Source organism: Achromobacter xylosoxidans (genome assembly GCF_002192695.1).
Taxonomy (GTDB): Bacteria; Pseudomonadota; Gammaproteobacteria; order Burkholderiales; family Burkholderiaceae_B; genus Achromobacter; species Achromobacter xylosoxidans_C.
On the sequence record NZ_MTLG01000075.1, the window covers coordinates 224,547 to 451,262 of the forward strand.

Here is a 226,716-nt window from a genome sequence, read left to right on the forward strand (position 1 = left end):
GGCCCAGCGGCCCTGCTGATCGGGGGTGAAAAAGGCGTCGGCCAGCGGGCCCGCGTCCACCCGGGGCGTATACAGCCCGGCCGTGGCGGCCAGCAGCAGGCATGCCGTCCAGTTGATGTTCCAGCCGCGCCGCAGCGCCAGCAGCGCCAACAGCGCCAGCGGCCAGCACAGCCAATAGCCCGCGTCCTTCCAGTGCGGCGGCTTGTCCGCGTCCTGGACCTCCTGGAAGTGGCGTTCGGCGTGCAGCGTCACCCAGTCCAGGTCGTCGTCGTTCAGGGTCAGGCTGCCCAGGGGCGCGCGCGCCGCCTGCGCCAGCTGTTTCAGCGCATCCTCGTCAAAGCCGCCCAGCACCGGCTTGCCCTGGGCGTCCACGCGTGGCTGGCCGCGCGCGTCGCGCACCACGCCGCCGTCGCGCGTGCCTGCCGCCCACACCAGTATCTGGAAGGAATTGGCGCGGGCCAGGCGCTCAACCTCGGCCAACTGGCTGGTGTCCGCGCCGTCGGTCACCAGCAGCAGCGTGCCGCCCGCCTGGCCGGATTGCAGCAGACTGGCGGCCAGGGAAATGGCGGCCGCGGCGTTCTTGCCGGGCGCGCCGATGAGTTCGGTGGACAAGGCCTGCACGAACATGTCCGGCAGCGCGGGATCGTCGGTGGGTGGCAACACCAGATGGGCCGAGCCCGCGTAGGCGATCAGCCCAGTCTTGGCGCCCGCGCGGCGTTTGAGCAAGTCGCGCAGCTTGCGCTTGGCGGCCTCCAGCCGGCTTGGCGGCAGATCGGCCGCGTCCATCGACGGCGACAGATCCACCGCGGCGATCAGGGGCGCGAGATTGTCCAGGAAGGCGGGACGGTCCTGTTGCCAGGTCGGCCCTGCCGCCGCGATGCCGCCCAGCGCCAGCACGGCGGCCAGCAGTTGCACGGGGCGCGGTCCGCGGCTGCCCTGCGTGCGCACGGTCAGGTAAGGCAGCAGCGCCGGCGCGATGTTGCTGCGCCATCCCGCCCGGCCGTCCTCGCCGCGCCGCCGCCATAGCAGCAAGGCCGCGGCCGCAACGGCCAGCAGCCACCACGGGCGCAGGAAATGGAAGGCACTCAGGTCGATTTCCATCCGCCCTCCTCCACGCCGCCATCGCGCAGCCTGGCGCCGCGATGCCAGCCGCGCAGCGCGGCGGCCAGATGCCAGGCTGCCAGCAGCAATAGCGCCAGGCCCAGCGGCACCCAGAAGAAATCCTGCTTGGGCTGATGCCGCAGTTCACGCACCTCGTGCGGCGTGATGCGGTCCAGCTCGGCATAGACCTGGCGCAGCGACGCCTGGTCCTGCGCCGGAAAGAAGCGGCCTCCGGTCTTGGCGGCGATCGCGCGCAAGGCGTCGAAATCGACCTTCTCTTCGCCCTGCGCCTGCGGATCGCCTATGCCCACGGTGTGCACCACGATGTGGCGCGCGGCCGCCATGGCCGAGGCGCGGCCGGGCGGCACGGCGCTGCCGGTGTCGTTGCCGTCCGTCAGCAGGATCAGGACCTGATCGCGCTCGCCGGCATGCTCGAACTGCTTGATCGCCACGCCGATCGCGTCGCCGATGGCCGTGTTGGGGCCGGCCATGCGTGTGCTCACCTGGGCAAGCAGCAGCTTGAGCGTGGCATGGTCTTGCGTCAGCGGCGCCTGCGGATAGGCCGCGCTGCCGAACACGATCAGGCCGAGCCGGTCGTCCTTGCGGCGGTCGATGAAGTCGGCCACCACCGCCTTGACGCCGCTCAGCCGGTCCTCGCGGCGGCCGTCCGGCGCCACGAAGTCCTCGGTCTCCATGGATTGCGAAATGTCGATGGCCAGCAGCAGGTCGCGCACCGGCTGGCGGTGTTCCAGCGGCGGCTCGATCCGCTCGGGCCGCGCCAGCGCCAGGATCAGCAGCAGCCAGACCAGCGCGTTCAGGGCCAGCTGCCAACGGTCGCCGCGCACGCCGGGACGCTGCGGCGTCTGGCCGGCGCTGCGCGCCACCGATTCGAAGAAGGGAATGCGCACGGCGCTGCGGCGCTGCACGTACGGCGGCAGATAGCGGTACGCCAACCACCCCAGAGGCAGCAGCGCCAGCAGCCAGGGATACTCAAGCCGCCACATGGTGACGCTCCATCCATTGCCGGCTGGCGTCGAACAATGTCCGCAGGCGCGCGGGATCGATGGCCCGCAAGGTCTCGGGCGGCGCATAGGCAAGCGCTCTCAGCAGGACGCCCGCGTCCGGAGGAAACACGGCCACGCCCTGGTCCATGAAGGCGACCCACTCCGCGCCCTGCAAGGCGCCCACCCTGGCGCGGTCGGCATGCGCCACCGATGACAGGCCGACGCGCTTGAGCAGGTCCGGCAAGGCGCGCGCGGCCAACGGGTCCGCCTGCGTTTCCCGGCGCAACGCCTGCAGCATGCGCAGGCCCGCGCGGCGGTAGCGGTTTCGCGCGTGACGCCGCGCCATCCGCCACGCCGCCCATCCGGCCAGGGCCAGCGCCACGGCCAGCAGCGCCGCCCAGCCCCAGGTCTGCGGCCAGTAGCTGACCGGCTCGGGCAGCGGCAGTTGCCGCAGCTGTTCGATGGACGGCGCGGCGTCGGCGTTCATGTCCGGCCCCGGCTTTGCTGACGGCTGGCCTGGCGGCCCAGTTCGCGCCGCAACTGCGCCACGGTGTCGTCCGCGGTGTCGATGGACAGCAGCGGCACGCGGCTGCGGTGCAGCAGTTCGGCCACGTCGCGCAGGCGTCCCGAAAAGAAGTCCGACAGCGGCTCGCGCACTTGCTTGCGATCGGCCGCCACCTCGACCTGCAGCTCGCCCTGCGTCACCACCAGCCGGCCGCTCAAGGGGATGCGCAGCGCCAGCGGGTCGTACACCAGCGTCGCGATCACGTCGTTGTGCGCGGCCAGCGTGCGCAACAGGCGCAAGGTCGTGGCGTCGGCGCCGGCAAAATCGCTGATCAGGCAGACCAGGCAATCGTGCGGCGCATGCGCCAGCGTCCCTTGCAGCGCCTCGTTCAGCCGCCCGGAAGCGTCCACGTCGGGCTGATCGGCGCCCATGGATAGGCTGCGGCGCGCGATGGCGGCGAACAGGGCCTGGATGCGTTCACGGCTGCGCAGCGGCCGCACGCGGTCGATGCCGCCATCGCTGAACACCAGGCCTCCCACGCGGTCGCCGGCCAGATAGGCCATCCACGCGGACAAGGCCGCCACGCGCGCGGCCGCCACCGACTTGAAGCTGCGCACCGAACCGAAGTACATGCCCATGCGCTGGTCCACCACCACCAGCACCGGGCGGTCGCGCTCCTCGCTATAGGTGCGTACATAAGGCTTGCCCAGGCGCTGCGAGGCGCGCCAGTCCAGCTGGCGCAGATCGTCGCCGGGCAGGTAGCGGCGCAATTCCTCGAAGTCCAGCCCGCGGCCGCGCAGGCGCGAACCATGCTGGCCGGCCAGTATGCTGTGCACCGGCTGGCGGCTGAAGAAGCCCAGGCCGCGCGCGGCGGGTTCCAGCGCCATCAAGTCCGCGATGCGGACCTGGACTTCCGGGGAGGGAGCGGCGGACGGCATGGCGGACTCAGACCGGCACCGCTACGGTGTCGAGCAGCTTGTCTATCACCTGGTCCGCCGTGACGCCGTCGGCGACCGCGTCATAGGACAGGTGCAGGCGATGCCGCAGCACCGGCCGGGCCACGCCGCGCACGTCGTCGGGCGAGGCGTAGTCCTGCCCGGCCAGCCAGGCGTGGGCGCGCGCCACCTTGTCCAGCGCGATCGCGCCGCGCGGGCTGGCGCCGACCTGGATCCAGCGCGCCAGATCGGCGTCCTGCGCGGCCGGCCGGCGGGTGGCGTTGACCAGGTCCACCAGGTACTGGTCCAGCGCCGAGGACACGTGCACCCGGTCGACCTCGGCGCGGCAGGCGAACAGGGCCTCCTGCGTCAGCGGCGCGCTGTCGGCGGCGCCATCCTGGCGCGACTCGCCGCGCAGCATGGCCAGCATCTGCCTTTCGCTGTCGGGGTCTGGATAGTCCAGCACGATCTTCATGATGAAGCGGTCCATCTGCGCCTCGGGCAAGGGATAGGTGCCCTCCTGTTCTATCGGGTTCTGGGTGGCCAGCACCATGAACAATTGCGGCATGCGGTGGGTGGTGCCGGCCACGGTGATCTGGCGTTCCTCCATGGCTTCCAGCAGCGCGGCCTGGACCTTGGCGGGCGCGCGGTTGATCTCGTCGGCCAGGATCAGGTTGCCGAATAGCGGCCCCTGCTGGAACTGGATGCGGCTGGCGCCCTGCGCGTCCTGTTGCAGCACCTCCGCGCCGGTGATGTCCGAGGGCAGCAGGTCGGGCGTGAACTGGATGCGGCTCATCGCCGCGGCCAGATGCTGGGCCAGCGTCTTGACGGTGCGCGTCTTGGCCAGCCCCGGCAGACTTTCCAGCAGCAGATGGCCATCGGCCAGCAGGCCCAGCAACACCTCGCGGATGACGGCGCCCTGGCCCAGCACCGAGCGCGCGATGGCGCGCTCCAATTCCAGAATGCTGTCGCGGTTGCTCATCGGCATACCCTCTCCTGCGTGACGTTGGTGCGTTAGCGGCTGGCGACGCCGTTCTTGGCCGTCTGGGCCAATTTCCATTGTTCCGGCGTCATGACGGTGCGGAACCCCAGGTGCGACATGCCGTTCATCGGGTCCGTGCCGCGCCGGGCGCTGGTGCGGTAGCTGATGCAATAGGTGTCGCTGCACAGGAACGAGCCGCCGCGCGTCACGCGCTTGGGCGCGGCCGGAGGCACGATGCCGTCGTCCGGGTCGTAGCTGTCGGCCGGCCCCGCCGGGTTCGCGGGCGGCTGGCGGTATTGCGCCTGGATCTTGAAGGCGTCGGCGCGGTACCAGTCGGCGGTCCATTGCCATACGTTGCCGGCCATGTCGTACAGGCCATAGCCATTGGGCGAGAAGCTGCCCACCGGCATGGTGCCGACCTGCACTTTTTCATCCTTCACGACTGGAAACGGCTGCGGTTGCTGGGTGTCCCAGATGTTGGCCATGGCCTTGCCCTGCGGCAGCAGTTCCTCGCCCCAGGCATAGGTGGCCTGCTCCAGCCCGCCGCGCGCCGCCATTTCCCATTCGGACTCCGTGGGCAGGCGCTTGCCGGCCCATTTGGCATAGGCCGTCGCGTCCTGGTACGACACCTGCACCACCGGATGGTCGTCCTTGCCCGCGATGGAACTGCCCGGTCCTTGCGGATGGCGCCAGTTGGCGCCGGGCACATAACGCCACCAACGCGAATAGTCGCGCAGGGACACCTCGCTCTCGGTGCCCACGAACACCATGGCGCCCGCCACCAGCAGACTGTCGTCGGGGCGCGGCGTGCCGGGCGGCAACTGGACCTTCAAGTCCTCCCAGCGGGGCTTTTGCTCGGCGGTCGTCACATAGCCCGTGGCGTCGACGAAGCGGCGGAACTGGGCATTGGTCACGTCGTTCACGTCCATCCAGAAGCCGCTGACGGACACCTTGTGCGCCGGCATTTCATTGGGCTGGGCCAGCTTGTGGCTGCTGCCCATCAGGAACTCGCGCCCAGGCACCCAGGCCATGCCGGCCGGGCCGCTCTTGCCGTCGCCCAGCACCACCTTCACCGCCTCGGGCGGGCCGTCCTTGCCCATCACCACATAGGCGGTGCTTGCGCCCGCGCCCAGCACCACGCCGGCCAGCAGCAATGCGCCGGCGTAGCGTGTTTTCCCTTGTGTTTGCTTTGCCATTTCAATCACCCCAAAAGCTGATGGTTCAGGGGCGGCCGTGCCGCGCCCGGGGCTGGCAGCCCCTGAAAATCGTGCTGACGGTCAGAACACCAGCGTCGCGGTCGCCATGACCGTGTCGTTGCTGTCCAGACGCTTCGTGCTGCTGATCGTGGGTACCCAGCGCAGGCCAAGGGACAAGGAGCGCTTGTCCGCCAGTTTCCTGTCATAGGTCACGATCGGGCCCAGCGCCCAGTCGCGTCCCTTGAAGCCGTTGAGCCGGTCGGCGGTCGGGCCGGAGTCGCTGCCCAGCTGCTGGATGGTGCCCAGGATCAGGCCCGCGCTCAGGCCATTGCTGAAGATCTTGCGGCCCATCACATCCATGCTGAACAGCGGCGCGTTGCGATAGTCCGTGGCGTTGTTGCGGGTATAGAACTGGACCCCGGCCACGGTGTCCAGTTGAAAGCCGGACTCCGGGAATATCTTGGTGTAGGCCACCTGCGGAATGAAGGTCCAGTTGTTGAGGCTGGGATTGGCCATGTCGTCGGCGTTGTACTTGCCGGTCGGCGCCCAGATGTTCAGGCTGAGCGCCATGTGCGAGGTTTCGGAAAAATGGTAGCCCGCGATGATGGGCGAGAAGTAAATGTCGAACAGGTTCGAGGCCGTATCGCTCTGTTCGATGTTGCGTCCCCCGGGGCCGGTCACGGTGGAATTCACCTTGTTCCAGACATAGGGCAAGGTGAAGCTGGAGGCGAAATTCCAGCGCCCCGGTCCGGTGTCCCAGGTCTTGAGCACGGTGGCCAGCGTGAACGCCACTTTCGCGTCCAGGCCCAGCGAGGAACGGCCCCCCACCGGTACTTCCCTGCTGCCGCCCACCGTTCCGTCCAGGTAGATCTGCGACAGGTTGACGGCCCAGATGGGCTCGGGAGAAACGATGCCCGCGTTGGGCTGCACGTTGGTACCCGTGATCTGGCGCCCCAGCGCTCCCTCGGTGGCCCAGGCGGCGGCCGGCACGGCCAGCCCGGCCAGAACGGCGAACATCCCTGCAACTGCCGCGATCGCGCTCTGCATCCCTACATACTCCGCAAGATCAGGAAAACGCTGACAGGATCAATTCCCGAAAGTGATGTTCAAACCGGCGAACAAGGTGAACTGGGGCAGCCCTTCCCCTTTGTGCGCAACCGTCCATTGCGGCTCCGCGAACACGTTGAAGATGTTCTTCCCGACCCGCCAGGCCTTGCCAGCGCCCAGTCCGACGGGAATGTAGTAGTCGCTTTTCTGCAGATCGAAGGTCCAGGTCGCCGTGGATCTCAGGTACCAGCCCTGCGGCAGATTGCGTATCAGGAATGGCTGGAAGGTGGCGGTGTGCACCGTGTCGCGGCTGTTCTGGCCGGCAAAGGAATGCTGCCATTGCACCAGCGCGCCCAGCAGCCCCTCCTTGCTGGCGTGCACCGCCACGCCGGCCAGGCCGGCGGACCACTTGCCCGCGCCCAGTTCGCTGCTGGTGGCGCTGGGCACGGTCAGCATGGGTCCCACGCCCAGGTCCAGCGCGCCCTGCTGCAGCAGGAAAATATCGAACACGTTGAGATCGCCCAGGCCCGAGTTGTAGCTGCCGTCGGCCTGCGGCCGGGTGCTGACGGGCGCGGTGATGCGGAATATCTGCGGCACGCCGATGAAATCGCCGGGCGCGACGGGGATGGTCGGCCGGACCAGGAAATCGTTGGTGTGGGCGTTGCTGCCGAACAACTTCGGCGTGTAGTAATTCTGGAAATTCAACGACGCCGCCAGATTGAGCGGGTTATTGCTTTTGTTGGCGTCATCCGCCGATTGCGACTGGGCATGCGCAAGCGGCGCAAAGCATGGCGGCGCAGCCACCATCAGCCACGCCGCGATCCATTTCCCACTGATTTTCTCGAATGCGGACTGCGTACTGCCCATGCGATGTACCCCGGAAAGAGATAACAAGATGCAAAGACGCGCCGTACGAAACTGCAAATTCCGGCAAAGCTTGCCGGGATCGGAAATCGTGAAATCTGTCGCAATCTTCGCACAGAGTTTTACTTTCACCAATACTATCCATAGGCCCGGCCCCCCTTGCTTTCGGGCTGCAAAAAGATTAACGCGCAGATTAACGCGCGAGATTCCGGCGTGAATCGCGGCCGCGGAAGACCGCGCAAAAAAATGCGGCCAAAAAAAAACGGGGATGCCCCAAGGCATCCCCATCGCGTCAACGATTCAGGCCGCCGTCAGCCGGCGTGAGGCGCCTCCTGCCTGATCGGACTGGCGTGCACCTGATCGATGCGCAGGCCATCGCGCCGGGTGACCTCGAAGCGCCAGTCGCGCCACGCGATCGCGTCGCCGGCTTCGGGAATCCGGCCGCTCGCGCGCAACAGGCAGCCCGCCAGGGTCGCATCCGCATACTCATCGGCCAGGTCCGGCGCTTCCAGCAGGCGCGCCGCTTCCGCGACCGCCAGGCGGCCTTCCAAGAGCCAGGAGCCGTCGGCCAGCTGCAAGGCTTCGGGCTGGTCCTCCTGGTGCTCGGGCAGGTCGCCGGCAACGGCGGTCAGCACGTCCATGGGGGTGATCAGTCCCTCGCAAACGCCGTGTTCGTCGACCACGATCAGCATGTGGTCGCGCGAGGCGCGCAGCTCGTCCAGCACCTTGAGCACAGGCGTGGTTTCCATCACATAGCGCGGTTCGCGCGCCAGTTCCACCAGATCGATCGGGCCCGGATTCTGCAATAGCGGCAACAAGTCCTTGAAGTGCAGCACGCCCAGCACATTGGACGGATCGCCCGCGCATAGCGGCAGACGCGAGTGGCCGCTGCCGAACTTGCGCACGATGTTCTCGGGCGTATCGGCCACGTCCAGCCAGACCATGTCGCCGCGCGCCACCATGATGGAGCGGACGTCCCGTCCGCCGATGGACAGCACGCGTTCGATCATGGTGCTTTCCTCGGGCGCAAAGGCAGGTTCGCCGTCCGCGCCGTCAACCAGCGCGGCCACCTCGTCGGCCTGGCCGGCGGCCTGCCCCGCGCGGCCGGCGCGCAGCAGGCGCAGCACGGCCTGCGCCGTGCGCTGGCGGCGGCCCAGGGCGTGCGTGCCCTTGACGCGATTGCGGCGCGCGAGCTGGTTGCACAGTTCGATCAGGATCGAGAAGCCGATGGCGGCGTACAGATACCCCTTGGGCACATGGAAGCCCAGGCCTTCGGCCACCAGGCTGAAGCCGATCATCAGCAACAGGCCCAGGCACAGGATCACCACCGTCGGGTGGCGGCCCACGAAGGCCATCAGCGGGCGGCTGGCCAGCATCATCACGGCCATGGCCACGATCACCGCGATCATCATGATGCTGAGGTCCTGCACCATGCCCACGGCGGTAATCACCGAGTCCAGCGAGAACACCGCGTCCAGCACCACGATCTGCAGGATCACCTGCCAGAACACGGCATGCTGCGGCTTCTGGCCCTGGTCGTGGCTGGCGCTGCCTTCCACCCGCTCATGCAGCTCCATGGTGCCCTTGAACAGCAGGAACAGGCCGCCCAGGATCAGGATCAGGTCGCGTCCCGAGATCTCGGCGCCCAGCAGCGTGAACATCGGTTCGGTCAGGGTGACCACCCAGGCGATACTCGCCAGCAGGCCCAGGCGCATGACCATCGCCAGCGTCAGGCCGATCAGGCGCGCGCGGTTGCGCTGTTCCGGCGGCAGCTTGTCGGCCAGGATGGCGATGAACACCAGGTTGTCGATACCCAGCACAATTTCAAGCACCACCAGGGTCGCCAGGCCCAGCCAGGCGGTGGGGTCGGACATCCAATCGAAAATCATCGAGATTCCATGCAAATCGGGACCGGACGCCACGCGGCGCCGGACAGGATCAAGGGGGATGCGCCGCGGACGCGGGCGTGAGGCTCAATGCGGGCGCGAACGGCCCCGCGGGCGGCCGGCGGAGCGCGGCCGCCCAGACGCGGCGTGGCCGCGGCGGCGAAGGTGGAATCGGCTTGCGGGCTGCGAGCCCTGGCCGTGGCAGGAAGATGGGGCATCGGGCGCCGGCTTGCTTGCGGCGCCCTGCTAGAGGGTGGGTCTTCAGTCATAAGTGGCGGACGGCTCGGGCTGCCGGGGCAGCAAACGGATGGAGCGCCCGCCTTGCTCTCTTTCTTACGGGAAACTGAATACTACCTGAATCCAGTTTCCGACGCATCTGGATGGGCGCGCGCGGGACATGACTGCTGATGCACGTTCTTGCGGGATTTTTACTGGTGTTTACCCTAGGCCGGCGATATACTTCCGGCACCCTTAACTTACCAGAGATCAATGTGGACAACGACGGATGTAGTCGAAACACGACTGCAAGCGCCGCTTGACGCAGGATCCGCGGCCCTAGTCCGCGCCGGTCCTGCATAAAGCCAGGACCCGGCTTTCCGGCCCCATCCAGACGGGACCGCCAGCCCTCTCCCCTACTGCTTGCCGACGCGATGCGTTGCGCCTGTTTGCGCGCGCCTGCGTCTGGCCAGGCGGCGCATGCATGTGGATCTTCCACCGTACTCCCCCGCTAAGGAGACGATCATGCGCATCAAGCAATTCCTGCCTTTCCTGGACCGCAGCGGCGCGGCGCCTGCCGCACAACAGGCCGTGGCCGTACCTAAGGCGGCACCACCTAAGCCGGCCGCACCTAAGGCGGCCCCGCCTAAGCCGGCCGCACCCACCTACCAATTCACCATTGTGAGCGTGGCCGACACGCTCAACGCGCTGCGCAAGCAGCTGTACTACGAACTGCGCGACCTGGACCTGCGGGTGCTGGCGGTGCGCATATTGCGCGCCGAATCGGATCAGCTGGCATCCACCGTCGTCACGCTGCATTGCCCGCCGCACCTGCGCAATCTGCTGGGCGCGGTGGCGCTGCGGCTGGGCCAGAGCCCGGACGTGCGCCGGGTGCACTGGGAATGCGAGTCCGGCGCGGCCATTGCCGTGCTGCCCGCCTGATGCAAGCGCGGCCTGGAGGCTGTCATGAAAGATCCGTACAAAACCCTGATGATTGCGCGCGTCGTCCTGCTGGCGCTGATCTGGCTGGCGGGACTGCTGCTGGTCCTGGCCTCGGTCTGGCGCCTGCCCTGAGCGGCCCGCGCGTCCTTCCATACCATGCTGAAGAATCGAGAAGAAGATGAAGAACTTCGAAAACATCCAACTCATCACGCTGGCCAATACCCTGGTCAGCCTGCTGACCGCGTTCGTGCTGGGCTCCGTGGTCGGCTTTGAACGCCAGTTCCGCCAGCGCACGGCCGGCCTGCGCACCAATGTGCTGGTGGCGGTGGGCGCCGCCATCTTCGTGGACCTGGCATTCCGCGTGGGCGGCGCCGATGGCGGCTCGCGCGTCATTTCCTACGTGGTCTCGGGCGTGGGGTTCCTGGGCGCTGGCGCCATCATGCGCGAAGGCGGCAGCATCCGCGGCCTGAACACCGCCGCCACGCTGTGGGGCTCCGCCGCCATCGGCGCCTGCGCGGGCGCCTCGTTGATCCTGGAAGCCGTGGCCGCCACGGCCTTCGTGCTGGCGGCGAACACCTTGCTGCGGCCTGTCGTCAGCTACGTCAACCGCCAGCCGGTGGACTCGCAGACCACCGAGGTCACGACCGTGATACACGTAATTGCAAACGTGGAGCAGCGGCAAGCCGCCATGACGGTGCTGGAAGACGTGCTCGAAACCGAACAGCTGCCGCTGTCCGAACTCAAGATCGACCAGTTCGGCGAGAACGAGGTCGAGATCGAGGCCGCGCTCAGCGAAGCCTCGGTCGACGAACTGGACCTGGACCGCGTAACCGCCAGCATCGCGGCGTCGCCCGCCGTGCGCACCGCATTTTGGGCGGCCCGCACGGTATAGCGCCACCCGGCTCAGGCCGCCTGGCGCAACGCCGCCGAGGCCGGATCCCACCGACGCCCCGGCACCGCGGCAAGCAAGGCCTGCGTGTAGGGGTGCGCGGGCTGGCCAAAGACCTGGGCGCAGGCGCCCGCTTCCACCACCCGCCCGTTCTGCATCACCGCGATGTCGTCGCAGACCTGCGCGGCCACGCGCAGGTCGTGCGTGATGAAGAGAATCGACAGGCCCAACTGTTCGCGCAACCGCGCCAGCAGCGCCAGCACCTGCGCCTGCACCGATACGTCCAGCGCCGATACCGGCTCGTCGGCGATCAGCACGCGCGGCTGCATGGCCAGGGCCCGCGCCAAGCCCACGCGCTGGCGTTGCCCGCCCGAGAACTCGTGCGGATAGCGCCGCACGGCGTCCGGCGACAGGCCCACCAATTCAAACAGTTCCTGGGCGCGCGCCAGCGCTACACGCCGGGGCGTGCCATGCACGATCGGGCCGCGCGCCACGATTTCACCCACGCGCTGGCGCGGATTCAAGGAACCATAGGGATCCTGGAACACCATCTGCACCCGCCGCGCATGTTCGCGGCGCGCCGCGCCGCCCTTGAGCGCCAGCGGCTCGCCGGCCAGCTTGATGCCGCCCGCATCCGGCGGCGCCAGGCCCAGCAAGGCGCGCGCCAGCGTGGATTTGCCGGACCCGCTTTCGCCCACGATGCCCAGCGTGCCGCCTTCCTTCAGGGTCAGCGTCACGTCGTCCAGCGCCCGCGTCTCGCGGCCCGGAAGGCCGAACCAGCCGCGCTTGCGGTAGGTCTTGGACACGCCTTGCGCGCGCAGGATGACCGGCGCGTCGTCCTGCATGCCGGGCCGGGGCGCGGCCGGCGCCAGCGGCGGCACCGCCGCGATCAGCGCGCGCGTGTACGGGTGCCGCGGATGTTCCAGCACCTGCTGCGCCGCGCCGCTTTCCACCAATACGCCGCGCTGCATCACCGCGACGCGGTCGGCGATCTCGGCGACCACGCCGAAGTCGTGCGTGATGAACAGCACGGCCGTGCCCTTGCGGCGCTGCAGGTCGTGGATCAGGTGCAGGATCTGGGCCTGGGTCGTCACGTCCAGCGCGGTGGTCGGTTCGTCCGCGATCAGCAAGGCCGGCTCCAGGGCCAGCGCCATGGCGATCATGGCGCGTTGCCGCTGGCCGCCCGAGAGTTCATGCGGATACGCGCCCAGCGCCCGCAAGGGATCCGGCAGGCGCACGGAGTCCAGCAGATCCAGCGTGCGGCGCCGGATCTCGCCCCGCCCCAGCCGAGTATGGGTGCGGAACACTTCCGCGATCTGGTCGCCGATGCTGCGCAGCGGATTGAGCGCCGTCATCGGTTCCTGGAAGATCATGCCGATGCGCTGGCCGCGCAGCCGGCGCAGGGCCTCGGGCGCCAGCCGCAGCAGGTCCTGCCCTTCCCAGAGCACCTGGCCGCCGCTTGCGCGCACGTCTTGCGGCAGCAGCCCCAGGATGGCGCCGGCGGTCAACGACTTGCCCGAACCGCTTTCGCCCACCACGCATACGATCTCGCCCGCGCTGACGGCCAGCGACAGGTCCTTCAGCGCATGCGGCCGGTCGGCGCCGGGAGGCAGGTCCACGGTCAGGTTCTGGATGCGCAGCAATTCGGTCATGAGTCGTCCACCAGGAGGGAAGCTAGGGATCGTAGGCCGGCCCCCGGCGGTTGAGAACTGCGCATTTCGCATTTGCTCATTCGGTTTGTGGCGCGCGGAGACCGCGCCGCCGGGAAGTTACGCCTCTTTACGTTTCGGGAACGCGGATTGCTCCGCTGTCCGGATCGATCGACCCATCCGGAGCGTCCATGCCCTCCTCCCGCTACATCGATGCCACCACGCTGACCGTGCTCACCGTGAATACGCATAAGGGTTTCACCAGCTTCAACCGCCGCTTCATGCTGCATGAGCTGCGCGAGGCCTTGAGGATGGCGAGCCCGGACATCGTGTTCCTGCAGGAAGTCCTGGGAGAACACCAGCAACACGCGGAACGGCACCAGGCCTGGCCGGCCACCTCCCAGTACGAATTCCTCGCCGACTCGCTGTGGACCGACTTTGCCTACGGCCGCAATGCCGTGTACCCGGCCGGACACCATGGCAACGCGCTCCTCTCCAGATATCCCATCGAACGCCACGAGAACCATGACGTGACCGTCCACGGGCATGAGGGACGCGGATTGTTGCATTGCATTCTGCGGGTCCCGTCACTGCCCACCCCAGTCCATGCGATATGCGTGCACCTGGGCCTGCTGGAGGGCCACCGCGGCAAGCAGTTGCGCCGCCTGTGCGAACTGGTGGCGGCCGGCGTGCCTGAGGGCGAGCCCCTGCTGATCGCCGGCGATTTCAACGATTGGCGCCTGCGCGCCGACGCGCTGATGCAGGACTGCGGCACGCGCGAGGTCTACACGTCGCGCCTGGGCCGCCCCGCGCGCACGTTTCCGGCGCGCTGGCCCCTCTTGCGGCTGGACCGCATCTATGTGCGCAACGTGCGCGACTGGCAGCCGGTGCCGCTGGCGTCGCGGGTCTGGTCGCGCCTGTCCGACCATGTGCCGATCTGCGCGGAGATCGCGCTATGAACCTGCGCTGGCGCGAGCACAACCGCTACACGCTGCTGGAAAACGGCACCGACTACTTCCCGGCGGTGCTGCAAGCGCTGGACGCGGCTCGCAGTGAGGTGCTGGTGGAAACCTTCATCCTGTTCGATGACGCCGTGGGACAGGAGTTCCAGCGCGCCCTGATCGCCGCCGCCCGCCGCGGCGTCAGCGTCGACCTGACCGTGGACGGCTATGGATCGGACGAGCTGGACGATGACTTTGTCGGCGCCATGGCCGAGAGCGGCATCCGCATCCATGTGTTCGACCCGCGCCCGCGCTTTCTCGGCGTGCGCACCAATGTGTTCAGGCGCATGCACCGCAAGATCGTGGCGGTGGACGGCCGCGTCGCTTTCGTCGGCGGCATCAATTTTTCCGCCGACCACTTGCCCGATTACGGTCCGGAAGCCAAGCAGGACTATGCGCTGCGGCTGGAAGGCCCGTTGGCCGCCGACATCGCGGACTTCGCCCGCGCGGCGCTCGCGGTGGACGCGTGGGCGCGCAAACGGCGGCGGCCTGCGCGCCTGGACCCCATGCCGGAGGGCGACGGCGGCGGCCGGCTGGTGGTGCGCGACAACATCGAGCATCAGACGGACATCGAACGCTACTACCGCGCCGGCGTGCGCGCCGCGCGCGAGGACGTACTGATCGCCAACGCCTATTTCTTCCCCGGATATCAGCTGCTGCATGACCTGGCCAACGCCGCCCGCCGCGGCGTGCGCGTGCGCCTGCTGCTGCAGGGCGAGCCCGATGTGCTGGTCGCGAGGCTGGCCGCCTCGATGTTGTACGACTACCTGATCGATGCGGGCGTGGAGATCTACGAATACTGCAAGCGCCCGTTGCACGGCAAGGTGGCCTGCGTCGACCGCGACTGGAGCACCATCGGGTCCAGCAACCTGGATCCGCTCAGCCTGGCGCTGAATCTGGAGGCCAATGTGGTGGCGCGCGACGCGGGCTTGAACGCGGCGCTGCGCCGAAGCCTGGACCGGCTCATCGAACAGGATTGCCGCCGCATCGAGCTGCCCGCGGGGTCGAAGCGGCGCTTGCGGCGCCTGTGGATCGGGGTGGTCGTGTTCCACTTCCTGCGGCGCTTTCCTGCGTGGGCGGGCAGCCTGCCCGCGCACAAGCCCCGCCTGAAGTCGCTGCCCATCGAAGCGCAACAGGAGTCGGCATGAGAGTTTTCCGCTCCACATTGACGCGCGCGTGGCGCCATCGCTGGCCGCGGGTCAAGCGCGCCTTGCCGGTGCTCGTGTTGGCATTGGTGGCGGCGCTGCTGTACCACTACGGCCGTTCGGTGGATTGGGCGCAGGTCTGGATCGCCATGCGCAGGATACCCCCAGGAACCATAGCCGCCGCGGCCGGACTGGTCGTGGCAGGCTATCTGATGTACGGCGCCATGGATCTGCTGAGCAAGCGCTACACCCGCCATACCCTGCCCTGGCCCAAGACCTTGGGCGTGGCCATGATGAGCTATGCCCTGAACCTGAGCCTGGGCGTCCTGCTTGGCGGCCTGGGCGCGCGCCTCAGGCTGTACGCGCGGCTGGGTTGCCGCAAGTCGGTGGCGACCCGGGTGGCCTTGTTTTCAGCCGTATCCAACTGGATAGGGTATGCGTGGATTGCGGGCGTGCTGTTCGCCGCAGGCGCGGTGCCCGTGCCGCAGGGCTGGGCCATCGGGTCGAATCTGCTGCGGGCGCTCGGCGCCGCGCTGCTGTTGCTGGCGGCCGGCTACGTGGCGGTGTGCGCGCGGGCGAAGCGGCGCTCCTGGACCTGGATGGGACAGCATGCCGTGCTGCCCGGCGCCGGCATGGCGGCGGCGCAAAGCGTGGTCGCGGCGCTGTCGTGGGCCATCATGGGCGCCATCATCTACCTGCTGCTGCAAGGCAAGGCCAGCTATCCCGCGGTGCTGGGCATCCTGCTGTGCGCCAGCTTCGCGGCGCTGATCATCCGCGTGCCGGGCGGCCTGGGCACCACCGAAGCCATCTTCGTGGCCGCGCTCACGCCCGCGATTCCCGCCGCCGAAGTGCTGGGCGCGGCGCTGGCGTACCGTGCGCTGTATGCCTTTGCGCCATTGTTCCTGGCTCTGGCGGCCTTTGCCGTGATGGAGGTGAAGCTGAGACACAGGCGCGCGCACGCGGCGGGTCAGGCGCTTCCGGCCGCGGATGGCCGCCGCGGCAACAACGCCGGCCAGTCGTTCAAGGCTTAGGCGTGAGCAGGTCCGACAAGGCGTTGCCCAGTTCCTTGACGGCGCCGGTCACGCCTTCCGCGGCGCCCTCGGCGCCCACCCCGATCGCGTGGCCGAAGCCCCGGGCCACCTGCGCGGTAAAGCCGCGCGTGACGGAGAACTTGGGATTGTCCAGGTCGCCCGCCAGGGCGAAATCGAAACGCAGCGTGCCGCTCTGGTCCTTCAGCGCCGCCAGTACCGCCTTGCGCGGCAGCGAGAACAGGTTGCCGTCGCCGGCAAAGCGCAGGCCGCGCAGCGCCACCGTGCCCGTGGCTTCGAGCTGGCGCTTGGCAATGGCGGTACGCATGTCCAGGTCCATGGCGCCCGCCGCCAGCGACGCGGCGCCGTTGTCCGCCAGGTATGGGGCGGCATGCTGGATGTCCATGTTGCGCACCGCGACCTTGATGTCCGCGTCCGTCCCTCCCACCACCAGCCAGCCCTGCGCGCGCACCGTGGCCGCGCCATTGCGGTTGCCTTCGATGCTGCCTGCGAACTCCATCTCGCTGCGCGCCCCGTCGCCGGGGATGGTCAGCGGACGCAGGCTCGCCTGGACGCCCGAGAACGGGATCCGATGCGCGGGCCTGGAGACCGCGGCGTCCTCGAAATCCAGCCTGCCGTCGCGCAGGATCAGTTCCGCGATGCGGATCGGCGTATTGCGCCGGGTTTGGGTGTCACCGCCTTCGCCTGCGCGCAAGGAAGCCTGCAACGCCGGCGCGATGTCCATGTCGCCATTTACCCGGCGCACCACGGTGAAATCGAAGCCTTCGACGATGACGGCCTTGAAGACCGCCTCGTGCCGCAGGAAGGCTGTCCACTCCGGCTCCAGGATGACTTGCCGTGCGCGGGCGCCGGCCTGGCCGGTACCGCCGGATATCGTCACGTCCTTGAGGATGACCTGCCGGTAGCCCACCTCGACGTGGCCGATTTCGCCGCGCGGACCCAGCATGCCGGCGATGCGCTGCTCGGCGATGCGCAAGGCGGCGAATGCCAGCACCACGGCCACGGCCGCAATCAGGGTCACGGCGGCGAAGGCATTCCCCCATGGCGACTTGCGGCGCGGCGCGGCTGGGTCGAGGTTCATCGTGGGTTCCGGAGGTACGGCGCAATCCGTGCATGGTCCTGGAAACGCCGCGCTGCATCAATGGGCAAAAAGGATTAGACGCTCAGCGGCGCTTGTGGTCCGACATGAGGCACACGCCCGCCAGCACGCCTACGAGGGCCGCGCCTGCCAGGCTCTTCCAGGCGTTTTCGTGGACGTACTCGTCGGCGGCATGGGAGGCATGCCTGGCGCGGTCCCAGGCCGCCCGCTCCCAGCCCTTGGCGTGCTCGCGCGCGGCTTCCAGTTGATGCTTGAGGCTGTCGCGCGCCGCTTCGATCTCGGATCCGCCGTAGCTTGCCGTGCTGCGCAGCAGGGCTTCGGTTCCGGCGATCAGATCGCGCATGGTGCGCGCGGAGTTGTCGGCCGGTTGAAAAATATCCCGCAATCCATGGTGCTTGTTCATAGGTGCTCCTGGTGGAAAAAACATGTGCTGCGCAAGGCCGCAAGCCGTGGTCCGTCGAGCCGGTCGATGCCCGGCGTCTGCTGGGGATCCAGCCCGGGCATGGGGTTGGGCAGGCTGTCGGGCGGCCAGCGGCCGCGCCTGTCGGTCTCCTGCCCGCCTGGGTCCGGCCTGGGCTGCTCGGCCGGATGCTGCTCCGGAACCGGCCGCTTGGGATCACCGGGCCGGGACGGGTTGGAAGGTTTGGTCTTGGTCATTGCATGCTCCTGGACGACAGAATGCGATCGATGCGGCCCCGGCCTCAGCCCGCCCACCATTGCTTGATGGTGGCCCGCAGGGCCGCCCCGCCCGCGCCGCCTTCTTCCTTGCGCAGCGCCTGGAAATACGCGGCGACCTGTTTGGGCGGGATGTGCGGCGGCAAAGGCGGCATCTCGGGGTCGGTCACCATTTCCAGCACGACCGGGCGGGTCGCGGCCAGCGCCTGGTCCCAGGCGTCTCCCACGGCGTCCGGGCTGTCCACGCGTATGCCTTCCAAGCCCAGCAGGCGGCCGTACTCGGCATGGGAAAACCGGGGCAGCCATTGCGAATCCGCGAACCTGGGGTCGCCGCCCATGACGCGCTGCTCCCAGGTCACCAGGTTGAGGTCGCCGTTGTTCAGGACCATGACGATCAAGGTCGGGTTGGCCCAGTCCTGCCAGCGATGGGCGATGGTGATCAGTTCGTTCATGCCCAGCATCTGCATGGCCCCGTCTCCGACCAGCGCGATGACGGGCCGGTCTGGATGGGCCAGCTTGGCGGCAAGCGCGTAAGGCACCCCGCAGCCCATGGTGGCCAGGCCGCCGGATACCGAACCCATCATGCCTTCACGCATGGCGATGTCCCGCGCGTACCAGTTCGCGGCCGAGCCCGAGTCGCAGGTCAGGATGCTGCGCGGCGGCAGGCGTTTGGACAGCTCCAGGAATGGACGCTGCGGATTCAGCGGCTGGGCCTGCACCATTGCACGCGCCTCCACCGTTTCATGCCAGCGCGCGACCTTGCCCTCGATGCGCTCGCGCCAGCGGCGCGCGGTCTTGGGCTGCAGCAAGGGAATCAAGGCCTGCAGGGTCAGCCGGCTGTCGCCGACCAATCCGAGTTCGACGGGATAGCGCAGGCTGAGCTTGCGCCCGTCGCGGTCGATCTGCACCGCGCGCGCCTGCCCCAGCGGCGGCAGGAACTCCGAGTACGGGAACGAGGTGCCCACCATCAGCAAGGCGTCGCACTCGTTCATCAGGTCCCAGCTGGGCTGCGTACCCAAGAGGCCGATGCAGCCCGTGACATACGGCAGGCTATCCGGCACCACCGCCTTGCCCAACAGCGCCTTGGCGACGCCGGCGCCGAGCAGTTCCGCAGTCTGGCGCACTTGTGCACCGGCTTCCAGCGCGCCCGCCCCGACCAGCATCGCGACCCGTTCGCCCTGGTTGAGAATCTCGGCCGCATTGCGCAGCGCGGCCTCGCCCGGCACGCCCGCGTGCGAGGTCAAGCCTATGCCGGTGGGCACTGTGCCATGTTCGCGAGCGGGCTTTTCCACCGCCGGCAAATCCTGCACATCGTTTGGAAAAATGACGCAGGTCACGCTGCGCCGTTCCATGGCGATGCGCATCGCGCGGTCAATCATGTGGCGCGCCTGCTCGGCGGTCGCCGCCATCTGCACGTAGTCGTGCGCCACGTCCTTGAACAGGCTGATCAGGTCGACTTCCTGCTGGTAGTCCCCGCCCAGCGCGCTGCGCGCCTGCTGGCCCACCAGGGCAACGACCGGTTGATGGTCGAGCTTGGCGTCGTACAGGCCGTTCAGCAGATGGATGGCGCCGGGACCCGACGTCGCCAGGCAGACCCCGGTCTGCCCGGTGAACTTGGCGTGGGCGCAAGCCATGAATGCGGCAGCTTCCTCGTGGCGGGCCTGGACGAACTCCAGCGGTTCCTGGGTGCGGCCAAAAGCGCCAATCAGGCCGTTGATGCCGTCCCCCGGGTAGCCATAGATCCTTCTGACCCCCCATTGGGATAGCCGTTCCAGCACAAAGTCGGCCACCGTCTTCATTCGACACTCCCGCGATTGTCCGCAATTCGAAAGAACGCCTGAATCAGCAATTGCCGTTCCCGGCGGTCCGGCGCCTGCGGCCGCCGGGGCGCGGGCACGGCGCTTGCGGATGGAAACCCGGCGGCGGACGCGCTCGACGATCCGCCTCACAGAGGGAGTTGGCATGTCGAAGATTCGAACCCTGGTAGTGGCGGGTGAAGCGTTCCCCTTGGCGAAGACGGGCGGCCTGGGGGATGCCATCACGGGCATGGCGCGCGGGCTGCGCGAAGCCGGCGTGTCCGTCACCGTGCTGCTTCCGGCCTACCGCGGGGTGCGCCAGCGCCTGGAAGGCGCTCGAGCGGTGGCGCTGCTGCACAATCTGCCGGGCGGAGCAGCCCGGCTCATCGCCGGGCATTGCGCCCAGTCGGGGCTGGACTTCCTGCTGCTCGAAAATGATGCGCTCTTTGACCGGCCAGGCATCTATCTGGACGAGAACTGCTGCGAGCACGCCGACAATGCGGTGCGCTATGCGGCGCTGGCCCATGCGGCGGTGCGCGTGGCGGGCGGACTGCCAGGCATCGCGAGGCCAAACCTGCTGCATGCGCACGACTGGCACGCCGGGCTCGTGCCGCTCTTGCTGCGGGAATGCGGCCCGGGCGACGTCAAGAGCATCATGACCATACACAACCTGGCGTTCCAGGGACAGTTCCCGATGGCGTGCGCCGCGTCCCTGGGCATCCCCGAACGCTACCGCAATGACGAGGCCGCGGGCGCATGGGGCCGGTTGAATTTCCTCAAGGCGGGTATCCGCTACGCCGACCGCGTCACGACCGTCAGCCATACCTACGCCCGGGAAATCCTGACCCCCGCGTTCGGCTGCGGCCTCGAGACGCTGCTGCGGCGGCGCGCCGCGGATCTGGTGGCCATCCCCAACGGCATCGACAACATGGTATGGAATCCGGTCCGCGATCCCCATCTGGGTTCATTGCGGTTCTCGGCCCGCGACCTGGGCCGCAAGGCGCGCTGCAAGGCGGCCCTGCAGCGCGAGTTCGGCCTGCATGAAGATGCCGACGCGGCGCTCATGGCCATGGGCAGCCGCCTGACCGAACAGAAGATGGCGGATGTGGCGGCGCTGGCGCTGCCCGCGGCGCTGGACAGCCACCCGAGCCTGCAAGTCGCCATCCTCGGCCAGGGAGACCGGCGGCTGGAAGCTGCGCTGGAGGCGCTTTGCGCGCGCTATCCCGGGCGCTGCGCGACACGTATCGGCTACGACGAAACAGTGGCCCACCGGCTGCACGCGGGCTCCGACATGCTGCTGCACGGCAGCCGCTTCGAGCCCTTCGGCCTGACGCCGCTGTATGCGATGCGCTACGGCTCCATCCCGATCGGCTCGAGGGTGGGCGGCATGGCCGACACCATCGACGATCCAGGGCCGCGCGCGCCGCTTTCGGCAATGGCCGGCGCCACCGGCCTGCTGTTCGACGGCGACGGCGTGGAGGACATGGCTGCGGCCATCACGCGCGCCCTGCGCCTGCGCGAGGACGCCATGCTCTGGCGCAGCATCCAGCGCAACGCCATGAGCATGGATTTCAGTTGGCGCGCCGCTGCGCGGCCCTACGCCGAACTCTACCGCTCGCTGGTCGATGTAGGCATGCGGCCCCGCGTGCCCGCCTTGGCCGAGGCGTCCGCCAACGCTGCCCTGCGCGCCGCGCAGCGCCCCGGCGGGCGGCTGCCCGCGCCCGCCGCATAGACGCTCCTGAAAGGAGGAACCGCAGGTGCCCACAGCCCACGCCGTCCATTCCCTCGCTCGCTTGCGCCTCTACCATGCCCGTGGCGGTGCAACCGGGGACTCCCGCGTTCCGGGCGCCGGGTTGGGGCCGGCCTTGTATGCGCGCCTGCAGCAACGCGGATTCGATGCCCTGCTGCTGCCCGCGCCCTGGCTATTGGGGCCGGACAGCCGATCGCCCGCCCCGCTGGATGCCGACGGCGCGCTGCTGGCCGGCAAGCGCGTGCCCATGGTGGAATGGATCGAACATGCCGTCGGCCAGCTTGCCGAACACGGCCTGGCCTTGTACCTCGATATCGTCCTGGATCGCTGCGCCATCGGCGCCGTGCCCGATACCACAGGCCCCGGCTGGTACCAAGCGCCTGCCGAAGACCCCGCGCGCGACCCGCGCATGGGCGCGCAAACGCGCGACGCGTTGCGCTTGCGGCCGGGCCCTCCGCCGCCCGGCTTCGTGCAGGCCTGGGCGACGAGGCTGCGGCGCTGGACCGAACGTGGGGTTGCGGGCTACGCCTTTCACGCGCCGCAGTGCCTGCCGGCCCAGGATTGGGCGGAATTGGCGGCAGCGTTGCACGGCCCGGATCGCGCCACGCGACTGTACGCCTGGGCCCAGGGGCTGGCGCCCGAGCCGCTGGCGGCCCTGCGCGGCGCGGGCCTGGACGGCCTGTGCTCGTCCTTGCCCTGGTGGGACTTCAAGTCCGGTTGGCTGGCCGAGGAAGACGGCAGGCTGCGGGCCGTCGCAACCGTCATCGCCTCGCCGCCACGCATGGCCGCCGACAAACGGGCCGCCTGGACGGCGGCGCTGTGCGCGGATGTCCTCATGTTCGACGACGAGGAGGATGCCGGGTTGCCTGACGTGGCCGCGGCCAATCGCTGGTTCGCGCAGGCCGGATTGCGCGGCCCGCTGCGCCTGGCCGGCGGGCGCGATGGCCACTGCACCATGCTGCTGCGCGATTGCGCAGCCGGCACCGTCGTACTGGCGCTCAATCCCTCGGACGCGGAGGATGCAAGCGTCGATTGGGACGCGTTGGCGCCGCTGCTGCCGCCGGCCGATTTCCTGTCCGAAGGCGTGCCTGACGGCCTGGCGCCGCAAGGCAATCAGATCGCGCCCGCGGGCTGCGCCATGTATCTGCTCGAGCCCACCCATCCGGTGCGCGAAGCCTCGCGCCACGTGGCGCGCCGCATGGACGGCGCCGCCAGCCAGCGCATCGTCGTCGAGCAGGTCAGCCCCGCGGTGGACGGCGGCGCCTTCCCCGTCAAATGCATCCCGCACGAACGCATTGCCGTGCACGCCGACATCTACATGGACGGCCATGAACTGCTGGCGGCCGAACTGCGTTGGCGCGCGGCGGACGAAAGCGCATGGCGCGCCACGCCGTTTGCGCGCGGCCTGAACGACCGCTGGGAAGCCTCGTTCCGTCCGCGCCGCATCGGCCCGCATGAGTTCTCGGTGCACGCCTGGCTAGACGCGTGGCAGACCTTTCGGCATGACCTGGAGGTGAAACACCAGGCGGGCGTGGACGTCCGCCTGGAAGTGGAGGAAGGCCTCCTGATGCTGCGCGCCGCGCTGGCGCGAGCCCGCAACGCCTCGCACCCGGGCGCCTTAAGGGTACGTAATACGCTGCAAAAATTCGGCAAGGGCGCCGAGGGCGAGTTGGCGCCGGCCACGCCGCAGCAGATCGCCGATTTGCTGGACGCGGATCTGGCGGACACCATGCGCGAACTCGACGAACGCCCTTTCGAGTATGTCAGCCCCGCGCCCTATCCCGTCTGGGTGGATCGCAGCCAGGCCTGCCACGCCAGCTGGTACGAGCTGTTCCCGCGCTCGCAATCGGCGCGGCCCGGCCAGCACGGCACCTTCGACGACGTCATTGCACGCTTGCCCGATCTGCGCGAAATGGGATTCGACGTGCTCTACCTGCCGCCCATCCACCCCATCGGGCAGCGCAACCGCAAGGGCCGCAACAACAGCCTGCAGGCGGCGCCGGACGATGTGGGCAGCCCTTATGCCATTGGTTCGGCCCTGGGCGGGCACGACGCCATCGAGCCCCTGCTGGGTGGCCTGGACGGTTTCCTGAGGCTGGTGGACGCCGCCCAAGCCCATGGCATGGAAGTGGCGCTGGACTTCGCGATCCAGTGCTCCCCGGACCATCCCTGGCTGACGCGCCATCCGGACTGGTTTTCCTGGCGTCCCGACGGCTCGCTGCGCCATGCCGAGAATCCGCCGAAGAAGTACCAGGACATCGTCAACGTCGCGTTCTATGGCGCCGCCGCGCACCGGCGGGCACGCAAGCTGGCCCTGTGGCGCGCACTGCGCGACGTAGTGCTGTTCTGGGCGCAGCATGGCGTGCGCACGTTCCGCGTCGACAATCCGCATACCAAGCCCCTGCCGTTCTGGCAGTGGCTGATCGCCGAAGTCCACGCGCAGCATCCCGACGTGATCTTCCTGTCCGAAGCCTTCACCCGCCCCAAGATGATGTACAGGCTGGCGAAGATAGGCTTCACCCAGTCCTACACCTACTTCACCTGGCGCAACGGCAAGGCGGAACTGGAAGCCTATCTGCAGGAAGTCTCCACGCCGCCCGCCGCCGATTTCTTCCGGCCGCATTTCTTCGTCAACACGCCGGACATCAATCCCTACTTCCTGCAGTCCTCGGGGCGCCCGGGCTTCCTGATACGCGCCGCGCTGGCGGCGCTGGGCTCGGGGCTGTGGGGCATGTACAGCGGCTTCGAACTGTGCGAGGCGGCCGCCCTGCCCGGCAAGGAGGAATACCTGGACTCCGAGAAGTACGAATTGCGCCAGCGCGACTGGTTTGCGCCCGGCAATATCCGCGCCGAGATCACCCGCCTGAATCAGATACGCCGCAACAACCCCGCCTTGCAGACCCATCGCGGGCTGACCCTGGCGCAGAGCGGCAACGACCGCGTGCTGGCCTTCTGCAAGTCCACGCCGGGCCGCGGCAACTTCATATTGGCGGCTATCAGCCTGGACCCCTTCCAGCCGCAAGACGCGCGTATCGAAGCGCCGTTCTGGCTGTTTGGCCAGGCCGACACGGGCCGGCTGATCGCCGAAGACCTGCTGGCCGAAAGCAGCGAGCCCTGGCAGGGACAGACCCGCGAATTGACGCTGCATCCCGACCAACCTTATCGCGTGTGGCGGCTGTCGCTGCATGGCTGACGCCATACGCCCATTGCCATGATCAGTGAAACCCAACCCCTCCAGGACGACGGCCTTTGGTACAAGGACGCGGTCATCTACCAGTTGCACGTCAAGTCCTTCTTCGACTCGAACGGCGACGGCGTGGGCGATCTGCCTGGACTGATATCCAAGCTGGACTACATCTCCAGCCTGGGCGTCAACACGATCTGGCTGCTGCCCTTTTACCCCTCGCCGCGCCGCGATGACGGATATGACATCGCCGACTACCGCGGCGTGCACGCCGACTACGGCACCGTCGCCGACGTGCGGAAACTGATCCGCGCGGCCCATGCCCGCGGACTGCGCGTCATCACCGAACTGGTGGTCAACCATACCTCGGACCAGCATCCCTGGTTCCGCCGCGCGCGCGCCGCCAAACCGGGATCGGCCGCGCGCAACTTCTACGTCTGGTCGGACAACGACAAGGCCTACGCCGGCACGCGCGTCATCTTCTGCGATACCGAGAAATCCAACTGGACCTGGGATCCGCAGGCCGGCGCCTACTTCTGGCACCGCTTCTATTCGCACCAGCCCGACCTCAACTACGACAATCCCCAGGTGCTCAAGGAAGTGCTGGCCGTGATGCGCTACTGGCTGGACATGGGCGTGGACGGGTTGCGCCTGGACGCGGTGCCGTACCTGGTCGAGCGTGAAGGCACCAACAACGAAAACCTGCCCGAGACGCATGACGTGCTCAAGCGCATCCGGGCCGTGATCGACGCCGAGTACCCCAACCGCTTGCTGCTGGCCGAGGCCAACCAGTGGCCGGAGGACGCGCAGGAGTACTTCGGCGCGGGCGACGAATGCCATATGTCCTTCCATTTCCCGCTGATGCCGCGCATGTACATGGCGATCGCGCAGGAAGACCGCTTCCCCATCATCGACATCATGCGCCAGACGCCGGACATTCCCGCCTCCTGCCAATGGGCCATCTTCCTGCGCAACCACGACGAGCTGACGCTCGAAATGGTCACCAGCCGCGAGCGCGACTATCTCTGGAACGTGTACGCGGCGGACCCGCGCGCCCGCATCAACCTGGGTATCCGGCGCCGTCTGGCGCCGCTGCTGGAGCGCGACCGGCGGCGCGTGGAACTGATGAACAGCCTGCTGCTGTCCATGCCGGGCACGCCCGTGCTGTACTACGGCGACGAGCTGGGCATGGGCGACAACGTGCACCTGGGCGATCGCGACGGCGTGCGCACGCCGATGCAATGGTCGCCCGACCGCAACGGCGGCTTCTCGCGCGCCGACCCGGAACAACTGCCGTTGCCGGTGCTCATGGGGCCGCTGTACGGTTACGAAGCGGTGAACGTGGAAGCGCAGCAGCGCGATCCGCACTCCCTGCTCAACTGGACCCGGCGCCTGCTGGCGCAGCGCCGGCAAAGCCATGCCTTCGGCCGCGGGGCGCTGCGGTTCATCTTTGCCGGCAACAGGAAGATCCTGGCGTACCTGCGGCAATGGCAGGACACCACCATCCTGTGCGTGGCCAACCTGTCCAATGCCGCCCAGCCCGTGGAACTGCAGCTGCAGGAATTCAACGGTCGCGTGCCCGTCGAAATGCTGGGCGGAACGCCGTTCCCCGCCGTGGGCGAACTGCCGTATCTGCTGACCCTGCCGCCTTACGCGTTCTACTGGCTGGACCTGAGCAACGACGCCGCGCCGCCTGACTGGCATGCCAGCGCTCCCGCGCAGATGCCGGAGCTCACCACGCTGGTGCTGCGCGCCCAGGGCGGCGCCGCGCTGACCGACGCGTCGCGCGCTACCCTGGAGCGCGAGGTCCTGCCCCAGTACCTGGCGCGCCAGCGCTGGTATCCGGCCAAGCAGCCGCCGGCCCGCGCGCGCCTGGCCTACGCCACGCCGTTCACGGCGGCCGACGGCGAGTACTACTGGGCCGAGGTCGAACCCGAGGACGGCGTCGGCGGCCTGCGCGCGCAAGCGCCCTTCGTGCTGGTGTGGGACGAGACCGCCGCCGTGCAGTACGCCATTGCGCGGGTGCGGCGCGGCGCCGAGGTCGGCGTCCTGGCGGACGCATTTCTGCAGCCCGGCTTCGTGCGCGGGGTCGTCCAGGCCATCCAGCAGGGCCGCGAGCTCGACGGCCGCAGCGGCGGCAAGCCTGGCGATAAGCCCGGCGTCATCCGTTTCCTGCCCGAGGAGGGGCTGGCCGGCATGGATATCGCCGAAGACGGCGAACTGCAGTGGCTGACGGGCGAGCAATCCAACAGTTCGGTCGTGGTCGACGGCAAGGTGATACTGAAGCTGATCCGCGCGGTCCGGCCCGGCGCATCGCCCGAGGTGGAAATGACCCGCCATCTGACGCGCGCAGGCTACGCCAACATGCCGGCGCTGCTGGGCGAAGTGCGGCGCGAGGATGCCGACGGCGTGGTCCATACGCTCGCGGTGGCGCACCGCTATGTCGCCAACGAGGGCGACGCCTGGAGCTGGACCCTGGATCTCCTGAAACGCACGCTGGACAACGCGCTGCTGGTGAACCAGGGCCCGGACGAATTCGCGCAGGACCTGCAAGGCTATGCCGCCATGGCCGCCACCATGGGCGAGCGCCTGGCTCAGATGCACAACCTGCTCGCACAAGCCACCGAAGACGCCGCCTTCCAGCCGCGCCCGGCCCGCCAGGCGGACGCCGAGGCGCGCGCGCGCCACGTCCAGGGCCTGCTGGAGCGCGCCGAAAAAGACCTGCGCGCCCAACTGGGCGAGCTGGAAGCCCCCTCGCGCGCTTGCGCCGAATGGTACTTCGAGCACCGCGCGCGACTGGCCGAGAGCGTGGCCGCGATGGCGCAGGCGGAAACCGGCGCCTTGCGCCTGCGGGTGCATGGCGATTTCCATCTGGGACAGGTGCTGGTGGCGCAGGCGGACGCCTACCTGATCGACTTCGAGGGCGAGCCGGTCAGCAGCGTACAGGCGCGCCGCGCCCTCGCCTCGCCGTACAAGGATGTCGCGGGCATGCTGCGCTCGTTCGACTATGCCGCCGCCTCCATCGCCCGCAGCGACCTCATCGGCGGCGCGCCCGCCGACGCCAATGCCGGCGCGGGCGAAATGCCCGGCGCGCCCGTCACCCCGGCCGAGCTGCGCGACGCCCTGCTGTCGCGCTTTCGCCAGACCGCCACCCAGGCTTTCCTGCAGGGCTACCGGGACGCGCGGGCGTCGGCGCTGATCCCGCCCGCGGACGAGGACGCGCTGCTGGCCCTGGCCGAACTTGAAAAAGCCGCCTACGAAGTCAGCTACGAGGCCGCGCACCGCCCCGACTGGATCTCGATACCGTTGTGCGCGCTGACCGAGCTTGCGCGCAGCCTGCTGCTGTCGGCAGCGATGGACCAGGAGGACACGCCATCATGAGCCAGGACACGTCCATCGCGGGCCGCGCCGCCGACCCGGCGGAACTGGCCGCGCTTGCCTGCGGCCTGCACAGCGACCCTTATGCCTTCCTGGGACCGCACGACGGCGAGGTGCGCGTGTACGCTCCCGGCGCGCTGGGCGTGGACGCGCTGGATGGCGACGGCGCGCGCACCCCGCTGCGTCTACAGGGCCAGGGGCTGTTTCTTGGACGCGTGCCCTACGCCCGGGGCGCCGACGGCGCTTCCTACCGCCTGGCGATCCAGTGGCCCGGCGCCGAACAAGTCACGGCGGATCCCTATGCCTTCGGCACGCTGCTGGCTGAAGACACGCTGGAGCAGCTGGCGCAAGGCTCATGGCGGCGCACCGGCGCGGACCTGGGCGCGCAACTGATGGAAGTCGACGGCGTGGCCGGCCTGCGTTGCGCGGTGTGGGCGCCGAACGCCCAGCGGGTGGCCGTGGTAGGCGATTTCAACGCCTGGGACAGCCGCCGGCACGGCATGCGCCTGAGGCACCGCGCCGGCGTCTGGGAAATATTCATCCCCGGCGTGCGGGCCGGCGAACGCTACAAGTACGCCATCACGGACCGCGCCGGCAACCAGCGGCTCAAGGCCGATCCGCTGGCCCGGCGCAGCGAAGCGCCGCCGGCCACGGCCTCGGTGGTGGAGGACGGCGCGGACTACCCTTGGAACGACCAGGCCTGGATGGCGCAACGGCGCGCGCGCCAGTCACCGGAGGCGCCGCTGTCGATCTACGAGCTGCACGCGGGATCCTGGCTGCCCGATGACCCGGAATCCCGCGCCTGCATCTGGGACCGTCTGGCCGACAAGCTGCCGGCCTACGCCCGCGCCATGGGCTTCAGCCATGTAGAGCTGCTGCCCGTCATGGAACACCCCTTCGGCGGATCCTGGGGCTACCAGCCGCTGGGCATGTTCGCGCCCGCCGCCCGCTATGGACCGCCCGCCGCATTCGCCCGCTTCATCGACCGCTGCCACGGCGCCAGCATAGGCGTCATCCTGGACTGGGTGCCGGCGCACTTTCCGGACGATGCGCACGGCCTGGCGCGCTTTGACGGCACCGCGCTGTACGAGTACGAGGATCCGCGCGAAGGCTATCACCCGGATTGGCACACCATGGTCTACAACCTGGGACGCACGGAGGTGCAGGCCTTCATGATCGCCAGCGCGCTGCACTGGCTGCGCCGCTTCCACGTCGACGGCCTGAGGGTGGACGCGGTCGCGTCCATGCTCTATCGCGACTACAGCCGCCAGCCCGGCCAATGGATCCCCAACCGCTACGGCGGCCGCGAAAACCTGGAGGCGGTGCAGTTCCTGCAGGCGCTCAACGGCATCGTGCGCCACGAAGTTCCGGACGCCATCATGATCGCCGAGGAATCGACGGCCTGGCCCGGCGTCACCGCGCCGATCGCCGACGGCGGGCTGGGCTTTCACTACAAATGGAACATGGGCTGGATGCACGACACCTTGCGCTACCTGTCCGAGGACCCCGTGCACCGCAAGCATCACCACCACGACATCACCTTCAGCATGGTGTATGCCTACAGCGAGCACTTCATCCTGCCGTTGTCGCACGACGAAGTGGTGCACGGCAAGGGCGCGCTGCTGGCCAAGATGCCGGGCGATGCCGCCGCCAAGCTCGCCAACCTGCGCGCCTACCTGGGCTTCATGTGGGCCCATCCGGGCAAGAAGCTGCTCTTCATGGGAGGCGAATTGGCGCTGTCCAGGGAGTGGAACCATGACCAGGCGCCGGATTGGGACCTGCTGGACCATCCCGGCCACCTGGGCGTACAGCGCCTGGTCGCCGACCTCAATGGCCTGTACCGCGCGGTGCCGGCGCTGCATGCGCTGGATGCCGACCCGGCGGGCTTCGCCTGGACGATCCTGGACGACCGCGACAACAGCGTGGTTGCGTTCATCCGCAGCGACGGCCCCCATCATGTGCTCGCGGTCGCCAACTTCACGCCGGTGGCGCGGCACGACTACCGCATCGGCGTGCCGCGGGCCGGCCGCTGGGCGGAAAAGCTCAACACCGACGCCACGCACTATGGCGGATCCGGCCAGGGCAACCAGGGCGGAGCCAGCACCGGCGTCAGCGCGGCCCATGGCCAGCCGCAGGCTTTGTCCCTGACCCTGCCGCCGCTGGCCACCCTTTTTCTGCTCTATGAAGGTTGAACGCGTATGGATCCCAACCAATTCACGCGCATCGCCGGCGGCCAGCCCCACCCGCTGGGCGCGGTCAGCGACGGCCTGGGCGTGAACTTCGCGGTGTTCTCGGCCAACGCCACGCGCGTCGAGCTATGCCTGTTCGACGCGCGGGGCCGCAAGGAACTACGCCGCTTCGACCTGCCGGAATGTACCGACGAGATCTGGCACGGCTACCTGCCGGACGCGCATCCCGGGCTGGTGTACGGTTACCGCGCCCACGGCCCGCATGACCCGCGCAATGGCCACCGCTTCAATCCCCACAAGCTGCTGCTGGATCCCTACGCGCGGCAGCTGACCGGGCCCTTGCATTGGAGCGACGCGCTGTTCGGCTATCGCATGAAGCATGCGCGCGCCGACCTCGGCATGGACCGGCGCGACAGCGCGCCCGCCATGCCCAAGGCCATCGTGGCCGAGGAGGCTCCGTTCACCTGGGGCAACAGCCGGCCGCCGGCCACGGCCTGGAACGATTCCGTGATCTACGAAGTCCACGTGCGCGGCGCGTCCATGCTGCGTGCAGACCTGCGCCAGCCCTTGCGCGGCACCTGCTCCGCCCTGGCGGATCCGCGCTTCATCGAACACCTGCAGCGCCTGGGCGTCACCGCCGTGGAGTTGCTGCCGGTGCATGCGTTCCTGCAGGACCGCTTCCTGGCCGAACGCGGCCTGCGCAACTACTGGGGCTACAGCACGCTGTCGTACTTTGCGCCGGAGCCCGCCTACCTGCAGCACAATCCGAACGAACTGCGCCAGGCCATACGCCGCCTGCACGCCGCCGGCATCGAGGTCATCCTGGACGTGGTCTACAACCACACCTGCGAGGGCAACGAACTCGGACCCACGCTTTCGTGGCGGGGCCTGGACAATGCCAGCTACTACCGGCTGGTGCCGGGCGATGAACGCTATTACATCAACGACACCGGCTGCGGCAACACCGTCAACCTGTCGCACCCGCGCGTGCTGCAGATGGTCACGGATTCGCTGCGCTACTGGGCGCAGTCCTATGGCGTAGACGGCTTCCGCTTCGACCTGGGCGTGACCCTGGGCCGCGAAGGCACCGGCTACGACCCGGGCTCGGGTTTCTTCGACGCGGTGCTGCAGGACCCCGCCCTTGCCCGATTGAAGCTGATTTCCGAGCCCTGGGACGTGGGACCGGACGGCTACCAGCTGGGCAACCATCCGCCCGGCTTCGCCGAGTGGAACGACAAGTTCCGCGACGCCACCCGCCGCTATTGGCGCGGGGATCCGGCCATGCGCGGAGAGATGGCGGCGCGCCTGTGCGGCTCGCGCGACCTGTTCGACCGCCGCCACCGCCGGCCCTGGAGCAGCGTCAACTACGTGGCCTCGCACGACGGCTTCACGCTGGCCGACATCGTCAGTTACGACGCCAGCCACAACGAGGCCAACGGCGAAGGCGGCAACGACGGCCATGCGGAGAACTACAGCCACAACTGGGGCGCGGAAGGTCCAACCGAGGATGCCGCCACCCTCGAAACCCGGAAGCGGGTGCAGCGGGGACAGCTCGCCTGCGTGTTCCTTGCCGATGGCACGCCCATGCTGCTGGCCGGCGACGAGTTCGGCAACAGCCAGGCAGGCAACAACAACGCCTATTGCCAGGACAACGCCGTGTCGTGGTTGGACTGGACCCAGGCGCAGGCCGACCAAGGCCGTGAGCTGGCCCGCTATGTGGCGCGCCTGACTGCATTGCGCCGCGCCCACCCCAGCACGCGCGGCGCGCGCTACGGCGATGCCGGCCAGGAACTCGCGCCCGGCGTGAAGGCCATCTCCTGGTTCGATCCGGCAGGCGCTGAACTGGACGCCGCAGCCTGGGAGTCGGAGGATAACGCCATGGCCCTGCGCCGTGCCGCCTGCCGCGAGGACGGCAGCGTCGACGTGACGCTGCTGCTGCTGAATCCCGGCGCGGAGGATACGGTGTTCCACGCGCCGCCGCCCGCGCTGGCGTGGATCCGCGAGCTGGATTCCGCCACGCAGGCGCCTGCCGCGCCCCTGGCGGATGCCGCCGTCACGGTGGCCGCGCGCAGCGTGGCGCTGCTGGCGTCGACCTATGTGCCTGGAGAACCGCCATGACACCAACCTATGCGTCCGGCGCCATGCCGCTGGAAAGCGGCGTCACGCGCTTTCGCCTGTGGGCGCCGACCGCGCCCGCGGGCTTCGCGCTGGAGGTCGAAGGCCATCCTCCCATCGCCCTGCATCCCGGCCCGGACGGCTACGTGCAAGCCGACGTGGACTGCCCCGTCGGCGTCCGCTATCGGTACCGCCTGGATGCGGACACGGCCGCGCCCGATCCGGCCTCGCGCCTGCAGCATGGCGACGTGCACGGCGACAGCATCGTGGTCGCGCCGGATGCCTACCCCTGGCGCTATGGCACCTGGCGCGGACGCCCTTGGGAAGACGCCGTGCTGTACGAAACCCATGCCGGCCTGGAAGGCGGCTATGCGGGCCTGCTGGCGCGGTTGCCGGAGCTGGCGGCGCTGGGCGTGACCTTGCTGGAACTGATGCCCATTGCCGACTTCCCCGGGCCGCGCAACTGGGGCTATGACGGCGTGCTGCCCTATGCGCCCGATACGGCCTATGGCACGCCCGATGACCTCAAGCGTCTGATCGACGAGGCCCACGGCCTGGAGATGGGCGTGATGCTGGACGTGGTCTACAACCATTTCGGACCCGACGGCAATTACCTGCCGCGCTATGCCGCGCCGTTCTTCAGGAAGGACGTCGCCACGCCCTGGGGTGACGCCATCGACTTCCGGCAGCCGGCGGTCAGCCAGTTCTTCAAGGACAACGCGCTGTACTGGCTGACCGAGTACCGTTTCGACGGGCTGCGCCTGGACGCCGTGCACGCGATTGCGGGCCATGAATGGCTGCATGAATTGGCGCAGTACCTGCGGCAGCATATTCCTGCCGAGCGCTACGTGCATCTGGTGCTGGAGAACGACGACAATCGCGCCAGCCTGCTGCAAGGCGATTTCGATGCGCAATGGAATGACGACGCGCATCATGCCCTGCATTGCCTCCTGACTGGCGAGAGCCACGGCTACTACGCCGATTACAGCGCCCAGCCGGCCCAGGCGCTGGCGCGCTGCCTGGCCGAAGGCTGGCTGTACCAGGGGCAGCGTTCGCCCTACCGCGGCGGACAGCCGCGGGGCGAACCCAGCGCCGAACTGCCGCCAAGCGCCTTCGTGCTGTTCCTGCAGAACCATGACCAGACCGGAAACCGTGCGGGCGGCGACCGCCTGGCCAGCCTGGTGGACAGTCCCGCGCGGCTGCGCGCCGCCGTCGCGTTGCAGCTATTGGCGCCGCAGATCCCGCTGATCTTCATGGGCGAGGAACGGGGTGCACGCACGCCGTTCCACTACTTCACCAGCCACGCCGACCCGGCCTTGGCGCAAGCGGTGCGCGACGGCCGGCGGCGCGAGTTCTCGCGCTTTCCCGAATTCCAGGGCGCAGGCGCGCTGTTCGACCCGAACGATCCCGCGACCTACCAGGCCAGCAAACCGCGGGCCAGCGCCGCGGACGCGCATGCCTGGATGCGGGACTACGCGGTGCTGTTGCATCTGCGCGCCCGCCTGATCGCGCCACGGTTGGCCGGCGCGGTCAGCCTGGGCGCGGCCGCCATCGGCGAGCGTGGCGTGTTCGCGCGCTGGGAGCTGGCGGGCGGCGCGCACCTGACGGTCTATGCGAATTTCGGCCCCGATCGCCTGGCGCTGCCCAAGGCCTTGCAGGCCGGCGCCGAGGCCTATGCCACGCTGCTCTTCGAATCCGTGGCCGGCGCGCGCGACGCGCTGGTCCAGGGCGAGGTGTGCGGCGACAGCACCGTGTGGCTGCTGGAGGAGCCGGCATGACCGCCGCGCCTTGCGACGATCCGGCCTTGTCCGCGCTGGCCGCCAAAGCCGGCATCGGCGAACACTGGACCGACGCGCGCCAGCGTCCGCAGCGGGTGTCGCCGGATACCTTACGGTTGTTGCTGGAGGGCATGGGCCTGCCGGCGGGCAACGCCCATGACATCCGCGATAGCGACCATCGCCTGGGCTTGGAGCTTCGGGCCCGGCTGCCGCCCCTGCTGGTCGCGCGCAGCGGCATGGCGGCGTTTCTGCCCGATTGCGCGCGTGGCCGCTACCGCATCGTGTGCGAGTCCGGGCAGACCTGCGACGGCGAGGTTGCAGAGGACGGCAGCCTGGTCGCACCGCTGGAGCCCGGATATCACACGCTGCAAATGGCGTGCGGCGAAACCGTGCTCGCGGTGGCGCCCCGCCAGGCGCCCGCCCTGGACGATCTCACCGATGGCGCGCGGTCCCGCGCCTGGGGGCTGTGCGCGCAGGTCTACAGTCTCAGGCGCGATGCCCGCCAACCTGGCGACGGCGGCTACGGCGACTTTGCGGCCGTGCGCGAACTGGCCGCCGCTGCCGCGGCCGAGGGCGCGGACGCGCTCGCCATCAGCCCGGTGCACGCCATGTTCGCCGCGCAACCTCAGCGCTGCAGCCCCTACGCGCCTTCCAGCCGCTTGTTTCTGAACACCCTGTACGCAGACCCCGCCGCCATCCTCGGTGACGATGCCTTGCGCCGGGCGCTGGCCGAGTTGGCCGCTCCGCCGCCCGCAATGGACTTGATAGATTGGCCATCGGCCGGGACATGGCGGCAGCGCCTGCTGCGCGCGCTGCACCGCCAGTTCCGCACAATCGGTCCGGCGGATGTCCGCCAACGCTACGAGGCCTTCTGCGTCCGGCGCGGCAAGGCGCTGCGCGACCACGCCGTATTCGAAGCCCTGCATGCCGCCCAGGCCGCGCATGGCACAGGTAGCCTGCCCTGGACGCAATGGGCCGCCGGCCTGCGCGATCCGGACTCGTCGGAAGTCGAACGCTATGCGCGGCAGCATCCGGTCGAGGTCGACTTCCATCGGTATGCCCAATGGCTGGCTGCCGAAAGCTTGGACCACGCGCAGGAAGCGGCGCGGCGCGCCGGCATGCGCGTGGGTCTGATCGCCGACCTGGCCGTGGGCGACAGTCCGGACGGCAGCCACGCCTGGAGCCGCCAGACCGATCTGATGCCGGGACTGTCCATCGGCGCGCCGCCCGACATCCACAATCCGCAAGGACAGAACTGGAACCTGGCCGCGTTCTCGCCGCGCGCGATGCATGCCCAAGGCTACGCGGCCTACATCGACATGTTGCGCGCCGCTCTGGCCCACGCCGGCGGCCTGCGCATCGACCACATCCTGGGCATGGCGCGGCTGTGGCTGGTGCCCGATGGGCTGGCCGCCGGCGCGGGCGCCTATCTGCGCTTTCCGCTGCGCGAACTGCTGGCGCTGACGACGCTGGAGGCTTGGCGCCACCGCGCGCTTGCCATCGGCGAAAACCTGGGTACGGTGCCTGAAGGGTTCAATCTCGAGTTGGCGGATCACGGCATCCTGGGCATGAATGTGCTGTGGTTCATGCGCCAGGAGCCCGATGCGGAGGCGCCGCCGTCCGCACGCTCCTTGCCGGCGCCTTTTCTTGCCGCCGAAGACTGGCCCGGCCAGGCCGTGGCCATGACCTCGACGCACGACCTGCCCACCTTGCGCGGCTGGTGGGCGGAGCGCGACATCGACCTGCGCGCCGAACTGAACCTGCTGGGCGGCGGCGATGACGCAGCCACGCTGCGGCGCAACCGGCGCATGGACCGCGGTTTGCTCGCGCAAGCCTTGGGCTGCGCCGCCGAGCCTGCGCAGCCCCCCCTGGAGGACATGTTGCGCTTCGTGTCTTCCAGCCCTTGTCCCCTGCTGCTCGTGCCCATGGAAGACCTGGCGGGCGAACTCGAACAGCCCAACCTGCCCGGCACCGTGGACCAGCATCCCAATTGGCGCCAACGCCTGGCCGCGAGCAGCGCGGCGTGCTTCGCCGACCCGGCGGTGCAGGCCCGGCTGCAAGCCCTGCGCACGGCACGGGGCCGGCCATGACCATGCCGCGCGCCACGGCCCGCCTGCAACTGCATGCCGGCTACACATTGGACGACGCCCGCGCCTGCGTGGACTACTACGCGGACCTGGGAGTAAGCCACCTCTACCTGTCGCCCATCACCTGCGCCCGCCCTGGGTCCACACATGGTTACGACGTCATCGACCATGGCGCGGTCAATCCCGAATTGGGCGGAGAATCCGCGCTGAAGGACCTGGCCCAGGCCACCCGCCGGCGCGGACTGGGCCTCATCGCGGACATCGTGCCCAACCACATGGCGGCCCACCCTGCCAATGCCTGGTGGCGCGATGTGCTCGAACACGGCGCCGCAAGCGCGCATGCGCGCTGCTTCGATATCGACTGGGACGCGCTGGACCCTGCGCTGCGCGGCAAAGTCCTGTTGCCCATCCTGCCCGAACCCTACGGCGTGGCGCTGGCGCAAGGCGCAATGGCGCTGCGCCACGACGCCGATGCCGGGCGCATCGAACTGGAGGTCTCGGGGCTGCGCTATCCCTTGGCCCCGGGGTCGCTTCCATGCGGCCTGGACCCGCGGACCTTGCTGCGCCGCTGCGACCCGGCGCGCACGGCTGGCCGCGAGCGCCTGCATCGTGTGCTGGAAAGCCAGCATTACCGGCTGGCGTGGTGGCGCTGCGCTGCCGACCAGGTCAACTGGCGGCGCTTCTTCGAGATCAGCGAACTGGTAGGCGTGCGGGTCGAGGACGACGCCGTGTTCGATGCCGTGCATGCGCTGGCGCTGCGTCTGTACGCGCAAGGCGTGCTGGACGGACTGCGCATCGACCACATCGACGGATTGGCGGCGCCGGGCGCCTATCTGCGCAGGCTGAACCGCTGCCTGGCCGAAGCCGGAGCGCGTCGACCGCCGTCGTGCAAGCAAGATCAAGCCTATCTGGTGGCCGAGAAGATCCTGGCGCCGGACGAAGCGCCCGATCCCCGCTGGCAGCTGCACGGCACCACCGGCTATGACTTTATGGATCAGGTCGGTGCATTGCTGCACGACCCGCAGGCCGAGGCGCCGCTGCGGGCGTTCTGGCAGATGCTCACGGGCGATCTGCGCACGCCGCAGCGCCAGCTGGAAGCGGCGCGCACGCGCATGCTGCGGCGGCACTTTCCAGCGGAACGCCTGGCGTTGGTCCGCTGCCTGGAACGTTTGGCGCGGCAGGACCGCCGGACCCGCGACTGGTCCGCGCCAGCCATGGACCGCGTGCTGTCCGCGTGGCTGGCAGCTTTTCCGGTGTATCGGACCTATGCCGAGGACGGCGGCCGCAGCGCCGCGGACCGCCAGCGCTGCGATACGGCCGCGCAGCGCGCCGCCAGCCTGCTGCACGCCCTGCCCGGCTCGGCGGACGCGGCCTTGTTGGCGCAGTTGGACCGTTGGCTGGGCGGGAGCCCCATCGGTCCGGCTATGGAGGACCGGGCCGCCACGCCGTGCGCGCGAGCCGAGCCCAAGTCCGCGCAGGCCCTGCGGCGGTTCCAGCAACTGACGCCGCCGCTGGCCGCCAAGGCGCTGGAAGACACACTGTTCTACCGCTACGGCCCGCTGCTGTCGCGCAATGAGGTCGGCGCATCGCCGCAGCGCTTCGCGCTGTCGCCCGAGGCCTTCCAAACCCAGGTCGAGGCCCGCGCGCGCAACTTCCCCCACGCCATGCTAGCCACGGCCACGCATGACCACAAGCGCGGCGAGGATGCGCGCGCGCGGCTCGCGGTGCTCTCGGAAATGCCGCACGCCTGGTGCAAGACCGCGTATCGCTGGATCCAGGCTCTGCCCGATGCGGGCCTGCTTTCCCTGGCCGACCGCTACCTCTTGGTGCAGACGCTGGTCGGCGCGTGGCCCGCCGACCAGGATGCCGACGCCATCGAGCGGCGGCCCGAGAGCGTGGCCGCGTGGCTTGAGCGTGTGGCGCAGTGGCAGCTCAAGGCGCTGCGCGAAGCCAAGCTCCATACCAGTTGGACGGATCCGGATTCCGCCTACGAGGCCGCTGCGCGCGGCGCGCTGGAGTACCTGCGGGACACGCTCCCGGGGCGACGCCTGCTGGCCGCGATCGCTGCCTGCGCGCTGGAACTGGCCCCCGCCGGCATGATCAACAGCATGGCCCAGATGCTGTTGCGCAACACCTTGCCCGGCATGCCGGACCTGTACCAGGGGACGGAGCTCTGGGACTACAGCCTGGTCGACCCCGACAACCGGCGCGCGGTGGACTATCCGCTGCGTGTCGCCATGCTGGCCCGCGCTCGCGCTAGCGCCGCCTTCCCTCCTGGCGCGGCGGACTGGCGCAGCGGCGCCGTCAAGCAGGCGCTGGTCCAGCGCCTGCTGGCGGCGCGGGAGCGCCATCCGGCATTGTTCGCGCAAGGAACGTGCGTCCCTCTGGCTGTCACGGGCACGCAAGCGCAGCACGCCGTGGCCTGGCTGCGGCGTCATGAAGAAGACGAATGCGCCCTGATCGTCGCGCCGCGCTTGTGCGCCCTGCGCCTGTCAGGTTACGCACGCGGCGAGCCCTTGACGGCCCGGGAATTCTGGGCCGACACCGCGCTTTGCCTGCCCGATGCCGTAAGGGGCTTGGCGTGGCTCGATGCAATGGGCCGGAAAATCGGACAGACAGGCCCGGATGGCGCGCTGCCCTTGTCGACATTGCTGCGCGACCTGCCTGTTGCGCTGTGCCTGTCGACGGCCGCCTGAGATCGCGATGCCTGCGTGCCGCGCTCGGACGCGCGAACGGCCTTGTCCGCCCACAGCGGGACAAGGCCGTCTTACCGCGATTACCCGCCCGACTGGAGGGCCCGGAACACGCGGTCTATGAGTCAGCGCGGCATCTTGCTTTGCTGGCCCGGGTTCTGGCCAGGTTGCTGCCGATCCTTATCGGCATGCTGGCCGGATTGGCCGGGCTGCTGCCCGGGCTGATTGCGGTCCCTGGGGTTTTCCTGGGCCTGTTGCTTCTGCTGCTGCTTTTGCTGGTCGGGCTGGTTCTGATTGGGCATTGCAAGTCTCCTGGAAGGCGGAAAAAGCTCCGCCATACCTACTACAGCAACCCGCGTGCCCAAACCCGCGCAGCCGTCACCGCCCGCGGTCGCGCGCACGGGGGGACGCAAGGACCGCCGGTAAAGTCCGGCCCTGCCGGTAAAAAATACGCTTGGCGGCCCGCCTTATTGGGTCGTCGCGTGGCGCTTGCCGCGCGCCGACTGCGGCTCCTGCGCGGAAGCGTCGTAGGCGTCGAGCCAGGACGACGCATAGGCGGCGGGCGCGGCCAGCGGTTCGCCCTGGTCGCGCTGCGTGCGCAGCCGCACCATCAGCTCGTCCAGCGGCATGGGGCGCCCCAGCGCGAAGCCCTGGCCGTAGCGGCAGCCGGCAGCCCGCAAGGCAGGAATGTCCGCCACGTTCTCGACGCCCTCGGCGACCACCCGGCGGCCCAGCCGGTTCGCCAGTTCCGCGGCGGTGCGCAGCACTTCGAAGGCGACCGCGCTGCGGCGCATGCGCGTGACGAAATACTGGTCGATCTTGACCTCGGACAGCGGCAGCGCCGACAGCAGCTTCAACGAGGCGTGGCCGGTGCCGAAATCGTCCAGGCTGACCTCGCAGCCGGCATTTTCCAGCTTCAGCAGCGTGGCGCGCAGCACGTCGAGTTCGCGGATGGGCTGGTCCTCGGTCAGTTCCACCCGCACCAGCGACGCGGGCAGCTCCGCCGCATAGATGCGGTCCAGCAGGAAGTCGACCGCGGCCTCGTCCGACAAGGTGGAGGCCGGCGCGTTGATGGCCACGGGTATTGCGATGCCGGCGCGCCGCATCGTCAGCAGCATGTCGATCACCCGCAGGCAGACGCGTTCGAAAAGGACTTTGTCCAGTCCCAGCCGGTTGACCGCCGGGATGAAGTCGGAGGGCATGATGACGCCCAGGCGTCGATGCCGCCAGCGTGCCAGCGCTTCGGCCGACACGATCCGGCCTGTCAGCAGGTCCACCTGCGGCTGCAACAGCATGCGCAGGCCATCCTTGCCGGTGATCATGGCGGCGATCTCGTCGTCGCTCGCCACCGAGTCTGTGGAAGCCTCGTGATTCGACATCATGTCGACACTCCTTGCGCGCCCCTGGGCGAAAACCTGCGCTGTCCGGGCGCAGAATGAGGCACATTGGACTGAGTATTCCCAGCTACAGCGCTTTTTGTATGCTATTTCCAGACTTTGTTCCAGGCAATTCTGCGCCGCTGCGGCGGCAAAGTCACATATATGTATCCATACGTATTAAGCTGCTCGGATTCATGAATGAGCCCGGCTCTTCCCGGACGCGCCGCCGCCCTTGCCGAAATGCCTTGTCGACATGGTAGGGTTTGCGTCGTTCGCCCTGCCGGGCCCACTGCTACTGCTGCATTCCTAGCGTGAAGAACCTGCTTTCCCGTTGGCGCGCCTCCCTGCGCAACGTCTTGTGGCTGGACGCCCTCCAAGCCGCGGCCATCAGCGCCGCGCCCGTCATCCTGGCCGTGCTGGCGCACGAGCCGCGTTTGGGCTGGAGCGCCATCGCGGCGTTTTGGGCCTGCTTCGGCGATCCGGGCGGGCCGCTGCGCCAGCGCGCGGGCGCGATGTTGGCGCTGGGGCTGATAGGGGCGCTGTTCTGCTTCCTGGCCAGCGTCAGCGCGGCCCATCCGTGGCTGCTGCTGCCGCTGACCTTCGTGTGCTGCACCTTCGGCGGCCTGCTGCGCGTGCTGGGGCCGGCCGCGGCCATCGTCGGCACCCTGCTGTCCGCGGGCTTCGTGGTGGCGGCCGAACTGCCCGCCCCAACCTGGTCAGAAAGCCTGTCGTACACGCTGTTTTTCCTGGCCGGCGCGGCCTGGGCCATCGTGATGACGGCGCTGGTGTGGCGCAGGCGGCCATGGAAGGACGCCACCCACGCGGTCGCGCACTGCTACCGCGGGCTGGCGGACTTTGCCGACGCATTGGCCCGCATGTATTCCGGGCTGGCGCCGGCGGCCAATCCGCAGGACTGGAGCGCCGTCACGCGCCCGCAGCGCAGCGCCCAGCGCGCGGCGCTGGAAGCCGCGCGCACGCGCATCCGCGAAGTGCAGGACGCGCGGCCTTCGCGCCGCGCCCGCGCGCACCAGCTGCTGTACCTGCTGGACAACGCCGAGGACAGCTTCATCGCGCTGGTGGCCGCGGCCGACCTGCTGGAATCGAATGCGCCGCGCTGGCTGGGCCGCGGCGCGGGCGCCCATCTGTCGCACGCGCTGCACCGCTACGCCAGCCTGTGCAATGCCATCGCCAGCACGTCGGATGTCAATGACGCCAAGCAGGCGCAGTGCCTGCGCGAACGCCTGGCCCATTACAGCGCCGGCCTGCACGAGCTGCGCGGCGGCGCCTTGGCCCACGCGCCCGAGCTGGCCACCATGGTGCCGGTGCTGGACCGCCTGCTGCACACGGCGCAGGCCGTCACCCAGTCCCTGTTCGACCAGGGCGACGCGCCCGCGGCGCCCGCGCGCCAACGCCGCGCAGCCAGCCGCGCGCAAGAAGCCTGGCGCGCCTTGCGGCAGAACCTGAGCTTCGAATCCGACGCGTTCCGCCACGCGCTGCGCGTGGGCGTGGGCGCCACCATCGCGGTGGCGCTGTCCAAGACTTTCGCCGTCAACCATGGCTACTGGATGTCGTTGACGCTGGTCTTCATCCTGCAGCCCTACTTCGCGACCACCTGGCAGCGCACGCTGGAACGCGTGGCCGGCAGCGTGGCCGGTGCCATCGGCGCATCGCTGCTGGGGCTGTTCCTGAGTACGCCCTTGTCCGTGGCCCTGGCGGTGCTGCCCATCGCCTTGGGCACGTTCGCCGCGCGCACCATCCATTACGCGCTGTTCACGTTCTTCCTGACTTCGCAGTTCGTGCTGGTCACCCACATCCAGCAGCCCGAGATCCAGGAGCCGATGCTGGCGGCCCTGCGCGCCTTCAACAGCGTGCTGGGCGGCATCCTGGCGCTGCTGGTGGGCTTTCTGGTCTGGCCCGAGAAGGAGCCGCGGCAGCTGGCCGGCGCCCTCAGCCTGGCGCTGGAGCGCCACGCAGCCTATGCGCGCGCCCTGCTGCGCGCCAAGAGCGGCGATGCCGGCGCCGGACAGGACATCGTGGCGCTGCGCCGCATGGCCTGCCTGTCGGCCGACAATGCGCAAGCCTCCTTGCAGCGGCTGCAGCAGAACCCTGTGCATCGCGACCGCAATGTGGCCACGGCGGAAAACCTGCTCAATGCGATGCGCCGCGTCACGGCGGCGGGTACCGTGCTGGAGATACAGCCTGCGCTGCCCGCCGGATCGCCCGCGGCCCAGGCGCTCTCCGAGTACGGCCCGGCGCTGGCGCACGCACTGCATCCGCAGCAGCCCGCGCCAGGTTCCAGTGACCGCCAGTTGGCCGTGCCTGCAGCGGTATCCGCGGGCTATCCGGAACTGGCGGGCCCGCTGGACCGCATCGCGCAACAGGCGCGTCAGTTGCGCCAATTGCGCGAGCGTGTGGAACGCGCCCCTGCCGCGCCCTAGCCGCCCGTTTGCGCAAGCCCCGGCGAACTGCGCCGGGCTTGACGCGCATCAAGGGCGAAAAGGCCGAAAAGCGTAACCATATGCTCATGGCACGCTTAAACAAGGAGGCCTTCATGTACCGCCGCATTTCCGTCCACCTGGACCACGGATTCGACTGCAAACGCCGCATTGAAGCTGCCCTGGCCCTGGCCAAGCGCCACAAGGCCGAGCTGGTCGGCATCTACGCCAACGCCGCCCCGCCGCAGTATTACTACGGCGAGTCCGTGCTCATGTCGCGTTCGCTGGGCATCATCAAGGAATTGCAGGCGCAGAGCCGCGAGTCGGTGGAAACCGCCTTCCTGGAAGCCGCGGCCGAAGCGGACGTGCCCGCCTTCATGCGCGCCGGCACCTCCTCGCCCAGCGAGACCGTGGCGCTGCTGGGCCGCACCACCGACCTGATCGTGGTCAGCCAGGAAAACCGCGAAGACGTCGAAGCCGCGCACGAGATCGAGTTCGTCGAGCAGACCCTGCTGACGGCGGGCCGGCCGGTGCTGGCGATTCCGTCCAGCGGCGAATTCCCGGTCATCGGCGACCGCGTGCTGTGCTGCTGGGACGGCAGCCGCGAAGCCGCCCGCGCGCTGGCCGATGCGGCGCCAATATTGCGCCTGGCCTCGCACATGACCGTGCTGACCATGAACGAAGGCGCCGCCAGCCCCAAGCACGAAGCGCCGTTCGAGGACCTGGCCTCGTATTGCGTGGCGCAGGGCATGCCGGTGCCGGATCACGTGCGCCGCGACATCAAGGGCGTAGGCGTGGGCAGCACCATCCTGAACGCCGCCGCCGACCATAGCGCGGACCTGATCGTCATGGGCGCCTACGGCCACAGCAAGCTGCGCCAGTGGGCGCTGGGCGGCGCCACCGCGTCCATCCTGAAGAGCATGACCGTGCCGGTCATGTTCTCGCACTAGGCCCTATCGGCTACCCCCGGCGCACGGGGGTCAGCACCGGCTTGCCGGCGAAGTGCGCCGTGGCGTTGTCCAGGAACAGCGCCACGGTGGCGTGCACCGCTTCCGGCGAACGCCCCGCGCTGTGCGGGGTCAGCACCACATTGTCGAGCGCGATGAGCGCCTGCGGCACCTCGGGCTCGCCGTCCACCACGTCCAGGCCCGCGCCCGCAATGCGGCGCCCGGCCAATGCTGCGATCAGCGCCTGGGTGTCGACCACGCTGCCGCGCGCGATGTTCACCAGATAGCCTTGCGGCCCCAGTGCATCCAACACCTGCGCGTCCACCAGGTGGCGCGTGTCCGCCCCGCCCGGCGTCGCCACCACCAGGAAATCGGAGGCCGCGGCCAGCGCGCGCGGGCTGTCGAAATAGGCATAGCCCGATTCCGGGCGGGCGTTGCGGCTGTAATAGCCCACGCTCATGCCGAAGCCGTTGGCGCCGCGCCGCGCGATTTCCAGTCCGATGGTGCCCAAGCCCAGGATGCCCAGGCGCTTGCCGCTGATCTGAGGTCCCATGAAGCCGCCCCAGTGGCCCTGGCGCACCGAGGCGTCGGCCTGCGGCAGGCGCCGCGCCGCGCCCAGCAGCAGCGCCATGGCATGGTCCGCCACCGACACCGCATTCGCGCCCGGACCGTGGGTCACGGCGATCCCGCGCTCGGCCGCCGCGGCCAGATCGATGTTTTCGTACCCCACGCCCAGGGAACACGCGATCTCCAGATTGGGCATCGCCGCCATTTCCTGCGCACACAGGCCGGTGGCGCCGCGCGTGAGCACGATGCGGATCTCGGCGCCGTGGTCGCGGATCGCCTCGGCGCGCGCCTCGGCCGTGGGCGCAAAAATCGCGCGAAAACCGCGCGCTTCGATTTCGGGCAGGTAGTCCTGCACGCTTTCTATCAAGACAAGCAAGGGGATGGTCATATCGGGAATGCCGCGGATCGCGGAGGGCTGCACAAAAACCCGGCGATCTTACGCCTGGGGGCAAGCGCGCGCCACCCGGCGGTCCGCCCGGCGGGCGTCCTGGCAGCCGGACGGCCGCGCCAGGCGCCCGGCGCGGCCGGCGCAGGCCTGTTCCCGACCGTGCGCCGCTACAAGCGGCCGGTCAACAGCATCACGATCAGGACGATCAGCAGGATGCCCAGTATGCCGCTGGGGTAATAGCCCCAGCCACGGCTATGCGGCCAGGCCGGCACGGCGCCGACAAGCAGCAGGATCAGGATAATCAGCAGGATGGTCGACATGAAGACTCCTCGGTTCTTATGGGGATGGAGAGGCGTGTTCCGCCCGGGCCGGATTCAGGGGCTGGGCGGCGTGATTTCCTTGACGGGCGGCGACAAGGGCGGAAGATCCACGTCCGGCTCGTCGGTATCCGGATCCACAGGCAGGTCCCCGGGGGGCGACCCTGGCGGTATCGGATCTGGCTTGGGCGGAACGTGCAGGTAGTACGAGTACGCGATGTGCATGGCGGTCTCCGCGGAAAAGTTCATCACCCGCTCAGCAAGCCGCGTGCCCGCCCCGCGGCACACGCCTGCGGGCACGCGGAATGCTGCTGGCAGCGTCCCGTCACCAGGCTGCCGCAGACAAGATGAAGCCGAGTTCCGAAGCGCCGCGCGCCCCAGGCAACGCGGCCCTGGTCTACTACGACGATAGCCGGGCAGGCTATGCGCGGGTCCGCGTCAATGGCCACGCCTTCCAATATGTGGACGCACGCGGCAGGCGCATACGCAATACGCGGGAAATCAAGCGCATCGAGGCCCTGGCGATACCGCCGGCCTATGAACAGGTGTGGATCTGCCCGTCCCCGTTCGGCCACCTTCAGGCCACCGGACGCGATGCCCGCGGCCGCAAACAATACCGCTACCACCCGGACTGGACCGCCGTGCGCGATGCGAGCAAATACCAGAGCCTCGCGGCCTTCGGCCTGGCCCTGCCGCGCATACGGCGCCAGGTCGAGCGCGACCTGCGCACCATCGGGTTGTCGCAGAACAAGGTGATAGCCGTACTGGTGCGCCTGCTGGAGACCACGCTGGTGCGCATCGGCGCGCGCGAGTACGCCCGGGCCAACAAATCCTATGGCCTGACCACGCTAAAGCGGCGCCACGCCAGCGTGACGGGCGACCGGTTTCGTTTCCGCTTCCAGGGCAAGAGCGGCGTGGCCCATGACGTCAGCGCCGCGGACCGGCGCGTGGCGCGCATCATCAAGCGCTGCCTGGACATACCCGGCCAGCAGCTGTTCCAGTACCTGGACGAGGACGGCGCCAGCCATGCGGTGGACTCAGGCGCGGTCAATGCCTATTTGCGCGAAGCCGGTGCGGGAGACTTCACGGCGAAGCATTACCGGACCTGGGCAGGCTCCGTCATGGCCTACGCGGCGCTGCAGGCGAGTCCCGGCGAGAGCCCCGCCCTGGCGCAGAAGACGGTGGTGGAAGTGATCAGGCAGGTCGCGCGGCGCCTGGCCAATACGCCGGCCGTGTGCCGGGCCTGCTATGTACACCCGGCCATTCTGGCCGCCTATCTGGAGGGCACGCTACCCGCGCGCTCAGCCGCGCCGCAGGCGCCGCGTGGGCTCGACGCGGACGAACGCCGCTTGCTGGCATTTTTGCGCGAGCAGGCCGCCTGAGGCGGCAAACGCCGCCCAGGAATCACAGGATCGAAGAGCGCGCGTTCCTGGCCCGCGGCTGCGGCGCGGAACCGTCCGCCCAGTTCGACTCGGTGCGCGTATCTGCCACGATCCGCTTGTCGCGCGCAGCCTCGTCCGGGGTCGAGGCGTCTGGTTTATCCGGTCTGCGCGGAACATCGACGAGCGCGCGCGGCGGCAGTATCTTAGCGTTGTCTTCCGGCCGCTTGCCGGCCTGCGCCGGTTTCGCCGATCCGGGTACGGATGCTGGTTTCATGCCTGGCTCCTGTGGTCGCTCCCCGAGGGGGTCTGAATCCCCATGCTACGGCTCCAGGCCGCCCGCGGCATCGCCGCGCGGCATCAAATTGCAAGCGGATGTGGCCTGGCACCAGGCATGCCGGTTGCGGCGCGTACCGGGCACACACAAGGAGATGCAATGCGAGACCCAAATTTCGAGCAATGTGTGCAAGCCTGCTACGAATGCGCCGTCGCCTGCGACATATGCGCCTCCACGTGCCTGCAGCAGAACCCGGTACGCATGCGGCGATGCATCGCGCTATGCACCGATTGCGCCGCCGTCTGCCGGCTGTGCGCGGCCATGCTGGCGCGCGATGGCGAGTTCGCCAATGCGCTATGCACCTTGTGCGCGCTCATATGCGACGCAGGCGCGCGCGAGTGTTCGCCGCACGAAGCGGAGCATTGCCAGGTCTGCGCAGGCGCGTGCCTGGGCTGCACGCTGGCCTGCCGCGACATGCTGGAGGCCTGAAACCTCCCGATCCGCCGCGCGGCCGCCCGGGCCGGCCCGCGCAGGCGCATTTTCCGCCCGACAGCCAGGAGCTACCGATGGCCTCTACCAACACCCCCCTGCCCTCCGACTTTCCGGAGAACGGCCCGGACAACCGCGGCGCGCACAGGCGTGCCCGGCACCCGGAAGCCTGGATCGACGATCTGGAGGCCACGCTCAGCGACGCCTCCGCGACCGATCTGGAGGCGCTCAAGGCACGCCTTTCCGAACAGCTGCACGCCACGCGGCGCAGCCTGCGCGACGCTTCCGACCATGCCGGCGACCTGATGCGCGAGACCATAGACTGCACCGAGGAGTACATCCACGCGCGGCCCTGGCAGGCGATCGGCCTGGTCGCCGCAGCGGCCTTCCTGTTCGGCGTGGTGGTGGGCCGGCAGTAGCCGCGGCCTGCAGGGTCGGCCGGGCATGGCATTTGCTCGGCAAAGGACGAGGCGCCTGCCGCGCCTGTCCCTCAGGAGACCCGCAATGAGCAAGCCCGATCATGCCGACACCGGCGCCCGCCCGCATCCCACGCCACCCATGCCGGCCCAGCATCTGGAGAAACCGGGGCAGGAAGCCGACATGGTGCTCAAGCCCCAGTATCAGGCGCCGCAGTACAAGGGTAGCGGCAAGCTCGAGGGCATGGTCGCCCTGGTGACGGGCGGCGATTCCGGCATAGGCCGCGCGGTCTGCCTGCTGTACGCGCGCGAAGGCGCCGACGTGGCCGTGGTCTATCTCAACGAGCATGAAGATGCCGAAGGCACTCGGCGCGCCGTGGAAAGCGAAGGTCGGCGTTGCCTGTTGATTCCGGGCGACGTGCAGGACGCCGCATTCTGCGGGCAGGCAGTGGAACGGACGATCCGGGAATACGGCAAGCTCGACGTGCAGGTGAACAACGCCGCCTATCAGCAGCATACCGACACGCTGCCCGAGATCAGCGACGAGAAATGGGACAAGACGCTGCGCACCAACATCACCGCCTATTTCCAGATGGCGCGCGCGGCGCTGCCGCACCTGCACGCGGGTGCTTCCATCATCAATACTGGGTCGGTCACGGGCCTGCGCGGCAGCGCCAAGCTGTTGGACTACTCCACCACCAAGGGCGCAATCCATGCCTTCACGCGATCGCTGGCCGCCAATCTCGCCGGCAAGGGCGTGCGCGTGAACGCGGTGGCGCCGGGCCCGGTGTGGACGCCGCTGAATCCCGCGGACCAGAGCCCCGGGAAGATCAAGGAATTCGGCAAGCACACGGACCTGGGGCGTCCGGCGCAGCCCGAGGAAATCTCTCCGGCCTATGTCTTCCTGGCCTCGCCCGTGTGCGCCAGCTACATCACCGGCATCGTCCTGCCCATCACGGGCAGCGCGGGCGACTGAGGCCCGTGGCTTGCCGCGTTCCGCTATTTCGCCGGCGCGATCGATGCGGGCGCCTCGCGCGACGCGGGCGAAACGGCCGGCGCTTCGCCCTTCACGGCGGGCTGGATCTTGTCCGGGTCGGCGGGCGGCGTGCCCTGCAGCTGGCGGCCCATCGCCAGGTGTTCGGCCAGCATGGGCAGCGCGCGCACCGCGAAATCGCGCACCTGCGCATCCTTGGACTCGCGCGCCGCGGTCTGGTACAGGCGGTTGGCGGTGGTGTGCGCGTCCACGGCCACCTTCTCGATGTAGAGCGCATCGAAATCCGGGCCGGTCCTGTTGCCCAGTTGTTCCAGGGTGCCGCGGTCGGGTTCGGACGGTTCTCCTGGAAGCTTTACCTGTTTGGCCTCGGCCAGGGCCTTCAGTTCGGCGTTCATGCCGCTGTACCGCTCCCGCATCTTTGCCGCGTAGGCCTTGATGTCGGCGTCACCCGCGCGCTTTTGCGCCAGCTCCGCCGCCTTGACCTCGAACATGCCGGACCCCGCCGCCGCCTGCAGGAAGCGCGCTTCCGGTTCCGCCAGTTCCTGCGCTTGCACGCCGCCGAGCACGCCCGGCGCGGCCAGCAGGCAAAGTGCCACGATGCCGCACAGCCATAGCGTCTTCTTCATGTCCTTCTCCCTAGGCCTGGTTCGCCATCGTCGGCGCTTCCACATGCCGCGGCGGCGTCAAGGGGTCGAAGTCTTCCCATTTGCCCTTCAGCCAGCGGCCCTGCGCGCGCTCGATGTCCTTGCCGCCCGCCTGCTTCAGCACGGTCCTTGCCAGCGCGTCGCGGTCCGGCGCCACGTGCAGCGCCAGCATCACGCCGGCCTGGCGCACGGCCGGATGCGTTTCGGTAGTCGCCTGGGGCGTGCGGCGGCCGCGCCCGACCACCCATAGGGCGCCCGCCAGCGCGCCGAGATAGGCGCCCACGCCGGCGGAGGCGATGACGATCAATACCGATGCACCAACCCGGGCGGCAATCAGGCCGCCCAGCAGCGCGAACACCAGGCCCAGCGCGGAGGCGCCGGCCACCGCGCCGAAATGGCCGCCCTTGGCGTCCGGATCGGCCACGCGGTCGCCACCTATCGGAAAGCGCGCATGTTCACCCGCCGTGTTGATGTAGAAGGTATGGATGTCGTCTTCGGTAAATCCTTCCGCGCACAGCTTGCGCGCAGCCTCGGCGGCGTGGTCGAAAGTGTCGAATCGGGCGGCAACGATCAGGGACATGGCGCTCTCCAACGCGGGAATCAATGCCTGGCGGCCAGCAACTGCCATGCCCGCCCCAGGCATGGCAGTTGCTGGGCATGGCAAGCGGACCGGCCCGGCGGGTTCAGAGGCAGTCCGCCCGCAGTCCCGCCTACTCGCATCTTGCGCAAAGGACCCCCACATGGACATGCCCGGCCACGAAGTGGATTTCTCCGAACGGGAAGAAGATCCCGCGCCACCTCCGGTTCCTCCCGAAACCCGCGGCCTTTCGCTCCTGGACTGGTCGGCGCTGATCGCCGTGGTCGCGGGCGGCCTGAACTCCGGCCTGATCGCCGCAGTGGACCTGGACGTGTTCGCGAAGGTGCTGCCGTCGGCTGCTGCCACGCGCGGCGTCTACGGCCTGATCGGATTGGCCGCGCTGTACAGCGTGGTGCTGTTGTTCCGGCTGGGCGAACAGGAGGCGGACTCGCACCCGGACCAACAGGCAAGACAAGCGCCGGATTGAAACGGCCGCAAGGCCGCTATTTTCCGCCCGGCCGCTTGCCCGGATACTGGCCGCCTTCCTCGTATTCGGCGCCCTTTTCGTTGGGCTTCTTGTCCGATTCGCGCTTGGGCGCGGCTGGCGGCCTGCCGAAGCCCGGCTTGTCCGTGCCGAACTGGCCGCTGCGGTGCGCGGCCTCGGTTTGCGTGCGCGGCGCATTGGCCTTGCCCTGTTCCGTGTCTGCCTTTTCCTGGTCCGTGCGCTTGGTTTCCATATTGGTGTCCCCCGGTTCGGTCAACGGATGCTTGCGGTGTGCGCGTCGGCATCGCCCGCAGCAAGGCCGCAAGCAAGCGGCGTGCCCGGCCAGCCCGGGCACGCCGCTTGCTTGCATGAAGCCAGGCCCGCGCGATGCCGGGTCCCATCCTAGGAGTCAGCCATGAATCTGTCCCGAGTCGTACTTCCCGCAGTCGCCCTGAGCCTCTCCGCCCTGGCGTTCCAGGCACAGGCGCAAACCATGCAGACCGGCGCCACCCCCGTGCGCAGCAACCAGCAGATCGATGACCAGTACAAGATGGACAAGAAGCGTTGCGACGGCATGAAGGGCAACCAGAAGGACGTCTGCCAGCAGCAGGCCGAAGCCACGCGCGACAAGGCCCGGGCGGACGCCAAGGCAGGCAAGGAAAAGGCCGAGGCCTCGCATGACGCGGCCAAGGTGCGCAACGATGCCGACTACAAGGTCGGCAAGGAGAAATGCGACGGCATGTCCGGCAACGCCAAGGACGCCTGCATGGCAGACCTGAAAACGCGGTATGGCAAATGAGGTCAGGACCGGTCCTGTTTCCGGCCAGGCGCCGCGGCGGCGCCCTCCGCGTCTGCCGCGGCGTATTCCTCGAGCCGGTTGTACAGCGTCTTGGGGCTGATGCCGAGCACCGCCGCGGCCTGTTTTTTCACGCCGTTGCAACGCTCCAGCGTCGCCAGGATCAGGCGCCGGTCCGCCTCCGCCAAGGTTTCTCCCACGGGCACGCTGACCTGGCCGCCGGCGCCTTCGCCCGCCGGCGACACACGCGGCGTCAGCATATCCACCTCCAGCGTGTCGCCGTCCGCCATGATGAAGGCGCGGCGCACGTAGTTCTTGAGTTCCCGCACATTGCCCGGCCACGCATACTGCTGCAGCGCGGCCAGCGCGCGCGGCGAGAATTCCTTGCGCTTGCCGGATTCCTGGTTCAACCCCTGCAGGAAGCGATTGGCAAGGAACAGGATGTCGTCGCCGCGCTCGCGCAGCGCCGGCAGCTTGATGGGGAAGACGCTGAGCCGGTAATAGAGATCCTCGCGCAGCTTGCCTTCCTTCACCGCCTGTTCCGGATCGCGGTTGGTCGCGGCGACGATCCGGATGTCGCAGGCGATCTCCCGGTTGGTCCCGACGCGCATGAACTGCCCGGTTTCCAGGACCCGCAAGAGCTTGACCTGCAGATCCAGCGGCATTTCGGTCACTTCATCCAGGAACAGCGTGCCGCCGTCGGCGCGCTCGAAATAACCTTTGTGCTGACGGTCCGCGCCCGTGAAGCTGCCGCGCTCATGGCCGAACATTTCGCTTTCGATCAGGTTGGGCGAGATCGCGCCGCAATTCACCGCGATCAACGGACGCTGGCGGCGCGCGCTGAGTTCATGAATGGCGTGCGCGGCCAATTCCTTGCCTGTGCCGCTTTCACCGATCAACAACGTTGTGACGTTGGTCGTGGCAACGCGTCCGATCTGCCGATACAGCGCTTGCATGCAGGCCGACGCGCCATACATCTTGCCGTAGCGCCCCGGCTCTTCAAACGGCGCGCCCTGCAGATCGCTACCCGAATTCGCGTTCACGCGCGCGAAGATTCCGTTCAAGCGTTCCATGCAGATCGGCTTGACCAGGTAATCGGTGGCGCCAAGACGCAGGGCCTGCACCGCATTGTCGACGGTGCCGTGCCCCGTCATCACCACGACCTCCGCGCTGGCGGCGGCCTCGCTCTTGAAGATGTCCATGCCGCTGCCTTCGGGCAAACGGATGTCGGTCAGCACCAGGTCGGGCGCGTGCCGTTCCAGCTGGATCAGCGCATCCTTGATGCTGGCTGCCAGGGCCACCGAAAAGCCGCTTTCGCGTCCGATCTCGGCCAAGGTTTCGCGTATCGCGGGATCGTCATCAACAATCAGCAGATGAGGCATGCTTGCTCCGTATCGCGGATGTTGTCGTGAGTCTTTCAGCATAGCGATTGCGCGAGGGCCACGGGCAAATGTTCGATACTTTCCATCAAGATTTTCTAATACTTGCAAATCGTCGCATCCTCGCCTGCCCCAGCCACTAGCATGGGAGTGACGCTCATGGTCCGAGCCGGGCCCCAGGAATCAGCATGGCGAATCGCACTCCCAGCGCCGCGCGCGCACCAGCGCAGGCCTCCCAGGAGGTACTGATCGACGCGTCCGGCCTTTCCCTGGTGATGCAAAAACTCGATGCCCAACTGCAGTTGGCCGCGGCCACCGATGCCAGCGTCTTCATCGTGGGGGAAAGCGGGACCGGCAAGGAAATCGTCGCGCGCGCCATCCATGACGCCAGCGCACGCCGCGAACAGCCCTTTGTCGCTGTCAACTGCGGCGCCATCAGCGGCAGCCTGGCGCATGCCGAATTGTTCGGCCACGAAAAAGGCAGCTTCACGGGCGCTGTCGCCCAGAGCGCCGGATATTTCGAATACGCCAGCGGCGGCACGCTATTCCTGGACGAAGTGACCGAGATGCCTGCGGACCTGCAGGTCAATTTCCTGCGCGTGCTGGAAGCCGGCACCTATCAGCGCGTGGGCGGCTCCGACCTGCTGCGCGCCAACGTCCGCATCATTTGCGCCAGCAACCGCGATCCCTTTGCCTCGGTCGCGCAAGGCCGCCTGCGCCAGGACTTCCTGCACCGCCTCCTGGTGATTCCCTTGCGCGTACCCCCGCTACGCGAGCGCGGCGACGACGCGCTGGTGCTGGCACACTGGTTTCTGGATACCTTGAACACCGCGAACGGCACGCAGAAGGCCTTCTCCGTACGCATGCTCGAAGCGATCTCTCTGCATGATTGGCCAGGCAATGTCCGCGAACTGCGCAACGCGGTGCAGCGCGCGTTCATACTGGCCGACGGCGAGCTCGACACCGAGTTGTTGCTGCGGCCGCGCGAGGCGCCGCAACCCACCATGTGCGACGGCGCGCTGACCTTGCCCATCGGCATGTCGTTGGGCAAGGCGCAACGCGCTTTCATCCTGGCGACGCTGGCGCACCACGCCGGCGACAAGCGCATGGCGGCCGAGACGCTGGGTTTGAGTCTGAAGACGCTCTACAACCGTCTTGAAGACTACGAGAAGAACGGGCAGGACGAGGGCTGCGCCTGAACGCCCAGGCCGCATCGGCCACGGCGCGCGAGGAGCATTTCTTACCACTCCCTTGTAAGACTGGCGCAGCGTTGCGCGCGCAGTCGCCCCGCGTCGCCCGCCGCGGCGGCTGGCACGGTCTTTGCTTCAGTACAAGGATGGATTGCCGCCGGCAGCCCGTGTCCAGGAGACTCGATTGGTCTACCCCACGCAAGAATTGCGCCTGCGCCAGCAGATGGCGCTGGCGCCTCGCCTGCAGCAATCCGTCAAGCTGCTGCAGATGACCGCGCTGGAATTCACCACCGCAGTGGAGCAGGCCTTGGCCAGCAATCCATTCCTGGAGGATCCCGACGAGCAGGAAAGCGAGCTGCCGCCGGCCGCGGAGGGCTTTCCTGCCGCTGACCCGCCCCAGCCCGAGCCGCTGGAGCCTGCCCCGCAGGACGACCTGCCGCCGCCTGACGCTCCCGCCTATTCCGGCGACTACCCCACGCGCGCCCAGGGCGACGGGCCGGACCGGGACCAGGGACTATGGGTCAGCGCGCCCGTGTCGATGAGCCAGCGCTTGTCGCAGGAGCTGGGCAACTATCAATTGCAGGCGCGCGACCGCCTGCTTGCCGAGTACATCATCGACGCGCTGGACGACGACGGCTATCTGCGCGCGCCCCTGTCCAGCCTATGGGAAGACGCGCCGCGCGGCGCCGAACCCGTCCCGGATGAATGCGAATGGATGACTGCGTTGCGCCTGGTCCAGCAATTGGACGCTGCGGGCCTGGCCGCGCGCGACCTGGCCGAATGCCTGACGCTGCAGCTGGCGGCGGCAACCGGCATCAGCGACGAACTGCGCGCGCTCGCCCTGCGCATCGTGCGGGAACAGCTCGACCGGCTGGCGCGCAACGATTGCGCCGGCCTGCGCCAGCAGCTGGGCTGCTCCGAGGACGCCCTGCGCGAGGCCTGCGCGCTGATCCGCGGCCTGGATCCGAAGCCCGGCGGCCGCTATAGCGCCGAAGCGCCCGTCTACGTCGTGCCCGACGTATTCGTGGATAAATGGCAATCGCGCTGGCGCGTGCTGCCCAACCGCAACGCCATGCCCCAGGCGCGGCTGCACCAGACCTATGCCGAACTGTTCCGGCGCGCCCGCCTGGACGACCGCAGCCCCATGGCCCAGGAGCTGCAGGAGGCCCGCTGGCTGGTGCGCAATGTCGAACAGCGCTACGTCACCATCCAGCGCGTGGCCGAAGCCATCGTCAAGCGCCAGCAGACCTTCTTCGAATATGGCGACGTGGCCTTGCGGCCGCTGATGCTGCGCGAGGTGGCCGACGACCTGGACTTGCATGAGTCCACGGTGTCGCGCGCCACTGTCGGCAAATACATGGTGACCCCGCGCGGCGTGTTCGAGTTCCGCCACTTCTTTTCGCGCGAGCTGGCCACCGACACCGGAGGCTCCTGCTCGGCCACGGCGGTGCGCGCGCTGATCAAGGAAATGGTCGAGGCCGAGGACCCCGCGATGCCGCTGTCAGACGTGGCCTTGACCCAGCAACTGGCGGCCAACGGGATATTGCTGGCGCGGCGCACGGTGTCGAAGTATCGGGGGCAATTGCGCATGCCGCCCGCTGAATTGCGCCGCCGCCATTAAGCGGCTTGGCGCCACGCCTGCCTTGGCGCGGACTAGCGCCGGAGGCCCTGGCCCGCCCTGCCCTGCGCGCCGTCCAGCATGCCCTGCACGCGCTCGGACAGCTTGTCCAGCTGAAAGGGTTTGACGATCAGTTCCAGCCCCTGTTCCAGGAAGCCCTGGCCGCGCGCCGCGCTTTCCGCGTATCCCGTCATCAGCAATACGGGCAGTCCGGGGCGCGCCACGCGGGCGGCGTCGGCCAGTTGCCTGCCGTTGAGTCCCGGCAGCCCGACATCGGTGACCAGAAGATCGATTCCACGCATGGACTGCAACAGTTCCAACCCGGCCTCGCCATCCGCCGCGGTCAGCACCTCCAGGCCTAGCTCTCCCAGGCATTCGCGCACCATCTCGCGCACGTTCGCATCGTCCTCCACCACCAGCACGACTTCCTTGCGCGCCTCTCCGGATGCGGCCGCCACCGCCCGCTCGCCGTTCTGCACGCTTTCGGGCGCGCCATCGTGGCGCGGCAGGAACAGCCTGACCGTGGTGCCTACGTCCACCGCGCTCTCCAGGCTGGCCGCGCCGCCCGCCTGCTTGGCGAAGCCGTAGATCATGGAAAGGCCCAGGCCGGTGCCCTGGCCCATGGGCTTGGTGGTGAAGAACGGATCGAAGGCGTGCGCCAGCACGTCCGGCGCCATGCCGCAGCCTTCGTCCGTGACCGACACTTCCACGAAGCGTCCGGCATGGTCCCCGGCGCTCTGCAACAGCAACGGATCGCCCGGCTCCACGTTGCGCGCGGCAACGGTCAGCGCGCCGCCTTTCGGCATGGCGTCGCAGGCATTGATCACCAGATTCAACATGGCGTTCTCGAACTGGTTCTTGTCGCAACAGACCGTCCACAGTTCCGGCTTCAAATCCAGCCGCAGGGCCACCCGTTCGCCGGTGTAGCGGTGGAACAGCGCCACCATGGACTGCAGCGCGGAGGCCGCGCAGAACGGCTTGGGATCGATGGGCTGGCGGCGCGAAAACGTCAGGAGCCGTTGCGTCAGGTGCGCCGCGCGGTTGGCGGAATCCATGGCGACGTCGACGAAGCGCAGCGCCTGTTCCGGCGCGCCCGCCGTGACCTTGCGCTGCACCAGGTACAGCGCGCCCGAGATGCCCTGCAGCATATTGTTGAAATCGTGGGCGATGCCGCCCGTCAGGCGCCCCACCGCCTCCATCTTCTGCGACTGGCGCAAGGCGTTCTCGGTGTCGCGCAGCACCTCGGCCTGCAGCTTCAGGTCGGTGTCGTCCCGGCCGGTCATGTACAGGCTGTCCTGGGTCCAGGACATGCTCCAGGTTATCCAGCAGTAGCCGCCGTCGCGCTTGAGCAGACGGTTTTCAAGATGCCTTGCGGCGGGGCGCGGCCCCATGTCGCCAGAGACCCAGCTCCAGGCCGCCAGCGTTGCCGCCAGATCGTCCGGATGAATCAGCTGGCACAGGTCCATCGACATGAACTGCTCGGGAGTCCAGCCCAGGATGGGACGTACCGCGGGGTTGACGCTGACAAAGCGTCCTTGCCGGTCAACCGCTGCGAGCAGCTCCGGGGACAGGCGCCAGATCCGGTCCCGCTCCGCGATCGCATCCTCGACACGCTGCTCCAGCATGCGCGCGTACTGCGACCGCTCGACCGCGCCGCACATGCGTTCGGCAACTTCCTCGATGAAAGCGATGTCGCTGGCCTTGAGCTTGCTGCCGGAGGATGGGCATGCCAGCAAGGCGCCGTCGTGCCGGCCCCAGCGCCGCAGCGGCACGACGATGGCCCAGGGACGGATATCGCCACTGGTGGCTCCAAGCAACGGCGCCAGATAGGCCGTGCGTCCCTGGCGCAGCGCCGCATGGTAATCATCGCCCAATGCGTCGAGCGCATGCGGCGGCTGGCCCAGGCTTGCGGTTCCGGGCGGCCATGCCGAGGAGATTGCAGGCGCCTGGCTTTCTGCATTCGCGTCCAGCACCGCCGCCTGACCCAGGGCCAGATGCTGGCAGAGGCCCTCACAGGCGACCCGCTCGATGTCCTCCGGGCGGTGCAGCTCACGCATGCGGTCGCCCAGCGTGCCCAGGTAATTCTTGCGGTGCTGCCCTTCCCATAACTCGGCTTCGGCGGCTTTGCGTGCCGTCACGTCCAGGAACAGCGCCATCATCCTGTCGGCCCCGTCCTTGCGCGCGCGGGCCTCGTACCAGGCCTCCTGGGGCGCGGGCACCATGAACTCGAACTGGGCCGGCTCGCCGGTCTCGATCACCTGGGCGAACGTATCCATGATCTGGCCAGGCACGCCGGGGATCATCTCGCGCAGCGTATGGCCCAAGGTATCGCCTTCCTTCATGCCGGTCTGGCGTTCGAAGGCGGGGTTCACCTCCAGAAAGCGGAAATCGACGATGCGGCCGCTGTCGTCGCGCAATGCCTCGCTGAGGAAAAAAGCTTCCTGCATGCCGGCGAACATGGTGCGCCAGCGTTCGCCGCTCTGGCGCAGCGCCAACTCCGTCAGATGGCGCTCTATTGCCAGGGCGGCGCTGCGCGTGACCAGCGCGATCGCGTCGATATCGTGGGCCGACGGCGAACGCACCATGGCGTAATAATTGGAGAACACGCCCAGCAGGCGGCCGTCGGGCGCCTTGATCGGCGTGGACCAGCAAGCCCGCAGGCCGTGCGACAAGGCCAGGTCGCGCCAGCGCGCCCAACCCGGATTCAAGGCGATGTCTTCCACGTAGACCGGACTGCCGGTGTAGGCCGCCTCGCCCCAGGACGCGCTGCCGGGGCCGATGGCGGCCTTATGCACCGCGGTGTTGTAAGCCATGGGCAGGCTGGGCGCGGCGCCATGCAGCAGGAAACCGCCGGATTCGTCCACCAGCGCGATGGAAGTGCGCAGTTCCACGCTGGACTGCACCTCGATGGCATGCAGCACGTGCTCCAGCACTTCGGCCAGCGGCATGCCGGCGGCTATGCGCTGCAACATGATGCGCTCGTCTTCCAGGCGGGCAAGCGTGTCCGTCCAGGGTAGCGCCACTCGATCCCGCTTGGTCAGCATGTCGGCCCCCTTGCCCCTAGACTGTATTGCGGCAAGGGCTGCGCAGCCGAAACGCTAGGTAACCCGACGCTACGGTTCCCGCGCGGGAAGCGGACGGATCAACCGTCCGTCTTCAGCGGCTCGCGTTCCAGCCGCAGCGCCTGCAAGGCTTCGGGCTTGTCGACCAGCACGCATTGTTTACCGGTGCGGGTGCAATGGTCCTTGACGCGCCAGTAAGCGCCGTGGCTGACGCAGCCGGTCTGGCAGATCACCAGGTCCGCGGCCACCAGGCTGGCTTCCAGCGTGTCGCCATCGGCATCCGCGCCGCCGTCATGGCCGAGATAGCGTCCGCCCGCCAGTTCGACCATCTTGCGCGTCAGCGCCAGGGCCACGGCGTCCTCGCCCACGCACAGCACCGCTTTCTGGCGCAGCATGACCGCGGATGGCGCGGGACGCCAGGCCGGCGGCTCCGCCAGCGTCTCCAGTTCGCGCGCCGCGGCCCCGGCCCGCCCTTGCCAGGCCAGGCGCTCGCGCATGAGCGTCTGCACGCGCTCCATCAGCTGGGCAACGCTGCGCGCCAAGGCCACGCGCCTGGGCAGGCCGGGAATGGAAGTCTCCAGCGCCTTGCGGTCTTCGCGCGCCCAGGCCAGCGCGGTGTCGCGCAGGATGACGGCCGCGCGCAGCCGCATGGCCTCGCTCTCCAGATACAGGATGCGCGCCGCCTGGGCGGCCAGCAGCCGGCTGCAATGCGCTTGCGCCTGCCCGTAGGCGGCGAGCAGCGCGGCATGCTCGCGCTGCAGGTTGTGGCTGTCGGGGGAGAGAGGATTCATCGCGGCCCTCGGATCTGGATGGGGATTGCGCTCACCGAGCGTGCCGCAGATTATAAATGAGAATTACTATCTTTTAGATAGTGGATCTACGAGGCGCTGCCTCCCATGGCCGCGGACGCCGGCGCGCGGCCGGTGCGCCGGTACAGGCTTGCGCTGATGGCCAGCGCCAAGGCCAGCAGCCCACCCGCCATCGCGGCCACGCCGGGCCACTGGCCCGTGCTCCAGAAATGCCCACCCAAGGAGCCGAGCACGCTGGACCCGATGTAGTACACCAGCAGATAGAGCGAGGCCGCCAGCGCCTTGTAGCCGCGTGCCATCTGCCCGACCCAGCCGCTGGCGACCGTGTGCGCCGCGAAAAAGCCGAAGGTGAACACGACGATCCCAGCAATCAGCAGCGGCAGCCAGTTGGACAGCGTCAGCAGCAGGCCCGTCAGCGCCAGTCCGGTGGCGGCCGACAGCATCGCGCCGCGTCCGTGACGGTCGGCCAGGCGGCCGAACCAGGTCGACGCAAAAATTCCGACCAGATAGACCACGAAGATGAAGCCGATGAATGTCTGGCTCAGCGAGAACGGCGGCAGCAGCAGACGAAAGCCCACGTAGTTGTAGACCGTGACGAAGGCGCCCATCAACAGCCCGCCCAGCGCGAACAGCCCGCACAAGGGCCCGTTCTTCAGATGCGAGGCGGCGCCCGCGCGCACATCCCCCCAGACCCCGGCCCAGCCCCTGCCCCGCTGCGGCGCGTAGCGGCGCGATGCGGGCAACAGCCAGACGAACAGCGCCGCCGCCACGATTCCCAACAGGCCCAGCGTGCCCAGCGCGGCGCGCCAGCCGTAGTGATCCGACACCAGCCCCGTGATGACCCGGCCCGACAAGCCGCCGAAAGCGCTGCCGCCGATGTACAGGCCCATGGCGAAGCCCAGGGTGCCAGGCTCGACCTCTTCGGCCAGATAGGCCATGGCCAGCGCGGGCACCCCGCCCATGGCCAGGCCCTGCAGCGCGCGCAGCGCCAGCAGGCTGTGCCAGTCCGGCGCCGCCGCGGCGACGGTGCCCAGCACGGCGGACGCGAACAGCGACAGCGCCATGGCGCGCTTGCGCGGCACGGCTTGCGAAAACAGGCCCACGAAAAAGATGGCTGCCGCCAGAAAGGCGGTGCATAGCGACAACACCAGGCTGCTTTGGGTGGGCGACACGCCGAATCCATGGGTGAATAGCGGCATCAGCGGCTGCACGCAGTACAGCAGCGAAAACGTGGAAAAACCGGCCGCGAACAGGGCCCATTGGGCGCGCCGCAATCCGGGGGTGCCGCGGGCAAGGTGATCGGTTGGGGTAGCGACAGGCTCCGCCGGCGCGGACGCGGCGGTTGAAGAGGCGGGACAGGCGGAGGGGGCAGACATCGGGTTCTCGAAAGCAGCGGGCATGCAGCCCACGTCCTCAAGGTAGACTTTTCCCCTTCATATGTCCAATATATGAAACCCAACCCCACCATATTTAATAACGATGGAACTGCGCCACCTGCGTTATTTCACCGCGGTCGCGGAAGAGCTGCACTTCACACGCGCCGCCGCCAGGCTGGGCATCGGCCAGCCGCCGCTCAGCCAGCAGATCCAGCAGCTGGAACGCGAGATCGGCACGCCGCTGTTCCTGCGCCTGCCCCGGGGCATTGCGCTGACCGAGGCCGGTGCCCAGTTCCTGGAAGACGCGCGCGCCATCCTCGCCAGCGCCGACCGCGCCATCGACACGGCCCGCCGGCTGGGGCGCGGGGAACGCGGGGCGATCACCGTGGGATTCACGGCTTCCGCGGTGTTCCACCCTTACCTGCCGCGGGCCATCCGCGCGTACCGAGACCGCTACCCCGATGTGCGGGTCACGCTCACGGAAAGCAACACCGTCACCCTCCTGCGCGGCCTGCGCGCAGGCGAAGTCGACGTCGCCTTCGTGCGCCCGCCTTACGTACTGGACCCGGAGTTCGAGTCCGAGCGCGTGCTGGATGAACCCATGCTGGTGGCGTTGCCCCCCGACCATGCGCTGAGCCACAAGCACAGCGTGCCCATCGCGGCGCTGGCGGACGAGGACTTCGTGCTGTATCCGCGCCCCATCGGCGCCGGCCTGTACGACGCCATCATGTCGGCCTGCCAGCGTGCGGGCTTCGTGCCGCGCGTCATCCAGGAAGCGCCGCAGATGGCGTCCATCGTCAGCCTGGTCGCGGCCGGGGTCGGCATTTCCGTCGTGCCAGCGGCGATGCGGCACATGGGCGCGCAAGGCATCGAGTATCGGCCCATCAAGGGCGACGCGCCGCATGCCTTGCTGGACATGGCCTACCGCCGCCACGACCGCTCGACCGCGGCGGGCAACGCGGTGGACATGCTGCGCGCGCTGGCCCATCCCTAGGCGGCGCCCGCGGTATCGCCCTGTCGCGTTTGTCATTTTCTGTAAAACCAGTGTCGGGGCCACAATGTAAATTTGGCGCGCGCGGCGGTCCGTCCCGGCCCATGGACACGGCGCCGCGCGAGTCCAACCTGTCTAAAGGTGAAATAGTGCGACGTACCCTTCTGGCCTTGGCCATTGCGACGATCCCCGGCCTGGCCGCAGCCGCCGGGCTGCCTTCCTCCATCGGTTCCGTGACCGTCTACCAGGACCGCGCCGTCGTGACGCGCGCCGCCAGCAGCGAGCTGGCCGCCGGCGAACACGAGCTGGTGCTGGAGAAGCTGCCGGCCAGCCTGCAGGAAAATTCGCTGCAAGTCTCGGCCAAGAGCACCGGCCAGGCCACGTTGCTGGATGTGAAGGTGCGCGACGCCTATCAGGCCGACACCGCCAACGAACGCGTCAAGCAGCTGGAGGAACAGGTACGCAAGCTGCAAGGGCAACAGGCGCTGCTGGACGACGAGGCCGCGGTGCTGGACAACCAGCGCGAGCTGGTGCTGATGATGCAGCGCGGCGCCACCGAGCCCTCCAAGGACGGCGCGCGCCTGACGCTGGACGAGTTGAAGGCGATCCAGTCGTTGAGCGCGGACTCGCTGGCCAAGTCGCTGGCCGGACTTCGCCGGGTGGCAGAACAGAAAGAGGTGCTGGAGCGCGAGCTGACCGCCTTGCAGAACCAGTTGGATCAGTTGCAAAGCTCGCTCAACCGTCGCACCAAGACCGTCACCCTGCGCGTCAACCTGGCGCGCGCGGGCAAGCTGGACCTGAACGTTTCCTATGCCGTGGCCGGCGCGCACTGGACGCCTGCCTACGATGCGCGCCTGCGCCCGGCCGATCGCAGCGTGGACCTGGGCTATTTCGGCGTCATCCGCCAGAACACCGGTGAAGACTGGAACAACGTCAAGCTCACGCTGTCCACCGCGCGGCCCTCGCTGGGCGGCGGCGCGCCCGCGCTGCAGCCGTGGATCGTCGACGTGGCCGCCCCGCCGCCTCCGCCCCGTCCGCGCCCCAGCCCCGCGCCGGTCGCCGCGGCCAGGCAAGAAGCCGAAGCCAAGATGTCGCGCCAGCGCGTCCAATCCTTCGAGGACGCCGCCGCGCCCGCCGCCGCGCTGGCGCCGGAACCCCTGGAGCAAGCCACCGCCGAAGTGCAGACCGAAGCGACCAGCGCATCATTCCAGATCAAGAATCCGGCCACCCTGCTGTCCGACAATTCCTCGCAGCGCGTGGCCATCGCCACGGCCAAGCTGCCCGCCACGCTGCAGTATCAATCCACGCCAGCGCTGCGCGAAGCCATGTTCCTGACCGCGCACGCCAGCAACAACACCGACTTCCCCTTCCTGGCCGGCTCCCTGAATACCTTCCTGGACGACGCCTTCGTCGCGGCCAGTTCCATGAAGGCGGTAATGCCCGGCGAGAAGCTCGAACTGGCGCTGGGCGCCGACGAAGGCATCTCGATCAAGCGCCAGCTGGTGAACCGCTACACCGAAAGCACCGGCTTTTCCGGCAGCGGCAAGCGCGTGACCTACGAGTACAAGATCACGGTCAAGAACAACAAGGCGACCAAGGAGCAGGTGTCGTTCAAGGACCGCCTGCCCATCTCGCGCAACGAAAAGATCGTGGTCAAGCTGCTGTCGCCGGCGGACCGCGAGATCAAGCGCGAGGAAGACGGCAAGCTGGTGTGGGACTGGGAGATGGAGCCCGGCAAGTCGCGCGAGACTGTGCTGAAGTTCTCGGTCGACTATCCGGGCGATATCGAGGTGTCCGGCATCTGACGCGCTCAGCGCATCTGGAACGCCTCTTGGTGAAAGAGCTCGCTCACCGGCATGCCGCGCCGGTGCAGCCCGTCCTTCAAGGCATCGGCGAATCCCGCCGGGCCGCAGAACCACACGCTGGGCCAGGGCGCGCCCGGCTGGTGGTGCGCGGCCAGCTCGGCGGCCGTGAGCGGCCGCTGGGTATCGCTGTAGCGCACCTGCAGCGTCACGTTCGGCACGCGCGCGCATAGCGCTGTCAGGTGGTCCGCGAACGGCGCGTCGTCGGCGTTGCGGGCGCAGTAGTACAGGGTCGCGACCGGCGCGGTGTCCGGGTCCGTCTGCAGGGATTCCATCCATGAGATGAACGGCGTGACGCCGATGCCCGCGGCCACCCAGACCTGCGGCCGCCCATCGCCGCGCTGGAAGTCGAAGCAGCCGTAAGGGCCTTCGATGATGACGTCCTGCCCCACTTGCAAGCTGCGTTGCAGGCGCCGCGTGTAGTCGCCCAGCGCCTTGATGGAAAACTGCACCCGTCCGGTGCCGTCGTCCGCGCCCGACACCGTGAACGGATGCGCGCCCTCGCGCCGGTCCGCGGTCAGGAAGGCGAACTGCCCGGCGCGGTGATGCCAGTTGCCCTCCACCCTACAGGTCAGCGCCAGGATGTCGCCGGAAAGATGGTCGATGGCCAGCACCTGCCCCCGGTAGCGGCGGCCGCGCCCGATATTGCCGGTCAGCGCCATCAAGGCGCAAACGGTCCCCACCGCCGTGCACACCGCCACCAGCCAGCCCGCGGGCTGCCACCACCAGGCGGCAGGCGTCAGCACCACGCCATGGAAGGCGACCACCAGGAAGATCACCGCGGCGATGCGGTGGACCTGGCGCCAGATGTGGTACGGAAAGCGCCGCCACAAGGTGAGCAGCACCAGCGCCGCCAGGATCCACACGGCCCATTCGCCTATGTCCTTGGCGGATCCGCGGAACATGTCGAGCACGGCGGCCGCGCGCGGCGTCTTGGGCACGGGATCGAACAGTGCCAGCAGCACGGGCTTGCCCAGCTTGATCAGGTAATGCGCCGCCGCCAGCGCGGCGGCCAGGATGCCGCTCCATTTGTGCAGCCGGTACATCTTGTCCAGCCCATCCATGCGCGTTTCCAGCCACATCGGCCGCACCGCCAGCAGCATGATCAGGGCCATGAGCGCGTAGGCGCCCAGGCCCGTCAGCAGGATGAGCTGGTCGCGCGCGGTCCAGACATTGAGCTCGGCCGGCGGTTGCGCCCAGTAGGCCCCGGCCCAGGCAAGCAGGGAAGTCAGCAGTACGGCGGCCAGTATGCGTCGCATCGGTTCATCGCTCCATCCAGGGGGCCGCGCCACCGTGCGCGGTCCGCATGAAGCCATGGTAAATCCGCCAGCGGGAGCGTTTTTCCATGCGCGGCCTACGTCTTGATCGGGGTCAAGTCCACGGAAAATCGGGATGGTCCGGACGGGTCCGGCCAGCGCCAGGATACTCCATGGCGCCGCGGTGATGGCTCAGCGGCTGCGGCAGAATTCGATGAAGGCGTCAGGCTCCAACGGCACGGAAATGCCGTAGCCTTGAGCCACCTCGCAGCCCAGTTCGCGCAACAGCTCCATGTCGCGCTCGTGCTCCACGCCTTCCGCGACCACGCGCCGGCCCAGCACGCGGCCCATCTCGATGGCGGCCGCGACCACGGCGCGCGATGCGGGCTCGCGGTGCATGTGCACGATGAAGTCGCGGTCTATCTTCAGTTCCGTGAAGGGCATGGCCGAGAACAGGCGCATCGAGGCGATGCCCGCGCCGAAATCGTCCATGGCCAATTCAAAGCCGCGCACCCGCAGCAGATTCAGCGCCGATGACAAGGCCAGCCAATCGGTCACCGGCTCGTCCTCGGTCAGTTCGACCTTGATCAGCCGGGCTGGCAGGCCGGCCTGCGCCACGCGCTGCTCCAGCAGGCCCGGCAGATCGCGCGAACACAGCGTGGAGGCCGAGGCGTTGACTGCGATGGGCACGGCAATGTCTTCGGCATGCATGCGCTGCTGGATCTCCAGCACCCGGTCCGTGACCCGGCAGAACAAGGTCCGGTCCAGCCCCAGCCGGTGCGCGGCGGGCACGAAGTCCGCGGCCGGGATCGCGCCCAGTTCGGGATGCTCCCAGCGCGACAAGGCCTCGGCGGCCAGCACGCGGCCGGTGGACAGGCTCATCTGCGGCTGCAGCACCACGCTCATGCCCTGCCCCGTGATCAGCGCATGGCCCAGCGCCGCCTCGATGACGTCACGACGCAGCGAGCGCGGCCGGGGCGACGCGGCGTCGTCTTCGTCCAGGCTGCGCAGCGCCGTCTTGATCGCCTGCTGCATGGCCGTGCGCGACACCGGCTTGGACAGCGCCTGCGCGGACGGGCAGCCCGCCTGCAACGCCAGCTTCACGTGCGACTGCAACAGCTCGTCGCTGAGGCTGCTGATCCAGATAATGGGCGGCATGCTCTTGAGCCGCCCGGCGTCGACCAGGCGCCGCAATTCGTTGGGCAGGCGGGTGCCGTCGCTCTCGCCCGTGACGATGTCGCTGATGACCACGTCGTAGAACTGGCGCGACAGCGCGCTGACCGCCTCGATGCTGCTGCCCAGGCCGGCAACCCGGCGGAACCCCAGCGCCAGCAGCACGTTCTGCAGATAGGCGCGTTCGACCGGATGGTCTTCGACTAGGAGTATCCGTCGGGTCCCGCCGGGTTCCGTTTTAGGCATGGTCTACCGTCCTACTCATATAGGGCGGGCCCCCGCAGGCGGCCGCTGGAAAACTGTGTACACCATGCTAAGACAAACGCGCCCGGCCTGTCGTTATCGCTAACGGGTTAATGCAGGGCCATCGCCGATAGTCGTAGTATCGGGGCCATCAGCCAAGCGGAGGCAGCCTTCCGTCGCCCCGCGGCGCGGCCGGTGCCATAATAGATGTCTTTCCCGCATCTACGGCACGGAGCTACCCTTGACCCGCATTGACGACCCCCTGCACGACCGCGAGGTCGGCGCGGCCGACTCCACCCAGGACAACACGCGCACGGACGATACCCGCATCAGCGCGGTGCGCCCCTTGATTTCGCCTGCCCTGCTGCAGGACGAGCTGCCGGTGTCGGCCGAGATCCAGACGCTGGTCGAGCAAAGCCGCGTCCAGATTGCGGACGTGCTGCACGGCCGCGACGACCGCCTGGTGCTGGTGGTCGGCCCCTGTTCCATCCATGACCACGGCCAGGCCATGGAATATGCCCGCCTGCTGCGCACCGCCGCCGAGCAGCACCAGAAGGACCTGCTCATCGTCATGCGCGTGTACTTCGAGAAGCCGCGCACCACCGTGGGCTGGAAGGGTTACATCAACGACCCGCGCCTGGACGGCAGCTTCCGCATCAATGAAGGCCTGCGCCGCGCGCGCGAGCTGCTGCTGGACATCAGCGGCCTGGGCCTGCCGATCGCGACCGAATTCCTGGACCTGCTCAGCCCGCAGTACATCGCCGACCTGATCGCCTGGGGCGCCATCGGCGCGCGCACCACCGAAAGCCCCAGCCACCGCCAGCTGAGTTCCGGCCTGAGCTGCCCGCTAGGCTTCAAGAACGGCACCGACGGCGGCGTGCAGATCGCCGCCGACGCCATGGTCGCCGCCAGCGCCAAGCACGCCTTCATGGGCATGACCAAGATGGGCATGGCCGCCATCTTCGAAACCCGCGGCAACCAGGACACCCACGTCATCCTGCGCGGCGGCAAGCAAGGCCCGAACTACGACGCGGCCAGCGTCGACGCCTGCTGCGCCGCGCTGCGCGCCGCCGGCCAGCGCGAACAGGTCATGATCGACTGCTCGCACGCCAACTCCAACAAGTCGCACCTGCGCCAGGTCGACGTGGCCAACGACATCGCCGCCCAGATCGCCCAGGGCGATGGCCGCATCACCGGCGTGATGATCGAAAGCCATCTCGAAGAAGGCCGCCAGGACTTGAAACCCGGCCAGCCGCTGCGCCGCGGCGTGTCCATCACGGACGCCTGCCTGGGCTGGTCGCAGACCGCGCCCGTGCTCGAGACCCTGGCCCTGGCCGTGCGCCAGCGCCGCGAAAAGGCCGCCAAGCCGGCCTGAAGACCGCGTCCCTGCGGGCGCTTGCCGCGTCCGGCCTCAGCGGCCGACGCGGTAAGGCGCCGGATCCATGTCCGGCGCCTGGCCCGTGATCATGCAGGCCAGCAGCTTGCCCGTCACCGGTCCCAGCGTGAAGCCATGATGCGCATGGCCGAAAGCCAGCCACAGGCCGGGATGGCGCGGCGCCGCTCCGATGACCGGCCGCATGTCCGGCATGCAAGGCCGGCACCCCATCCAGGGTTCGCGCTCCACGGCATCGCCCAGCGGCAGCAGTTGCCGCGCCAACACCCGCGTGCGCTGGATCTGGATCGGTGAAGGCGGCGCGTCGCGCGATGCGAATTCCGCGCCGGTCGTCAGGCGCACGCCCAAGGTCATCGGCGTCACCACGAAACCGCTTTCGATGTCCGCCACGGGGTGCGACAAGGTTGCGCCATCTTCCAGCGCGTAATGCTGGTGATAGCCGCGCTTGACCGCCATGGGGATGCGATAGCCCAGCGGACGCAGGATGTCGGGCGACCAGGGGCCCAGCGCCACGACCACATCGCGGGCCTCGATCAATCCCTGTTCCGCCTGCACCCGCCACCCCTTGCCCGATGGCTCGAGGCTGCGCGCGTCGCCGCGCGCCAGCACGCCGCCGCGCCGCTCGAACAATGCCGCGTAGCCGCGCGTCACGGCGCCCGGGTCCGAGACGTTGAGCGGATCGAGCCAGTGCACCGCGCCGGCCATGCGCGACAGCGACGGCTCCAGCGCCGCCAGCGCCTGGCGGTCCAGCACGCGGTAGTTCAGGCCATAGGGCGCGAGCGCCTGCGCTTCGGCCACCGCCCGGGCCAATCCGGCCTCGCTGCGCACGCCGTCGATCCAGCCGTTGCGCCGGAACAGATGGGACAGGCCGGCCTGATCCTTGAGCGCGTCGTGCTCGGCCACGCTGCGTTCGATCAGCGGCAACATGGCCTCGGCGGCTCGCGCCAGGCGCGATGGCGCCGAATGCCACCAATAGCGCAGCAACCACGGCGCGATGCGCGGCAGAAAGCGCGGGTGGTAACTCACGTCCGGCGCGTCGTTCCTGGCGTAGCGCCACAGGCTGCGCCAATCGCGCGGAAAGGCATACGGAATCACGCTCGCCCGCTCGATCAGGCCGGCATTGCCATAGCTGGTTTCCTCGCCGGGGCCGCGCCGGTCCAGCAGCACCACGGAACGGCCGCGCGCCGCCAGATGCAGGGCGGTGCTCACCCCGACGATGCCCGCACCCAGTACCAAGGCGTCTGTTTTCATGCGGCGCATTCTGCGCTCGCGTACGGTGTTCGGCAAGGGCGCGCGCGCGTAGAATCCTTCCCTGCGCCGAATGTCCCCGCCGCCCTCATTGCCGCCCAGGAATACGCCATGACCACACTACGCCTGCAACCCGTCGCGCTCGCCGGCGAGGTCGTGCGCCTTGAACCTCTTGCGGCCGGCCATGCCGCCGCGCTCACGCAGGTGGGCCTGCACCCCGAGCTGTGGCGGCTGCAGCCCGAACCGGTGCAGACGCAGGACGACATGCAGCGCTATGTGGATCGCGCGCTGGCCGGCCAGCGCGACGGCAACTGCCTGCCGTTCGTCATCGTGCGCCAGGATGACGGTCAGATCATCGGCGCGACGCGCTACATGGACATCGCGCTGGCGCACAAGCGCCTGGAGATCGGCGGCACCTGGCTCACGCCCGCAAGCCAGCGTTCCGGCGCCAATACCGAGGCCAAATTCCTGCTGTTGCAGCACGCTTTTGAAACAATTGGTATCATGCGCGTCGTGTTCAAGACTGAACTGAGCAACATGCAATCGCGCCAGGCCATCCTGCGCATCGGCGGCGTGGAGGAAGGCGTGTTCCGCAAACACCTGATCGCACAATCGGGCCGCGCGCGCGACATGGTCTACTTCGCGATCCTCGACGAGGACTGGCCCGCGGTCAAAGCGCGCCTGCTGACGCGCATGCGCCGCGCGACGTAAGACGCGCCCTGCCCGCTCCGTTCAGCGCCAGTCCGGACCGCCGAGGTCCACCCCGCACCATTGAAGCCAGGTATGCAACAGACTTTCGCCGCGCCCGTGCGCCACACGATATACATCTACACCGAGGAACAGCGCGGCAACCAGCTGGTCGAGTCCCTGGTGATCGGCATGCTGTCCGACATATCGGGATCCGACAAGCTGGTGGTCGCGCAGGATCCGCACAGCGGCTTGAAGTTCGTCTACCGCATCGATCACGACAGCAGCAATCTCGACGCCGCGGCAATCACCGAACAGGACGCGTCCCTCTTCAATGGCAAGACCTCGGTCCAGATCAACTCCATGACCTATCGCCTCGGCACGGCCGAGAACGCGATGAAATTGCTGCGCGGCAAAAACCAGTGGATCCAGGACAAGGGCGCCGTGCTGTCCGTGCTGCTGCAGAACGCCGCCGCCCGCAAGACCCGCTTCGCCCCGCCACGCATCGAGCGCGACCGCATGCGCAAGGTGCCGCCGGGCGTCAAGGTCGAACACTTGTCTACATAAAAAGCACAGTATCCACAGGGCCTGCCTTATCCACAATTTCTGTGGATAAAAAAGCCTCGGACCCATGGCTGATGGCCGCTCGGTGGATGCGCAACGGGCTGCTCACTTTTTGATCAGCCAAAAATTGTCCGCCGTCCGGCTGCCATCCTTGATTCTTGACGCGGCGCCGCAGGGACGTTGATGATATTCTCCGCAAGCGCGCGATACGAAAGATATCGCGCTCGCGGACTCCCCCTATAGAAGAAGACCCACATACAAGGAGCGGATAGCGTGTTTGCACTCGAAGCTCCTTGCGCGCAACCGCTGACGCCGGACTCGCCGTGACCATCATCATCGTCGACGACCACGGAGACTGGCGCGACACCATCGCCGAATACATCGAGAACCTGGGCCTGGACCGCCGCATCCTCACGGCCGGCTCCCTGGCGGAACTGGACCAGTTGCTGCTCACCGTGACGCCGGGCATCCTGGTGCTGGATGCCATGCTGCCCGACGGCGACGCGCTGACCCGCGTGTCGCACCTGCGGACCTCTTTCCCGTCGATGGGCATCATCATGCTCACCGGACGCCTATTGAGCGAAGACAAGATCTCGGGCCTGAGCCTGGGCGCCGACCACTACCTGACCAAACCCGTCAACCTGGCCGAACTCGGCGCCACGCTGGTGTCGCTGTCGCGCCGCCTGCGCGTGGTGCCGGCGGGCGACGCCGATGCCCCTGAATCCGGCGCCTGGCGTTTCGATCCGGCGCGGCGCACGCTGCTGTCGCCGCAGCAGGTCTGCGTGGATATCACCGACACCGAAAGCCGGCTGATCGGCGCCCTGATCCAGGCCGCGCCCCTGCCCCTGTCGCGCAGCCGCCTGATCGAAGCGCTGGGCGCCAGCGTCGAGGCCTACGACACGCACCGGCTGGACGCCCACATGCATCGCCTGCGCCGCAAGCTGCGCGCGCAAGCCGGCGGCGACATGGGCATACGGACCGTGTATGGCGTGGGCTACGTATGCACCACGCCCGTGCAGGTCGTCGGCAACACCAAGAACTGAAACCATGATTCCTGCCATCCGCCCCCGCCGTTCCGTGCTCTACATGCCTGGCGCCAACGCGCGCGCGCTGGACAAGGCGCGCAGCCTGGACGCCGACGTCCTGATCCTCGACCTCGAAGACGCCGTCGCGCCCGATGCCAAGGCGCAGGCTCGCGAGCAGGTCGCCGCGGCCCTGCGCGCCGGCGGTTACGGCCGCCGCGAATGCGTGGTGCGCGTCAATGCGCTGGACACGGCCTGGGGCCTGGACGATGTCCGCGCCATCGCCCAGGCTGGCGCCGACGCGGTGCTGCTGCCCAAGGTACAGTCCGCCGCCGAGCTCGACGCGCTCGCGCGGGCGCTGGACGCGGCGGGCGCGCTCGCCAGCCTGCCCTTGTGGGCCATGGCGGAAACGCCTTTGGGTTTTCTGCGGCTGGATGCCATCGCCAGCGGCCATCCCAGGCTGACGGCCATCGTCGTCGGCACCTCGGACCTGGTGAAGGACTTGCACGCTCGCCACACGCCGTCGCGTGAGGAAACGCTGCTGGCCCGATCGATGGCAGTGATGGCGGCGCGGGCCCACGGCCTGGCGGCGCTGGACGGCGTGCACCTCGACCTGCACGACGACGCCGGCCTGGAGGCGGCCTGCAGGCAGGGACGCGACCTGGGCTTCGATGGCAAGACGCTCATCCACCCAAAACAGATCGCGGCGGCCAACGCCGCCTTCGCGCCCACGCCAGAAGAACTTGCCGCCGCGCACAAGCGCCTGGACGCCTGGCGGGCCGCGCAGGCCGCCGGCCTGGGCGTGGCCGTGGTCGATGGCGCCTTGGTGGAAAACCTGCATGCGCGCGAGGCCGAACGCGTGCTGGCGCTGGCCGAGGCCATCGCGCGCGCCTAGCGCGCCCATGGCGTACGCAGAAGCGCCCCGCAAGGCCAGCGCCGGCCACGGCGGTGACAACGGCGCCAACCGCAGTAATATCGGCTTTCAAATGCATATTGCCAGTAACGCGCCGCCCTGCGCGAGGCCGGCAAATCCGGGAGCGCTCGTGACGCTGATCTTGCGGCAAATGTCGATGTCATTCTGCGTGGCGGCGCTATGGGGCGCCACGGCGGCGGGCTTGCCGGCGCCGGCGCGGGCCCAGGCCGCCAATTTCCACCCCTGCAATTCCCAGCCCTCCCTGCCGATGTGCCTGCACGGCTACGGCAAGCGCATTGCGGTCCAGCGCTGGGGCGCGCAGCCCGACCCGCTGGACCCGGACGCGGCCGCCAACGCCACGCTGGTCACGCGCGACCCGGCCAAGGAAATCGGCAAGCTCAAGTCCAGCACCATCCTGGTCCAGGACATGGACACCGCCGAAGTGCTGTTCGCGCGCAACGAGGACGCCGTGCGGCCCATCGCCTCCATCACCAAGCTCATGACGGCGCTGACGCTGGTCAAGGCCGGCCTGCCCATGGACGACATCATCACCATCGACGCCAGCGACACCCGCTCCACCAGCGAGCTGCCCTCGCGGCTGACGGCCGGCACCAAGCTGAGCCGCGCCGATTTGCTGCGCCTGGCGTTGATCCCTTCCGAGAACAGCGCCGCGCAAGCGCTGGGGCGCACCTATACCGGCGGCACCGCCGCCTTCGTCGCGGCGATGAATGCCGAGGCCCGCGCACTGGGCATGACCGATTCAAGCTTCGCCGAACCTAGCGGCCTGTCCAACGAAAACCAGTCTTCGGCCCGGGATCTGGTCAAGTTGCTGCAGGCGATTTCCGCGCAGCCGCTGCTGCGGCAATACACCGGCGAGACCAGCTACCAGGCCGCCGGCCAGACCTTCCGCAACACCAACATCCTGGTGGGCCGTCCGCAATGGGACATCCTGGTGTCCAAGACCGGCACCACCCGCGAAGCCGGCGATTGCCTGGTCATGGCGGTCAGGGTCGGCAAGCGCAACCTGGCCATGGTGCTGCTCAACGCGCAGGGCACCAGCGGCTCGCGCTTCGGCGACGCGGTACGCCTGCGGCGGGTGCTGGACAGCCGCTACGCGGCGCGATAGCCAACGCCAGCGCGCGCCTGGCGCGCCGAACCCGGTACAATACCGGCCTTGACGTGCAACGAACGCCCGTTCCGTCCGCCTGTCGCGCCGCCTGTGCGCCCCCTTTCCCCGAATATTTTTCAGCGCGCCTGGCCGGCGGGTATCCTGCCGCGTCCCCTGTTGCACCATCCATGATCCGCTTCCAACAAGTTTCACTCATGCGCGGCGTCAAGCCCTTGCTCGACAAGGTCGACCTGCTGCTCAATCCCGGCGACAAGATCGGCCTGATCGGCGCCAACGGCGCCGGCAAGTCCAGCCTGTTCGGTCTCTTGCGCGGCACGCTGCACGCCGACCAGGGCGACCTGGACTATCCGGCCAGCTGGCGCATGGCCTACGTGGCGCAGGAAACGCCGGCGCTCGACCGCCCGGCCATCGAGTACGCGATCGACGGCGACGTCACGCTGCGCAAGCTGGAGGCGGAACTGGCGCAGCTGGAGGCCGAACCCGAAAGCACCGAGAACGGCCTGCGCATGGCCGACATCTACGCCGCGCTGGCCGACGCCGACGCGTACACCGTGCATTCGCGCGCCGAGCAATTGCTGACCGGCCTGGGCTTCACGCAGGCGCAGATGCACCTGCCGCTGACGAGCTTTTCCGGCGGCTGGCGCATGCGCCTGAATCTGGCGCAGGCGCTGATGTGCCCGTCCGACCTGCTGCTGCTGGACGAGCCCACCAACCACCTGGACCTGGACGCCATCATCTGGCTGGAAGACTGGCTCAAGCGCTATCCGGGCACGCTCATCGTCATCTCGCATGACCGCGACTTCCTGGACGGCGTGGTCAACGTCATCGTCCACATCGACGAGCGCAAGCTCAAGCGCTATTCGGGCAACTATTCGTCCTTCGAGCGCCAGCGCGCCGCGCAGCTGGAGCTGGCGCAAGGCATGATGGAAAAGCAGATGCGCCAGCGCTCGCACCTGCAGTCCTTCATCGACCGCTTCAAGGCCCAGGCCAGCAAGGCGCGCCAGGCCCAGAGCCGCATCAAGGCGTTGGCCCGCATGGAGGAAGTGGCGCCGCTGCGCGCCGCGGCCGAGTTCTCGTTCGAATTCCGCGAGCCCTTGCGCGCGCCCAATCCGCTCTTGACCATGGACGTGGTCAGCGCCGGTTACCGCGTGGCCGACGAAGAGACGGAAGCCGTGTCCGACAAGATCATCGTCTCGGGCATCAACTTTTCACTGCAGGCCGGCCAGCGCATCGGCCTCTTGGGCATCAACGGCGCGGGTAAGTCCACCTTCATCAAGACCATCGCGGGTGAACTGGCAACGCTGGCCGGCGAGGCGCAGTTCAACAAGGGCCTGTCGATCGGCTATTTTGCCCAGCATCAGGTGGAAATGCTGCGGCATGACGAGTCGCCGCTGTGGCACATGACCAAGATCGCGCCCACGGTGCGCGAGCAGGAACTGCGCAACTTCCTGGGCAGCTTCAATTTCAACGGCAATATGGCCACCAGTTCCATCGCGCCGTTCTCCGGCGGCGAAAAAGCCCGGCTGGCGCTGGCGCTGATCGTCTGGCAGCGCCCCAACCTGCTGCTGCTGGACGAGCCCACCAACCACCTGGACCTGGAAACGCGCGAGGCCCTGACGACCGCGCTAGCCCAGTTCGAAGGCACCTTGATGCTGGTGTCGCACGACCGCCACCTGCTGCGCGCCACCACCGATGAATTCATCATCGTGGCCGACGGGGCTGTCAGTTCCTTCGATGGCGACCTGGACGACTACAAGGACTGGCTCTACAAGACCAAGCTGGCCGCCAAGGCTGCTTGACGCGGCAGCCGGCCCGGGGCTGCCAACCCCGGCCAGCTGCCGCGCATCACGCCAGCGCGCTGGGATAGGGGCTGGTGTCGATGTGCTCCAGCATGCCGTAGGCCAGCCGTTCCAGCATGCGCGCGCGGTCGCCGGCATGCGTGGGGTCGTCCCACAGGTTGCGCAGCTCGTGCGGGTCCTGGTTCAAATCGTAGAGCTCGCCCCAACGCGCGCCATCGTAGACCGTGACGCGAAAACCGTCCGCCAGCAGCGTGCGGCAGCGGATGCGGCTGTCAAAGCCGAGTATCACGCGCTGCCCTTCTTCCTCGATCATCAGCGCCTCGCGCACCGCCTGCTCGCGTTGGGCGATGAGGCCGGCCATGTCGCGTCCCTGAATGCCGTTGTAGGGCTGCACCCCGGCGCGCGCCAGCACCGTCGGCGCGACGTCTATGGTGCTGAGCAAGGCGTCGCTGGCCGTGCCCGCCGTCGGCTTGGCCGCGGGATCGCGCCAGATGAATGGCACGCGGGTCAGGCCACGGTAGTGGATGGGCCCCTTGAGCATCAGTTGATGGTCGCCCAGGTAATCGCCGTGGTCGCTGGTGAAGATCACCACGGTGTTGTCGGCCATGCCCAGCGCGTCGAGTTCGGCCAGCACCCGGCCGATCTGGTTGTCGATGTTGGCGATGGAGCCGTAATTCAACGCCAGCGCTTCGCGCGCCTCGCGCTCGTTGCAGGAGAAGATCGCGGGCGTGTGCTTGATTGCCGTGCCGGCGTCGCGCTGCGACCGCAGCCAGGCCACGTGCGGCGGCGGGGTTCCGGCGCCATGGAAGGACGCGGGCAGCTCCATGTCCTCGGGCTTGTGCAAGTCCCAGTAGCGCCCGGGCGGCGTGAAGGGATGGTGCGGGTCCGGAAACGAGCATTGCAGGAAGAACGGCTGCCCGGATGCCGCATAGCCGCGCAGCGCCTCGATGCCGCGGTCGGCGATGTAGGCGGTGGGATAGAGTTCTTCCGGCACGCGCGTGCGCCAGGCCTGACGGATGCGCGTGAGTTCATATTCCGGCGCGGGCGTGGCATGCGCCGGACCGATCAGCGCCTCGACCTCCGGATGCTCGCGCCGCAGCCAATGCCGGTAATGGCCGTGCACGTCGTCGCTGTGGTCGTCGACCAGGTCCACCTGCTCGAAGCCGTAGTACGGATAGCTCAGATCGTGGTCGGGGCGTTCCAGCCACAGCTTGCGCTGCTCTTGGTCGTAGCGGCCGGCGTCGGGTTCGAGCGCCTCGCGCGGCAATCTGTCCTCGGCGCGCACCGGCCACGATGGCGGTATGTCCGTCATGTTCTGCAGGTGCACCTTGCCGACCAGCGCGGTGCCGTAGCCGGCCTCGCGCATGGCTTCGACGAAGGTGCGGCTGCGCAGCGACAGCGCGATGCCGTTGTGGCGCGCGCCGTGCGCGGAAGGATAGCGGCCGGTCATCAGGCTGGCTCGGTTCGGCATGCAGATGGGCGTGGCCACGTGCATGTTGTCAGCGCGCCAGCCCGACGCCGCCAGGCGGTCCAGGTTGGGCGTGTGGACCACGCGGTTGCCATAGGCGCCCAGATGGTCGGCGCGGTGCTGGTCGGTAATGAACAGCAGGAAGTTGACGGGCTTCGCAGCGGACGTCATTGCTTCGCTCCCGACATCTCCACGGCGGAACGCCAGGCCGGCATGTCGCGCTTGACCATGTCGCCGAAGGCATCGGGCGTCATGTAGATCGGCACCATGCCCAGCGGCTGCAAGGCCTGCGCGAATGCGCTGTCGGTCAGTACCGCCTCCAGGTCCGCGTTCAGCTTTTTCACCACTGCGGCCGGCGTGCCGGCGGGCGCGAACAGGCCGATCCACGAACGCACGGCGACTCCGGCGGCCACGTCCGAGAACAGCGGCACATCGGGCAGCGCCGCATACTTTTCAGTGTTGGCCACGCCCAGCACCTTGACCTTGCCGGATGCGAGGAACGGAATGGCCGGCGCGATGCCGCCTATCATCAGCGGCACGTGGCCCGCGACCAGGTCGGCCATCGCGGGCGCGGCGCCCTTATAAGGCGCGTGCACCACGTCCAGGCCGGCAGCGTGCTTCAACTGCTCCATCGCCAGCTGGTGCACCGTGCCCAGGCCGGGCGAGCCATAGGTGTACTTGCCAGGATTGGCCTTGATCAATTTGACGGCATCCGCCAGCGTCGATGCCGGAAACTCGGCATTGGCCAGCAGCACCACAACGTTGTCCGCCACCAGGCCGACCGGCGCGAAGTCACGCACCGGGTCGTACGGCAGGCTGGAGTACAGCGCGCTGTTGATGCCGTGCGTGTTGGTGGTGCCCATCAGCAGCGTGTAGCCGTCGGGCGCGGCGCGCGCCACCATGGATGCCGCGATGTTGCCGCCCGCGCCCGGCTTGTTCTCCACCACCAGCGTGTAGCCGCGGGGCTCCAGGCGCTGCGCCAGCTGGCGCGCCAGCACGTCGACCGCGCCGCCCGGCGAGAACGGCACCACGATCTGCACCGGCCGCGCCGGGTACGCATCCGCCGCCACCGCCGCGCCCGCCATGCCACAGGCCCAGCTCGCGGCCAGGGCCATCCAGAACTTCTTCATCAATCGTCTCCATCGCGGCGTCCCTCCCGGCCCAGCCTGGGGCACGCCTGTCTCTCGTAGAGCGGCAAGTATGCCTAGCGCCCGGTATCGGCGTGAAATGAAATAAACTGAACGATTCATAACCATTTGAATATGAATCGTCATGCCCGATCGTGCCGGCACCCACCTCAAGCGGCGCCATGCCGAACTGCTGGTCGCGCTGGACGACGAGCGCCACCTTGGGCGCGCGGCCGAGCGCCTGCACATGTCCCAGCCCGCCGCCTCCAAGGCGCTGGCGCAGCTGGAGGAACAGGTGGGCTATGCGCTGTTCGAGCGCGGGACCCAGGGCACCCAGCCGACGAATGCCGGAATGGTTATGATCCGACACGCCCGGCACAGCCTGGGCGCGGCCCAGCGCGTGGCGGCCGAACTGCGGGCCGCTGAAGAACGCGGCGCCAGCCTGCTGCGCCTGGGCACCCTGCCCTCGGCCGCGCCCCACCTTGCGCCGCAGCTGATCGCGCATTTGCTGGGCCAATCGCCGCGGCTGGAAGTGAAACTGGTGGAAGGCGCGCTCGGCGAACTCATGGACAAGCTGGCGCGCGATGAGCTGGACATCGTGCTGGGCCGCCTGGGCAGCCGTCTGCTGCCCGCGGACTGCGAAGTGATCCGCCTGCACGAAGAACCCATCCTGGTGGTGGCGCGGCCCGGCCATCCGCTGGCCGCAAGCAAGGCGCTGGAGGCCGCCGAACTGGCGCGCTGGCCCTGGGTGCTGCCGCTGGAAGCCACCATGATGCGCGAGCGCCTGGACGAGGCTTTCGTGCATGCCGGGGCGCGCGCGCCCGATTCCAGCATCCAGTCCAACTCGCTGCTGGCGACCTTGGCGCTGCTGGCCCGGGACGACCGCCTGGCGGCCCTGCCCCAGGCGATTGCGCGCCATTGCGAGCGGCAAGGCAGCGTGGCCGTGCTGCCGCTGCGGCTGGACGCCAACTTCGGCGCGATCGGCGCCGTGGTCAACCGCAACACGGCCGGCATGCCGGTGGTGCAGGCGGCGATGGCGTGGCTGCGCGGTTTGTCAGCCGGCGCGGGCCAGGCCGAGTCGGATCAAGGCGCCTGATAACCCAGCAACACGCTGGCCGCTTCGGCCTCGCGCCGTACCGCCTGCGCGATCGGACCGTCCGCCGAGGCGTCGAATCCACCCGTAGCCCCCAACGCCGTCAGCGCGGCGCAAGGCCGGCCGTTGTGGTCCAACAGCGGCGCGGACACCGCGCTGATGCCCTTCAGATTGGTGTCGCGCACCGTGGCGCAGCCCGCGGCCAGCACCTGGCGGCGCAGGCTTCCGATCGGATCGGCGGCGTCCAGTTGCGCACGCATGTCGGCCGGCGCGCGCGCCAGTTCGGCCTCGGCCAGCGCCCGCACCCGCGTATCGTCCTGCAAGGCCAGGAACACCCGTCCGGTCGCGGACCAGAGCATGGACAGCACCGAGCCCATGCGCACGTTGACCGTCACCGGCAGGCCCGGCTCTTCGAAGCGCACGATGGTCGGCCCCTTGTTGCCCATGACCGCGATGAAGCAGGTCACTTCCAGGCCCTCGCGCAGGCGCACCAGGCTGGGTTCGGCCAGGCGGATGGGATCGGCCTGGCGCAGCGCGGCCAGGCCCAGCAGCATCGCTTCCAGTCCCAGGTAGTACTGTTGAGTGGCGGCGTCCTGCGCCACCAGTCCTTCTTCCATCAGGCTGACCAGGTAGCGGTGCACCTTGGCGGGGCTTTCGTCCACTTGCGCGGCCAGCAGCGTGAGGCTGGCGCGGCCGCCCAGCCGGCCCAGCCCCTTCAACACCGCCATACCGGTTTCAGCGGCCTGCACGCGCTGGCGCCGTTCGCGCGGACGCGGCGCATCGGAAGTCTGGGCGGGGACGGAGGAAGGTTCGGGAGTCTGGGTCATGGCGCGATAAGGGAGCTGCCAGGCGGCGGCGGACGCAGCCCGGAGATTACCCCAATTGAATAATTACGCAATGCGTATATGATTTACGCAATTGTAATTCGGAGCGACGACATGGGCCACCCCACCACCCCTGCAACCACCGCGCCCGCCCAAACCGGCGGCTGTCCCATCGACCACGCCGCGCTGGCGCGCGCCCAAGGCTGTCCGGTCAGTCCGCGGGCCGCGGAGTTCGATCCCTTCGGCGACGGCTACCAGCAGGATCCGCCCGAGTACGTGCGCTGGGCGCGCGAGCAGGAGCCCGTGTTCTACAGCCCCAAGCTGGGCTACTGGGTGGTCACGCGCTACGACGACATCAAGGCCGTGTTTCGCGACAACCACACTTACAGCCCCTCGATCGCGCTGGAAAAAATCACGCCGACCGGCCCCGAGGCCAACGCGGTGCTGGCGACCTACGGCTATGCGATGAACCGCACCCTGGTCAACGAGGACGAGCCGGCCCACATGCCGCGCCGCCGGGTGCTGATGGATCCGTTCACGCCGGACGAACTCAAGCACCACGAACCCATGGTGCGCCGCCTGACGCGCGAATACGTGGACCGCTTCATCAACGACGGCCGCGCCGACCTGGTCGACCAGATGCTGTGGGAAGTGCCGCTCACGGTCGCCCTGCACTTCCTGGGCGTGCCCGAGGAAGACATGGACCTGCTGCGCCAATATTCCATCGCGCACACCGTCAATACCTGGGGCCGGCCCAAGCCGGAAGAACAGGTGGCAGTGGCGCATGCGGTGGGCAATTTCTGGCAGCTGGCCGGCAAGATCCTGGACAAGATGCGCCAGGACCCCGACGCGCCGGGCTGGATGCAGTACGGCATCCGCAAGCAGAAGGACCACCCCGACGTCGTCACCGACTCCTACCTGCATTCGATGATGATGGCCGGCATCGTGGCGGCGCATGAGACCACCGCCAACGCCTCGGCCAACGCCATCAAGCTGCTGCTGCAGCACCCCGACGCCTGGCGCGAACTGTGCGAGGACCCCGGCCTGCTGCCCAATGCGGTCGAGGAATGCCTGCGCCACAACGGCTCGGTCGCGGCCTGGCGCCGCCTGGCCACGCGCGACACCGAGATCGCCGGCGTGGCGATTCCCGCGGGCGCCAAGCTGCTGATCGTGTCCTCGTCGGCCAACCATGACGAACGCCATTTCGCCGACGCCGACTTCTTCGACATCCGCCGCGACAACGCCAGCGACCAGCTGACCTTCGGCTATGGCGCGCACCAGTGCATGGGCAAGAACCTGGCGCGCATGGAGATGCAGATCTTCCTGGAAGAGCTGACCCGCCGCCTGCCGCACATGCGCCTGGCCGAACAGCAATTCACCTACGTGCCCAATACCTCGTTCCGCGGCCCCGAGCATCTGTGGGTGGAATGGAATCCGGCCGACAACCCCGAGCGCCGCGACGCCGCCCTGCTGGATCAGGTGCAGCCAGTGCGCATCGGCGAACCCTCCACCCACGCCATCAGCCGCAAGCTGGTGGTGACCCAGGTCACGGCCGCGGCCGACGGCATCGCGCGCATCCGGCTTGAATCGCCCGACGGCAAGCCGCTGCCGCGCTGGACGCCCGGCTCGCACATCGACCTCGAATGCGGCGACACCGGCCTGTCGCGCCAATACTCGCTCTGCGGCGATCCGGCTGCCCCGCATGCGCTGGAAATCGCCGTGCTCAAGGAAACGGCGGGCCGCGGCGGTTCCGCCTGGATCCACCAGCACCTGCGCGCGGGCAGCATCGTCCGCGCGCGCGGCCCGCGCAACCATTTCCGCATGGATGAAAGCGCCAGGCGCCTGATCCTCATCGCCGGCGGCATCGGCATCACGCCCATCAGCGCCATGGCGCGCCGCGCGCGCGAGCTGGGCCTGGACTACGAACTGCACTACAGCGGCCGCTCGCGCGCCTGCATGGCCATGCTGGACGAGCTGCTGCAGCTGCACGGCGCGCGCCTGCATCTGCGTGTCAGCGAAGAAGGCAGCCGCAACGACTTCGACGCCCTGCTCTCCCGCCCCGAAGCCGGCGTCCAGATCTACGCCTGCGGTCCTGAGCGCATGCTGGACGCGCTGCAGGCCGCCTGCGCCGCCTGGCCCGAGGACAGCCTGCGCGTGGAGCACTTCCATTCCACGCTCGCCACGCTGGACCCGTCCAAGGAACATGCCTTCGAGGCCGAACTGAAGGACTCGGGCATCGTCGTGCAGGTGCCCGCCGGCCAGACCTTGCTGACTGCCTTGCGCGGCGCCAACATCGACGTGCAGAGCGATTGCGAGGAAGGACTCTGCGGGTCTTGCGAGGTGCGCGTGCTGGGCGGCGCGGTCGACCATCGCGACGTGGTGCTGACCCGCGCCGAACGCGAGGCCGGCACCCGCATGATGGCCTGCTGCTCGCGAGCCCAGGGCGGGCGCATCGTGCTGGAGCTGTAGCGGCCGGCGCGCATGCCGCGCGGCCCTTTGCGCCGGTCGGCGTCCGCCCGCCTGAAGTGCGCCTGAAAGCGGTAGAATTCACCCTCTGCTCATCACCGCCTCGTCCCGCTGCAACGCGGGACGTCGTTTTTTGTAGCGGCCAGTCCCGGGCCAGAAGGCGGGCCCCTTGCGGGCCGGCCCGTGCCGCGGCCTGCCGCAGGGTAATTTCTCAGCGCTCCTAGATGCCGATCAAAGACCAACTATTCCTTGCCAGCCAGTACCTCGCCCCGCACCACCTGGTGTCGCGGCTCTTCGGGTACGCATCCGACTGCCGGGAACCCGCGGTCAAGAACTGGATGATCTCGCGCTTCGTCCGCCGCTATGGCGTGGACATGCGCGAAGCGCTGCAGGAAGACCCGCTGGCCTACGACTGTTTCAACGATTTCTTCACGCGGGCATTGAAGGAAGACGCGCGGCCGCTGGATGAGGAACCGGGTTCCGTGGTGTGTCCCGCCGACGGCGCCATCAGCCAGATGGGCGCGATCGAACATGGCCGCATCTTCCAGGCCAAGGGCCATAGCTACGGCCTGGCCGACCTGCTGGGCGGCGACGCCGAGCGCGCGGCTCCGTTCCAGGGCGGCGAGTTCGCCACCGTCTATCTGTCGCCCAAGGACTACCATCGCGTGCACATGCCGGTCGCCGGCACCCTGCGCGAAATGGTCCACGTGCCCGGCCGCCTGTTCTCGGTCAACCCGCTGACCGCCCGCAACGTGCCGCGCCTGTTCGCGCGTAACGAGCGCGTCGTCTGCATCTTCGACACCGAGCACGGCCCAATGGCCGTGGTGCTGGTGGGCGCGATGATCGTCGCCTCCATCGAGACCGTGTGGGCCGGCCTGGTCACGCCGCACAAGCGCCGCGTGCAAGCCACCCGCTACGACGATGCGGCGCGCGCTCCGATCCATCTGGCCAAGGGCGCGGAAATGGGCCGCTTCAAACTGGGCTCCACCGCCATCGTGCTGTTCGGCCCGAACCAGATCCGCTGGGCCGATACGCCTTCCGTGCTGGGTCCGGTGCGCATGGGCGAACTGATGGCGCTACCTGCGTAGAATTTCGATTTATTCGAAACTGGATGTCTGGTTTTATTCGCTTTATGCGATGAATCGGCGTTGCTAGATTACGGGCTTTTGCCGGCCCGCCATGACATCCCTGCTCTCGACCACCGCCAGTCCCCGCGCCGCCTCGGCCGACCGCCCCTTGCCGCGCGCGCTGGCGCGCATGCTGTCGCTGGACGATTTCGAGGCCGCGGCGAAACGGCGCCTGCCGCGGCCGATCTTCGGCTATGTCGCCGGCGCGGCGGAAGACAACCAGTCCCTGCGCGGCAACTGCGGCGCCTTTGCGCAGTACGCGTTTTCGCCCCGCGTGCTGGTGGACGTGTCGCGCCGCACGCAGCACGCCGAACTCTTCGGCCGCCGCTACGCCTCGCCCTTCGGCATCGCGCCCATGGGCATCAGCGCGCTGTCGGCCTACCGCGGCGACATCGTGCTGGCGCGCGCCGCGCGTGAGCAAGGCATACCCGCCATCCTCAGCGGCACCTCGCTGATTCCGCTGGAAGAGGTCATGCATGAAGCGCCCGGCACCTGGTTCCAGGCCTACCTGCCGGGCGATCCGCAGCGCATCGACGCGCTGGTCGAGCGCGCCCGCCGCGCCGGCTACGAAACCCTGGTGCTGACGGTGGACATCCCCGTGTCGGCCAACCGCGAAAACAATGTGCGCACCGGTTTTTCCACGCCGCTCAAGCCCAGCCTGCGCCTGGCCTGGGACGGCCTGACGCGGCCGCGCTGGCTGGCCGGCACGTTCATGCGCACGCTGCTGGCCCATGGCATGCCGCATTTCGAGAATTCCTTCGCCACGCGCGGCGCGCCGATAGTGTCGTCGTCGGTGCTGCGCGACTTCAGCGCGCGCGACCACCTCAGCTGGGAACATGTGGCGCGCATCCGCCGCCAGTGGCGGGGCACGCTCATCATCAAGGGCATCCTGCATCCGCAGGACGCGGCGCTGGCGCGGCAGCACGGCGCCGACGGCATCATCGTGTCCAACCACGGCGGCCGCCAGCTGGACGGCGCGGTCTCGCCGTTGCGCGCCCTGCCCGCCGTGGCCGAGGCCGCCGGCAACATGACCGTGATGATGGACAGCGGCGTGCGCCGCGGCAGCGACGTGCTCAAGGCCCTGGCGCTGGGCGCAAGCTTCGTGTTCGTCGGCCGGCCCTTCAACTATGCGGCCGCCGTCGGCGGCGAGGCCGGCGTATCGCACGCCATCGGCCTGCTGCGCGCCGAGGTCGACCGCAACATGGCGATGCTGGGCATCAACCATCTGCGGGAGATGGGGCCGGATTTGATCATGCGGGAGAATCCATGCGCGGCATGACCCGCCGTGGCGCGGCTTCATGCAACGGGACCGGCCCCTGGCTGGCGCGGCGCGCGCCCGGCATAGAATGACGGTTCCCTTGCCACGCGCGCCGCTGCTCCCGGCCCGGCGCGCCCCAGAGCCGCCGTGTCCCTACGCCAATCCTCATTCTTCCTGCGCTTCCTGACCCTGGGCGCCCTGGCTCACGCCTACGTGGGCGCCCGCCTGATTCCCGACGCCCACCTGGGCGGAACGGGGTCCGCCGCCGCCATCCTTGCCCTGCTGCTGTCCTGCATCCTGATTCCGCTGGGGATGCTGGGGCGTTCGTCCGTGCACCCGCCCTGGGGCGACCGCATCGCCTGGGTCGGGCTGTTCGCCATGGGCCTGTTCTCGTCGCTGTTCGTGCTGACGGTGCTGCGCGACGCCTTGCTGCTGCTGACGTGGCTGACGAATCTGATCGTCGGCGCCGACCTGCCTTGGACCGCGCTGCGCCGGGCCAGCGCATGGGCCGTGCCCCTGCTGGCCCTGGCCGGCACCTTGATCGGCCTGTACAACGCCCGCAAGCGGGCGCGCGTCGTCGATGTGGACGTACCCATCGCCGGGCTCGCGCCCGACCTGGACGGCTTCACCATCGTGCAGATCAGCGACATCCACGTCGGCCCGACGATCAAGAAGCGCTACGTGCAGGCCATCGTCGACGCCGTCAATGAACTGCTGCCGGACATGGTGGCGATCACCGGCGACGTGGTCGACGGCAGCGTCGAACAGCTGTCCGCCCAGGCCAGCCCGCTGGGCCAGCTGCGCGCGCCCCATGGCGTGTACCTGGTCACCGGCAACCATGAATATTATTCGGGCGCGACGCCCTGGATCGCCGAGTTCCGCCGCATGGGCCTGCGCGTGCTGATGAATGAGCACGTGGTCATCCACCCCGGCGGCCTGCCCGTGGTGGTGGCGGGCATCACCGACTACAGCGCCGGTTCGTTCGATCCGCAGCAGCGCAGCAACCCCAAGGCCGCGCTTGCGGGCGCGCCCGCCGATGCCATGCCGCGGATACTGCTGGCGCACCAGCCGCGCAGCGCGGCGGCGGCCGAGCCGCTGGGCTATACCCTGCAATTGTCCGGCCATACGCATGGCGGACAATTCTTCCCCTGGGGCTTCTTCGTGCGGTTCCAGCAGCCGTACACGGCCGGCCTGCACCGCCTGGGCAAGATGTGGATCTACATCAGCCGCGGCACGGGCTACTGGGGACCGCCCAAGCGCCTGGGCGCGCCCTCCGAGATCACGCGCCTGCGGCTGCGCGCGGCCTGAACGGCGCGCTTCAGCCGTTGTCGGGCAAGGGGCCGCGTTCCAGGTAGCTGGTCAGGGCGATGTCGCTGGTGGTGTTGGTGATGCCGTCGATCTGATGGATGCGGGCCAGCAGCGCCTCCAGCGCCTGCGTGTCGCGCACGCGCACCTTCAGAAGCATGGCGCTCTTGCCGGTGATGGTGTGGATCTCTTCCACCTCGGTCAGCTCGGCCAGCCCCAGCACCTGCTGCGTGATGCTCCAGTTATTGGTGTCCACGTGCACGAAGGCCAGCAGCGGCCGGCCGATGCGCGCGCCGTCCAGCTTGGCGGCGATGCCCTTGATCAGGCCGTCGCGCTTCAGGCGCTTGACCCTCTCATGCACGGCCGGGGCGGACAGGTTCAGCATTTTGCCCAGTTCGGCGTAGCTGGGGGAGGCATCGTCGGCCAGCAGCGTTAACAGCTTTCGGTCGCGGTCATCAAGATCAGGCATTGGAATCAGGTTCTGCCGAACGGCATTCGAACTTTTACGGAATAAAGAAATATAAGCGTTAACCCTTATTTTATTCCAATAAAATTTGGCGATGCAGAACCGTAGCACCCGCAGCGCCCGCCCCGCCTCTTCCGTCCCCGCCCTGATGTTCGCCGTCAGCGTCGTGGGCTCCAACGGCCTGGCGCTCAGCCCCATCCTGAGCGACGTGGCGCGCTCCTTTGGCACCTCGCCGCTGACCATCAGCACCGCCATTTCCGCCTACGGCGCGGCCACCGCCGCCAGCGCCTTTTTCCTGGCCGCGCGCATCGACCGCATCGGCGTGCGCCGCTCGCTGCTGGGCGCAATGATCGTCCTGATCGCCGCGCTGATCCTGTCGGCCTGCGCGCCGCACTGGATCGTGCTGACGCTGGCGCAGGCGCTGGCAGGCGCCGCCGCGGGCGTGATCCTGCCGGCGGCCTACGGATCCGCCGCGCTGATCGCCGCGCCGGGCCAGGAAGCGCGCACGCTGGGCCGCGTCATCGCGGGCTGGTCCGTTTCGCTGGTGGCGGGCGTGCCGCTGTCCGCGCTGATTTCCGACGCCGTGGGCTGGCGCGCCACCTACGGCACGCTGGCGCTATGCGCCGCGGTCGCGGTGCTGGGCCTGCGCCGGCTGCCGGAGCGCCGCGCCGAGAATCCCGCGCCGCTGCGCCTGGCGCGTCTGCTGGCGCCGCTGTCCTACCGCGACGTGCCGGCCCTGCTGCTGGGCTGCCTGGCGTTCTCGTCGGCCTTCTATGGCGTCTACGCCTTCCTGGCCGACCACGTGCGCGGCCTGCTGGCGCTGTCCGCGGGACAGGTCGGCTTCATCGCCTTCGCCTATGGCGCCGGGTTCCTGCTGGCCGGGGTGGCTGGCGCGCCGCTGATCGAGCGGCTGGGTCCGCGCCGCGCCCTGCCCCTGGCGCTGGGCGTGATCGCGCTGGTGTACCTGGGGTTGCTGCCGGCCGCGCATGCATTGAGCGCGGTGCTTGCCATCGCCACACTGTGGGGCGCGGCCTCGCAGCTGAGCCTGAACCTGCTGGTGCTGCTGCTGTCGCGCGCCCGGCCCGAAGAGCGCGGCGCGGTGCTGGGGCTGAACACCTGCACCACCTACCTGGGCGCAAGCGTCGGCACCGCCATCGCCGGCACGATCTACACCCATGCCGGCTTCGAAGCGCTGGGGTTGGCCGCGGCCTGCGCCCTGGCCGCCGCGGCGCTGGGCTTGCATTGGCGCCTGAACGGCCGCCGCGCGGCGCGCGGCCAAGCCACTGCCTGAGCGCCATCGGCGCCGTACTCGTCGTATTCGCCAAGCGCCAGGCCGGCCGCGGCGTCGGTCGGCGCCTGCCGCCCTTTTATCCTTGCCGCACGCCCATCAACGACCGCGACAGCCTGCTGGCCGCGGCCAGCACGGGTTCCTTGAGTTCGAGCAGCACGCTTTCGCCCAGGCGTGAAATCGGCCCCGAAATGCAGATGGCCCCTTGCAGCGTCCAGTTGATACCGTAGACCGGCGCTGAAATGCTCGACACCTCCGCATCCCGCTCGCCCAGCGACATCATGTAGCCCGCGCGGCGCACCGATTCGTAGGGTTCGCCGGGCTCTCCTGAAAACGCGAGCAGCACCCGGCCCGGACTGCCCAGTTCCAGCGGCAGCGCAGCCCCCACGCGCACGTGATGGCGGATCGACTTGGGCCCTTCGACACGCGCCATGCAGATGCGCTGCTTGCCCTCGCGCACATAGAACGTGGCGCTTTCTCCCGTGGCCGCCGACAGCTCGCGCAGGATCGGCTGCACCACCTCCGCAATATTGAACGTGGCCTGGTAACAGGCGCCCAGCCAGCCCGCGGCGCGCGCCAGCCGCCAACTGCCGTCCGGCCTCTGTGCCAGGTAGTCGTCCATCGCCAGGGTGCGCGCCAGGCGCAACACCGTGGAGCGGTGGCAACCGGTACGCCGGCTCAGTTCCGCCAGCGTCAGGTGGGCGTCGTCCACGCCGAACGCCTCGAGGATGCGCATGGCGCGACGCACGGCCACCACGCCTTCCTCGGCCGGGGATTCCTCGGATTCCTGGGATAGATCTTCGTTCATGGTACGCAACATGTTTCGTCTAACGAACTCGCATTGTATTGTGCGGAACAGCCCTCCACAATGCTCGCACCAAAACCAAAACGGAGACTAACCATGAAGCAGATCGCCCGCGTGCTGGCCGGCCTGGCCCTGGTGTGCATAAGCGGCCTGAGCGCGGCTCAGGACTACCCCAACAAACCCATCCGCCTGATCGTCCCGTTCCCGCCTGGCGGCGGCACCGATGTCCTGGCGCGCGAGGCCGCCATCAAGGTCGCCAGCAGCACCGGCTGGAACATCGTGACCGAGAACCGGCCCGGATCGGGCGGCAATATCGGCGTGGATACCGTGGCCAAGTCCGCGCCCGACGGCTACTCCCTGGTGCTTGGCCAGACCAGCAATCTGGCGATCAATCCGACGCTCTATTCCAAGCTGCCCTACGACCCGGAAAAGGACCTCGCCGCGATCGGACTGGTCGCCGACGCGCCCCTGGTCATCGTGGTGCCGGCGAATTCGCCGCTGAAGTCCTTCGACGACATGATCGCCGCGGCCAAGGCCAAGCCGGGCTCCTTGAACTACGCCAGCTCGGGCAATGGCACCGTGGCGCACCTGGCCGCGGTGCAGTTGCAGAACGCCGCGGGCATCAAGCTCACGCACATCCCCTACAAGGGCGCGGCGCAGGCCTCCAATGACCTGATCGGCGGCCAGATCGACATGTACCTGTCCTCCGTCCCCACGCTCATCGGCCACGTGCGCAACGGCAAGATGCGGGCGCTGGCGGTGACCTCGGCGCAGCGCGTGCCGGACATGCCCGACGTGCCCACCATCGCCGAACGCGGCTTTCCCGGCTTCGAAGCCGTGACCTGGTTCGGCCTGGCCGCGCCCGCAGGCACCCCCAAGGACATCGTCCTGCGCCTGAACGCCGAATTCAACAAGGCCCTCAAGGCCCAGGACTTGAGCGTGAAGTACCAGGAGCAAGGCGCGCGCGTGCTGACCAGCACGCCCGACGAGTTCGCCCGGCTGATCCGCGACGACCGCATCCGCTGGGGCAAGATCGTCCAGGAGTCGGGCGCGAAGGTCGAGTAACGCGCCATGCCCGCCATTCATCATTCCGACGCCGGCGCGGCAGCGCACGGTAGCGCGCCCCGATTCTCCATTCCCGCAGGAACACCCATGGCCACCCAGGACATCATCAAGGACTTTCCGCGCGTCGACGCCGATATCGTGCGCCGTGCGGCGCAATTGCAACCCGCCATCCTGGCCGACGTGGCGGGCCGGCGCGGCGCGCTCAACGGCCGCATCCGCGCGCTGCATCCCGGCATGAAGCTGGCCGGCGCCGCGCTTACCGTCGAAGTGCGGCCCGGGGACAACCTCATGATCCACGCCGCGATTTCGCTGGCCAGGCCGGGCGACGTGCTGGTCATCGACGGCAAGGGCGACCTGAGTGCCGCGCTGATGGGCACCATCATGATGACCGCCTGCCGCAAGCTGGGCATCGCCGGCGTGGTGATGGACGGCGCGGCGCGGGATACCGCGGAGATCATCGACATGGACTACCCGGTGTTCGCCGCCGGCAGCAATCCCAACGGCCCGACCAAGAACGTGCCCGGGCGCATCGGCCATCCGGTGTCGGTGGGCGGCGTGACCGTCCGCCCCGGCGACTTCATCATCGGCGACGCCGACGGCGTGGTGGTGGTCGAGCGCGAGAAGATCGAGGACCTGTTGCCCGCCGCCGAAAAAAAGGTGCGCGACGAAGCCGCGCGCATCGCCGCGATCCAGGCGGGCGACACCGAGGCCAAGTGGCTGGCCGCGGCCCTGCGCGCGGCCGGCGTCCTGAAGGAAGGAGAATCGCTGTGAACGCCGCCGCCAAGCCTGCCCTGTTGGTAACCGCGGCTGATCTGGCGCCGGAAGCGCTCGCCCTGCTTCAGGATTTCAAACTGATCTACGCCGGCAAGACGCCCACCGAGGACGGCATCGTGGCGCTCTGCCGCGAACACAATCCGGCCGCCGTCATCGTGCGCTACGGCAAGGTCGGCGCCGCTGCGATGGACGTGGCCCCGGCCTTGCGCGTGATCTCCAAACACGGCAGCGGCACCGATACCATCGACCGGGCGGCTGCGGCCCAGCGCGGCATCCAGGTCGTGGCCGCGGTGGGCGTGAACGCCGCCGCCGTGGCCGAACAGGCCCTGGCGCTGCTGCTGGCCTGCGCTAAATCCGTGGTGGGACTGGACCAGCGCATGCGCGCCGGCCATTGGGACAAGTCGACGCACAAGAGCCTGGAGCTGGGCGGCAAGACCATCGGCCTGATCGGCCTGGGCGCCATCGGCCAGCGCATGGCGGCCATGGCGCATGGCTTGAACATGCGCGTGATCGGCTTCGATCCTTATGCCCAGAATTTGCCGGACCATATTGCCGGCGTGCCGCTGGAGCAGATCTGGCGCGAGGCCGACGTGGTGTCCTTGCACTGCCCGCTGACCGACGACAACCGCGGCTTGGTCAACGCGGCGACGCTGGCGCAATGCAGGCCCGGCGTCATCCTGCTGAACACGGCGCGCGGAGGCCTGGTGGACGAAGACGCGCTGCTGCAAGCGGTACGCTCGGGCCAGGTGTGGGCCGCCGGCCTGGACAGCTTCGCCGTCGAGCCCATGAGCGCCGGGCATCCGTTCCAGCAGGAGCCGCGCATCGTGCTGAGTCCGCACATCGGCGGCGTCACCAGCGCGGCCTATGTCAACATGGGCGTAGCCGCGGCGCGCAATGTGCTCGATGTGCTGGCGCGCGCCGGATAGCGGGCGCCCGGGCTGGGCGGCCGTGGCGGCATCCGCCGCTCAGCGGCGGTACTCCACCGCGCAATCCCGCCCGGACCGCTTGGCCTGATAGAGCGCGAAATCCGCACGGCGCAGCACGTCCGAGGCGGTGGCGTCGTCGGGTAAAAAGCCCGCGATGCCGCCGCTGACCGACAGCGTCACCACCGCGCCGTCGATGTCCGCCGGATGCTGCCGCAGGCAGGCGCGCAGGCGTTCGCAGATCGCGCGCGCCACGGCCGCGTCGGCATCCGCCAGCAGCACCAGGAATTCCTCGCCGCCCAGCCGGCCTATCGAATCGCCTTCGCGCAGACAGGTGCGCAGCTGGTCGCAGAAATGCCGCAGCGCGACGTCGCCCCCCAGATGCCCGTAGCGGTCGTTGACCTGCTTGAAGTAGTCCAGGTCCAGCATCAGCGCCGTGGTCGGGCCGCCCGCGCCGCGCCGGCCGTGGGCCAGGCGCTCTTCCATGCGCTTGAGGATTTCCGCGCGGTTCCAGCAGCCGGTCAGGCTGTCCACCCGGGCCATGCGCGCAAGCGCCGCTTCCGCGCGCCGGCTTTCGGTGACGTCCATGCCCAGGTTCACGACCTTGCCGTCGGGCAGCTTGACGTTGGACCACAGCACCGACAATTGCTCGCCGTCGCGCGTGCGCGGCTGCCATTCGCGGAACGAACGGTCGGGCCGCGCCCTAACGCTATCCATCGCTCGATCGCGGATGACGGGATCGGGATAGAACAGCGCGAAAGGATCCTGGCTTTGCTTGATCTCGGCTTCCGACCAGCCGAAGCGCCGCGCGCAGGCGTCGTTCCACAAGGTGCAACGGCCGTCCTCGTCGAAGGCGTTGATCAGCACCGGCGCCGTCCGGAACAACGCGCCGAATTGCGCAATGACTTCGTTCAGCCGCGCCATTTCCCGTTCGCGCGCGGCCGCCCCCAGCACCGCGTGCTGCGCGAAACTGGCCAGTATGGCTTGCGCGCCGGCATGGGCGGACGCGTCGGCCAGCTCGCGCCTGAAGAGAAAAGCGATGTGGCCGCAGGCGACCCCGTTCGCGTCGAACAGCGTGCGCGCCACGCAGGCCCGCACGCCGGCCTCGGCCAGCCAGGGATCGTCTTGCGGCATCTCTTGCAAACAGGATTGTGAGGCCTGTTCCGCCAGCAACGCATGCAGGGCCTCGCCCGCGCCCGCTGGATCCGCCGCCACGCTGGCGCGGCAACTGGCGCTGGCGATCAGCTCCGCCGCGCCGCCGGCGCTCTGCAACCGCACCCAGGCGTAATCCACGCCCATGTCGGCGACCGCGCGGCTGACCAGCGTCTCGAAATAGCAGCCTTGCGGCCCCGCCGCCAGGATCGCGCCGGCCGCAGCCAGGATGCAGCCGTCATCAACCGGCAGCATGGGGGCGAGAGCGGCATCATCGGGCGATGGAATACGCATGGCTTTGGGTTCGAGGGGGAGATGGCGCGCCCAGCGGGCGGACCATGGCGGCGCCTGATCCCGGGCCGGGATAAAAATTGGGGCCAGTATACGAGTTATCCCTGAAACCAACTGCCAAGAATCGTCAATGCCCGCCCCCCTCGGCCAGCGCCCCCCCGTTACCAGGGAAAGTCGATCAGATCGCCGTACAGGCTGCGCAGCTTGGCCTTCACTTCGGCCGAGTTCTGGTAGATCGAAATGAACTTCAACAGGCGCGGATCCTGCGCGCCCGCCGGCGTGGCGACCCAGCGGATCGCATAGCGCCGCACATTGGCCGGATCCGTGTTGTCGAAGGCCAGGCCGTCCTTCTCGTTCAAGCCGGCCTGCTTGGCGAAGGTGGTGTAGGTCACGGACGCCGTCACGTCATCGAAGGTGCGCGCCGACTGCGAACCCTCGATCGGCACGAATTTCAGCTTCTTGGGGTTCGACACCACGTCTTCCAGCGCGGCCTGATGCGCCACGCCGGGCTTGAGCTTGATCAGGCCGATGGATTCCAGCAGCAACAGCGCCCGGCCGGTGTTGACCGGATCGTTGGGGACGGCGATGGTCGCGCCCTCGGGCATCGTGTCGCCCTTCTTCAGCTTCTTGGAGAACAGGCCGATGGTGGTGGAATAGCCGTAGGCGATGGGTCTGAGGTCCGCGCCCCGGCGCTGGTTGAAGAGTTCCAGGAAGGGTGCGTGCTGGAAGAAGTTCGCGTCCACCGAGCCGTCGGCGACCGCGATATTGGGCAGCACCCAGTCGTTGAATTCCACCAGCTTGACCTCCAGGCCCTCTTTCCTGGCCTGGGCGATCGCGATCTCGGTGGCGGCGTTGGCGACGCTGGGAATCACGCCGATGCGCAGCGGCTTGTCCTGCGCCGCGGCGTTGGCGGCGCAAGCCAGGGCCAGCCCGGCCGCGGCCGCGCAACGGGTGAGTTTCAGTAGCAATGGGTGCAGCAACATGAGGACCATCCAGAAGAAAAACAGGGCTAGGCCCCGCGCAGCCGCTATTGTGCAGCAGCCCGCCGCGTCCCCCGGCAATGGCCTTTGTCACGCAATGGCAATGTCGCGGACCGGCTTGCGGCGCTAAGATGGCTGCAATACCTCCTCGGGAGACGCTCATGAGCGCGGTATTGAACACCCAACCGGGCGCGCAGGCCGCCGCCAGCCACCGCGATCGCGTCGAAGACCAGCTCGGCGCGCACAACTACCATCCCCTCGACGTGGTCATCGCGCGCGGCAGCGGCGTCTGGCTCTACGACGTGGACGGCCGCAAGTACCTGGATTGCCTGTCGGCCTATTCCGCCGTCAACCAGGGGCATTGCCATCCCGCCATCCTGGCCGCGATGGCCGAGCAGGCGCAGAAGCTCACGCTGACCTCGCGCGCCTTCCGCCACGACCAGATGGCGCCGTTCTACGAAGACCTGGCGCGCCTGACCGGAGCGCACAAGGTCCTGCCCATGAACAGCGGCGCGGAAGCCGTGGAAACCGCCATCAAGGCCGTGCGCAAATGGGGCTACGAAGTGCGCGGTGTGCCGGAAAACCAGGCCGAGATCATCGTCTGCGCCAACAACTTCCATGGCCGCACGCTGGGCATCGTGGGCTTTTCGACCGATCCCGACGCCTATGGCCACTATGGACCGTTCGCGCCGGGCTTCAAGATCGTGCCCTTCGGCGACTACGCGGCTTTCGACGCCGCCATCACGCCCAACACGGTGGCTTTCCTGGTGGAGCCGATACAGGGCGAAGCCGGCGTGGTGCTGCCGCCCCCGGGCTATTTCGCGCGGGTGCGCCAGCGCTGCACCGAACGCGGCATCACGCTGATCCTGGACGAAATCCAGACCGGCCTGGGCCGTACCGGCAAGCTGCTGGCCGAAGAGCACGAAGGCATCGAAGCCGACGTCACCCTGATCGGCAAGGCGCTGTCCGGCGGCTTCTACCCTGTGTCGGCGGTGCTGTCCAACGCCGACGTGCTGGGCGTATTCCAGCCCGGCCAGCACGGCAGCACCTTCGGCGGCAACCCGCTGGCCTGCGCCATCGCGCGCGCGGCGCTGCGCGTGCTGACCGAGGAAGGCATGATCGAAAACGCCGCGGCCATGGGCGCCTACTTCCTGGACCGCCTGCGCACCCTGCCCGGTCCGGTACGCGAAGTGCGCGGACGCGGCCTGATGCTGGCCGTGGAACTGGAACCCGACGCCGGCGGCGCGCGCCTGTGGTGCGAACGCCTGCAGGCGCGCGGCATGTTGGTCAAGGACACGCACGGCCACACGCTGCGCCTGTCGCCGCCCCTGATCGTGACGCGCGAGCAGATCGACTGGGCCTGTGACCAATTGAGCGCGGTACTATCCGCCACTTGATGCCCCTACCGGAGTCCGCGACTTGCAGAACACCGCCAACCTGCCCCACCACATCACCCTGATCGGCGCGCCCACCGACATCGGCGCCGGCGCGCGCGGCGCGTCCATGGGGCCCGAAGCCCTGCGCGTGGCGGACCTGGGCCCGGTCATCGAGGCCCAGGGCTTCCAGGTGACCGACCGCGGCAACCTCTACGGCCCCGCCAATCCCTGGCTGCCGCCGGTGGACGGCTACCGCCACCTGGAGGAAGTCGCCGCCTGGAACCGCGCGGTCCACGACGCCGTCTACGAGGAATTGAGCCAGGGCCGCCTGCCCATCCTGCTGGGCGGCGACCACTGCCTGGGCATAGGCTCGATCAGCGCCGTCGCGCGCCACTGCCGCGCCGCGGGCAAGAAGCTGCGCGTGCTGTGGCTCGACGCCCATGCCGACTTCAATACCCACGCGCTCACGCCCACCGGCAACATCCACGGCATGCCGGTGGCCTGCCTGTGCGGCTACGGTCCGGCGCAGATCACCGGCCTGTCCGGCCAGACGCCCGACATCGAGGCGGGCTGGGTGCGGCAGATCGGCATCCGCAGCGTGGACCAAGGCGAAAAGCGCCTGGTGCATGAGGCCGGCCTGGAAGTCTTCGACATGCGCTACCTGGACGAAATGGGCATGCGCGCCACCATGGAAGCGGCCTTGGCCGGGCTGGACGCCGACACCCATCTGCATGTCAGTTTCGACGTGGATTTCCTGGACCCGGAAATCGCGCCGGGCGTGGGCACTACCGTCGCCGGCGGCCCCACCTACCGCGAAGCCCAGCTGTGCATGGAAATGATCGCCGACACCGGCCTGATGCGCTCGCTGGACGTGGTCGAGCTGAACCCGGCCTTCGACGTGCGCAACAAGACCGCGGAACTGGCGGTGGACCTGATCGAAAGCCTGTTCGGCAAGTCCACGCTGATGCGCCGGGGCTCCTGAACCGCCGCCGCGCGCCGTGACGGCGGCGCGCGGATCCCGCGCCGGCTCCCCGTTGGCGGGAGCCTTGTGCGGCCTCTAGCCTTCGCGGCCGAGGCGGATCGTTTCCGCCGCCTCGGTCAACAAGCGCAGGTTCTCTGCGCGCCTCTCGGCGACCCGCGACGTGGGCCCCGCCATGCACAGCGCGTACCATTCGCCGCCCAGGTCCAGCGCCACCGCCAGCCCGGTCAGGTCGGCCACGCTTTCGCCGGCATTCTCGGCCCAGCCCCTGGCCGCCGTCCGCTCGACTTCATCCAGCAGCGCCTGGCGCGTGACCAGCGTGCGCTCCGTGTAGCGTTCGTATTCGGCGTCCGCGAGGATGCTCTCGCGTTCGGCCGGCCCCAGGCGCGCAAGAATGGCCTTGGCCACCGCGCTGGTATGCAAAGGCCGCCGCACGCCGGGCCGCGTCGCATAGTGCACCGGGTGCGTGGATTCCGCCATGTCCAGGAACAGCACCGCGCCGTCCTGGATCTTGCCCAGCATCACCGTTTCATTGGCCGCGTCGCGCAACGCCGCGAGCTGCGGGCGCACCCGCTCCATCCACGGATCGCCCGACTGGATCAGCCCGCTCAAGGCCTGCAGCTTGGGCGTGGGGTAATAGCCCGCGCGGCGCCGGACCTCGTACAGATAACCGCGCGCCACCAGCGTGCGCACCAGCGCCAGGCAGCTGGACATGGGCGCGCCCAGCCCCTGCGCCAGCTCGGTCAGCGGCATCGGACGCCGCTCCTGGGCGAAGAGTTCGATCAGTTGCAGCGTTCTTGCGACGAGCTTCACTTCCATGCGCCGACTCCTCGCGCGGCATTCCCCAAACCCGCGCGGCCGCGCGTCGGCTTGGGAAATCCACTATGTTGACTTTTCACATGTGCGAACCTAAATTCTTGCACAAGAATTTTCTTTCACCAATGTGAAATAATTTTCGGCCAGATGGAGAACTGGCGCGCCGCAAGCAGATACACAGCATCCCAACGACAAACCGATAATTCGGCCCGCAACGGGCCGGGAGGCAAGCAGATGCGTATCAAACCCCTGTTGGCGGCGCTGGCCGCCTCGCTGGCCGCGTGCGCGGCCCAAGCCCAATCCGACGTGGTGCGCCTGGGCGTGTCCAACGACCGTTCCGGGATCTATTCGGATCTGGGCGGGCTGGGCTCCGAAATGGCCGTCCGCATGGCGGTCGAGGACTTCGGCGGCAAGGTCGCCGGCAAGACCGTGGAAGTCATAGGCGCGGACAACCAGAACAAGGCGGACGTGGCCTCGGCCCTGGTCCGCCGCTGGTTCGACACGCAGGGCCTGGTGGCCGTGGTGGACGGCGGCGCCAGCTCCGCCGGCTTGGCCGCCCAGGGCGTGGCGCGCGAAAAAGGTGGGACCGCGCTCATCAGCGGCGGCTTTGCGGGCGACTTCAGCGGCAAGCAGTGCAGCAACCTCAGCACCCAATGGGCGCCCGACACCTATGCCCTGGCCAATGCGGTGGTCAAGAGCGTGGTCGAAAGCGGCGGCAAGTCCTGGTACTTCATCACCACCGATTACGTGTTCGGCAAGTCGCTGGAAGCCAACGCCTCGCGCTTCGTGGACAAGGCGGGCGGCAAGGTGCTGGGCAGCACGCGCCATCCGCTGGGCGCGCTGGACTTCGCCTCGTTCCTGGTGCAGGCGCAATCCTCCAAGGCCGACGTGGTGGGCCTGGCCAGCGCCGGCGGCGACCTGGTCAACCTGATCAAGCAGGCCCAGGAGTTCGGGCTCACCGGCGGCAAGCAGCGCATGCTGACCTTCCTGACCTTCATCAACGACGTGCAGGCGATGGGCCTGCCCGTGGCGCAGGGTCTGACCTTTCCCACCGGCTTCTACTGGGACGCGGACGAGGACACCCGGGCCTGGACCCAGCGCTGGCAGAAAAAAATGGGCGTGACGCGCGCGCCTTCGATCGTGCAGGCGCTGAGCTACGTCGCCACCACGCACTACCTGCAAGCCGCCCAGGCCGCCGGCACCTTCGACGGCGCAACCGTCAACCAGAAGATGCGCGAGTTGCCCATCACCACCAAACTGATCAAGAATGCCCGGGTGCGTCCCGAAGACGGCCGCGTCATCATGGACCTGTATCTGGTCGAAGTGAAGAAGCCCGCCGAATCCAAGTACCCCGGCGACTTCTACCGCATCCTGTCCACGGTGCCCGGCGAAAAGGTCTTCGTGTCGCTGGCGGACAGCGAATGCCCGACTGTAAAGAAATAGCCTAGCCACGCCGTGCTCGCCTTGCGGGCCGGCCGTAAAAACACCCAGGAGGAGACATCCCATGAAGTGCTATTGCGTCGTGAACTTCCGCGAGCCCCTGCAGGAAATGAACCCGCCCACCCCCACGCCGCAAGGGTCGCAGGTGCTGCTGAAGGTCCGCGCGGCTGGCGTCTGCCACAGCGATATCCACTTGTGGGAAGGCGGCTACGACCTGGGCCAGGGCCGCACGCTGTCGCTGAAGGACCGCGGCGTGTCGCTGCCGCTGACCATGGGCCACGAAACCGTCGGCGCCGTGGTCGCGGCCGGACCCGAGGCGCAAGGCCTGGCCTCCGACCGCAATTACCTGGTCTACCCCTGGATCGGCTGCGGCAACTGCCCGCCTTGCCTGGCCGGCATGGAGAACCATTGCTCCGCGCCCGCCTGCCTGGGCGTGCACCGCGCCGGCGGCTACGCCGACCACATCCTGGTGCCGCACCCGCGCTACCTGATCGACATCGGCGACCTGGATCCCGCGCAGATCGCGCCTTACGCCTGCTCCGGGCTCACCACCTATTCGGCGCTGAAGAAGATCGGCGCCGACGTGTACCGTTCGCATCCCGTGGTCATCTTCGGCGCGGGCGGCCTGGGCCTGATGAGCCTGACGCTGATCAAGGCCCTGGGCGGCGCGGGCGCCATCGTCGTCGACATCGACCCGGCCAAGCGCCAGGCCGCGCTGGAAGCCGGCGCGCTCGCCGCCATCGACGGCGCCGCGCCCGATGCCGCGCAGCAGATCATCAAGGCGGCCGGCGGCAAGCCCGCGCAGGCGGCCATCGACCTGGTCGGCGCGCCCGCCACCACTTCGCTGGCCTTCGACTTCCTGACCAAGGGCGGAAAGCTGATCATCGTGGGACTGTTCGGCGGCGCATCGTCCTGGCCGATCGCAATGATCCCCATGAAGGCGCTGTCCATCATCGGCAGCTACGTCGGCAATCTGGCCGAGCTGCAGGAATTGATGGAACTGGTGCGGGCCGGCAAGGTGCCGCCCATGCCCGTGCATCGCCATGCGTTGGCCGAAGCCGACAGCGTGCTGGCCTCGTTGCGGGCCGGCAAGGTAGTGGGTCGGGCGGTGCTGACCAACTGAAGTCAGGCGGGTCGCAGGCGCGGATCGTAGATGAAGCGTTCGCGCCGCACCACCACCACATGCTCGGCGTCGGGGTGCGCCGGATTGATCAGGAAATTGCAGTCCGGCACGCCCCGGTAAGGCACGATGGCGCTGGGCAGTTCCAGCAGCGCCGACACGCCGGACTGCACCCAGTTGTCGCCCACCGCCTGAGACGCTTCGGCGAAAGGCACGGCGTCCCAGAACGGATAGTCCTCGTGCAACTGCGTCAGGCTCAGCGCCTGACGGGCTTCGTATAGGGCGCGCGGCACCGCCAGCTCGATCAGATAGCGGTTGGCCTGCTCGGACGCGCGGGCCGCGAAGTGCACCACCGTTTCCAGCGCCGCCAGCGCCACGCTGGCCGAGGCGTAGACCACCGCCGTGCCCGGACTGTTGTAGCGCCCGCCCACGGCCGCGGCGCCCGCCCCGCTCAGGTCGTCGGCGCGGTATTTGCCTGCGGTAGTCCCGATACGCCAGATCGAAACGCTGTCGTCCGTCATGCGTAGACGCCCGCCGCGGCGCGCGCCAGCGTGTCCTCGACGATGCGGCTGCTGGCGTCGGACGTCAGCAGAGACAACGGCTTGACGTTGCCCAGCGCGGGCACCGGCGTGTTCAGCCAGGCGACCGCCTCCTCGTCGCTGCCCAGCACCTGGCGCGCCACCCGCGCCACCCGCGCGACGCGGGCCAGGCGGTCGGATTCGCCCAGCGGCAGCATCAGGCCTTCACGGCTCCAGCGCGACAGCGAAGCCGCCTTGACCTCGGTGATGGCCATGATTTCAGACTTGGGCACCTGCAGGTAGTCGGCGGCGTCGTCCACCATCTGCGCGGGCAGGCCGCGGCGCACGTCGCGCGCCATGTCGACCAGGGGGCTGTCGACCAGGCTGCGGAACAACTGCTTGGCGCGCGCCGCGGCATGGCGCGACGGACGCTTGGCGGGGGTTTTTTCGAGGGCGGCTACGCTCATGGCCTGGCTCCTGCAAGTCTGGGCGTCCACGGCGGCGGACGCACCATGAATTCCAAATTGAATTCATGATATCCCATTTGGAAACACCGCCACAAGATCCGTCCCTAACAATGCCATGCCTCCGGATCGGCGCCGGATTTGGGCATATCATAGGCGGCTGTAACACGATTGATCAGACACTTATAAGGACTGGCGATGACGGACCGGCAGCTGACGATACTCGCGGCGTTGAATCTCATGGTGGCGGTGGGCGCGGGAGCCTTTGGCGCCCATGGCCTCAAGCGCATGCTCACGCCGGAACTGCTGTCGGTCTGGCAGACCGGCGTGCTCTATCACCTGATCCATGCGCTGGGTCTGTTCGTCGTCGCGCTGCTGGGCGCGCGCTACGGCTCGTCCCTGCTGTCGGCGGCCGGCGTGGTGATGTTCGTCGGCATCGTGCTGTTCTGCGGCAGCCTGTATGTGCTGTCCTTGACCGGCACGCACTGGCTGGGCGCCGTCACGCCTTTTGGCGGCGTCGCCTTCCTGGCGGCATGGGCCATGGTCGCGCTGGCGGCCTATCGCGCCCAGGGCTGAATCCCTTTCCTTCCCTCTTTCTTTCCCTTCCAGGCGGCCGGAACCGCCGCCCTCCCAGGCTGTAGATGTCCACCTCTTCCGTACTCCCCGCCGCCCAGACCCAATCCGCCGCAGCAGGCATCGCCTGTGTGGTGGGCGGCATCTTCTTCCTGACCTTGAGCGACGCCAACGCTAAATGGCTGGGCGCCCACTACAACCCGCTGCAGATCCTGTTCCTGCGCGCGCTGATCGCGCTGCCCTTCGTCGCCGGGCTGGCCCTGTGGCTGGGCGGACGCCGGGTGTTGCGCACCGCCCATCCCGGCCTGCACCTGGCGCGCGGCGCCATCAACGTGGTGTCGGCCTATTGCTTCTATCTGGGCCTGCGCACGCTGCCGCTGGCCGAGGCCACCGCCATCGCCTTCGCCGCGCCCTTGTTCGTGACCGCGCTGTCCGTGCTGGTCCTGAAAGAGCGCGTGGACGGCAAGCGCTGGCTGGCCGTGCTGGCCGGCTTTGCCGGCGTGCTGATCGTGGTGCGGCCGGGCGCCGACACCTTCCAGGCGGCAACCCTGCTGCCGCTGGTCACCGCGATGCTCTATGGGGTGATGATGATCACGGCGCGCGGCATCAACCGCAACGAAGGCATGCTGACGACCACGCTCTACATCGTGCTGGGCCAGCTGGTCTGCAGCGCGGTTGCCCTGCCCCTGGTCTGGGAGCCGCCGGCGGCGGCCGACCTGCCGTACTTCGGCGCGGTGGCGCTGTTCAGCACACTGGGCCTGGCGCTGATCACCCAGGGATTCCGCATCGGGCCCGCCTCGGTGGTCGCGCCCTTCGACTATACCGGGCTGATCTGGGCCACCGTCCTGGGCTGGATCTTCTGGCAAGAGGCGCCGGATGCCTATGCCTACCTGGGCTCGCTCTTCATCGCCGGCAGCGGCGTCTACATCGCCGTGCGCGAAGCCCGCGCCAAGTCCAGGAGCCGCAAGCCGGCCAAAGCCTGAGGCCCGGCTATTCCGTGGGCGGCGGGAAATGCCGCCGCAACACCCGCGCCACGTTGGGTTCCAGCGCCGCCTCGCGCGCCACGGCCGTCAGGGCCGGACACTCCGATGCGAACCATGCCGGCCCGGGACGCCAGTGCGTCATCACGGTGATGTACAGATCCAGCGCGGAAAAGCGCCGGCCCAGCATGTGGGGCGCGCCGGCCTGGCGCTCCAGTTCCTGCCAGATCTCCGCCCGCCGCGTATGCACGCGCTGCCTGAGCAGTTCGGCCGCAGGGCCTGCGGTGGTCCATTGCGGCGGGTCGTCGCCGTACGTGAACGTGGGATAGACCGCCGCCACCAGACGGATCAGCAAATTGAGAAAGTGCGCGCGTTCCGGCTTGTCGGCCGCGGGCGCCAGGCCGGCCTGGGGCGCCGCGTCGTTCAGATGCAGGATCATGGCCGCGCTCTCGGTCATGACCTCGCCGTCCGGCAGGATCAGGGTCGGCACCTGCCCCAGCGGATTCAATTGCAGCAAGCGGTCGCGCTCGGCGCAGGGCTTGAGGTACGGCAGGTCCGTCAGCGTGTGCGGCACGTTGGCCAGCACCAGCGCCATCTCGACGATGGCGGATCCGCAACCCGCGGACCCGATCAGCTCATACGGTTTCATGGCGTTCATCCTCCGGAATCCGCCGGCGCCAGGCGCAGCAACTCGCCAGGCGAGGCGTCGGTCAACACGTACACATAGCCGTCCGGCCCCAGCCGCACGTCGCGTATCCGCTGCTTGCGATCCGCCAGCAGCCACTCCTGGGCCACCACGCGGTCGCCGTCCAAGGTCAGGCGGATCAGGTTCTGGTTGGCCAGCGCGCCGATGAACACGGAATTGCGCCAGGCCGCAAACCGGTCCGCGTTGTAGAACGCCATGCCGCTGATGGCCGGCGACTTGGGCCACCAGTACAGCGGCGGCTCCATGCCGGCCAGGTCCGCGCCCTGGGCTTCGGGGATGGGCTGGCCCGAGTAATTGATGCCGCGGGTGGCCAGCGGCCAGCCATAGTTCTTGCCGCGCTGGACCAGATTGATCTCATCGCCGCCGCGCGGCCCGTGTTCGTTCTCCCAGAGCTGGCCGCTCCAGGGATTGAGCGCCATGCCTTGCGGATTGCGATGCCCGTAGGACCAGATCTCAGGCCGGGCGCCGGCCTGGCCGACGAAGGGATTGTCGGGCGGCACCGAGCCGTCGGCCTTCAGCCGCACCACCTTGCCTTGCAGCTTGTCCAGGTCCTGCGCGGTGGGCCGCTGGTTGTTCTCGCCCAGCGAGATGTACAGATAGCCCTTGCCGTCGAACACCAGCCGCGATCCGTAGTGCAGGCCCGACGACAGCTTGGGCTGCTGGCGGAACAGCACGCGGAAATCCTCCAGCGCCGAACCGTCGGCGGACAGCTTGCCGCGGCCCACGGCGGTGCCGCTCTTCGAACCGTCGGCCTCGGCATAGGACAGATAGACATACCGGTCCCGCGCGAAGTCCGGCGACAGCGCCACGTCCAGCAGGCCGCCCTGGCCCTGCGCCGCAACCTTGGGCACGCCGGCCAGCGGTTTGGACAATCCGCCCGGGATGCGCAGCAGCCTGAGGCTGCCTGGACGCTCGGTAATGAGCACGCCGCCTTCGGGCAGAAAAGCCATGGCCCAGGGATGATTGAGACCGCCCACCACGGCCGTGACGCGGGCCGGGACCGATGCGGGTTCAGGCCCCGGCTGCGCAAATGCGGGCAGCGCCAAGCACAAAGAGAACGACAGGAACAGCGCGCGCGTGATCGCGGCGGGACGTGACGGCATGGGCATCTCCGGCAACGGGTGGCGTACCATATCGGCCAGCAACGGAGATCCCCGTCCTTGCTCTCAGGAGACCCCATCTGATGAAACTGTACTACATGCCCGGCGCGTGCTCGCTCGCTTCCCACATCGTTCTGGAATGGATCGGCAAACCCTACGAAACGCACAAGCTGAGCCGCGACGAGCTCAATGGCCCGGAGTTCCTGAAGGTCAACCCGCTGGGCGCCGTGCCCGCGCTGGCGCACGACGGCTGGACCGTGACGCAGAACGCCGCGATCCTCGAATACCTGGCTGAACACGCGCCGGAACTGAAGCTGCTGGGCGACGGCACGCCCCGCTCGCGCGCCGAAGTGCGCCGCTGGCTCGGCTTCATCAACTCGGACATCCACAAGACCTTTTCGATGATCTTCGGCGCCCCGCGTTTCCTGGGCGACGAGGCCGCGCAGAAGGAACTGGCCGCCTCCGCCTCCGCGCTGCTGAGCAAGCTGTTCGCGCAGCTGGACGGGCAACTGGCCGGCAAGTCCTACCTGACGGGCGACACGCCCTCGATCGCCGACGCCTACCTGTACGTGGTGCTGCGCTGGGCGCATGGCAAGGAAGTGAACCTGTCGGGCCTGGACAACCTGGCCGCCTTCTTCAAGCGCATGGAAGCCGACAAGGGCGTCCAGGCCGCTTTGAAGGCCGAAGGCCTGTAAGGTCTTCAGGGGCTTGCGCGCACAGGCGCAAGCCCTCAGCGGGAAGCCTCCGGCGCCTCTGCCAGATCCGGCGGCGCGCCCTCTTCCAGCGTCTTCTTGACCGCTGCCAGAAAGCGCCGTGCCAGCAAGGGCGGCGCGCTCAGATTCGAATGCGTGGCCCAGATCTCCACGCTGGCCGGCGGCGATATCGGGCGCAAGGCCATGTGCGCGGCCTGGTCCGGCGTCACGCACCAGGCGTCCACCAGGGCGGGCCCCAGGCCCTGCTGCACGAATGAACACGCGGTCACGGGAGAATGCACCTCCACCGCCGCCGCGCAGGCCGGCCCTACGCCGAAAAACGGCTTGAGCGCGCGCGCCAGCGGCGTATCGCGCGGATAGCCGATCCAGGCCGCCGTATTGAAATCCTCCGGCCGCACCGCCTCGCGCGCCGCCAGCGGATGGCCGGCGGGCAGCGCGCAAATGATGGGCACCCGCGCGAGCAGCACCGACCGCAGATTGGGATGGTCGGGCGGCTGCATCGAAACGCCTATGTCCGCCTGGCCCGACAGGAAGTACGCCGCCAGTTCGTCGAAGGTCACGCTGCGGTAATCGACGCGCGCGTCCGCGTTGCGGCCGCGGAAACGGTCGAGCGCCATGGGAATGAGGCGCTGCCCGAAACTGGCGCTGGCCACGATCTTGAGCATGCCCGCGCCCGACTGCCCCAGGCTGGCGGCCAGGTCGTTCACGCGCTGGATGCCGCCGTAGACCTGTTCCACTTCCGCGTACAGCCGCCGCGCCTCGGCGGTGGGCGACAGCCGGCTCTTCACGCGCTCGAACAGCTTGTAGCCCAGGCGGCTTTCGGTCAGCGCCAGCACGCGGCTGACGGCGGGCTGCGACACATGCAGCATGCGGCCCGCGCCGCTGATCGATCCGGCCATCATGATGGCCCGGAACACCTCGATCTGGCGCAGGTTCAAAGGCCGGCCGGCAGTGGGTCCAACCTCGTCCGCGTAGGCATGCTCATCCATTTTTTCCCCTGGCGAATCAGCGCCAAACCGATAACGCCCGATTATAGGTTTTCGACATTTTTCGATGAGGGCCTGCGCCGACCCGGGGTGTAACCTGCCGGCCTCAACACTAGAAAACCAGGGGAAATCCACCATGCGCAGCAAACTCTTCCGCGGCCTTTCCGCGCTGGCGCTGGGCGCCGCCATGTCGGCCACCGCCACCGCCGGCGCCTATCCCGACAAGCCCATCACCTTCGTGGTGCCGTCCGCCGCCGGCGGCTCGCCCGACGTGCTGTCGCGCCTGATCACGACGCAGCTGGCGCGCGACACCGGCGCCACGGTGGTGGTCGAAAACCGCCCCGGCGCCGCCGGCAACATCGGCATCGCCCTGGTCAAGCGCGCCGCGCCCGACGGCTACACCGTCGGCTACGGCAACATCAACACGCTGGCCGTGAACCGGTCGCTGTTCAAGCGCCTGCCCTACGACGTGGACGCGGACCTGACGCCCGTGGCCCATCTGTTCGACCTGTACAACGCGCTGATCGTGCCGGCCGACTCGCCCATCAAGAGCGTGCAGGACCTGATCGACCGCGCCCGCAAGGAACCCGGCCGCCTGTCCTACGGCGCATCGGGCGTGGGCACCACCGGCCACATGGGCGGCGAACTGTTCAAGAGCATGGCAAAGGTCAACGTCATGTTCATCCCGTACAACGGCGGGCCCGCCGCCATCCAGGACCTGCTGGGCGGCCGCCTGGACTACCTGTTCGTCAACACCTCGGAAGCGACCCCGCTGGTCAAGAGCGGCAAGGTGCGCGCCATCGGCGTGAGCAGCCTGAAGCGTCTGGCGCTGATGCCCGACGTGCCCACGCTGGACGAAGCCGGCCTGAAGGGCTATGAAACCGTGGCCTGGGGCGGCGTGGTCGCGCCCAAGGGCACGCCGCCCGAGGTGGTCGCCACGCTGAACGCCGCCATCCAGAAGGCGCTGCAGGCGCCCGAGGTCCGCACCGGCCTGGCCACGCTGGGCGCGGAACCGGCCAGCGGCTCGCCCGCCGAGTTCAAGCAGCTGATCGACCGCGAAACCGCCAAGTGGCAACAGATCATCGATGGCGCCGGCATCGAGAAACTCGACTGAACATGAGCGCGCGCATGCTGCAAGCAGACTTCATCGTGGCGGGCGCCACGCTCGTCGACGGCACCGGCGGGCCCGTCCGCCAGGGCGACCTCGCGGTGCATGACGGCCGCATCGCGGCGGTGGGCGAATTCGCCCACCCCGCTGGCATCCCGGTCATCGATGCCGCCGGCCTGGCGCTGGCGCCCGGCTTCATCGATTCCCATACCCACGACGACGGCTACCTGCTGGCGCACCCGGACATGCTGCCCAAGGTCTCGCAGGGCATCACCACCGTGGTCACCGGCAATTGCGGCATCAGCCTGGCGCCGTTGGCGGGCACCGCCATCCCGCAGCCGCTGGATCTGCTGGGTCCGGCCGAGCTGTTCCGTTTCGGCACCTTCCGCGCCTGGACGGACGCACTGCGCGCCACGCCCGCCGCGGTCAACGTGGCGCCGCTGGTCGGCCACACCACGTTGCGCGTCGCGGTCATGGACGACACCTCGCGCGCCGCCGACGCCAACGAACGCGCCGCCATGCGCGCGCTGCTGCAAGAGGCACTGGACGCGGGCGCCTTTGGCGTCTCCACCGGCACCTTCTATCCCCCGGCCAGCGCCGCGCCCACCGACGAGATCATCGACGTCTGCGCGCCGCTGCGCGGCCGTCCTGGCGTCTACGCCACCCATCTGCGCGACGAAGCCGACCACATCGTCCCGGCCATGGAAGAAGCGCTGCTGATCGGCCGCGAACTCGATTGCCGCGTGGTGTTCTCGCACCACAAGCTGGCGGGCGAACGCAACCATGGCCGCAGCCGCGAAACCCTGGACCTGATCAGCCGCGCCGCCACCACCCAGGCGGTGTGCCTGGATTGCCATCCCTACCCCGCGACTTCCACCATGCTGCGGCTGGACCGCGCGCGGCTGGCCAGCCGCACCATGATCACCTGGTCCAAGGGCTACCCCGAGGCCACCGGCCGCGACTTCAGCGTAGTCATGGCGGAACTGGGCCTGGACGACGAAGCCGCCATCGCACGGCTTGCGCCCGCTGGCGCCATCTATTTCCTGATGGATCCGGCCGACGTCGGCCGCATCTTCTCGCATCCGCTGACCATGGTGGGCTCCGACGGCCTGCCCTTCGACCCGCATCCGCATCCTCGCCAATGGGGCACCTTCACCAACGTGCTGCGCGCCATGGTGCGCGAACAAGGCCTGCTGACGCTGGAAACCGCCATCCACAAGATGACCGGCCTCGCCGCGGACCAATACGGCATCGCCGGGCGCGGCCTGTTGCGGGAGGGGTATCATGCTGACCTGGTGCTGTTCGATCCCGCCACGGTGACAGATGTGGCCACTTTTTCAGCTCCCATTCAGGCAAGCCAGGGCATCCATGCGGTTTGGGTCAATGGCAGGCAGGTCTGGGACGGGAAACGAACCGGCGCCGAACGCCCGGGCCACGTCTTGACGCCCGGGACGGCATTACCTCGGAGTCAATAACGTGAACAGCTATTCCCAGGGTTGTTACCTGGGTGTATTGGGCGGCATGGGCCCCATGGCGGGCGCCGCCTTTGCCCTGCGCCTGGCGGCGCTGACGCCCGCCGCGATCGACCAGCAGCACATCCCCACGCTGCTGCGCAACGACCCTCGCATTCCGGACCGTTCCAGCGCCTACATGGCCGGCGGCGAGAATCCCCTGCCCTACATGCAGGAAGGCGTGCGCTTCCTGCAGAACGCCGGCGCGCAGCTCATCGCCATCCCGTGCAACACGGCCCATCTCTGGTACGACCAGATCGCCGCGTCCACCGACCTGCCCGTGCTGCACATCATCCAGGCCGTCATCGACGACCTGCGCCGCCTGGGCCTGCCCGCCGGCCGCATCGGCCTGATGGGCACTGCCGCCACGCTCAAGCTGGGCCTCTACCAGCAGCATCTGGAAGCGCAAGGCTACGAATGCATCGTGCCGGACGACGACGAAGTCGAACGCTATTGCATGGGTTCGATCCGCGCGGTCAAGGCCAACCGCCTGGAAGACGCCTACGCGCCGGCCGCCGAATGCATCGCCCGCCTCAAGGCGCGCGGCGCGGACGCCGTGGTGCTGGGCTGCACCGAACTGCCGCTGGCCGTGCCGCACGCGCTGCGCCCCAGCCTGGGCGTGACCTTGACGGATTCCATCGACGCGCTGGCGCGCGCCGCAATCGCCCACTACCAGGCCGAACAGCTGCTGGCGGCCTGAGCCCGCGGGTCTTCCCCCGCGCCAGACACGCGAAAAAAAAGCGCATCTTCCGATGCGCCCCAATTTCCCTTCGCGGGGAATACCGATCAGCCGCCCAGATACGCCTTGCGCACCTGGTCGTTGACCAGCAGGTTGGCGCCGGTGTCCTGCAACACCACGCGCCCGTTTTCCAGCACATAGCCGCGGTCGGCCACGCCTAGCGCCTTGTTGGCGTTCTGTTCGACCAGGAACACCGTCACGCCCTGTTCGCGGATCTCGCGGATGATGTCGAAGATCTGGGCGATCACCAGCGGGGCCAGGCCCAGCGTCGGTTCGTCCAGCAGCAACAGGCGCGGACGCGTCATCAGCGCGCGGCCGATGGCCAGCATCTGCTGTTCGCCGCCCGACATCAGGCCGGCGCGCTGGCTGGCGCGCTCCTTCAAGCGCGGAAACAGCCCGTACACGTGGTCGATGCCCGCCTGGATCTCGTCGCGCTTGGCAAAGAAGCCGCCCATCATCAGGTTCTCGGCCACGGTCAGATCCTTGAAGACCCGCCGCCCCTCCGGCGAAATGGCGATGCCATTGCGCATGATGTGGTGCGTGTCCTTGTGGGTGATGTCCTCGCCCTCGAACGTGATCGTGCCTTCCTTGGCGCGGGGGTTGCCGCAGACGGTCATCAGCAGCGTCGTCTTGCCCGCGCCGTTGGCGCCGATCAGCGTGACGATCTCGCCCTTGTTGACTTCAACCGACACCCCGTTCAGCGCCTGGATGGCGCCGTAGTAGGTATGAATGTTATCCAGCTTAAGCATTACTCTTCCCCCAGGTACGCCTTGATGACGCGCTCGTCGTTGCGCACCTGCTCGGGGGTGCCGGTAGTGATGGGCTTGCCGTGCTCCATGACCAGGATGCGGTCGGAGATGCCCATGATCAGGCTCATGTCGTGCTCGATCAGCAGCACCGCGACGCCGAACTCGCGCCGCAGCTGATCGATCAGCGACTGCAGATCACGCTTTTCCTGGGGATTCAGGCCCGCCGCCGGTTCGTCCAGCATCAGCAGACGCGGCTTGGTGATCATGCAGCGCGCGATCTCCAGGCGGCGCTGGTGGCCATAGGCCAGGTTGCCCGCTTCGCGGTTGGCGAACTCGCGCAAGCCCATGAAATCCAGCCATTGCGCCGCGCGCGCCAGCGCGTCCGTCTCGGACTGGCGATAGGACTTGAGCTTGAGCAGGCCCGGCAAAAGCCGCGACTCCACCTGGGTGTGCTGCGCGACCAGCAGGTTCTCCAGCACGGTCAGCTGCTTGAACAGGCGCACGTTCTGGAACGTGCGCACCAGTCCGTGGCGCGCCACCTTGTGGCTGGGCAGACCGGTGATGGACTTGCCGTCCATGGTGATGTCGCCCGCCGTCGGCGCATAAAAGCCGCCCACGCAGTTGAACACCGTGGTCTTGCCCGCCCCATTGGGGCCGATGATGGCGAACACCTCGTCGGATTTGACTTCGAACGCCACGCTGTCCACGGCCAACAGGCCGCCGAACCGCATGGTCAGTCCGGATACTTTCAGCAATGCCTCGCTCATTTAGCCAACTCCACATGGGGACGCTTCATGGGCAACAACCCCTGCGGACGCCACATCATCATCAATACCATCACCAGGCCGAACATCAGCATCCGGTACTCGGCGAATTCGCGCGCGACTTCCGGCAGCACCGTCAGCAGCACGGCCGCCAGGATCACGCCCACCTGCGAACCCATGCCGCCGAGCACCACGATGGCCAGGATCAGCGCCGATTCGATGAAGGTGAAGGACTCCGGGTTCACCATGCCCTGGCGCGCCGCGAAGAACGCGCCGCCGAAACCGGCGAACATGGCGCCCAGCGTGAACGCCGACAGCTTGATGCGCGTGGGATTCAATCCCAGCGAACGGCAGGCGATCTCGTCTTCGCGCAGCGCTTCCCATGCGCGTCCGACCGGCATGCGGATCAGCCGGGTGGACACGAACAGCGTGGCCAGCGCCAGCAGCAGCGCCATCAGGTACAGATAGACCACCATGTGCTGGTTCTGGAAGGTCCAGCCCATGAATTCATGGAACGTGGTGCCCCCTTCCGTGCTGGCGCGGCGCGTCATCTCCATGCCGAACACCGTCGGCTTGGGAATGCCCGAAATGCCGTCCGGGCCGCCCGTCAGCGTGTTCAGGTTGATCAGCAGCAAGCGGATCATTTCACCGAAGCCCAGGGTCACGATCGCAAGGTAGTCGCCGCGCAGCCGCAATACCGGAAAGCCCAGGATGAAGCCGAACAGCGCCGACATGGCGCCCGCGAACGGCAGCGCTTCCCAGAAGCTCCAGCCGCCCCAGTGGTACAGCAAGGCGTAGGTATAGGCGCCGACGGCATAGAAGCCCACGAAGCCCAGATCCAGCAGGCCGGCGAAACCCACGACGATGTTCAGGCCCAGGCCCAGCATCACGTAGATCAGCACCAGCGTGGCGATGTCCACCGAACTGCGCCCGGCGAAGAACGGCCAGATCACCGCGATCGCCAGCAACAGCAGCGCCAGCGGCTTGTGGGTCTTGGCAGGCGCCGCCGGCAAGGTCGGCAGGCTCGTCTTGAGTTTCTGGAACGGCTTGGCGATCCAGGGGCGCAGCAACTGGAAGACGAACACGACCGCGGCGGCAATCGCCACCAGCGACCAGTTCGACTCCATCGTGGTGCGCGCGCCCTGGCGGATCAGCTGCAGGCCGAAGACGGGGGTGACGATGACAGCCGTCAGCACGGCCGCCATCGTGGCGTTTTTCAGATTGTTGTTCGACATCAGACTTTTTCCACCTCAGGTTTGCCCAACAGCCCGGTGGGACGGAACAGCAGGATCAGGATCAGCAGCGAGAACGCCACGATGTCCTTGTACTGTGAGGAGATGTAGGCAGCCGCGAAGGTTTCGGCCAGCCCGAGCAGCACGCCGCCCAGCATGGCGCCGGGGATGCTGCCGATGCCGCCCAGCACCGCCGCGGTAAAGGCCTTGATGCCGGCCAGAAAGCCGATGAAGGGATTGAGCTTGCCGATGGTGATGGCGATCAGCACGCCGCCCACCGCCGCCAGGATCGCGCCCATCACGAAGGTGAACGAGATCACGCGGTTGGTGTCGATGCCCAGCAGGTTCGCCATGTGCATGTCCTGCGAGCAGGCGCGCGAGGCGCGGCCCATGCGGGAATACTTGATGAACAGCGTCAGTCCGATCATCAGCAGCACCGTGACCACGATGATCATGATGCGCGAATACGGCACCGTCACGTCGAAGTCGGATCCCATGTGGAACTGCACGGCGCCCGACACCAGCGATGGCACGGCCATGTCGCGCGCGCCCTGGCCCAGGGCCACCCAGTTCTGCAGGAAGATCGACATGCCGATGGCCGAGATCAGCGCCACCAGACGGGGGCTGCCGCGCACGGGCCGGTAGGCGACGCGCTCGACGCTGAAGCCGTAGATGCCGGTGACGACGATGGACACGACCAGCATGGCCGCGATGATGAACGGCAGCGGCAAGCCGCTATTGGTGCCGATGGCCGTCAATGTGACCAGGCCGACATAGGCGCCGATCATGTAGATTTCGCCGTGAGCGAAGTTGATCATACCGATGATGCCGTAGACCATTGTGTAGCCGATGGCAATCAACGCATAGATCGCGCCCAGAGACAATCCATTGAAGAATTGCTGGGTAAGTTGGGGTATGAGGTCAGACATTATTTCTCTTGCTCCAAATGGTTCCGGCCCCGGTGGAGAGACCCGGAGCCGGAAACCTGGGCGTATTTTATAAGGGCCTGGCATCTGCGCCCGCCGGCCGCACAGCGCTTTTGGCGCATCGCTACGCGGATTACGGCAGAACGAGGACGACAGGCCCTACACGCCGGCGACGCCGGCGGGATCGCGAGTTTACAGCTGGGTCTTCTTGCCGTCCTTGTCCCATTTGTAGACGGCGAACTCGAAGTTCTTCAGGTCGCCCTTGGCGTCGTACTCGACCTTGCCGATACCGGTGTTGAAGGTGGTCTTGTGCATGTAGTCGGCCACCTTGGCGGGGTCTTCACCCACCGCATTGATGCTGTCGGCCAGGATCTGCACGGCGGCGTACGCCGGCATCTGGAAGGCGCCGTCCGGATCGCGCTTGGCGTCCTTGAAGGCCTTCACGATGCTTTCGTTGCCGGGCAGCTTGGTGAAGTCGGCGGGCAGCGTGACCAGCAGGCCTTCGATGGCCGGGCCGGCGATCGCCACCAGATCCTGGTTGGCGGTGCCTTCCGGACCCATGAACTGGACCTTCAGGCCCTGTTCGCGCGACTGGCGCAGCAACAGACCGAGTTCGGGATGGTAGCCGCCGAAGTAGACCAGGTCCACGCCAGCCGACTTGAGCTTGGTGATGATGGCCGAGTAATCGCTGTCGCCGACGTTGATGCCTTCGAACATGGCGACGTTCACGCCTTCCTTGCCCAGGGCATCCCGGACCTGGGTGGCCACGCCCGAACCGTAGGTCTGCTTGTCGTGCAGCACGGCGACCTTCTTGGGCTTCAGGGTCTTGGCGATATAGCCGGCGGCGTACGGGCCTTGCTGGTCGTCGCGGCCGATGGTGCGGAAGAAGAAATGCGGCTTGATGGTGTCGGTGACCAGCGGCGAGGTCGCGCCCGGGGTGATGCCGACGATGCCCTCTTCCTCGTAGACCTTCACGGCGGCCACGGTCACGCCCGAGCACGCATGGGCCACGGCGAACTTGGCGCCGGAGTTGACCACGCGGTTGGCGGCCGGCACGGCCTGCTTGGGTTCGCAGCCGTCGTCGATGAGGATGGGTTCGAGCTTCTTGCCCTTGACGCCGCCCTTGGCGTTGATGGTCTCGATCGCGGTCAATGCGCCGGCCTGGATCTGGTCGCCGTATTGCGTGTTGGGGCCGGTCATGGGCTGGGGAATGCCGATCTTGATCGTGTCGGCGGCGTGCGCGGCGCCAGCCAAGGCAAGTGCCCCAAGCGCCATGGCTACCGGGGTAAGGCGATTCAGAAACTTCATGCGGAGTTCTCCAGCGAGGTTTTGAGCGGCTCTGTCCGACGCGGTTTATCGGTTGGGTAATCCGTTAATCCTCGTCGCCCGTCGCCGGCTTCTTGGGCAAAAACACGGTGTGGCCGGTATTCTGAAAGCAAGCCGTCATACTGTCACTGCGTGTAATCCCCAATATTTAGGCGAGCGCCTTTAATCGTGACGGATCACGGCGGCAAGCCCATGAAATCGCTGGAGAATTCGCAAGCAGGCCTTATTTAATATCTGGCGCCGCGCAAGGAATTGTGGTGGGGGATATTTATGCACACCGATTAATACGCTGTTTAAAGACGCATTTAAATACAGTGCTTACGCGGGTCTTACGAATAATAATTAACGCGCGTAGTAATCCTTGAATTCAAAGCGCGAGGCTGGCCGACGACCGGCAAGGCCTCCGCCTCTTTTCAAGCGTTGGCCGGTTTCGCCAGATTCCACATCAGCGCCCGGAACGGCGCCAGCATGCTGATATTGACCGCGAGCTTGATCGCCAGGTCGCCCATCATCCAGGTCATCCAGGGCGCACCGGTGGCGGCGAAGGCGACGCTGAAGAACACGGCCGTGTCCAGGATGGCCCCCAGCACGCCCGACACCAGCGGCGCGCGCCACCAGCGCTGGTCGCGCAGGCGATCGAACACCTGGATGTCGACCAGCTGGGCGCAGATATAAGCCAGGCCCGAGGCCAGCGCGATGCGCGGCGAAGCCACCCATACCGACACCACCAGGGCCGCGGCAAAGCCGAACCAGACCACGCGGCGCGCGGCCGCCGGGCCGAAGCGCCGGTTCAGCACGTCGGTGACCAGGAACGCGACCGGATAGGACAGCCCGCCCCAGGTCAGCCAGTCATTCAGCGGCACCTGGACCAGGATGTTCGAGCCGACCACCACCACCAGCATGCACAGCACGGCAATGGCGAACTGCGGCCGGCTCATCAGCGCAAAGCGCCGGGAGCCTGCGCTCCCGTCCGTGGCCGTCATTTCCCGAACTCCTCCGCCAGCTCGCGCGAGCGTTGGGCGGCGGCGGCCATGGCGTCCTCGACGATGCCGGCAAAGCCCGCGGCGCCGAAAGCGTTGAGCGCGGCGGCCGTGGTGCCGCCCTTGGAGGTCACGCGTTCGCGCAAGGTGGACAGCGGCTCGGAGGATTCGGCCGCCAGGCGCGTGGCCCCGGCCAAGGTGCCCAGCGCCAGCTGCTTGGCCTGTTCGGCCGTCAGGCCGACCTTCTGGCCGCCCGCCACCAGCGCTTCCAGGAACAGGAAGACATAGGCAGGACCGCTGCCGGACAAGGCCGTCACGCCGTCGAGCGCGGCGTCGTCGGCCACCCACACCACTTCACCCACGCTGGACAGCAAACGGCCGGCCAGTTCGCGGTCGGCCGCGTCCACCCCGTCCAGCGCCGCCAGGCCGGTGATGCCCGCACCCACCAGGGCCGGCGTATTCGGCATGCAGCGCACCAGGCGCTTGAACGGCGTTGCGGGCGTGCCCAGCCAGCCCGCCAGCGTATCGGCGCGTATGCCGGCCGCCACGCTTACCACCAAAGTGTCTTCGCGCAGCCATTGACGCGTGGAAGCCACAACGTCTTTCATGTTCTGTGGCTTGACTGCGAACACCCACACGCGGCACGCCGCCAGGGCCTCGCCGGGGGCCGTCGCGGTGGTCATGCCGCGGGCCTGCCAGGCGGCGTGCGAATCCTGGTTTATGTCAATGACATGGATGTTGCCGGCGGCGCATACTTTGCCAGCCAGGCCGGAGGCCAGGGCGGCTGCCATATTGCCGCCGCCGATGAACGCAATCGAAAGTTCGTTTTTCATAGGAGGCGATTGTAGACCGGAGTTCTCGTCGGGAAAAAAAAGAAAAATGTTCGTTCGCGCCTGAAACGCGCAATTTGACAGGCGTTTAGAGTGATGTGAAAGTCACGGTTTTGTCACAAACAATTCATAAGGTGTCGTGTTTTCCGCGCCCGGACAACCCGGTCGCGTCACGCCCAACTGGAGGAACCTCTCTATGCGATCCCACCGTATTGCACTAACCTTTGCCGCCATCATGACGGCTTTCGCAGGCGCCTCCGCGCATGCCGCCACCGAGATCCAATTCTGGCACTCGATGGAAGGCGCGCTGGGCGACCGCGTGAACGGCCTGGTCGACGAATTCAACAAAAAGAACCCCGACTACCAAGTCAAGGCAGTCTACAAGGGCAACTACGGTGAATCCATGAATGCCGGCATCGCCGCGTTCCGCGCCGGCAATGCCCCCGACATCCTCCAGGTGTTCGAAGTCGGCACCGCCACCATGATGTACGCCAAGGGCGCCATCAAGCCGGTGCAGCAGATGTCGGAAGAAGTCGGCAACCCGATCGATCCCAAGGAATTCATCGGCGCCGTGGCCGGCTACTACTCGTCGGCCGACGGCAAGCTGGTGTCGATGCCCTTCAACAGCTCGACCGTGGTGTTCTACTACAACAAGGACGCCTTCAAGAAGGCCGGCCTGGACGCCGACAAGCCGCCCAAGACCTGGGAAGAGCTGGCCGCCGCCGGCCAGAAGCTGAAGGCAGCCGGCCAGGAATGCGGCTACACCACCTCCTGGCCGTCGTGGGTCCAGCTGGAAACGTTCTCGGCCTGGCATAACGTGCCGTACGCCACCAAGGACAACGGTTTCGACGGCCTGGACGCCCGCATCGCCATCAACACCCCTCTGCACGTGCGCCACCTGGACAACCTGGCCAAGCTGGGCAAGGAAGGCATCTTCATGTACGGCGGCCGCGGCGACGAGCCGAACTCGCTGTTCATCAGCGGCAAGTGCGCCATGATCACCGGCTCGTCCGGCCTGCGCGCCAACATCGCCAAGAACGCCAAGTTCGAATTCGGCACCTCCACCCTGCCCTACTACGCCGACGTCCAAGGCGCGCCGCAGAACACTATCATCGGCGGCGCCTCGCTGTGGGTCTTCGCCAACAAGAAGCCGGAAACCTACAAGGGCGTGACCGCGTTCTTCAAGTTCCTGGCCAGCCCGGAAATCGCCGCCCGCTGGCACCAGCAGACCGGCTACGTGCCGGTCACCAAGGCCGCCTACGAGCTGACCAAGAAGGACGGCTTCTACGACAAGAACCCGGGCACCGAAGTCGGCGTCAAGCAATTGAACGTTGAAACCACCGCCCAATCCCGCGGCCTGCGCCTGGGCTTCCTGCCGCAGATCCGTGAAATCGAAGACGCCGAAATCGAACGCATCGTTTCGGGCAAGGTCAGCGCCAAGGACGGCGCCGAGAACATCGTCAAGCGCGGCAACGAACTGCTGGAAAAATTCGAGAAGAGTGTAAAGTAACGCCCGTCCGCGCTACCGCCCCGGTCCTGTCAATCGGTATTTTCCATGCCGTAACAAGGACTTGGGCTGTTTTGCACTAGGCAGTACAAGGCTTAAGGCCCTGGATTTTTAGGGCTTTAAGCCTGTCGCATTTTACGAAGGCGGTTTCAGGCGGCGGTTACTCCAACCGCCGCTTTTCTGTACCTTGGGTTCCCCCTATGGAAAAACGTGTTGTATTCGGGCACAAGACCTTGCCCTATCTGCTGCTCCTGCCGCAGATCATCATTACCGTGGTCTTCTTCTTCCTGCCGGCCGGCCAGGCCATGTGGCAATCGCTGCGGCTGGAAGATGCGTTCGGCTTGTCCTCCGAGTTCGTCGGACTGGACAACTTCATGGAACTGTTCTCGCAACAGGCCTACCTGGATTCCTTCCGCGTCACCGCCGTCTTCTCGATCCTCGTGGCGGTGGTCGGGCTGGGCGTGTCCTTGCTGCTGGCCGTCATGGCAGATCGCGTCATCCGCGGCGCCGGGCTCTACAAGACACTGCTGATCTGGCCCTATGCCGTGGCGCCCGCCGTCGTCGGCGTGCTGTGGCTGTTCCTGTTTTCGCCTTCCGTCGGCATCCTGGCCGTGGCCCTGCGCCACGCCGGCGTCGACTGGAACCCGCGCCTGGACGGCAACCAGGCCATGACCCTGGTGCTGATCGCCGCGGTGTGGAAGCAGGTGTCGTACAACTTCCTGTTCTTCCTGGCCGGCCTGCAATCGATTCCGCGCTCGCTCATCGAAGCCGCCGCGATCGATGGCGCAAGCCCCTCGCGCCGCTTCTGGAGCATCGTGTTCCCGCTGCTCTCGCCCACCACCTTCTTCCTGCTGGTGGTCAACATCATCTACGCCTTCTTCGACACCTTCGCCGTGGTGGACACGACCACGCAGGGCGGTCCGGGCACGTCGACCTCGATCCTGGTCTACAAGGTGTACAGCGACGGCTTCCGCGGCCTGGACCTCGGTTCGTCCGCGGCCCAGTCGGTAGTGCTGATGTTCATTGTGATTGCCTTGACGGTCGTGCAGTTCCGCTACGTCGACCGCAAAGTGCAGTATTGATTTTGTCCGAGGCTATAAACAATGGTTGAACGCCGTCCCTGGCTGGATATTCTGGCCCACGTCATTCTGCTCTGCGGCGTGGCGATGGTGGCATTTCCGCTCTACGTCACTTTCGTCGCGTCCACCCAGACCGCGCAGGAAGTGGCGTCCGCGCCGATGTCCCTCATCCCCGGCAAGCATTTCGTCGACAACTACATGCAGGCGCTGTTCGGCGGCTCGTCCGGCGGTTCGTCGGGCGCGCCCGTGGGCCGCATGATGTACGTCAGCCTGATCATGGCGCTGGCGATTTCCATCGGCAAGATCGCCATCTCGCTGCTGTCGGCCTTCGCGGTGGTGTACTTCCGCTTCCCCGGCCGCATGTTCTTCTTCTGGATGATCTTCGTCACCCTGATGCTGCCCGTCGAAGTCCGCATCGCGCCCACCTACAAGGTCGTGGCCGACCTCGGCCTGCTCAACAGCTACGCCGGCCTGACCCTGCCGCTGATCGCCTCGGCGACGGCGACCTTCCTGTTCCGCCAGTTCTTCCTGACGGTGCCGGACGAGCTGATCGAAGCCGCACGCATCGACGGCGCGGGCCCGGTGCGCTTCTTCCGCGACGTGCTGCTGCCCTTGTCCAAGACCAGCATCGCCGCGCTGTTCGTGATCCAGTTCATCTACGGCTGGAACCAGTACCTGTGGCCGCTGCTGGTCACCACGCAGGAAGACATGTACCCCGTCGTCATCGGCATCAAGCGGATGATCAGCGGCGGCGACAGCGTGACCGAATGGAACATCACCATGGCCACCGCCATGCTCGCGATGATCCCGCCGGCGCTGGTCGTCATCCTGATGCAGAAATGGTTCGTCAAGGGTCTGGTCGACACTGAAAAGTGACGCTTACCCACGCTCGCGCCCCCGAACACGACTCCGAACACGAATAACTCATGGCTACTCTCAGCTTCCGCAACGTCAAGAAAACCTACGCCGGCAACGTGCCGGTCATCCATGGCATCGACATGGACGTCAAGGACGGTGAATTCATCGTCATCGTCGGCCCGTCGGGCTGCGGCAAATCCACGCTGATGCGCATGGTCGCCGGCCTGGAAACCGTCACCGGCGGCGAAATCATCATCGACGACAAGGTCGTCAACAACCTGGAACCCGCCGAGCGCGACATCGCGATGGTGTTCCAGAACTACGCGCTCTACCCGCACATGACCGTGTTCGAGAACATGGCCTACGGCTTGAAGATCCGCAAGTTCTCCAAGGACGAGATCAAGAAGCGCGTGGATGCGGCCGCGCAGATCCTGGAACTGGGCCATCTGCTGGACCGCCGCCCGCGCGCCCTGTCCGGCGGCCAGCGCCAGCGCGTGGCCATGGGCCGCGCCATCGTGCGCGAACCCAAGGTTTTCCTGTTCGACGAACCGCTGTCGAACCTGGACGCCAAGCTGCGCGTGGCGATGCGCCTGGAAATCATGAAGCTGCACCGCCGCCTGGGCACCACCAGCCTGTACGTGACCCACGACCAGGTCGAGGCCATGACGCTGGCCCACCGCATGATCGTCATGTACCAGGGCGTGCCCGAGCAGATCGGCACGCCGATGGAAGTGTTCGAAAAGCCCGCCTCCACCTTCGTGGCCGGCTTCATCGGCTCGCCGCCGATGAACCTGATGGAAGTCAACGTGGCGGGCGACGGCACGGTGCAGACGCTCGACGGCACCGCGCTGGATATCTCGCCGCTGCAGGTGCCCTCGCAGGTGCGCGGCCGCAAGGTCATCATGGGCATGCGCCCCGAGCACATGCTGCTGAACACCCAGGGCGTGCCGGCCGAAGTCGAAATGGTCGAAACACTGGGCTCCGAGCAACTGGTCCACAGCCGCTGCGGCAAGAGCATGCTGGTCGTGCGCTGCACCACGCGCCAGTTGTCGGAGTCCTCGGCCAAGGTCGGCGACCGCGTCAACCTGGGCCCGGACGGCCGCCATCCGCTGCACTGGTTCGAGGCCGACAGCGGCCGCCGCGTGCAAGACCTGTAAAGCCCCATCCCTGGACGCAAGCGGCGGCGACGCCCGCCCGCTTGCGTCTCGCCCGCTCCCGGCCGGGAACGGGCTTTCCCCTGATCAATACGAGTACGTCATCATGGTGCCGATGGTGTATTGCGCGCGGTCCTTTACGATGGGGCTGTCCGCCGCGTCGCCGTACAGGCGCCGCGCCTCGGCAGCCGTGGTCCACGACCAGGACTTGGAGAGCGGCACGGTCCAGGTGGCGCCCAGGCCGATGCTTTCAAGGCCGCCCTTGGGCGTGTACTTGCGGTAGCCGGACTTCGCCGACTGGTTGCCGCTTACGCCATACCAGGTGCGCATGTAGTTGCCGTCGCCGAAGGTGCCGGACAGCGCCAGCGATATCGCCCCGGCGCTGCCCTCGTACACCGTGGTGCTGGCTCCCAGGTTGAACATGGTGTAGGCGCTGCCCACGTCGCGGTTGTCGCCCTTTTTGAAGGCATGCGCCACCGTCGCCGACAGGGTCACGGGTCCCAGCGTCGTTTCAGCGTCCATGCCGATCTGCGCGCGGCTTTCGATGTCGCCCATGCCGCGCAGCTTGTCCGACCCCTGGAACCCCTTCTTGTGGTCCTTGCGCGAAGCGCTGGGCGCAAGATAGAAGCGGAACGTGCTGTCCAGCGCCTGGGTTTCCCAGCCCAGGCCGTGGTCGGTGCTGAGAAAGAAGCCGCCGGGGCTGCGCACGCCCAGGCCGATGATCGGCACGGCGGAATACTCGTCGCTACCGCTGTAGCGCGGCGCATAGCCCGCGCCCAGCGTGCCGTAGAACAGCCACTCGTCGGCCGGCCCCTCCCCGGTCGCCACCGCCAACCCGCGCGAGCTGGCCCCGCGCTGGCCGTAGACGGAACTGTTCGCAGCGTCATCGGCCAGGGACAATCCCGGGACTAAAGCCAGCAGGCACGCGGCGCCGGCGCCGCGCGTAAACAGGGAAGAACGGATTTTTCGCTTCATAACAGCTTCCAAGAAACGAGGTTGAGGGGGTAAAACCGTTGAGCCGCGAGAGGCCCGATCTATTGCGTGATTGCGCCCTGCTTGGCCTGGCGCATCAGCGCCATCGCCATCGTCGACACCGACGCCACCAGCGGCTCGCTCGTGTCGGAGTTGCTCATGACCAGCACCGCGAGCTTGTCGCGCGGCGCCAGCACGAAGCGGGAGTGGAAGGCTTCGGTGGCGCCGCTGTGCAGACGCAAGGGCGCGCCTGCGACGTCCTCGCCACAGGGCGCCGCCAGCCAGGACAAGGCCAGGCGGCACTCCAGCGCCAGCCCGCCTTGCACCGTTTCCATGTCGAGCACCGCACGGGCCGATTCGGTATTCAGGACGCGGCGGCCTTGGTAGAGGCCGTCGGCGAACAGCATGCTGGAGAAGCGCGCCATTTCAGAAGTGCTGAGCCACAGGCCGTCGGCCGCCTCGTTCGGCTGGGGCGCCTCGGCCCAGGGCGAGCCCTGGCGGTAGCCGGAGGCGCGCAGCTCGAGCATGCGGGGATCGGGGTGGAAACCTGCGCGCGGCATGTTCAGCGGCTGCAGGATGGTGCGGCGCACGTAGGCGTCGAAGGGTTCGCTCGCCACGTGCGCCACCATGTCGCCCAGCAAGGCGTAGGCCATGTCCGCGCGCGCCCGCCCCATGGTGTCTTCCAGTGATCCGGGGTGCACGGCCAGCAGGTTGCGGGCGGTGAAGGGATGCGCGCCCAGCCATTGCATGGCGCCGCGGCGCGGCTGGATGTCCCAGTCGGGCAAGGCCTGCGAGGCCGGCTGGTCCAGCGCCAGGCGCCCATCATCGGCGGCGCGCAGCACGCCCGCGGCCGTGACGATCTTGGTGATGGCGCCTACGCGGTACAGCGTGTCGCTGGAAGCGTTGCGATGGCGCAGCGGATCCGCGTAGCCAAAGCCCGTGCTCCACACCACGCGCTGGTCGTCGACGATGGCGATCGACAGGCCCGGCACGCCGGACGCGTCCATGTCATAAGGGATGCGCTGCGCCAGATAGCCGACGACAGCCTGGTAGTCGCCCTGCGCGATGGGAGGCGGCGTCTCGGGCGGCACGCCCTGGCAGCCGCCCGCGGCGACCAGCAACAAACCTACGGCAACCAGGCGGCTGAGGGAAAACATGGCTAGCGGCAATGCCTCTTTGGAGAACTGCCGTCATGCTATCCAGGCGCCTGCCCGCGATCTTTCCCGCTTTGTATGGAGTTTGTGAAGATTGCGGCGGCGGATTGTGAAGTTTGTTTACGTTGTGCCTGAGCGCGCCGCGCCGGCGCTCAGGCGGTCTTCCAGGCAATCACGAATCGCGCGCCGCCCAGGGGGCTGTCGCTCGCCTGCACCGTGCCATTGTGCCAGCGGGCCACGCGGCTCACGATGGCCAGGCCCAGCCCCACGCCGCCCGTGCCGCGGTCGCGGCTTTCGTCCAGGCGGATGAAGGGCTCGAAAATCCGCTCGCGATCCGCGGGCGGGATGCCGGGGCCGTCATCGTCCCCGATCAGCAGGTACTCGCGCGCGCCCGGGCTGATCAGGCTGACCTGGACCTGGCGGCCGGCATGCCGGATGGCGTTCTGCAGCAGGTTGAGCAAGGCGCGCGTCATGTAGCGCTGATGCAGATGCACCTCGGGCACCTGGCATAGCGCCACTTCGCAGCGCACGCCCGACACGCCGGCCTCGAAGCCGGCATGTTGCACCACCGAATCCAGCCAGCCGCGCGCGTCCTGCGGCTGCAGCGCCACGCCGTCGCCCTTGTGTTCCAGCCGGGCGTACATCAGCAGTTCCGAGGCCATGGCATCCAGCTCGGCCACGTCGCTCTTCATTTCCTCGACCAGGCGCTTGCGCGCGGCGGGATCGTCCTCGCGGTCCATCATGTCCAGCTCGAACGACAGGCGCGCGATCGGCGTGCGCAGTTCGTGCGATACGGCATTGGTCAGGTCGCGCTGGTTGCCCACCAGCGCGCTGATGCGATCGCACATCTGGTTGAAGGTATCGCCCAGGTTGCGGATGCTGGAATGCCGCGACAGGCGGGCCCGCGCCTGCAGATCGCCCTGTCCCATGCGCAGGGCCGCCGTCTTCAGGGCTTCCAGGTCGCGCCAGATGGGCAGCGCCCACACCAGCATGAAGGCGCACAACAGCAGGCCCAGGGCGGAATACACCGCGGCCATCAGCCAGGGGCCGATGTCCGGCTCGGGCGGCAGCTTGACCTCCAGCCATTGCCTGCCCGGACCGGGAATCGCCGCCACGAAGGTCTGCTGCTTGTCGCGCACGAAGAAGCTGCCGGACGCCACCATGGCGCGCTCGTCCTCGGTGGCGCCGTAGCTGTCGGCCTCGACCACCTTGAGGGCCAGGCCGTAGTACGGCGCCAGCGCGTCGCGCACGTGCGCCTCGCGCTCGGCGGGCGGTACGCGGCCCAGTTCCTGCACCAGGCTGTGGATCTGGCCCCGCACCGCTTCGCGCGCATAGGCGTCGCTGACGGGCTCGAAAAAGTAGTTGGCCGACCGGTCCACGACTTCGTTGGAAATGACGAAGCCCACCGCCAGCACCACGAACAGCCGCAGGACAAACTTAAGCATCACCGCCCTCGTGTGCCTTGGGCGAGAACAGATAGCCCTTGCCCCACACGGTCTTGATGCGCGCCGGATCGCGCGGGTCGTCGTCCAGCTTGCGCCGCAGCTTGCTGACGCAGACGTCGACGCTGCGGTCCAGCCCGTTGAACTCGATGCCTCGCACGGCGTTGAGCAGGTCGTCGCGGGTCAGCACCTGGCCGGCCTGGCTGGCCAGCGCCCAGAGCATTTCGAACTCCATCGTGGTCAGGTCCACCTCCGAGCCGGCATGGACCACGGCGCGGGTGCGCCGGTCTATGACCAGAGGGCCGAACTCCAGCCGCTCCGGCGGCTCGTCCAGCTGGCTGTGCCGCCGCAGCAGCGCCCGCACCCGCGCCAGCAGCACGCGCGGTTCCACCGGCTTGATGACGTAGTCGTCCGCGCCCGACTCCAGGCCCAGGATCTGGTCCAGGTCGTCTTCGCGGGCCGTCAGCATCAGGATCGGCGCGGATGAAAACGCGCGCAGGTCGCGGCAGACCTGCAGGCCGTCGCGGCCTGGCAGCATCAGGTCCAGGATGGTGATGGCCGGGTCGTGCCTGCGGAAAGCTTCCACCGCGTGATCGCCGCGGTAGGCCTGGGCGACATTGAAACCGTGCTGCTCCAGGAACTGCGCGATCAGGCGCGACAGTTTCGGATCGTCTTCGACTAACAGGGCCTTGGTCATGGTGTCCCGACAGAAAAAAAGTGAGGTCGATGGCGCCGCATTCTACGCAATCGCGGCGGGCGGGCGTTCGACCAGGACGCCTGCCCCCGGTTCCCTCGCCTGCGGATGAACAAAAAAATCGGGCCGGAAGACTGTCGCTTCCGGCCCGGCTTCCCATGGAACGGCAAGTCCGCTGGCGTGGCGGGCCCGGAGGCCCGTACGCCGTCTTACTTGTAGACGGTCTTGGAACCGTCCTTGTGCCAGGTGAACACGTCGAACTGGAAGTTCGTCAGGTCGCCCTGCTTGTTCCAGGACACCTTGCCGATCGGCGTGTCGAAGGAATTGGCGTGCAGGTACTTGGCGACCTTGGTCGGGTCGTCGCTGCCCGCGCCCTTGATGCCGTCCGCGATGACCTGGGTGGCCGTGTAGGCGGTCATCTGGAAGGCGCCGCTGGCGTTGCGCTTCTTGGCTTCGAAGGCCTTGACGATGTCGGCGTTGGCGGCGTTCTGGGTGAAGTCGGCCGGCAGCGTCAGCAGCATGCCTTCGACGGCATCGCCGGCGATGGCGTTGATGTCGGGGTTGCCCGTGCCTTCCGGACCCATCCACTTGGCCTTCACGCCCTGCTCGGCCGCCTGGCGCAGCAGCAGGCCCATTTCGGGGTGGTAGCCGCCGTAGTAGACGAAGTCCACGCCCTGGCTCTTCAGCTTGGTGATGACGGCCGAGTAGTCGCTGTCGCCGGCGTTGATGCCCTCGAACACGGCGACGGCCACGCCACCCTTCTCGAGGTCGTTCTTGACCGCGGTGGCGATGCCCTGGCCGTAGGACTGCTTGTCATGCAGCACGGCGACCTTCTTGGGCTTGATCTTGTCCAGGATGAACTTGGCGGCGGCGGGGCCTTGCTGGTCGTCGCGGCCGATGGTGCGGAAGATGAACTCGTAGTTCTTGCCGTCGGTCAGGGCCGGCGACGTGGCCGACGGCGTGACCATGACCACGCCTTCGTTGTTGTAGATGTCGGCGGCGGCGATGGTGGCGCCCGAGCACACGTGGCCCACGACGAAGCCGATCTTGCTGTTGACGACGCGGTTGGCGGCAACCGGGCCTTGCTTGGGTTCGCAGCCGTCGTCGATCACGACGGTTTCCAGCTTCTTGCCGTTGATGCCGCCGGCGGCGTTGATGCGCTCGACTGCGGTATCGACCCCTTCACGGACCATATCGCCATACTGGGTGACCGCGCCGGTGGTGGGGCCGACGACGCCGATCTTGATGGTTTGCGCTTGCGCTCCCGAGGCAAACGCCAGACCGGCCGCGACGCCCAGCGCTGCGATGACCGGGGTCAGACGAAATACTGGCTTCATGTGTGGACTCCTCTAATGATTTGTAATCGTTAGTTTTTTGCACCGTGGCGGACGCCGGATCATCTCCAGGCCAAGCATGCCTGCTGGACTGCCCTTTGCAGGGGTTTCGGCCCCGGTCACGCCCGGTTGCATTGCGATTGCACGGCAAGCATACACTGAAAAATAGCCCCTTCCGGGCCAGTTTCGGACCACTTTGATACGCGTCCGATTATTGCGCTGCGGCATTCCTGGGCACCCCCGGCTTATACCCGCAAGCGTATATGCAAAAGACGATTTATTCGTTTGCGTTACTAAGACCGCGCGGCATCATGGCCGCCATGAGACTCCAACCGATCATCGTCCCCGGATGGAAAAACTCCGGGCCCCAACACTGGCAATCGCGCTGGATGGCCCTGCTGCCGCACGCGCGCCGCGTCGAGCAAGGCGACTGGGAGCATCCCGCTCCCGGCGACTGGATCGCCGCGCTCGCCACCGAGGTGAACGAGGCCCGCAGTCCCGTCCTTCTGATTGCGCACAGCCTGGGCTGCCTGATCAGCGCTGCCCTGCCGGTGCCCCTGCGCGCCAAGGTTGCCGGCGCCCTGCTGGTGGCGCCCGCGGACGTCGAGCGCGCCAGCGCGCCGGCTTGCCTGAGGGACTTCGCACCCATCCCGCGCCAGTCCCTGCCCTTCCAGAGCGTGGTCGTCGCCAGCGACAACGATCCCTATTGCCAGCTGGAACGCGCCCGCGCCTTCGCGCGCGATTGGGGCAGCAGGCTGGTGATCGTGCCGGGCGCCGGCCACCTCAATGCCGAAAGCGGCCTGGACGACTGGCCGCAAGGCCTGAAGCTCCTGGGCGCGCTGCGCCGCCGCGCGGTGTGGCGCGTGTCACCGCCACCCGAACGCATCGCACCCATCCCAGCCCGTCCGCTGTCGCATCAGGTCTGAACGCATCGCGGCCGCTGGACGAAAAAAAACCGGAGCCGCGAGGTTCCGGTTTTTTCATGCGGCGGCTGCCGCCGCGATCACTGCAGCAGGCTGCGCAGCATCCAGGCGTTCTTTTCGTGCACGTCCAGGCGCTGCGTCAGCAGGTCGGCCGTGGGCTGGTCGTTGGCGGCATCGGCCTTCTCGAAAGCGGCGCGCGCGGTCTTGGCGACGGATTCGTTGGCAGTCACCAGCAGACGCACCATTTCCAGGGCTTCCGGCACCGAGTCCGGCTCGGCGATCGAGGACAGCTTGCTGAATTCGCGGTAGGTGCCGGGCGCGTAGTGGCCCAGCGCGCGGATGCGCTCGGCGATGCTGTCCAGCGCGTTCCACTCTTCCGTGTACTGCGTCATGAACATCAGGTGCAGCGTGTTGAACATGGGCCCCGTGACGTTCCAGTGGAAATTGTGCGTCATCAGGTACAGCGTGTACGAGTCGGCCAGCAGCTTGGACAGTTCAGCCGCGACGGCGGCGCGGTCCTTGTCCGAGATACCGATGTTGATGCGCGGAACGCTGGAGGTCTTCTTGGGGGACTTGGCCATTGCTAGCTCCTAGGAATGTATGTGCGAAACAAGGATAACACTGCAAATGTGGCGAAACGCCGCAATATCCGCCGCTTTCATCAATCAGTCCCGCGACCTTTTGACGCGGCGCAAACCGCGCGTTCCAGGCCGCCGGACAGCGGCCTGGAAATCAATCCTGCACGGCCGCGACCTCGTCGGTCAGCATCTTGACGCCGGGCAACTCGCAGGCGTAGACGGCCTGCGCCAGCGCTTCGATGGCGGCCAGGCGCGGAAAGCTGCGCCGCCAGGCCAGCACCACGCGGCGCTCCGGCACATGGCCTTCAAAGGGCAGATAGCGCAGCAGGCTGTTGGACGGCGGCTGCTCGGGCACCGCCGTCACCGGCAGAACGGTGACGCCGATGCCGGCCGCGACCATGTGGCGTATCGTCTCCAGCGAGGAACCCTCGAAGGTGCGCTGGATGCCGTCGCTGGCGGCCGAAAAGCGCGACAGCTCGGGGCAGACTTCCAGCACCTGGTCGCGAAAGCAATGGCCGCTGCCCAGCAACAGCATGGTCTGCTGCTTCAGGTCCTGCGCGTCGATGGATTCGCGCCGCGCCAGTTCATGGTCGTTGGGCACGGCGACGATGAAAGGTTCGTCGTACAGCGGCTGCATGACCAGGCCGGCCTCGGGCAGCGGCAAGGCCATGATGGCGCAATCGATCTCGCCCTGGCGCAGCAGTTCGACCAGGCGCACTGTGAAATTCTCTTGCAGCAGCAGCGGCATCTGCGGGGTGCGGCCGATCTGCACCGGCACCAGCCGCGGCAGCAGGTACGGGCCGATGGTGTGGATGACGCCGACGCGCAAGGGGCAGGCCAGCGGGTCGTGTCCCTGGCGCGCGATCTCCTTGATGCTGGCGCTTTCTTCCAGCACCTTCTGCGCCTGCGCCACGATGCGCTGGCCGATCGGCGTGACGCCGACTTCGGTGCCGCCGCGCTCGAACAGCGTCACGCCCAATTCGTCTTCCAGCTTGCGTATCGCCACCGAGAGCGTGGGCTGGCTGACGAAACAGGCCTCGGCCGCGCGGCCGAAATGCCGTTCGCGCGCGACGGCGACGATGTACTTGAGTTCGGTGAGAGTCATGGTGGACTACGCCCCCGGGGGTTATGCCCCAGCCTCGTGGCTGGCGCTTGCTTGATTAAGGTTCGCGGCTGGCTGCATGGTCAGGTGCGCAGGAAATCCTCGCGCCCGCGCATCCAGCGCGCCAGGTGCGCCTCGACCGCGGCCGGATGTTCGGCGCGCAGCCAGACCGCGGCGTCGCGCGCGTCTTCGGCAATGGCCGCGTCCGTTTCCAGGTCGGCGAAGCGCAGCAGCGCCATGCCGGACTGGCGCGTGCCCAGGAACTCTCCCGGGCCGCGCTGTTCCAGGTCGCGGCGGGCGATTTCAAAGCCGTCGGAGGTCTCGAACATGGCCCGCAGGCGTTCGCGCGCCACCTGCGACAGCGGCGTCTGATAGAGCAGCACGCATACCGATTCGGCGGTGCCGCGCCCTACCCGGCCGCGCAGCTGATGCAGCTGCGCCAGGCCGAAACGCTCGGCGTGCTCGATCACCATCAACGACGCGTTCGGCACGTCCACGCCGACCTCGATCACGGTGGTGGCGACCAGCAGGTCGACCTCGCCATCGCGGAAGGCCTGCATCACGGCGGCCTTCTCGGCCTGCGGCAGCCGGCCATGCACCAGCCCGATGCGCAGGTCCGGCAGGTCGACGCGCATGCCTTCGTAGGTGTCCACGGCGGTCTGAAGTTCCAGCGCCTCGCTTTCCTCGACCAGCGGACAGACCCAGTAGGCTTGCTGCCCGCCGCGCGCGGCCTGGGCGATATGGGCAATGACTTCCTCGCGCCGCGCGTCCGAGACCAGCTTGGTCAGCACGGGGCTGCGTCCAGGCGGCAATTCGTCGATGACGGAGACGTCCAGGTCGGCGAAGAAGGTCATGGCCAACGTGCGCGGAATCGGCGTCGCGCTCATGTTGAGCTGATGCGGCACGTTGCGCCCGCGCACCGTTTCGCCCTTGCGGGTCAGCGCCAGGCGCTGCCCGACGCCGAAGCGGTGCTGCTCGTCGACGATGGACAGGCCCAGGCGATGGAATTCGACGTTGTCCTGGATCAGCGCTTGCGTGCCCACGATCAATTGCACGCTACCGTCAGCGGCCGCCGCCACGGCTTCGCGGCGCGCCTTCGCGGCGAGGCTGCCGCTCAGCCAGGCGACATTCACGCCCAGCGGCTGCAGCCACGACACCAGCTTGCGGAAGTGCTGCTCCGCCAGGATTTCCGTGGGCGCCATCAACGCGACCTGCGCCCCGCTGGCGATGGCCTGGGCCGCGGCGATGGCCGCCACGACCGTCTTGCCGCTGCCCACGTCGCCCTGCAGCAAGCGGTGCATGGGATAAGGCTTGGCCAGGTCGGCGGAGATCTCCTGGACCACGCGCTCCTGCGCGCCGGTCAGCTTGAACGGCAGCGCTTCGTACAGCCTGGCCACCAGGCCGCCAGGCTCGTTGCGCACCGGCAGCGATTCGGCTTCCTTGATGCGGCGCGCGGCGCGCGCGGCCGCCAGCGACAGCTGCTGCGCCAGCAGCTCGTCGAACTTGATGCGGCGCCAGGCGGGATGCACGCGGTCCAGCAAGGCCTGCTCGGACTCGCCCTGGGCCGGCGTGTGCAGCGCGCGGATGGCCGGCTCGAACGGCGGCAGGTCATAGCGCGCGCGCGCCTCGTCGGGCAAGGTATCGGACAAATCGGCGCGGTCCAGTGCCTGCGCAATGGCGCGGCGCAAGGTCAGCTGCGGCAGGCCTTCGGTGCTGGGATAGACAGGCGTCAGCGCCGTGGGCAGCGGCGCATCGGCATTGGTCATGCGCGGATGCACCATCTGGCGCCCGAACAGGCCGCCTCGGACCTCCCCGCGAGCGCGCAGGCGCTTGCCCACGCTGACTTGCTTTTGCTGGCTGGGGTAGAAATTCAGCCAGCGCAATTGCAGTTCGCCGCTGTCGTCCGCCAGGGTGGCGGTCAGCTGGCGACGGGGCCGGTAGGTGACCTCGGATTTCGTGATCTCGCCTTCCACCTGGCCGGCGAAGCCGGGCCGCAGGTCGCTGATCGGGACGATGCGGGTTTCGTCCTCGTAGCGCAGCGGCAGGTGCAGCACGAAGTCCTCGGGCAGCACCAAGCCCAGGTTACGGAGCTTGCGCTCCGTATCCGTCATTGCTTTGCCGGCGCCTTTGTTGTCGGCGCCGGATCGCTTGGAAGCCGCAGCTGCGGCCGGCATGAAGAAACGAACCCCTGGATTGAAAAGTCCGGATGGGCCTTACAGGACCAGGATGGCTTCGACTTCGAACTGCGCGCCCTTGGGCAGGCTGGCCACGCCTATGGTCGAGCGCGCCGGGAACGGCTGCGGAATGATCTCGGCCATGATGGCGTTGGCGGCCGTGAACTTGCCCAGGTCGGTCAGGAACAGCGTCAGCTTGACCACGTTGTCCAGCGTGCCCCCGGCGGCCTTGATGACTTCCTGCATGTTGGCGAACGCCTGGCGCACCTGCGCATCGAAGTTCTCGGAAACCAGATCGCCAGTGCCCGGCTCCAGGCCGATCTGGCCCGAGAGATAGACAGTCTTGGTGCCGCTGACGGCAACCGCTTGCGAGTAAGGGCCTACCGCGGCGGGCGCGGTGTCGGTATGGATGATTTGCTTGCTCATGGGCGGAATCCTTCGAAAGACGGATAGAAACTACAACTATCGAAGTTTATCCAGCAATAGACATTTGCGAAAGTGGCTGGATGCCCTAGGGTGGGCTATCGATATCCCCCCGATGCTCCCGCAGCAAGTCATACAAAGCCTGCGCCGCAACCGATAGCGTACGGCCCTTGCGCCGCACCAGGTAGAGCGGCCGGGTCAAGGCCTTGCCGGCCAGCGGCACGATGCGCAGGTCGGCGCCGCCGAAATGGAACAACGTCATCGCCGGCACGACCGAGATGCCCAGGCCGGCGCGCACCAACCCCGTCGCCGTCGCCAGGTGTTCGACCTCGAACACCGGCGCCGGCGCATCCGCGCCCAGGGCGGCGTCCAGATGCTTGCGCACGCTGCTGCCGCGCGCAAGCTGGATCATGGGATAGCGCAGGATGTCGCGCAGCCGGGCACGGCCCGCGCCCGCCAGCGGATGGTCGACACGGCACACGAGGAAGTAGCGGTCGGCATGCAGGAATTCGCTGTCCAGATCGTTCATGTCCGGCCGCCGCGACGCCACCGCGAAGTCCACCTGCCCGGCCTGCACCAGATCCAGGCAAGGATCCAGCAGGGCATCGCGCAGGTCCACCGTGATGCCGGGATAGGCCTCGCGAAAGCGCGCCAACAACTGCGGCAGCCAGCCTGCGGCTAGCGAAGGCAAGGCCGCCAGCGCCACCCGCCCGCGGCGTCTGGCGGCATGATCGCGCAGATCCTCCATGACCAGGTCCATGTCGGCCAGCAACCTGCGCGCTGTCGCATCCAGCACCTGCCCCTCGACAGTCAGCTCCACATGACGCGTGTTGCGGTCGAACAGCCGCAAGCCCGCGCTGTCCTCCAGCTGGCGGATCAGCGCGCTGAAGGCCGGCTGCGTCAGGTGGCAACGCTGGGCCGCCCGGGTGAAGTGTTTTTCTTCGGCCAAGGCCACGAACGCGCGCAATTGCCGGGCAGACAGATTCATGGCTTTTCTCTATGAATTGATCCGATCTTTCTATTTTACTGATTAGCAGAGCATGCCTATAGTGGGCTCGGATACCCCGAAACAGCAGCGAACCCGTATGCCCCACTCCCCTCTGTACATAGGCTGCGCCTCCGGATTTTCCGGCGACCGCAGCGACGGCGCCGCCGCCGTGGTGCGCAGCTTGATCGCCCGAGGCGGCGGTGTGCTGATCTACGAAACGCTGGCCGAACGCACCTTGGCGCTGGCGCAACTGGCGCGCAACGCGGACCCGCAGCGCGGCTACGAGCCCTTGCTGGACGAGCTGGTCGGCCCCGTGCTGGGCGACTGCCTGCGCCATGGCATCAGCATCGTCGGCAACTTCGGCGCGGCGAACCCCGCCGCCGCCGCCCGCCGCATCGCCGAGCTCGCCCGGCAGCAAGGCCTGGCTGCGCCGCGCATCGCGGTAGTGCACGGCGATGCGCTGACCAGCGATGCGCAGCGGGAATTGCTGCGCCAGCGCCTGGGCGGCGCGCTGGAGGGCCTGGATGTGGTCAGCGCCACGGCTTATCTCGGCGCCACCGAGATCGCCCAGGCGCTGCGGGCCGGCGCGCAGATCGTGGTCGCTGGCCGCGTGTCGGACCCATCGCTCACGCTCGGTCCGGCGCTGGCCCACTTCGGCTGGTCCATGGACGATTGGCTGCGCCTGGGCCGCGCCACCATGGCCGGCCACATGCTGGAGTGCGGCCTGCAGGTCACCGGAGGCTACTTCTGCGTGCCGGGGCTCAAGGACGTGCCGGATGTGCATGCGGCGGGTTTTCCCATAGCCGAGATCCACGCCGACGGCGGATTCGTGATCGGCAAGGCCGACGGCACCGGCGGCATGGTCGATGCCCGCACGGTCAAGGAACAGTTGCTGTATGAAGTGCACGATCCCGCGCGCTACCTGACGCCGGACGTCGTCGCCGACCTGAGCCAAGCCGAAGTGGCCGAGCTGGGCGGCGACCGGGTGGCGGTGCGAGGCATCACCGGCCATGCGCGCCCGGACGAACTCAAGGTCAACGTCTGCTACCGCGGCGGCTGGCTGGCCGAGGCCGAGATCTCCTACGCCGGGGTGCAGGCCGAGGCGCGCGCCCGTCTGGCCGCCGATATCGTCCGCAAGCGCCTGGATCCGGCCCTGCGCCTGCGCGCCGACCTCATCGGCGCCATCAGCATCCTGGGCGACGACGCCGGCAACATGCTGTCCGCCCTGCCCGACGGCCATGCGCGCGACGTGCGCCTGCGCGTCGCGGCCGAACATCTGGACCGCAAACTCGCCGAAAGCGTGCTGCGCGAGATGACCGCACTTTATACCTGCGGCCCGGCCGGCGGCGGCGGCGTGCGCACCGCGTTGCGCCCGCGCTTGAACATGCTGTCCTGCACCCTTCCGCGCGACGCCGTGCCCAGCGGCTGGACCTTCCTGGAGGAAGCTACGCAATGAACCCGCCGCTGATCTCAGTCCCCCTGTACCGCCTGGCGCACAGCCGCTCCGGCGACAAGGGCGACATCTCCAACCTGAGCCTGATCGCCTGGGATCTGGAATGCTACGACGTGCTGGCCGCGCAGGTCACCGAAGCCCGTGTGGCCGACTGGTTCGCCTATCGCCGCCCCACGCGCGTCACCCGCTACGCGCTGCCCACGCTGCATGCCATGAACTTCGTGCTTGAAGGCGTGCTGGACGGCGGCGTCAACGATGCCCTCAACCTGGACACGCACGGCAAGAGCCTGTCTTTCAGATTGCTGGACATGACGGTCGAGGTCAGCCCCGCGCTGGCCAGCCGCTTGCCTGACATACCCGGCGACCGCCCTGCGGCCGCCTGATTTCATTCCTATAAAAATCCACAGGAGACATACATGCGCATTGCTTCCAAAGGCCGGCTGGCCTTGCTGCTGGCCGCCGCCCTGCCCTTGAGCGCCATGGCCCAGTTCCCCGCCAAGCCCATCACCTTCATCGTGCCGTTCGCGGCCGGCAGCGCCACCGACCAGATCGGCCGCGCCATCGGCCAGGGCGTCACCGAACAGACCGGCCAGGCCGTGGTGATCGAAAACAAGCCCGGCGCCAGCGCGATGATAGGCGCCGCGGCAGGCGCCCGCGCAGCCCCCGACGGCTACACCGTGCTGATCACCACCAACACCACGCATGCCGCCAACGAACACCTCTACAAGACGCTGACCTACGATCCGGTCAAGGACTACGCGCCGCTGACCCTGCTGGGCAAGGGCGGCCAGATCATGGTGGTCAATCCCAATTCGCCGGCCAAGACGGTCGGCGACTTCCTGGCCCAGGCCAAGCAGGCGCCCGGCAAGCTGAGCTTCGGTAGCGGCAGCTCCAGCAGCCGCATCGCTGGCGAACTGCTGCAGCAGATGGCGGGCGTGCAGCTGCTGCACGTGCCGTACAAGAGCAATCCGCTGGCGGTCACCGACCTCCTGGGCGGTCAAATCGACATGATGATCACCGACACCGCCACCGGCCTGCCGCAAGTCAAGTCAGGCAAGCTGCGCGCATTGGGCGTGACCGGCCAGGCGCGCTCGCCGCTGGCGCCGGACGTGCCCACCATCGCCGAAGCCGGCGTGCCCGGCTATGAAATGGGCTACTGGTTTGCAGCGTATGCGCCCGCCGGTACGCCGCCGGATGTCGTCAAGCGCCTGAACGAATTGCTGGTCAAAGCCACGGCAAGCGCGCCTGCCAAGCAGTTCTATGCGCAGACAGGCACGGATGCGGCAAGTTCCACGCCGGAGGAACTGGCGCAGTTCCAGCAGGCCGAGTCGAAGAAGTGGGGCGAAATCATCAAGAAGGCAGGCATCCAGCCCGAGTAGACCGCCCGCGAGCGGGCGGTGCGCTCAGAAAGTACCGGGGTAGGCGCCGCCGTCCGCCAGTACATTCTGACCGGTGACGTACCCGGCATGGACGCTGCACAGGAAGGCGCAGATGGCGCCGAACTCCTCCGAGTTGCCGAAGCGTCCAGCCGGTATCGCCGCCTGACGCTGGGCGCGCACGGCTTGCGCATCCTGCCCCGTCTTGGCTGCCGACGCCGCCAGGGCCGAGCTCAGCCTGTCGGTAGCGAACGCACCTGGCAGCAGATTGTTGATCGTGACGCCGCGCGCCGCGATATCGCTGCGCGCCACGCCCGCCACGAAGCCCGTCAAGCCGCTGCGCGCGCCATTGGACAGGCCCAGGATATCGATCGGCGCCTTGACCGCGCTGGAAGTGATATTGACGATGCGCCCGAAACCGCGCTCGGCCATGCCATCCACCGTGGCCTTGATCAGCTCGATCGGCGTCAGCATGTTGGCGTCGACCGCGCTCAGCCATTGCTCCCTGCCCCAAGCGCGAAAGTCCCCGGGCGGCGGCCCGCCCGCATTCGTGACCACGATGTCGTAGTCGCGATGCGCGGCGAACACGGCCTCGCGGCCCTGCGGCGTGGTGATGTCGGCAGCCACGGCCTTGACGAAGGCCTTGCCGTCCGGCCGCGCCTGCAGCAGCTGCTGCCTTGCGGCGTCAAGGGCGTCGGCGCCGCGCGCGACGATCACCACGTTGACGCCCTCGCGCACCAGGGCCAACGCGCAGCCGTAGCCCAAGCCTTTGCTCGCGCCGCCCACCAGCGCGGTCCTGCCGGTAATGCCCAGATCCATTTCTTGCTCCTAGTCGTTGTTTGCAGTCGATAGGCGCATGCGGGATTTCCCAATCCGCGCCTTCAGCCTTGCATTGTCGCGCCCCATCGGCGTTGCGCACGTCTCATTGAAGGGACTGCAGTGGAAGATGGCGTCCTGCGACGCCCGAAAACAAAAAACCCATCGCATCGCTGCGATGGGTTTTGAGCTTGGCGCCGGAGCTGGGACTTATTTGTCCACGAATGCGCGCTCGACCACGTAGTCGCCCGGCTGGCCCACGCCCGGCGATACCGTGAAGCCGCGCTTGTCCAGCATGGCGCTGATGTCGGCCAGCATATGGGGGCTGCCGCAGATCATGGCGCGGTCGGTTTCCGGATTGATCTGGGGAATGCCGATGTCCGCGCACAGCTTGCCGTTTTCCATCAGCTCGGTGATGCGGCCTTGGTTGCGGAACGGTTCGCGCGTGACCGTCGGGTAGTACACGAGCTTGTCGCGCACCACGTCGCCGAAAAACTCGTTGTTCGGCAGTTCCTTTTCAATGAAGTCGGCATAGGCCAGTTCGCTGACCCAACGCACGCCATGCACCAGGATGACCTTGTCGAAGCGTTCGTAGACGTCCGGATCCTTGATGATGCTCATGAACGGCGCCAGGCCCGTGCCCGTGCCGAACAGGAACAGGTGCTTGCCCGGCTTCAGGTCGTCCACGACCAGCGTGCCCACGGGCTTGCGGCTGACCAGGATGGTGTCGCCTTCCTTCAGATGCTGCAGCCGCGACGTGAGCGGGCCGTTCTGCACCTTGATGCTGAGGAACTCGAGATTCTCTTCATAGTTGGCGCTGGCGATGCTGTAGGCCCGCAGCAGGGGCTTGCCTTCAACTTCCAGTCCGATCATCACGAAGTGGCCATTGTGGAACCGCAAGGCCGAGTCACGCGTCGTGGTGAAGGAAAACAGGGTGTCGTTCCAGTGGTGCACGCTTAGTACGCGCTCAGTGTTGAAAGCAGCCATGTCGTATCAAATAAGGGCGACCGCCCCGGGCAATGCGCCCGGCTTGTGCCGCTGGGTCATTCCGTGCCGCAAAAAAGGCGCGGCCGGCATTAGGGTTGACCCTATTCTACAGGGTCTCGATGATAACTGCTCTCATTATTCCGTAATACCCTTATGCCGCATTGATGAGGATCAAGCCCGAAACCTGTCCGACTTACGAATAGTTGAATGCCGCTTTGCTTCCTGTTATCGTCGCGTTCTCATTTGATAATCATTTTCGTTAGCAGACTGTTTTGAGCAGAAGGACACCCAGGACACCCTGGATTCCCTTCTGCAGCCCTAGCCGGAGCACCTCCTCATGAACAAGCGTCCCCAATTGAATTCGCTGCTGCGCGCCCTGGCGCTGGCCGGCGCCGCCGCCTTCACCGTGTCGGCCAACGCCGCCGAGGAAGTCAGCCTCTACACCACCCGGGAACCCAAGCTGATCCAGCCCCTGCTGGACGCCTTCACCAAGGAAAGCGGCATCAAGGTCAATACGGTCTTCGTCAAGGACGGCCTGCTGGAGCGCGTCAAGGCCGAAGGCGCCAAGTCGCCCGCCGACGTGCTGATGACCGTGGACATCGGCAATCTGCTGGACCTGGTCGACGGCGGCGTGACCCAGTCGGTCAAGTCGCAAACCCTGGAATCCGTCATCCCCGCCAACCTGCGCGGCGCCGACGGCAAGTGGTACGCCCTGTCGCTGCGCGACCGCGTGCTGTACGTGGAAAAGGACCTGAAGCTGGAAGCCTTCCGCTACGAAGACCTGGCCGACCCCAAGTGGAAGGGCAAGGTCTGCATCCGCTCGGGCCAGCATCCCTACAACACCGCGCTGGTCGCCTCCATGATCGCGCACGACGGCGCCGAAGCCACCGAAAAATGGCTGCGCGGCGTCAAGGCCAACCTGGCCCGCAAGGCTGCCGGCGGCGACCGCGACGTGGCCCGCGACATCCTGGGCGGCATCTGCGACATCGGCCTGGCCAATGCCTACTACGTCGGCCACATGAAGAATTCGGAACCCGGCACCGACGCGCGCAAGTGGGGCGACGCCATCAAGGTGATCCGCCCGACCTTCGCCAACGCCAAGAGCGGCGGCACGCACGTGAACGTCAGCGGCGCCGCCGTTGCCGCCCACGCGCCCAACAAGGCCAACGCGGTCAAGCTGCTGGACTTCCTGGTGTCCGAACCCGCCCAGGCCCTGTACGCCCAGGCCAACTATGAATACCCCGTGCGCAAGGGCGTGAAGCTGGACCCCGTGATTGCCAGCTTCGGCGAACTGAAGGTGGACCCGCTGCCGCTGACCGAGATCGCCAAGCATCGCAAGCAAGCCAGCGAACTGGTGGACAAGGTCGGTTTCGACAACTGATAGGCCCGTGGAACGCCATGCCTTGCGGCGCGGCGATACCATGCGGCAGTGACAAACGCGCGGGCTGCGCATCAGCTCACGCGTAGGGCCTGCTCCCTTTTTCGGGGGAGCAGGCCTTGCCATTGATGCAATCGACTTTGAAGCATGCACACAGATTCTTTGCCCCGGCCGCTGCGTCTGCGCTGGACTGAACGCGGGGCCGGCTGGCTGGCCGGCGCCGCCCTGATCGCGCTGGCCGTATTGGCGCCCGTCCTGACCTTGGGTTGGTGGGCGCTGGGCGGCGAACTATCGCATTGGCAGCATCTGGCCAGCTACGTGCTGCCCCAGGCGCTCGCCAATACCGCCATGCTGCTGGCCGGCGTGGGCGTGGTGGTCACGCTGCTGGGCACGGGCGCGGCCTGGCTGGTGACCGCCTACGACTTCCCTACCCGCCGCATGCTGACCTGGGCGCTGCTGCTGCCGCTGGCAGTGCCGACCTACATCATCGCCTTCGCCTATCTGGACCTGCTGCATCCCATCGGCCCCATACAGACGGCGGTCCGGACGCTGCTGGGCTACGACAGCCCGCGCCAGTTCCGCCTGCCGGACCTGCGCTCGATCTACGGCGCCATCTTCGTGCTGGGCTTCGTGCTCTACCCCTATGTGTACCTGAGCACCCGCGTCATGTTCATGACGCAGGCCGCCAGCCTCCTGGAAGCGGCCCGCACGCTGGGCGCCGGCCGCATCGCGGTGTTCTTCCGGGTTGCCCTGCCGCTGGCCCGGCCCGCCATCGTGGTGGGCGTGAGCCTGGCGCTGCTGGAAACGCTGAACGACATCGGCGCTTCCGAATTCCTGGGCGTGCAGACGCTGACCGTGTCGGTCTACACCACCTGGGTCACGCGTTCGGACCTGGCGGGCGCGGCGCAGATCGCGCTGACCATGCTGGCGATCGTGATCGGGTTGATCCTGCTGGAACGCCACGGCCGCAAGCGCCAGCGCTACGCCAACACGCAGCGCATGCGCCCGATGCAGCCGCGGCGCCTGCGCGGTCCTGGCGCGGCCGTTGCCGCGGCCCTGGGCTGGATACCGGTGCTGATCGGATTCGTCGCGCCCGCGCTCTATCTGATCGTGGAAACCTATAAGCGGCTGCATCTGGTGGGCGGGGTGTCGCACCAGTTGCTGAACGGTTTGAGCAATACCCTGATCGTCGCCTTCAGCGCCACCATCGTCACCTTGCTGTGCGGGCTGATCGTGGCCTGGGCCGGACGCACGCTGCGCGAAAGCTCGGGCTTCAACCCGGGCCGCGCCTGCGCGCGCATCGCCAGCCTGGGCTACGCGGTGCCCGGCACGGTGCTGGCCATCGGCCTGCTGACGCCATTCGTCTGGATCGATACCGCGGTCGCCAAGGTCTTTGGCGGCACCGGCCTGTTCCTGATGGGCTCGATGGGCGCGCTGGTGTGCGCCTACGCCATCCGCTTCCTGGCGATTTCCACCGGCGCGCTGGAAGCCGGCCTGGCCCGCATCCCGCCGTCGCTGGAGCAGGCTTCGCGCCTCTTGGGCGAAAGCTCGGCCGGCACGCTGCGGCGCGTGCACCTGCCGCTGCTGCGGCCGGCGCTGGCTGCCAGCGCCCTGCTGGTGTTCGTGGACGCCATGAAGGAACTGCCCGCGACGCTGCTGCTGCGGCCCATGAATTTCGACACGCTGGCGACCTGGCTCTACGCCGAAGCGGCCCGCGGCACCTATGAAGAAGGCGCCGTCGCCGCGCTGGCCATCGTGCTGGCCGGCCTGCTCCCCGTCATCCTGCTGGCGCGCACCAATCTGAAAATGGGACATTGATCATCGTGCCCGATCTGTTAGAACTCGATCACCTTTCCCTCGCCTACGACACCCCGGCGGGACTCAAGCCCGTGGTGCAGGACCTGACGCTGGGGCTGCCCGTGGGCCATATCGGCTGCCTGCTGGGCGAGTCCGGCTGCGGCAAGACCACGGTGCTGCGCGCCATCGCCGGCTTCGAGCCGGTGCGGGCCGGACGCATCCTGCTGGACGGCACGGTCATTTCCTCGCCCGCCGTGCAGGTCGCGCCCGAGCATCGCCGGGTGGGCATGATGTTCCAGGACTATGCGCTGTTCCCGCACCTGACGGTGGCGCTGAACGTGGCCTTCGGCCTGCGCAAGATGGCGCGCCCGGAGCGCGCGCGCCGCGTCGAAGAGATGCTGGAACTGGTGGGCCTGGCCCATGCCGCCAACAGCTATCCGCACGAGATCTCCGGCGGCCAGCAGCAGCGCGTGGCGCTGGCGCGCGCGCTGGCGCCCTCGCCCGACCTGCTGCTGCTGGACGAGCCGTTCTCGAACCTGGACGTGGACACGCGCGAACGCCTGGCCTTCGAGGTGCGCGACATCCTCAAGACCACCGGCCATACGGCCATCCTGGTCACGCACAACCAGGCCGAAGCCTTCGCCATCGCCGACCGCATCGGCGTCATGTCCAAGGGCAGCATCGCGCAGTGGGACACGCCCTACAACCTGCACCATCATCCCGCCAGCGACTTCGTGCGCGATTTCATCCGCCGCGAAGCGCTGGAAGAGCGGCGCGAGCAAGCCTACGCCCGCGGCCGCTGAGCTTGCTCCGGCCGCTCAGTCGGCCGACAGCTTCACTTTCTGCGACAGGGCCTTGAAGGCCTCGTGCTGGCTCTGGGTCAGGCGCTCCACTTCCTGCGGCGTGGAACCATAGGGCATGAAGCCGGCCTGTTCCAGCTTGGCCTTCACTTCAGGCAGGGCCAGCGCCCATTGGAAGGCTTCGCTCAACGCCTTGGTCACCTCCGGCGACATCTTCGCGGGGCCATAGACCGCGAACCACGGATCCACCACCGCGGCCTCGTAGCCCAGCTCGGCCAGCGTCGGCACGTCCGGCAAGGCGGGCGCGCGCTTGCTGCCCGTCACCGCCAGCGCGTGCACCTTGCCGGCCTTGATGTGCGGCAGCGATGCCGGCAGATTGTCGAACATCACCGGCAGATGCCCGCCCAGCAGGTCGTTCAGGCCCTGCGCGCTGCCCTTGTACGGAATGTGCTGCATGCCGGCGCCGGTCAGCTGGTCGAACATCACGCCGGCCAGATGCATGGAGGTGCCGGTGCCCGGCGTGCCGAACGAGGTGCCCGGATGCTGCTTGGCGTAGGCGACCAGGTCCTTGACGCTGTCGACCTTCAAGGCCGGACCGACTTCCAACACCACGGTGGACGCGCCCAGCATGCTGACGCCCGTGAAATCCTTGGTGGGATCGAAGGGCATGGACGGATAGACGAAGGGATTCAGGGCGTTCGTGGAAATCGCGCCGAAGCCGATGGTGTAGCCGTCGGGCGCGGCCTTGGCCACGGCGTCCATGCCGATATTGCCGCCCGCGCCGGGACGGTTTTCGACTATGACGGGCTGGCCCAGTTTTTCCGCCACCTTCTGGCCAGCGGTGCGCGCCACCAGGTCGGTGGTGCCACCTGCGGTGTAAGGCACGATGAAGGTGATGGGCTTGGCCGGATAGCCGGCGGCAAGCGCCGCCGAAGCGCCCTGGATCAGCGCCAGCGCGGCCAGGCCGCGCAGCGCGTTGAATGTGTAGCGATGCATGATGTCTCCATCCCGTTTTGTTGTTGGGGTCGGAGGCGCATCATACCGCCGGCCGCGCGGCGATTGCGCGCGGCCGGCTTGCGTGCCGGCTCAGGCGCGCGGCTCGGGCAGCGGGATGTACTCGGTCTCGTCGCCCGGCACGACCTGGTCGAAGCGGCTGCGCTGCCAGTCCTGCTTGGCCTGTTCGATGCGGTCCTTGTTGCTGGACACGAAGTTCCACCACACGAAGCGCGGGCCATCCAGAGGTTCGCCGCCGATCACGGCAAAGCGCGCCGCAGTCTTGGCGCGGATCTGCACGGGGCGGCCCGGCGCGAACACGACCAGGCGCCCGCTTTCGAATTCCTGGCCATCGATCTCGACCGTGCCTTGCGCCAGATAGGCGGCGCGCTCTTCGTGCTCGGCCGGCAGCACCGTGGTCGCGCCCGCCTGCAATTGCAGATCGCCGTAGAACAGCGGCGACAGCGTCTTCACCGAAGACGTCTTGCCGAACAGCGAACCCGCCACCACTTGGGCGCGCACGCCCTCGCCTTCGATGACCGGCTGCGCATCCAGACCGTAGTGGGTGAAGCCCGGATCGGTTTCTTCGTGCTCCTTGGGCAGCCCCACCCAGATCTGCAGGCCACAGAGGCGCTGCGCGGCCTGGCGGCTTTCGGGCGAGGAGCGCTCGGAATGCACGATGCCGCGGCCGGCGGTCATCCAGTTGACCTCGCCGGGCAGGATGGTCTGCGTGTTGCCCGCGCCGTCGCGATGCACCATGGACCCTTCGTACAGATAGGTCACGGTGGACAGGCCGATATGCGGATGCGGGCGCACGTCTATGCCCGTACCGGCGGCAAACTCGACCGGACCCATGTGGTCCAGGAAGACGAACGGCCCGACGGTGCGGCGCTGCGCCGACGGGATGGCGCGGCGCACGGAAAAGCCGCCCAGGTCGCTGGTGCGCGGCACCACGACGGCTTCAATCTGGCTTTCGCCGGCTTCGGACAAGGTGGACATGATCGGACTCTCCGGGTTGTGGGGACTAGGACCATCTTAAGGCCTGCCGCCTGCATGGAAAAAACAGCGGCGGGCGGACTGGTTCAGTCCGCCCGCCTTGGCGCATTACGCCAGGTCGAACACCAGGACTTCGGCCTGCTTGCCGCCCGACAGCTCGACGCGGGGTTCGCCGGTGATGGCGAGCGCGTCGCCGGCCGACAGTTCAACGCCGTTGACCGTCAAGCTGCCGCGGGCCACGTGCACCCAGGCGCGGCGGCCGGCGGCCAGATCCAGGGCGGCCGATTCGGCGCCATCGAACAGCCCGCCATACAGGCGCGCATCCTGATGGATCTTCATCGAGCCATCGGCGCCGTCCGGCGACACCAGCGCTTGCAGCCGGCCGCGCTTTTGTTCGTCGCTGAAGCTGCGCTCTTCGTACTCGGGCGCAATGCCAGTGACGTCGGGCTCGATCCAGATCTGCAGCATGTGCGTTTCGCGGTCCGCCAGCGGATTGAACTCGGAGTGCATCACGCCGCGGCCGGCGCTCATGCGCTGGACGTTGCCGGGCTGGATGGTCGAGCCGCTGCCCATGCTGTCCTTGTGGGCGATCGCGCCGTCCAGCACGTAGGTGATGATCTCCATGTCGCGATGGCCGTGCGTGCCGAAGCCGCGGCCCGCCGCGATGCGGTCGTCATTGATCACGCGCAGGGCGCCGAAGCCCATGTGGGCAGGGTCGTAGTAGTTGGCGAAGGAAAAGGTGTGGAACGAGTCCAGCCATCCGTGGTTGGCATGACCCCGTTCAGCAGCGCGGCGAGTGGTAAGCATTGCGGACTCCTGTTGCAATAATGTGAATGGTTGTGCAGCCTTGCTGTCGTTTCGCGGGAAGCTGCTGCACCACCGGCATGAGTGATATTGTGCGCGTGCAGGCCGGCTTGTTTGGCGCTATATTTTGACGAAATCATTCAAATTTTTTGAATGATCGTATCGGACACGACCATGCAAGCCATCACCCCTGAACTGCTGATCCTCGTGGACGCCATCGCGCGCCACGGCAGCTTTGCCAAGGCCGCCCGCGAACTGGGCAAGGTGCCCTCGGCCGTCACCTATTCCATCCGCAAGCTGGAAGATGGCCTGGACGTGTTGCTGTTCGACCGCTCCGGGCACCGCGCGCTGCTGACGCCGGCGGGCGAAACGCTGCTGAAGGAAGGCCGCCACGTGCTGCAATCGCTGGACGACCTGGCCTGCCGCGTCAAGCGCATCGCCACGGGCTGGGAAGTGGAACTGCGCATCGCGGTCAGCGCGGTGCTGCCGTGGCGGCCGCTGTACGACCTGATCGAGGATTTCCAGGCGCTGGGCAGCGCCACCACGCTGCGCTTTTCCAGCGAGGTGCTGAGCGGCAACTGGGACGCCCTGACGTCCGGGCGAGCCGACCTGGTCATCGGCGCGGGCGCGGCGGGCGAGCCGACCGGCCCCTATCGCTCGCAAGCCATGGGCCAATCACAATTCGGCTTCTGCGTGGCCGCGCACCATCCGCTGGCGTCGCTGCCGCAGCCCTTGAGCCGGGCCGACATCACACGCTACTGCGCGGTGGTGGTGGCGGACACGTCGCGCAACCTGGCGCCGCAGACGCGCGGCATCCTGGCCGAACAACCCACCCTGGTCATGCCTACCATGCAGGCCAAGATCGACGCCCAGGTGCGCGGCCTGGGCTGCGGCTACCTGCCGCTGACGCTGGCCGCGCCCTATCTGGCGCAAGGCGTGCTGGTGGTGTGCGAGACCGACGAAGGCATGTCGCTGACCGAACACCTGACCTACGCCTGGCGCTCCGAGCCGCCCGGCGAAGCCTTGAAATGGTGGCTGCAGAAACTGAAATCGCCGCGCCTGTGCGAGAGCCTCTTGGGGATGGGATAAGGCGCGCCGCCGCGCGCCTTATTCGTCCTCGATGCCCAGCTCGCGCAGCTTGCGCGTGATGGTGTTGCGCCCTATGCCCAGGCGGCTGGCGGCTTCCACGCGGCGGCCGCGGCTGGCGTCCAGCGCGCTTTGCAACAGGATCTTCTCGAACTGGCGCGTGAGCGTGGCCATGACCGCGGGTTCGCCGCGTTCCAGCCGGTACTGCGCATCGCGCAGCAGGGAATCCTGCCAGTTGCGCGGCGAGCCCTCTTCCAATGGCGCCGCGGACTGCACCACCGTACCCACGCCAGCCATGGGCGCGGCGGGACGCACCAGCGCCAGACTGGGCTGCTGCTGATGCTCCATGGCGCGGATTTCCGGCGGCAGGTCGGCGCGCTCCACCGTCTGGCCAGGCGCCATCACCGTCAGCCAGTGGCAGAAGTTCTCCAGTTGGCGCACGTTGCCCGGAAAGTCGAACTTGGACAGCACGGCCAGCGCTTCCGGCGTCAGGCGCTTGACCGGCACCCCCAGCGCGCGGGCGCTGGCGGTCAGGAAGTGCCCGGCCAGCGCCGGGATGTCTTCCACCCGTTCGCGCAAGGGCGGCAGGCGCAGCCGGATCACGTTCAGGCGGTGGAACAAGTCCTCGCGGAACAAGCCCTGCTCCACGCGCTGCTCCAGCGGCTGGTGGGTGGCGGCGACGATGCGCACGTCGACGCGCACCGGCTGCGCGCCGCCGACGCGGTAGAAACTGCCCTCGGCCAGCACGCGCAACAGGCGCGTCTGCAATTCGATCGGCATGTCGCCGATTTCGTCCAGGAACAGCGTGCCGCCGTGCGCTTCCTCGAAGCGGCCGCGGCGCAGGTTGTTGGCGCCCGTGAACGCGCCGCGTTCGTGGCCGAACAGCTCGGCCTCCAGCAGATCGCGCGGGATGGCCGCCGCATTCAGCGCCACGAAGGGGCCGCCGGCGCGCACGCCATGGCCGTGCAAGGCGCGCGCCACCAGCTCCTTGCCGGTGCCGGACTCGCCGGTGATCAGCACGGTGACCTTGGACTGCGCCAGCCGGCCGATCGCGCGGAACACTTCCTGCATGGCGGTGGACGCGGACTGCGTCATCATCCAGCGCTCGTTGTTCTGCGCCGACTCGCCCTGCCCTTCGGCATCTTCGGGCTCGGCGGATTCCTGCATGGCGCGCTGGATCAGCGCCACCGCCTCGTTCACGTCGAACGGCTTGGCCAGGTAGTCGAAGGCGCCGCCCTGGAAGGCGGACACGGTGCTGTCCAGGTCGGCGAACGCGGTCATGACGATGACCGGCAGGCCGGGATTGCGCTCCTTCAGTTGGCGCAGCAGCTCCAGGCCATTGCCGCCAGGCATGCGGATATCGGACACCAGCGCGGCGGGCGCTTCGCGCGACAGCGCTTCCAGCACGTCGGCGGATTGGGAAAAGCTGCGGGTGGGGACCCCGGCGCGGGCCAGGGCCTTTTCCAGGACCCAGCGGATGGCCTGGTCATCATCGACGATCCATACGGGTTTCATCAGTGTGCAGGCTCCATCGGAAGGACCAGGCGGAACTCGGTGCGCCCGGGCCGGGATTCAAATTCGATGATGCCGCCGTGCTGCTGCACGAAGTCCTGCGCCAGGCTCAGGCCCAGCCCGGTGCCCCCGGCGCGGGCCGTGACCAGCGGATGGAAGATGCGGTCGCGGATCTGGTCCGGCACGCCGGGACCGTTGTCGATGATGGATAGCACCAGCGCCAGGCGGTGCTGCCGGTGGGCCAGCATCACCTGCCGCGCCACGCGCGTGCGCAGCGTGACCACGCCGGGCTCGGTTCGCGGCCCCGGCGGCCGCGCAACCAGTTCCTGCGCGGCGTTGCGCGCCACGTTCAGGACGGCCTGCATCAGGCGGGCGGCGTCGCCCTTCAGGTCTGGCACCGAGGCGTCGTAGTCGCGCAGCAGCGTGACGTCGTTGCGGAACTCGGCCTGGATCAGCGCGCAGACGCGTTCGCAGATCTCATGGATGTTGACCGGCCGCGCGTTCAGCGGCACACGTTGCGGGCCGCTCAGGCGGTCCACCAGCGCCTGCAGGCGGTCGGCTTCGGAAATGATGACCTGGGTGTACTCGGCCAGCGCCGCGCTGGGCAGCTCGGCTTCGAGCAATTGCGCGGCGCCGCGCAGGCCGCCCAGGGGATTCTTGACTTCATGCGCAAGGTTGCGCAGCAGTTCGCGGTGGGCTTCGATCTCGTCAACCAGCCTGTGGTTGCGGTCGGCCAGCACGCGCTGCTCGATCTCGCGGGTTTCTATCAGCACGGGCCAGCGCTGGCCCGTCAGTCCGACGGTCGTCACGGACACTTCCACGGATTCGGCGGCGCGGCGCAACGAGGCCAGTTGCCTGACGTCGGCATAGCGTCCGGCGGCGGCGCGATCGATGGAGGATTGGATGTTTTCCGGACTGTCGAACAGCGTGGCGGCGGAATGGCCGCCCAGTTGCTTGCGCGAGCGGCCGAACAGATCTTCGGCGGCCGCATTGGCGTATTCGATATGACCGCGTTCGTTGACCAGGAAAACGGACGTGGCTAGCAAATCGAGAGCTTCTACATTCATTTTCTACATACCCGAATGTGAGGGGACGGCGGAACGCGACGGCCGCGCCGGAAGCCGGCGCCCTGCCGGCCGGGCATGGCGCCTGGCCGGCAGCACGTCGAACCGCGATCTGGCGGTGCGCGTGCTGCGGGCCCTGGTTTCTGCCTGCGGCATCGCGCCACCTCCAGCTACTGCCTCAGGACATCAGAGGCTGTAGTACATGTCGAACTCGACCGGGTGCGGCGTCATGCGCAGACGGTTCACATCCGCCATCTTCAGGTCGATGTAGGCGCTGAGCATGTCGTTGCTGAACACGCCGCCGCGGGTCAGGAACTCGCGATCGTTGTCCAGGGCTTCCAGGGCCTGTTCCAGCGAGGCGCAGACGGTCGGGATCTTCGCGTCTTCTTCCGGCGGCAGGTCGTACAGGTTCTTGTCGGCGGGATCGCCGGGGTGAATCTTGTTCTGCACGCCGTCCAGGCCGGCCATCATCAGGGCCGAGAAAGCCAGGTACGGGTTGGCCAGGGGGTCCGGGAAACGCGCTTCGACGCGGCGGCCCTTCGGGTTGCCGACGTACGGAATGCGGATCGAGGCCGAACGGTTGCGGGCCGAGTAAGCCAGCTTCACGGGAGCTTCGTAGTGCGGAACCAGGCGCTTGTACGAGTTGGTGCCCGGGTTGGTGATGGCGTTCAGCGCGCGGGCGTGCTTGATGATGCCGCCGATGTAGTACAGCGCGAATTCCGACAGGCCGGCGTAGCCGTTGCCCGCGAACAGGTTCTGGCCGTCCTTCCAGATGGACTGGTGGACGTGCATGCCGGAGCCGTTGTCGCCGACGATGGGCTTGGGCATGAAGGTGGCGGTCTTGCCGTAGGCGTGGGCCACGTTGTGGATCACGTACTTGACGATCTGGGTCCAGTCGGCGCGCTGCACCAGCGTGCTGAACTTGGTGCCGATTTCGAGCTGGCCGGCGCCGGCCACTTCATGGTGGTGCACTTCGACCGGCACGCCCATCTGTTCCATCAGCAGGCACATTTCCGAACGCATGTCCTGGAAGGAGTCGACCGGGGGCACGGGGAAGTAGCCGCCCTTGACGGTGGGACGGTGGCCGGTGTTGCCGCCTTCGAATTCCAGGCCCGAGGACCAGGGCGCTTCTTCGGACTTGATCTTGACGAAGGTGCCGGACATGTCGCTGTTCCAGGTCACGCCGTCGAAGACGAAGAATTCGGGTTCCGGACCGAAGTAGGCGGTGTCGCCCAGGCCGGAGGACTTGAGGTAGGCTTCGGCGCGCTTGGCCAGCGAACGCGGGTCGCGGTCATAGCCCTTCAGGTCCGACGGTTCGACCACGTCGCACGACAGGATCATGGTCGGCTCTTCGCGGAACGGATCCAGATTGGCGGTGGACAGGTCGGGGATGAGCAGCATGTCGGAGGCTTCGATGCCCTTCCAGCCCGGGATCGACGAACCGTCGAAGGCCTGCCCGCTTTCCAGCTTGTCTTCGTCGATCTGGCTGATCGGCACGGAAACGTGGTGCTCACGGCCAATCGTATCGGTAAAGCGGAAATCCACGAATTTGACTTCGTTGTCGGCGATCTGTTTCAGGACATCTTTCGGGCTTGCCATGTCATCTCCATTAGATAAAAAGGTCGAGGGCTGTGCCGTCGACTGGCATAAAAGAGGGAAGCAATAAGCGTGCCAGGTTTCTTCTCCGGGATTCCCCGGGGAAGTCGGCTCGATCATGGGAAAATGTAGCACCATCATGGTGCAAATAGTGGGGCATGATTGCCCCACTATGGTGCATCAACGCTACAGGAACATTTCCTGCAGGTCATTGAGGAATCTCCAGCCCAGCGGGGTCGCCCGCAGACGGGTCGGATCGGCGTCCAACAGGCCGCGCTTGGAAGCTGCCTCCAATTGGTGCGCAATGGCGGCCAGGGACAGGCCAGTGCGCTCATTGAAGGCAGTGGCGGCGACGCCATCCTTCAGCCGCAGGGCGTTCAACATGAATTCGAACGGCAGTTCGTCCGGACCGACCTGGCGGCTTTCGGCGATGTGGCTGCCGTCGCGAGCCATGGCGGCCTGCATCCAGGAGTCCGGGCCGCGCAACCGCGCTTCGCGCACGATCCGGTCATGAAAGGACAGCTTGCCGTGCGCCCCCGGGCCCAGGCCCAGGTAGTCGCCGAACTCCCAGTAGTTCAGGTTGTGGCGGCAGCGCGCGCCGGGCTTGGCATAGGCCGAGACCTCGTAGCGCGCCAGGCCGGCGCCTGCCAGCTCGGCTTCCACCGCGTCCTGCATGGCGGCGCTGGTGTCGTCGTCGGGCAGGTCCTCGGGCGGGAACTTGGCGAAGACGGTATTGGGCTCCATCGTCAGGTGATAGAGCGACAGATGCTCGGTGCCGAAAGCCACGGCCTGCCGCAGATCGGCCACACAGGCCTCCAAGGTCTGGCCGGGCAAGGCGAACATCATGTCCAGGTTGACGCGCGGGACGGCCCGTTGCGCCATCTCGATCGCCGCCCTCGCCTGCGCGCTGTCGTGGATGCGGCCCAGCTTCTTCAACTGCGCATCGTCAAAACTCTGGATCCCCAGCGAGAACCGCGTCACGCCGCTGGCGGCATAGTCGCGGAAACGCCCGGCCTCGGCCGTGCCCGGGTTGGCTTCCATGGTGATCTCGGCGTCGGGCCACAGGTTCAGACAGGCGCGCAGCATCGCCAGCAGCTCGTCCAGGCCTTCGGACGACAGCAGGCTGGGCGTGCCGCCGCCGATGAAGACCGACACCACCTGCCGCCCCCAGATCGACGGCAGCGCCTGCTCCAGGTCGCTGCGCAGGGCATCCAGATAGGCGCGCTCCGGGATTTCGCCCGGCGCCGCGTGGGAATTGAAGTCGCAATAAGGGCATTTGCGCACGCACCAGGGCACGTGCACGTAGACGGACAGCGGCGGCAGGCTGGTCAGCGTGGCGCCGGCCGGCAGCTTCAGGCGCGACGGCTGCGCGCCCATGTCGTTGCGGATGGGAATGATGATGGACATGCGTAATTCCTGAACGGGGCGCCGCGCGGCGCCCTCGTCAAGCCTGGCTCAGCTTGCTCAACAGTTCGCGCAGCGCGCGGGCGCGGTGGCTCAGCCGGTTCTTTTCCTCGGGTTCCAGAGCCGCGGCGGTCAGGGCCTGGTCGGGCAGGTAGAAATGCGGATCGTAGCCAAAGCCGTTGGCGCCTTCGGGCTGGTCGATGATCTCGCCATGCCACAGGCCTTCGCCAATGAGGGGCCGCGGATCGTTCTCGGCGCGCACCAGCGCCAACACCGCCACGTACCAGGCGCTGCGGTCGGCCACGCCAGCCAGATTGCGCACCAGCAGTTCATTGTTGGCCTGGTCGGATTTTTGGCCGCCGAGCATCTGGGCGTAGCGCGCGGAATACACGCCGGGCGCGCCGTCCAGCGCCGCCACGCACAGGCCGGAGTCGTCGGCCAAAGCCGGCAGGCCGGTCAGGCGGCTGGCGTGGCGGGCCTTGGCCAGCGCGTTCTCGACGAAGGTGACGTGCGGTTCTTCGGCTTCGGGCACCCCCAGCTCGCCTTGGGGCACGAGTTCGATGCCCAGGGGCGCGAACAGGGCGGAAAACTCGCGCAGCTTGCCGGCGTTGTTGGAGGCCAGCACGACACGGCGCAGGGAATCGGGAATCTTGGGAGCAGTCATGGGGCAAATTGTATAGGGCGCGGGCCGGATGCGGCGCCGTCGGGGCGCGATGCCCCCGCGCCTTGGAAGGATATGCCTGCGATCGGGGTTGACAGTGTTATGGCCCCTAATTGAAGATGGCGCGCCTGTCTTCAGCGAAACAACGCAGACATATTTTCTTGTCAATATGATCAAACTTGTCACTGATAGTATCTGAACGCACCGGCGATGAACTCCATTCACGCTTTGCCCCGGCCGGTAGCGGCCCGCGCGCCCTCATCTACCCCGGACAGCGCGTCAGCGCACGTGAGCCTGGCCGGAATCCTCCGCGAACGGCTGCTGCGCCCGCGCTTCCAGCCCGTGGTCGACCTTTCGCACAGCCGCATCTATGGCCATGAAAGCCTGATCCGCGGCCCCGCCGACACGGCCCTGCACTTTCCCGACGCGCTGTTCGCCGAGGCCCGCCGCCAGGGCCTGCATCCGCAACTGGAGCTGGCCAGTTTCCGCGCCGGCGCCCAGGGCTTTCACCAGCACGACCCGGCCGGCATGCTGTTTCTCAACCTCTCCGGCTCGGCGCTGCTGCACTACTGGACCTTGTGGGGCGATGAAATGCCCCAGCGCCTGCTCAAGAATTGCTCGCTCGCGCCGTCCAGCATCATCGTCGAACTCACCGAACAGGATCCGCTGTCCGAGCACATGGCCGAACTTTCCAGCGCGTTCGCCTGCCTGCGCGCCCATGGCATGCGCGTCGCGCTGGACGACTACGGCGTCGGCAACTCCAATCTGCAGCTCTGGGCCGAAATGCAGCCGGACCTGGTCAAGATCGACCGCTATTTCTTCGACGGCATCGGCCAGGACGAGCGCAAGCAGAACATGGTGCGCGCCATCCTTAAGGTGGCGCAGCACCTGGGTACCACCATCGTCGCCGAAGGCATAGAAACCGCCGAGGATCTGGCCATGGTGCGCGAGCTGGACATCCGCTACGCGCAAGGCTGGCTGCTGGGCAGGCCGGAAGAAATACTGCTGACCGAGTTGGCGCCGCCGCTGCGCGATTCGCTGCGCCAGCGCCCTCCCGCCGCCCCGCCCCAGCGCGGCCTGGGCGGCACCGCGGCCAGCCTGCGCGTCGAAGCGCCGGCGGCGCAGCTGAGCGGGCACACCAATGACGACGTGCACCGGCTGTTCATCGAACACAAGGACATGCACGCGGTGGCCGTGGTGGACGACGACAACCGCCCGGTCGGCATCATCAACCGGCGCGATTTCTCGGAACATTACGCCCAGCGCTACACGCGCGAGCTGTTCGGGCGCGACGCCTGCTCCACCTTCATGAATGCCGAACCGGTGCTGGTGGACCTGAACGTTTCCATCGACCAGTTGAGCCACGTGCTGATTTCGGAAGACCAGCGCTATCTGATGGACGGCCTGATCATCACGCGCGAAGGCCGCTACGACGGCCTGGCCACGGGCGAAACCTTGGTGCGCTCGGTCACCGAGATGCGCATCGAGGCGGCGCGCTACGCCAATCCGCTGACCTCGCTGCCCGGCAACATCCCCATCAGCCGCCACATCGCCACGCTGCTCGAAGATGCCGACGACTTCACCATCTGCTATGGCGACCTGAACAACTTCAAGCCCTTCAACGACGTCTACGGCTACTGGCGCGGCGACGACATGATCATGCTGACCGCCGAAGTCATCAAGCGCCATTGCGATCCGCAGCGCGACTTCGTCGGCCATGTAGGCGGTGACGACTTCGTGGTGCTGCTGCGCAGCCCCGACTGGATGGAGCGCACCCGCCGCATCATCGCGGAGTTCAACGACCGCGCCATGGACCTGTATGACGACGAAGGCCGCCGCAACGGCGGGATCGAAGCCGAGGACCGCTACGGCGTGCCCCGCTTCTTTCCCTTCGTGACGCTGGGGGTCGGCGCCCTCACCGTCACGCCTTCCCTATGCGAGCGCATCCGCCCGGAGGACATCGCGTCGGCCGCCGCCCATGTCAAGCACAAGGTCAAGCACGGGAACCTGTCGCTGGTGGCCGAGCGCTACACCGGCGGCATCCTGCCGCAGCTCGACAGCTGAACCCTGCCCGGCCGCGCCATGGGCCGGCTGGGCAATCTGGAACACCGCCACCGCCCGGCGCAAGCCCTGCGCCTGGGCCTCCAGCGCGGCCGCCGCGGCGGCGGTCTGCTCCACCATGGCGGCATTCTCCTGCGTCGAGCGCTCGATGTCCGCCACCGCGTGGTTCACCGACGCGATGCCGGCGGCCTGTTCGGCCGTGGCGCTGGAAATCTCGGCCACGATCTGCGTCACCCGGTCCACTGATTGCACCATGTCGCGCATGGTGTCGCCGGCCAGGCTGACCTGGCGCACGCCCGTTTCGACGCGGGCGGCGGAATCCTCGATCAAGCCCTTGATCTCGCGGGCGGCCTGCGCGCTGCGCTGGGCCAGCGAGCGCACCTCGCCCGCCACCACGGCAAAGCCCTTGCCCTGCTCGCCCGCGCGCGCCGCTTCCACGGCGGCGTTGAGCGCCAGGATATTGGTCTGGAAGGCAATGCTGTCGACCACGCCGACGATCTCGCCGATGCGGCGGGCGCTCTCGGCGATGCCCTGCATGCTTTGCACCACCTCGTCGACCGCCGCTCCGCCGCGCTGCGCCAGCTGCGTCGCGCCCAGCGCCTGGCGGCTGGCCAGGTCGGCGTTGCCCGCGGTCAGCTGCACCGTGTGCGCCAGCTGCATCATGTTGGCCGAAGCTTCCTGCAGCGAACCGGCCTGGCGCGCGGTACGGTCCGACATGTCCGCGCCGCCCGCGGCGATCTCGCCCGAACCGGCATGGATTTCCTCGACGCCCTGGCGCACCGAGGCGACGGCCGCCGACAAGCCCGTCTGCATGCGCCGCATGGCGCTGTACAGGACGCCGATCTCGTTGTCGCCGCGCATGGCGATCGCGCCCGTCAGGTCGCCGTCGGCGATGCGGTCGAAATGCGCCCCTGCTTCATTCAGCGGCCGCAGGATGCTGCGGCGGAACGCCAGCCGGATCAGCACGGCCAAGATTAGCACCAGCGCCAGCACGCCCGCCGCCACCGCGATCACGCGTTCCAACGTGAAGCTGGCGCTGGCCACCGCCGCCTGCCCCTGGTCGCGGGCGTAGGTCTGGTAGGCATCGGCCTGCTTGACGTAGGCCCCGCCGCTGGCCGGCAACACCTTGTCCACCAGCCGGTTCACCTCGATGCCGTTCCAGCCCTTGATCGCCGCATGCATGGGCGCCAGCGTCTTGTCCGCAAAGGCGGCGTACGCTGCCAGCACCCCGTCGAACAAGGGCGCGCCGGCGGCGCTGGCGTCGGGATTGGCGCGCAGCCGCTCCAGGCTGGCCGCGGCCTGCTTGAACAGCGCCTCGGCATGGGCCAGCGACTCGTTGCGCGCCTCTTCCAGGCCGCCTTCCATCGCCGTCTTGGCATCCGTCAGCGCCGCGCGCGCCTGGAACAGCCGGCTGGTCATGTCCGCCAGGTCGCCGGCCCGTTCGATGCTGCCCCGGCCCAGCGCTTCGATGTCCGCCCGGTTTTCCCGCAGCACCGTGATCGCCCCCGCCGCCGCCAGCGCGAACAGCACCACGAACAACGCAAGAATGGCCGACAACGCCGTCGTGACCCTGATGTTTTTCCGCATATCAGTCCATACAAAACCTGCCGCCAGCGGCGGCGTTCGCATGGATTATGGACACCCAGTTTGGCAATTTCTTGACACAACCCCGGCGCCAGGATGACAAACTCCCGTCATGAAACCGAACCCCGTATTAAGCAATTGTGAATTGGCACGGGCGGCGGCTTACGGCACATTCAACGCTGCACCGAACCATTACCCATACAGAAAACCGCATCATGACCAACGCCTCCCACGCCTATCAGGACATCCGCGAAGCCGTACGCGACCTCTGCGCCCAGTTCCCCTCCGAGTACTTCCGCAAGGTCGATGAAGAACGCGGCTATCCCGAAGCCTTCGTCCGCGCGCTGACCGAAGCCGGCTGGCTGGCCGCGCTGATCCCGCAGGAATACGGCGGCTCCGGCCTGGGCCTGACCGAAGCGTCGGTCATCATGGAAGAAATCAACCGCAGCGGCGGCAACTCCGGCGCCTGCCACGGCCAGATGTACAACATGGGCACGCTGCTGCGCCACGGCTCCGAAGCCCAGAAGCGCGAGTACCTGCCGCGCATCGCCGCCGGCGAACTGCGCCTGCAATCCATGGGCGTGACCGAGCCCACCACCGGCACCGACACCACCAAGATCAAGACCACCGCCGTCAAGCGCGGCGACCGCTACGTCATCAACGGCCAGAAGGTCTGGATCTCGCGCGTGCAACACTCGGACCTGATGATCCTGCTGGCGCGCACCACCCCGCTGGACCAGGTCACGCGCAAGTCCGAAGGCATGTCCATCTTCCTGGTGGACCTGCATCACGCGGTAAAGCACGGCATGTCGATCCGGCCGATCCCCAACATGGTCAACCACGAGACCAACGAGCTGTTCTTCGACAACCTGGAAATCCCCGAGGAAAACCTGATCGGCGAGGAAGGCAAGGGTTTCAAGTACATCCTGGACGGCCTGAACGCCGAACGCACCCTGATCGCGGCCGAGTGCATCGGCGACGGCTACTGGTTCGTGGACAAGGTCACCGCCTACGCCAAGGAACGCATGGTGTTCGGCCGCCCCATCGGCCAGAACCAGGGCGTGCAGTTCCCCATCGCCCGCGCCCACATCAACGTCGAAGCCGCCAGCTTGATGCGCTACGAAGCCTGCCGCCTGTTCGACGCCCACGAGCCCTGCGGCGCCCAGGCCAACATGGCCAAGCTGCTGGCCGCCGACGCGTCCTGGGAAGCCGCCAACGCCTGCCTGCAGTTCCACGGCGGCTTCGGCTTCGCCACGGAATACGATGTCGAACGCAAGTTCCGCGAAACCCGCCTCTATCAGGTCGCGCCGATCTCGACCAACCTGATCCTGTCCTACGTGGCCGAACACATCCTGGGCCTGCCCCGCTCCTTCTGAACGGATCCCGACATCAATGACCGCAGCCAAAGACACCCCGCATCTAAGCGCCGAACTCGCGGCCTTTGCCGCCAACCTGCGTTATGAAGACATCCCGGCCCCGGTGCTGCGCCGCGCCGAGGACCTGCTGCTGGACTGCCTGGCTTCCATCCTGGCGGGCGCCTCCGCCCGCGCGGTGCAGGCCATCGACCGCTACGCCGCCGCCATGGGCCCGACCGACGGCCCCAGCGAAGTCCTGATCACCCGCCGCCGCACCACGCCGCTGTTCGCCGCCATGGTCAACGCCGCGGCCGCCCATGTGGTGGAGCAGGACGACGTGCACAACGGCTCGGTGTTCCACCCCGCCGCCGTGGTGTTCCCGCCGGCGCTGGCGGTGGCCCAGGCGCTGGGCCGCTCGGGCCGCGACCTGCTGGTCGCCGCCGTTGCGGGCTACGAAGTGGGGATCCGCGTCGGCGAATTCCTGGGCCGTTCGCACTACAAGATCTTCCACACCACCGGCACGGCCGGCACGCTGGCCGCGGCCGTCACCACGGGCCGGCTGTTGAACCTGTCCCCCGAGGAAATGCTGCACGCGCTGGGTTCGGCCGGCACGCAGGCCGCGGGCCTCTGGGAGTTCCTGCGCGACGCCGCCGACTCCAAGCAGCTGCACACGGCCAAGGCCGCGGCCGACGGCATCACCGCCGCCTATCTGGCGCGCGAAGGCTTCACCGGCGCGCGCCACATCCTGGAAGGCCCGCAGGGCATGGCCGCGGGCATGTCGACGGACGCCGACCCGAGCCGCCTGTGCGACCGGCTGGGCGAGCGCTGGGCGCTGGCCGAGACCTCGTTCAAGTTCCACGCGTCCTGCCGCCACACCCACCCGGCCGCCGATGCGCTGCAACAGGCGCTGCGCGAAAACAAGCTGACCGAAGCCGACATCGAGCGCGTCGTGGCTCACGTGCACCAGGGCGCCATCGACGTGCTGGGTCCCGTGGTCAATCCGCAGACCGTGCACCAGTCCAAGTTCTCGATGGGTACCGTGCTGGCCCTGATCGCCCGCCAGGGCCGCGCCGGCTTGGCGGAGTTCGACGCCGGGCTGGACGATCCGGGCGTGGCCACGTTCCGCGGCAAGGTCGAAATGGAGCTGGACCCGGAGGTCGACGGCGCCTACCCCCAGCGCTGGATCGGCAAGGTCACTGTCTACACCCGCGACGGCCGCAAGCTGCATGGGCGCGTGGACGAACCCAAGGGCGATCCGGGCAACACCCTGAGCCGCGCGGAAATCGAGGACAAGACGCTAAGCCTGGGCCGCTACGCGGACGCGGCCACCGAGCCGGAACTGCGCGGCCTGATCGACGCGATCTGGAATCTGGAAAAGGCGGAGAAGCTGGGGATGCTGCTGGCGCAGAAATAAAGCCAGCAGGAAGATCGACGGGTTGGCCGCGGCATGCGCGTCCAACCCGTTTCTTTTGGCGCCGATCAGGCCAGCGCCGCGCGCTGCGACCGTACCAGGCCGGCAATGCCGCTTTCGGCCAGCACCAGCATCGTGTCCAGTTCCGCGCGGGTGAAGGTCGCGCCCTCGCCGGTGCCCTGCACTTCGACGAACGCGCCGCTGCCGGTCATGATCACGTTCACGTCGGCATCGCAGGCCGAATCCTCTTCGTAGTCCAGATCCAGCACCGCGCGACCCTGCACCAGGCCGACGGACACCGCCGCGACCGCGTCGCGAATCGGATTGGCGGCCAGAGCCCCGCGCTGCATCAGCAACGCGACGGCGTCGGCCGCGGCCACCCAGGCGCCGGTAATGCTGGCGCAGCGCGTGCCGCCATCGGCCTGCAGCACGTCGCAGTCCAGATGCAGCGTGCGCTCGCCCAACGCCTTCATGTCGAACACCGCGCGCAGACTGCGGCCGATCAGGCGCTGGATTTCCTGGGTGCGGCCGCTCTGCTTGCCGCGCGCGGCTTCGCGGTCGCCGCGCGTGTGCGTGGCGCGCGGCAACATGCCGTATTCAGCCGTTACCCAGCCTTCCCCCTTGCCCTTCAGAAAAGGCGGTACTTTCTCCAATACGCTGGCCGTGCACAGCACATGGGTATTGCCGGCCTTCACCAGCACCGAACCTTCGGCGTAGCGCGTAAAGCCGCGCTCCAGGCTGAACGGCCGCAGTTCGTCGACGGCGCGGCCCGAAGGACGGGCGATGGCGGGGGTGGTGGTCACAGGCAAACTCCAGACGTGGCTTAGATCCGCCGCATTGTACGGGGTGGCGCCGCAGGAAAACGCCGCTTGGAGTATCCTGCCGCGATATAACCGGTACAAATGGAAGGGTCCGCGCCGAAAACCGGCTGGCGCGCAGACCCCACCGGTTCCCAATAAAAAGCATTACCAGGACACGCACATCATGATTCGCAGCATGACCGCCTTCGGCAACGCCCGCGCAGATCTCGAGCAAGGCACGCTTGCGCTCGAATTCCGCAGCGTCAACAGCCGCTTCCTCGACCTCTACTTCCGCCTGCCCGACGAACTGCGCCACGTGGAAACGCCGCTGCGCGAACTGCTGACCGCCAACCTGGCGCGCGGCAAGGTTGAAATCCGCGTCTCCTACACGCGCAACGCCAGCACCGACCTGTCCAAGCTGGAACCGGCCTGGCTCGAAAGCCTGGCCGAACAGTTGCAGGCCGCGCGCCGCATTCTCCCCGACATCGCCGCCCCGCGCCTGGTGGAACTGTTCAACTGGCCCGGCCAGCGCGCCAACGACGCGCTCGACCCGCAAGTCTGGGGCGCGGCCTGCATGCAGGCCGCGCAGCAGGCGCTGACCCAGCTGCAGGAAGGCCGGGCGCGCGAAGGCGAACGCCTGGCCGGCATGATGCGCGAATGCGCCGACGGCGTGGCGCGCATCGTCGAACTGGTGCAGGCGCACCTGCCTCAGTTGCTGGCCGACCACCGCGACAAGCTGGCCTCCAAATTGCGCGAAAGCGTGGAATCCGCCTTTCCCGGCGGCTTCACCCACATTTCCGGCGCGGAACTGTCGGAACGCCTGTCCCAGGAAGCCAACCTGTTCGCGCTGCGCATCGACGTGGCCGAGGAACTCTCCCGCCTGCGCTCGCACCTGGAAGAACTGCGCCACCTGCTGGGCGACGGCGAAGGCAAGCAAGCCTCCGGCAAGAAGAACGCCGGCAGCGCGGGCAAGCGCCTGGATTTCCTGTTCCAGGAAATGAACCGCGAAGCCAACACCCTGGGCTCCAAGGCCGGCAGCATGGAAGTCACCCGCGCCGCCATGGACCTGAAGCTGCTGATCGAGCAGATGCGGGAACAGGCGCAGAACATCGAATAGCGGGATATGCGGCGGCGCCACTGAGTGGGCGCCGGATCCTGGCGTAGAAACGGCGGCCCTTACCTGCTGGATGGATGATCCAGCACGTAAGGGCTGCTTTTCGTCTGGTTTTCGAAATGAGAGAGGCCGGACAACCGTCCACATCTGTTGATATAGCCGGCTACCGCGCTTGCCGTCTGAGGCGCGCCTTTAGGTCAACATCTATGTGGACGGAAAGTACCTTGAGCACCGCATTCGACGATATCAGGCAAGCTCTACAAGAAGCCCTCGCCCACGCCAAGGGCGAGGCAAATGGGGTGCGCGTGCATATCATCCCCGAAATCGAACCCGCAAAGCGGGATGCGCAAATAGAGCCTGGCAGCGGCAAAACTGTGAGTCATGATTGACACTAGTGTATGTCATGGCTCACAATAAACGCGATCGAAGTCGTCCAGAGTCGCGAGTTCAAAGTCTGGCATGACAATCTGCGCGACAGGATCGCACGCGCACGCATCACTGCCAGAATCCGCCTTGCTGAGCACGGCAATCTGGGCGATTGGAAGCCCTTGCGCGATGGCGTTTCAGAAATGCGTATCGACGTCGGTCCCGGCTACCGCCTGTACTTCACCCGTCGCGGCAAGACAGTAATTGTGCTGCTCTGCGGTGGCGACAAGGCGATGCAGGACATTGACATCAAGCGCGCCGTTGATCTCGCCAAAATGCTGAAGGAGTGAACCATGAGCGAACCTCTCAAAGTCGACATCCCCGCAGGATTCAGCCGATGGGATGCCGCTGACACCCTCAAGACCGATGAAGATGCCGTGCTGTACTTTGAAGCTTGCCTCGCGGAAGACCCAGGTGACGGCAGTCTGATCCGTGCGGCTCTGGGCGACATCGCCCGGGCACGCGGCATGAGCCAGCTTGCCCGCGAGACGGGGCTGTCCCGTGAAGGGCTGTATCAGGCCCTATCGGCCAAAGGAAACCCGGAGTTCAGCACCATCATGAAAGTGATCCGCGCCTTGGGACTCAAACTGCATGCGGAGATTGAACACGCTTGAGAGACTTGCGCAGGCCGCGTCTTTGAGCGCGGCCTGCAACGGGGCAGCGCCACGACGGCCAGCCCATCACCCGCGCGCCTATCCCCTCGCCTCGCCCGCCGCAGGCTCCCCCCGCAGCGCTGAATCCAGATAAGCACTACGCGCCCGCGCATCCGGGAAATGCATGTCCCGATAGTTCACGAAGCGCGAGCCGCGCGCCAGCCGGTAGCCGGCCCAGATCAGCAGGAACAGCGGAATCCCGATGTAGGTCGCGACCACGCCGCCCCAATCGATCTTGTCCTGCAGGAACGCCTGGTAGTTCTGCCCCAAGGTGATGACCAGGCAGAGCACGAAAGCGAAGATCGGCCCGAACGGGAAGAACGGCGACACATACGGCAGATCGGCCAGGTTGTGGCCCTGCTTGACGTAGCCGCGGCGGAACCGGTAATGGCTGATGGCAATGCCCAGCCAGGCAATGAAGCCGGTCATGCCGGAAGTGTTCAGCAGCCAGATGTAGACCGCATTGGGACTGAAGATGAAGGTAAAGAAACACAGCGCCGCCACGACCGTGGTCGCCAGCAACGCCCACAGCGGCACGCCGCTGCGTGAGATGCGGCCGAAGATGCGCGGCGCCTTGCCTTCGCGGGCCAGGCTGTAGAGCATGCGCGTGGCTGCGTACATGCCGGAGTTGCCCGCGGACAATACCGACGTCAGCACCACCGCGTTCATGACCGAAGCCGCCCCCAGCAGGCCGGCCCGTTCGAAAATCAGGGCGAAGGGACTGACGCTGATGTCCTCGACCTCGTTGCGCAGCAAATGCGGGTCGGTATACGGAATCAAGAGGCCGATGACCAGGATGGCCGCCACGTAGAACAGCAAGATGCGCCAGAACACCTGGCGCACCGCGCGCGGCAGATTGCGCGCCGGATCCTTGGATTCGCCGGCGGCGATGCCGATCAGCTCGGTGCCCTGGAACGAAAAGCCCACCACCATGGCCACGCCGATCAGCGCCGCGAAGCCGCCCGAGAACGGCGCGTCGCCCACTGTCCAGTTGGCCAGGCCGCCGGTTTCGCCGCCGCGGATGATGCCCAGCAGCATCATCACGCCCATGGCCACGAACGCCAGCACGGCGATCACCTTGATCAGCGCGAACCAGAACTCCGCCTCGCCGAAGCCGCGCGCCGACATGGCGTTCAGGCCGAACGTGATCGCCAGGAACAAGGCGCTCCAATAGAAGCCCGGCACATCGGGAAACCAATAGGCCATGACCAGTTGCGCCGCCACCAGGTCCACCGCCACGGTGACGGCCCAGTTGTACCAATAGTTCCAGCCCAGGGCGAAACCGAAGCCGTCCTCGACATAGCGCGCGCCGTAGGTGGAGAAGGAACCGGAAACCGGCATGGCGGCGGCCAGTTCGCCCAGGCTGGTCATCAGGAAATAGACCATGATGCCGATCAGCACGTAGCCCAGCAGCGCCCCGCCGGGGCCCGCCTTGGCGATGGTCGCGCCGGAGGCCACGAACAGGCCGGTGCCGATGGACCCGCCCACCGCAATCATGGTCAGGTGGCGCGCGGACAGCGTGCGGCGCAGTTCGGAAGGCGGGTTCGCCTTCGCTTCGCGCGTGCCGCCTGAGCGACGTTCATCGTGTTCCGATGGTGCCAAAATGCATTTCCTTCAGGTCATGAAGGCACCCGCGCGCAGCGCCAGGTGCCTGGGAATTTCCAAGCAACCGGCGAGAATAGCGCAAGAGGCCCCATCCGGTGAAATCGGAAGGCCTCGGGGACGGATCGACGGACCTACTGGAACGCCGTTTCCATGAAGGTGCGCAGCTTGCGCGAATGCAGGCGTTCGGGCGGCATGTCGCGCAGCCGCTCCAGCGCGCGGATGCCGATTTCCAGATGCTGGTTCACCTGGCGGCGATAGAAGGCGCTGGCCATGCCGGGCAGCTTCAGTTCGCCATGCAAGGGCTTGTCCGACACGCACAGCAAAGTGCCGTACGGCACCCGGAAACGGAAGCCGTTGGCCGCGATGGTGGCCGACTCCATGTCCAGCGCGATCGCGCGGGACTGCGCAAAGCGCTCCACCAGCTCCAGGTGGTCGCGCAGTTCCCAGTTGCGGTTGTCGATGGTGGCGACCGTGCCCGTGCGCATGATGCGCTTGAGGTCCCAGCCCGACAGCCCCGCCACTTCTTCGACCGCCTGCTCCAGCGCCACCTGCACCTCGGCCAGCGCCGGCACCGGCACCCAGGTCGGCAGGTCGGCATCCAGCACGTGGTCCTCGCGCACATAGCCGTGCGCCAACACATAGTCGCCCAGGCGCTGCGAATCGCGCAGGCCGGCGCAGTGGCCCAGCATCAGCCAGGCGTGCGGGCGCAGCACGGCGATGTGGTCGGTGATGGTCTTGGCGTTGGAAGGCCCCACGCCGATGTTCACCAGCGTGATGCCGGAATGGTCGCCGCGCACCAGGTGGTAGGCCGGCATCTGCGGCAGGCGGACGGCCTGGTCCTCGTCGCCCGGCCCGCTTTCGCCGCGGCGCGTGATGCGGTTGCCCGGTTCCACCAGCATTTCGTAGTCTTCGTTGCCGCTGGCCATCAGCGCGCGGGCGCGGGCGCAGAACTCGTCCACGTAGAACTGGTAGTTGGTGAACAGCACGAAATTCTGGAAATGCGCCGGCGCGGTCGAGGTGTAGTGCTGCAGCCGGTGCAGCGAGTAGTCCACGCGTTGGGCCGTGAAAGGCGCCAGCGGCTTGGGCTCGCCCTCCTTGCCGCGCCACGAGCCATTGACGATGGCATCGTCCGTCACCGCCAGATCGGGCACGTCGAACAGGTCGCGCAAGGGGCGCTTGAGCGCCTCCAGGTGCTCGCCTTCGACGTAGGCGCCCTCGGGGAAGGCGAAATGCAGCGGAATGGGCGAATCGGACTCGCCGACTTCCACCGCCACCCGGTGATTCTGCAGCAGCTGGCCGACCTGTTCTATCAGGTAGTCGCGAAACAACGCGGGCTGGGTAATGGTGGTCTGGTAAATGCCCGGCTCGGCCACGTGGCCGTACGACAGCCGCGTATCGATCGGATCGTAGGTTTCCACCACGATGCGGATGGCTGGGTAATAGGCGCGGGCGCGTTCGCGGCCGTTGGTCGAGCCTTTCAGCACTTCACGGAAGGCGGCGCGCAAGAAGGCGGTGTTGCGCGCATAGATTTCGATCAGGCGCTCCACCGCCGCCACCGCATCCTGGAACGGCTCGAAGGGCAAGGCTTCTGGCCGGCTCATGGAAGACAAAGGGTGCACTGCGTTCATCATCGAGCTTTACTCCGCTTCTCATCTTATCTGTAACCGCGGCCGTTGCCGGCTTGCCGGGCCGCAGGGCCGATGGCGACGATTATGCCCGAGCCTGCGCAAGAAGAACTGTCATATTCGGCTGTCCTCGAGTCCGCGCGCGCCGTAACTTCCGCCGACAAGAATGCTGCATTGCACTACAAATGTAATGAAACATTATTCCATTACAATCATGTGGCAACCCGGGGTTTTGCGTCCCGGTGTCGCCCCCCTTTCCGCCGGCTTGCCTATCCAGGCAAAGCCATGCCGCCCACTCCGATTCTTGAAGTGACGTAATGACGCCGCCCACGCGAAAAGCCCGAATTGCCCAGCTACGCATTCCCGTATTCCTGTCAGCGCCCATCATCGCCCTGACCCTTTCCTGGATTCCCGACGCCGCCCAGGCGTCCGTCCGCCTCGAGCCAGCCCGTCCCTCGCTCACCGGCCTGCGCCTGGCGCAGGAGCCCACCGTCCCCACCCTGCGCGACCGCGTCGTGCAAGCCGGCCTGGAGGCCATCGGCACCCCCTATAGCTGGGGCGGCGACGATGCCGAAGGTTTCGATTGCAGCGGACTGGTCCTGCACGTCTTCCGCGAGATCGCCGGCCTGGAACTGCCGCGCACGGCTCGCGCCCAGCGCACCGCCGGCGAATCCGTCGCCAACAAGCAGGAACTGCGCCCCGGCGACCTGGTGTTCTTCGCCACGCGCGGCCGCGGCGTGACCTCGCACGTCGGCATCTACATCGGCCAGAACAAGTTTGTCCACGCGCCGCGCCGCGGCACCAAGGTGCGTGTGGATGAAATGAAGAATCCGTACTGGACCAAGCGCTACGTCGGCGCCCGGCGCTATCTGGATATGCAACCGGGCCAGATGCTGGCCCAGGCTTCCCCGCGCTGACGACAAGGATCGGGCGGCGCCGCCGGCGCGGCCCAAGGGGGGCGCCACCACAGCCTGCCGCGGCCGGTCCGGAAAGGACGCGCCGCCGCAGGCCTGCTGCGTTTCAGCCCCGGCCCACGAAGGGCATATTGGTCGCCATGATGGTCATGAACTGCACGTTGGCCTCCAGCGGCAGGCGCGCCATGGCGGCAACCGCCTGCGCCACGTGCGCCACGTCCATGCGCGGCTCGACCTTGGTGCTGCCGTCGGCCTGCAGGATGCCCGCGGCCATGCGCTCGGTCATGTCGGTGGCGGCATTGCCGATGTCGATCTGGCCGCAAGCGATGTTGTAGGGCCGGCAATCCAGCGAAATCGACTTCGTCAGCCCGGTCACCGCATGCTTGGTGGCGGTGTAGGCGATGGAGAACGGGCGCGGCGCATGCGCCGAGATCGAACCGTTGTTGATGATGCGCCCGCCGCGCGGATTCTGCGCCTTCATCACGCGGATCGCGGCCTGCGCGCACAGGAACATGCCGGTCAGGTTGGTGTCGACCACCTCGCGCCACAGCGATACGGGCAACTCCTCGATCGGCATCGCCGGCGCGCCGCGGCCGGCATTGTTGAACAACACGTCCAGCCGGCCATATTCACGCTGCGCCGCATCGAAGAGTTCGCGCACGGCCTGCTCGTCGGACACATCCGTGGGCACCACCAGCGCCCTCACGCCGTCCTCGCCCGCCGCGGTGCGGGTCGCTTCCAGCGGTTCGCGGCGGCGGCCGGCCAACACGACCCGATAACCTTGCGCCAGGAATTCCAGCGCCACCGCGCGGCCTATGCCGGTGCCGGCGCCGGTGACCAGCGCCACGCGCGGATGTTCGATCTCGTTCGCTTGCATCGGATTCTCCTTGTTATAGATCGGCGGAATGCTACCCGAATCGTTCCGGCCATGCTGCAAGCGAAGGTTCCAGCCGTGACACATTCGGACCGGTCACACGCAAGCAAAAATTACCCGGCATAGGCAGCCTGCCCACAGCGGGAAAAGATGCGCCGTTCGGCGGACGATCGCGCGCTGCGGATCCCAGGCCACGCCACTTTCCCGCGCATGCTCCACGCAGAAAAATCCTCCACGGCGCATGCCATAGGATCGACAATCCCGTGTTGATCCGTCACAAGTCTTTATATAATTCCTAGAAATTAGCTTATTACCAAAAATCCAATAACACCCACGGAGCAGGTTACATGACCCCACGGTCCCTACCCGCCGCGCTGATCCTGGGCGCGCTCTGCGCCTCGGCCGGGGCGCAAAGCGCGCCCGACGGCAAGCAGATCAGCACCCAGGGCGCCAACGGCGCGCCCGCCTGTATCACCTGCCACGGCGCCCGTGGCGAAGGCAATCCGGCCGCCGGTTTTCCGCAACTGGCCGGCATGGGCAGCGCCTATCTGGACGAACAGCTCGAAGCCATGGCCAACGGTTCGCGCGTCAGCCCGGTGATGGCCGCCACCGCCAAGGCGCTGGACCCGGCGCAACGCAAGGCCGTGGCGCAGTACTACGCGTCGCTGCCTTCGGCGCTGGATATCGACAAGCTCGCCGCCACCGCCATGCATCCGGCCCAGCCCGCCGACACCGGCGCCTGGCTGGCCACGCGCGGCGCCTGGGACAAGAACGTGCCCGCCTGCAACCAGTGCCACGGACCAGGCGGCATCGGCGTCGGCGCGAATTTCCCTGCCTTGGCGGGGCAGCCCGCCGCCTACATCGCAGGCCAATTGCGCGCCTGGCAGCAAGGGCAGCGTCCGCCGGGCCCGCTGGGCCTGATGCCGGCCGTCGCCACCCGCCTCTCCAGCGCCGAGATCGACGCCGTGTCCGCCTATTACGCCGGCCTGCCCAAGGCCGCCGACCAGCTTGCCGCGCAAGCCAACACCGCCGCGGGAGCCCAGAAATGACCCCCACCAGCCTGCGCCTGCTGTCCGCCGCCTGTCTGTTCGCATCCGCCGCCACGTTTGCGGCCGAACCCCGCCCGTCCTTCACGCCGCCGTCCGCCGCGTCCATCCCCGACAACGATTTCGGCAAAGCCGTGCGCGAAGGCGAGCAGATCTTCCTGCACACCCCGCAGAAGGCGGCCAAGTTCGTCGGCAACAACCTGAACTGCGTCAGTTGCCACCTGGACGCCGGCCGACGGCCGGATTCCGCGCCAATGTGGGCGGCCTATGTGCTCTACCCCGCCTATCGCGCCAAGAATGGCCACGTCAACACCTTGGCCGAACGCCTGCAGGGGTGCTTCCGCTTCAGCATGAACGGCAAGGCGCCTGCCGCGGACGATCCCACCCTGACCGCCTTGCAGACCTATATGTTCTGGCTGGCCAGCAAAGCGCCGACCGGCGTCGTGCTGGAAGGCCAGGGCTACCGCAAGCTGCCGCCGCCCGCCCAAAAAGCGGACTACGTGCGCGGCAGCGAGGTCTATGCGCAATATTGCGCCGTCTGCCACGGCGCCGAAGGCCAGGGCCAGAAAAACGGCAAGCACTGGGTGTTCCCGGCCCTGTGGGGCGCGGACTCCTTCAACTGGGGCGCGGGCATGCATCAGATCGGCAATGCCGCCGGCTTCATCAAGGCCAACATGCCGCTTGGGCAGGGTGGCATGCTGAGCGACCAGGAAGCCTGGGACGTCGCCTATTTCATGAATGCGCACGAACGTCCGCAGGATCCGCGCTACACCGAGTCCGTCGCCGCGACCCGGGCCAAGTACCACGACTCCGACGATTCGCTGTACGGCATCGAGGTCAACGGCCATCTGCTGGGCAGCGACTCCCCGCCGGCCGGCGGCAGGCTGATCCAGGCGGCGGCCAAGGCTGGCGGCTGAAACCGGGAGGCGCGAATCACGCGGCCGGCCTGCGGGTTCCCCCCTGCCCGGCCGCGTGATTTGTTATTCTTCGTGTCTCAGTATCAAACGCCTGCCACATTCATGTCCGCCAATCCCGGAAACGTCTTCATGGTCGTCGCGCCCAGCGGCGCCGGCAAGTCCAGTCTGGTCAAGGCCTTGCTCCAGCAAGACCCCTCCATCCTGCTCTCCATTTCCTGCACCACCCGCGCGCCCCGCCCCGGCGAGGAAGACGGCCGCGAGTACCGCTTCGTGTCCACCGACGAGTTCAAGCTCCTGCGCGAAGGCAACAACCTGCTGGAATGGGCGGAAGTGCACGGCAATTTCTACGGCACGCCCCGAGACCGCATCGACGAAGCCACCCGCGCCGGCCGCGACGTGCTGCTGGAAATCGACTGGCAAGGCGCGCGCCAGGTGAAGCAGCGTTTCCCCGGCGCGATCGGCGTATTCGTGCTGCCGCCTTCCATCGACGAACTCGAGAGCCGGCTCAAGGCGCGCGGCCAGGATGCGCCCCAGGTGATCGCGCGCCGCCTGATGGCCGCGGGCGGCGAAATCGCCCACGCGCCTGAATGCGAATATGTTATTATTAATCAAGAATTTAGCGTGGCCTTGTCGGAATTGACTCAAATAGTCAGCGCCGCGCGGCTGCGCTTTTCGTCTCAGGCCGCCCGCCACAGCCAGTTGTTCTCGCAGCTGGGCATCCCGGCCGAGCACTGAGCCGAACGCATTCTCCCTATCCTCCATCAGCACCAGGTGTCCTAATGGCTCGCATTACCGTCGAAGACTGTCTGAATCAAATCCCCAATCGTTTCAAGCTCACGCTGGCCGCGACCTACCGCGCCCGCGAGTTGGCGCAAGGCCATGCCCCGCGCCTGGACAGCAAAGACAAGCCCACGGTCACTGCCCTGCGCGAAATCGCGGGCGGCCTCACCGGCGTGGAAATGCTGCGTAAAGTACCCACCTGATCGTTTCCGGGGGCGGCAAGCATGGCTTTTCCCGGGCTGAAGTACGCTTCATCAGGTCTGCTTGCCGCACTGCGTGCCGGCTCCCGTCTCGGGCGCCGCACGGGCAAGAAAGACAAGACTCCCCCCACGCCACCGTCCGTCGCCGCGCAAGAAGCGGCGGACGCGACCGCCTCGCCGGTCGCTTCGCTGGCGCCGCTGACCGAAATCATCGGCAGCTATCTCGACAAGAAAGACGTAGAGCGCGTGCGCGAGGCCTATCGCTTCGCGGACCAGGCGCACCTGGGCCAGTTCCGCGCCAGCGGCTCGCCCTACATCTCTCACCCCATCGCCGTCACGGAAATCTGCGCAGGCTGGAAGCTGGACGTCAACGCGTTGTCCGCCGCCCTGCTGCACGACGTGATGGAAGACCAGGGCATCGCCAAGCACGAACTGGCCGAAAAATTCGGCCCTGAAGTCGCCGAACTGGTCGATGGCCTGTCCAAGCTGGACCGCCTGGACTTCGCCACCAAGGCCGAACAACAGGCCGAGAGCTTCCGCAAGATGCTGTTGGCGATGGCGCGCGACGTGCGCGTCATCCTCATCAAGCTGGCCGACCGCCTGCACAACATGCGCACGCTGGACGCGGTCAATCCGGAAAAGCGCCGCCGCATCGCGCGCGAAACGCTGGACATCTATGCGCCCATCGCCCATCGCCTGGGCCTGAACCTGCTGTTCCGCGAACTGCAGGACCTGTGCTTCGCGGCGATGTACCCGAACCGCTACCAGGTGCTGTACAAGGCCGTGCTGGCCGCGCGCGGCAACCGCCGCGAAGTCATCACCAAGATCGCCGATTCGGTGCGGGCCTCGCTGCCCGCGGCCGGCATCGAAGCCGAAGTCACCGGCCGCGAAAAGACGCTCTACGGCATCTACCGCAAGATGGTCGACCAGAAGAAGTCGTTTTCCGACGTCCTGGACATCTACGGTTTTCGCGTCATCGTGCACACCCTGCCTGAGTGCTACCTGGCGCTGGGCACGCTGCACCAGCTCTACCGGCCCGTGCCCGGCAAGTTCAAGGACTACATCGCCATTCCCAAGGTGAACGGCTACCAGTCCCTGCACACGACCCTGGTCGGCCCCTACGGCACGCCCGTGGAATTCCAGTTCCGCACCCGCGACATGCATCACGTGGCCGAAGAAGGCGTGGCCTCGCACTGGCTCTACAAGGGCGCCGACCTGACGCTCAACGACCTGCAGAAACGCACCCATCAATGGCTGCAATCGCTGCTGGACATCCAGAGCCAGACGGGCGATTCCGGCGAGTTCCTGGAACACGTCAAGGTCGACCTGTTCCCCGACGCGGTCTATGTGTTCACGCCGCGCGGCAAGATCATATCGCTGCCCCGCGGCGCCACGCCGGTGGACTTCGCCTACGCGATCCACACCGACATCGGCAACCAGGCGGTGGCCGCCAAGGTCAACGGCGAGTTCGTGCCCCTGCGCACCGAAATGAACAGCGGCGACACGGTGGAAATCGTCACCTCGCCCGCCTCCCGTCCGAACGCGCAGTGGCTCAACTACGTGCGCACCGGGCGCGCGCGCTCCGAGATCCGCCACTACCTGCGCACGGTCAAGTACGAAGAGTCAGTGGCCTTCGGCGAACGCCTGCTGGGCCAGGCCCTGCAGGAACTGCACATGCCCCTGCCCGCCACCGACGACCCGGCCTGGCAGAAGCTGGCGCGCAGCACCGGCGCCAGTTCGCGCGAGGAAATCCTGGCCGACATCGGCCTGGGCAAGCGCCTGGCCGCCGTGGTGGCGCGCCGCTTCGCGCCCGAGCACCAGTTGGTGGCGACCACGGCAGCGGCCGTGGACGAACTGACCTCGGCGCGCAGCGCCCCCATCCTGATCCAGGGCAATGAAGGCCAGGCCGTGCAGTTGGCGCCTTGCTGCGGCCCGCTTCCGGGCGACCCCATCATCGCCGGCATGCGCATGGGACACGGACTGGTGGTGCATACCTCCGACTGCCCGGTGGCCATGCGCCAGCGCCTGCGCGAGCCGGAACGCTGGATCAACGTCGCCTGGGACCCCAACAACACCGCCAAGCACCTGGCCACGCGCCTGGACATCGTCACGCGCAACGAGCGCGGCGTGCTGGGACGGCTGGCGGCGGAGGTCACGGCGGCTGACGCCAACATCGTGCACGTCACCATGCACGACGACGCGGTCGCCACGGTGTCGCTGCATCTCACGATCCAGGTCGACAGCCGCAAGCACCTGGCGCAGGTCATCCGCGCCATCCGCCACGTGCCGCAGGTGCAGAAAATCGTGCGCGTGAAGGGTTGAGCAGTTCTTCAGTGCAGGGCTGAAACGCCAGCCCTGCACTGCCCTCGTCAGGTCACGTGTTGCAGGAAGTCCTTGAGCCGCTGGCTGGGCGGATTGCTCAGCAATTCGCCCGGCGGGCCATCATGGGCGATCTTGCCGGCGTCGATGAAAATCAGGCGGCTGCCCACCTTGCGCGCGAACTCCATCTCGTGCGTGACCACCACCATGGTCATGCCCTCCTCGGCCAGGTCGCGCATGACCTTGAGCACCTCGTGGCGCAGCTCCGGATCCAGCGCCGAAGTCGGCTCATCGAACAGCATCAGCTTGGGCTTGATGGCCAGCGCCCGGGCGATCGCCACGCGCTGCTGCTGGCCACCGGACAGCTCCGAAGGATAGTGGTTCATGCGCTCGGCCAGGCCGACCTTGGCCAGCAGGCTTTCGGCCAGCTCGCGCGCCTCGGCGCGGCTCTGGCCGCGCGTATGCAAGGGCCCGAACATGACGTTTTCCAGCGCGGTCATCTGCGGGAACAGGTTGAACTGCTGGAACACCATGCCCGCTTCGCGCCGGATCTCGCGCACTTGCGCCGCCCCGCCGTTCACGCTCAGGCCGTCCACGAGCAAATCGCCGCCATTGATGGTTTCCAGCACGTTGATGCAGCGCAGAAAGGTGGACTTGCCGGAGCCCGACGGCCCTACCACCACCACGACCTCGCCCGCGTCGATGTTCAGCGAAATATCGTTGAGCACCATGGACTCGCCGAAGTTCTTGGTGACGTTGTGGAATTCAACCATGCTCATAATATGCGCATCCTTCTTTCAATCAGATGCAGGCCCAGCGCCATGAGGCCGGTCAGGATCAGGTAAACGATCGCGACCGCGGACCAGATCTCGACCGCGCGGAAGTTGCTGGCCATGATCTCCTGCCCTTGCCGGGTCAGCTCGGCCACGCCGATCACGATGAAGAGCGAGGAATCCTTCAGGCTGATGATGCACTGGTTGCCCAGCGGCGGAATCATGCGGCGAAACGCCACCGGCCCGATGATGTGGAAGAGGATCTTGTGAAACGGCAGCCCCATGGCCTGGCCGGCTTCCTTCAGGCCCTTGTGCACGGACAGCAGCGCGCCGCGCACGATCTCGGAAATGTAGGCCCCCGAGTTGATGATGAGCGTGACGATCGCGGCCCATTCCGCATCCACCCGAATGTTCGCCAGCAAGGGCAAGGCGAAATAGATGAACATCACCTGCACCACGATGGGCGTGCCGCGGATGACCGCGACATAGACCTGCGCGATGGCCGACAGGATAGGATGCCCGTAGGCCCGTGTCACGCCGGACAGCGCGCCCAGCAGGAAACCGCCGAACAGCCCCCAGAACGTGATCTTGATGGTCATCAGCGTACCCTCAAGCAGATTGGGTAGCGCGTCCCTGATTACAGTCCAGTCAAACTCCACGATGTACCCCCTATGGCGCGGCGCCGTGCCGGAGCACGGCGTGAGCGGCGCGGGACCGCCCGCCGGACTGCGGCCTGGCGGCCGGCGTCAGCCGGCGCGGGCCGATGCCGGGCGGTCCCGGTATGCAAAGCGAACCCGGATGCTCAGGGCTTCTTGCCGAACCACTTGGTGTAGATGGCGTCGTACTGGCCGTTGGCCTTCAGCGTAGCCAGGGCCTTGTTCACCTGCGGCACCAGATCGCTGCCCTTGGGGAAGGCGATGCCGTAGAAGTCGCCGCTCTTGACCGAGCCCACCACCTTCACGCGGCCCTTGCCCGCAGTGTTGGCGTAGTACTGCACATTGGGCGTGTCATGCACCGCTGCGTCCACGCGCCCCGTGGCCAATTCCAGATAGGCATTGTCGATGTTCGGGAACAGCTTGAGCTTGGCGTCCGGCACCTGGGCCTTCAGGAAGTCCACCGTGGCGGTGCCGGTCTTGACCGCGACCGTCTTGCCGGCCAGGGACTTGGCGTCCTTGATGTCCGTGTTCTTTTCGCCGACCAGGATGGCCAGGCCGCTTTCGTAGTAAGGATCGGAGAAGTCGATGACCTTCTTGCGGTCATCGCGGATCGTGATGCCGGCCAGCGCCGCGTCGATGTTCTTGGTCTGCAGGCCCGGGATGATGCCCGCGAAGTCCATGGGCTGCAGCTTGTACTTGAGGTTGAGTTCCTTGGCGATGGCCGCCCAGAGATCCACGTCGAAGCCCACATAGGTATTACCCTGCTTGAACTCGAACGGCACGAAAGCGGTATCGGTGGCCACCACCAATTCCTTGCCTTGGGCATGGGCGGCTGAGGCAGCGCCGAACATGGCCACGGACAGGCCGACCAGCGCGGCGGCGACTTTGCGTTTGATCATGAAACTCTCCTCTTGGGGACCAGTCGGCACCCCGGGGTTGTTGTAGGGGCATGATTCCTGGGCCGCGCCGGGGTCTCCGGCTCAGCTTACCGACGATCTTAACGCATACGTCCCCACCCGGCAGCGGCCGGAAAATTTACAATCCGCATGACACCCGGAGGATTCCCATGGCCTACAAATATGTGCGCATTGCCGGAAACCGGCGTCAGACCGGCCTCGCGCTGGGCAAGCTGGCGCGGCCCCTGATGGCCACCTATCTGGACCAGAGCCGCACCTGGGACGCGCTGCGGCCATGGCGCGGCCACGCCTTCCTGGACGAACTGGCGCAGCAGGCGCAAGCCGCGCTGCCGGCCGTCTGGGAAGAACTGGAAGGCCTGGCCGAAGGGCTGCACATGCCCATCGAGGACGTACTGCTATGGAACTGCCGCGGCGACCTGCTGCACAGCACCACCGACGGCTGCACGTCCGTCGCCTTGAAGGCCGCGGACGGCACGCGCTGGATCGCGCACAACGAGGACGGCGACCCCTACCTGCGCGGCCGCTGCCATCTGGTCGACGTGGCGCTGGAAGACGCCCCTGGCTACCTCAGCTTCTACTATCCCGGCTCCCTGCCCGGCCACACTTTCGGCGCCAACCGCGCCGGGCTGGTGCAGACCATCAACAATCTGCGCATCCGGCAACGGCATCCCGGCGTGCCGCGCATGCTGATGGCGCGCGCCGTGCTCGATTGCGCCACACTGGACGAGGCCGTCGCGCAGCTGCTGGACCTGCCGCACTCCGGCGGCTTCCACCATACCCTGGGCGCCGCCGGCGACCCGCGCCTGCTCAGCGCCGAAGTCGCGCCGGGCGAGGTTTCCATCCAGGAGGTCGGCACGCGCTACGGCCACGCCAATCACATGGTGCATGCCGACATGGGGGGCGTGGCGCAGATCGTCACGGACTCGTCGCGCGCGCGCCAGAACCGCATCGAAGGCATCGTGGACGGCTGGTCCGCCGGCTCTGGCCGCGACGACCTGATTGCCGCCTTGCACGACACCACAGGCGAGCTGCCGATACTGCGCACCGCGGCGGACGACCCCGATGAGGAAAACACGCTGGCGACCGCCGTCTTCGAGATAGGCGCTAGCGAAGTGACCTTGCGGGTCTATGACCGCAAACCCAAGGCAGACATCGTGCTGGACGTGATGTCGGACACGGAATAGCAAGCCCGTACCAGCAAAGACAACGGCCGCGTCATTGCTGACACGGCCGTTGTTTCATTGCCAGTCGGTCAGGCCTGGCCGTAGCCCCCGCCTCCGGGAGTTTCAACCACGAAGATGTCGCCCGGCTGCAGCTGGGCGCTATCCTGCGGGCCCAACTCCTGGACCGAACCGTCGGCGCGTTCGACCGAGTTGCGGCCCATGGCGCCGGGCTGCCCGCCCGCCAGGCCGAACGGCGCGTACAGGCGGTTGTTCGACAGGATGGCCGCGGTCATGTCCTCCAGGAAGCGGATACGGCGCACGCCGCCCTCCCCACCCGGATACCGGCCGGCGCCGCCCGAACCCTTGCGGATCTCGTAGGATTCCAGGCGCACCGGGAAACGGAACTCCAGCACTTCAGGATCCGTCAGCCGCGAGTTGGTCATGTGGGCCTGCACCAGCGAAGTCCCCGCAAAACCTTCGTCATGGGGACCGGCCTTATCGATGCGCACCGGGCCTGCACCCGTGCCGCCCGAGATCGTCTCGTAGTACTGATGACGCGCGTTGCCGAACGTGAAGTTGTTCATCGTGCCCTGGCTTGCGGCCAGCACGCCCAGCGCGCCATACAGCGCGTTGACGATGCACATGGACGTTTCCACGTTGCCCGCCACCACCGAGGCCGGCGGATTCGGGCGCAGCATCGAGCCTTCCGGCAGGATGATGGACAGCGGCACGAGGCAGCCGTCGTTCAGCGGAATATCGTCATTGACCAGCGTGCGGAACACGTACAGCACCGCCGCCACGGCGATGGCGCCCGGCGCGTTGAAGTTGTTGTCCAGCTGGTTGGACGTGCCGGTGAAGTCCACCACGGCGCTGCGCGCCGCGGTATCCACCTTCACGGCCACTCGGATGACCGCGCCGTTGTCCAGCGGGTACTCATAGCTGCCGTCCTTCAGCACCGAGATCACGCGGCGCACCGCTTCCTCGGCGTTGTCCTGCACGTGCCCCATATAGGCGCGCACCACGTCCAGGCCGAAGTGGTCGCACATGCGCAGCAACTCCTGCACGCCCTTCTCGTTGGCGGCGATCTGCGCGTGCATGTCGGCGATGTTCTGGTCCGGATTGCGCGCCGGCCAGCGGCCGGAGCCCAGGATGCCGCGCGCGGCGGCCTCGCGGAATTCGCCGCCCTTCACCAGCTGGAAGTTGGTGAAGAGCACACCCTCGTCTTCCACCGTCTTGGAATCCGGCGGCATGGAGCCCGGCGTGGTGCCGCCAATGTCGGCATGGTGGCCGCGCGAACCGACGTAGAACAGGATCTCGCGCCCTTCGCGGTCGAACACCGGGGTGATGACCGTGACGTCGGGCAAGTGCGTGCCGCCGTGGTAGGGATCGTTCACCACATAGGCGTCGCCAGGCTGCATGTTGCCGGCGTTGGCGTACATGACCGTGCGCACGGACTCGCCCATGGAACCCAGGTGCACCGGCATGTGCGGGGCATTGGCGATCAGGCGGGCCTGGGCATCGAAGATCGCGCAGGAAAAGTCCAGACGCTCCTTGATGTTGACCGAATAGGCCGTGTTCTGCAGCCGGTAGCCCATCTGCTCGGCGATCGACATGAAGAGGTTGTTGAAGACCTCCAGCATGACCGGATCGGCCTGCGTGCCAATGGCGCGGCGTTCCGGACGCGCTTCGACGCGGCGGATCACGAAGTGGTCCTGCGCCGTCAGTTCCGCCTGCCAGCCGGCCTCGACCACCGTGGTCTGGTTGGGCTCGGAAATGATGGCGGGACCCGCCACCACGTCGCCGCCCGCCATGTCCTCGCGCACATACAGAGGCGTGTCGCGCCAGGCGCCGCCGCTATACATGCTGACGACGCGGCTGGGTGCCAGCGCGCCGTCGCGCACCCGCGCCGTGGACGCTTCGCCCACGCGTTCGCCGCCACCCGTGGCTTCGACGGAGATGGTTTCCACCACCAGTTCGCGGTTGGGCATCAGGAAGGAATAGCGCAGGCGGTAGGCCGCTTCGAATTCCTTGCGCGCCTGCTCCAGGTCGGTGTACGCCACTTCCAGCGAGGTATCCGTGCCGCGGTACTTCAGGTGCAGGCGGCGCTGCACGCTGATGTCGCTTTCGGCCACGTGCTGGCGGCGCAGTTCGCCGACCGCTTGCCCGGCCAATTCGTCGAGTTCGCCCTTCAACGCCTGCATCAGTTCGGCATCGAGAACCTTCTCGACCGTCTTCTGGCGCATGTCGGTCTGGTCGGCCAGGCCCATGCCGTAAGCCGACAGCACGCCGCCCAGCGGATGCGCGAACACCGTGGTCATGCCCAGCGCATCGGCGACCAGGCAGGCGTGTTGCCCGCCCGCGCCGCCGAACACGGTCAGCGCGTACTCGGTCACGTCGTGGCCGCGCTGCACCGAGATGCGCTTGATGGCCTCGGCCATGTTGCCCACGGCGATCTCGAGAAAGCCCTCGGCTAGCTGTTCGGGCGTCATCTCGCGGCCAGTGGCGGCGCGCACTTCGTCGGACATCGCCGTGAAGCGCGCCACGACCGCGTCGCGATCCAAAGGCTCATTGGCTTCGGGACCGAAGACCTTGGGGAAGAAGTCGGGCTGGATCTTGCCCAGGAGGACGTTGCAGTCCGTCACGGCCAGCGGGCCGCCGCGGCGATAGCAGGCCGGACCCGGATTGGCGCCGGCGGAATCCGGCCCCACGCGCAGGCGCGCGCCGTCGAAATGCAGGATCGAACCGCCGCCCGCCGCCACCGTGTGGATGCTCATCATGGGCGCGCGCATGCGCACGCCGGCCACCTGGGTCTCGAATTCCCGTTCGAACTCCCCGGCATAGTGCGAGACGTCGGTGGACGTGCCGCCCATGTCGAAGCCGATGACCTTGGGAAAGCCCGCGATCTCGCTGGTGCGCACCATGCCGACAATGCCGCCGGCAGGACCCGACAGGATGGCGTCCTTGCCGCGGAAGCGGTGCGCGTCCGTCAGGCCGCCGCTCGATTGCATGAACATGAGGCGGATGCCCGGCAGCTCGCCGGCCACCTGGTCCACGTAGCGCATCAGGATGGGAGACAGGTAGGCGTCGACCACCGTGGTGTCGCCGCGCGACACGAACTTGATCAGCGGACTGACCTCGTGCGAGGCCGACACCTGCGGGAAGCCCACTTCACGCGCGATGCGGGCGGCGATGCGCTCGTGCTCCGGCGCGTGCCAGGCATGCATGAAGACGACGGCGACCGCGCGGATGCCGCTGTCGTAGGCGCCCTGCATGGCCGCGCGCAGCGCTTCCTGATCCAGCTCGCGGATCACCTCGCCGTCGGCGGCCACGCGCTCATCGGCTTCCACCACGGATTCGTAAAGCATCTCGGGCAAGACGACGTTGCGGTCGAACAGGCGCGGACGGTTCTGGTAGGCAATGCGCAGGCCGTCGCGGAATCCTTTCGTCGTGACCAACAAGGTGCGCTCGCCCTTGCGTTCCAGCAAGGCGTTGGTGGCCACCGTGGTGCCCATCTTCACGCATTCGACCTGATCGGCGGGCACGGGCTGGCCGGGCGCGATGCCCAGCAGCTTGCGGATGCCGGCCACGGCCGCGTCGCGGTACTGCTCGGGGTTTTCCGAGAGCATCTTTGCCGTGGTGGTGGTGCCGTCGGGACGCCGCGCCACGATGTCGGTGAAGGTGCCCCCACGATCAATCCAGAATTGCCACTTCATAGCTGTCCTTGCAAACAAAGGGTCGCCGCGGCGCCTGCGGCCGCGCGCGGATGAACGAAAAATCAGAGAGAGGTCGCCGCGCGGGCCGCCTGGTCATACAGGCCGGACAGCGCGCGCAGCGTGTGCGCCAATTGGCGGCTGTAGTCCAGCCCGCCGCCGCCCGGCGCGTCCAGGCCGGCGGTCAGGCATTGCTCGCGGACCTCGGCGTAGCGCTTGAGAATGGCGGCGCCTTCCGGGGTTACGCTGTAGAACACTTCCTTGCTGCTGCGCTCGCCCTTGACCACGCCCAGGCGGTCCAGTTTCTTCAGCGCGTAGCTGACAATGTGCGTGTCTTCGACATTCAGCGTGAAGCAGATGTCCGCCAGCTTCTTGGGCCGTTCGCGGTGATAGACGTGATGGAACACCATCACGTCCGTGGGCGTCAGGTCGGGCAGTCCGGCAGCGGCCATGCAGCGCACGGTCCAGCGGTCGAAGGCGTGGCTGGCGATCATCAGGCCGAATTCCACTTCGGAGAGATCGGGCGCGCTGCCGCCGGCCAGATGGGCCGACGATGCAATCAAAGTGGGGGTCATGGAAGCCGCAAGCCGAGTTTATCTGAGCGAAATACTAATAATTTATCTATATTTCATCAATAAAAAACACGAACGAGACGAGCAAAACGCCCTCTTTCGAGGGAATACCCCTAGAAAACTACAAGCAAGAAAGCGGGTTCAGGGCGCCGACCAGCCCATGGGCAGGTTCGCCCGGATCAGCCAGCCCGCAATGGAAATCCGCGGCGCGATCTCGGGCATGGGATCGCCAGGACCGAACCAGCGCGCATCGGCGATCTCGTCTTCCTGGACGCGGATGTCGCCGGACACGTAGTCGGCCGTGAACGCGACCATGAGCGAATGCGGGAACGGCCAGGACTGGCTGCCGAAATACTGCAGGTTGCCGACCTTCAGCCCGACTTCCTCGTGGACCTCGCGATGGATGGTCTGTTCGATGCTTTCGCCGGGTTCGACGAAACCGGCCAGCGCCGTGTAGCGCGAGGTGGCCGTGGTGGTATGGCGCGCCAGCAGGATGCTGTCGCCCTTGCGGATCAGCACCATCATGGCGGGCGAAATGCGCGGATAGGCCGAAAAACCGCAGGACGGGCAGCGTAGGCAGAACTCGGTGGGCACGCGCTCTGCCGGCGTGCCGCAGACGCCACAGAACCGGTGCGTGCGCGCCCATTCGGCGATCTGGTAGGCGCGGCCGGCCAGCGCCATGCGTTCGTCGTCCAGCACGCCGAAAAGCGAACGCAGCTTCCTGAAGGCATAGCCTTGCGGCGGTTCCACGCCGGGCTCCACGTGCACGGTGCGGTACGGCGAACCGGGCAGCGCCCAGATCGGCTGCAAGGCCGCGGCCGCCACGCCTATCCGTACGCACAAGGCGGTATCCGGCAACACGGCGGACGTCTCTTCAACCAGCAATTCATCACGACGGAAAACGAAATTCACACACGCCTCTGCATCATGCATTCGATACGCAATGTTAGAAGAAAAACAGCTGCCGCATTGCGTTTGCGCAAAGATTGAACCCTCAATGATCGACGCTGCGCACGCCTGTTAGGAATAACCCGTAAAGACGCGATTTCACGCGCCCTGCCGCCGCATAGCAACATAGAATGGCACGGCTTTTCAGCTGCGCGTCATCGGCGCGGCGCACTCTTTCGCAATGCCTATCGGGCACAACCCGGCTTCACCATTCGCAAAGAAGGACCCACCCATGCACAAGAAAATTTCCCTGCTCGCCGGCAGCATCGTCCTGGCGTTCAGCGCAGGCGCGCAAGCGCAAACCAAATGGGATCTGCCCACGGCCTATCCGGCCAGCAACTTCCACGTCGAGAACCTGACCACCTTCGTCAAGGACGTGGACACGCTGTCGGAAGGCAAGCTGAAGATCACGCTGCACAACAACGCCTCGCTGTACAAGGCGCCCGAGATCAAGCGCGCGGTGCAAGGCAACCAGGCGCAGATCGGCGAGATCCTGCTGACCAACTTTGCGAACGAAGATCCGATCTACGAACTGGACGGCCTGCCCTTCCTGGCCACCGGCTATGACGCGTCGTTCAAGCTCTACCAAGCGCAGAAGCCCTTCCTCGAGAAGAAGCTCAATGCGCACGGCATGACGCTGCTGTACGCGGTGGCCTGGCCGCCCCAGGGCATCTTCGCCAACAAGGACATCAAGCAGATCAGCGACATGAAGGGCCTGAAGTGGCGCGCCTACAGCCCGGTGACGGCCAAGATCGCCGAACTGGTCGGTGCGCAGCCCGTCACGGTGCAACAGGCGGAACTCGCCCAAGCGCTGGCCACCGGCGTGATCGATTCTTATATGTCCTCGGCGTCCACCGGCTACGACACCAAGACCTACGAGTACATCAAGAAGTTCTACGACACCCAGGCCTGGCTGCCGAAGAACGCCATCATCGTCAACAAGAAGGCGTTCGACGCGCTTGACCCCGCGACCCAAACCGCGCTGAAGAAGGCCGGCGCGCAGGCCGAGGAACGCGGCTGGAAGCTGTCGCAGGAAAAGAACAAGTGGTACCAGGCCGAACTGGCCAAGAATGGCATGGAAACCATCCAGCCCACGGTCGAGCTGAAGGAAGGCCTGTCCGTGATCGGCAAGCGCATGCTGGAAGATTGGCTGAAGAAGGCCGGCGCCGACGGCCAGGCCATGATCGACGCCTACAAGAAGCAGTGATATTTCCATGCGCCGCTTTTTAGATGGTCTTTACGGCGCGGCCGGCCTCTTGGCCGGCCTGTGCACGATCGGCGTCCTGGTGTCGGTGCTGGCCGCGATCATCGCGCGCCAGCTCAGCATGAACATACCCGGCACGGACGCCTACGCCGGGTACTTCATGGCCGCCGCCGGTTTCCTCGCGTTGGCCAGCACGTTCAAGCACGGCGAACACATCCGCGTGACGCTGTTGCTCAATTCGCTCAAGCCCGCCGCGGGCCGCAGGCTGGATATCTTCGCCCTGGCTGCCGGCTGCCTGCTGGCCAGCGCCTTCGCGTTCTTCAGCGTCAAGCTGACCTACGACTCCTGGCAGTTCAACGACATATCCACGTCCAACGACGCCACGCCGCTCTGGATTCCCCAGCTCAGCATGGCCGTGGGCACGGTGCTGTTCCTGGTCGCCCTGATCGACGAGCTGATCCGACGCTCACGCGGCCTGGCCGCCGCTTCTTCGCAGCAAACCCATGAATGAACTACTCGTCATAACCCTATTGGTCATCTCGATCTTCGCGCTGCTGGGCTGCGGCGTCTGGGTCGGCCTGACCCTGGCGGGTACCGCCTGGATCGGCATGGAGATCTTCTCCAGCCGCCCCGCGGGCGATGCCATGGCCGTCACGATCTGGGGCGCCTCGTCCAGCTGGACGCTGACCGCCCTGCCGCTGTTTCTGTGGATGGGCGAAATCCTGTTCCGCACGCGGCTGTCGGAAGACCTGTTCAAGGGCCTCGCCCCCTGGCTCAACCGCCTGCCCGGACGGCTGCTGCATACCAACGTGATCGGTTGCGCCATCTTCGCGGCGGTCTCGGGCTCGTCCGCGGCGACCTGCGCCACGGTCGGCAAGATGACCATCCCGGAACTGACGCGCCGCGGCTATCCCGAGGACAAGATCCTGGGCACGCTGTCGGGCGCCGGCACGCTGGGCCTGCTGATTCCGCCTTCCATCATCATGATCGTGTATGGCGTGGCGGCGGACGTGTCCATCGCCAAGCTGTTCATCGCGGGCATCGTGCCCGGCATCCTGCTGGCCCTGCTGTTCATGGGTTACATCGCCTGGTGGGCCATCCGCAACCCCGGCCAGGTGCCGGCAGCCGACCCCGGCCTGTCCCTGATGGAAAAGCTGTCGCGTTCGCGCCACCTGATCCCGGTGATGCTGCTGATCGGCGCGGTGCTGGGCTCCATCTACTCTGGCATCGCAACGGCTACGGAAGCGGCGGCGGTCGGCGTGGTGGGCGCCCTGTTCCTCTCCGCGCTGCAGGGGTCGCTGAACCGCTCCACCTTCATGCAGTCGCTGCTGGGCGCCACCCGACTGTACTGCATGATTGCGCTGATCCTGGCGGGTGCGCAGTTCCTGACACTGGCGATGGGCTATATCGGCCTGCCGCGCGCGCTGGCCGAATGGATCGGCGGACTGGGCCTGTCGCAGTTCGGGCTGATCATGGCGTTGATGGTGTTCTTCATCGTCCTGGGCTGCTTCCTGGACGGCATTTCCATCGTCGTGCTGACCATGGGCGTGCTACTGCCCACGGTGCAGGCCGCCGGCATCGACCTGATCTGGTTCGGCATCTTCATCGTGTTCGTTGTAGAAATGGCACAAATCACGCCGCCGGTCGGGTTCAATCTGTTCGTGCTGTCCGGCATGAGCGGGAAAGAGCTGCCCTACATCGCGCGCGCCTCGCTGCCGATGTTCTTCCTGATGATCCTGGCCGTGCTGCTGCTCTATGCCGTGCCTGGCATAGCGACGTGGCTGCCGCTGCACATGACGCTGTAGGACGGCGTCACCCTGAGAACCCCGTTCCTGGAGCGGGGTTTTTTTTCGCCATGGCGGGCGCCCTACCCGCTCCCCCTGTTTTGCCATCCTGTAAACCAGGGAAAACTCCAAAAAACTACAGGTGTTGTTCACGCCCCAGTTTTTCTAGAATTCCCTGGCGCTGATACGTTGCAACATTACGGCGTATATGTGCATATGCGGCCATCGCCCGGACCCGCGCTTACCAGAAGCGTCGGTGCGAAGGCCCGGCGCCTGACGATCCGCCAGGCGCAACCAGCCGAGCCAAAAGCCCGGCACCACTAAAAATAGCGCTACCCAGGAGGAGCCCCCGCATGAAACGCATCACCCTATCCCTCGCCCTTGCAGGCCTGGGCTTGGCCGCCGGCACGGCCCAAGCCGAAACCAGCGTCACCCTGTACGGCATCGCCGACGTCAGCATCCGCTACCTGAGCACCAGCGCCGGCAGCGTGGGCGCGGACGGCAGCCGCGTGTCGATGGAGAACGGCGCCATTTCCAACAGCCGCTGGGGCCTGCGCGGCTCCGAAGACCTCGGCAACGGCAACCGCGCCTTCTTCCGCCTGGAAAACGGCTTCAACATGCAGAACGGCCGCGGCTCGGATCCCAGTAAGACCTTCAGCCGCCTGGCCTATATCGGCCTGGACGGCGGCAACATCGGCGCGCTGACCCTGGGTCTGCAGAACACCCCAATGTTCGACCTGCTGGCCGACTACTTCGACCCGCTGACCGTCGGCAACTACGACCAGAACGCCTGGCTGCCCGCCGCCATGTCGCGCGTACGCACCAACAACATGACCAAGTACTCCAACACCATCGGAGACCTGGCTTTCGTGCTGTCCTGGGCCAATGGCGATGACTACAACGACCACAAGGCCGGCCAGCAGTACGGCGCCAGCCTGCGCTACACCGTCGGCAAGCTGGGCCTGGGCGCTGCCTACCAGCAGACCTACGACGGCACGGATTCCGACCTGCGCCAGCGCGTCTGGAACCTGAACGCTTCGTATCAGTTCGAAGCCGCCAAGGTCTTCGCCGGCTACTACAACGGCCGCGACGAAACCGGCTGGGTCAACGCCGTCATGGGCGGCGCCCAGGCCGCCGGCCTGGACCGCAAGGACAACGGCTACTTCGCCGGCGTGACCTGGCAGGCCACGCCGCGCTGGGCGATCACCGGCGCCGCCTACTACGACCAGAGCAAGAACGTGGTCGAAGACGGCGACAAGGGCAAGCGCTATGCGCTGGTCGCCGTGGCCGAGTACTCGCTGTCCAAGCGTTCGCAGATCTACGGCACCGTGGACTGGAACAAGGTAAGCGATGCCGCCAGCGGCGAAATCACCGGCAAGAGCAACCAGCTCGGCGCCGCAGTGGGCTTCCGCCACATCTTCTGATGACCGCCCGCGCCGGACGCCTTGCGCGTCCGGCGCGGTTTCGTCGCCAGTCCAGACTCACATCCCCAGATACGCCTTGCGCACCTCGTCCGAGGCTGCCAATTCCGCCGCTTCGCCCGACAGCGCCACCCTGCCGCTCTGCATCACGTAGGCGCGCGCCGCGACTTCCAGCGCCTGGGCCATGTTCTGCTCCACCAGCAAGACCGACAGGCCGTCATCGCGGTTCAAGGCGGCCAGCGCATCGAATACCTGTTCCACCAGCAAGGGCGACAGGCCCAGGCTGGGCTCATCGATCAAGAGCAGGCGAGGCCCGCTCATCAGCGCCCGGCCGATAGCCAGCATCTGGCGCTCGCCCCCGGACATGGTGCCCGCCAGTTGCGCGCGGCGCTCCTTCAGTCGCGGAAACAAGGCATAGACCCGCTCCAGGCGTTCGGCGTATAAGCGCTCGTCCCGCACCGTGTACGCGCCCAGGCGCAAGTTCTGCTCCACGGGCTGGCGCGCGAACACCCGCGCGCCTTCGGGAATCATGGAGATGCCCTGGGTCACCAGCTTGTCCGGCGGCGTGCCGGTGATGTCCCGGCCTTCGAACACCACCCGCCCGCCCTTGGGCTTGACCGCCCCAACGATGGCCAGCAAGGTGCTGGACTTGCCCGCGCCGTTGGCGCCCAGCAGGGCTGCGATCTCGCCCGGCCGGACTTCCAGCGACACGCCGCGCACCGCCTGCACGCCGCCGTAGGCCACGCTCAGGTCTTCCACTTTCAGCATCGCATCAGGCACGGTGCTTTCTCCCCAGATAGGCTTCTATCACAGCCGGGTTACGCACGATTTCTTGCGGCGCGCCCTCGGCGATCATCTGGCCGAAGTTCAGCACCAGCACCCGCTGCGCCAGCCGCATCACCACCTCCAGCACGTGCTCGACGATGATGAGCGTGACGCCCGACGCATGGATGCCGCGCAGGATCTCCGCCAACGCGATGGCTTCGGCCGGGTTCAGGCCGCCCGCCACCTCGTCCAGCAGCAGCATGCGCGGCTCGGTCGCCAGCGCCCGCGCCAGCTCGACCCGCTTCTGCCCGGCCACGTTGAGTTCGGCCGCCCTTACGTCGGCGCGCTCGGCGAGGCCCACCAGCTCCAGCACGCGGGCCGATTCGCGGCGCGCGTCCTGCAGGCGCGGGTGGCGCAGCAGCGCGCCGACCATGGCGTTCTCCAACACCGTCATCTGTCCGAAGCTGCGCGGTATCTGGTAGGTACGCACCAGGCCCATGGCGGCCACCTCTTCGGGTCGCCGCCCTATCATCGACTGGCCATCGAAGGTCACCGAGCCGGAGGTGGGCGCGTGATGCCCCACCAGGCCATTGAACAAGGTGCTTTTGCCCGCGCCATTGGGGCCGATGATGGCGACGATCTCGCCCGCCTCGACCGACAGCGAGATGTCCTTGTTGGCGACCAGACCGCCGAATTGCTTGGTCAGGTTCTTAACGTCCAGCAGAGCCACGGCGCCTCCTCAATGTGACCAGCCCACCCGGCAGGAACATGGTGACCAACAAGATCGCCAGGCCGAAAACCAGCAGGTCCAGACCCATGCCCGAACTGCCCCACAGCACGCGCGTTCCCTCCGACAGCGGCAGCAGCACCGCCGCTCCCAACCAAGGACCGATCAGCGTGCCGACTCCGCCCAGGATGGTGACCAGCACGACCTGCACCGACATCGTCAGGTTGAACATGGACTCCGGATCGATGAAGCCCACGTACATGGCGAAGAAGCCGCCCCACACCCCGGTCATGCCCGCCGACATCACGAAGGCCAGCATCTTATAGCGATCCGCCGGCACGCCCAGGCTGCGCGAGGCCGCCTCGTCGCCGTTGATGGCCCGCCAATAGAAACCGGTCTTGGAATGCACCAGGAAGAAGGTGGCGCAGAAAGTCAGGAAGGCCAGCCCCACCGCGATCCAGTAGTACGGCACCTTGCTGCGGAACAGCAGCATCCACGCGGCATCGCCGATGGGCGCCTCCAGGCCGACGGCGCCGCCCGCCCACTCCCAGTTGATCATCAACAGCAGCCCGATCTGCAGCAGCGCAATGGTGGCCATGGCGAAGTAGTGGCCGGACAGCCGCAAGGTGGGACCACCCACCAGCCAGGCCAGCCCGGCGCTGATCAGCCCGCCCAGCGGAATGCCCAACAGCGGCGTGAGCTTCAGGTGGTGCAGCAGCAGCAAGGTGGTGTAGCCACCTACTCCCACGAACACGCTGTGGCCGAAGGAGATCCGCCCCAGGAAGCCCCCGACCAGGTTCCAGCACGCGCCCAGCGCGCCGAACATGATGGCCAGCAGCAGCACCTGCAGGGTGAAGGCGTCCTTTACCACCAGCGGCACCAAGGCCATCAGGATGGCAGCCACGGCGGCAGCCAGGACCGGCCATTTGGGCACGCCGGCGGACGCGGTATCGATTTTGTCTGTCTTGTTCATTTCACCACCGCCCGAACAGGCCGCGCGGCCGATACCAGAGAACCAGGATGAACAGGATGAAGACGCTCACCGTCTTCAAGGCCGGCGCGACGAAGTAGCCCGTCATGGCCTCGATGATCCCGATCAGGATTCCCGCGATGAAGGCGCCCGGCAGCGACCCGAAGCCGCCCATGCAGACCGCCACGAAAGCCAGCAGGCCGAACACCGTGCCCACCGAGGGAAACACGTAGAAGAAGGTGGTCAGCAAGGCGCCGGCCAGGCCCACCGCGGCGCTGCCCAGCATCCAGACCAGGGCGTTGACCCGGTCGGGCGAAATGCCCACCAGCGCCGCCACCTGGCGGTCTTCCGCCACCGCCTGCAAGGCATGGCCCCAGCGCGTGCGGTACACCAGGATGAACAACGCGACCACCACCACCAGCGCGATCAGGCCCGTCACCACCTGGGGCCTGCCCAGCGAGATGCCGGCCACCGTGACGCTGCCTGACACCAGCGTGTCGGGCAGGCTGCGGTAGTCGGGGCTGAAGGCGATGAAGGCGATCTGGCGCAGCACCAGCCCAAGGCCAAAGGTGGCCAGGATGACCGCCATCGCCGGCCCCTTCTGCAAGCGGCGGATGATGAGCGCATAGGTCAGGAAGCCGACGAAGGCGAGCAGGATCGCCACCAGCGGCGCCGACAGCGTGGGATCGATGTGGCCCAGCGTGTAGAGCCAATAGGCGGCATACATGCCCAGCATCAGGAACTCGCCATGGGCGAAGTTGATGACGTCGGTAATGCCCCAGATCAGCGCCAGCCCCACCGCCACCGCGGCATAGATCAGGCCGTTGAACAGGCCTGCCGAGAGAGCTTCAAACATGGAGTGCTCCTCGCGGCAGGCCCCGCGGCCCGCCGCGTCAGACTATGTTTACTTCCAGGCGAACGGCAGCGTGGGCAGGCTCTTGTCCGTGCGGTATTTTTCCGGCCACACCGTCTGGTAGGACGAACCCTTCAGTTCCAGGATCAGGCCCGAACCCTTGGTATTCTGGCCCTTGGCGTCGAACTGCACCCCGGCCCAGGGCATCGCGACCTGCGCCTCGCCCAGGTCGGTGGCCGCCAGCGCCTTGCGGATCGCCTCCGGATCGGTGGAGCCGGCCCGGTTGATCGCGTCGGCCAGCACCAGCACCCCTTGCATCGAGCGCGCATTGTTGCCGTTCAGGTCCTTGCCGGTCTTGGCCTTGTACATGTCGTTGATCTTCTTCAGGCCGGCCTTGGACGCCGCCACGTCATTGCCCCAGACGTCGCGCGTCAGCACGCCCTGGACCTGCGGCCCCACCTCCTGCACGAAGCGCGAATCGATGAAGCCCGCGTCGTTGGCCAGCAGCACCGGCGGCGCGTACTTGCTTTCGCGCATGGTGCGCACGAACAGCATGGCGTCCGAGGTATAGCTGGCGAAGATGGCCACATCGGGCTTGGCCGCCGCCAGCTTCTGCACCTCCGCCGTCACCGAGGCCGAACCCGCGCTGTAGGCGATGTTGGCAACCAGTTGGCGTTTGTACTGCTTGGCGAACTTTTCCACCGCCTTGTAGGTGTTCACGCCGAAGTCGGTGTTCTCGTACACCACGGCAATCTTGGCGGTCGGCACCGCCTTGATGCCATCCAGGAACTGCATCATGTTCTCGACGAAGGTATCGTCGTTGGGCGAAGTGCGGAAGAACCACTTGTAGCCGCGCTCGGTCAGGTCGGGGCTGCTGGACTCGCCGTTGACATAGGGGATGCCGCGCTGCTCGGCGATGCGGCTGGCGGTCTTCGTCACGGCCGACTGGTAGGCGCCGGTCAGGGCCACGACCTTTTCCTGGTCGATCAGCCGCTGGGCGTCGGCCAGGCCCACTTCGGGCTTGCCTTGGGAATCGCCGAACACCACTTCGATCTTGGCGCCGCCCAGCGCAGGCAGGCCGCTGCCCGCGGCCAGCGGTATGCCTTCGAGCTCGGGGTGCGGATTGTTGATGATCTCGACCGCCAGCTCGACGGCCGCCTTGATCTCCGCCCCGGTGGACGCCAAGGCGCCCGACAAGGGGTAGATCGCGCCGATGCGCACGGCCTGCTGCGCCTGCGCGGGCACGGCGCACATCAGCGCCAGACTCGCGGCGACACCCGCGATGAGCTTCATCTTCATAACTGAACTCCTGAATGGAACCGGCTAGGTGTGAAAGCACTACATGGACGCGGCCGGGAATCCCCAAGGGGATAGCCAGGCTCGCGGCGGCACGAGGCCATCCGGCAAGCCGGAAGGCCCCAGATTCAAAGCGGTTGTCGCCATTTCCCCTTGTCCTTTGATGGATCGTTTTGGTGGCACAACTGGCACTGCAGCGCGACTACGACTTTCAACCGCTACCCGTTTGCGCGCTACCGGGAAAGCGAATGGATGGCGGTCAGAACACCGCCATCCGGCTATTGATGAGGTCCGTGACCAGCATGTGGCCGGGCGCGTGGGTAATGCAGAACTCCGGCCGCACGGCTGCGACCACCGACTGCGGCGTCACGCCGCAAGCCCAGAACACGGGCATTTCGCCTTCGCGTATCTCCACCGGATCACCATAGTCCGGGCGGTTGATGTCGGCAATCCCGATCAACGCGGGGTCGCCGATATGCACCGGCGCGCCGTGGACCGAGGGAAAACGCGAGGTGACCAGGATGGCGCGGATGGCGTCCGCCGCCTTCAGGGGACGCATGGATACGACCAGCGGTCCGCCGAACACGCCCGCGGCATGGGTCGGGATGCTGGTGCGGTACATGGGCACGTTGCAGCCCTGCTCGATGTGGCGCACCGGCAGGCCGTTGTCCAGCATCGCCTCTTCAAACGAGAACGAGCAGCCGATCAGGAACGACACCAGGTCGTCGCGCCAGAGGTCGCGCACGTCGGTGGGCTCGGCCACCAGCTCGCCGTTCTGCCAGACGCGGTAGCGCGGGATGTCGCTGCGGATGTCGATGTCCTGGCCCAGTTCCGGCAAGGCGGGATCGCCCGGTTCGGACATGGCGAGCAAGGGACAGGGCTTGGGATTGCGCTGGCAGAAATGCAGGAAATCCGCGGCCAGCGCGCGCGGCAGGATGGCGAGATTGGCCTGGACATGGCCGGGCGCGAGGTTCGCGGTGGGGCCGGTAAGCTTGCCGCTGCGCGCATCCAGGCGCGCCTGGCGGGCCAACTCAACGCTAGTGCGCGCGGCAGGGTTCGTATGCATGTCCATCCCTTCAATGACGATTCAAGTATGGGGACATTGCACAGGAACGGCGCACCAGCGTCCAATCACATGTTGCGATAGACCCCGATCATATTTATTTATGAGGGTTATGCCGGATGGCGCAGCGCCTCTTCACGCGCAATCTGCTGCGCCGCCTCGGCCACCGCGCGCGGGATCTGGCTGTCCGGACCCTGCATCCAGCAGGCGGTGTAGTGCAGCGGCGGCAAGGCCGGCGCCTTCACGTCCAGGATGCGCAATTCGCCCTGCGCCAGCTCCTTGTGCAGGATGACAGGCGCGATGACCGCGGTGCCGATGCCGTCCTGCGCCATGCGCACGATGACGCTGAGCGCCGAACTGCCGTACATGCGCGGCGCCTCCACGCCGGCCTGCTGCAACAGCTGGCGCACGGCGCGGTGCGGGTCGGTGGTGGACGGATAAGTGATGACGGGCCATTCGGCCAGCCGCTTCAGGGGGATGGGCTGGCGCCCGACCTTGAGCTTGGGGCTCGCCACCCAGCTCAGCGGGTAGTTGCAGAGATACAGGTTTTCGATGCGCGGCTCTTCCATCGGCCCCAGCAGGAAGGCCAGGTCGATCTGGCGCGAGGCAAGCTGCGTCTTCAGCACCGTGGTCGTATCCACCTGGATCTCGACCATCAGCGCCGGATAGACGTCGTGCAGATACTCCATCAGGGTCGGCAGCCAGGTATGGACGATGGTTTCCGATACCCCCAGCCGCAGCATGCCGCTCATGACGCTCTTGGCGCGCGCGGCCTCCTGCATGTCGCGCCGCATCTGCAGCATGCGCTCGGCGTGCGACAGCAGCTCGCGCCCCTTGCCCGTCAGCTTGATGCCGCGCGCGTCACGGTCGAACAAGCGCACGCCCAGATCGGATTCCAGCGACGCGATGCGCTGGGAGATGGCAGGCTGGGTGGCGTTGAGCTTCTCGGCCGCGGCGCGGAAACCGCCCAGGGTGGCAACCCAGAAGAACGTTTCGATATTGCGCAGATCGATCATGGCGGCAAAGTCCGGCTATGCAGCCGCCATCTTAGCGTCCGGGACGGGCGGGCGGCTGCCGTCCGTCCCGGCAGCGCATCACTGCCCGGCGTAGAGCGCTTCCAACGCCAGGCCGATGCCCAGGATGCGGCGGTCCGCGCCGTTGCTGCCCGCGATCATCAGCCCCACCGGCGCCGTGCCGGCGGCATGGCAAGGCAGCGACAGCGCGCAGCCATCCAGGAAATTGATCAGCGTCGGGTTGCGCAGGATCAAGCCGTTGGCGGCGTAATAGGCCTCGTCCGAAGCCTGCAGGTCGGCCACCGCCGGCGCCACGATCGGCGTGGTCGGCATGATCAGGGCGTCGTAGCCCGCGATGCGGCGGTCCACCGCCGCCACCCAGGCTTCGCGCGCGTCCAGCAGGTCCAGGTAGTCGGCCGCGCTCATGTCCTTGCCGCGCATGATGCGCGACACCACGCGCGGGTCGTAGCGCTTGCCCGCGCGGGCGATCAGGTCGCGGTGCCAGGCCCAGGCCTCGGCGGCAGTGAAGCCTCCCTTGGCGTTGATGGCGGCCAGTTCGGCGAATTCCGGAATCGCGATCTCTTCGACCAGCGCGCCGGCGGCCTTCAGGCGGCTGACGGCAGCCGCGAAGCTGTCGGCGACATGTTTTTCCATGGCGTCCAGCGCCAGGGTGGTCGGGATGGCCAGGCGCAGGCCGCGCAGCACGGCCGCTTCGGGCACGGGGCCGCCGTCGCCGGACAGGATGGCGTCCAATTCGGCGCAGCAGCGCACGCTGGCGGCTATCGGGCCGATGGAATCCAGGTTGGCCGACAGCGGCAGCACGCCTTCCATGGAGACGCGCCAGGCGCTGGGCTTGAAGCCGGTCAGGCCGCAAAGCGCCGCCGGAATGCGCACGGAGCCGCCGGTGTCCGAACCAATGGCCGCGGCCGACATGCCATCGGCAACCGAGACGGCCGCGCCCGAGGACGAGCCGCCCGGGATGCGTCCGGTGGCGCGGTCGTAGGGATTCAGCGGCGTGCCGTAATGGGGATTGATGCCCAGGCCCGAATAAGCGAATTCGGTCATGTTGGTGCGGCCGATGATGACCGCGCCTGCGGCGATCAGGCGGCGCACGACTTCGGCGTCGGCGTCGGCCGCCGGTTCGCCTTCACGTGCCACCGAGCCCGCCATCGTGGTTTCGCCTTCGACGTCGAAGAGATCCTTGATGCTGATGGGCAAGCCCTCGATCGCGGAGCGGACGATGCCGGCGGCGCGCAGCGTGTCGGAAGCTTGCGCCTGCGCCAGCGCGGAGTCGGCATACAGGCGAGTGAACGCGCGGGCGCCTTCGCCCGCTTCGTCCTGCGCGCGGGCGAGCGCCGCCTGCGTCAGTTGCACGGAGGTGCTGCGGCCCTCTTGCAGGGCCAGGGTCAGATCATTCAAAGTCGGAACCATAGTCATCCTAGTGCCGTCTTGCGGCTTGGGTGCAAACGGGCGCGCCCGCGGGCGCGCCTGGCGATCAGCGCCTGGGGCCCGAATCAGGCCACCACGGGGAGCGTCTCGACATGATAGCGGTGGCGCAGGCTGCGCTGACGCCGCGGATCGTGCAACTCCATGGTGAAGTCGGCCGCGGCGCGGATGCCGCCGATCGCGCCTACCGTGCCGCAGGTCATGCCCGCGCCGGCCGGCAGCACCGTGGCGCCGCCGGTATAGCCTGCGATCAGGTCCTGCGGCGTGCGCAGCGACGCCAGCGGGCCTTCCTGGTACAGCACTTCGACGCCGTTCTCGACGATGTAGGAACGGATGATCAACTCGTCCCAGTAGTCGGCCACGTCGGCCAGGCGCCAGGCGCTGGTCGCCACGGGCTTGACGCAGACCTGCTTGGACATGGCCACGCTGTAGGTCTCCAGCTTGCGGTCGGTGTGATCGGAGGCGATGCTGACGTACATTTCGCCGTCCACGGAGAACACGAAGGTCTCGACTTCGCCCGAGGAATCCTCGCCCAGGGCCTGCACGGTTTCCTTCTGGGTCAGCTGGTTGTCGGCGATGCGGTAGTACAGCGGCACGCTGCTGGGGCGCGGCACGCCGATGGCGGCCAGCTCTTCGATGTGGTGCTCGATCGCGGCAATGTCGCGTCCGGCCCAGCCGGCGACGATCAGGGTGTCGAGCTCCACTTCCACCTGGCGGGGTTGCGAGTCTTCGATCTGGAATACGGCTTTCATGTCTGTCCTGCTGAAAATAAGGGGATGAAGGACGCGGCGGCTCGCCGCGCCCCGGAATGTCTATGGGTTGAGGTCAGCCGAACACGCGCGGCAGCCACAGCGCCACGTCCGGCCAGAAGGCCAACAGCGCCAGCATCACGAACATGGCCGCCACGAACGGCAGGCTGCCGACGATGACCGCGCTCATCGAGCCGCTCTTGCGCAGGCTCTGCACCACGAACAGGTTCAGGCCCACGGGCGGCGTAATCAGCGCGGCTTCGACCAGGATGATGATGACGATGCCCAGCCAGATGGGGTCGAAACCCAGGCCGATCATGATGGGCGCCACGATGGGGATGGTCGTGATCATCATGGACAGCGTTTCCATGAAGCAGCCCAGCACCAGGTAGAAGATCACCACGATCAGCAGCATCCAGCCGGGCGACAGGCCCAGGCCCGTGATCGACTTGGTCAGCGCGTCCGTCAAACCGGTAGCGGACATGACGAAGTTCAGGAAGCTGGCCGCCACCACGATCAGCATGATCATGGCCGTGGACCGCATGGTGCCTTCCATGACTTCGCGCAGCATCGACCAAGACAGGCGGCGGAACCAGGCCGCCAGGATGAACGCGCCCAGCACGCCCAGCGCAGCGGCCTCGGTCGGCGTGGCCAGGCCGGCATAGATGGAACCCACCACCAGGAAGAAGATCCCCATGGGCGGCGCCAGATGCACCAGGCTGGCGATACGCTGGCCCCAGGTAGCCTGGATCTTCTTGCCGCCCCAGGACGGCTTGGCGACGCAGGCGATGACCACCGTCAACATGAACAGCGCGGCCATCGCGAATCCCGGGATGATGCCGGCCAGGTACAGCTTGGGCACCGAGGAGTTCGTCAGCACGCCGTAGATGACCAGGTTGATCGAAGGCGGGATCAGGATGCCCAGCGTGCCGCCGGCGGCCAGGCTGCCCAGGAACAACGGCTCGTTGTAGCCGTACTTGCGGATCTGCGGAATGGCCACGGTGCCCACCGTCGCGGCGGTCGCCACGCTGGAGCCCGAGGTGGCCGAGAACAGCGTCGAGGCGCCGATGTTGGCGTGCATCAGCCCGCCCGGCAGCCACGACAGCCACAGGCTCATCGCGCCGTACATGCGTTCGGCGAACCCTGCGCGCAGCAGCACCTCGCCTAGCATGATGAACAGCGGAATCGCCACCAGCAGGAATTCGTTGTTGGTGCTCCACGAGACTTCACCGATGGCGCGCGTCAGCGGCAGCATGGAGAACAGCGGATCCAGGATCAGGCCCAGCACGCCCAGCGCCGCGCCCACCGGGATCGACAGGCCGATCAGCACCAGAAGCAGTATCAATGCGGTGGAAATCATGCGGCCTCTCCCTTCACCATGCGCTCGCCAGCGGCGGCTTCTTCGTCGGCTTCTTCCTGCGCCGAACGCACGCCGCAAATGCTCTTGACCAGTTCGATATCGCCCGTGACCAGCGCGGCGGAGGCGCGCGCCAGCATCAGCGCAACGGTGATGCACATCCAGCCCAGGCCGAGCAGCCACAGGCCCTGCGGAATCCACAAGGGCGTGGCCAGCGGCGTGTTGGCGGCGGATTTCTGCGCCCAGGAGGTCTGCACCACCTCGGAGGCGTAATAAGTCAGGTAGACCATGAAGACCGCCAGGGCCACCATGGAGATCCAGTCCAGCACGGCCGCGATGCGCACCGGCATGTACTGGTAGACCACGTCCACGCGCACGTTGGCGCGTTGCAGCGTGGCGAACGCCAGCGCCCAGGACGTGCTGATGGCGAAGGCGTAGCTGGACAGCTCGTCCGCGCCGCCAGTCGTGAAGCCCAGGAACTTGCGGGCCAGCACGTCAAACGAGATCAGCAGCACGCTGGCCACCGTCAGCGCCCCGCCGGCCCAGACAGCCACCCGCGAGAAGCTCTCGGCCCGCCGCAATAGCCCGCCCAGCAGGCGAAAGTGTTCAGTTTGAGTCATGAGTAAAACCTTTGCAGGGCCAGGCAAGCATTGCCCTCCCAGCTATGTAACGAACGATCCCATAGGGATGCCACGAAGCGAGCTCTGCCGATCTGCGGCAACTCCCCCCATCGGGATGCCTCGAAGCCAGCTCTGCCTATCTGCGGCAGCTCCCCCCATCGGGATGCCACGAAGCCAGCTCTGCCGATCTGCAGCGCCCCTCCCCCGATCAGGATGCCGCGGAGCCGGGCTCCGCCGGTCCGCAGGCATGCCCCCCTGGGGGGGAAGCGCGCAGCGCTTCGGGGGGGAAACTACTTCTTCGCCACCACGCCCAGCGTCTTGCCGATCGTGGCGTTGAAGTCCTTCACGCACTGCGCCGAGCAGCGCGCGGCCCACTTCGGCAGCACGGCTTCTTCGGTGACCTTCTTCAGCAACGCGCGGTCCGCGTCCGAGGGCTGGACCAGGACCATCTTGCCCTTGACCGGGAACGGGCAAGCGGCGGCGCCCGTGTTGCAGTCATAGCCTTCCTGGGTCTGGCGCGCGGCGGCGTCCCAGATGTTGTCGACCAGCGTCTTCACATTGGTCTGCAGGAAGGTGCGCACGTTGGGATCGAGCTTGTCCCAGGCCTTCTGGTTCACGGCGTGGATCTGCTGGTTCCAGTTGATCGGCAGCGCGACCAGGTGGGTCGACACTTCGTACCACTTGGCCGAATAGCCGGACAGCGAACCCGTGATGGCGCAATCCACCACCTTGTTCTGCAGCGCCGGCACCACTTCGCCGAAGGCCATGGTCACGCTGGAGCCGCCCAGCGCTTCGACGAACTCGGCGGTGGTGCGGCTGCTGGTGCGCACTTTCTTGCCCTTGATGTCGGCCAGGCTCTTGATTTCGGCGTTGCAGAACAGCACTTGCGCGGGATAGGTGGAGATGCCCAGCAGCTTGACGTTGCTGCCTTCGCCATACAGCTTGGCATAGACCGGTTCGAACGCGTCCGTGACCGCGCGCGCGGTCTTGACGTCCGGCGCCAGGCCGGCCAGGTCGATTGCTTCGTTGATGGGGTTGTCGCTGGCGAAGTACGCCAGCGTTGCGGTGCCGAATTCGACCACGCCTTGCGACATCAGGCGCAGCAGTTCGGGACCCTTCAAGCCCATTTCGTTGAAGCCCTTGATGTCGGCCGTGACCTGCCCCTTGGACAGCTCGGGGATGGTCTTGGTCCAGAACGGCTTTTCGTAATCGTTGTAGGCGGTCAGGTTGCTCAGGCCGCCCACGACCTTCAACTGGGTCTTGGGGAGGTCCTGGGCCTGGACGGCGCCGGCCAACAGGCTGGCGGCGACGGCGGCGAAAACAAGCGACTTCTTCATGGACAAAACTCCTAGCTGGCGGGATGGTATGCCGCGCGCCGGATCCCGTTATCCTGGCGGCGCGCGGTGGCAATCGGAGAGTCTGGGGATCAGCCGCGCAGCGGCGCGCACGGCGCCTGCGCGGCATGGCTGGCCGCCCGGGTCTGGAAATGGGACCTGCGCTGGTTCATGCTTTCCCCCGCTCTGTGCATCCAGGCGATCGTTATTGATGTGGCGCCATTGCAGCGTCAGGGGCGCGGAGCGTCCAATCGTATGTTGCGATACGGGGGTATAAATTTTTCTTTGGTCTCGCCCGCCGCGGGCCCCGCGTTTCGCGCAAACGACGCAGCGGCGCGGCTCAGCGGGCAGCCAGGCGCGCCGGGCCGCGGCCGCGCCTGACAGCTGTCCGTGCCTGCCGCAAGGCTCGATCTGGGGTAAACACCTAGAGCGGAGTGCCGTCCGCGGCCTGCTCCGCCACCTTCTGCGCCATCTGGGCGATGACGCGCACCGCGTGGCTGTCCGGCCCCTGCACCCAGGTCGCGGTGAAGCTCAGCTCCGGTAAGGGATCGGCTTCCACCCGCAAGATGCGCAGTTCGCCGCGCGCCAGTTCCTTGCCCAGGAACACGGGCGCGATGACGCTGGTGCCGATGCCGTCCTGCGTCATGCGCACCATCATCGACATCGATGCGCTGCCATACATGCGTGGCGAATTCACGCCAGCCCGCGTCAGCATGTCGCGCACCACGCGGTAAGGCGCGCTATTGGAGGGATAGGTGATGATGGGCAGCTTGCCTATCCGCTCCAGGGTCAACGGCTCCGGCCCCAGCTCCAGCACGGGGCTGGCGACCCAGGCCAGCGGATAGGTGCATAGCGGCAGGTTCTCGACCCGCGCCTCCAGCACCGGTCCCATCAGGAAGGCCAGATCGATCTGGCGCGACATCAGGTGCGAGCGCAGCACGTGGGTCGTGTCGACCTCGATCTCCAGCACCATCGCCGGATAGTTGGAGTGGATCAGTTCGATCAGCGTGGGCAGCCAGGTCTGCACGATGGTCTCGGCCACGCCGATGCGCACCGTGCCGCTCATGACGTTCTGTTCGCGCGCGGCTTCGAACATATCGCGCCGCACCTGCAGCATGCGCTCGGCATGCGACAGCAATTCATGGCCCTTGGCCGTCAGCTTCACGCCGCGCGCGTCGCGCTCGAACAGGCGCACGCCCAGATCGGCCTCCAGCGAGGCAATGCGCTGCGACACCGCGGGTTGCGTGGTGTTGAGTTTGTCCGACGCGGCGCGAAAGCTGCCCAGCGTGGCCACCCAAAAAAAAGTTTCGATGTTGCGTAGTTCTATCATGAGCCTGTTCCCCCGGCGCGATGAGCGTATCATGGCAGCCGCCCGGTACCTGCAAACCGGCATTTCAGCCACCAAAGGAGTTTGTCGATGACCCCGGCCGATAACGGTCGCACGCGCCGTGCAGCGCCCGCTTCCAGCGGCCCGATGATGGGGGTGCTGTTGCTGGTGCTGTCGATGTGGACGCTGTCGTGCCTGGATGCCAGCGGCAAGTGGGTGATGAATGCGGGCGTGCCGCTGCTGGTGCTGTCGTGGTTCCGCTATGCCGTGCACCTGGCGCTGGTGCTGGCCCTGGTGCTGCCCGCGCGCGGCCTGGGCGTTTTTCGCAGCAGGAAGCCGCGCGAACAGATCCTGCGCGGCGGCTCGATGTTCCTGGCCACGCTGATGTTCTTCACCACGCTGAGCTACATCCCTCAGGCCGAGGCCACCGCCATCAACTTCCTGGCGCCGCTGCTGGTGCTGTCGGCCGCGCCCTGGGTCCTGAAGGAACCCGCCCGCCTGTCGCGCTTCATCGCCGCGGGCATCGCCTTCATCGGCGTGATCATCGTGATCCGCCCGGGCGGCGGCCTGGATCCGGTGGGCACGGTGTTCGGCCTGCTCACGGCCTGTTGCTTCGCGGTCCAGTTCATCGCGACGCGGCGCGTGGCGGGCGACGATCCGTTCACCTCGCTGATCTGGAGCGGCGCCGTTGGCACGCTTTGCCTGACCCTGGCCCTGCCCTTCATCCTGCCGCCCGTCCTGCCCATCCTCAAGGCGCTGGCGCCGCTGGATTGGGTCGTGCTGATCTCCACTGGCATCACGGGCGGCTTGGGCCACCTGTTCCAGATCGCCGCCTACCGCCGCGCGCCCGCTTCCACCCTGGCGCCCTTCGTCTACCTGCAGATCATCAGCGCCACCTCGGTCGGCTGGCTGGTCTGGGGCCATTTCCCCGACCCGCTGACCTGGCTGGGCATCGCCATCATCTGCGCCAGCGGCATCGGCATCGGCCTGATCGAATGGCGCCGCAGCCGCGCCCAGGCCGCGCCGCTGGCCGGGGCCGACGCGCGCTAAGCCGGCAGCGCGCCCGCGCCGCCTCCCGTACAATGCGGGTCGCTTTTTGCGCTTTCGCGCATGGGCGATCCAGGCATTTCCCCGAATCGAGGCTCCCATGATCATCAAGCCCCGCGTGCGCGGTTTCATCTGCGTCACCACCCACCCGGCCGGCTGCGCCGCCAACGTCCGCAACCAGATTGACTACGTCAAGGCTCAGGGGCCGATAGCTGGCGGGCCGAAACGCGTGCTGGTGCTGGGCGCATCGACCGGCTATGGCCTCGCGGCGCGGATCAGCGCGGCCTTCGGCTGCGGCGCGCAGACGCTGGGCGTGTTCTTCGAGCGGCCAGGCGATGCGGCCAAGGCCGGCACGCCGGGCTGGTACAACACGGCGGAGTTCCACGAGCAGGCCCACGCCGCCGGACTCTATGCCAAGAGCGTCAACGGCGACGCCTTCTCCGACGAGATCAAGCGCAAGACCATAGACCTCATCAAGCAGGACCTGGGCCAGGTCGACCAGGTGATCTACAGCCTGGCCGCGCCGCGCCGCACGCACCCCAAGACCGGGGAAGTCTTCAATTCGACCCTCAAGCCCATCGGCCAGGCCGTCAACCTGCGCGGCCTGGACACGGACCGCGAAGTGGTCAAGGAATCCGTGCTGGAACCCGCCACCCAGGCCGAGATCGACGCCACCGTCGCCGTCATGGGCGGCGAAGACTGGCAGATGTGGATCGACGCGCTGCTGGAAGCCGGCGTGCTGGCCGAAGGCGCCAGCACCACGGCGTTCACCTACCTGGGCGAGAAAATCACCCACGACATCTACTGGAACGGCTCCATCGGCGCGGCCAAGAAGGATCTGGACCAGAAGGTGCTGGAGATCCGCGCCAAGCTGGCCGCGCGCGGCGGCGACGCCCGCGTGTCGGTGCTGAAGGCGGTGGTGACGCAGGCCAGCTCGGCGATCCCGATGATGCCGCTGTACCTGTCGCTGCTGTTCAAGACCATGAAGGAAGCCGGCACGCACGAAGGCTGCATCGAACAGGTCTATGGCCTGTACCGCGACAGCCTGTGCGGCAAGACGCCCATCCTCGACCAGGACGGCCGCCTGCGCGCCGACTACAAGGAGCTGGATCCCGAGGTGCAGGCCCGCGTGCAGGCGCTGTGGGGCCAGGTCACCAACGACAACATCTACCAGCTGACCGATTTCGCGGGCTACAAGCAGGACTTCCTGCGCCTGTTCGGCTTCGAGATCGACGGCGTCGACTATGAAGCCGACACCGATCCGGCCGTGGCAATCCGCGGCCTGGCGTAAGCCCCGGCGCTAGCGCGCCATCAGCTCCAGCAGGCGGTCCAGGCCGCCTGCGTCGATCGCCACCTTGACTTCCTCGCGCACGGCCGGCTTGGCGTGGTAGCCCACCGACAGGCCCGCCGCGCGCATCATCGGCAGGTCGTTGGCGCCGTCGCCCACCGCAATGGCGCGCTCGGGCCCCACGCCCAGGGACGCACACACTTCGAGCAGCTTGCGGCGCTTTTCCTCGCCGTCGCAGATATCGCCCCACGCTTGTGGCAGCAGCCGGCCGGTCAAGCGGCCGTCCACGATTTCCAGCACATTGGCGCGCACGTCGTCCAGGCCCAGGCGCACCCGCAGCCGGTCGGTGAAGCAGGTGAAGCCGCCGGTGACCAGCAGGCAGGTCAGGCCTGCGGCTTTGCAGGCCGCGATCAGCGTCTCGGCGCCGGGGTTGATGCGCACGCGCTGCTCATAGACCTCGTCCAGCGCCGCTTCCGGCATGCCCGCCAGCAGCGCCACGCGCTCGCGCAGGCTCTGCTTGTAGTCCTTGATCTCGCCGCGCATCGCGGCTTCGGTCAGCGCCGCCACCTCGGCCTTCTTGCCCATCAGGTCCGCCATTTCGTCCAGCGTCTCGATCGAGATCAGCGTGGAGTCCATGTCGAAGGCGATGAGTTTGTAGTCCGTCAGCGCCAGCGGAGGCGCTATGCCGCGCCAAAGCAGGCCGGGAGTCGTCGAGGCGGAATGCATGAAAGGTCCTTGGTCTATGCGGTGTGTGAGGGGTCGCGTCCTTGCTCGCGCAACCACTCGATGAACAGCAGCGCCGAAGCCGCGGCTGGGCCGTCCTGCCGATACAGCGCGTGGATGCCCGCGTTCGGCAGCTGGGGCCCGTCGAACAGCGGACGCAGGCGGTCGGCGCGGATGTCGTCGTCCAGCAGACACCAGGGCGCCAGCGCGATGCCCAGGTCATTCATGGCGGCCTGCATGCACAGGAACTGATGGTCGAACACCGGCCCCGGCAATTGCGCGGGCACGTCCACCTTGGCCAGCGCGAACCAGCGCGGCCAGTGGTCCATGCCGCCCGCGATCTTCAGCAGCGGATGCCCCAGGCAATCCGCGGGCGCCGCCAACCGGTTGCGCTCGATGAAGCGCGGCGATGCCACCGGCACATGAAAGTCGTCCAGGCAGTGCACGCAGGCCAGATCTGAATGCGCCATGTAGCCATGGCGGATCAGCACGTCGCTGCCCGTGTCGCCGCCGCGGTCCAGAAAGGAACGCCCTTGCGTGGTGAGCTGCACGTCCACGCCGGGGTGCCGAGCCTGGAACGCCGACAGGCGCGGAATCAGCCACTTCATGGTCAGGGACGGCGTGGCGCAGACGCGCAGCACGCCGCCGTAGGCGGGCGATTTCAGTTTGGCGGTCGCGGCCGCGATGCGTTCCAGGCTGGCCTGGATTTCCGGAAAATAGGCCTGGGCGCAAGGCAGCAGCGCCACCCCGCGCGCCTCGCGCGCGAACAGGGGCTGCCCCACGTACTCTTCGAGTATGCGGATCTGCTGGCTGACCGCGCTGTGCGTGATGCTCAGTTCATCGGCGGCCGCGGTAAAGCTGCGCAGACGCGCCGCGGCTTCGAACACGCGCAAGGCCTTGAGCGGCGGCAGGCTCTGCCCCGCCATCTCAGTTGCGGCCCGCCCGCGCGCCGGCCCGGCGCCGCGCTGTGCTGCTCTTTCCCACGTTTTCCCTTGTCGTCTATTTTTTTATCGGCGCTGCTTGCGCGCGCCTGTCCTATCCAGCCGCATTCTAGGTGATAGCCCGCGCGCCGACCTCTTAGAAAAACTAACGACTACCCTTAAAAAACACCGCTAGTCGCGCGTGGAACCCGTTCCTATGATGCCGACAACCTCAGGCAGGAAGCAAAACATGGCATCAATCACCGTAGACGGCATCGTCAAGACTTTCGGCGGGCAGCAAGTCCTGCGCAATCTGTCCCTGCACATCCCCGACGGCGCGTTCTACACGCTGCTGGGACCCAGCGGCTGCGGCAAGACCACGCTGCTGCGCTGTATTGCGGGCTTCTATGCCCCGGACGGCGGACGCCTGTTGTTCGATCAGGACGACGTGACCCACGTGTCCGCGCACCGCCGCGACATCGGCATGGTGTTCCAGGACTACGCGCTGTTCCCGGACAAGACTGCTTTCGACAACGTGGCCTATGGCCTGCGCGCCCGCGGCGTGGCGCGCGCCGAGATCACGCGGCGCGTCAACGAAGCGCTGGACAAGGTCGGCCTGCTGGCATTGGCCGACCGCTACCCCGCGCAGATGAGCGGCGGCCAGCGCCAGCGCGTGGCGCTGGCGCGCGCGCTGGTGATCCGCCCTCGCGTGCTGCTGATGGACGAGCCGCTGTCCAACCTGGACGCCAAGATGCGCCTGCAGATGCGCGACGTGATCCTGGACCTGGTGCGCGAGGCCGGCATCACCACCGTGTTCGTGACGCACGACCAGGAAGAGGCGCTGGCGATGTCGGATCGCATCGCCATCATGGACCGCGGCGACATCGCCCAGCTGGGCACGCCGGAGGAACTCTACGGCACCCCCGTAAACGCCTACGTCGCGGACTTCATCGGTTCGGCCAACGTGATCCCGGTGCCCGCCCGCAACGGCCAGGCCGGCGCCCCCGCCGGCCATGTGCGCTACGAGATCTGCGGGCTGGGCTTTGACGGCGTGCAAGGCAGCGACCAGCTGGACGGCAAGGGCGTGCTGATCGCGCGCCCGGAAGAGCTGGCCCTGATGGCGCCCGCGCCCTACGTGCCCAATACCTTGCCGGGCAAGGTGCTGCGGCGCCAGTACCTGGGCTTCAAGACGGCCTACCGGATCGCGCTGGACAACGGCTCCGAGATCCGCGTCGAGCTGCATGCCGGCAACATGGTGGCGCAGTTCCAGCCCGGCGAAGCCGTGCAGGTGCTGATTCCCGCCGACAGCCGCGTCGTCAACGCCTGAGGACGCGCCAGCCATGAAAATCAAATGGTGGCCCTGGGGCATCCTGACGGCAATCAGCCTGGCCCTGCTGCTGTTCTTCGTGCTCTATCCGCTGGGCGTGCTGTTCAGCAATAGCGTCACCGGGCAGGATGGCGGCTTTACGCTGGAGGGCTTCAAGGCCCTGCTGGCCGACTCCCAATATGTCGAGGCGTTCGGCAACACGCTGATCCTGGGCCTGGCGGTCACGACCTGCACGGTACTGGTAGGCGTGCCCTTCGCCTACATGGTGGCGCGCTTCGACTTTCCGCTGAAGAACCTGGTGGCGATCCTGCCGGTGCTGACCATCGTGATTCCCGAGATCATCGTCGGCCAGTCCTGGCTGCTGATCCTGGGCAACAACGGCATCCTGACCAATCTGCTGGGCGACGCCGGCATTTCGCTGCCCTCGTTCTACGGCTGGACCGGCATGGTGTTCTCCATGACGCTGGTCTACTACACCTACATCTACCTGGGCGTGCTGGCGGCGCTGCGCGGCTTCGACGGCCAGCTGGAAGAAGCGGGCCTGAGCCTGGGCACGCCGCCGCTCCTGACCAAGCTGCGCGTGCTGGTGCCGGTGCTGCTGCCGGCGGTGCTGGTCAACGCGCTGGTGGTGTTCACGCTGGTGGTGGGCAACTTCGCGCTGGCCATGCTGCTGGGCAGCCGCGTGCCGCTGCTGTCGGTCATGACCTACAACACCTTCGTCAGCGAAATGGGCGGCAGCCCGACGCTGCAGAGCGCGATGTCGGTGGTGTCGATCGCCATCGTCGCCATCGTGCTGTTCTTCCAGAAGCGCGTGGTGGAGCGCAAGGTCTACACCATGACGCAAGGGCGCGCGCCGGCCGCTACCCGCGTGCGCTCCTGGACCGCCCTGCTCTACACCAGCGGCGTGGGCCTGATCATCTTCATTTCGCTGCTGCCGCTGATCGTGGTCTTCATCGCCGCCTTCACCAAGACCAGCGGGCCCGTCATGCAATGGGGCCAGTGGTCGCTGGCCAGCATGCAGCGCGCGCTGCACGGCGCGCCGGAACCGATCCTGAACTCGCTCAAGTTCGCGTCCCTGGCCACGGTGCTGGGCGTGGCCTTCGCGGTACTGGTCAGCTACCTGACGATCAAGAAGCGCAGCGCATCCACCCAGGTACTGGACTACATCGTGGTGCTGCCGCTGACCATTTCCGGCACGGTGCTGGGCATCGCGCTGGTGCAGACCTTCAACACCGGCTGGCTGGTGCTGGCGGGCACCTCAGGAATCATGGTGCTGTGCTACACGGTGCGGCGCCTGCCCTTCGCGGTGCGCAACGCCTCGTCGGTGCTGTTCAACATCCCCGAGTCGATCGAGGAGGCTTCGATCAGCCTGGGCGTGTCGCCGCTCATGACCTTCTTCAAGGTGATCCTGCCCGCCATGAAGGCGTCCATCATCTCGGCAGCCATCCTGATGTGGCTCACCACCATCTCCGAGCTGTCGGCTTCCATCGTCGCCTACAGCGGCGGCCTGGAGACCATGCCTATCGCCATCTTCCGCCAGGTCGACGGCGGCAGGCTGGGCATGGCGTCGGCCTACGGCGCGGCGCTGGTCACGGTCATCGTGCTGCCCATCATCGTGTCGGTCAAGGCGTTCCGCATCAAGCTGTTCTCCGGCAAATAACCCACTCGCACAGAGGCTAACCATGCAACTCAAGCACCTACTTCAGTACAGCGTCCTGGCCGCCGCCCTGGCCACCGGCGCCGTCCAGGCCCAGAACGTCGTGCTCTATTCGTCCAACAACACGGAGACAATCGAAACCGCCCTGGACGCGGTGAAGCAGAAGTCGCCCAAATTGAACGTGCAGCCCGTCACCGGCGGCACCGGCACGATGATGAAGCGCATCGAGGCCGAAGCGCAGAATCCGCGCGGCGACCTGTTCTGGAGCGGCGGCTTCGGCACGTTGGGCGCCTACCGCCAGCACCTGCAGCCCTACCGCCCGGCCGACCTGGACAAGATCCCGACGGAATTCCGCGGTCCGGACGACCTGTGGGTGGGCACCAACGTGCACGTCATGGTGATGATGGTCAACGAGCGCCAGCTCAAGGGCCTGGCCGCGCCGGCCACGTGGTCCGACCTGATGCAGCCGCAGTGGAAGAACAAGTTCGCCATCACCGACCCGTCCAAGAGCGGCACGGCCTACATGCTGGTGTATGGCATCTTCAAGCAATTCGGCCAGGAAGGCCTGGACAAGATCGCCGCCAACGCGGTGGTCACGGCATCGTCCGGCACCACCTACAAGGGCGTGGCCGCGGGCGAGTACGCCGTGGGCATGACGCTGGAATACGCCGCGCAGGAATACGTGGCCGGCGGCCAGAAGGAAATCAAGCTGGTCTACCCGACCGAGGGCAGCTACCTGGCGCCTGAGGGCATGTTCATCATCAAGGGCGCGAAGAACATGGACGCCGCCAAGGCCTTGTATGACGGTCTCTTGAGCAAGGAATCGCAGGAAGCCCAGCTGGTGAAGAACTTCCGCCGTCCGACGCGCACGGACGTGGCCGTGGCCAGCCTGACCACCCTGCCCGACCTGAAGACCATCAAGATCTTCCCGGTCAGCCAGGATGCGGCGGCGAAGGAGTATGAGACGGTGGTGGCGGCCTGGAACCAGGCCGTGGCCAAGGCGAAATAGATAGGCCCCCACGCCGCGCCCCTTCGGGGCTAGCTGCCCCCCGAGGGGGCTGGCCCACCTTGGGGCGGCCCGGCGGTGGGCCGGCGGCATCAGGCGCCGTTGACCATCCGCCCCGCCGCCAGCACCAGCTGACGCCCGCAACGGGCGGCCAGCTGCGGATCGTGGGTCACCAGCACCAGCGTGGTGCCGTGCTCGCGGTGCAGGTCGAACATCAGGTCGATGACCGTCACGCCCGTGGCGGCATCCAGGCTTCCGGTGGGTTCATCCGCGAACAGCAGGTCGGGCTGCACCACGAAGGCGCGCGCCAGCGACACGCGCTGCTGTTCGCCGCCCGACAGGGTGCGCGGGTAATGATGCAGGCGCTTGCCCAGCCCCACCCGCTCCAGCATGGCCTGCGCAGCGTCGCGGGCGGATTGTCCGGCCAGCTCCAGCGGCAGCATCACGTTTTCCAGCGCCGTCAGGTTGGGCAGCAGCTGGAATGACTGGAACACGAAACCTACATGATTGGCCCGCAAACGCGCGCGGCCGTCCTCGTCCAGCGAGAACAGGTCCTGTCCCGCCAGGCGCACGCTGCCCGCGCTGGGAACATCCAGGCCGGCCAGCAGTCCCAACAAGGTGGACTTGCCCGACCCCGAACTGCCGGTGATGGCCACGGCGCTGCCCGCCTCGACCGTAAAATCTATACCTTCCAGGATGGAGAGCGTGCCGCCGGCATCGGCCACCTGCTTGCCCAGCCCTTTCACCTCGATCGAATTCTTGTTATCCATGCGCCTATTTTCCCGTCTGCTACTCATGACCGCCATGGCCACCGCCATTGTGGCGCCCGCCCACGCTCAGACCGCCGCCGCGGCCCAGGGTTCCGCCCCGCGCACGGTGCTGGTTCTGGGCGACAGCCTGTCCGCCGAATACGGCATCAAGCGCGGCACCGGCTGGGTGCCGCTGCTTTCGGCCCGCGTAGCGGAACAATACCCCAAGTACCAGGTGGTCAACGCCAGCATCAGCGGCGACACCACCAGCGGCGGCGTGGCCCGCCTGCCCGCCCTGCTGCGCCAACACGCGCCCGCCGTGGTGGTGCTGGAGCTGGGCTCGAATGACGCGCTGCGCGGTTTGCCCCTGAACATGACCGAGCAAAACCTGCGCACCATGGCCCAGGCCGCCCGCAAGGCCGACGCGCAGGTCCTGATCGTCGGCATGCAGATTCCGCCCAATTACGGCCGGGATTACACCCAGCGCTTCGCCCAGGTCTTCCCCACCGTCGCCAAAGACGAAAACGCCCGGCTCGTGCCCTTCCTGATGGAAGGTATCGCAACGAACCGGGCGATGTTCCAGGCTGACGGCATCCATCCGAACGAGGATGCCCAGCCCCTACTGCTGGACAACGTGTGGCCGACGCTGCGGCCACTGTTGAACTGACTCTGTGAGCTGTGAGTCTGGCTGATCAGCCGGCCGCCGGCTGATCGCCGCGGATGACCGCGGCGGCGGCGGGCAGCACCTGCACCTTGTACTCTTCGCGCAGCATGCGCAGCACGGCTTCGTTTTCGGCCTGGCCCCAGGCGCCCGACACCTGCTGCGCCAGGCGTTCCTTGTCGGCCGGGTCGACCGTGCCGGCCTCGACCTTCTCCAGGCGCGCCAGCGTGTAGTCCGAACCCGACTGCACGCCTGCGTAGGCCGGCAGCGTGGTGGCGGGCAGGCGCATGACGGCGTCCAGCACCGAACGCGGCAGCTCCTTGGGATCCTGGCGCGACACGACCACCGGCGCGCCGAAGCCTTCCGGCGCGGCCGCGGGGTTAGCGCGGTCGGCGGCCAGCGCGGCCTCGCCGGCCTGCTTGGCGGCTTCGGCCGAACGCTCGTCCAGCAGCTTGGCGCGGATGGTGTCCGAAACCTTGTCCAGCGGCGGCACGTGGGCCGGCTCAACCGCGCCGACGCGCAGGGCCAGCATGGTGTCGGGCGAAAGCTCGATCACGCCGGAGTTCTGCTTTTCACGCAGCACGTCGGGCGAGAACAGCACCTGGCGCACGCGCGGATTGTCCAGCAGCGCGGCGTCGGGGCTGGCGGCCGCCGAGCCCGGGCCGGCCTTGTCGGCGGACAGCAGGCCTTCGCGGGTCACGCCGGCGGCGGTGCGCAGCTTCAGGCCGACGGTGTCGGCGGCGGGCTGCAGGCTGTCGCGCTGGTCATAGACCTGCTTGTTCAACTGGCTGGCCATTTCCGAGAAACGCACGGCGGCGAGCTGCTTGCGGACTTCGGCGGTGATCTGGTCCTTGACCTCGGCCAGCGGCTTGATGGCGGCGGGCTGGATCTCGGTGACCTTGACCACGTGCAGGCCGGACGGGGTTTCGATCACGCCGGACACCTGGTCCTTGGCCTGGCCGAAAATCGCCTTTTCCAGCGGACCGGTCAGCATGCCCGGAGCCAGCCAGCCCAGATCGCCGCCATTGGAGGCGGAACCCGCGTCCTGCGAGTTCTTGCGCGCCAGTTCGGCGAACTGCGCCGGATCGGCGGCGGCCTGCTTGGCGAGGTCCTCGGCCTTGGCGCGCGCGGCCTTGCGGGCGTCTTCCGACGCGCCGGGGGCCAGGTTGATCATGATGTGGCTGGCGCGGCGGCGTTCGGGTTGGCCGAAGCGGTTCTTGTTCTGCTCGTAGTAGGACGCCAGGTCCTCGTCCTTGACCTGCACGCCTTGCGTGGCGGCGGCCTCGTCCAGCACCAGGTACTGGACCTGGACCTGTTCGGGAATCTGCAGCTGCTGCTTATTGGCGTCGTACCAGGCCTGGATGTCGGCCGGAGTGACGGTGACTTGCGAGCGGTAATCGGCGGCGGCGAAGCGGCGCAGTTGCACCGTGCGCTGCTGCGTCAATGCCGTTTCCAGCGACGCCACGACTTCGCTGGGCGCGCGGGCCGACTGGCCGACGGGCTCCAGCACGCGCGCGACGGCGAGGTCGCGGCGCAGGCCGGCTTCGAACGAGGTCGGCGACATGCCTTGCGCGGCCAGCACCTGGCGGTAGCGCTCGGGCGAGAAGCGGCCGTTGTCCTGGACTTCAGGAATCGCGGCGATGGTGTTGCGCAGCGTTTCGTCGGACACCGAGAAGCGGTTATCGACGGCGACGTTGGCCAGCAGGCGCTGATTGATCAGCTGATTGAGCAGGCCTTCGCGCAGCGCCGGCGTGTCGATGACGGCCGGATCGAACTGCGCGCCCAGACGCTGGCGGAACTGCTCCAGCTGGTTGCGGTGCGCCTGGTCGAACTCGGCCCGCGACACGGGCTGACCATTGACCGTGGCCAATTCAGGCTCGGCGCGCATGAAGCTGTCATAGCCTTGAATACCGACCAGGAAGAAGGACGGCACAATCAGAAGCAGCAGGATGAACTGCATCCAGCGCCGATGGCTGCGAATAAATTCGAACATGGAATCCCTGTTGCCGCACCCCAGGCGCACGCCCGAAGCCGCAAGAAAACGCATAAAAAAAGGCGAACCAGATTCGCCCTGTTCCCATACCGGTCAATACCGGATCAGCGGGCGGATTTTACCATTTCTCATTCGCCGCGCAGACCAGGAATCTTCCGAATGCCGTCCGGGCCCGCCCCTCGACTGCGGCGACACGAAATCGGGGACCGAGTCAACCCGGGGAACCACCATTTCCAGGCCCTTGCGGCCCCCGTATCGTGGCCTGTCAGGGTAAGCCCGCATTACCCCGACGCCGCCCCGCATGGATGCGGCCCCTTCCACGCACGCTCAGAGGTAAACACTGATGCCGTTCACATCTTCCCGCCTGCAACTCCTGCGCACCTGCATCGCCCTGGCCTTCGTCGCCGGCGCCCCCGCCGCGCTGGCCGCGCCCGTCGTCGCCGTCCACCAAGCCGCCCAAGCCCAGCAGCAAGGCATGCTGGACACCATGCGCGACCTGGTCGGCATCGAGTCGGGCAGCAAGGACGTCGAAGGCGTGGAGCGCATCGCCGTCCTGATCCGCGACCGGCTCAAGGCGCTGGGCGGAACGGTAGAGATCATCCAGCCCACCGATGTGTTCCGCCTGGACGATACGCCGGAGAAGGTCGGCCCCATGGTCCATGCCGAATTCAAGGGCCGGGGCCAGAAGAAGATCATGCTGATCGCCCACATGGACACGGTCTACCGCAACGGCATGCTCAAGGACCAGCCCTTCCGCATCGACGGCGACAAGGCCTATGGCCTGGGCATCGCCGACGACAAGCATGGCGTGGCCGCCATCATCCATACCCTGACCCTGCTGCAGAAGCTGGGATTCGAGGACTACGGCACCATTACCGTGCTGATCAACGGCGACGAAGAGATCAGTTCGCCCGGCGCGCGCAGCACCATCACCCGCATGGGCGCCGACCAGGACGCGGTGTTCTCGTTCGAAGGCGGCGGCGCGGAAGCCCGCCTGACGCTGGCCACCAGCGGCATCGGCGCGGCCTACCTGACCGTGCAGGGCAAGACCTCGCACGCGGGCGCGCGCCCCGAAGGCGGCATCAACGCCCTGTATGAGTTGGCCCACCAACTGCTGCAGCTGGACAAGCTGTCCAAGCCCGAGGAAGGCCTGAAGCTGAACTGGACCGTGGCCCAGGCCGGCACCAACCGCAACGTCATCCCCGGCCAGGCCACCGCCCAGGCCGACGCCCGCGCGCTGCGCGTCTCCGACTTCGATGCGCTGTCGCGCACCCTGGAAGAGCGCGTGCAGAAGAAGCTCTTGCCCGAATCCAAGGTCAGCGTGAAGTTCGAGGTGCGCCGCCCGCCCTTGGAAGCCACGCCGGCCTCGCGCGCCCTGGCCCAGCACGGCGTGCAGATCTACAAGGAACTGGACCTGCCCATGAAGGTCGTGGACCGCGCCAGCGGCGGCGGCACCGATGCCGCCTTTGCCGCGCTCAAGGCGCGCGGCCCGGTGATCGAAGGCATGGGCCTGAGCGGCTTCGGCGCGCATTCCAACGACGCCGAGTACATCCAGATCAACAGCATCGTGCCGCGCCTGTACCTGGCGGCGCGGATGATCATGGACGTGTCGCAGGACAAGGCGCCCATGAAATAGGCCCATGGGCCTGCCGCGGCGTTCTCGCGCGCCGCGGCAGGCGCGGAACCGGCGTGCAGAAGGAGTATCCTTGCAACCCTGACCAAAAGAACCCGAAGCAACACCCAAATGAGCGTAAAACTCCCCTCCTGGCCTTACTCCCGTTACATCGCGCATCGCGGCGGCGGCCGTCTGGCCCCGGAGAACACCCTGGCCGCCATGCGCGTGGGCGCCGAGCACGGCTTCACGATGTTCGAATACGACGTCAAGCTGAGCAGCGACAACGTGCTGGTGCTGATGCACGACGACGACGTGGACCGCACCTCCAACGGCCGCGGACCCGCCGCTGCCAAAACCTATTCCGAGCTTGCCCAGCTGGATTTCGGCAGCTGGCATTCGGCCGCCTACGCCGGCGAGCCCCTGCCCACCTTCGCCGCCGTCGCCCGCTACACGGTGGCCAACGGCATTGCCAGCAATGTCGAGATCAAGCCCTGCCCGGGCCGCGAGGCCGAGACCGGCCGCGCCGTGGCGCTGGCTGCGCGCCAGCTGTGGCAAGGCGCGGCCGAAGCCCCGCTCCTGTCCTCGTTCGCGGAAGAAGCGCTGCAGGCCGCGCTGGAAACCGCCCCCGAATTGCCGCGCGCACTGCTGGTGGAGAAGGTGCCCGCCGACTGGCGCGAACGCCTGGCCAAGTACGAGTGCGTGGCCCTGAACATCAATCAGAAGGACGCCACCCCTGAGCTGATCGATGCCGTGCATGCCGTCGGCTATCGCATCGCCGCCTGGACCGTCAACGACCCGGAGCGCGCCCGCCTGCTGCTCGACTGGGGCATCGACGGCATTTTCACCGACGAGCTGGCCGCGATCCGGCCGGCCGCCTAAGGCAGGACGCCCGTGTTCAGTTACCGCCACGCCTTCCACGCCGGCAACCACGCCGACGTGCTCAAGCACGCCATCCTGATCCACACGCTGGATTACTTCAATAAAAAGGACGCGCCCTACTGGGTCGTCGACACCCACGCCGGCGCCGGGCTCTACAGCCTGGATAGCGATTGGGCCGCCAAGACCTCCGAGTTCGCCGACGGCATCGGCCGCCTGTGGGAAGCCAAGGACCTGCCGCCCATCCTGGCCGAGTACGTCGCCCGGATCCGCGGCTACAACACCAACGGCCGCCTCAAGCGCTATCCCGGCTCGCCGTGGCTGGCGCTGGACGCGCTGCGTCCGTCGGACCGGCTGCGCCTGTTCGAGATGCACCCGACCGAAATCGATACGCTGGTTGCCAACCTGGAACACCAGGGCCGCGCCGCGCAGCGCCAGACCACCATCTACGGCGACGACGGTTTCGAGGGCGTCAAGGCGCTGCTGCCGCCGCCCACGCGCCGCGGCATGGTGCTGATCGATCCTTCATACGAAGACAAGAACGACTACCGCCGCACCTTCGTCACCATCAAGGAATGCATCAAGCGCTTCGCCACCGGCACCTATGCCGTCTGGTATCCGCTGGTGCAGCGCCGCGAAGCCGGCGAAATGGCCCGCCACCTGGAGAACCTCAAGGTCAAAAGCTGGCTGCACGCCACGCTGACCGTCAAGAAGGCGACCATCGACGGCTACGGCCTGCACGGCAGCGGCATGTTCCTGATCAATCCGCCCTGGACGCTGCATGACGCCCTGAAGCAGGCCATGCCTTATCTGGCGCGCACGCTGGGCCAGGACGAGCGGGCCGGCTTCACGCTGCAGTTCCGCGAGAATCCGTTCCCGGTGCCGAAGAAGCAGTCGGACGATTGATCCGATACGAAAAGCAAAAAGGCCACGATGTTTCGTGGCCTTTTTGCTGGATTCGCGCATAGCGCTGGTGTTCAAGCCAGTTCATTCTCCGGCTCTTCGCGCCGCAGCGCTTCCTGCGCCCGGGCCAGCTTGGCCGCCGCGTCGCGCAGCGCGGTGCGCAGGCCTTCCTCGATCACGGGGTGATAGAACGGCATTTCCAGCATGCGCGCCACGGTCAGCTGCTGCTGCACGGCCCAGGCCAGCAGGTGGCCGATGTGCTCGGCGCTGGGGCCGACCATTTCGGCGCCCAGGAAGCGGCCCGTCTCGATATCGGCATAGACGTGCAGCATGCCGCGGTTCTTCAGCATGACGCGCGAGCGGCCCTGGTCGCTGAAGTCCACTTCGCCGGTCACGAAGGTGCCTGGGACCAGCCGCGCATGGCCCTGCCCCGCCATGGCGATCTGCGGGTCCGAGAACACCACGGCCAGCGGCGCGCGGCGCAAGCCCTTGCGCACTTCCGGATAGCGGGCCGCATTCTCGCCGGCGATGCGGCCTTCGTCGGCGGCTTCGTGCAGCAGCGGCGCGTCGGCGTTGGCGTCGCCCGCGATGAAGATGGGCGCATCGCCCGCCTGCATGGTTTCGCGGTCGAACAGCGGCACGCCGTGCTTGTCCAGTTGCAGCGAGGTGTTTTCCAGCCCCAGCCCATCCACGTTGGCGCGGCGGCCCGTGGCCACCAGCGCGTAGTCGAAGCGTTCGGTGCGCTCGGTGTTGTCCAGCGCCACGTAACGCACTTCCACTTCGTCGCCGACGCGGGTCGTTTCGAGCACGCGGGCATCCGGGTCCAGATAGAACTCGCGCTGGAAGATCTTGCGCGCCGTGCTGCGCACTTGCGGGTCGCTGATGCCGCCCAGGCTGCCGCTGACGCCGAACACGCGTACCTCCACGCCCAGGCGCGCCAGCGCCTGGCCCAGTTCCAGCCCGATCACGCCGGGACCGAACACCGCCACGCGGCCAGGCAGATGATCCCAGGCGAACACGTCGTCGTTCAGCACCAGCCGGTCGCCCAGCGCACGGAACGGCGGCGGCACGGAGGGCCGCGAACCGGTGGCGATCACCACGCGGGACGCATGCACTTCGGTATGCTCGTCCACCTGCAGCACCGTGTCCGACAGGAAACGCGCATAGCCGCGCAGCTTGTCCTCGGCGGGGATGCTCTCCACGCCTTCCAGCACAAAACCGACGAAGCGGTCGCGTTCGCGCTTGACGCGGTCCATCACCTCGGCGCCGTCGACGGTGATCTCTCCGCTCACGTGCACGCCGAACGGCTCGGTATGGGCCGCGCCGTGGGCCGCTTCGGCGGCGGCAATCAGCAGCTTGGACGGCATGCAGCCGACGCGGGCGCAGGTGGTGCCGTAGGGACCGCCTTCGATCAGCAGCGCGCGCTGGCCCGCGGCCCGGGCGGCGCGGTAGGCGGCCAGGCCGGCCGTGCCGGCGCCGATGACGGCGATATCGGTATGCAGAGTTTTCATGACTGGGTATCCCCCGATGTGGCGTGGAGCAGGAATTCAAAGGCGGGTTCCGCCTTTTTTCGCACCCTATGGACGTGGGCAGTCCCGCAGCGCCCGCCAGGGGCCGCGCAAAGGTGCGTAAAAAGGGAAACTCTTGATGGGTGCGGCAGGCGGCGAACCGCCCTGCTGCCCGGCCCCGGGGCGAACCCGGGACCGGTAGCGTCGCAGACGCTTAGGCGAAGTGCGCCTTCAGGTCTTCCAGGCCGCCGATCAGCGCGCCGTTGATGAACACCTGCGGGGCGGTGCCCTTGCCCGAGACGGCGCCGATCACGCGGCCACGGACCTTGTTTTCCAGCGGGATCTCGATCGGGGCGTAGCCCTTGGCATCCAGCAGCGCCTTGGCTTCCACGCAGAACGGGCAGCCCGGCTTGGAGAACACGACCACCTGGTCGGGCTTCTTGGCCGACGGGGCGAAGTGGGCCAGCATGGTGTCGGCGTCCGACACTTCAAACGGGTCGCCTTCCTTTTCCGGCTCGATAAACATCTTCTGGACCACGCCGTCCTTGACCAGCATGGAATAGCGCCAGCTGCGCTTGCCGAAGCCCAGGTCGCTCTTGTCGACCAGCATGCCCATGCCTTCGGTGAACTCGCCGTTGCCGTCGGGCAGCAGCGTGATATTGGCCGATTCCTGATCCTTGGCCCATTCGTTCATGACGAAGGTGTCGTTGACCGACACGCAGACGATGCTGTCCACACCGGCGGCGAAGAAGGCGGGAGCCAGTTCGTTGTAGCGCGGCAGGTGGGTCGACGAGCAGGTCGGCGTGAAGGCGCCGGGCAGGGAAAAGACCACGACGGTCTTGTTCTTGAACAGGTCATCGGACGTCACCTTCTTCCAGGTGTTGTCCTCACGGACCGGGAACGTTACGTTCGGAACACGTTGGCCTTCGCGGTTTTGCAGCATTCAAATCTCTCCTTGGGGTAGCGGGGTTGTTTGACTAACCACCATGGAAAGAATGATAAATCCTTACTATCAATTATTCAAATTTAATAAATTCAATGCATCAATAGATTTTGGCAATGAACAAATAGCCAACGCGAGACCGGATCTATCATAGCCCGGCCCCGCATCTGGGGAAATTACACCGCCACGGGCGCGTAGCCGGCGTCGCGGATCGCGTCCTCGATCTTGTCGGCGTCATCGGCCCCCGTCACGGTCACGCGGTGCGTGGGCAGGTCGATCGTGACGCTCGCGCCCGGCGCGGCCTGGTTCACCGCGGCCGTGATGGTCTTGGCGCAATGGCCGCAGGTCATGTCAGCCACTTGGAACTCGATGCTCATAGTTATCTCCATAGGATTCAAGGGTGATGGACTGCGTTTCGTCCACCATGGAAAGCAGCTTAAACCTTCCTATCATGGCAAGGTCAAGCGTAGAATCGCACTCAGGCTACACAGGAGCAGAGCAATGAATATCGGAGAGGCATCCAAGAGTTCCGGCATTTCCGCCAAGATGATCCGCTACTACGAAAGCATCGGCCTGATCAGCCCCGCCGGGCGCACGGATTCCGGCTACCGCGTGTACAGCGACCACGATCTGCATACGCTGCATTTCGTGCGCCGCGCGCGCGACCTGGGTTTTTCGGTGGAACAGATGAATGAGCTGCTGGCGCTGTGGAAGGACCGCAGCCGCGCCAGCGCCGACGTCAAGCGCATCGCGCTAGAACACGTGCAGGAACTGGAGCGCAAGGCCGAGGCGCTGCGCGACATGGCGGCCACCCTGAAGCATCTGGCCGAGCACTGCCAGGGCAATGACAGGCCGGACTGCCCGATACTGGAAGGCCTGGGCTGCAAGCACTGAAGCGGCCCAGGCCCTTTCTGCAGCGTCAGTCCTGCGCTTCGGCCGCAACCTTGGCGTGATAGGCATCGGTGGCGGCCTGCTTGGCGGCCGCCTTCTCGGCGGCGGCCGCGGCCTTGGCCTCTTCCGCGGCGGCCGCTTCGGCCGCCGCCTGGATGGCGCGCTGGCGGGCGCGTTCCCGCACGACCTGGATGCCTTCGGCGTCCAGCGATTCGAACACCGCGATGGACTCCACGTGGCCCGTGTGCGGGAACATGTTGATCACGCCCGCGCTCTTCAACACATAGCCGCCTTCATGCACCATGATGGCCGCATCGCGCGCCAGCGTGGCCGGGTTACAGGACACGTAGACGATGCGCACGGGACGCTCGTGCGCCTCCAACAGCGACAGGGCCTGCGCCACGGCATGCGCGCCTTCGCGCGGCGGATCGATCAGCATGCGGTCGAAATAGCCCAGGCCGCGCAGCCATTCCACGTCCACCTCGAACAGGTTCAGGGTGGCGAAGCTGGTGCGATCGCCCAGGCCGTGGCGCGATGCCGCGTCGAAAGCGCGGTCGGTCAGCGCCTTGCTGCCTTCCACGCCCACGGCTTCCCTGCCCTGCGTCGCCAGCGGCAGCGTGAAATTGCCCAGCCCGCAGAACAGGTCGGCCACGCGGTCGGTAGTCTGCACTTCCAGCAGCTTCAGCGCGCGCGACACCATCGCGCGGTTGATGGCGTGGTTGACCTGGGTGAAATCGGTGGGCCGGTACGGCATGCGCAGGCCGAACTCCGGCATGGTGTAGGCCAGCGTATCGCCGTGTTCGCGCTCCAGCGGATGCACGGTCTCCGGACCCTTGGACTGCAGCCACCACTGCACGTTGTGCCTGGCGGCAAAGGCGCGCAGGATGGCGATGTCGCCGTCGGTCAGCGGCAGCAGGTGGCGCAAGACCAGCGCGGTCACGCCCTCGCCCAGCGACACTTCGATCTGCGGCATGCGGTCCGGCGCGGACATGGAGCCGATCATTTCGCGCAAGGGGATCAGCAGGTCGCTGACGTGGCGCGGCAGCACATGGCATTCGCGCATGTCGGCCACGTAGCTGCTCTTGCGCTCATGGAAGCCGACCAGCACGCCGCCCTTCTTGGGCACCACGCGCACCGACAGGCGGGCGCGGTAGCGGTACCCCCAGGTCGGGCCCTGCAGCGGCGCCAGGATGCGCGCCGGTCGCAGCTTGCCGACGTGCCAGAAGGTGTCTTCCAGCGAGCGTTGCTTGATGGCTACCTGCGTGCTGGGCTCCAGGTGCTGCATGGCACAGCCGCCACAGACGCCGAAATGCGGACAGCGCGGCGCCACCCGCTGCGACGATGGCCGCAGTACCTCGTCCACGCGTGCGATCTCGTAGGACGGCTTGCGGCGCAGCGTAACCGTGGTGACCCGTTCGCCCGGCAAGGCGCCGTCCACGAAGACGACCTTCCCGTCGCGGCGGGCGATACCCCTGGCTTCCAGGTCCAGGGATTCAATACTCAAAACGTCAGACATCTCACGCAGTCCAGAAGAATTACACGCAACCTTCTATTGTAGAAGGACTGCGGCCAATCCTGGAAATGGCGATGTGGGGCCGGAACATCCGGCCAATGAAAAAAGGGCTTGCCGCCGACCGCGAGTATCGCCAGTCCCGGCAAGCCCAAAGCCGGCGCTGTCAGGCGCCGCCACGGATATCGGTCAGAAGGCGCGCGCCACCGAGAAGACCGCGCCCAGTCGGCCCGAAGGATGGCCGTACTTGGTCGGCAGCCAGTTGTCCTTGGTCGCGCCGACCGCCGCCAGGCCCAGGATCCAGCCTTTCAGATCCTTGGTCACGCCGACCTTGTAGTCGACGTAGTGGCCGATGGAGTCGCCGTCCATATTGGTCTGGTTCTTGAGCTTCTGGTAGCCCAGGTGGCCGACCAGGCCCCAGCCGTCGCCCAGGTCGAAGTTGGCCGTGCCGTCCAGGTACCAGGTGCCCTTGCTGTCCGGCGTGCTGAAGAAGTCGCTGGGCGTGTAGGAGTACTTGAGGCTGTAGTTGCCGTAGGACGCGCCCAGGTAGAGGTCGGTGTTGTTGTAGTTGCCGCCCTTCGGCGAGCTGGAACCCGGGTAGTAGTAATGCAGCACGCCCGCGTCCAGTGTGAAGCCGCCGCCCACCTCGCCTTTCCAGCCGCCATAGAAATCCATTTCCAGGTTGCCGTCGGTGAAGACGAAGTCGGACACGTTGGAGTTCCAGTTGCCCAGGTAGAAGCCGGAACTGTGGGTCAGGTCGAAACCCAGCTGCACGGCGGGCCGGAAGTCGGTCTGCGAATAGCCGCGGAAACGGTAATCGCTGACGATGGCGGCGTTGCCGCTGAGCGAGAATCCGCCGCCCAGATCGGTGGGTTCGGCCTGCGCCGTCGCGGCGAAACAAGCGGCGAGCGCCAGGGGCACGGCTAGCAACGTCTTCTTCATGGTGCGGAGTCCTGATCGGATTTGTCGAGTAGGTAGATGGCCGGAGCGCATCACTAGGACCGGCGGTGCAGCGTTTGAAACCGGTTCCTACTCCACCAAGCAATGTCCGTGCCAGGTCTGGCGCCGGCCCCTATCGCCCCGCATGCGCCACGGCGCCGCCCGCCACGCACCAGGACGGTGCAGGCACGGGTCCGCGCGCACGCATTCATGCGCCATGACGGGGAGTCCGGGGCGCACGGGTACGTCCTGGGCCTGCGCCACACATCAATCCGCGACGCCCAATGAAAAAACCCCGGCACGCGACTGCGTGTCCGGGGTTGCTTGCCTGAGCCAGCCGGGACGGCCGGCCAAGGCGCTTAGTTGGCCGCAGGCTTGGCCGGCGCGGCCGGCGCGGCTGCCGCGGGCGCTTCGGCCCTACCCTTGCCATGGCGCCCTTCCATCCGGGCGTGGCGCTCCTGCATGCGGTCCTGGCGTTCCTTGACGAACTTGGTCACCTGGCCGCGCTGGGTCTCGTTCAGGCTGTCCCAGACGGCCAGCCACTGGTCGCGCACCTGCTTGGCCTGGGGACCGAAGGCCTCACGCGATTTTTCGGACTGCTCGACCAGCGCGCGGGGATCCAGCTTGCCGCTGTCCAGTTGCGCCTTCAGCAGGTCGTGGCGCTTGCCGCCAGAGGCGCGCATGGCTTCGTGCAGGCTGCGTTGGCCGTCCTGCGCGGTCTTGAACAAGGCCTGCTGCTTGTCGTCCAGCTTCAGCTCGGCGACCTGCGCCTTGGTCACGGGACCCAGGCCGGGAACGAAGAGGCCGTCGCGCATGCCTTTGTGGAACCCGCCGCGCTGGCCGTCGTGCATGGCGGCGGGACCGCCGTCAGCGGGAGGAGGAGGCGCAGCCATGGCGGAGCCGGCCACCATGCCGCCCGTCGCGGCGACAAGTGCAAGAGCGGCCAAATTGGAGCGGATAGCGAATCGGGACATGTAGGTCTCCTGAAAGTGAAGAAAGCGAGGCCATTGTGCGGTGGCCCCGGTTTCATCCAGGTTTCGTCCAGGCAAGCAATGTTTCAGTCGATTGCGCAGGCGCCAGACGCAAGAACGGGGCCGCGCGGGCCCCGTTCGATCCTGCCTGCCGGAAGACGGATCTTCCGGCCGCGACGCAGCTCAGTTGGCGTCCCAGGCCGCCATGTACTCCTTCCAGTGCGGCGCATCGCTGGCGCTGAGCGTGTCGCGCACCAGCGCGATTTCCGCTTCATAGGAGGTGCGGTCGAGTTCGCCGCGCAGGAAACGGAATCGGCAATACACCAGCCAGGTGTTGACCACGTCGGTTTCGCAATAGGCCCGCACCTCGTCGGCGCGGCCCTGGCTCCAGGCCTCCCACACCTTGCTGCCGTCCATGCCCAGCTTGCCCGGAAAGCCGCAGAGCTTGGCCAGTTCGTCCAACGGCGCGTTGGCGCGGCCGTTGTACTTGGCCAGCAGGTCCATCAGGTCCAAGTGGCGGGAGTGGTAGCGCGAGATGTAGTTGTTGAACTTGAAATCGCGGTCTTCCTCGCCCATGTCCCAGTAACGCGGCGCGGGCACGCCCTGGATCAGGCTGCGGTAATGCAGCACCGGCAGGTCGAAGCCGGAACCGTTCCAACTGACGAGCTTGGGCGTGTAGCGCTCGATGGTCTTGAAGAAGCCCGCCAGCAAGGCGGCTTCGGGATCATCGGGCTGGCCCAGGGTCTTGACGCGAAAGCCCTGGTCGTCGCGGAACACGCAGCCCACCACCGCCACCTTGTGCAGATGCAGCGGCAGGAAATCATGGCCCACGGCCTCGCGCCGCGCGGTCAGCGCGCGCTCGACCACTTCCTGATCGGGAACGTCAGCCCCCCAGCCGTTGAGCTTGCGCAGCCCCTCGGCGTCGGGGATGGTTTCCAGGTCGAAGACGAGAGTGGGCGTCATCGGGCGGGCAGATACTGCATGGGGTCCACCGGCTGGCCTTGGCGGCGGATCTCGAAGTGCAGGCGCGGCGACGTGGTGTCGCTTTGGCCGAGTTCGGCGATCTTGGCGCCGCGCTTGACGTTCTGGCCCGTCTTCACCAGCACCGCGCGGTTGTGCGCGTAAGCGGTGATGAAGCCGTTCTGGTGTTCGACGATGATCAGGTTGCCCAGGCCGCGCACGCCGTTGCCGCTGTACTTGACCAGGCCGTCCGCGGCGGCGGTGACCGGATCGCCCAGCGCGCCGGCGATGTCGATGCCCTTGCTGCTGTTGTTGAAGCCCTGCACGATCTGCCCGCTGGCGGGCCAGGCCCAATTGATGACGGCCGCATCGGCCGCGCGCGTGGCCGGCTTGGTTTCAACCGGCGCCGTCGGCGGCGGCGTGGTGGTTTCGGTCGTCGGCGGCGGCAGGGTTTCCGGCTGGTCCAGCGGACGCGGCTGCGGCTTGACGGCTGCGACCGGCGCGGTCTGCGCCCCGCCGCTGGCGCCGCCGGACATCTTCAGGACCTGGCCGACCGAAATCTGGTTGGGGTCGCTGAGGTTGTTCCAGCGCTTGACGTTCTCGACGTCCACATTGTTGGCGCGGGCGATCTTGTAGAGCGTGTCGCCCGGCTTCACCACATAGGTGCCGCCGGTCTGGGTGGCCGGCGCGGGTTGCCCGCCGGTCATGTCGACCACCGGAGCGCGAGTACCTTTGGAAGCGCAGCCAGCCAGGATGGACAGGCTGAGAGCCCCCGCGATGAAGAGCGGGCGGCGCAGGCGCGTCATGGACGCGCCCAGGGTGATATCGGTCAGTTGCAACTGCCCGTTGAGCATACGTTTCTCCTGTTTGCTCAAGATTGTATTCCGGCCCGTAGCGGCACAAAGCGCACGGCCTCTAATTCAGTGCGTTTCCAGCTGGCCGCGCCTGTGCGTTCGATGAGAACCAGGCGCTGGTTGGCGCCCCCTTCAGGAGCGATCAGGCGGCCACCCGGTGCGAGCTGCGACAGCAGCGCCTGCGGGATGGCAAGGCCAGCGGCAGCCACAACGATAGCATCGAACGGCGCCACGCCGGGCAGGCCCAGCATGCCGTCGCCGTAGATCAAGCGGATCCTCGTGGTGAGCCGCAAGGCGCGCAGATGCTCGCGCGCAAGTTCATACAGTCCGCGGATGCGTTCTATGGTGTGGACCTCGCGCACGAACTGCGCGAGCACCGCGGCCTGGTAGCCGCAGCCCGCGCCGACTTCCAGCACGCGGGTGGGAGTGCGATCCTCGCAGGCGGCGGCGATCATGCGCGCCACCACCCAGGGCTGCGAGATGGTTTGCGAATGGCCAATGGGCAGCGCCGCGTCTTCGTAGGCGCGGCTGGCCAGGGCCTCGTCGACGAACAGGTGGCGCGGCACCGCGCCCATGGCATTCAGCACGCGCTCGTCGGTAATGCCCTGGGCCCGCAGGCGCTCGACCATGGCCTGGCGCAAGCGGTCGGAGTTCAGGCCCAGATTGCTGCCGGATGCGGGCGCGGGCGCCTGCGTCTGGCGCGGCAGCGTGGCCGCCGAAATGCGGGTGTTGCTGTTGGCGGGCGTGACGCCTGGACTGAGCCGGCCCGAGTCGTAGCGCACCGGGCCGGTGCGTCCGGGCACCGGCTGGGTCACATCAGGCTGGCTTACGCGTTTGCGCATAGCGGCTCCGCCCAGGTTCGGATCTCGTCGAGCTGGCTGTGCTGGGTCAGGTCCAGGCGCAGCGGCGTGACCGACACCGTGCCCTGCTCGACGGCATGGAAGTCCGTGCCGGGCGCCGCATCGGCCGCCAAGCCCACGGGTCCGATCCAATAAACGGTATCGCCATACGGCGTGGTGGTGCGCACCACCGGCTGCGAAGGATGGCGTTTGCCCAGGCGCGTGACCGCAAAGCCATGCATGTCTTCGAAACGGCGGCTGGGGATATTGACGTTCAGCAGCACCGGCGCGGCCAGCGGCTGGGCCAGATGGCGTTCGACCACCAGGCGCGCGGCGCGCGCCGCCGAATCGATGTGCGCCCAGCCTTTTTCCGCCAGCGAAAACGCGATGGCCGGGATGCCGAACAGATAGCCTTCGCTGGCGGCGGCCACGGTGCCCGAATACAGGGTGTCGTCGCCCATGTTGGCGCCGTTGTTGATGCCGGACACGACCAGGTCGGGCCGGGTATCCATCAGGCCGGTAAGCGCCACGTGCACGCAGTCGGAAGGCGTGCCATTGACGGCGATGAAGCCGTTGGAGGCGGTCCGCACCGACAGCGGCCGGTTCAGTGTCAGCGAATTGGACGCGCCGCTATGGTTGGTCTCGGGCGCGACGACGGTGAGATCGCCCAGGCCCTGCAGCGCGTCAACCAGCGCCTCGAGCCCAGGGGCCGAATAACCATCATCGTTCGAAACCAGAATTCGCATTGTGCATCCGAAAGAAAATAAAACGCGGGTGAACGCGTCGGATTGTACCGTCCGCGGCCGCTATCCGTGCGATCGGCTGGCAAGCGGGCGCCGCCGCCCCGCTCGATAACCCGTAGCCGGGCCCGGCCCCGGGCGCGGTAGAATCCGCAGCCATTACGGCAACAACACAACAACAACGGACCCTCTCCATGGCGATAAACGACCCCTCCCTGGGCTTCAGCGCTGCGCTCATCCTGCTGGCCTACCTGATCGGCTCCGTGCCATTCGCCGTGGTGGTCAGCAAACTCATGGGCCTGCAGGACCCCCGCAGCTACGGCTCCAAGAACCCGGGCGCCACCAACGTGCTGCGCACCGGGAACAAGACCGCTGCCGCGCTGACGCTGCTGGGCGACGCCGCCAAGGGATGGTTCGCGATCTGGCTGGCCGAGAAGCTGGCCCCGGGAATTTCGCCCATTGCGCTGGCGCTGGTGGCGCTGGCCGCCTTCCTCGGCCATCTGTACCCGATATTCCTGCGCTTCAAGGGCGGCAAGGGCGTGGCCACCGCGCTGGGCGTGCTGGTGGCGATCCAGCCCTGGCTGGCGGTCGCCACGGCAGCCACCTGGCTCATCGTCGCGGTGTTCTTCCGCTATTCGTCCCTGGCGTCGCTGGTGGCGGCGTTCTTCGCGCCCGTCTACTACGTGTTCGGCTCCGGCCTGGCCTGGTACGCGCAGCCCCCCATGGGCGTGGCGCTGGCGGTCATCGGCGTGCTGTTGTTCTACCGCCACCGCGCCAACATCACGCGCCTGGTCCAGGGAACGGAAAGCCGCATCGGCGGCGGCAAAAAGAAATAAGCGCAAGGCGCCTGGCGCCACAGGGCGGCCCCAGGGGCCGCCCTTTTCATTTCAGGCGATGTCGGCCAGATCCCAGCGCGGCTTGACCGTGAAGCTGTGTGCCTCCGGGTCCAGGGTGACCAGGCCGGCCTTGACCCGCTCGGCGGCGGCAAAGGCGATCATGGCGCCATTGTCGGTGCAGAGCTCCAGCGGCGGAAAATAGGCGCGCGCCCTCAGCGGCTTGAGCGCGGCGTCCAGCTTGGCGCGCAGCAACTGGTTGGCGCCGACGCCGCCGGCCACCACCAGGCGCTTCAGGCCGGTCTGCTTCAGGGCCTTGATGGCCTTGGCCGCCAGCACTTCCACGATGGCGGCCTGCGTGGCCGCGGCCAGGTCGGCTCGGGTCTGTTGGTCCAGTCCACCCGCGGCCTCGGCGGCCTTGACCCGGGTCAGCACCGCCGTCTTCAGGCCGCTGAAGCTGAAATCCAGGTCGCCGCTGTGCAGCATGGGCCGCGGCAGCTCGAAACGCGCGGCATCGCCGCTGGCGGCCAGCCGGGACAGCGCCGGTCCGCCCGGATAGCCCAGGCCCATCAGCTTGGCCGACTTGTCGAAGGCCTCGCCCGCGGCGTCGTCCAGCGTCTCGCCCAGCAATTCATAGCGCCCCACCCCGTCCACGCGCATCAGCTGCGTGTGGCCGCCGGACACCAGCAGCGCCACGAAGGGAAATTCCGGCCGCGGATCCGCCAGCATCGGCGACAGCAGATGGCCTTCCAAGTGATGGATGCCGATGGCGGGCAGATGGCGCGACCAGGCGAACGACTGCGCGACGCTGGCGCCCACCAGCAAGGCGCCGGCCAGGCCGGGCCCGGCCGTGTAGGCCACCGCGCCGATATCCGACATCTGCAGACCCGCGTCCTGGAGGACCTGGCGCGTCAGCGGCACGACCCGGCGGATATGGTCGCGCGAGGCGAGTTCCGGCACCACGCCCCCGTATTCCTGGTGCATGGCGATCTGGGTATGCAGCGCGTGCGCGAGCAGGCCCCGTTCGGTACAGACGGCTGCGACGCCGGTTTCGTCGCAGGAGCTTTCAAAGCCGAGAATAATCATGGCGGCAGAGTTTACAACTGATGCGAAAATACGCCCTTTCATGAAAAATCGACGGGCAACCCAGCCCGCCCACAACAACCCGCAATCCTGCAAACACATTGGGGACTCGAATGCTCGAGAAGCTATTCAAGCTGCGTGAACACGGCACGACGGCGCGCACGGAACTGGTCGCCGGCCTGACGACATTCCTGACGATGTCGTACATCATCTTCGTCAATCCGGACATCCTGTCATCGACGGGCATGAACCGCGATGCCGTGTTCGTCGCCACCTGCCTGGCCGCCGCGCTGGGCTCGCTGGTGATGGCGCTGATCGCCAACTGGCCGATCGGCATGGCGCCGGGCATGGGCCTGAACGCCTTCTTCGCATTCACCGTGGTCAAGACCATGGGCTACACCTGGGAGCAGGCGCTGGGCGCCGTGTTCATCTCGGGCGTGATCTTCCTGTTCCTGACGTTCTCGGGCATCCGGGTCTGGCTGGTCAAGGGCATTCCGCATTCGCTGCGCAGCGCCATCGCCGCCGGCATCGGGCTGTTCCTTGCCATTATCGCGCTATCCAGCGCCAACATCGTGGTCGCGCATCCGGCCACCAAGGTCACGCTGGGCGACCTGACCCAGCCCGGCCCGCTGTTCGCCATCCTGGGCTTCTTCATCATTGCGGCGCTGGACGCGCTGCGCGTGCGCGGCGCGATCCTGATCGGCATCCTGGTGGTCACCGTGCTGTCGATGGCGCTGGGCTACAACGAATTCAAGGGCATCTTCGCCGCGCCGCCCAGCCTGGCGCCCACGCTGATGAAGCTGGACATCCTGGGCGCGCTGCACAGCGGCTTCGTGCACGTCATCCTGGTGTTCGTGCTGGTCGAAGTGTTCGACGCCACCGGCACGCTGGTGGGCGTGGCCAAGCGCGCGGGCCTGATGCCCGAGAACCGGCCCAACCGCCTGGGCCGCGCGCTCTTTGCCGACAGCAGCGCCATCGTGGCCGGCTCGATGCTGGGCACCAGCAGCACCACCGCCTACGTCGAAAGCGCCTCGGGCGTGCAGGCCGGCGGGCGCACCGGCATGACCGCGCTGGTCGTGGCGGTGCTGTTCCTGGCCGCGCTGTTCATCTCGCCGCTGGCCGGCGCCGTGCCTGCCTACGCCACCGCGCCCGCCCTGCTCTACGTGGCCGGCCTGATGATGCGCGAACTGATCGACATCGACTGGAACGACGTCTGCGAAGCCACGCCGGCCGCGCTGACCGCGCTGGTCATGCCGTTCACGTATTCGATCGCCAACGGCATCGCCTTCGGCTTCATCAGCTATGTGGTGCTGAAGACGGCCACCGGCAAGATCCGCGACGTGCATCCCGCCACCTGGCTGGTCGCGGCGCTGTTCGTGATCCGCTACGCCTTCTTCCCGGGCTAGGCCCGGTCCCGAGGCCGCTCGCAAGGCGGACCAATCGCAGCAATAGCGGAAATCAATCAACCCGCCGCACCATAAGGTTGCTGGCGGGGCAGCTTGATTTCACCGATACACTCCCCATGTATAACGGCATATGGAGTCCGCCTTGCGCCTTACCCGCTTTGTTTCCGCCCCGCTGTCCTGTTCCACCGCATGCACGGAGGTTTCCGCATGAGCAGCCTGGCCCGCATCCCCTTTTCCGTACTGGACCTGGCCCCGATTGTGCAGGGCCGCGACGCGGCTGACGCCTTCCGCAACACGGTCGCGGTCGCGCAGCACGTGGAACGCCTGGGCTACAAGCGCTTCTGGCTGGCGGAACACCACAACATCAACGGCGTGGCCAGCAGCGCCACCGCGGTGCTGATCGGCCACGTGGCCTCGCACACCAGCACGCTGCGCGTGGGCTCTGGCGGCGTCATGCTGCCCAACCACGCGCCGCTGATCATTGCCGAGCAGTTCGGCACGCTGGAAACCCTTTACCCCGGCCGCATCGACCTGGGCCTGGGCCGCGCGCCCGGCAGCGACGGCGCCACGCAACACGCATTGCGGCGCGGTCCGCGCAGCGGATTGGAGTTCCCGGCGCTGGTGGAGGAGTTGCGCGGTTTCCTCGCGCCTTCGCGCCCTGGACAACCGGTGCGCGCCATTCCCGGCGAAGGCCTGGACATTCCGATCTGGCTGCTGGGTTCCAGCGATTTCAGCGCGCGGCTCGCCGCGGAGCTGGGCCTGCCCTTCTCCTTCGCGGGCCATTTTTCGCCCGAGGGCATGGCGGCCATGCGCTTGTACCGCCATTTGTTCAAGCCGTCGGCAACGCTGGCGCGGCCCTACGCCATGATAGGCGTGCCGGTCGTGGCCGCCGAAACCGATGAAGCCGCCAGGCGCCAGGCCACTACCCAACAGCTGAAATTCCTGTCGCTGGTGCGCGGCAACCGCCTGCAGCTGCAGCCGCCCGTGGACAGCATGGACGGCCTGTGGAACGAATGGGAACGCGAGGCGGTCCATCAAAGACTGGGCGCCGCGATCGTGGGCGGCCCCGATACCGTCCGGCGCGAACTGGAAGCCCTGGTGGCCGAGACCGAGGCCGACGAAGTCATGATCGTCTCGGATTTCTACGACATCGCCGACCGCCTGCGCTCCTTCGAGATCGTCGCGTCGCTGAAGAACGGCGCCCCGGCAAGCACCGCGGCCTGAGCGCCGCGGCCCGCGCCCCAGGCGCCAACCATTGCGACGCGGCCATGACCCGCTCTACTATCGTTCTAAAGCACCGAACGCCGCCGCAACGCCCCATCGGGTCCGGGACGGGCATACCCCGGGCCTCTGACACCGCTTTTTACGCCGCTCGCCGGCAAGGATTCAAAATGAGTATTGTTGAACTCACCAAAGACAGCTTCCAGGAAGCCATCACCCCCGACGGTACGCTGATCGTCGATTTCTGGGCGCCCTGGTGCGGCCCCTGCCGCGGTTTCGCGCCGGTATTCGAACAGGCCGCGACCGAGCATCCCGACGTCACCTTTGCCAAGGTCAATACCGACGTGGAACAGGAACTGGCTGGCGCGCTGGGCATCCGCTCCATCCCGACCCTGATGGTCTTCCGCGAAAAGGTCCTGCTGTTCTCGCAACCGGGCGCCTTGTCCGGCGGCCAGCTCAACGAGCTGCTCGCCAAGATCAAGGAAGTGGA

At 67.4% G+C, this 226,716-nt stretch carries 203 protein-coding genes and 1 pseudogene (2 of these 204 running past the window's edge); 95 read left to right on the plus strand and 109 right to left on the minus strand.

What is annotated here, in order from left to right; genetic code table 11:
* The 9 genes from BRO63_RS15285 to BRO63_RS15325 all read right to left on the minus strand — a co-directional run.
* Positions 1–1,101, minus strand: partial view of a vWA domain-containing protein gene (locus BRO63_RS15285; protein WP_088140578.1) — the 5' portion only. It extends 495 nt beyond the left edge of the window; 1,101 of the gene's 1,596 nt are visible here — the first part of the coding sequence; its start codon is at positions 1,099–1,101; its stop codon lies off the left edge, out of view.
* Positions 1,086–2,105 (minus strand): vWA domain-containing protein, encoded by a 1,020-nt coding sequence (locus tag BRO63_RS15290; RefSeq protein WP_088140579.1) that lies wholly within the window; start codon positions 2,103–2,105, stop codon positions 1,086–1,088. Before BRO63_RS15290 ends, BRO63_RS15285 begins: the two co-directional genes overlap by 16 nt.
* Positions 2,092–2,592: a DUF4381 domain-containing protein gene (locus BRO63_RS15295; RefSeq protein WP_088140580.1), complete on the minus strand. Its 501-nt coding sequence runs from the start codon at positions 2,590–2,592 to the stop codon at positions 2,092–2,094. The genes BRO63_RS15290 and BRO63_RS15295 overlap by 14 nt, the downstream gene beginning before the upstream one ends.
* Positions 2,589–3,548 carry a DUF58 domain-containing protein gene (locus tag BRO63_RS15300; RefSeq protein ID WP_088140581.1) on the minus strand — a complete coding sequence of 320 codons (960 nt, stop codon included), beginning with the start codon at positions 3,546–3,548 and terminating at the stop codon, positions 2,589–2,591. Before BRO63_RS15300 ends, BRO63_RS15295 begins: the two co-directional genes overlap by 4 nt.
* A gap of 7 nt (positions 3,549–3,555) precedes the next feature.
* Complete coding sequence (locus BRO63_RS15305; protein ID WP_088140769.1) at positions 3,556–4,527, minus strand: AAA family ATPase; 972 nt, start codon at positions 4,525–4,527, stop codon at positions 3,556–3,558.
* A 32-nt stretch (positions 4,528–4,559) separates the two neighbouring features.
* Complete coding sequence (locus tag BRO63_RS15310) at positions 4,560–5,723, minus strand: formylglycine-generating enzyme family protein (RefSeq protein WP_088140582.1); 1,164 nt, start codon at positions 5,721–5,723, stop codon at positions 4,560–4,562.
* A gap of 81 nt (positions 5,724–5,804) precedes the next feature.
* Positions 5,805–6,770, minus strand: coding sequence for a SphA family protein (locus BRO63_RS15315; RefSeq protein ID WP_088140583.1), 966 nt, complete (start codon positions 6,768–6,770; stop codon positions 5,805–5,807).
* A 39-nt stretch (positions 6,771–6,809) separates the two neighbouring features.
* The gene (locus BRO63_RS15320) at positions 6,810–7,637 is read right to left on the minus strand and encodes a hypothetical protein (RefSeq protein ID WP_256943317.1); all 828 of its coding nucleotides are present in this window, start codon (positions 7,635–7,637) and stop codon (positions 6,810–6,812) included.
* Positions 7,638–7,945: 308 nt separating this feature from the next.
* Positions 7,946–9,523, minus strand: a complete 1,578-nt coding sequence (locus BRO63_RS15325; protein ID WP_088140584.1) for a TerC family protein — start codon at positions 9,521–9,523, stop codon at positions 7,946–7,948.
* Positions 9,524–10,261: 738 nt separating this feature from the next.
* Here BRO63_RS15325 and BRO63_RS15330 point away from each other — a divergent pair.
* Both BRO63_RS15330 and BRO63_RS15335 read left to right on the plus strand, forming a co-directional pair.
* On the plus strand, positions 10,262–10,678 hold the full coding sequence (locus BRO63_RS15330; RefSeq protein WP_088140585.1) for a hypothetical protein: 417 nt from the start codon (positions 10,262–10,264) through the stop codon (positions 10,676–10,678).
* A 178-nt stretch (positions 10,679–10,856) separates the two neighbouring features.
* Positions 10,857–11,570 carry an MgtC/SapB family protein gene (locus BRO63_RS15335; RefSeq protein ID WP_088140586.1) on the plus strand — a complete coding sequence of 238 codons (714 nt, stop codon included), beginning with the start codon at positions 10,857–10,859 and terminating at the stop codon, positions 11,568–11,570.
* A gap of 11 nt (positions 11,571–11,581) precedes the next feature.
* Here BRO63_RS15335 and BRO63_RS15340 read toward each other — a convergent pair whose 3' ends face one another.
* The gene (locus tag BRO63_RS15340) at positions 11,582–13,219 is read right to left on the minus strand and encodes an ABC transporter ATP-binding protein (RefSeq protein WP_088140587.1); all 1,638 of its coding nucleotides are present in this window, start codon (positions 13,217–13,219) and stop codon (positions 11,582–11,584) included.
* A 188-nt stretch (positions 13,220–13,407) separates the two neighbouring features.
* Here BRO63_RS15340 and BRO63_RS15345 point away from each other — a divergent pair, with 188 nt between their 5' ends.
* Genes BRO63_RS15345 through BRO63_RS15355 form a run of 3 tightly spaced genes read left to right on the plus strand, consistent with a single transcriptional unit; the run spans position 13,408 to position 16,393 of the window.
* A complete protein-coding gene (locus tag BRO63_RS15345) occupies positions 13,408–14,175 on the plus strand; it encodes an endonuclease/exonuclease/phosphatase family protein (protein ID WP_088140588.1) in 768 nt (255 codons plus the stop codon).
* On the plus strand, positions 14,172–15,365 hold the full coding sequence (clsB, locus tag BRO63_RS15350) for a cardiolipin synthase ClsB (protein WP_088140589.1): 1,194 nt from the start codon (positions 14,172–14,174) through the stop codon (positions 15,363–15,365). Before BRO63_RS15345 ends, clsB begins: the two co-directional genes overlap by 4 nt.
* Positions 15,362–16,393 (plus strand): lysylphosphatidylglycerol synthase transmembrane domain-containing protein, encoded by a 1,032-nt coding sequence (locus BRO63_RS15355; RefSeq protein ID WP_088140590.1) that lies wholly within the window; start codon positions 15,362–15,364, stop codon positions 16,391–16,393. The genes clsB and BRO63_RS15355 overlap by 4 nt, the downstream gene beginning before the upstream one ends.
* Here BRO63_RS15355 and BRO63_RS15360 read toward each other — a convergent pair.
* The 4 genes from BRO63_RS15360 to BRO63_RS15375 all read right to left on the minus strand — a co-directional run bounded on the left by BRO63_RS15360 (position 16,383) and on the right by BRO63_RS15375 (position 19,984).
* The gene (locus BRO63_RS15360) at positions 16,383–17,492 is read right to left on the minus strand and encodes a DUF748 domain-containing protein (RefSeq protein WP_088140591.1); all 1,110 of its coding nucleotides are present in this window, start codon (positions 17,490–17,492) and stop codon (positions 16,383–16,385) included. The two genes, BRO63_RS15355 and BRO63_RS15360, sit on opposite strands and share 11 nt — an antisense overlap.
* Before the next feature lie 82 nt (positions 17,493–17,574).
* Positions 17,575–17,913 (minus strand): DUF883 family protein, encoded by a 339-nt coding sequence (locus BRO63_RS15365; RefSeq protein ID WP_088140592.1) that lies wholly within the window; start codon positions 17,911–17,913, stop codon positions 17,575–17,577.
* On the minus strand, positions 17,910–18,167 hold the full coding sequence (locus tag BRO63_RS15370) for a hypothetical protein (protein ID WP_088140593.1): 258 nt from the start codon (positions 18,165–18,167) through the stop codon (positions 17,910–17,912). The genes BRO63_RS15365 and BRO63_RS15370 overlap by 4 nt, the downstream gene beginning before the upstream one ends.
* Positions 18,168–18,211: 44 nt before the next feature.
* Positions 18,212–19,984 carry a thiamine pyrophosphate-requiring protein gene (locus BRO63_RS15375; RefSeq protein WP_088140594.1) on the minus strand — a complete coding sequence of 591 codons (1,773 nt, stop codon included), beginning with the start codon at positions 19,982–19,984 and terminating at the stop codon, positions 18,212–18,214.
* Between the two features lie 163 nt (positions 19,985–20,147).
* Here BRO63_RS15375 and glgA point away from each other — a divergent pair, with 163 nt between their 5' ends.
* From glgA to treY, 8 genes are read left to right on the plus strand one after another with little or no spacing between them, the layout of a single operon-like run.
* Positions 20,148–21,713, plus strand: coding sequence for a glycogen synthase GlgA (gene glgA, locus BRO63_RS15380; protein ID WP_088140595.1), 1,566 nt, complete (start codon positions 20,148–20,150; stop codon positions 21,711–21,713).
* A 25-nt stretch (positions 21,714–21,738) separates the two neighbouring features.
* Positions 21,739–24,924, plus strand: coding sequence for an alpha-1,4-glucan--maltose-1-phosphate maltosyltransferase (locus BRO63_RS15385; protein ID WP_088140596.1), 3,186 nt, complete (start codon positions 21,739–21,741; stop codon positions 24,922–24,924).
* A gap of 18 nt (positions 24,925–24,942) precedes the next feature.
* Positions 24,943–28,296: a maltose alpha-D-glucosyltransferase gene (treS, locus tag BRO63_RS15390; protein ID WP_088140597.1), complete on the plus strand. Its 3,354-nt coding sequence runs from the start codon at positions 24,943–24,945 to the stop codon at positions 28,294–28,296.
* Complete coding sequence (gene glgB / locus BRO63_RS15395) at positions 28,290–30,485, plus strand: 1,4-alpha-glucan branching protein GlgB (RefSeq protein ID WP_373557781.1); 2,196 nt, start codon at positions 28,290–28,292, stop codon at positions 30,483–30,485. The genes treS and glgB overlap by 7 nt, the downstream gene beginning before the upstream one ends.
* A 6-nt stretch (positions 30,486–30,491) precedes the next feature.
* The gene (gene glgX / locus BRO63_RS15400) at positions 30,492–32,600 is read left to right on the plus strand and encodes a glycogen debranching protein GlgX (RefSeq protein WP_088140599.1); all 2,109 of its coding nucleotides are present in this window, start codon (positions 30,492–30,494) and stop codon (positions 32,598–32,600) included.
* On the plus strand, positions 32,597–34,375 hold the full coding sequence (treZ, locus tag BRO63_RS15405) for a malto-oligosyltrehalose trehalohydrolase (RefSeq protein ID WP_088140600.1): 1,779 nt from the start codon (positions 32,597–32,599) through the stop codon (positions 34,373–34,375). The genes glgX and treZ overlap by 4 nt, the downstream gene beginning before the upstream one ends.
* Positions 34,372–36,465: a 4-alpha-glucanotransferase gene (gene malQ, locus BRO63_RS15410; protein WP_088140601.1), complete on the plus strand. Its 2,094-nt coding sequence runs from the start codon at positions 34,372–34,374 to the stop codon at positions 36,463–36,465. Before treZ ends, malQ begins: the two co-directional genes overlap by 4 nt.
* Before the next feature lie 2 nt (positions 36,466–36,467).
* On the plus strand, positions 36,468–39,158 hold the full coding sequence (gene treY / locus BRO63_RS15415) for a malto-oligosyltrehalose synthase (protein ID WP_179215121.1): 2,691 nt from the start codon (positions 36,468–36,470) through the stop codon (positions 39,156–39,158).
* A gap of 122 nt (positions 39,159–39,280) precedes the next feature.
* On the opposite strand, the gene BRO63_RS34210 is transcribed toward treY, so the two are convergent.
* Together BRO63_RS34210 and BRO63_RS15420 are read right to left on the minus strand one after the other, a co-directional pair.
* Positions 39,281–39,457: a hypothetical protein gene (locus BRO63_RS34210; protein WP_179215108.1), complete on the minus strand. Its 177-nt coding sequence runs from the start codon at positions 39,455–39,457 to the stop codon at positions 39,281–39,283.
* A 165-nt stretch (positions 39,458–39,622) separates the two neighbouring features.
* The gene (locus BRO63_RS15420; protein ID WP_088140603.1) at positions 39,623–40,537 is read right to left on the minus strand and encodes an EAL domain-containing protein; all 915 of its coding nucleotides are present in this window, start codon (positions 40,535–40,537) and stop codon (positions 39,623–39,625) included.
* A 308-nt stretch (positions 40,538–40,845) separates the two neighbouring features.
* Here BRO63_RS15420 and BRO63_RS15425 point away from each other — a divergent pair, with 308 nt between their 5' ends.
* Entirely contained in the window at positions 40,846–42,972 is a 2,127-nt protein-coding gene (locus tag BRO63_RS15425) for an FUSC family protein (RefSeq protein WP_088140604.1), read from the plus strand.
* Between the two features lie 113 nt (positions 42,973–43,085).
* On the plus strand, positions 43,086–43,919 hold the full coding sequence (locus BRO63_RS15430; RefSeq protein ID WP_088140771.1) for a universal stress protein: 834 nt from the start codon (positions 43,086–43,088) through the stop codon (positions 43,917–43,919).
* Between the two features lie 10 nt (positions 43,920–43,929).
* Here the strand turns inward: BRO63_RS15430 and BRO63_RS15435 are convergent, their stop codons facing one another.
* The 3 genes from BRO63_RS15435 to BRO63_RS15445 form a co-directional block, all read right to left on the minus strand.
* Complete coding sequence (locus BRO63_RS15435) at positions 43,930–44,871, minus strand: 2-hydroxyacid dehydrogenase (RefSeq protein ID WP_088140605.1); 942 nt, start codon at positions 44,869–44,871, stop codon at positions 43,930–43,932.
* A gap of 167 nt (positions 44,872–45,038) precedes the next feature.
* Positions 45,039–45,191 (minus strand): DUF3309 family protein, encoded by a 153-nt coding sequence (locus BRO63_RS15440; protein ID WP_013393887.1) that lies wholly within the window; start codon positions 45,189–45,191, stop codon positions 45,039–45,041.
* A gap of 54 nt (positions 45,192–45,245) precedes the next feature.
* Complete coding sequence (locus tag BRO63_RS15445) at positions 45,246–45,437, minus strand: hypothetical protein (protein ID WP_088140606.1); 192 nt, start codon at positions 45,435–45,437, stop codon at positions 45,246–45,248.
* Between the two features lie 98 nt (positions 45,438–45,535).
* Between BRO63_RS15445 and BRO63_RS15450 the strand changes: the two genes are divergently transcribed.
* Complete coding sequence (locus BRO63_RS15450; RefSeq protein WP_088140772.1) at positions 45,536–46,570, plus strand: DNA topoisomerase IB; 1,035 nt, start codon at positions 45,536–45,538, stop codon at positions 46,568–46,570.
* Positions 46,571–46,592: 22 nt separating this feature from the next.
* On the opposite strand, the gene BRO63_RS15455 is transcribed toward BRO63_RS15450, so the two are convergent.
* On the minus strand, positions 46,593–46,844 hold the full coding sequence (locus BRO63_RS15455; RefSeq protein ID WP_088140607.1) for a hypothetical protein: 252 nt from the start codon (positions 46,842–46,844) through the stop codon (positions 46,593–46,595).
* Between the two features lie 159 nt (positions 46,845–47,003).
* Between BRO63_RS15455 and BRO63_RS15460 the strand changes: the two genes are divergently transcribed.
* From BRO63_RS15460 to BRO63_RS15470, 3 genes are all read left to right on the plus strand, one after another.
* Positions 47,004–47,333, plus strand: a complete 330-nt coding sequence (locus BRO63_RS15460) for a four-helix bundle copper-binding protein (RefSeq protein ID WP_088140608.1) — start codon at positions 47,004–47,006, stop codon at positions 47,331–47,333.
* A gap of 77 nt (positions 47,334–47,410) precedes the next feature.
* Positions 47,411–47,752, plus strand: coding sequence for a DUF883 family protein (locus tag BRO63_RS15465; RefSeq protein WP_088140609.1), 342 nt, complete (start codon positions 47,411–47,413; stop codon positions 47,750–47,752).
* 85 nt (positions 47,753–47,837) lie between these two features.
* Positions 47,838–48,725 (plus strand): SDR family oxidoreductase, encoded by an 888-nt coding sequence (locus BRO63_RS15470; protein ID WP_088140610.1) that lies wholly within the window; start codon positions 47,838–47,840, stop codon positions 48,723–48,725.
* A gap of 23 nt (positions 48,726–48,748) precedes the next feature.
* On the opposite strand, the gene BRO63_RS15475 is transcribed toward BRO63_RS15470, so the two are convergent.
* Both BRO63_RS15475 and BRO63_RS15480 read right to left on the minus strand, forming a co-directional pair.
* Positions 48,749–49,369 carry a DUF4142 domain-containing protein gene (locus BRO63_RS15475; RefSeq protein ID WP_088140611.1) on the minus strand — a complete coding sequence of 207 codons (621 nt, stop codon included), beginning with the start codon at positions 49,367–49,369 and terminating at the stop codon, positions 48,749–48,751.
* 10 nt (positions 49,370–49,379) lie between these two features.
* A complete protein-coding gene (locus BRO63_RS15480; RefSeq protein WP_088140612.1) occupies positions 49,380–49,967 on the minus strand; it encodes a hypothetical protein in 588 nt (195 codons plus the stop codon).
* Between the two features lie 160 nt (positions 49,968–50,127).
* On the opposite strand from BRO63_RS15480, the gene BRO63_RS15485 reads away from it, so the two are divergent.
* On the plus strand, positions 50,128–50,451 hold the full coding sequence (locus BRO63_RS15485) for a DUF378 domain-containing protein (protein WP_088140613.1): 324 nt from the start codon (positions 50,128–50,130) through the stop codon (positions 50,449–50,451).
* Between the two features lie 16 nt (positions 50,452–50,467).
* Here the strand turns inward: BRO63_RS15485 and BRO63_RS15490 are convergent, their stop codons facing one another.
* The gene (locus tag BRO63_RS15490; protein WP_088140614.1) at positions 50,468–50,701 is read right to left on the minus strand and encodes a hypothetical protein; all 234 of its coding nucleotides are present in this window, start codon (positions 50,699–50,701) and stop codon (positions 50,468–50,470) included.
* A 162-nt stretch (positions 50,702–50,863) separates the two neighbouring features.
* Here BRO63_RS15490 and BRO63_RS15495 point away from each other — a divergent pair, with 162 nt between their 5' ends.
* Positions 50,864–51,247 carry a hypothetical protein gene (locus BRO63_RS15495; RefSeq protein WP_088140615.1) on the plus strand — a complete coding sequence of 128 codons (384 nt, stop codon included), beginning with the start codon at positions 50,864–50,866 and terminating at the stop codon, positions 51,245–51,247.
* A 2-nt stretch (positions 51,248–51,249) separates the two neighbouring features.
* Here the strand turns inward: BRO63_RS15495 and BRO63_RS15500 are convergent, their stop codons facing one another.
* Entirely contained in the window at positions 51,250–52,626 is a 1,377-nt protein-coding gene (locus BRO63_RS15500) for a sigma-54-dependent transcriptional regulator (protein ID WP_088140616.1), read from the minus strand.
* 272 nt (positions 52,627–52,898) lie between these two features.
* On the opposite strand from BRO63_RS15500, the gene BRO63_RS15505 reads away from it, so the two are divergent.
* A complete protein-coding gene (locus tag BRO63_RS15505; protein WP_373557782.1) occupies positions 52,899–53,822 on the plus strand; it encodes a sigma-54 interaction domain-containing protein in 924 nt (307 codons plus the stop codon).
* Between the two features lie 175 nt (positions 53,823–53,997).
* Positions 53,998–55,434 carry an RNA polymerase factor sigma-54 gene (locus tag BRO63_RS15510; protein WP_088140618.1) on the plus strand — a complete coding sequence of 479 codons (1,437 nt, stop codon included), beginning with the start codon at positions 53,998–54,000 and terminating at the stop codon, positions 55,432–55,434.
* A gap of 32 nt (positions 55,435–55,466) precedes the next feature.
* On the opposite strand, the gene BRO63_RS15515 is transcribed toward BRO63_RS15510, so the two are convergent.
* The 3 genes from BRO63_RS15515 to BRO63_RS15525 form a co-directional block, all read right to left on the minus strand.
* A complete protein-coding gene (locus BRO63_RS15515; RefSeq protein WP_088140619.1) occupies positions 55,467–58,475 on the minus strand; it encodes a GAF domain-containing protein in 3,009 nt (1,002 codons plus the stop codon).
* A gap of 98 nt (positions 58,476–58,573) precedes the next feature.
* On the minus strand, positions 58,574–59,284 hold the full coding sequence (locus tag BRO63_RS15520) for a DUF2325 domain-containing protein (RefSeq protein WP_088140620.1): 711 nt from the start codon (positions 59,282–59,284) through the stop codon (positions 58,574–58,576).
* Positions 59,285–59,370: 86 nt separating this feature from the next.
* Positions 59,371–60,678: an MFS transporter gene (locus tag BRO63_RS15525; RefSeq protein ID WP_088140773.1), complete on the minus strand. Its 1,308-nt coding sequence runs from the start codon at positions 60,676–60,678 to the stop codon at positions 59,371–59,373.
* 103 nt (positions 60,679–60,781) lie between these two features.
* Here BRO63_RS15525 and BRO63_RS15530 point away from each other — a divergent pair, with 103 nt between their 5' ends.
* Both BRO63_RS15530 and BRO63_RS15535 read left to right on the plus strand, forming a co-directional pair.
* Entirely contained in the window at positions 60,782–61,672 is an 891-nt protein-coding gene (locus BRO63_RS15530) for a LysR family transcriptional regulator (protein WP_088140621.1), read from the plus strand.
* Positions 61,673–61,818: 146 nt separating this feature from the next.
* Entirely contained in the window at positions 61,819–63,474 is a 1,656-nt protein-coding gene (locus BRO63_RS15535; protein ID WP_088140774.1) for a mucoidy inhibitor MuiA family protein, read from the plus strand.
* A gap of 5 nt (positions 63,475–63,479) precedes the next feature.
* Here the strand turns inward: BRO63_RS15535 and BRO63_RS15540 are convergent, their stop codons facing one another.
* Both BRO63_RS15540 and BRO63_RS15545 read right to left on the minus strand, forming a co-directional pair.
* Complete coding sequence (locus tag BRO63_RS15540) at positions 63,480–64,790, minus strand: ferredoxin reductase family protein (RefSeq protein WP_088140622.1); 1,311 nt, start codon at positions 64,788–64,790, stop codon at positions 63,480–63,482.
* 189 nt (positions 64,791–64,979) lie between these two features.
* A complete protein-coding gene (locus tag BRO63_RS15545; protein ID WP_088140623.1) occupies positions 64,980–66,206 on the minus strand; it encodes an EAL domain-containing response regulator in 1,227 nt (408 codons plus the stop codon).
* A gap of 238 nt (positions 66,207–66,444) precedes the next feature.
* Here BRO63_RS15545 and BRO63_RS15550 point away from each other — a divergent pair, with 238 nt between their 5' ends.
* Complete coding sequence (locus BRO63_RS15550; RefSeq protein ID WP_088140624.1) at positions 66,445–67,578, plus strand: 3-deoxy-7-phosphoheptulonate synthase; 1,134 nt, start codon at positions 66,445–66,447, stop codon at positions 67,576–67,578.
* Positions 67,579–67,614: 36 nt separating this feature from the next.
* Here the strand turns inward: BRO63_RS15550 and BRO63_RS15555 are convergent, their stop codons facing one another.
* Complete coding sequence (locus BRO63_RS15555; RefSeq protein ID WP_088140775.1) at positions 67,615–68,847, minus strand: NAD(P)/FAD-dependent oxidoreductase; 1,233 nt, start codon at positions 68,845–68,847, stop codon at positions 67,615–67,617.
* 108 nt (positions 68,848–68,955) lie between these two features.
* Between BRO63_RS15555 and BRO63_RS15560 the strand changes: the two genes are divergently transcribed.
* The 6 genes from BRO63_RS15560 to BRO63_RS15585 all read left to right on the plus strand — a co-directional run bounded on the left by BRO63_RS15560 (position 68,956) and on the right by BRO63_RS15585 (position 74,958).
* The gene (locus BRO63_RS15560) at positions 68,956–69,555 is read left to right on the plus strand and encodes a GNAT family N-acetyltransferase (RefSeq protein WP_088140625.1); all 600 of its coding nucleotides are present in this window, start codon (positions 68,956–68,958) and stop codon (positions 69,553–69,555) included.
* Positions 69,556–69,627: 72 nt separating this feature from the next.
* On the plus strand, positions 69,628–70,098 hold the full coding sequence (locus BRO63_RS15565; RefSeq protein WP_088140626.1) for a hypothetical protein: 471 nt from the start codon (positions 69,628–69,630) through the stop codon (positions 70,096–70,098).
* 320 nt (positions 70,099–70,418) lie between these two features.
* Positions 70,419–71,138 carry a response regulator transcription factor gene (locus tag BRO63_RS15570; RefSeq protein WP_088140776.1) on the plus strand — a complete coding sequence of 240 codons (720 nt, stop codon included), beginning with the start codon at positions 70,419–70,421 and terminating at the stop codon, positions 71,136–71,138.
* A 4-nt stretch (positions 71,139–71,142) separates the two neighbouring features.
* Positions 71,143–72,012: an HpcH/HpaI aldolase/citrate lyase family protein gene (locus BRO63_RS15575; protein WP_088140627.1), complete on the plus strand. Its 870-nt coding sequence runs from the start codon at positions 71,143–71,145 to the stop codon at positions 72,010–72,012.
* Positions 72,013–72,160: 148 nt separating this feature from the next.
* On the plus strand, positions 72,161–73,156 hold the full coding sequence (locus BRO63_RS15580; protein WP_088140777.1) for a serine hydrolase: 996 nt from the start codon (positions 72,161–72,163) through the stop codon (positions 73,154–73,156).
* A 170-nt stretch (positions 73,157–73,326) separates the two neighbouring features.
* Positions 73,327–74,958 carry an ATP-binding cassette domain-containing protein gene (locus BRO63_RS15585; RefSeq protein ID WP_088140628.1) on the plus strand — a complete coding sequence of 544 codons (1,632 nt, stop codon included), beginning with the start codon at positions 73,327–73,329 and terminating at the stop codon, positions 74,956–74,958.
* A 46-nt stretch (positions 74,959–75,004) separates the two neighbouring features.
* Here BRO63_RS15585 and BRO63_RS15590 read toward each other — a convergent pair whose 3' ends face one another.
* Positions 75,005–76,597, minus strand: coding sequence for a sulfatase family protein (locus BRO63_RS15590; protein WP_088140629.1), 1,593 nt, complete (start codon positions 76,595–76,597; stop codon positions 75,005–75,007).
* On the minus strand, positions 76,594–77,556 hold the full coding sequence (locus BRO63_RS15595) for a Bug family tripartite tricarboxylate transporter substrate binding protein (protein ID WP_088140630.1): 963 nt from the start codon (positions 77,554–77,556) through the stop codon (positions 76,594–76,596). Before BRO63_RS15595 ends, BRO63_RS15590 begins: the two co-directional genes overlap by 4 nt.
* A gap of 142 nt (positions 77,557–77,698) precedes the next feature.
* Here BRO63_RS15595 and BRO63_RS15600 point away from each other — a divergent pair, with 142 nt between their 5' ends.
* On the plus strand, positions 77,699–78,649 hold the full coding sequence (locus tag BRO63_RS15600; RefSeq protein ID WP_088140631.1) for a LysR substrate-binding domain-containing protein: 951 nt from the start codon (positions 77,699–77,701) through the stop codon (positions 78,647–78,649).
* Here BRO63_RS15600 and BRO63_RS15605 read toward each other — a convergent pair.
* A complete protein-coding gene (locus BRO63_RS15605; protein WP_088140632.1) occupies positions 78,637–79,473 on the minus strand; it encodes an IclR family transcriptional regulator in 837 nt (278 codons plus the stop codon). The genes BRO63_RS15600 and BRO63_RS15605 overlap by 13 nt on opposite strands.
* A gap of 111 nt (positions 79,474–79,584) precedes the next feature.
* On the opposite strand from BRO63_RS15605, the gene BRO63_RS15610 reads away from it, so the two are divergent.
* From BRO63_RS15610 to BRO63_RS15625, 4 genes are all read left to right on the plus strand, one after another.
* Positions 79,585–81,939: a cytochrome P450/oxidoreductase gene (locus BRO63_RS15610; RefSeq protein ID WP_088140633.1), complete on the plus strand. Its 2,355-nt coding sequence runs from the start codon at positions 79,585–79,587 to the stop codon at positions 81,937–81,939.
* A 221-nt stretch (positions 81,940–82,160) separates the two neighbouring features.
* On the plus strand, positions 82,161–83,024 hold the full coding sequence (gene asd, locus BRO63_RS15615) for an archaetidylserine decarboxylase (protein WP_088140634.1): 864 nt from the start codon (positions 82,161–82,163) through the stop codon (positions 83,022–83,024).
* Positions 83,025–83,115: 91 nt separating this feature from the next.
* A complete protein-coding gene (locus tag BRO63_RS15620; RefSeq protein WP_088140635.1) occupies positions 83,116–84,342 on the plus strand; it encodes an alpha-hydroxy acid oxidase in 1,227 nt (408 codons plus the stop codon).
* A 126-nt stretch (positions 84,343–84,468) separates the two neighbouring features.
* Positions 84,469–85,629: a metallophosphoesterase gene (locus BRO63_RS15625; RefSeq protein ID WP_088140636.1), complete on the plus strand. Its 1,161-nt coding sequence runs from the start codon at positions 84,469–84,471 to the stop codon at positions 85,627–85,629.
* Between the two features lie 10 nt (positions 85,630–85,639).
* Here BRO63_RS15625 and BRO63_RS15630 read toward each other — a convergent pair whose 3' ends face one another.
* Positions 85,640–86,095: an Lrp/AsnC family transcriptional regulator gene (locus BRO63_RS15630; RefSeq protein WP_088140637.1), complete on the minus strand. Its 456-nt coding sequence runs from the start codon at positions 86,093–86,095 to the stop codon at positions 85,640–85,642.
* Between the two features lie 91 nt (positions 86,096–86,186).
* Between BRO63_RS15630 and BRO63_RS15635 the strand changes: the two genes are divergently transcribed.
* Positions 86,187–87,383 (plus strand): MFS transporter, encoded by a 1,197-nt coding sequence (locus tag BRO63_RS15635; RefSeq protein WP_088140638.1) that lies wholly within the window; start codon positions 86,187–86,189, stop codon positions 87,381–87,383.
* Positions 87,384–87,459: 76 nt separating this feature from the next.
* Here the strand turns inward: BRO63_RS15635 and BRO63_RS15640 are convergent, their stop codons facing one another.
* Positions 87,460–88,188, minus strand: a complete 729-nt coding sequence (locus tag BRO63_RS15640; RefSeq protein WP_179215109.1) for an IclR family transcriptional regulator — start codon at positions 88,186–88,188, stop codon at positions 87,460–87,462.
* 93 nt (positions 88,189–88,281) lie between these two features.
* Between BRO63_RS15640 and BRO63_RS15645 the strand changes: the two genes are divergently transcribed.
* The 3 genes from BRO63_RS15645 to BRO63_RS15655 all read left to right on the plus strand — a co-directional run bounded on the left by BRO63_RS15645 (position 88,282) and on the right by BRO63_RS15655 (position 90,950).
* The gene (locus BRO63_RS15645; RefSeq protein WP_088140640.1) at positions 88,282–89,250 is read left to right on the plus strand and encodes a Bug family tripartite tricarboxylate transporter substrate binding protein; all 969 of its coding nucleotides are present in this window, start codon (positions 88,282–88,284) and stop codon (positions 89,248–89,250) included.
* 87 nt (positions 89,251–89,337) lie between these two features.
* Positions 89,338–90,021, plus strand: a complete 684-nt coding sequence (locus BRO63_RS15650; protein WP_088140641.1) for an RraA family protein — start codon at positions 89,338–89,340, stop codon at positions 90,019–90,021.
* Positions 90,018–90,950 carry an NAD(P)-dependent oxidoreductase gene (locus tag BRO63_RS15655; RefSeq protein ID WP_179215110.1) on the plus strand — a complete coding sequence of 311 codons (933 nt, stop codon included), beginning with the start codon at positions 90,018–90,020 and terminating at the stop codon, positions 90,948–90,950. Before BRO63_RS15650 ends, BRO63_RS15655 begins: the two co-directional genes overlap by 4 nt.
* Positions 90,951–90,989: 39 nt before the next feature.
* Here the strand turns inward: BRO63_RS15655 and BRO63_RS34495 are convergent, their stop codons facing one another.
* Both BRO63_RS34495 and BRO63_RS15665 read right to left on the minus strand, forming a co-directional pair.
* Positions 90,990–92,393, minus strand: coding sequence for a sensor domain-containing diguanylate cyclase (locus BRO63_RS34495; protein WP_256943318.1), 1,404 nt, complete (start codon positions 92,391–92,393; stop codon positions 90,990–90,992).
* Between the two features lie 158 nt (positions 92,394–92,551).
* The gene (locus BRO63_RS15665) at positions 92,552–93,373 is read right to left on the minus strand and encodes a MetQ/NlpA family ABC transporter substrate-binding protein (RefSeq protein ID WP_088140642.1); all 822 of its coding nucleotides are present in this window, start codon (positions 93,371–93,373) and stop codon (positions 92,552–92,554) included.
* Between the two features lie 158 nt (positions 93,374–93,531).
* Between BRO63_RS15665 and rocD the strand changes: the two genes are divergently transcribed.
* Both rocD and rocF read left to right on the plus strand, forming a co-directional pair.
* Positions 93,532–94,767 carry an ornithine--oxo-acid transaminase gene (rocD, locus tag BRO63_RS15670; protein ID WP_088140643.1) on the plus strand — a complete coding sequence of 412 codons (1,236 nt, stop codon included), beginning with the start codon at positions 93,532–93,534 and terminating at the stop codon, positions 94,765–94,767.
* 22 nt (positions 94,768–94,789) lie between these two features.
* Positions 94,790–95,728 (plus strand): arginase, encoded by a 939-nt coding sequence (gene rocF, locus BRO63_RS15675; RefSeq protein WP_088140644.1) that lies wholly within the window; start codon positions 94,790–94,792, stop codon positions 95,726–95,728.
* 75 nt (positions 95,729–95,803) lie between these two features.
* Here rocF and BRO63_RS15680 read toward each other — a convergent pair whose 3' ends face one another.
* Positions 95,804–96,544, minus strand: a complete 741-nt coding sequence (locus BRO63_RS15680; protein ID WP_088140645.1) for an IclR family transcriptional regulator — start codon at positions 96,542–96,544, stop codon at positions 95,804–95,806.
* 231 nt (positions 96,545–96,775) lie between these two features.
* On the opposite strand from BRO63_RS15680, the gene BRO63_RS15685 reads away from it, so the two are divergent.
* Both BRO63_RS15685 and BRO63_RS15690 read left to right on the plus strand, forming a co-directional pair.
* Positions 96,776–97,984 (plus strand): ABC transporter substrate-binding protein, encoded by a 1,209-nt coding sequence (locus BRO63_RS15685; RefSeq protein ID WP_088140646.1) that lies wholly within the window; start codon positions 96,776–96,778, stop codon positions 97,982–97,984.
* Positions 97,985–98,045: 61 nt separating this feature from the next.
* A complete protein-coding gene (locus tag BRO63_RS15690; RefSeq protein ID WP_088140647.1) occupies positions 98,046–99,104 on the plus strand; it encodes an alcohol dehydrogenase in 1,059 nt (352 codons plus the stop codon).
* 2 nt (positions 99,105–99,106) lie between these two features.
* Here BRO63_RS15690 and BRO63_RS15695 read toward each other — a convergent pair whose 3' ends face one another.
* On the minus strand, positions 99,107–99,622 hold the full coding sequence (locus BRO63_RS15695; RefSeq protein ID WP_088140648.1) for an RES family NAD+ phosphorylase: 516 nt from the start codon (positions 99,620–99,622) through the stop codon (positions 99,107–99,109).
* A complete protein-coding gene (gene parS, locus BRO63_RS15700) occupies positions 99,619–100,086 on the minus strand; it encodes a type II RES/Xre toxin-antitoxin system antitoxin (protein ID WP_013393935.1) in 468 nt (155 codons plus the stop codon). The genes BRO63_RS15695 and parS overlap by 4 nt, the downstream gene beginning before the upstream one ends.
* A gap of 195 nt (positions 100,087–100,281) precedes the next feature.
* Here parS and BRO63_RS15705 point away from each other — a divergent pair, with 195 nt between their 5' ends.
* Both BRO63_RS15705 and BRO63_RS15710 read left to right on the plus strand, forming a co-directional pair.
* On the plus strand, positions 100,282–100,659 hold the full coding sequence (locus BRO63_RS15705; protein WP_088140649.1) for a DUF423 domain-containing protein: 378 nt from the start codon (positions 100,282–100,284) through the stop codon (positions 100,657–100,659).
* 65 nt (positions 100,660–100,724) lie between these two features.
* Positions 100,725–101,639, plus strand: a complete 915-nt coding sequence (locus BRO63_RS15710) for a DMT family transporter (RefSeq protein WP_088140650.1) — start codon at positions 100,725–100,727, stop codon at positions 101,637–101,639.
* A gap of 7 nt (positions 101,640–101,646) precedes the next feature.
* Here BRO63_RS15710 and BRO63_RS15715 read toward each other — a convergent pair whose 3' ends face one another.
* Both BRO63_RS15715 and BRO63_RS15720 read right to left on the minus strand, forming a co-directional pair.
* Positions 101,647–102,285, minus strand: coding sequence for a glutathione S-transferase family protein (locus tag BRO63_RS15715; protein ID WP_088140780.1), 639 nt, complete (start codon positions 102,283–102,285; stop codon positions 101,647–101,649).
* A 5-nt stretch (positions 102,286–102,290) separates the two neighbouring features.
* A complete protein-coding gene (locus BRO63_RS15720) occupies positions 102,291–103,445 on the minus strand; it encodes a PQQ-dependent sugar dehydrogenase (protein ID WP_088140651.1) in 1,155 nt (384 codons plus the stop codon).
* A gap of 80 nt (positions 103,446–103,525) precedes the next feature.
* On the opposite strand from BRO63_RS15720, the gene BRO63_RS15725 reads away from it, so the two are divergent.
* Complete coding sequence (locus BRO63_RS15725; RefSeq protein ID WP_088140652.1) at positions 103,526–104,137, plus strand: glutathione S-transferase family protein; 612 nt, start codon at positions 103,526–103,528, stop codon at positions 104,135–104,137.
* Positions 104,138–104,172: 35 nt separating this feature from the next.
* On the opposite strand, the gene BRO63_RS15730 is transcribed toward BRO63_RS15725, so the two are convergent.
* Entirely contained in the window at positions 104,173–105,144 is a 972-nt protein-coding gene (locus BRO63_RS15730) for a LysR family transcriptional regulator (protein WP_088140653.1), read from the minus strand.
* Between the two features lie 133 nt (positions 105,145–105,277).
* Between BRO63_RS15730 and BRO63_RS15735 the strand changes: the two genes are divergently transcribed.
* Genes BRO63_RS15735 through BRO63_RS15745 form a run of 3 tightly spaced genes read left to right on the plus strand, consistent with a single transcriptional unit; the run spans position 105,278 to position 108,460 of the window.
* The gene (locus tag BRO63_RS15735; RefSeq protein ID WP_088140654.1) at positions 105,278–106,255 is read left to right on the plus strand and encodes a Bug family tripartite tricarboxylate transporter substrate binding protein; all 978 of its coding nucleotides are present in this window, start codon (positions 105,278–105,280) and stop codon (positions 106,253–106,255) included.
* Positions 106,256–106,257: 2 nt separating this feature from the next.
* A complete protein-coding gene (locus tag BRO63_RS15740) occupies positions 106,258–107,724 on the plus strand; it encodes an N-acyl-D-amino-acid deacylase family protein (RefSeq protein ID WP_088140655.1) in 1,467 nt (488 codons plus the stop codon).
* A 1-nt stretch (position 107,725) separates the two neighbouring features.
* Entirely contained in the window at positions 107,726–108,460 is a 735-nt protein-coding gene (locus BRO63_RS15745) for an aspartate/glutamate racemase family protein (protein WP_088140656.1), read from the plus strand.
* 86 nt (positions 108,461–108,546) lie between these two features.
* On the opposite strand, the gene BRO63_RS15750 is transcribed toward BRO63_RS15745, so the two are convergent.
* The 7 genes from BRO63_RS15750 to proC form a co-directional block, all read right to left on the minus strand.
* Entirely contained in the window at positions 108,547–109,248 is a 702-nt protein-coding gene (locus BRO63_RS15750) for an ABC transporter ATP-binding protein (RefSeq protein WP_088140657.1), read from the minus strand.
* Positions 109,248–110,015: a high-affinity branched-chain amino acid ABC transporter ATP-binding protein LivG gene (gene livG / locus BRO63_RS15755; protein WP_088140658.1), complete on the minus strand. Its 768-nt coding sequence runs from the start codon at positions 110,013–110,015 to the stop codon at positions 109,248–109,250. The genes BRO63_RS15750 and livG overlap by 1 nt, the downstream gene beginning before the upstream one ends.
* Positions 110,012–111,247: a high-affinity branched-chain amino acid ABC transporter permease LivM gene (locus tag BRO63_RS15760; RefSeq protein WP_179215111.1), complete on the minus strand. Its 1,236-nt coding sequence runs from the start codon at positions 111,245–111,247 to the stop codon at positions 110,012–110,014. Before BRO63_RS15760 ends, livG begins: the two co-directional genes overlap by 4 nt.
* Positions 111,247–112,173: a high-affinity branched-chain amino acid ABC transporter permease LivH gene (gene livH / locus BRO63_RS15765; protein ID WP_088140660.1), complete on the minus strand. Its 927-nt coding sequence runs from the start codon at positions 112,171–112,173 to the stop codon at positions 111,247–111,249. The genes BRO63_RS15760 and livH overlap by 1 nt, the downstream gene beginning before the upstream one ends.
* A gap of 189 nt (positions 112,174–112,362) precedes the next feature.
* A complete protein-coding gene (locus BRO63_RS15770) occupies positions 112,363–113,478 on the minus strand; it encodes a high-affinity branched-chain amino acid ABC transporter substrate-binding protein (protein WP_088140661.1) in 1,116 nt (371 codons plus the stop codon).
* 431 nt (positions 113,479–113,909) lie between these two features.
* The gene (locus tag BRO63_RS15775) at positions 113,910–114,479 is read right to left on the minus strand and encodes a queuosine precursor transporter (protein WP_373557778.1); all 570 of its coding nucleotides are present in this window, start codon (positions 114,477–114,479) and stop codon (positions 113,910–113,912) included.
* Positions 114,476–115,309, minus strand: a complete 834-nt coding sequence (gene proC, locus BRO63_RS15780) for a pyrroline-5-carboxylate reductase (protein WP_088140662.1) — start codon at positions 115,307–115,309, stop codon at positions 114,476–114,478. Before proC ends, BRO63_RS15775 begins: the two co-directional genes overlap by 4 nt.
* 193 nt (positions 115,310–115,502) lie before the next feature.
* Here proC and ugpB point away from each other — a divergent pair, with 193 nt between their 5' ends.
* The 4 genes from ugpB to BRO63_RS15800 all read left to right on the plus strand — a co-directional run bounded on the left by ugpB (position 115,503) and on the right by BRO63_RS15800 (position 119,907).
* Complete coding sequence (gene ugpB, locus BRO63_RS15785; RefSeq protein ID WP_088140663.1) at positions 115,503–116,816, plus strand: sn-glycerol-3-phosphate ABC transporter substrate-binding protein UgpB; 1,314 nt, start codon at positions 115,503–115,505, stop codon at positions 116,814–116,816.
* A 197-nt stretch (positions 116,817–117,013) separates the two neighbouring features.
* Complete coding sequence (gene ugpA, locus BRO63_RS15790) at positions 117,014–117,895, plus strand: sn-glycerol-3-phosphate ABC transporter permease UgpA (protein ID WP_059375876.1); 882 nt, start codon at positions 117,014–117,016, stop codon at positions 117,893–117,895.
* Positions 117,896–117,916: 21 nt separating this feature from the next.
* The gene (gene ugpE, locus BRO63_RS15795; RefSeq protein ID WP_013393954.1) at positions 117,917–118,768 is read left to right on the plus strand and encodes a sn-glycerol-3-phosphate ABC transporter permease UgpE; all 852 of its coding nucleotides are present in this window, start codon (positions 117,917–117,919) and stop codon (positions 118,766–118,768) included.
* 50 nt (positions 118,769–118,818) lie between these two features.
* Positions 118,819–119,907, plus strand: a complete 1,089-nt coding sequence (locus BRO63_RS15800; protein WP_088140664.1) for a sn-glycerol-3-phosphate import ATP-binding protein UgpC — start codon at positions 118,819–118,821, stop codon at positions 119,905–119,907.
* A gap of 84 nt (positions 119,908–119,991) precedes the next feature.
* Here the strand turns inward: BRO63_RS15800 and BRO63_RS15805 are convergent, their stop codons facing one another.
* From BRO63_RS15805 to BRO63_RS15825, 5 genes are all read right to left on the minus strand, one after another.
* Positions 119,992–120,879 (minus strand): MipA/OmpV family protein, encoded by an 888-nt coding sequence (locus BRO63_RS15805; protein WP_088140665.1) that lies wholly within the window; start codon positions 120,877–120,879, stop codon positions 119,992–119,994.
* A gap of 59 nt (positions 120,880–120,938) precedes the next feature.
* Positions 120,939–122,033 (minus strand): serine hydrolase domain-containing protein, encoded by a 1,095-nt coding sequence (locus BRO63_RS15810; RefSeq protein WP_088140666.1) that lies wholly within the window; start codon positions 122,031–122,033, stop codon positions 120,939–120,941.
* A 149-nt stretch (positions 122,034–122,182) separates the two neighbouring features.
* On the minus strand, positions 122,183–123,475 hold the full coding sequence (locus BRO63_RS15815) for an ATP-binding protein (protein WP_088140667.1): 1,293 nt from the start codon (positions 123,473–123,475) through the stop codon (positions 122,183–122,185).
* Positions 123,468–124,169 (minus strand): response regulator, encoded by a 702-nt coding sequence (locus BRO63_RS15820; RefSeq protein ID WP_088140668.1) that lies wholly within the window; start codon positions 124,167–124,169, stop codon positions 123,468–123,470. The genes BRO63_RS15815 and BRO63_RS15820 overlap by 8 nt, the downstream gene beginning before the upstream one ends.
* Before the next feature lie 206 nt (positions 124,170–124,375).
* Positions 124,376–125,503, minus strand: coding sequence for a branched-chain amino acid ABC transporter substrate-binding protein (locus BRO63_RS15825; protein ID WP_013393960.1), 1,128 nt, complete (start codon positions 125,501–125,503; stop codon positions 124,376–124,378).
* Positions 125,504–125,820: 317 nt separating this feature from the next.
* Here BRO63_RS15825 and BRO63_RS15830 point away from each other — a divergent pair, with 317 nt between their 5' ends.
* Positions 125,821–126,426 carry an RBBP9/YdeN family alpha/beta hydrolase gene (locus tag BRO63_RS15830; protein WP_088140782.1) on the plus strand — a complete coding sequence of 202 codons (606 nt, stop codon included), beginning with the start codon at positions 125,821–125,823 and terminating at the stop codon, positions 126,424–126,426.
* A gap of 77 nt (positions 126,427–126,503) precedes the next feature.
* On the opposite strand, the gene BRO63_RS15835 is transcribed toward BRO63_RS15830, so the two are convergent.
* The 5 genes from BRO63_RS15835 to BRO63_RS15855 all read right to left on the minus strand — a co-directional run bounded on the left by BRO63_RS15835 (position 126,504) and on the right by BRO63_RS15855 (position 131,688).
* Positions 126,504–127,004, minus strand: a complete 501-nt coding sequence (locus BRO63_RS15835; RefSeq protein ID WP_088140669.1) for a Dps family protein — start codon at positions 127,002–127,004, stop codon at positions 126,504–126,506.
* Positions 127,005–127,155: 151 nt separating this feature from the next.
* Positions 127,156–128,106, minus strand: coding sequence for a LysR substrate-binding domain-containing protein (locus tag BRO63_RS15840; protein WP_088140670.1), 951 nt, complete (start codon positions 128,104–128,106; stop codon positions 127,156–127,158).
* 80 nt (positions 128,107–128,186) lie between these two features.
* On the minus strand, positions 128,187–130,277 hold the full coding sequence (gene recG, locus BRO63_RS15845; protein WP_088140671.1) for an ATP-dependent DNA helicase RecG: 2,091 nt from the start codon (positions 130,275–130,277) through the stop codon (positions 128,187–128,189).
* Positions 130,278–130,316: 39 nt separating this feature from the next.
* Positions 130,317–130,703 carry a Rid family detoxifying hydrolase gene (locus BRO63_RS15850; protein WP_013393965.1) on the minus strand — a complete coding sequence of 129 codons (387 nt, stop codon included), beginning with the start codon at positions 130,701–130,703 and terminating at the stop codon, positions 130,317–130,319.
* Between the two features lie 85 nt (positions 130,704–130,788).
* Positions 130,789–131,688, minus strand: coding sequence for a LysR family transcriptional regulator (locus BRO63_RS15855; protein WP_088140672.1), 900 nt, complete (start codon positions 131,686–131,688; stop codon positions 130,789–130,791).
* A gap of 97 nt (positions 131,689–131,785) precedes the next feature.
* Here BRO63_RS15855 and BRO63_RS15860 point away from each other — a divergent pair, with 97 nt between their 5' ends.
* Genes BRO63_RS15860 through BRO63_RS15870 form a run of 3 tightly spaced genes read left to right on the plus strand, consistent with a single transcriptional unit; the run spans position 131,786 to position 134,520 of the window.
* A complete protein-coding gene (locus BRO63_RS15860) occupies positions 131,786–133,144 on the plus strand; it encodes an acyclic terpene utilization AtuA family protein (protein WP_088140673.1) in 1,359 nt (452 codons plus the stop codon).
* The gene (locus tag BRO63_RS15865; protein ID WP_088140674.1) at positions 133,141–133,524 is read left to right on the plus strand and encodes an AtuA-related protein; all 384 of its coding nucleotides are present in this window, start codon (positions 133,141–133,143) and stop codon (positions 133,522–133,524) included. The genes BRO63_RS15860 and BRO63_RS15865 overlap by 4 nt, the downstream gene beginning before the upstream one ends.
* A 33-nt stretch (positions 133,525–133,557) precedes the next feature.
* Positions 133,558–134,520 carry a Bug family tripartite tricarboxylate transporter substrate binding protein gene (locus BRO63_RS15870; RefSeq protein WP_088140675.1) on the plus strand — a complete coding sequence of 321 codons (963 nt, stop codon included), beginning with the start codon at positions 133,558–133,560 and terminating at the stop codon, positions 134,518–134,520.
* A 24-nt stretch (positions 134,521–134,544) separates the two neighbouring features.
* On the opposite strand, the gene BRO63_RS15875 is transcribed toward BRO63_RS15870, so the two are convergent.
* Both BRO63_RS15875 and BRO63_RS15880 read right to left on the minus strand, forming a co-directional pair.
* Positions 134,545–135,336 (minus strand): SDR family oxidoreductase, encoded by a 792-nt coding sequence (locus BRO63_RS15875; protein ID WP_088140676.1) that lies wholly within the window; start codon positions 135,334–135,336, stop codon positions 134,545–134,547.
* A 207-nt stretch (positions 135,337–135,543) separates the two neighbouring features.
* Positions 135,544–136,320 carry a ferredoxin--NADP reductase gene (locus BRO63_RS15880; RefSeq protein ID WP_054454116.1) on the minus strand — a complete coding sequence of 259 codons (777 nt, stop codon included), beginning with the start codon at positions 136,318–136,320 and terminating at the stop codon, positions 135,544–135,546.
* Positions 136,321–136,657: 337 nt separating this feature from the next.
* Between BRO63_RS15880 and BRO63_RS15885 the strand changes: the two genes are divergently transcribed.
* From BRO63_RS15885 to BRO63_RS15895, 3 genes are all read left to right on the plus strand, one after another.
* Positions 136,658–137,701 carry a Fe(3+) ABC transporter substrate-binding protein gene (locus tag BRO63_RS15885; protein WP_088140677.1) on the plus strand — a complete coding sequence of 348 codons (1,044 nt, stop codon included), beginning with the start codon at positions 136,658–136,660 and terminating at the stop codon, positions 137,699–137,701.
* Between the two features lie 144 nt (positions 137,702–137,845).
* Positions 137,846–139,516, plus strand: a complete 1,671-nt coding sequence (locus BRO63_RS15890) for an ABC transporter permease (protein ID WP_088140678.1) — start codon at positions 137,846–137,848, stop codon at positions 139,514–139,516.
* Between the two features lie 5 nt (positions 139,517–139,521).
* Positions 139,522–140,298 (plus strand): ABC transporter ATP-binding protein, encoded by a 777-nt coding sequence (locus BRO63_RS15895; protein WP_063959733.1) that lies wholly within the window; start codon positions 139,522–139,524, stop codon positions 140,296–140,298.
* 15 nt (positions 140,299–140,313) lie between these two features.
* On the opposite strand, the gene BRO63_RS15900 is transcribed toward BRO63_RS15895, so the two are convergent.
* The 3 genes from BRO63_RS15900 to BRO63_RS15910 all read right to left on the minus strand — a co-directional run bounded on the left by BRO63_RS15900 (position 140,314) and on the right by BRO63_RS15910 (position 143,091).
* Positions 140,314–141,291 (minus strand): Bug family tripartite tricarboxylate transporter substrate binding protein, encoded by a 978-nt coding sequence (locus BRO63_RS15900; RefSeq protein ID WP_088140679.1) that lies wholly within the window; start codon positions 141,289–141,291, stop codon positions 140,314–140,316.
* Between the two features lie 90 nt (positions 141,292–141,381).
* Entirely contained in the window at positions 141,382–142,287 is a 906-nt protein-coding gene (locus BRO63_RS15905) for a pirin family protein (RefSeq protein WP_088140680.1), read from the minus strand.
* A gap of 105 nt (positions 142,288–142,392) precedes the next feature.
* Complete coding sequence (locus BRO63_RS15910) at positions 142,393–143,091, minus strand: pirin family protein (RefSeq protein WP_088140681.1); 699 nt, start codon at positions 143,089–143,091, stop codon at positions 142,393–142,395.
* Positions 143,092–143,262: 171 nt separating this feature from the next.
* Here BRO63_RS15910 and BRO63_RS15915 point away from each other — a divergent pair, with 171 nt between their 5' ends.
* The gene (locus BRO63_RS15915) at positions 143,263–144,177 is read left to right on the plus strand and encodes a LysR family transcriptional regulator (protein ID WP_179215112.1); all 915 of its coding nucleotides are present in this window, start codon (positions 143,263–143,265) and stop codon (positions 144,175–144,177) included.
* Positions 144,178–144,195: 18 nt separating this feature from the next.
* Here BRO63_RS15915 and ntrC read toward each other — a convergent pair whose 3' ends face one another.
* From ntrC to rdgB, 5 genes are all read right to left on the minus strand, one after another.
* On the minus strand, positions 144,196–145,689 hold the full coding sequence (gene ntrC, locus BRO63_RS15920; protein WP_088140683.1) for a nitrogen regulation protein NR(I): 1,494 nt from the start codon (positions 145,687–145,689) through the stop codon (positions 144,196–144,198).
* Positions 145,689–146,753: a nitrogen regulation protein NR(II) gene (glnL, locus tag BRO63_RS15925; protein WP_088140684.1), complete on the minus strand. Its 1,065-nt coding sequence runs from the start codon at positions 146,751–146,753 to the stop codon at positions 145,689–145,691. The genes ntrC and glnL overlap by 1 nt, the downstream gene beginning before the upstream one ends.
* Positions 146,754–146,936: 183 nt before the next feature.
* On the minus strand, positions 146,937–148,349 hold the full coding sequence (gene glnA, locus BRO63_RS15930) for a type I glutamate--ammonia ligase (RefSeq protein WP_088140685.1): 1,413 nt from the start codon (positions 148,347–148,349) through the stop codon (positions 146,937–146,939).
* Between the two features lie 183 nt (positions 148,350–148,532).
* On the minus strand, positions 148,533–149,753 hold the full coding sequence (gene hemW, locus BRO63_RS15935; protein ID WP_088140686.1) for a radical SAM family heme chaperone HemW: 1,221 nt from the start codon (positions 149,751–149,753) through the stop codon (positions 148,533–148,535).
* Positions 149,754–149,790: 37 nt separating this feature from the next.
* Complete coding sequence (gene rdgB, locus BRO63_RS15940; protein ID WP_179215113.1) at positions 149,791–150,414, minus strand: RdgB/HAM1 family non-canonical purine NTP pyrophosphatase; 624 nt, start codon at positions 150,412–150,414, stop codon at positions 149,791–149,793.
* A gap of 207 nt (positions 150,415–150,621) precedes the next feature.
* On the opposite strand from rdgB, the gene BRO63_RS15945 reads away from it, so the two are divergent.
* Positions 150,622–152,475: an EAL domain-containing protein gene (locus BRO63_RS15945; RefSeq protein WP_373557779.1), complete on the plus strand. Its 1,854-nt coding sequence runs from the start codon at positions 150,622–150,624 to the stop codon at positions 152,473–152,475.
* 150 nt (positions 152,476–152,625) lie between these two features.
* On the opposite strand, the pseudogene BRO63_RS15950 reads toward BRO63_RS15945, so the two are convergent.
* A pseudogene (locus tag BRO63_RS15950) lies at positions 152,626–154,101 on the minus strand (methyl-accepting chemotaxis protein); the annotation flags it as partial.
* 170 nt (positions 154,102–154,271) lie between these two features.
* On the opposite strand from BRO63_RS15950, the gene BRO63_RS15955 reads away from it, so the two are divergent.
* Together BRO63_RS15955 and BRO63_RS15960 are read left to right on the plus strand one after the other, a co-directional pair.
* Positions 154,272–155,432 (plus strand): acyl-CoA dehydrogenase family protein, encoded by a 1,161-nt coding sequence (locus tag BRO63_RS15955; protein ID WP_054454089.1) that lies wholly within the window; start codon positions 154,272–154,274, stop codon positions 155,430–155,432.
* Positions 155,433–155,448: 16 nt separating this feature from the next.
* Positions 155,449–156,825, plus strand: coding sequence for an MmgE/PrpD family protein (locus BRO63_RS15960; protein ID WP_088140688.1), 1,377 nt, complete (start codon positions 155,449–155,451; stop codon positions 156,823–156,825).
* Between the two features lie 65 nt (positions 156,826–156,890).
* Here BRO63_RS15960 and rph read toward each other — a convergent pair whose 3' ends face one another.
* Positions 156,891–157,625, minus strand: a complete 735-nt coding sequence (gene rph, locus BRO63_RS15965; RefSeq protein ID WP_088140689.1) for a ribonuclease PH — start codon at positions 157,623–157,625, stop codon at positions 156,891–156,893.
* Between the two features lie 181 nt (positions 157,626–157,806).
* On the opposite strand from rph, the gene BRO63_RS15970 reads away from it, so the two are divergent.
* The 4 genes from BRO63_RS15970 (at position 157,807) to BRO63_RS15980 (ending at position 159,776) form a co-directional block, all read left to right on the plus strand.
* Complete coding sequence (locus BRO63_RS15970; RefSeq protein ID WP_088140690.1) at positions 157,807–158,739, plus strand: YicC/YloC family endoribonuclease; 933 nt, start codon at positions 157,807–157,809, stop codon at positions 158,737–158,739.
* A gap of 221 nt (positions 158,740–158,960) precedes the next feature.
* Complete coding sequence (locus BRO63_RS34215) at positions 158,961–159,125, plus strand: hypothetical protein (protein ID WP_179215114.1); 165 nt, start codon at positions 158,961–158,963, stop codon at positions 159,123–159,125.
* Between the two features lie 9 nt (positions 159,126–159,134).
* Complete coding sequence (locus BRO63_RS15975) at positions 159,135–159,452, plus strand: type II toxin-antitoxin system RelE/ParE family toxin (RefSeq protein WP_088140691.1); 318 nt, start codon at positions 159,135–159,137, stop codon at positions 159,450–159,452.
* 3 nt (positions 159,453–159,455) lie between these two features.
* Positions 159,456–159,776 carry an addiction module antidote protein gene (locus BRO63_RS15980; RefSeq protein WP_088140692.1) on the plus strand — a complete coding sequence of 107 codons (321 nt, stop codon included), beginning with the start codon at positions 159,456–159,458 and terminating at the stop codon, positions 159,774–159,776.
* Positions 159,777–159,854: 78 nt separating this feature from the next.
* On the opposite strand, the gene BRO63_RS15985 is transcribed toward BRO63_RS15980, so the two are convergent.
* Together BRO63_RS15985 and BRO63_RS15990 are read right to left on the minus strand one after the other, a co-directional pair.
* Entirely contained in the window at positions 159,855–161,417 is a 1,563-nt protein-coding gene (locus BRO63_RS15985) for an amino acid permease (RefSeq protein ID WP_088140693.1), read from the minus strand.
* A gap of 134 nt (positions 161,418–161,551) precedes the next feature.
* Positions 161,552–163,051, minus strand: a complete 1,500-nt coding sequence (locus BRO63_RS15990; protein ID WP_373557780.1) for an AMP nucleosidase — start codon at positions 163,049–163,051, stop codon at positions 161,552–161,554.
* 311 nt (positions 163,052–163,362) lie between these two features.
* On the opposite strand from BRO63_RS15990, the gene BRO63_RS15995 reads away from it, so the two are divergent.
* A complete protein-coding gene (locus BRO63_RS15995; protein WP_088140694.1) occupies positions 163,363–163,962 on the plus strand; it encodes a C40 family peptidase in 600 nt (199 codons plus the stop codon).
* Positions 163,963–164,065: 103 nt separating this feature from the next.
* Here BRO63_RS15995 and BRO63_RS16000 read toward each other — a convergent pair whose 3' ends face one another.
* Positions 164,066–164,836, minus strand: a complete 771-nt coding sequence (locus BRO63_RS16000; protein ID WP_054454077.1) for an SDR family oxidoreductase — start codon at positions 164,834–164,836, stop codon at positions 164,066–164,068.
* A 344-nt stretch (positions 164,837–165,180) separates the two neighbouring features.
* Here BRO63_RS16000 and BRO63_RS16005 point away from each other — a divergent pair, with 344 nt between their 5' ends.
* From BRO63_RS16005 to BRO63_RS16025, 5 genes are all read left to right on the plus strand, one after another.
* A complete protein-coding gene (locus BRO63_RS16005; protein ID WP_088140695.1) occupies positions 165,181–165,882 on the plus strand; it encodes a c-type cytochrome in 702 nt (233 codons plus the stop codon).
* Positions 165,879–166,796 (plus strand): c-type cytochrome, encoded by a 918-nt coding sequence (locus tag BRO63_RS16010; protein WP_088140696.1) that lies wholly within the window; start codon positions 165,879–165,881, stop codon positions 166,794–166,796. Before BRO63_RS16005 ends, BRO63_RS16010 begins: the two co-directional genes overlap by 4 nt.
* A 102-nt stretch (positions 166,797–166,898) precedes the next feature.
* Positions 166,899–167,531, plus strand: a complete 633-nt coding sequence (gene gmk, locus BRO63_RS16015; protein ID WP_082400970.1) for a guanylate kinase — start codon at positions 166,899–166,901, stop codon at positions 167,529–167,531.
* A gap of 44 nt (positions 167,532–167,575) precedes the next feature.
* Positions 167,576–167,779 carry a DNA-directed RNA polymerase subunit omega gene (gene rpoZ, locus BRO63_RS16020; protein WP_006219679.1) on the plus strand — a complete coding sequence of 68 codons (204 nt, stop codon included), beginning with the start codon at positions 167,576–167,578 and terminating at the stop codon, positions 167,777–167,779.
* A 21-nt stretch (positions 167,780–167,800) separates the two neighbouring features.
* Positions 167,801–170,098: a RelA/SpoT family protein gene (locus BRO63_RS16025; protein WP_088140697.1), complete on the plus strand. Its 2,298-nt coding sequence runs from the start codon at positions 167,801–167,803 to the stop codon at positions 170,096–170,098.
* Between the two features lie 47 nt (positions 170,099–170,145).
* Here BRO63_RS16025 and glnQ read toward each other — a convergent pair whose 3' ends face one another.
* The 3 genes from glnQ to glnH all read right to left on the minus strand — a co-directional run bounded on the left by glnQ (position 170,146) and on the right by glnH (position 172,423).
* On the minus strand, positions 170,146–170,874 hold the full coding sequence (glnQ, locus tag BRO63_RS16030) for a glutamine ABC transporter ATP-binding protein GlnQ (RefSeq protein WP_088140698.1): 729 nt from the start codon (positions 170,872–170,874) through the stop codon (positions 170,146–170,148).
* Positions 170,871–171,527 carry a glutamine ABC transporter permease GlnP gene (gene glnP, locus BRO63_RS16035; protein ID WP_054454065.1) on the minus strand — a complete coding sequence of 219 codons (657 nt, stop codon included), beginning with the start codon at positions 171,525–171,527 and terminating at the stop codon, positions 170,871–170,873. Before glnP ends, glnQ begins: the two co-directional genes overlap by 4 nt.
* A gap of 143 nt (positions 171,528–171,670) precedes the next feature.
* Positions 171,671–172,423 carry a glutamine ABC transporter substrate-binding protein GlnH gene (glnH, locus tag BRO63_RS16040; protein WP_088140699.1) on the minus strand — a complete coding sequence of 251 codons (753 nt, stop codon included), beginning with the start codon at positions 172,421–172,423 and terminating at the stop codon, positions 171,671–171,673.
* 167 nt (positions 172,424–172,590) lie between these two features.
* Between glnH and BRO63_RS16045 the strand changes: the two genes are divergently transcribed.
* Positions 172,591–173,625 carry a C45 family autoproteolytic acyltransferase/hydolase gene (locus tag BRO63_RS16045; protein WP_088140700.1) on the plus strand — a complete coding sequence of 345 codons (1,035 nt, stop codon included), beginning with the start codon at positions 172,591–172,593 and terminating at the stop codon, positions 173,623–173,625.
* A gap of 68 nt (positions 173,626–173,693) precedes the next feature.
* Here BRO63_RS16045 and BRO63_RS16050 read toward each other — a convergent pair whose 3' ends face one another.
* The 3 genes from BRO63_RS16050 to nudC all read right to left on the minus strand — a co-directional run bounded on the left by BRO63_RS16050 (position 173,694) and on the right by nudC (position 178,798).
* Entirely contained in the window at positions 173,694–177,317 is a 3,624-nt protein-coding gene (locus tag BRO63_RS16050) for a hydantoinase B/oxoprolinase family protein (protein WP_088140701.1), read from the minus strand.
* Positions 177,318–177,379: 62 nt separating this feature from the next.
* Entirely contained in the window at positions 177,380–177,889 is a 510-nt protein-coding gene (locus BRO63_RS16055; RefSeq protein ID WP_059375770.1) for a winged helix DNA-binding protein, read from the minus strand.
* A gap of 138 nt (positions 177,890–178,027) precedes the next feature.
* Entirely contained in the window at positions 178,028–178,798 is a 771-nt protein-coding gene (gene nudC, locus BRO63_RS16060; RefSeq protein ID WP_088140702.1) for an NAD(+) diphosphatase, read from the minus strand.
* A 268-nt stretch (positions 178,799–179,066) separates the two neighbouring features.
* Here nudC and BRO63_RS16065 point away from each other — a divergent pair, with 268 nt between their 5' ends.
* The 4 genes from BRO63_RS16065 (at position 179,067) to BRO63_RS16080 (ending at position 183,246) form a co-directional block, all read left to right on the plus strand.
* Complete coding sequence (locus BRO63_RS16065) at positions 179,067–180,041, plus strand: TRAP transporter substrate-binding protein (protein WP_088140703.1); 975 nt, start codon at positions 179,067–179,069, stop codon at positions 180,039–180,041.
* Between the two features lie 7 nt (positions 180,042–180,048).
* A complete protein-coding gene (locus BRO63_RS16070; RefSeq protein ID WP_088140704.1) occupies positions 180,049–180,549 on the plus strand; it encodes a TRAP transporter small permease in 501 nt (166 codons plus the stop codon).
* The gene (locus tag BRO63_RS16075) at positions 180,542–181,843 is read left to right on the plus strand and encodes a TRAP transporter large permease (RefSeq protein WP_088140705.1); all 1,302 of its coding nucleotides are present in this window, start codon (positions 180,542–180,544) and stop codon (positions 181,841–181,843) included. Before BRO63_RS16070 ends, BRO63_RS16075 begins: the two co-directional genes overlap by 8 nt.
* Positions 181,844–182,175: 332 nt before the next feature.
* Positions 182,176–183,246: a porin gene (locus BRO63_RS16080; RefSeq protein ID WP_088140706.1), complete on the plus strand. Its 1,071-nt coding sequence runs from the start codon at positions 182,176–182,178 to the stop codon at positions 183,244–183,246.
* 57 nt (positions 183,247–183,303) lie between these two features.
* Here BRO63_RS16080 and BRO63_RS16085 read toward each other — a convergent pair whose 3' ends face one another.
* From BRO63_RS16085 to BRO63_RS16145, 13 genes are all read right to left on the minus strand, one after another.
* Entirely contained in the window at positions 183,304–184,011 is a 708-nt protein-coding gene (locus BRO63_RS16085) for an ABC transporter ATP-binding protein (protein ID WP_088140707.1), read from the minus strand.
* 4 nt (positions 184,012–184,015) lie between these two features.
* Complete coding sequence (locus BRO63_RS16090; protein WP_088140708.1) at positions 184,016–184,738, minus strand: ABC transporter ATP-binding protein; 723 nt, start codon at positions 184,736–184,738, stop codon at positions 184,016–184,018.
* On the minus strand, positions 184,719–185,708 hold the full coding sequence (locus BRO63_RS16095) for a branched-chain amino acid ABC transporter permease (protein WP_088140709.1): 990 nt from the start codon (positions 185,706–185,708) through the stop codon (positions 184,719–184,721). Before BRO63_RS16095 ends, BRO63_RS16090 begins: the two co-directional genes overlap by 20 nt.
* Before the next feature lies 1 nt (position 185,709).
* On the minus strand, positions 185,710–186,561 hold the full coding sequence (locus BRO63_RS16100; protein ID WP_088140710.1) for a branched-chain amino acid ABC transporter permease: 852 nt from the start codon (positions 186,559–186,561) through the stop codon (positions 185,710–185,712).
* A gap of 48 nt (positions 186,562–186,609) precedes the next feature.
* The gene (locus tag BRO63_RS16105) at positions 186,610–187,857 is read right to left on the minus strand and encodes an ABC transporter substrate-binding protein (RefSeq protein WP_088140711.1); all 1,248 of its coding nucleotides are present in this window, start codon (positions 187,855–187,857) and stop codon (positions 186,610–186,612) included.
* Positions 187,858–188,113: 256 nt separating this feature from the next.
* The gene (locus BRO63_RS16110; RefSeq protein ID WP_088140785.1) at positions 188,114–188,920 is read right to left on the minus strand and encodes a putative hydro-lyase; all 807 of its coding nucleotides are present in this window, start codon (positions 188,918–188,920) and stop codon (positions 188,114–188,116) included.
* 107 nt (positions 188,921–189,027) lie between these two features.
* Positions 189,028–189,933, minus strand: a complete 906-nt coding sequence (locus tag BRO63_RS16115; protein ID WP_088140712.1) for a LysR family transcriptional regulator — start codon at positions 189,931–189,933, stop codon at positions 189,028–189,030.
* Positions 189,934–190,011: 78 nt separating this feature from the next.
* The gene (locus BRO63_RS16120; RefSeq protein WP_088140713.1) at positions 190,012–191,361 is read right to left on the minus strand and encodes an amidase; all 1,350 of its coding nucleotides are present in this window, start codon (positions 191,359–191,361) and stop codon (positions 190,012–190,014) included.
* Between the two features lie 83 nt (positions 191,362–191,444).
* A complete protein-coding gene (locus tag BRO63_RS16125; RefSeq protein WP_088140714.1) occupies positions 191,445–192,128 on the minus strand; it encodes a DUF2848 domain-containing protein in 684 nt (227 codons plus the stop codon).
* Between the two features lie 73 nt (positions 192,129–192,201).
* Positions 192,202–193,485: a TRAP transporter large permease gene (locus BRO63_RS16130; protein WP_088140715.1), complete on the minus strand. Its 1,284-nt coding sequence runs from the start codon at positions 193,483–193,485 to the stop codon at positions 192,202–192,204.
* The gene (locus BRO63_RS16135) at positions 193,482–194,102 is read right to left on the minus strand and encodes a TRAP transporter small permease subunit (RefSeq protein ID WP_088140716.1); all 621 of its coding nucleotides are present in this window, start codon (positions 194,100–194,102) and stop codon (positions 193,482–193,484) included. The genes BRO63_RS16130 and BRO63_RS16135 overlap by 4 nt, the downstream gene beginning before the upstream one ends.
* A 290-nt stretch (positions 194,103–194,392) precedes the next feature.
* A complete protein-coding gene (locus BRO63_RS16140) occupies positions 194,393–195,439 on the minus strand; it encodes a TRAP transporter substrate-binding protein (RefSeq protein ID WP_088140717.1) in 1,047 nt (348 codons plus the stop codon).
* A gap of 421 nt (positions 195,440–195,860) precedes the next feature.
* Entirely contained in the window at positions 195,861–196,766 is a 906-nt protein-coding gene (locus BRO63_RS16145) for a LysR family transcriptional regulator (protein WP_088140718.1), read from the minus strand.
* An 87-nt stretch (positions 196,767–196,853) separates the two neighbouring features.
* On the opposite strand from BRO63_RS16145, the gene BRO63_RS16150 reads away from it, so the two are divergent.
* Both BRO63_RS16150 and fabV read left to right on the plus strand, forming a co-directional pair.
* On the plus strand, positions 196,854–197,813 hold the full coding sequence (locus BRO63_RS16150) for a DMT family transporter (RefSeq protein WP_088140719.1): 960 nt from the start codon (positions 196,854–196,856) through the stop codon (positions 197,811–197,813).
* 97 nt (positions 197,814–197,910) lie between these two features.
* Complete coding sequence (gene fabV / locus BRO63_RS16155; protein ID WP_088140720.1) at positions 197,911–199,101, plus strand: enoyl-ACP reductase FabV; 1,191 nt, start codon at positions 197,911–197,913, stop codon at positions 199,099–199,101.
* A gap of 9 nt (positions 199,102–199,110) precedes the next feature.
* On the opposite strand, the gene serB is transcribed toward fabV, so the two are convergent.
* A complete protein-coding gene (gene serB / locus BRO63_RS16160) occupies positions 199,111–199,824 on the minus strand; it encodes a phosphoserine phosphatase SerB (protein WP_088140721.1) in 714 nt (237 codons plus the stop codon).
* A 14-nt stretch (positions 199,825–199,838) separates the two neighbouring features.
* Positions 199,839–200,747 carry a LysR substrate-binding domain-containing protein gene (locus BRO63_RS16165; RefSeq protein ID WP_088140722.1) on the minus strand — a complete coding sequence of 303 codons (909 nt, stop codon included), beginning with the start codon at positions 200,745–200,747 and terminating at the stop codon, positions 199,839–199,841.
* Between the two features lie 244 nt (positions 200,748–200,991).
* On the opposite strand from BRO63_RS16165, the gene BRO63_RS16170 reads away from it, so the two are divergent.
* The 3 genes from BRO63_RS16170 to BRO63_RS16180 are packed head-to-tail and all read left to right on the plus strand — an operon-like array spanning position 200,992 to position 204,734.
* Positions 200,992–202,068 carry an ABC transporter ATP-binding protein gene (locus BRO63_RS16170; RefSeq protein ID WP_059375714.1) on the plus strand — a complete coding sequence of 359 codons (1,077 nt, stop codon included), beginning with the start codon at positions 200,992–200,994 and terminating at the stop codon, positions 202,066–202,068.
* A gap of 13 nt (positions 202,069–202,081) precedes the next feature.
* Positions 202,082–203,728: an ABC transporter permease gene (locus BRO63_RS16175; RefSeq protein ID WP_088140723.1), complete on the plus strand. Its 1,647-nt coding sequence runs from the start codon at positions 202,082–202,084 to the stop codon at positions 203,726–203,728.
* 22 nt (positions 203,729–203,750) lie between these two features.
* Complete coding sequence (locus tag BRO63_RS16180) at positions 203,751–204,734, plus strand: ABC transporter substrate-binding protein (RefSeq protein ID WP_088140724.1); 984 nt, start codon at positions 203,751–203,753, stop codon at positions 204,732–204,734.
* Between the two features lie 89 nt (positions 204,735–204,823).
* Here BRO63_RS16180 and BRO63_RS16185 read toward each other — a convergent pair whose 3' ends face one another.
* The gene (locus BRO63_RS16185; RefSeq protein ID WP_054454006.1) at positions 204,824–205,501 is read right to left on the minus strand and encodes an ABC transporter ATP-binding protein; all 678 of its coding nucleotides are present in this window, start codon (positions 205,499–205,501) and stop codon (positions 204,824–204,826) included.
* Here BRO63_RS16185 and BRO63_RS16190 point away from each other — a divergent pair.
* A complete protein-coding gene (locus tag BRO63_RS16190) occupies positions 205,500–206,147 on the plus strand; it encodes an arylesterase (RefSeq protein ID WP_088140786.1) in 648 nt (215 codons plus the stop codon). The genes BRO63_RS16185 and BRO63_RS16190 overlap by 2 nt on opposite strands.
* Before the next feature lie 25 nt (positions 206,148–206,172).
* On the opposite strand, the gene BRO63_RS16195 is transcribed toward BRO63_RS16190, so the two are convergent.
* Complete coding sequence (locus BRO63_RS16195; protein WP_088140725.1) at positions 206,173–208,134, minus strand: SurA N-terminal domain-containing protein; 1,962 nt, start codon at positions 208,132–208,134, stop codon at positions 206,173–206,175.
* 343 nt (positions 208,135–208,477) lie between these two features.
* Between BRO63_RS16195 and BRO63_RS16200 the strand changes: the two genes are divergently transcribed.
* The 3 genes from BRO63_RS16200 (at position 208,478) to BRO63_RS16210 (ending at position 211,531) form a co-directional block, all read left to right on the plus strand.
* A complete protein-coding gene (locus tag BRO63_RS16200) occupies positions 208,478–209,770 on the plus strand; it encodes a M20/M25/M40 family metallo-hydrolase (protein ID WP_088140726.1) in 1,293 nt (430 codons plus the stop codon).
* A gap of 108 nt (positions 209,771–209,878) precedes the next feature.
* Positions 209,879–210,628, plus strand: a complete 750-nt coding sequence (ugpQ, locus tag BRO63_RS16205; RefSeq protein ID WP_088140727.1) for a glycerophosphodiester phosphodiesterase — start codon at positions 209,879–209,881, stop codon at positions 210,626–210,628.
* A 12-nt stretch (positions 210,629–210,640) separates the two neighbouring features.
* Positions 210,641–211,531, plus strand: a complete 891-nt coding sequence (locus BRO63_RS16210; RefSeq protein WP_088140728.1) for a 23S rRNA (adenine(2030)-N(6))-methyltransferase RlmJ — start codon at positions 210,641–210,643, stop codon at positions 211,529–211,531.
* Positions 211,532–211,602: 71 nt separating this feature from the next.
* Here the strand turns inward: BRO63_RS16210 and BRO63_RS16215 are convergent, their stop codons facing one another.
* The 3 genes from BRO63_RS16215 to BRO63_RS16225 all read right to left on the minus strand — a co-directional run bounded on the left by BRO63_RS16215 (position 211,603) and on the right by BRO63_RS16225 (position 214,356).
* On the minus strand, positions 211,603–213,039 hold the full coding sequence (locus BRO63_RS16215; RefSeq protein WP_088140729.1) for a dihydrolipoyl dehydrogenase: 1,437 nt from the start codon (positions 213,037–213,039) through the stop codon (positions 211,603–211,605).
* A 211-nt stretch (positions 213,040–213,250) separates the two neighbouring features.
* A complete protein-coding gene (locus BRO63_RS16220; protein WP_054453993.1) occupies positions 213,251–213,979 on the minus strand; it encodes a glutathione peroxidase in 729 nt (242 codons plus the stop codon).
* 176 nt (positions 213,980–214,155) lie between these two features.
* Positions 214,156–214,356, minus strand: a complete 201-nt coding sequence (locus tag BRO63_RS16225; RefSeq protein ID WP_088140730.1) for a heavy-metal-associated domain-containing protein — start codon at positions 214,354–214,356, stop codon at positions 214,156–214,158.
* A gap of 124 nt (positions 214,357–214,480) precedes the next feature.
* Between BRO63_RS16225 and cueR the strand changes: the two genes are divergently transcribed.
* On the plus strand, positions 214,481–214,873 hold the full coding sequence (cueR, locus tag BRO63_RS16230; RefSeq protein ID WP_088140731.1) for a Cu(I)-responsive transcriptional regulator: 393 nt from the start codon (positions 214,481–214,483) through the stop codon (positions 214,871–214,873).
* A gap of 25 nt (positions 214,874–214,898) precedes the next feature.
* On the opposite strand, the gene rlmD is transcribed toward cueR, so the two are convergent.
* The 7 genes from rlmD to surE all read right to left on the minus strand — a co-directional run bounded on the left by rlmD (position 214,899) and on the right by surE (position 221,689).
* Complete coding sequence (rlmD, locus tag BRO63_RS16235; RefSeq protein ID WP_088140732.1) at positions 214,899–216,386, minus strand: 23S rRNA (uracil(1939)-C(5))-methyltransferase RlmD; 1,488 nt, start codon at positions 216,384–216,386, stop codon at positions 214,899–214,901.
* Between the two features lie 183 nt (positions 216,387–216,569).
* Positions 216,570–217,322: a TorF family putative porin gene (locus BRO63_RS16240; RefSeq protein WP_088140733.1), complete on the minus strand. Its 753-nt coding sequence runs from the start codon at positions 217,320–217,322 to the stop codon at positions 216,570–216,572.
* Between the two features lie 356 nt (positions 217,323–217,678).
* The gene (locus BRO63_RS16245; RefSeq protein ID WP_088140734.1) at positions 217,679–218,293 is read right to left on the minus strand and encodes a hypothetical protein; all 615 of its coding nucleotides are present in this window, start codon (positions 218,291–218,293) and stop codon (positions 217,679–217,681) included.
* Positions 218,294–218,473: 180 nt separating this feature from the next.
* Complete coding sequence (locus BRO63_RS16250) at positions 218,474–219,253, minus strand: 3'-5' exonuclease (RefSeq protein WP_088140735.1); 780 nt, start codon at positions 219,251–219,253, stop codon at positions 218,474–218,476.
* The gene (locus BRO63_RS16255; protein WP_088140736.1) at positions 219,250–220,104 is read right to left on the minus strand and encodes a peptidoglycan DD-metalloendopeptidase family protein; all 855 of its coding nucleotides are present in this window, start codon (positions 220,102–220,104) and stop codon (positions 219,250–219,252) included. The genes BRO63_RS16250 and BRO63_RS16255 overlap by 4 nt, the downstream gene beginning before the upstream one ends.
* 17 nt (positions 220,105–220,121) lie before the next feature.
* A complete protein-coding gene (locus BRO63_RS16260; RefSeq protein WP_256943320.1) occupies positions 220,122–220,946 on the minus strand; it encodes a protein-L-isoaspartate(D-aspartate) O-methyltransferase in 825 nt (274 codons plus the stop codon).
* Positions 220,931–221,689, minus strand: coding sequence for a 5'/3'-nucleotidase SurE (surE, locus tag BRO63_RS16265; RefSeq protein WP_088140737.1), 759 nt, complete (start codon positions 221,687–221,689; stop codon positions 220,931–220,933). The genes BRO63_RS16260 and surE overlap by 16 nt, the downstream gene beginning before the upstream one ends.
* 188 nt (positions 221,690–221,877) lie before the next feature.
* On the opposite strand from surE, the gene plsY reads away from it, so the two are divergent.
* Entirely contained in the window at positions 221,878–222,519 is a 642-nt protein-coding gene (gene plsY, locus BRO63_RS16270; RefSeq protein ID WP_088140738.1) for a glycerol-3-phosphate 1-O-acyltransferase PlsY, read from the plus strand.
* Between the two features lie 51 nt (positions 222,520–222,570).
* Here the strand turns inward: plsY and tsaD are convergent, their stop codons facing one another.
* Entirely contained in the window at positions 222,571–223,602 is a 1,032-nt protein-coding gene (gene tsaD / locus BRO63_RS16275; RefSeq protein WP_088140739.1) for a tRNA (adenosine(37)-N6)-threonylcarbamoyltransferase complex transferase subunit TsaD, read from the minus strand.
* Positions 223,603–223,712: 110 nt separating this feature from the next.
* Between tsaD and BRO63_RS16280 the strand changes: the two genes are divergently transcribed.
* The 3 genes from BRO63_RS16280 to BRO63_RS16290 all read left to right on the plus strand — a co-directional run.
* Complete coding sequence (locus BRO63_RS16280) at positions 223,713–225,005, plus strand: NCS2 family permease (RefSeq protein WP_088140740.1); 1,293 nt, start codon at positions 223,713–223,715, stop codon at positions 225,003–225,005.
* Between the two features lie 207 nt (positions 225,006–225,212).
* Positions 225,213–226,229 (plus strand): LLM class flavin-dependent oxidoreductase, encoded by a 1,017-nt coding sequence (locus tag BRO63_RS16285; RefSeq protein ID WP_054453967.1) that lies wholly within the window; start codon positions 225,213–225,215, stop codon positions 226,227–226,229.
* A 167-nt stretch (positions 226,230–226,396) separates the two neighbouring features.
* Positions 226,397–226,716 carry the 5' portion of a thioredoxin family protein gene (locus BRO63_RS16290; RefSeq protein ID WP_013394055.1) on the plus strand. 55 nt of this gene lie beyond the right edge of the window, so the window shows 320 of its 375 coding nt (coding positions 1–320); its start codon is at positions 226,397–226,399; the stop codon falls past the right edge of the window.

Excerpts from the sequence above, each read along its gene's own strand:
- BRO63_RS15290 (WP_088140579.1), bottom strand. The coding sequence starts at position 2,105 with ATGTGGCGGCTTGAGTATCCCTGGCTGCTGGCGCTGCTGCCTCTGGGG.
- BRO63_RS15295 (WP_088140580.1), bottom strand. The coding sequence starts at position 2,592 with ATGAACGCCGACGCCGCGCCGTCCATCGAACAGCTGCGGCAACTGCCG.
- BRO63_RS15300 (WP_088140581.1), bottom strand. The coding sequence starts at position 3,548 with ATGCCGTCCGCCGCTCCCTCCCCGGAAGTCCAGGTCCGCATCGCGGAC.
- BRO63_RS15305 (WP_088140769.1), bottom strand. The coding sequence starts at position 4,527 with ATGAGCAACCGCGACAGCATTCTGGAATTGGAGCGCGCCATCGCGCGC.
- BRO63_RS15310 (WP_088140582.1), bottom strand. The coding sequence starts at position 5,723 with ATGGCAAAGCAAACACAAGGGAAAACACGCTACGCCGGCGCATTGCTG.
- BRO63_RS15315 (WP_088140583.1), bottom strand. The coding sequence starts at position 6,770 with ATGCAGAGCGCGATCGCGGCAGTTGCAGGGATGTTCGCCGTTCTGGCC.
- BRO63_RS15320 (WP_256943317.1), bottom strand. The coding sequence starts at position 7,637 with ATGGGCAGTACGCAGTCCGCATTCGAGAAAATCAGTGGGAAATGGATC.
- BRO63_RS15325 (WP_088140584.1), bottom strand. The coding sequence starts at position 9,523 with ATGATTTTCGATTGGATGTCCGACCCCACCGCCTGGCTGGGCCTGGCG.
- BRO63_RS15330 (WP_088140585.1), top strand. The coding sequence starts at position 10,262 with ATGCGCATCAAGCAATTCCTGCCTTTCCTGGACCGCAGCGGCGCGGCG.
- BRO63_RS15335 (WP_088140586.1), top strand. The coding sequence starts at position 10,857 with ATGAAGAACTTCGAAAACATCCAACTCATCACGCTGGCCAATACCCTG.
- BRO63_RS15340 (WP_088140587.1), bottom strand. The coding sequence starts at position 13,219 with ATGACCGAATTGCTGCGCATCCAGAACCTGACCGTGGACCTGCCTCCC.
- BRO63_RS15345 (WP_088140588.1), top strand. The coding sequence starts at position 13,408 with ATGCCCTCCTCCCGCTACATCGATGCCACCACGCTGACCGTGCTCACC.
- clsB (WP_088140589.1), top strand. The coding sequence starts at position 14,172 with ATGAACCTGCGCTGGCGCGAGCACAACCGCTACACGCTGCTGGAAAAC.
- BRO63_RS15355 (WP_088140590.1), top strand. The coding sequence starts at position 15,362 with ATGAGAGTTTTCCGCTCCACATTGACGCGCGCGTGGCGCCATCGCTGG.
- BRO63_RS15360 (WP_088140591.1), bottom strand. The coding sequence starts at position 17,492 with ATGAACCTCGACCCAGCCGCGCCGCGCCGCAAGTCGCCATGGGGGAAT.
- BRO63_RS15365 (WP_088140592.1), bottom strand. The coding sequence starts at position 17,913 with ATGAACAAGCACCATGGATTGCGGGATATTTTTCAACCGGCCGACAAC.
- BRO63_RS15370 (WP_088140593.1), bottom strand. The coding sequence starts at position 18,167 with ATGACCAAGACCAAACCTTCCAACCCGTCCCGGCCCGGTGATCCCAAG.
- BRO63_RS15375 (WP_088140594.1), bottom strand. The coding sequence starts at position 19,984 with ATGAAGACGGTGGCCGACTTTGTGCTGGAACGGCTATCCCAATGGGGG.
- glgA (WP_088140595.1), top strand. The coding sequence starts at position 20,148 with ATGTCGAAGATTCGAACCCTGGTAGTGGCGGGTGAAGCGTTCCCCTTG.
- treS (WP_088140597.1), top strand. The coding sequence starts at position 24,943 with ATGATCAGTGAAACCCAACCCCTCCAGGACGACGGCCTTTGGTACAAG.
- glgX (WP_088140599.1), top strand. The coding sequence starts at position 30,492 with ATGGATCCCAACCAATTCACGCGCATCGCCGGCGGCCAGCCCCACCCG.
- treZ (WP_088140600.1), top strand. The coding sequence starts at position 32,597 with ATGACACCAACCTATGCGTCCGGCGCCATGCCGCTGGAAAGCGGCGTC.
- malQ (WP_088140601.1), top strand. The coding sequence starts at position 34,372 with ATGACCGCCGCGCCTTGCGACGATCCGGCCTTGTCCGCGCTGGCCGCC.
- treY (WP_179215121.1), top strand. The coding sequence starts at position 36,468 with ATGCCGCGCGCCACGGCCCGCCTGCAACTGCATGCCGGCTACACATTG.
- BRO63_RS34210 (WP_179215108.1), bottom strand. The coding sequence starts at position 39,457 with ATGCCCAATCAGAACCAGCCCGACCAGCAAAAGCAGCAGCAGAAGCAA.
- BRO63_RS15420 (WP_088140603.1), bottom strand. The coding sequence starts at position 40,537 with ATGATGTCGAATCACGAGGCTTCCACAGACTCGGTGGCGAGCGACGAC.
- BRO63_RS15430 (WP_088140771.1), top strand. The coding sequence starts at position 43,086 with ATGTACCGCCGCATTTCCGTCCACCTGGACCACGGATTCGACTGCAAA.
- BRO63_RS15435 (WP_088140605.1), bottom strand. The coding sequence starts at position 44,871 with ATGACCATCCCCTTGCTTGTCTTGATAGAAAGCGTGCAGGACTACCTG.
- BRO63_RS15440 (WP_013393887.1), bottom strand. The coding sequence starts at position 45,191 with ATGTCGACCATCCTGCTGATTATCCTGATCCTGCTGCTTGTCGGCGCC.
- BRO63_RS15445 (WP_088140606.1), bottom strand. The coding sequence starts at position 45,437 with ATGAACTTTTCCGCGGAGACCGCCATGCACATCGCGTACTCGTACTAC.
- BRO63_RS15450 (WP_088140772.1), top strand. The coding sequence starts at position 45,536 with ATGAAGCCGAGTTCCGAAGCGCCGCGCGCCCCAGGCAACGCGGCCCTG.
- BRO63_RS15455 (WP_088140607.1), bottom strand. The coding sequence starts at position 46,844 with ATGAAACCAGCATCCGTACCCGGATCGGCGAAACCGGCGCAGGCCGGC.
- BRO63_RS15460 (WP_088140608.1), top strand. The coding sequence starts at position 47,004 with ATGCGAGACCCAAATTTCGAGCAATGTGTGCAAGCCTGCTACGAATGC.
- BRO63_RS15465 (WP_088140609.1), top strand. The coding sequence starts at position 47,411 with ATGGCCTCTACCAACACCCCCCTGCCCTCCGACTTTCCGGAGAACGGC.
- BRO63_RS15470 (WP_088140610.1), top strand. The coding sequence starts at position 47,838 with ATGAGCAAGCCCGATCATGCCGACACCGGCGCCCGCCCGCATCCCACG.
- BRO63_RS15475 (WP_088140611.1), bottom strand. The coding sequence starts at position 49,369 with ATGAAGAAGACGCTATGGCTGTGCGGCATCGTGGCACTTTGCCTGCTG.
- BRO63_RS15480 (WP_088140612.1), bottom strand. The coding sequence starts at position 49,967 with ATGTCCCTGATCGTTGCCGCCCGATTCGACACTTTCGACCACGCCGCC.
- BRO63_RS15485 (WP_088140613.1), top strand. The coding sequence starts at position 50,128 with ATGGACATGCCCGGCCACGAAGTGGATTTCTCCGAACGGGAAGAAGAT.
- BRO63_RS15490 (WP_088140614.1), bottom strand. The coding sequence starts at position 50,701 with ATGGAAACCAAGCGCACGGACCAGGAAAAGGCAGACACGGAACAGGGC.
- BRO63_RS15495 (WP_088140615.1), top strand. The coding sequence starts at position 50,864 with ATGAATCTGTCCCGAGTCGTACTTCCCGCAGTCGCCCTGAGCCTCTCC.
- BRO63_RS15500 (WP_088140616.1), bottom strand. The coding sequence starts at position 52,626 with ATGCCTCATCTGCTGATTGTTGATGACGATCCCGCGATACGCGAAACC.
- BRO63_RS15505 (WP_373557782.1), top strand. The coding sequence starts at position 52,899 with ATGCAAAAACTCGATGCCCAACTGCAGTTGGCCGCGGCCACCGATGCC.
- BRO63_RS15515 (WP_088140619.1), bottom strand. The coding sequence starts at position 58,475 with ATGCTGACCAAGCGGGATCGAGTGGCGCTACCCTGGACGGACACGCTT.
- BRO63_RS15520 (WP_088140620.1), bottom strand. The coding sequence starts at position 59,284 with ATGAATCCTCTCTCCCCCGACAGCCACAACCTGCAGCGCGAGCATGCC.
- BRO63_RS15525 (WP_088140773.1), bottom strand. The coding sequence starts at position 60,678 with ATGTCTGCCCCCTCCGCCTGTCCCGCCTCTTCAACCGCCGCGTCCGCG.
- BRO63_RS15530 (WP_088140621.1), top strand. The coding sequence starts at position 60,782 with ATGGAACTGCGCCACCTGCGTTATTTCACCGCGGTCGCGGAAGAGCTG.
- BRO63_RS15540 (WP_088140622.1), bottom strand. The coding sequence starts at position 64,790 with ATGCGACGCATACTGGCCGCCGTACTGCTGACTTCCCTGCTTGCCTGG.
- BRO63_RS15545 (WP_088140623.1), bottom strand. The coding sequence starts at position 66,206 with ATGCCTAAAACGGAACCCGGCGGGACCCGACGGATACTCCTAGTCGAA.
- BRO63_RS15555 (WP_088140775.1), bottom strand. The coding sequence starts at position 68,847 with ATGAAAACAGACGCCTTGGTACTGGGTGCGGGCATCGTCGGGGTGAGC.
- BRO63_RS15560 (WP_088140625.1), top strand. The coding sequence starts at position 68,956 with ATGACCACACTACGCCTGCAACCCGTCGCGCTCGCCGGCGAGGTCGTG.
- BRO63_RS15565 (WP_088140626.1), top strand. The coding sequence starts at position 69,628 with ATGCAACAGACTTTCGCCGCGCCCGTGCGCCACACGATATACATCTAC.
- BRO63_RS15575 (WP_088140627.1), top strand. The coding sequence starts at position 71,143 with ATGATTCCTGCCATCCGCCCCCGCCGTTCCGTGCTCTACATGCCTGGC.
- BRO63_RS15585 (WP_088140628.1), top strand. The coding sequence starts at position 73,327 with ATGATCCGCTTCCAACAAGTTTCACTCATGCGCGGCGTCAAGCCCTTG.
- BRO63_RS15590 (WP_088140629.1), bottom strand. The coding sequence starts at position 76,597 with ATGACGTCCGCTGCGAAGCCCGTCAACTTCCTGCTGTTCATTACCGAC.
- BRO63_RS15595 (WP_088140630.1), bottom strand. The coding sequence starts at position 77,556 with ATGAAGAAGTTCTGGATGGCCCTGGCCGCGAGCTGGGCCTGTGGCATG.
- BRO63_RS15600 (WP_088140631.1), top strand. The coding sequence starts at position 77,699 with ATGCCCGATCGTGCCGGCACCCACCTCAAGCGGCGCCATGCCGAACTG.
- BRO63_RS15605 (WP_088140632.1), bottom strand. The coding sequence starts at position 79,473 with ATGACCCAGACTCCCGAACCTTCCTCCGTCCCCGCCCAGACTTCCGAT.
- BRO63_RS15610 (WP_088140633.1), top strand. The coding sequence starts at position 79,585 with ATGGGCCACCCCACCACCCCTGCAACCACCGCGCCCGCCCAAACCGGC.
- asd (WP_088140634.1), top strand. The coding sequence starts at position 82,161 with ATGCCGATCAAAGACCAACTATTCCTTGCCAGCCAGTACCTCGCCCCG.
- BRO63_RS15620 (WP_088140635.1), top strand. The coding sequence starts at position 83,116 with ATGACATCCCTGCTCTCGACCACCGCCAGTCCCCGCGCCGCCTCGGCC.
- BRO63_RS15630 (WP_088140637.1), bottom strand. The coding sequence starts at position 86,095 with ATGCCTGATCTTGATGACCGCGACCGAAAGCTGTTAACGCTGCTGGCC.
- BRO63_RS15635 (WP_088140638.1), top strand. The coding sequence starts at position 86,187 with ATGCAGAACCGTAGCACCCGCAGCGCCCGCCCCGCCTCTTCCGTCCCC.
- BRO63_RS15640 (WP_179215109.1), bottom strand. The coding sequence starts at position 88,188 with ATGAACGAAGATCTATCCCAGGAATCCGAGGAATCCCCGGCCGAGGAA.
- BRO63_RS15645 (WP_088140640.1), top strand. The coding sequence starts at position 88,282 with ATGAAGCAGATCGCCCGCGTGCTGGCCGGCCTGGCCCTGGTGTGCATA.
- BRO63_RS15650 (WP_088140641.1), top strand. The coding sequence starts at position 89,338 with ATGGCCACCCAGGACATCATCAAGGACTTTCCGCGCGTCGACGCCGAT.
- BRO63_RS34495 (WP_256943318.1), bottom strand. The coding sequence starts at position 92,393 with ATGCGTATTCCATCGCCCGATGATGCCGCTCTCGCCCCCATGCTGCCG.
- BRO63_RS15665 (WP_088140642.1), bottom strand. The coding sequence starts at position 93,373 with ATGTTGCTGCACCCATTGCTACTGAAACTCACCCGTTGCGCGGCCGCG.
- rocD (WP_088140643.1), top strand. The coding sequence starts at position 93,532 with ATGAGCGCGGTATTGAACACCCAACCGGGCGCGCAGGCCGCCGCCAGC.
- BRO63_RS15680 (WP_088140645.1), bottom strand. The coding sequence starts at position 96,544 with ATGGAAGTGAAGCTCGTCGCAAGAACGCTGCAACTGATCGAACTCTTC.
- BRO63_RS15685 (WP_088140646.1), top strand. The coding sequence starts at position 96,776 with ATGCGTATCAAACCCCTGTTGGCGGCGCTGGCCGCCTCGCTGGCCGCG.
- BRO63_RS15690 (WP_088140647.1), top strand. The coding sequence starts at position 98,046 with ATGAAGTGCTATTGCGTCGTGAACTTCCGCGAGCCCCTGCAGGAAATG.
- BRO63_RS15695 (WP_088140648.1), bottom strand. The coding sequence starts at position 99,622 with ATGACGGACGACAGCGTTTCGATCTGGCGTATCGGGACTACCGCAGGC.
- parS (WP_013393935.1), bottom strand. The coding sequence starts at position 100,086 with ATGAGCGTAGCCGCCCTCGAAAAAACCCCCGCCAAGCGTCCGTCGCGC.
- BRO63_RS15705 (WP_088140649.1), top strand. The coding sequence starts at position 100,282 with ATGACGGACCGGCAGCTGACGATACTCGCGGCGTTGAATCTCATGGTG.
- BRO63_RS15710 (WP_088140650.1), top strand. The coding sequence starts at position 100,725 with ATGTCCACCTCTTCCGTACTCCCCGCCGCCCAGACCCAATCCGCCGCA.
- BRO63_RS15715 (WP_088140780.1), bottom strand. The coding sequence starts at position 102,285 with ATGAAACCGTATGAGCTGATCGGGTCCGCGGGTTGCGGATCCGCCATC.
- BRO63_RS15720 (WP_088140651.1), bottom strand. The coding sequence starts at position 103,445 with ATGCCGTCACGTCCCGCCGCGATCACGCGCGCGCTGTTCCTGTCGTTC.
- BRO63_RS15725 (WP_088140652.1), top strand. The coding sequence starts at position 103,526 with ATGAAACTGTACTACATGCCCGGCGCGTGCTCGCTCGCTTCCCACATC.
- BRO63_RS15730 (WP_088140653.1), bottom strand. The coding sequence starts at position 105,144 with ATGGATGAGCATGCCTACGCGGACGAGGTTGGACCCACTGCCGGCCGG.
- BRO63_RS15735 (WP_088140654.1), top strand. The coding sequence starts at position 105,278 with ATGCGCAGCAAACTCTTCCGCGGCCTTTCCGCGCTGGCGCTGGGCGCC.
- BRO63_RS15740 (WP_088140655.1), top strand. The coding sequence starts at position 106,258 with ATGAGCGCGCGCATGCTGCAAGCAGACTTCATCGTGGCGGGCGCCACG.
- BRO63_RS15750 (WP_088140657.1), bottom strand. The coding sequence starts at position 109,248 with ATGCTTAAGCTGGATAACATTCATACCTACTACGGCGCCATCCAGGCG.
- livG (WP_088140658.1), bottom strand. The coding sequence starts at position 110,015 with ATGAGCGAGGCATTGCTGAAAGTATCCGGACTGACCATGCGGTTCGGC.
- BRO63_RS15760 (WP_179215111.1), bottom strand. The coding sequence starts at position 111,247 with ATGTCGAACAACAATCTGAAAAACGCCACGATGGCGGCCGTGCTGACG.
- livH (WP_088140660.1), bottom strand. The coding sequence starts at position 112,173 with ATGTCTGACCTCATACCCCAACTTACCCAGCAATTCTTCAATGGATTG.
- BRO63_RS15770 (WP_088140661.1), bottom strand. The coding sequence starts at position 113,478 with ATGAAGTTTCTGAATCGCCTTACCCCGGTAGCCATGGCGCTTGGGGCA.
- BRO63_RS15775 (WP_373557778.1), bottom strand. The coding sequence starts at position 114,479 with ATGACGGCCACGGACGGGAGCGCAGGCTCCCGGCGCTTTGCGCTGATG.
- proC (WP_088140662.1), bottom strand. The coding sequence starts at position 115,309 with ATGAAAAACGAACTTTCGATTGCGTTCATCGGCGGCGGCAATATGGCA.
- ugpB (WP_088140663.1), top strand. The coding sequence starts at position 115,503 with ATGCGATCCCACCGTATTGCACTAACCTTTGCCGCCATCATGACGGCT.
- ugpA (WP_059375876.1), top strand. The coding sequence starts at position 117,014 with ATGGAAAAACGTGTTGTATTCGGGCACAAGACCTTGCCCTATCTGCTG.
- ugpE (WP_013393954.1), top strand. The coding sequence starts at position 117,917 with ATGGTTGAACGCCGTCCCTGGCTGGATATTCTGGCCCACGTCATTCTG.
- BRO63_RS15800 (WP_088140664.1), top strand. The coding sequence starts at position 118,819 with ATGGCTACTCTCAGCTTCCGCAACGTCAAGAAAACCTACGCCGGCAAC.
- BRO63_RS15805 (WP_088140665.1), bottom strand. The coding sequence starts at position 120,879 with ATGAAGCGAAAAATCCGTTCTTCCCTGTTTACGCGCGGCGCCGGCGCC.
- BRO63_RS15810 (WP_088140666.1), bottom strand. The coding sequence starts at position 122,033 with ATGTTTTCCCTCAGCCGCCTGGTTGCCGTAGGTTTGTTGCTGGTCGCC.
- BRO63_RS15815 (WP_088140667.1), bottom strand. The coding sequence starts at position 123,475 with ATGCTTAAGTTTGTCCTGCGGCTGTTCGTGGTGCTGGCGGTGGGCTTC.
- BRO63_RS15820 (WP_088140668.1), bottom strand. The coding sequence starts at position 124,169 with ATGACCAAGGCCCTGTTAGTCGAAGACGATCCGAAACTGTCGCGCCTG.
- BRO63_RS15825 (WP_013393960.1), bottom strand. The coding sequence starts at position 125,503 with ATGAAGCCAGTATTTCGTCTGACCCCGGTCATCGCAGCGCTGGGCGTC.
- BRO63_RS15830 (WP_088140782.1), top strand. The coding sequence starts at position 125,821 with ATGAGACTCCAACCGATCATCGTCCCCGGATGGAAAAACTCCGGGCCC.
- BRO63_RS15835 (WP_088140669.1), bottom strand. The coding sequence starts at position 127,004 with ATGGCCAAGTCCCCCAAGAAGACCTCCAGCGTTCCGCGCATCAACATC.
- BRO63_RS15840 (WP_088140670.1), bottom strand. The coding sequence starts at position 128,106 with ATGACTCTCACCGAACTCAAGTACATCGTCGCCGTCGCGCGCGAACGG.
- recG (WP_088140671.1), bottom strand. The coding sequence starts at position 130,277 with ATGCCGGCCGCAGCTGCGGCTTCCAAGCGATCCGGCGCCGACAACAAA.
- BRO63_RS15850 (WP_013393965.1), bottom strand. The coding sequence starts at position 130,703 with ATGAGCAAGCAAATCATCCATACCGACACCGCGCCCGCCGCGGTAGGC.
- BRO63_RS15855 (WP_088140672.1), bottom strand. The coding sequence starts at position 131,688 with ATGAATCTGTCTGCCCGGCAATTGCGCGCGTTCGTGGCCTTGGCCGAA.
- BRO63_RS15860 (WP_088140673.1), top strand. The coding sequence starts at position 131,786 with ATGCCCCACTCCCCTCTGTACATAGGCTGCGCCTCCGGATTTTCCGGC.
- BRO63_RS15865 (WP_088140674.1), top strand. The coding sequence starts at position 133,141 with ATGAACCCGCCGCTGATCTCAGTCCCCCTGTACCGCCTGGCGCACAGC.
- BRO63_RS15870 (WP_088140675.1), top strand. The coding sequence starts at position 133,558 with ATGCGCATTGCTTCCAAAGGCCGGCTGGCCTTGCTGCTGGCCGCCGCC.
- BRO63_RS15875 (WP_088140676.1), bottom strand. The coding sequence starts at position 135,336 with ATGGATCTGGGCATTACCGGCAGGACCGCGCTGGTGGGCGGCGCGAGC.
- BRO63_RS15880 (WP_054454116.1), bottom strand. The coding sequence starts at position 136,320 with ATGGCTGCTTTCAACACTGAGCGCGTACTAAGCGTGCACCACTGGAAC.
- BRO63_RS15885 (WP_088140677.1), top strand. The coding sequence starts at position 136,658 with ATGAACAAGCGTCCCCAATTGAATTCGCTGCTGCGCGCCCTGGCGCTG.
- BRO63_RS15890 (WP_088140678.1), top strand. The coding sequence starts at position 137,846 with ATGCACACAGATTCTTTGCCCCGGCCGCTGCGTCTGCGCTGGACTGAA.
- BRO63_RS15900 (WP_088140679.1), bottom strand. The coding sequence starts at position 141,291 with ATGCATCGCTACACATTCAACGCGCTGCGCGGCCTGGCCGCGCTGGCG.
- BRO63_RS15905 (WP_088140680.1), bottom strand. The coding sequence starts at position 142,287 with ATGTCCACCTTGTCCGAAGCCGGCGAAAGCCAGATTGAAGCCGTCGTG.
- BRO63_RS15910 (WP_088140681.1), bottom strand. The coding sequence starts at position 143,091 with ATGCTTACCACTCGCCGCGCTGCTGAACGGGGTCATGCCAACCACGGA.
- BRO63_RS15915 (WP_179215112.1), top strand. The coding sequence starts at position 143,263 with ATGCAAGCCATCACCCCTGAACTGCTGATCCTCGTGGACGCCATCGCG.
- ntrC (WP_088140683.1), bottom strand. The coding sequence starts at position 145,689 with ATGAAACCCGTATGGATCGTCGATGATGACCAGGCCATCCGCTGGGTC.
- glnL (WP_088140684.1), bottom strand. The coding sequence starts at position 146,753 with ATGAATGTAGAAGCTCTCGATTTGCTAGCCACGTCCGTTTTCCTGGTC.
- glnA (WP_088140685.1), bottom strand. The coding sequence starts at position 148,349 with ATGGCAAGCCCGAAAGATGTCCTGAAACAGATCGCCGACAACGAAGTC.
- hemW (WP_088140686.1), bottom strand. The coding sequence starts at position 149,753 with ATGTCCATCATCATTCCCATCCGCAACGACATGGGCGCGCAGCCGTCG.
- rdgB (WP_179215113.1), bottom strand. The coding sequence starts at position 150,414 with ATGACTGCTCCCAAGATTCCCGATTCCCTGCGCCGTGTCGTGCTGGCC.
- BRO63_RS15945 (WP_373557779.1), top strand. The coding sequence starts at position 150,622 with ATGAACTCCATTCACGCTTTGCCCCGGCCGGTAGCGGCCCGCGCGCCC.
- BRO63_RS15955 (WP_054454089.1), top strand. The coding sequence starts at position 154,272 with ATGACCAACGCCTCCCACGCCTATCAGGACATCCGCGAAGCCGTACGC.
- BRO63_RS15960 (WP_088140688.1), top strand. The coding sequence starts at position 155,449 with ATGACCGCAGCCAAAGACACCCCGCATCTAAGCGCCGAACTCGCGGCC.
- BRO63_RS15970 (WP_088140690.1), top strand. The coding sequence starts at position 157,807 with ATGATTCGCAGCATGACCGCCTTCGGCAACGCCCGCGCAGATCTCGAG.
- BRO63_RS15975 (WP_088140691.1), top strand. The coding sequence starts at position 159,135 with ATGTCATGGCTCACAATAAACGCGATCGAAGTCGTCCAGAGTCGCGAG.
- BRO63_RS15980 (WP_088140692.1), top strand. The coding sequence starts at position 159,456 with ATGAGCGAACCTCTCAAAGTCGACATCCCCGCAGGATTCAGCCGATGG.
- BRO63_RS15990 (WP_373557780.1), bottom strand. The coding sequence starts at position 163,051 with ATGATGAACGCAGTGCACCCTTTGTCTTCCATGAGCCGGCCAGAAGCC.
- BRO63_RS15995 (WP_088140694.1), top strand. The coding sequence starts at position 163,363 with ATGACGCCGCCCACGCGAAAAGCCCGAATTGCCCAGCTACGCATTCCC.
- BRO63_RS16000 (WP_054454077.1), bottom strand. The coding sequence starts at position 164,836 with ATGCAAGCGAACGAGATCGAACATCCGCGCGTGGCGCTGGTCACCGGC.
- BRO63_RS16005 (WP_088140695.1), top strand. The coding sequence starts at position 165,181 with ATGACCCCACGGTCCCTACCCGCCGCGCTGATCCTGGGCGCGCTCTGC.
- BRO63_RS16010 (WP_088140696.1), top strand. The coding sequence starts at position 165,879 with ATGACCCCCACCAGCCTGCGCCTGCTGTCCGCCGCCTGTCTGTTCGCA.
- gmk (WP_082400970.1), top strand. The coding sequence starts at position 166,899 with ATGTCCGCCAATCCCGGAAACGTCTTCATGGTCGTCGCGCCCAGCGGC.
- rpoZ (WP_006219679.1), top strand. The coding sequence starts at position 167,576 with ATGGCTCGCATTACCGTCGAAGACTGTCTGAATCAAATCCCCAATCGT.
- BRO63_RS16025 (WP_088140697.1), top strand. The coding sequence starts at position 167,801 with ATGGCTTTTCCCGGGCTGAAGTACGCTTCATCAGGTCTGCTTGCCGCA.
- glnQ (WP_088140698.1), bottom strand. The coding sequence starts at position 170,874 with ATGAGCATGGTTGAATTCCACAACGTCACCAAGAACTTCGGCGAGTCC.
- glnH (WP_088140699.1), bottom strand. The coding sequence starts at position 172,423 with ATGATCAAACGCAAAGTCGCCGCCGCGCTGGTCGGCCTGTCCGTGGCC.
- BRO63_RS16045 (WP_088140700.1), top strand. The coding sequence starts at position 172,591 with ATGGCCTACAAATATGTGCGCATTGCCGGAAACCGGCGTCAGACCGGC.
- BRO63_RS16050 (WP_088140701.1), bottom strand. The coding sequence starts at position 177,317 with ATGAAGTGGCAATTCTGGATTGATCGTGGGGGCACCTTCACCGACATC.
- BRO63_RS16055 (WP_059375770.1), bottom strand. The coding sequence starts at position 177,889 with ATGACCCCCACTTTGATTGCATCGTCGGCCCATCTGGCCGGCGGCAGC.
- BRO63_RS16065 (WP_088140703.1), top strand. The coding sequence starts at position 179,067 with ATGCACAAGAAAATTTCCCTGCTCGCCGGCAGCATCGTCCTGGCGTTC.
- BRO63_RS16070 (WP_088140704.1), top strand. The coding sequence starts at position 180,049 with ATGCGCCGCTTTTTAGATGGTCTTTACGGCGCGGCCGGCCTCTTGGCC.
- BRO63_RS16075 (WP_088140705.1), top strand. The coding sequence starts at position 180,542 with ATGAATGAACTACTCGTCATAACCCTATTGGTCATCTCGATCTTCGCG.
- BRO63_RS16080 (WP_088140706.1), top strand. The coding sequence starts at position 182,176 with ATGAAACGCATCACCCTATCCCTCGCCCTTGCAGGCCTGGGCTTGGCC.
- BRO63_RS16085 (WP_088140707.1), bottom strand. The coding sequence starts at position 184,011 with ATGCTGAAAGTGGAAGACCTGAGCGTGGCCTACGGCGGCGTGCAGGCG.
- BRO63_RS16095 (WP_088140709.1), bottom strand. The coding sequence starts at position 185,708 with ATGAACAAGACAGACAAAATCGATACCGCGTCCGCCGGCGTGCCCAAA.
- BRO63_RS16100 (WP_088140710.1), bottom strand. The coding sequence starts at position 186,561 with ATGTTTGAAGCTCTCTCGGCAGGCCTGTTCAACGGCCTGATCTATGCC.
- BRO63_RS16105 (WP_088140711.1), bottom strand. The coding sequence starts at position 187,857 with ATGAAGATGAAGCTCATCGCGGGTGTCGCCGCGAGTCTGGCGCTGATG.
- BRO63_RS16110 (WP_088140785.1), bottom strand. The coding sequence starts at position 188,920 with ATGCATACGAACCCTGCCGCGCGCACTAGCGTTGAGTTGGCCCGCCAG.
- BRO63_RS16115 (WP_088140712.1), bottom strand. The coding sequence starts at position 189,933 with ATGATCGATCTGCGCAATATCGAAACGTTCTTCTGGGTTGCCACCCTG.
- BRO63_RS16120 (WP_088140713.1), bottom strand. The coding sequence starts at position 191,361 with ATGGTTCCGACTTTGAATGATCTGACCCTGGCCCTGCAAGAGGGCCGC.
- BRO63_RS16125 (WP_088140714.1), bottom strand. The coding sequence starts at position 192,128 with ATGAAAGCCGTATTCCAGATCGAAGACTCGCAACCCCGCCAGGTGGAA.
- BRO63_RS16130 (WP_088140715.1), bottom strand. The coding sequence starts at position 193,485 with ATGATTTCCACCGCATTGATACTGCTTCTGGTGCTGATCGGCCTGTCG.
- BRO63_RS16135 (WP_088140716.1), bottom strand. The coding sequence starts at position 194,102 with ATGACTCAAACTGAACACTTTCGCCTGCTGGGCGGGCTATTGCGGCGG.
- BRO63_RS16140 (WP_088140717.1), bottom strand. The coding sequence starts at position 195,439 with ATGAAGAAGTCGCTTGTTTTCGCCGCCGTCGCCGCCAGCCTGTTGGCC.
- BRO63_RS16145 (WP_088140718.1), bottom strand. The coding sequence starts at position 196,766 with ATGATAGAACTACGCAACATCGAAACTTTTTTTTGGGTGGCCACGCTG.
- BRO63_RS16150 (WP_088140719.1), top strand. The coding sequence starts at position 196,854 with ATGACCCCGGCCGATAACGGTCGCACGCGCCGTGCAGCGCCCGCTTCC.
- fabV (WP_088140720.1), top strand. The coding sequence starts at position 197,911 with ATGATCATCAAGCCCCGCGTGCGCGGTTTCATCTGCGTCACCACCCAC.
- serB (WP_088140721.1), bottom strand. The coding sequence starts at position 199,824 with ATGCATTCCGCCTCGACGACTCCCGGCCTGCTTTGGCGCGGCATAGCG.
- BRO63_RS16165 (WP_088140722.1), bottom strand. The coding sequence starts at position 200,747 with ATGGCGGGGCAGAGCCTGCCGCCGCTCAAGGCCTTGCGCGTGTTCGAA.
- BRO63_RS16170 (WP_059375714.1), top strand. The coding sequence starts at position 200,992 with ATGGCATCAATCACCGTAGACGGCATCGTCAAGACTTTCGGCGGGCAG.
- BRO63_RS16175 (WP_088140723.1), top strand. The coding sequence starts at position 202,082 with ATGAAAATCAAATGGTGGCCCTGGGGCATCCTGACGGCAATCAGCCTG.
- BRO63_RS16180 (WP_088140724.1), top strand. The coding sequence starts at position 203,751 with ATGCAACTCAAGCACCTACTTCAGTACAGCGTCCTGGCCGCCGCCCTG.
- BRO63_RS16190 (WP_088140786.1), top strand. The coding sequence starts at position 205,500 with ATGCGCCTATTTTCCCGTCTGCTACTCATGACCGCCATGGCCACCGCC.
- BRO63_RS16185 (WP_054454006.1), bottom strand. The coding sequence starts at position 205,501 with ATGGATAACAAGAATTCGATCGAGGTGAAAGGGCTGGGCAAGCAGGTG.
- BRO63_RS16195 (WP_088140725.1), bottom strand. The coding sequence starts at position 208,134 with ATGTTCGAATTTATTCGCAGCCATCGGCGCTGGATGCAGTTCATCCTG.
- BRO63_RS16200 (WP_088140726.1), top strand. The coding sequence starts at position 208,478 with ATGCCGTTCACATCTTCCCGCCTGCAACTCCTGCGCACCTGCATCGCC.
- ugpQ (WP_088140727.1), top strand. The coding sequence starts at position 209,879 with ATGAGCGTAAAACTCCCCTCCTGGCCTTACTCCCGTTACATCGCGCAT.
- BRO63_RS16215 (WP_088140729.1), bottom strand. The coding sequence starts at position 213,039 with ATGAAAACTCTGCATACCGATATCGCCGTCATCGGCGCCGGCACGGCC.
- BRO63_RS16220 (WP_054453993.1), bottom strand. The coding sequence starts at position 213,979 with ATGCTGCAAAACCGCGAAGGCCAACGTGTTCCGAACGTAACGTTCCCG.
- BRO63_RS16225 (WP_088140730.1), bottom strand. The coding sequence starts at position 214,356 with ATGAGCATCGAGTTCCAAGTGGCTGACATGACCTGCGGCCATTGCGCC.
- cueR (WP_088140731.1), top strand. The coding sequence starts at position 214,481 with ATGAATATCGGAGAGGCATCCAAGAGTTCCGGCATTTCCGCCAAGATG.
- rlmD (WP_088140732.1), bottom strand. The coding sequence starts at position 216,386 with ATGTCTGACGTTTTGAGTATTGAATCCCTGGACCTGGAAGCCAGGGGT.
- BRO63_RS16240 (WP_088140733.1), bottom strand. The coding sequence starts at position 217,322 with ATGAAGAAGACGTTGCTAGCCGTGCCCCTGGCGCTCGCCGCTTGTTTC.
- BRO63_RS16245 (WP_088140734.1), bottom strand. The coding sequence starts at position 218,293 with ATGTCCCGATTCGCTATCCGCTCCAATTTGGCCGCTCTTGCACTTGTC.
- BRO63_RS16250 (WP_088140735.1), bottom strand. The coding sequence starts at position 219,253 with ATGACGCCCACTCTCGTCTTCGACCTGGAAACCATCCCCGACGCCGAG.
- BRO63_RS16255 (WP_088140736.1), bottom strand. The coding sequence starts at position 220,104 with ATGCTCAACGGGCAGTTGCAACTGACCGATATCACCCTGGGCGCGTCC.
- BRO63_RS16260 (WP_256943320.1), bottom strand. The coding sequence starts at position 220,946 with ATGCGCAAACGCGTAAGCCAGCCTGATGTGACCCAGCCGGTGCCCGGA.
- surE (WP_088140737.1), bottom strand. The coding sequence starts at position 221,689 with ATGCGAATTCTGGTTTCGAACGATGATGGTTATTCGGCCCCTGGGCTC.
- plsY (WP_088140738.1), top strand. The coding sequence starts at position 221,878 with ATGGCGATAAACGACCCCTCCCTGGGCTTCAGCGCTGCGCTCATCCTG.
- tsaD (WP_088140739.1), bottom strand. The coding sequence starts at position 223,602 with ATGATTATTCTCGGCTTTGAAAGCTCCTGCGACGAAACCGGCGTCGCA.
- BRO63_RS16280 (WP_088140740.1), top strand. The coding sequence starts at position 223,713 with ATGCTCGAGAAGCTATTCAAGCTGCGTGAACACGGCACGACGGCGCGC.
- BRO63_RS16285 (WP_054453967.1), top strand. The coding sequence starts at position 225,213 with ATGAGCAGCCTGGCCCGCATCCCCTTTTCCGTACTGGACCTGGCCCCG.